The organism is Halorubrum salsamenti (genome assembly GCF_007671685.1).
GTDB classification, from domain to species: Archaea; Halobacteriota; Halobacteria; order Halobacteriales; family Haloferacaceae; genus Halorubrum; species Halorubrum salsamenti.
On record NZ_VCNL01000005.1, the window covers coordinates 57,331 to 283,989 of the forward strand.

Here is a 226,659-nt window from a genome sequence, read left to right on the forward strand (position 1 = left end):
CGCTTTCGGCCATCTTCTCGGTCAATTCGTACCTAAAGTTCTCACGCGTAAGCGTTCCGTTCTCTCGATTGAGCGAGACAAAATTCATCGATGGTTCACCGATAAATCCAGCGACGAACTGATTGTTTGGCTTGTGATAGCACTCCATCGGTGTTCCGAATTGCTGGAGTTCACCCCCGTCGAGGATGATAATTCGGTCACCCATTGTCATCGCTTCCGTCTGGTTATGGGTGACATACAGCGTCGTGACATCCAGCTGTCCCTGGATGTGTTGTAGTTCCGTCCGCATCTGCGCCCGGAGCTTCGCGTCAAGGTTTGATAACGGCTCGTCCATCAGGAACACGTCCGGATCCCGGACAATTGCTCGTCCGAGGGCGACGCGCTGTTGCTGTCCACCAGAAAGATCCTCCGGCTTCCGGTCAAGTAGCTCACCAATCCCGAGCATCTCCGCGGTCTCCACGACCTTCGTTTCAATCGCTTCGCCGGAGAGGTCCGTCGAGTGCCTGAGACCGAAGCTGATGTTCTCTTTGACGGTCATGTGCGGGTACAGCGCGTACGACTGAAACACCATCGCGATGTCCCGTTCCTGTGGGCGCTGGTCGTTGATGACCTCGTTTTCGATAGCGATCTCGCCTTCGGAGATCTCTTCGAATCCGGCGACCATCCGCAGGGTTGTGGTTTTTCCACAGCCGGACGGGCCGACGATGACGATGAACTCGCCGTCCTCGACGTCGATATCGAGGTCCTGTACTGCGACCACGTCGCCGTACCGTTTCGTCACGTCATTGAATGATAGGTTGGACATTGTTGTGAATCGGGTTATTTGACTCCCTCAGCGAACTTATCGCCGAACAGGAGGTACACGATGAGCGTCGGCAGTGCAACGATAAATGCGCCTGCCGTCTGTCGGTTGTACAGCTGTGCGTATCCACTATTAAGATCGTTTAGTGCGACCGTCACGGGGGCCGCTTGGCTACCGGCCGAAATAATGAGTCCGTAAAAGAACTCGTTCCAAATTGTCGTGAACTGGAAGATGAGCACGACTGCGAACATCGGATACGAGAGTGGTACGATGATCTCCCGGTATATCTGGAAGATACTCGCACCATCCAGCCGAGCGGCCTCCATCAGTTCCTGATCGATCGTCAGGTAGTACCCTCTGAATAAGAGCGTACAGATGCTGATCCCGTACGCACTATGGGTGATAATCAACTCGATGATTGTCGCGTGGTAGTCTTGGATGTACGGAAGCGCCCAGAGGTTGATCGGTCCGAGGTTTGCCAGGATCGCGTGAATGTCGACGATACTCCAAAACCGAGAGAGCGGAACGACGATCGCCTGCTTCGGGAGGAACGTGGCGGCGACAAAAATGGCCATGAGCCCGACCTGTCCCCGCCAGTCGACCATCGTCAAACCGTACGCGGCCAAGCTTCCCAGCACTGCGGAAAAGACCATTGCGGGAATTGTGAACGCGAAGCTGTTGATCATCGAAGGGCCCAGAATGTCCAGCGCCGCTAGCCACGGGCTGATCGAAAATCCCCCCGGTTCTGGCGGTGCCATCGGGAGTGACTGGGCAAACTCGGAAATGGTCTTGATAGACGTCATCAACCCGGCGTGAAGTGGGAGGAGGAACACGAATGCTCCCAGCACGGCGAGTATCTGAACGACGAGCGTGAAGCCGCCCTCACGGCTCCGTATCTCTCCTGCTGTCCCCTGGATCGATTTTCTCAGTTCGTGTGTTGTTTCTTGTATTGTCGTTATTAGTTGCATAGCTGTTACCTCACGGATAGACCGCTTGCCGGACGGTCCTCTTTTTCAGGTTCGGTTTTCGGCTCGGGCATCGTCAGAGTTCACCTCTCCGGTACTGCCAGTACAGATAGGGGCCGACAATCGCGATCGAGACGACAAACAGCAGCGTCCCGATTGCGGCTCCGTATGCCCACTGATTCGCTACGAACGCTTCACGGTACATCATCGTCGCAAGGATATCCGCGGCTGGACCGGGATTATCTCCGAAGACGACGTATAACCAACTGAACGCCTTTAGCGCGAACACCATCACCACAACAGCGATGCTCACGGCCGCTGAGCTGAGCTGCGGGACAATAACTTCGCGATAGGTACTGAACCACGACGCCCCATCGATCTTGGCCGCCTCGTAGTGTTCAGTCGGGATCCGCTGCAAGTTCGCCAGATAGATCACCATCGCATAGCCACTGTACTGCCACACGAGTGCGACGATGACAGAGGCGAGCTGTAGATTCGGGTTTGACAGCCAGTGTTGGGCCAGAAACCCTAAGCCGACCCCGCGAACTATCGAGTTGATGACTCCGGTGTTGAAGTTGAACATCCACAGCCATAGAACGCCTGTCACGACGAACGAGAGGCTGAACGGCAGCAAGTAGATCGTCCGAAAGACGCCTCTGAAACGGATTTTTTGATCCAGCAGTATTGCTAAGAGTAGTCCCACGAACAGCGTGACAACCGTAAAGACGACCAGTAGGACAACGGTGTTTCGAGTGGCCGTCCAGAACGTCGGATCCGACAACAGTTCGGTGTACATCTCGAGATCGAAATTGGCGATCTCGTACGTGGGCAGCGTGAAGCCACTGAAATCAGTCAGGGATATGACGAAATTCCAGAAAATCCCTCCGTACACGAAGAGCCCTAGCAGAGCCGTGGGAATACCCCAGAACGGCAACGAGCGAAGGAAATCGCTCCGACGGATCCGGGTGAAGATTGTCGCGTTATCTCCCATACAGACACCTCTCGGACGGTGGACGGACTCCGCCGCGCAGATCGCTGCGGGCTACATCTTTCAGTCGGATTCCGTGGTCGGTACTCGAGCGACGTTCGGGCAGATCTTCTCTTTGTAACATCTGGTTCTGGATAATGGACGCGCCGGACCACACTCGATCGGTCAGACCGTCCGTGGACGAGTGATTAGATGCGTGCCTTATCGGTACACTGGATCCACGAGTGGACCGCGGTTGTGGCAGGTGATCATATCCCATCACCCATCGTGGCATACAGAGCTCACAAAAAATGGGGGCGATACGGTTCATACTTTGCTACCGGGCTAGTTGCTGACCGCGTCTAAGAGGCCCTGGTGGGCGCTGTCGACGTCGTATCCCGAGATGAAGTTTGCCATGACCTCGGTAATGGAGTTGAGGACCTCGGGCGACACTGCCAGTCCGTGGGCGATGGACGGCGGTTGGGCTTCGGAGTTCGCGAACTGTTCCATCTCCTTCTGCTGAAACGGCGGGAACTCGTCAGTTGGGACGTCTGAACGTGGCGGAATCGACCCTTTGATCGGATTGAACGTTTCCTGCGCCTCGACGGTTCCAAGGAATTTCAGGAACTCCCGAGTCGCATCGGGTGACGGATTGTTTTTCGGGAAGGCGAACCCGTCCATGTTGAGCTGGTAGTAGCCTTCCGTTCCCGGCCATGGGACGTGATCCCATCCGGACTCGTAATCAACGCCTTCGATGGTTTGGAAGTTCCCGGCCTGCCAGTCACCTTGGTTCATAAAGGCGGCTTCACCGTTAGCGACTTTGTATCCGGCCTCGTCCTGATTGATCGACCCCGCGTCGCTGGTGTAGTGGTTGGCGTACTCCGCGACCGTTTCCAGCGCACCACGGACGGCCTCCTCGTGTCCGTCGGTGTTCCCGTTGATGAAGTCCATGTAGGCATCGGCGCCGGCCTCGGCGAGGAACGTGACCGCCCACAACTGAACCGTCCCTTGTGCCGAGCTCGTCTCTTGACCCATCCCAACGGCATCGGTCTCCGATTCGATCGTTTCCATCGCGTCGATGAGCTCCTGCGGACTACTCAGCGATGCCGGATCGACACCGGCCTCCTCGACGACCTCGACGTTATAGAAGAGATTGTTAATGCGGTGGATGTTGAGTGGGACCGAGACGAACGGATTGTCCGGGTCGCCCGCGCGGGCCTGCAGCTTCGGCCCGTCGAGATACGCTTCTCGGAGGTCGTCCGTCCATATCTCGTCACCGATATCGTTCAGCTTGTCGGCTTCGACGTACGGTTCGAGGTTCGCCCCGGGCCAGTCCTGCCACGTGCTCGGCGGATCGTTGTTGAGAATCCGATTCTGCACGACCGCATGGAGATTTCCGCCACCGGCTCCAGAAACGGGGTTCTCTTGAATCGTGATGTCCGGATGCTCCTCTTGGAAGAGGTCGAGGAGCGCCTGCATGGCTTCGCCGTCGCCACCGGCGGTCCACCAGTGCTGAAGCTCAAGGGTGTTGTACCCGTCTCCGTTCGAGGTGTCGCTGTCTTCCCCGTCACTACCGTCGTTTCCGTCGCTTCCGTCGTTTCCGTCGGCACCATCTCCGCTATTGGTGTCATTACTACTGCTACAACCGGCAAGGGCAGTAGCAGCTGCGGTACCACCGATCAGTTGAATATACCTCCGTCTTGGGACGGAGCTCTTGTCGGACGTCATGATCCATCATGGAGGTAATCCTCCCTCATTATAAATTTAATGGGACCTATATGATGTATGTCATCTTGTGACGAGATGAACCTCTCGATGGCACTGTCCACGTAACGGGTGACTATTTGCGAGGGCACTATCGCTTCGTCTCGTCCGATACAAAAAATAACACCCGGCCAAATCTGGACGCCCGGCCTCACTCAACCGTATTACGATCCGCTGGACTCGCTCCGGTTTCCATGCGGCGGATCTTCTCGCAGTCGGAGCGTCCGCTTCTCTCGGATGTCACGAGAGGAACTCCCCACCTGCACCACGTATTCGCCACCCGTCACGGCCCAGTCACTCTCATCGGGACTCCAGTATCTGAAGCTCTCCTCTTTGAGGTCGATCTTAGCGGTCTTGGTCTCGCCTGCGGAAATCTCGAGCTTTTCGACACCTTTCAGCTCCTTTGGCGGCCGTTCGATTGCCGGATCGACGTCGCTGAGGTACACCTGCACGGCTTCTGCTCCATCTGTTTCGCCCGTATTCGTCACCTCAACACTCACCGTCACACCCTCTTCGGGTGTCGTCGAGGCCTTCGAGAGCTTGACGCGACCGTATTCGAAGGTGGTGTAGGATTCCCCGTGTCCAAACGGGAACATCGGCTCGATATCCGCTTCGTCGAAGTGGCGGTAGCCGACGAAGACGTCTTCGTCGTAGTACACGTTGCCCTCCACACCCGGATAGCCACGTGCACTGTCAGGGAGCGTGTCAACCTCCTGTGGAAGATAGTCTTCGACAGATTCGGCGAATGTCACGGGAGCTTTCCCCGACGGATTCGCGTTTCCGACGAGGAGATCACCGAGCGCACGGCCTCCCTCTTGTCCGGGGAACCACAGCTGCATGATCGCCGGAACGTCATTGACCCACGGCATTGCCACGGCGGAGGTCGCATTCACTAAGACCGCCGTATCATCGTTCGACTCGATGACGCTCTCGATGAGCGCATCCTGGTTGTCCGGAAGCGCGTACTGTTTTCGGTCGTCACCGTAGTCGGTGTACGTCCGGGTCAAGACGACGGCGATGTCGGCGTTCGCAGCCGCCTCGGCCGCCTCCCGGATGCCAGTGGGCGGATTCCACTCCAAACGGACGGGACCCCCACCGCTCACTTCGACAGCGATCTCGTAGGATTCCCCGGCTGTCAGCGACACTGAGGACACCTCGGTATCAGGGCCTCCGAACCCTCCCCCCTCCGTGTAGACGACTCGCTCTCCGTCCACGGAGACGGTTCCAGAGCCGCCGCTCGTGAGCGAGATACCGTGGGCCCCCGTGGTACTCGGCGTGATCTCACCCGTCCACGTAATTGAGATCGCATCCCCCTCATAGTCGATTTCGGAGACGGTACCGGTCTCAATCGGCTCTCCGCTGAAGTCCGCTTCGTCATAGGACTCGTAGCTGAACCCGTCGTCAGCGGTCACTAATTCGGTGCGGTCCGACGATACCGTCGTGATCGCAGTGTCGTCGTCGGTGACGGCTTCGAGTCCCTCCACCGGCGAGATTCGCCGGCTCTCGTTAATTCCGTCACTCCCGCCGATGTCCTCTTTAAATTCCGTTGGAGCCGGTCCGACAAGCGCGATCTCGTCTATCTCGCCGGTATCGAGTGGTAACAGGCCATCGTTCTTCAGGAGTACCGTCCCTTCTCTGGCCATCTGTTCTGCGATGGCGAAGTGACCTTCCGTGTTTCGAGCCGGCTCACTTCCGATCCGGTCTCCCGAGAGTGCTCCGATCTCTTTTTGTGAGCGAAGGGTCCTAGCGACCATCTCATCAACGACGCCCTCTCTCAGATCATCGTTCTCCACCGCTTCCCGGAGATTCTCACCGAGGTACTCCGGCTCGTCTCCGACTAGCTCGACGTCGAGCCCGTTGACCGCTGAACGCACGCCGCTGTGGGTCCCACCGTAATCCGAGATCACGTATCCGTCGAATCCCCATTCGCCTTTCAAGATATCATCGAGCAGATCTTCGTGTTCGGCCGCATACGTGCCGTTAATCCGATTGTACGCGGTCATTATCGCCCCTGCACCTCCCTCGACGACCCCCGCTCTGAACGGCGGAAGGTAGATCTCTCGGAGTGCCCGCTCGCTCACCACGACGTTGTGTTCCGAGGTCGAATAGTAGTCTTCGACATCCCCGGTGGTTCGGGTTTGATTGTACGCACAGTAGTGTTTCAGAGTCGCGATCACCCCTTCCGATTGAAGTCCGTCGGTGATACTCTTCGTCAACGCCGATGCAAGGTACGGATCCTCTCCGAAGGACTCGCCGCTTCGGCTGTGTAACGGTATTCGCGTGATATCGATCGATTGGCCGAAGAGTCCGGATGCTCCCCCGTCTTTCGCTTCTCGAGCGATTGCCCGTCCCTGTTCGTTGATCAGTTCCGGATTGAAGGTCGCGGCGGCGGCTATCGTGTGCGGGAACTCCGTGGTTTCTGCCCCGTCGATGAAGTCCGCCAACGAGGCACCCGCCGGCCCGTTGACATTCCTGATACCAGGCACTCCTAACCGGTCAATCCCCTGGATGTACCTGTCAGCAGCGTAGGTACGGCTGACTTTCTCTTCGAGGGTCATCCGTTCGACCAGCTCGTCGACGTCCGGGTCAGGTGTCGTATCGGAATCCCCGCTCACAGCGCCGCTACCTAGCGCTGCGGCCGCCGACGCGGTTCCGATCAGTTTCATGAGACCACGCCGTGAGGTCGCCGTCTGACCCGTGTCGCTGGTGCCGGAGTGATTCGAGACTGATGCCTCTTCGATATCGCTCGGCTGTCTTTCTCGCATCGCATTTACAGATGCAAAGTAATACGTAATAATTTTTTGGGCAAACCAACTGACGGCACTTCTCCTCGCTTATCACTGCTTGTCGTGGAGCTAGAACCGCAATGGGTTTATTATGGCTACAGACAGATCGACCAATATGGGATTCCTCGACGAGGATTACTTGCTCGAATCGACATCGGCCCGTCAACTGTACGACGAGATCCGTGATCTGCCCATCCTCGATCCGCACAGCCACGTCGACGTGGCGGCGCTGGCGCGAGACGAGGGCTGGAACGACATCTGGGAGGCCGAGGGTGCGACCGATCACTACGTCTGGGAACTGATGCGGAAACGGGGCGTGTCGGAGCGGAAGATCACGGGCGACGCGACCAACCGCGAGAAGTGGGACGCGCTCGCGTCGGTGTTCCCGGAGTTCGCCGGCAACCCCACCTACGAGTGGGTCCACCTCGATCTGAAGCGCCGCTTCGGGATCGAGAAGCCGATCTCGGCGGACACCGCCGACGAGATCTGGGCGGAGACGAAGGCGGCGCTCGACGACCAGACGATGCGCCAACGGGAACTCCTCCGAGAGATGAACGTCGAGGTCGTCTCCAGCACGGACGACCCGACCTCCGATCTGGAGCACCACCGGACGCTCGCCGAGGAGCTCGACGATGTCACCGTGCGTCCGACGTGGCGGCCGGACGCCGCGATGGGGATCGACGCGGCGGGCTGGCGCGAGTACGTCGCGACGCTCGGAGACGCCACCGACACGGACGTGACCGACCTCGACGGGTTCCTCGCCGCGCTCCGGACGAGCCACGAGTACTTCGAGGCCAACGGCTGCGGCGCGAGCGATCACGGACTGAGCGAGGTCCGTTCGAAGCCGGTCGACCGGCGACGCGCCGCCGACGTGTACGAGCGCGCCTATGCCGGCGAGGCGCTGACCGACGACGACGTCGCCGATTTCGAGGCGTTCGTCCTCGAGCGGATCGGCGAGATGAACCGCGAGACCGACTGGGTGACGCAGCTCCACATCGGTCCGGTCCGCGACTACCGCGACTCGCTGTACGACGAGCTCGGAGCCGATGCCGGCGGTGACATCTCCACGGGCGACCTCGACCTCGCGGGCGGTCTGCGACACTTCCTCAACCGTTTCGACCAAGAGCTGGAGGTCGTCCTCTACGTCGTCGACCCGACTCATTACCCGACCGTCGCGACCGTCGCCCGAGCGTTCCCAAACGTCAGCGTCGGCGCGGCGTGGTGGTTCAACGACAGCCCGCACGGGATGCGCTCGCAGTTGGAGTACGTGGGAACCGTCGACCTCCTCGCGAACTACGGCGGCATGGTGAGCGACTCGCGGAAGCTCCTGTCGTTCGGTTCCCGCTTCGAGATGTTCCGCCGATCGCTGGCGAACGCGGTCGGAGAGATGGTCGAGCGCGGTCAGATGCCGATGACGGTCGCCGAGGACCGCGTGCGACAGGTGGCGTACGAGCGTCCGGCGGAACTGTGGGACTTCTGAGTCGCTGACGCCCCGTTTTCATCTGCGAGAGAAACAGAACGCGCGTTAGACGCCGCTGAACGCGGAGAACCCGCCGTCGATGGGGATCGACGCGCCGTGAACGAACTCCGCACCCGGAGAGACGAGCCACAGGACGGTCGTCGAGAGGTCCTCCGGCCGTCCGAACCGGTCTTGCGGCGTGTGGTCGATGATCGTCTGTCCGCGGTCCGTGTACTCGCCCGTCTCCTCGTCGATGAGCAGGTAGCGGTTCTGTTCGGTGAGAAAGAACCCGGGCGCGATGGCGTTCACGCGGATGTCCGTCGAGTAGTTGTGCGCCATGTGAACCGCGAGCCACTCGGTGAAGTTCGACACCGCGGCCTTCGCGCCGGAGTACGCCGGGATCTTCGTCAACGGCGTGTAGGCGTTCATCGAGGAGACGTTCAGGATACAGCCCGTCCCCTCCTCGACCATGTACTCGCCGAAGACCTGCGAGGCGAGCACGGTGCCGGTGAAGTTGACGTTCAGCACCTGCTGGAACCCCTCCGCCGGGAGGTCGAAGAAGGACGTGTCCGGCCCCGTGGTCGCGTCGGGGCTGTTGCCGCCGGCGGCGTTGATCAGTATATCGATCCGGCCGTACTCGTCGATCACCGTCTCTGCGGCCGCCTCGAGTTCGGCTCGGTCGAGGACCGACGCCGACACCGTGAGGTGTTCTATCCCCGCCGCCGAGAGTTCCTCGCCGGTCTCGCGCAGCTTCTCCTCGCCGCGTGCGAGGATTACGACGGTCGCGCCGTTCTCGCCGAGCGCGCGCGCCATCTCGGAGCCGAGCACGCCTGAGCCGCCGGTAATGACGCACACCTTGTCGTCGACGTCGAAGTCGTTGGGAACGCTCATTGTCTGACTCGTCTCTACCTCGTGCGCACGGCGCTATGTATCTTTTCGTCCGTTTCGCCCGTTGGACCGGACCGAAGCGGAGAACGGTCAGAGACCACTCGCGATCAGTCGGCGGTCGTTTCGGGATTGACCGTCGCCTCGCGGCCCTCGTTCCCCCCGCGGTTCGCCGTCGTCTGCTCCAAGAGCCCGCGCATGTAGCCGATGGCGAAGAGCCGTCCCTTCGTGTGGTACCCGGGGTTGGAGTTGTCCTCGCCCGCCATCGTTGGGACGTGGTCCGGGCGCATCGGCCCGTCGAATCCCACATCCTCGAACGCCTGCATCGCCGCGAGCATGTCGGTCGGTCCGTCGTCGTGCCACGTCTCGACGAAGTCGTCGGCCTCCCCCTCCACGTCGCGGAAGTGCGCGAAGTTGATCCGGTCGCCGAAGTGCCGGATCGTCTCGGGAACGTCGGCGCCCATCGCGGCGAAGTTCCCCTGACAGAACGTCACGCCGTTGTGCTCGCTGTCGACGATGTCGAGGATCCGGTCGTAGGACTCGACGCTGTTGGCGAGCCGCGGGATCCCGCGGACCGAGTCGATCGGCGGGTCCGCCGGATGGAGTCCGAGCTTCACGCCGGCCTCCTCGGCGACGGGGACCACCTCGGTCAGGAAGTGTTCGAGCGCGTCCCAAAGCTGGTCGCGCGTCACGTCGGCGTAATCGATCTCCGGCCCTCCGGACATCCGTTCGTCCGTGTATCCGGTCGTGTACGCCCCGCCCCGAGTCTCAACGTGGACCTCGGTCCGGGCCCACCTGACGCCGGCCATCCAGTCGTAACACACCACGGGGATACCGACCGCGCCGCAGTCACGGAGGAACTGCTTGAACTCCTCGATGTCCTCGTCGCGTCCGTCCAACCCCAGGCGGACTCGGTCCGTGAGCGGCACGGACCCCTCGATGACCGAGAGGTCGATGTCGACCTCTTCGAACCAGTTGGCCATCCCCTTGAGTTCGTCGTACGTCCAGTTCGTCTTGTCGTCCCCGATCTCGAGCGGGTGGACGACCGCGCTCGTGACGCCCATCTGCCGGGCGAGCTGCCACCGGTCGTCCGGCTCCGGCGGCAGGATCAGCGATAATCGTACCATGTGTCAGTAATAACTCGGCTCCGGTTGATAAAATTTGTTCTATAGGGCTTTTTCGGTCCGAACCGATCGATCAGTGACCGGATCCGGCCACCGTCTGCGAGTCAGGGGACGCCGAACGCCGTCGACAACGCCGAACGCAGTCGTCGACCGACGCCGCCCTCGCGCAACGCCGCCCTCGCGCAACATCATCCATCACGCGACGCTACCCTCGCGCAACGACGCCCTCGCGCAACATCATCCATCACGCGACGCTACCCTCGCGCAACGACGCTATCGATGCAGAACTCCTGCTCGATCACGTTCCTGTTCGCGTCGGATCCCTGGAGTCGCCGATGTGCGCTGATTTTCGTTCGATAGCATTGAACAGATGTTCTCCCGACTATTCGGTCAAAGACCGAGATGACGCCGTGTATCGCCCGTATCCGTCCGTGGCCACCCGATATCGCCGTTCATACCTATTGAACACGATCGTTACTGATGATCGGAGCGTATTACAGAGTTACTGGTGTAATGTTTTGTCCCGGTGGAGGGGTCAGTCCCGATGGGAACCCCGAGCGGATCCGATCAGTAGTGTTTGTACTGGAGCTCGATGACGTTCGCCGCGTTGCGGAGGGCTGGGAGGAGCTCCGATTCGATCCGCTCCTCGTCGAACCGGTGTTTCGGGCCGGTGATGGAGATGGCGGAGTTGCCGGCGCGGTTCGCGTCGTCGCTTATCGGGACCGCGATCGATTTGACTCCCTTGACCCGCTCCTCGTCTTCGACTGAGTAGCCGCGTGACCGAATCTCGTCCACCTCTGTGAGGAGTTCGTCCACGTCCGTGATCGTGTTCTCCGTCGCGCGAGGGAGCCCGAAACGTTCGATGATGTCCCGGACCTCGTCGTCGGTCCGCTGCGAGAGGAGCGCCTTCCCGACGGCGGTCCAGTGCATCTCCGTGAACTCGCCCGTCGGTGCGTTGTCCGAGACGCCCTCGAACGGCTCGGTGCGGTACACGAGTACCCGCTGCCCGTTCTCCTCGTAACCGATCGTCCCGACTTCACCGGTGGAGCCGGCCAGATCGTCCACCTCCGACCGCGCCACTTGAAAGATACTGCGGTTGTGCCGGACCTCTCCGCCGAGTTCCAAGAATCGGAGGCCGAGCTGGTACTTCTCGCCCTCTTTGACGACGTACCCGAGGTTCCGGAGGGTCTGGAGGTGGATGTGCGCCGTGCTCTTTGGGATGTCCAAGTGGTCCGCGAGTTCAGTGACGCCGCACCGTTCGAGTTCTTGGATCGATTCGATGATGTTGAACGCGTTCTCGACAGAATCGATCTGTCGTCCCGCCGGGGCAGTGTCGTCGTCGTCGATCATACTCTATCGTTCGATCGGCGGGGACTTAGCGTTGTTTCATTTTTACGGCTCATCTGAGTTCAATACTATTGAACTGCATCGGAGTAGTCGAGTCACCCTCACTTTCGCCCGCTTCCCACGAGGGAGGTCGCTGGAGCCCTCCGTCGGACACGCGGAAGTGACCGTTCCAGTATTTTTAATACACTCGTTGCCTCATTTACGGATGATGCACCTGTTAGCACACCCTCGAGAGACGCGATCGCTCGACGGGACTTGGCAGGCGATCCCGGACCAGTACGAGAACTTCGAGGGGTACTTCGAGGACTTCTTCGACGACGAGGACGACAACCCGGCCGGATTCGCAGTGAAGTCTATCTATGAGCCCGGTGCGTCCGAGGAGAACGACCCGTGCGACTTCAACATCCACGACGGTCGTTCCGTCTCGATCCCCTCCAGTTGGGGCGAGGAGATCCCCGAGTTCCGCCACTACGAGGGGTGGGTCTGGTACGCGCGCACGTTCGACTGGGACGTCGATGCCGGCTCCGACCGGACCTTCCTCCGGTTCGGTGCGGTCAACTACAAGACGAAGGTTTGGCTGAACGGCGAGCTGCTGGGCGCACACGAGGGCGGGTACACCCCCTTCAGCTTCGAGGCGACCGACGCGCTGGAGGACGGCGAAAACGTACTGGTCGTCCAGGTCGACAACCAGCGGTACGAGGACGGCATCCCCAACGAGTCGACCGACTGGTTCAACTTCGGCGGGATCAACCGCTCCGTCGACTTGGTCGAGGTCCCGGACGCCTACGTGCGCAACTTCAAGATCGAGTCCGAGCTCGACGACGGGACCGTCGACGTGAGCGTCTCCGCGTGGGTCGACGGCGCCGACGGAGACGACCCGTCCGTCTCGGTCGCCTTCCCGGAGCTGGACCGTGAGGCGACGCTCGAACCTGCCGGCGACGGCGAGTTCACCGGTGCGCTTCAGATCCCCGAGGAGGAGGTCTCGCTGTGGAGTACCGAGGACCCCCACCTCTACACGGTCCGCGTGGAGGCCGGCGGGGACGCCGTCGAGGACCGCGTCGGACTCCGCGATCTGCGCGTCCGCGACGGCGACGTGCTGCTCAACGGCGAGCCCCTCTGGCTGCGCGGCATCGCGCTGCACGAGGAGTCGGCGGGCAAGGGCCGCGCGCTCGACGCGGAGGACATCGAGGAGCGGTTCCAGTGGATCAACGAGCTCGGGTGTAACTACGCCCGACTGGCCCACTACCCGCACACCGAGGAGATGGCCCGACGGGCCGACGAGGAGGGGATCCTCCTGTGGGAGGAGGTCCCCGCCTACTGGGACATCAACTTCGGCGACGAGGAGATCCAGGAGCTGTACCGCCAGCAGCTCCGCGAGCTGATCCAGCGCGATTGGAACCGTCCCTCCGTCGCGATGTGGTCCATCGCGAACGAGACGGACCACACCGACGACACCAGAAACGAGGTCCTCCCGGAGATGGCGGAGTACGTCCGGAGTCTCGACGACACGCGGCTCGTGACCGCCGCCTGCTTCGTCGACGAGACCGACGACGGCCTCGAGATCCGTGACCCTCTGCAAGAGCACTTAGACGTCATCGGCATCAACGAGTACCACGGCTGGTACTACGGGGACGCCGACGACATGCAGCAGTTCCAAGAAGATCCCGAGGGCACGCCCGTCGTCATCTCGGAGACGGGCGGCGGCGCCAAGTGGGGCCACCACGGCGACGCCGACGAGCGGTGGACCGAGGAGCACCAGGCGGAGATCTACCGCGGACAGACGGAGGCGGCCGAGGAGAACGACCAGATCGTCGGCTTCTCGCCGTGGATCCTCTTCGACTTCCGCGCGCCCATGCGGCAGAACGAGTTCCAGCGCGGCTACAACCGGAAGGGCGTCGTCGACCAGCACGGCCGGAAGAAGCAGGCGTTCCACGTGCTGCGCGACTTCTACCAGACGCAGCGCTAACGCCGGAGTCGGTTCCGTCAGGGCGGCCGTCGTCGAGACCGCTGTCGCCGGGTTCGCCGTAGCCGGAGACAGTACCGCCGAGACGCGCGTAGAAAACGACGGTCGAGTCCCTTTTCGTCGCCACGCTCGCCGAGCGTCAGTTCCGATTCGGTTGCCACTGCATGCAGACGGGCTCGGAGACCGACAGCGATTCGTCAGTCGCGGAGAGGCGACCGGTCTCGGCGTCAATGTCGAACGCGACGATGTCGTCCGTGTGGCGATTCTCCGCGAACAACCGCTCGCCGTCGGGAGCGATCGCGAAGTGACGCGGCCACTCGCCGCCGGTCGGCGTCTGGCCGACGCGCTCGAGCGTCTCCCCCTCGACGGCGAACGTGACGACGGTGTCGAGGCCGCGGTTCGATCCGTACACGAACTCGCCGGACGGGTGAACGGCGATCTCGGCCGTCTTGTTGTCTCCCTCGAACTCCGAGGGCAGCGTGGAGACGGTCGCCCCCTCGGTCAGCGTCCCGTCAGATTCCCGGCGCAGGACGGTCACTGTCGAATCGAGCTCGTTGATCAGGTACGCCCGCTCGCCGTCCGGGGCGAACGAGAGGTGTCGCGGCCCCGAACCGGGCGCGAGGTCGACGGCGTCGACCCGGGACAGCGAGGCCTCGTCGCGCTCCACCGCGTAGACGTGGACCTGGTCGGTACCGAGGTCTGGCACGTACGCGAATCGGTTCTCCGGTCCGAGCGTGATCGAGTGGGGGTGCGGTGCGGTCTGACGCTCGGGATCGACGCTCGACCCGTGGTGTTCGATCACCTCGGCCGGCGAGTCGATACCGCCGTCGGGATCGAGCGGGAGCATCGAGACGGCGCCCCCGGCGTAGTGGGCCACCAGCAGGAACTCCCCGGTTTCGTCGACGGAGCAGTAGCAGGGGGCCGCCGCCCCGCTCCGAGCGCTGTCACGCTCGGTCAGCTCGCCGGTGTCGCGGTCGATCGCGTACGACCGGATGGCCCCCTCTTCCTCCTCCCGAACCGCGGCGTAGAGGTACTCCCCCGACGGACCGAACGTCACGAACGTCGGATCGGGGCCGGCCGCCACCGCGTCGAGCCGGCGCATCGACCCCGTGTCGGGGTCGACCCCGACGGTGTGGACGCTCTCGTCTGTCGCTGCGCTGTACGTCCCGACGGCCGCGATGCGTTCAGCTGTCGTCATCGTGATCTGTATTCGTGGTCATGATGTGTTCTGTCGTGTCCGTGGTTCCGCGTTCTCACGCGCCCCCGTTCGAGTCGGTCGGCGGCCCGTCCCACTCCTCGCCGTTGTCGTCCGGTTCGTACCCGAGTCGCTCCCGCGCGTTCCGGATCGAGAACCAGCGCCGGTCGTTGTCGCTGACGCCGTTGAAGACGTCGAACGTCACGCTTCTGTCGGCGAGACAGCGCTCGACCAGGTGGGCGAAGTCCCGACGGGAGTGCCACGTCGCTTTCGTCCGCGCCACCGAGCGGTCGTAGGCGTCGCTACCGCGCTCGATCTCCCCGTTTTCGACGCGGCGTTCGGCCCGCCCGTACGGGTGGTCGATCCCGTGGGGAAGGACCGAGCAGATCCGGAGCGCGTAGAACCGCCGGGGGTACTCGTACCGCTCCGTGTAGTACCGCCCGAGGTCCTCCCCGAACGACTTCGTCGCCCCGTAACACGAATCCGGGCGAACCGGATCGGTCGGATCGAGCCGCAGATCGTAGTCGGGGTCGTACAGCTCCGGCGCGTGCTCCTCCTCGTACATCCCCATCACGTGGTTCGTCGAGGCGAACACGAACGCCTCCACCTCCGCGTCGCGGGCGGCCTCGAGCGCGTTGTACATCCCAACGATGTTGGGCTCGAACACGTCCTGCCACCCGCCGTCCGTGTAGGGATACGCCGCGAGGTGCACGACGGCGTCCTGACCGTCGAACGCTGGTCGAATCGCGTCGTAGTCCGTGATGTCCGCGACGTGGGTATCGAAGCCGCCGTATCTGTGATCGGACGGGCGGTCGGACCGGTTCAGGTAGGTGAACTCGTAGCTGGGGTCGTCGTCGAGCTGGTCGATGATCGCGGTCCCACACCTGCCGTAGGACCCGGTTATGAGGACGTTCATGCGGATGTATCGATGGGTTCGTGAACGGCCATGCGAACGCGTCGGCTCACCGTCTCCCGTCGTCGGCACATGACAGGATACCGTTCAGGTAGGCGACCGCGTGAGCGCGCGACCGGTGCCCCCATTCCGTGTCGCCGACGACCTCGGGGACGTGGTCCGGGACCACGACGCCGTCGAAGCCGACCTCGCGGAGCCGCTCGATCGCGACCACCGGATCGAAGTTGCTCTGATCGTCGTCGAGGAACGTCTCGGTGAACCGCGGCCACGTGCCAACGACGTCGCGGAAGTGGACGAACACGATGTCGTCGTCCTCGCCGAAGTGCGTGATCACCTCCTCGATGTCCGCGTCCGGCATCTCGGAGAAGCATCCCAGACAGAGCTTGAGCCCGTGGTTGTCGCTCGGGACGATCTCCATCGCCCGCCGGAACGCCTCGAAGTTCCGGAACAGGCGCGGGATCCCGCCGAGCTGCTCCACCGTCGGCGGGTCCGCCGGGTGGAGAGCCAGCTGTACGCCGGCTTCCTCCGCGACGGGAAGCACCTCTTCGAGGAACGCCTCGTAGTTGTCCCACAGCTCCGCTTCGGTGTACTCGCGTTCCAGGTCGTCGACGGACTCGTACGGCGCGTCGAGGTCGTCGATGTCGAACTCACGACCCCGCGCCCCACCGCGTAGTCGTACGGTCTGAGACGTTCGCATCGGCACGACCCCGCGGGGGTTCCACTGGTACCCGAGGATCGGGATGTCCGCGCTCCCGAGGTTCCGGATGAGCCGTTTGATCGTGTCGAGCTGGCTCTCCTTCCCGTCCTTGTCGAGCATGATCTTCCCGTAGACGTTGTAGCTCAGCGACTGGATCCCCATCAGTCGGAGTCCGGCGTCCTCCGCGCGCCGGCGCGCCTGCACGAGCTCCGACACGCTCGGAACGACCCCGTCGTCGATGGTGATCGTCTCGTCGTCTCCGCTCCCCTCGTCCTCGAACACGTCGCCGCGCGGGGACCGGTGATCGAGGAACACGTCCTCGACGCCGATCTGGCGGCAGAACGCGAGTCGGTCGTCTGACAGCGTTCGCGTGCGAAGGCCAGTCCGGAGCGGTAGCTGGTCTCCGTCGGTGATCGGTCGGTTCTGCTCCGTCGCATCGTGATATTGTGACATGGTATCTTGTATCTCCGTGTTCTCGTCGGTATCGCCGCGTCGTTCGGTGGTACGTCGTCGGTGCTTACTCGGCTCGTCGGAGCGAGTCTCGCTCGGTTCGCTGACTCGTCATCCGATGAGCCGGTCGATCTCGTCGTCTAGCTCCCCGTAGATCGCTTCGGCCCGTTCGGCCGTCTCGGGCGTGAGCGGGCGGATCGGCTCCCGCACCTCACCGCCGTGCAGTCCGGCGAGTTCGAGGCCCTTCTTGACGGCCGGAACGCTGATCGCTCCCGAGAGCGCGTTGTTCTGCCCCGTTTCGTCTCTGAGTCGCTGGTACGGGAGACAGATATCCCTGAGCGCGCGGGCGCGCTCCCAGTCGCCCTCCGAGAGAGCGTCGAACAGCTCCCGGCCCACTTCCGGTCGGAAATTGCTCACGCCGGCGGTGAAGCCCTCGACGCCTTCCGCCCAGAAGGACACCGCGTACGGCTCCGCGAGCCCGTTGACCCAGACCACGTCGTCGGCGCCGGCGCGGATCGCCTCGCCCAGCTTCACCGGGTCCTTCAAGGCGTACTTGATCCCGACGACACCGTCGACGCGGGTGAGGTCCGCGAGGTATTCGGCCGAGGGATCGAACCCGCGCACGTACGGGACGAGGGGCGCGTCGGCCCCCGCCGACAGCTCGCGGTAGTACTCCAGTAACCCCCGCTCGTGGAGGTAGGTGTGGTCGGGCGGCATGATCATCATCGCGTCGGCACCGATCTCGTCGTACGCCTCGATCAGCTCCAGCGCGTCGGCCGTGCTCCCGCCGACGCCGGCGAGGACGCACGCGTCCGAGGGGAGCGCCTCGACGACCGTCCTGACGCTCTCGATCCGCTCTTGCTGAGAGAGAGAGTGGTACTCGCTGATGTTCGCTGCCGCCAAGAAGGTCCGCATCCCCTCGTCGTACAGCGTTCGCGCGTTCTCCTCGATTTTGTTGTACTCGATCGCTCGCTGCTCGTCGAAGGGCGTGAGCACTCCGACGGCAACGTCTCGCAGCTGCTGTTTGACCTGTGCTGCCGTCATTGGCATCACTTCACAGGATACGGTCGCGGGGGTTAAATCCATCGTTGATGGGTTACAAATGCCGCATTCGCACGCTGACAGGAGAAAAGCGATCGGGGGAGATGACTCCGGAGCCGTGCGACTTCGACTCCATCCGTCTCCGGTCGTCCGCGCTGTCAGTAGTTCCGGTACACCGTCTTCGTCGACGTGAAGAAGTCGAGACCGGCGTCGCCCTGCTCTCGGTACGTGTTCGTCGAGGAGTTCTTGTACCCGCCGAACGGGACGTGCAGCTCCAGCCCGGTCGTCTTCTCGTTGACCTTCGCGACGCCCGCCTCGATCTGATCGACGAACTCGTCGGCCTCGGTGAGGTCCTGCGTGACGATGCTCGACGAGAGCCCGTAGTCCACGTCGTTCGCGACCGTCAGCGCCTCCTCGAAGTCGCTTACCTCGATGACCGACAGGACCGGCCCGAAGATCTCCTCTTGGGCGATCCGCATGTCGTTGTCGACGCCCGAGAACACCGCGGGCTCGACGTAGTAGCCGTCGCCGTACTCGTTACCAGTGAGCCGTTCGCCGCCGGTTTCGAGGGTCGCTCCCTCCTCCCGTCCGAGTTCGACGTACTCGAGCGTCGACTCGAGCTCGCTCTCGGAGACGTGCGGCCCCATGTCGGGGTCGTCGAGACCCGGCCCGATTGCGACGTCGTTGGCGTACTCAACCATGGCGTCGACGAACTCGTCGTAGATGTCCTCGTGGACGATCGCGCGGGAGGCCGCCGTACACGACTGGCCCGTCGTCCCGAACGCCCCGACGCCGAGGATCTCCGCCGCCTCGTCGACGTCGGCGCTCGGCATCACGACGGTCGGGTTCTTGCCGCCCATCTCGCACTGGACGCGCTTGAGGTCGTCAGCGGCGCTCTGCGCGACGCTCGTCCCCACTGCGGTGCTGCCGGTGAACGAGACGCCGTCCACGTCGTCGTGTTCGGCCAGCGGTGTCCCAACGTCGCCGCCGGATCCGGTCACCATGTTCGCGACCCCGTCCGGGAGTCCGGCCTCGTCGAGACACTCGAGGAGGACCGCCGTCATGCCCGGCGCGGCGGAGGCGGGCTTGATGACGGCCGTGTTCCCGGCGGCCAACGCCGGGGCGAGCTTCCACGCGGGAATGGCGATCGGGTAGTTCCACGGGGTGATCAGCGCGACGGTCCCGAGCGGTTCGCGTTTGGTGTACAGCTCCGTGTTCCGCCCGCTCGCCGACTTGCTGATCCCGCCGAGATCGAGACACTTCTGAGCGTAGTAGGCGAAGATGTCGATCGCTCGCTGGACTTCGCCGGCGGCCTCGGCGCGCGTCTTCCCCTCCTCGCGAACGAGCGTCTCGGTCACCGACTCCTTCCGTTCCTCGAGGAGTTCGCTGGCGCGTTTGAGGACGTCGCCGCGGTCCGGGCCGGGGGTGTCCGCCCACGTCTCCTGCGCGTCGACCGCCGCGTCGATCGCGCCCTCGACGTCGCCGGCCGCAGAGGCCTGAAACCGACCGGTGATCGACGACGGCTCCGCCGGGTTCCGAACGTCGAACGTCTCGCCCGTCTCGGAAGTCGTCCACTCTCCATCGACGTAGTTCTTGTAGACCGTTGGCATCCGGCTTGAAGTCGCCGCTACTGATACAAAGGCTTTGATAAAGTGGCCAGCCCCTTCGGTTCGAGAGACATTTTCATGCACGTAGTGTCCCGACCGTCGGGACTAGGTGAGTAGCGGTTACGTACGGCTAGGCCCTTCAACGATACGGAAACCGGGACTGGCACGTAACTAAACGACTGACGAAGGATTGGCCGCTCCGTGTCTCCGTGACGCGAATGTCGCTCGGTGTGCGGACCGGACGACCGGAGCGTTCATCGCGTCGCTTCTAACGCGTGACTCGGTTCGTTCGGTATCGCCACCAACACTCGAGTCACGCGGTCGTCGGCGTCGTCAGTCACCGTGGACGAAGGTCACGGGGCAGGGCGCCTCGAGGAGAAGCGTCTGTGACAGGCTTCCGAAAACGGCCTTGTCGGCCGGAGTCCGGCGGCTGCCGCCGATAACGAATCGGTCGGCGTCGACGTCTTCGGCGAGTTCGAGGATCGCCTCGCCGGGGTCGCCGACCGCGCCGCGAACTTCGTACGCGATGCCGGCGTCGTCGAGGCGCTCCGTCACCGCCTGCACCGTCTCGTGTTCGGCGACGACGTCGTCGACGGAGTGTTCGTCGTCGGGATACCTGTCGAGTAGGTCGTCGTACTCGGTCCGGGAGAGAACCTGCGGGTAGTTACCACCGCTTATCGCAGGTATTGTGGTCACGATATCGTCGTCCCCGTCCTGAATGGCGTGAGCCACCACGACGGTGGCGCCGGTCGGATCGGCGATCTCCAAGACGGCATCGACGAGCCGACTGAGTCGGTCCTCGTCCGAGTCGCTGACTGGCAGCAGAACTGTCTCGATGGTCACGGTAACCCTTTCGTTTACCAGATACAAGTAAATTTATATTTGCGAGTTTCGGAATATGCAACAAAGAGGCGACTGCGGAGAATCCTGCCGACCGATCGTTGCGCGACGGAGTGGTGACCGCTCTCACCGCTCACGTCGGTGTCGTGTCCGCGGATCAGTCGTCAGAGAGCGCCCCGCTCGGCGTCGACGGCGCACTGGATCGGCTGACGAACCAGGTCGTCACGAGGGCGCCCGCGACGATGAGCAGGAGGAAGCCGGCAGTTCGGAGCATTCCCACGCGCCCGAACGCGTCGACCAGCGGCATCGGGGCGAACGGCGAGAGAGCGAACCCGCCGTACATCATCATCGTCACGCCGCTGAGTGCCCGTCCGCGGACCTCCTCCTGAACGATCGACGCGATCCAGTCGTTCACCGTCGGCAAGAGGAGCCCGAACCCCATCCCGCCGGCGACGATGATGCCGACGAGCACGACCGGGAAGAGCTCCACGGAAGTGAACAGCAGGAAGCCCACCGCGGCGAGGGCGAACGCGGCCGCGATGAGCGTGATGTGTCGGAAGTGCTGTTTGATACGGCCGTACATCGATGCCATGACCACGCCGGCGATCATGACGCCCGAGATGATCAGGCCGGTCTGGGAGTCGCTCACGCCGAGCGATCCCTGGAGGTAGTACGGGACCTCGATCATGATGAGGTTGTTCGTCAGCATCCCGAACAGCACGAGGAAGTAGATCCCGGCGATGACCTTCGTCGGCGACTCTCGAACGAGCTTGGCAACGGCCTCGACCCGGCTGATCTCGTCGTTCCGCTGGGACTCCTGGACGTCGGGTTCGGGCAGGAGACGCAGGATTGGCGGGACGAACAGCAGCGCGCCGGCGAAGACGAGGAAGATGTATCGCCAGCCGAGGGTCCCCGCGATGTAGCCGCCGAGGACGGCCGCGACGGCACCGCCGCCGGCCTGCACGGCGCCGTAGTACCCCATGACCGACTCGCGTCGGCCGCCGGAGTAGTAGTCGGCGATCAGCGTCGGGACGGTCACCATGAGCGCTCCGACGGCAATGCCGTCGAGGATGCGCGTCGCCAGGATCAGGTAGATCGAATCGAGGAAGAACGCGATGCTCGTCCCGGCCCCGTAAATGACGACCGCGGCGATCAGGATCGGCTTGCGCGCGTACTTGTCGAGCAGGTACCCCGTGAGGGGCGCGACGACGATCACGATCCACGCGGACGTCGTGCTGACCAGCTGTGCCAGCGTCTCGGAGTTCGGTACGTGCGAGAACGTCTGTTGGATCGCGGGGATGGTCGGGTTGATCAGCGCCCCGGAGAAGGAGGGGATGATCCCGATCAACACCAGTGTCAGGAGCTTCGACCACTTGAAAGACTCAGTGTAGCTCTCCGACATACTCACTCACCGGAGTTTCTCCCGGTCTTTGGATCGGGCGTAGTCTGTAGTCTACCTTCTATGAGACGGTGTTGCATACACTCATAGTTATATACAAACATTATAAATATCTTTCCAAAGTGCGGAGTGAGGCGTCCCCCTCCCAGATGACCATTCTGCCCCTCTATCAGATCCTTCTGCCCCTGCACCGGATCCCGTCGAGCGACGCTTCTGAACGGTCGCTGACCGCGGGCCCCCGATCGACGGCAACTCGGGCGAGTGGGTTCCTCTGTAACTTTCTGAGATAGCTGCTGTCCGATGATATTGAACGATAAATCTCCGCAAGATCGAGCATCGTTGGCTGGTGGCAAAGACAGCTACCCGATGATTAAAAATACGGACCCTGAAAAAGGGACAATCACATCAGCTCCGTAGATAATGCGTTCAATGTCATTGAAATAGTTCGGGAGACGGAACCAGACCGGTATCCGAACTTGCGGACGAGATCGCCGTCCCGGAAAGTACCGCTCACATCCGTCTCAAGACTCTCGAGGATCGGTCGGGTCTCGGAGCGGACCCGCGAGAACCTCGGTTCGGAGAGCGTCGCCATCTCGATCGCGGGCCCGAAACACCGGTTCGACGCCGAGCGCATCGACGACGAACTACAGTCCGAGCTACGGAACGCCGCGAACGTGATCGAGCTGCGATCCCGGCACTCCTGACTCGAAGGAATTACACGCGTATGTGTGTAAACTCCACCTCCGCCGTTCGATGTCGTTGGACAAACGGGTGCAGCGTGGTTTCGGTAAATGTCCGCGCTTCTCAGGCCGTTTCTCATATAACTGTTAGCTGATGTTTTCTTGGAACCATATATTTTCTATAATAAATAAGCGATCGCCACCCTCCTCAACGTCGAGACCGAGACGTCTCCGATGGAACACCTGTTTGAGACCGTTTGAACCGCTGACACAGTATTTCACGTCGATATCTCGCGTCTCACCGACGACGACGCACTCCCAGTGCGATCCCGAGGTGTCACTCGTCCGATCCCGACAGATTACTCTACGGAAACCTTCAAAAACGCCGAGGTTAGCGCTTACAGCTATATAACTGGCTAATCATCGATTAGCGTTTCGCCGGTCATCGACTGCCCGTCCGCTCTTCGAGATCGGACGTGAACTGCCCCTCGTGTGCTACTTCGAATTGTATCAAATACTATGGCTATATTTAAATCAGACACTCTGGGAATCTCGACGGGCGCGTCACGATCGACTGCAACGGCGGGGCCGGGATCAGCAGCCGCCAGAGACGAGGCGGAGTCCGACGGTTCCGAAGGCGATCACAAATAAAGACGATCATAGAGTAGGGACGATCATACGTATACAACGCGCACGCGACCGGGCTCACCACCGTGGACAGCCGGATCGACTCTTCGAGGAGAGTGAGGAACTCTGGGAATCTCCGCGGAGTAGACGAGCGAACCGGCCCGGTCTGGGCGCGGGAGGGCCTAATAACGGATTAGTCCGCAGTCGTAGTCGCCTGACGACGAGTCTGACGGAGCGACGAGACCGTCGTGTAGAGGATCGCGAAGGCGACGACGACCGCCGCACCGATGACGAGCACCAGCCCGAGCAGTTCGAGAGTCGAGTTGCCGATGTAGGAACCGATCTCACCGATACCGACCGCGATGGCACCGATCAAGAGCATGCCGCCGAAGTAGACCTTGATGCCGTCAGCGTCGACGACGGCGGTCGCGGCGGAGCCGATACGTGCACCGAGTGCGCTCCCGAACAGCAGCGGGGCGACGATACCGAGGTCCACGCCGCCGCCCTGTCCGTAGAGGTAACTCCCGAGGCCGCCGGAGAAGACGATCTCGAAGAGGTCGGTACCGACGGCGACGGGCACCGGGACGCCGATCGCGTAGATCATCGCCGGCATCCGGATGAAGCCGCCACCGACGCCGAGGAAGCCGGACAGGAGGCCGGTCGCGAAGGCGACGGCCGTGATGACCCACGCGGAAACGCGGACGTCGCCGCGGAGCGTCACCATCGGCGGAATCCGAACGGTCTGTTGAATCGTCTTCGCGATTTCGGGAATCTCGTACTCGTCGAGGTCCCGGTCGGCCGCCTCGTGGTCGACCCCGCCTCCGCCGTCGCTGTTCAACGCGTCACGAGTCACCATCGCTCCGACGCCGCCGAGCAGGACCACGTAGGCGACGCTGATGATACCGCCGGCGAGTCCCAGCGACTCGAGGTAGTAGACGCTGGCACGCCCGGCCTCGATCCCGATGGTCGTCCCGGTGATCATGATCGCGCCGAGCTTGTAGTCGACCTGCCCGAGGTCGTGGTGTTTCAGGGTCGCGATGACGGCCGTCCCGAAGACGAACGCCATCCCGCTCCCGACCGCGACGGGCGCCGGGTAGTCCAACATCAGTAGCGCGGGGGTTACGAGGAACGACCCGCCCATGCCGAAGAACCCGAACAGGACGCCGACGACGAGGCCGAACCCGACGAACAGAGCCAGCATCTCGGGGCTCGTCTCCAGGATGCCAAGCCCGCCGAGGAGGCTATCGAGCATTCGCTTCACCTCCGATCAAGAGCTTCATGAGATAGGGTCCGAAGAGCCGTTCGAGGCCACCGTATCCCACGTACAGCACGATCGCTTCCAGTAGAATCGTGCCGATAAGCAAGGCTGTCTCCGGGTCCCACGTGGGAATCTCTAGTCCTGCCATCGATTCTCCCTCCGACGTCCGAACACGATAATTCGCTGTTGGCACATTTCTGCTCAATACACCCTACCCGCTTCGTGCCTATAACGGTTTTGGGGTCGTTGCACAATACTATATCCAGGTAACCTCGGCTGGAGTATCGATAACTTACGGAGAACGTACGGTACTCCGGCGGTTCCAGAAACCGGTCAGTGGACGTCCCGTTTCTCGACTACCCCTCCGAGATCGAACAAAACTGTGTTGTCGACGCCCGACGAAGGTGTCGGTATGAGAGCCCTGTGCGCGACCGACCTGTCGGCAGCGAGTGAGGCCGCGATAGAGAACGAAACCTGCCTCAACTGCCTGGGACGTATCGGCGTCGATACGATCCATCTCGTGACGGTCGTTCCGGCGAACGTCCACTCCGGGATGCCCGGCGTGAATTTCGAGGAGCGACGCCGACGGGGACTGGACCGGTATCGCGCGGTAATCGAGGCCGCCGGGTTCGACGCCGAGACGCACGTCGTCCGCGGGACTCCCTACCGACGTATCAACGGCATCGCCGAGACCGTCCACGCCGATCTATCGGTCGTCGGCTCACGGGGGCAGAGCCCGCTGGAGAACCGGGTCATCGGCTCGACCGCCCGCAACCTCGCGCGGACGACCGTCGTTCCGTTATTGGTCAACCGCGTCGAGCGGGCGACCGCCGACCCCGACGTTCTCCGAGAACACCTCTTTCAGCGTATTCTCTTCGCGACGGACTTCTCCGAGAACGCCGACCGAGCGTTCGACGCCTTCTCGTACCTCCGTCACGCGACCGAGGAGGCGACTCTCGTTCACGTGCGGTCGCCGAAAGACGAGGGCGTCGACGCCGACGTCAGTCCACGGGAGCAGCTGGCCGAGCACGCGCGCACGCTGGAAAACTGGGGCATCGAGACGCGGACCGAGGTCCGGCAAGGCGATCCCGCCGACGAGATCCTCGCCGTCGAAGCGGAGGTAACGCCGTCGACGGTCCTCGTCGGGTCGAAGGGGCGAAGCCGCATCCGGCGGCTCCTGTTGGGGAGCGTCTCCGAGGAGATCGTCGCACAGGCGACGGGAAACGTCTTCCTCGTTCCGCCGCCTCGGGCGGTCTGAGGGAACCGACGATCAGCACGACAGCCGCCTACAAGAGGAGGAACGCGGTACCGTACGCGAGCACGAACGAGAGGACGAACGACCCGGCCCACGCCCCCACCGTCAGGAGGATCTTCCGTGCGTCGACGGCCTCTCGACCGCCGACGGCTGCGCCACTCCCGATGATGGCGCTGACGACGATCTCGTTGAACGAGACCGGGACCCCCAGCAGGACCGCCAGCTGTGCGATCAGGAACGACGGCACGAGCGCCGAGATGGAGCGCCGCGGGCCGAGCGACGAGTAGTCCTGGGCGAGCGACTTGATCATCCGCGGCGCACCCGTCCACGAGCCGACGAGCATTCCGAGGCCACCGCCGACGAGCACGGCGAACGTCGAAACCATCCCCACCTCGTCGAGCAGCGGCAGCAGCGGCCCGACGGCGAGCCCGACCTGGCTCCCGCCCGCGGAGAAGGCGACGAGCGACCCGAGCGCGAGCAGCACGCGCCGCAGGCCGCCCCGTTCGTCGCGACTGACGTCCCACCAGACAACGCCGGCGACGGCCAGCGCCGCGAGGCCCGTCATACCGACCGCCGACGCGACCCCGTCGACTGCGAGCGCCCGCTGTCCGAGGCCGCGGAGGGTTCCGGCCGCGCCCCCCTCACCCAGGAAGCTGAACTGGACGTTCACGAGGACGGCCCCGACGAGGCCGGCGAGGACGGGGATACTGTACCGTTCGGGGACGTCGGAACGCGGGAGGAGGCTGGCGATGGTGAACGCGATGCCGCCCCCGACGAACGGCGTCAACACCCAGACGGCGGCGATCTGTTGGTACTTCGGCCAGACCGGCGTCCCGCCGAGCGCGAGGCCGACGCCGATGACGGCGCCGGTCACGGTGAACGCGGTCGCGATCGGGTAGCCGGTCGTGATGCCGATCGCCATCAGCCCCGCGCCCAACACGAGCACGAGGATGACGCCGGCGACCGGCAGACTGATGCCGCCGACGAGGCCGCTGCCGATGGCTTCCGAGACGTTGCCCCCCTGAGTAACGGCACCGGCGAAGCCGAAAATACCGACTAGGAAGGCGGCGCGCATCGTCGCGATGGCGTTCGCGCCGACGGCAGGGGCGTACGGCGTCGCGCCGCTCGACCCGGCACCGATGACCCACGCCATGAACAGACTCGCGAGACCGGCACCGACGAAGAGGGCGATAAGCGCGGGCTCCATAATCGGTGAGCTAGTCTGCGCGCGTCGCGGCGGTGCCCTGCGCCTGGGTATGGCTCCGCCAGTAGCCCTGGGCGTACGCGCCGACGAACATCCCGGCGAGCGCCCAGAGGATGGTGACGTTGCCGACGCCGAGGCTCGCGTACGCCGCGCCCGGGCAGATGCCGGAGAGCCCCCAGCCGACGCCGAAGACGGCGCCGCCGACGAGGACGTTCCGATCGAACGGCTTCAGCCGGCGCTCGTAGGGGTCGCCCGTGAGGGGCGCGGCGTCTCGAATCCGTGGCAGCAGGGCGAACGCGATCCCGGAGACGATCGCGGCGCCGAACATGACGAACGGGAGGCCGAGGTCGTCGAACTGCAGGAAGTTCAGCACGACCTCAGGCCGCGCCATGTGGCTGAACCCGAGCCCGAACCCGAATATCAGGCCGCCGACGAAGACCAGCGGCTTGAACAGCGGATGTCTGTCCGCGCTCACGTGTCGCTCCCTCCGGTCGCTCCCGTTCGCGCAGTTCGAGACGCAAGCGTCTCGCGCATTACGGGCTCACCCCCATCGCGGCGACGACCTGGGCGGTCCCGATCGCCACGGTCAGGAACGTCACCACGCCGGCCAGCGACGTCTTCGACGCCGAGCCGACGCCGCAGACGCCGTGCCCGGACGTACAGCCCTTGCCGACTCGGGTCCCGATGCCGACTAGGACGCCGCCGACGAACAGCCGCCACGGCTGGACGTCGGTCATCCAGAGCGTCACGCCGGCGACCTCGTACAGCCGGCCGGTCGTTCCGGGCTCGTACAGCGAGCTCGTGACCAGACCGGACTGGAACGTCGCCGCGAACGCCAGTCCGCCCAAGATGATGCCGGCCGTGAACACGAGCCGCCAGTCACGCGAGCCGACGTACCGTTCGAACCGTGACTGGTCGGAGACGTACGACAGCGTCGACTCCAAGAACGTGCTCGCCCCGGCCGGGATTCCCGTCCCGACGTAGATCAGGACGGTTCCGAGGCCGACGAACAGTCCGCCGACGGCGTACCGACTGATCCCGTTGGGGAACAGGTCGGCGACCGCCTGAAGCAGTACTGGGTCAGTGACCATCGGCGTCGTTAGTCACCCGCGAGCGAGTCCTGGCTGGCGGCGCAGTTGTTCGGGCCGAGCTCCAGGGTGAACGCTTCCTCGTCGTCGACGGCGTTCTGCCCGAGGTTCGTCGCGATGATGTCCTCGTAGTTGGCCGGCCGCGGGGGCATGTCCGAGAGGATGAGGTCGACGAACGCCTGTTCGTCCATCGTGAGCGCGTCCATCTCCTCGACGAGTTCGCCGATGGGCGCGGTGTAGGTGCCGTCCGCGGCGGGCTCGGCGGCGTCGCTGAAGTGCGCGCCACCGACGAGCGTGTCGTCGGGCAGCGTCAGCACGCGCTCCTGCAGGGACTCGTAGAGCATGCGCGCGGCGTCCGGCGCCCCCTCGTCGCCCTCTTCGAGGTCGGGGCGGGCGACGCTCTCGATGAACAGCCCGTCGCCGGTCGCGAGCAGGCCGTCGTCGACGAGGTACGAGGTCATCCCGGTCGTGTGGCCGGGGGTGGAGACAGTCTCGATGGTGGCGTCGCCGACCTGGAAGGTGTCACCGTCCTCGGCCGTGGTCAGCTCGTCCGCGTAGGTGACGCCGCGGTCGACGGCGGCCTCGGGGATGACGCCCTCGACGCCCTCCGCGTCGAGGTCGCGCACACCCGAGATGTGGTCGGCGTGAATGTGTGTGTCCAGCGCGTACTGTAGCTCGACGCCGAGGTCGTCGGCGTCGTCGAGGTAGCGGTCGGTGAAGGCGCGCAGCGGATCGATGATCGCGGCTTCGCCGTCGTCGTAGAGGAGGTAGCCGAGACAGCCCGAAGAGGGGCGCTGGTACTGGAGGAGCGTGCCGGCGCCGTCGTAGCGGTCGACCTCGACGGCCTCGTAGATGCTCGCCCAGCCGTTCATGCCGTCTTCGAGGTGGTCGACGTCGTAGCCGCGCTCAGCGAGGGTGCCCGCGACGTACTCGCTGGCGCCGCCCTTCGCGCAGAGGACGGTCACTTCGCGGTCGTCGGGGATCCGGTCGAGGACGTCGTCGTCGATGTCGTCCTCGAGGAACTCGAAGTACGGGACGTTGATCGACGTGACGTTCTCGCCGTCGATCCGCCACTCCTCGTAGTCCGATTGCATGCGCGCGTCGAGGAGCGTGACGTCCTCGCCGGCGTCGATACGGTCTTTGAGCGATTCCGGGTCGACGGATTCCACGTCGGCATCCGGAGTCGGGAAGTCGTCGGCGTTCATGTTGTGCAATCATTCCTACCGGACGGACGTACAAAAGCATTTGCATAGATATCCCCTAATAACACAATACTGTATCAACGAGGAGACCGGTGTTTTGCCTCGCAACCACGCGTAACTGGGTATAGCTCGTGTCTCAGCTGTATGGAGTCATTAGTTTATTGGAGTATTCCCAAAAACCGACAATCTTTTACTCCGGTAGTGAATATTGTGCGATAGCTCCAATACAGATAAACGGAGCAGATAACCAATGAGTGCTGAATTCGACATTACGGAGACGCTCGACGTGAAAGGCGCATCGTGTCCCATGCCAGTGGTGAAGACGAAGACGGCCATCGACGACCTCGCCGAGGGTGACGTCCTCGAAGTGCTCGCGACCGACCCCGGAAGCATGAGCGATATCGACGGCTGGGCGGCCGGCACCGAGGGCGTCGAGCTCGTCGACCAGGAGGAAGGCGACGACGTGTACAAACACTACGTCCGCAAGACGGAGTAACGATGAGCACGGACACACCCGACGCGTCGGCCGACGACGCGCCGTCCCGTGCGGAGCTGGCCGCGCGCGTCGACGAGCTTGAAGACGCGCTCGCGGAAGCCACCAGCGACGACGGCGGCAAGAAGATGAGCATCATCGCGACGAAGGGCACGCTGGACATGGCGTACCCGCCGCTCATCCTCGCCAGCACCGCGGCCGCATTCGGCTACGAGGTGACCGTCTTCCACACGTTCTGGGGGCTGGAGATCCTCCACGAGGAGCGCTCGAAAAACCTCAAGCTCAGCTCCGTCGGCAACCCCAACATGCCCGTCCCGAACGCCGTCGCCGCGCTCCCCGGCATGGACCGCGTGACGACGAGGATGATGGAGAAGAAGATCGCGGACAACGACACCGCCACCATCGAGGAGCTCATCGAGACGAGCCTGGACATGGGCGTGGAGTTCCAGGCCTGTCAGATGACCATCGACCTGATGGACTACGACGAGGACGACTTCTACGACGGCGTCACCACGGGCGTCGGCGCGGCGACCGCCCTTCAGGACATGGCCGACGCCGACATCCAGCTCCTCGTTTGACCGTCGACGGACGAACCTGCGCCCGATTCTCGAACAACGGCCCGGCACAGCGGGCGCCGTGCTGCCCCGCACAGCAGGTATCGCTCCGACTGTCGTAGACTGTTTATAAAGGAGTCAGGGCGACGAAACCGGGAGTCGTTCGATCGCGCCGCGGAGCGACGCGAACCGCCGATCGGCCGCTAGTCGGACTCCGCAGTGGCGCGCTCGCGGCCGATCGCGCTCGCCACCGTCAGCAGGTAGCCCAGCCCGTACTGGACCTCCGGGTCGCGCACTCCGCGGAGCAGTCCGACGGCTCCGACCCGCTCGGGCGGTTCGCGCTCCGCCTCGCCGACGCTCTTCAGCAGTGTCTCGACGCCGTCGCGGGTGTCGTCGTCGGCCGCGGTCTGTGCCACTTCGCCGAGCGCGGCGCCGGTCCCGGCCAGCGACGTCACCATCTCGTCGTCGAGCGCCGCGGTCGCCAGCGACCCGACTTCCGCGATCTCGGCCAGTTCGTCGAGCGTGCCGCTCCGCTGGAGCGCGAGCAACGTGTCGAGTGCCTCCCGCAGATCGTCGCCGTTCTCGCCGACCGTCTCGGCCAGCGCCACGGTCTCGTCGGTCGCCAGCCCGTCGGCGGACTCCGCCAGCGTCGACCCCGTGGCCGAGAGTTCGCGGACCATCTCGTCGTCGAGCGCGCTCTCGCCTAGGGAGAGCACGTCCAGTAGCTCGTTGACGGCGTCGAGGTGTGCCACGAACTCGGCGACCGCCTCGGGGTTCTGTTCGATCGCCGCCTCCAGCTCGGAGTGATCGGGGTTCTGCTGTTCAGACATGGTCAGAGCAGCCCTCGCGCGGTGAGCCAGTAGGACTCGTTGTACGCCAGCTTCGACCAGTGCAGCTTCTCCGAGGGCGGCGCGGGCGACGGCGGATTCTCGTAGTCGAACTCGACGAACGATGCCGCGTCCATCCCCGTCTCGATAAAGCACAGCGTCTTGCCGTCGTAGGTCGCCGTCGCCGGTCGGCCGCGGAGTTCGCTGGCGAGGCGTTGGCCGACGACGCCGGCCTGGTAGTGGGCGACGCTGCCCGCGTTGGGGACGCCGGTGTCGGCGGTGTCGCCGAGCGCGTAGACGTTCTCGGCGGCCTCGGCTTCCAGCGTGTGCTTGTCGACGTCGACCCAGCCGTCGTCGCCGAGCCCCGCCTCCTCGATCAGGTCGATGCCGCCGTGGGGCGGAATCGTCACGAGGAGGTCGTAGTCGAGTTCGGTCCCCTCCATCGACGTGACGGTCTCCGCCTCGGGATCGACCGACTCGGCGTTGAAGAACGTCTCCACCTGGATGTCCCGTTCCTCCATGATGGGGCGGGCCCACTCGGCGATGTGGGGGTTTCCGTGGACGCGCTGGATCGGGTACGTGTAGGTGATATCGACGTCCTCGCGGAGGCCGCGCTCGCGGAGCCAGTCGTCGGCCATGAACACGAACTCCAGTGGTGCCGCCGGACACATATGGGGCGTCCCGATGACGCTCAACACGAGTTCGCCCTCGGTGAACGCCAGCAGTTCGTCGCGCAGGTCGGTCGCGCCCGACTCGCTGTAGTAGTTGTGACCGCCCTCCGTGAGGCCGGGGATTCGGTCGGGCTCCAGCGTCGATCCGGTCGCCAACACGAGGTGGTCGTACTCCGTCGACGGCCCGTCACCGTCGAACCGGAGCCGCTGGGACTCGGTGTCGATGTCGGACACGCGGTCGATCCGGATATCGACGGCGTCGTCGACGAGTTCGTCGAGCGCGCGGCGACCGTCGTCCGGCTCCCGCTGGCCGAACGGCACGTACAGCCAGACCGGTTTGTAGACGTGGTCGGGGTCGTCGTTGACCAGCGTGACGCGAACGTCACCGGCGTCGAGTTCGGGTTCGAGTCGGTCGGCGAGGTCGTTCGCGAGGACGGTACCGCCGGTCCCGCCACCGACGATGACGACGTGTTCAGTCATGCTTTCTCCACGTAGAACGCGTTGTGGTCGTCGCGTTCCTCGACCGCGAGTAGTTCGTTTCCGGCTTCCTCAGCCCACTCGGGAACGTCGGTGAGCGACTGGTCGTTGTCGCTCAGAAGCCGGATCACGTCCCCCGACTCGGCGCTCCGAATCTTTCCGATGAGGTCCATCAGCGGACCGGGACATGCTGCGCCTCTAGCATCGACGGTGTCGTCAGGCTCGATGTCAGTCATAGATATCTCACAGGCGGCAGTTGGAACCGCTTCGTATTAGTATTGTGTTCAAGTTCCACGATTCTGAAAATCTGTGGAGTCGGCATGTGCCAGCGACGGCAATCGAGAAATAGCCGATTCAGGATGGTTATCGCTCGATTACGAACGCGTAGTGGTACGGTGGCAGATCGACTCATCGATCAAGCTCAAACGCCGTGACCGGAAGCACGGCAGCTCCGGTTTCCCTCGACGTCAGCCGAAGTACCGTCTGGGGCCTCCGAGTGATGTCAATCCGACGACTGCCAATCCCAGTCCGATACCGATGCGGGTCGGTCTGTCTGTCGCATTGATATTGTCTTTTATGTACAGAAACACACTATACTGATAGGCCTCCTCGGCGACTTCCACTCGCCGGCCAAGCGACCCGGCACAACCGTCACGTCCAAAGACTGCTACCGGTCGATCTGAGACAGCCACCTCGCCGGGAGCTGAGCGTAGACGACGGCGTTGTCGCCGAGCACGTCGACCGGGACGTATTCGTCGGGCGCGTGGACGGTGTCGGTCCCAAGCGCGAACTCGACGGTCGGGATGCCCGCATTCCGGAGTTTCTTGGCGTCACCGCCACCCGTGGCGCTCCGTCTGAAGACGCGATCTCCCGTGGCGTCCTCCGCCGCCGACGCGACGGCTTCGACGAGTGCGCTGTCGGGGGCTTCGGCGGTGCCGACGCTCCAAGCGACGTCGGTGATCGTGATACCTTCGCAGTCGGCGACGCACTTCCGAATCTTCTCGAGCACGTCGGGCGTGTGGACACCCGCGGTCAGCCGCACGTCGACCTCGGCTCGCGCGGACTGCGGGACGGTGTTTATCGCGTCGCCGCCCTCGAGCACGCCGAGATTGATTGAGGGGTACCAGAACAGGTCTCGAGCGGTGGCCTCGCCCATCGAGGGGGCGTAGTATTCGACCGACTCCTCGACGATCGGTGCCACGTCAGCGTCGATATCGAGCCGCTCGGTGCCGAATCGTTCGCGCATCGTCTCGACGGCGTCGTAGAGTCGGTCGACGGCGTTGACGCCGAGTACCGGCCGAGAGCCGTGGGCCCCTTCGCCGCTGGCTTCGAGCGTCAGCCAGATGCTGCCCCGATCCGCGACCGTGACGGAGTGGCGGCCTTCCTCACAGGTCGGCTCGCCGATCACGCACGCGTCCGCGTCGAGGTGTCCAGCTTCCAGCAACGCTGGCAGGCCGGCGTCGCCACCAACCTCCTCGTCGCTCACGAACGCGAATTGGAGGTCGACGGGCGGATCGGTGCCGGTGGCTGCGAAGGCCCGAATTGCGAACAGCATCGACGCCACGGCACCTTTCATGTCGGTCGCGCCGCGACCGTAGACGCGGTCGTCGACGCGCTCGCCGAGCGGGTCGTGGGACCACGCGTCGGCGTCGAATGGCACCGTATCGAGGTGGCCGTTGTATAACAGCGCGTGGTCAGACTCGCCCGGGATTCGAACGAGGAGGTTCGGCTTCGCCGGATCGACTGCGAAACGCTCGACGTCGACCGAAAGCGGGTCGAGGAACCGCTCGATTTCAGAGGCGATCTCACGCGTATCGCCAGGGGGGTTCGACGTATCAATCGCGAGGAGTTCGAGGGTCAGCGAGACCAGTTCCTCGCGGTGGGCTCGCACGTACTCGTGGGGGGTCATGTCGTTCATAGACAGTCGAGTTCTTATAGTGGTTCGAATCCGCTGGGACGATCGCGTGCCCTCAGTCGTCTGAAAGACGACGGGCCGCGTCTGGAAGTCCGTCAGTCACAGCGTGGTCGAGTCACTTGCGCTTCTCGATCGCAGAGCGGAGCCGCACTTCGTCCTGCATGCCGACGAGCCGTTCGGCCGGCTGGCCGTCGGAAAACAGAACGATCGTCGGTCTCAGCGGCAATCGTTTCGATGACCGGTTCGAGCATCCGACACGGCCCACACCAGTCAGCGTGGAAGTCGGCCAGCACGATATCGTGTTCGGCGATGGTTCCGGACAGCTCAGCGTTTCCGTTGATCGGAACTGGTTCGGACGGGCTCTGCAGCTCTGTCTCCTCGTCACCGCTCGTGTCGCCCCTCTTTCGAAGCTCCCCTCGTTTCTGTCGTCGGACCTCTTCGAGGTCTCCCGTCATTGTTCCGCTGTTTGTACCGAGGCCGTTTATGTGTTTTGTATAATACTCACAATACCACTTCGGCACAGATGCGGCATGAGTAGTTCTACATAAGAAGACCTGTCCTTCGACAGTGTATCCGAAGAGACTTTGTTCTGTAGGCACAAGACAATACACGAATGACGCTCCCAATCGACCCGAGCCAGATCGACCCTGCGGACATCGGCGAAGAACAGGCGACCCTCGAGATGAGCCACGAAGACGCGATCGAACACGTCCGCGACGTGTTCACCGACGCCGGATTCGGCGTCCCCGTTGAGTTCTCCCCCTCGGAGATGCTCAACGAGAAGGTCGACGCGGGCCGCGATCCCTACTACGTGCTCGGCGCGTGCAATCCCGAGGTCGCCGACCGCGCGCTCGACGCGACCGACAACAAACTCGGTGCGCTCATGGCCTGTAACGTCGTTATCTGGGAAGAGGAACCCGGTAAACAGGTCGTCTACCACGTCTCTATCATGCGCATCGGACGACTGGTCGGGATGGCGCCCGATAACGAGGAGATGGCGGACATCGTCTCCGACACCGGCGAACTCGTCGACGAAGCGTTCCGGAACCTCTGACGTGGGCTCCCACGCGTTCGACGTCGATCGCGCCGACAAGCGCGAGAGCGCCCAGTAGCGGTACCGGGTTCGACACCGACGACGTCGCGGCGGTCGTCGACCGGAGCGACAACACCGTCACACGGTCAACCGCGTCCTCAAGCGACTTTGCGACCGCGATCTCGCCGACATGGACGACGGCAGTACCGACTTCAGTGACAACTTCGTGATCGACTCCGCGAGTTCGCGCGCGAGCTGACACACCACCTCCCCGACAAGGCCTCGATGCGGTCGCGCCGGACGGGACGATTCTCCGGGAGGGTCACGACGAACACGCTGCCGATCGACGACGACTCCCGCTACCGCTCGTACCGTCTCCTACTGCTCAGCTATGCCGACGTCGGCTTCGCACCGAATTCCACACGCGGACTGCACCCCGTATCGACCGCCTTTCGAGAGAAGAGAGACGTCTACCGCTCCGCTGACGGCGCGCTGGGTGCGTGGCCCGAGATCGTCTTGGCCGTGGGTCATCGCCGACGACCAGTCGGTCGCGGACGTGGCCCGTTCGGTCACTGTCCGGGGCGACGGCTTCGGGCAAGTTTCGAGCTGGCTCAAGCACGAGATTACTGAAAATATCCGCAAACGGTACTGTTCGTTATCCTACTTTTTAAGTGATATATAACGGCAGTTAGTTCTGCGTGAGAAGCGATTTCAAATCGATAGCCGTCTTCGGTGAGAACCGGCCCGAGACAGTCTGTGTCATCGACGGGAAGTACCGCGTTGTCGAGTTGATAGCGCCGATGTGGCTCGGTCAGAAACCATCGTGTCGTCCGTTTCGTTGCGGTCGGATAGCGGCTTTCGTGGTGGATTTCGCTCGTATACGGTCCAACCACGCCGTACTGCCAGAACTGCTGACCACGGAGGCGGATCGTCTTCTCGGCAACCGCGAGTTGATCCTCGGAAACGGTCATGACCGGCTGTACCTCGGCTTCCCGTTCCTCGTCGCGGATGGAGGTTCGACTCCGCTCGGGATTCGAATCATAGAATATCATAACTATATTTAAATATGATATATTCTGATAACGGACGTCTTCTCAGCGATCTCACGGAGTGCCTTCTCTCGCTCGATGAACTCCAGGTAGATCCATTCGACGCGCTTGGCGAGGCAAGCGCTTTTCGGCAAAGCAGTGAATCCCCGTTCCGATTTATCCCTGACTCACCAACGACCGAATTGCATATACAATAGTTCAATGGAATATGGTACCCAATTCCGTATTTTCATAAGGGACTCCGATCTGTCGGCAGTCATGAACGTGTCTCGGCTGGTCGCCGCGTTGTTCATTGTCATGGTGCTGGTGTCGCTTCCGGTTGCTCCCGCGGCCGCTCAGGACGGCGGCGGAGAAGCGGGAGAGTCGGGTGAAGGCGGTATCGAGGGACAGATCGAGGGGTTCATCGAAGGGCTCGGACTGGCGGGCGCCGTGGCCGTCCTCATCGTCGGCGCCGTCATTCTGACCGTCTGTGTCGAGAAACTGATAAGATATCTCACTCGGGCGGCGCTGGGGTTGCGGGTCTCGCTGTTCACCCTCGCGATCATCTTCACCGGGATCGAGTTCGACGACACGGTCCTCGCGCTGGTGTTGTCCGCGGGCGACCTCGAGGGAGCCGCGCTCGGGACGGCGCTCGGTACGGGGCTGGCGATCGTCGGCGTCACGCTGGCGCTCGCCGCGATCATCAGGCCGTTCCCGGTCGATCTCCCGATCGACTACGTCGTGCTCTTCGCGTCGGGGCCACTACTGCTGATTCCGTTCGTGCTCATGGGGACCCTGACGACTATTCACGGGCTGCTGCTTCTCGGCTTCTTCCTCCTGACGTTCGGGTACATCGTCGTCCGCGAGCGCCAGCGCGACACGCCGGTGTTTCGCAACACCGAACTCGGAGAGTCGCTCCGGGCCGACGGCGGGGTCACCGCGCCCCAGTCTCTCTCGGAGATCCCGGAAGACCGGCTCGTCGGCGGGCGGTCCGCGTCCGGGTGGCCGTGGATGGCGCTCTCCGTCCTCGCGCTGGCCGGGATCGTGTTCGCGTCGATGCTACTCGAGGGCGGCTCGGAGGTCGTCATGGAGGGCTTCGGCCTCGAACAGACCGTCTTCGGCGCCACCGTGCTGACGGCGATCCTGACGTTCGAGGACGTCATGCTCACGATCGAGCCGGTACGGCGGGGCGTTCCCGAGATCGGCGTGGGGAACGTCATCGGGAGCGTTCTCTTCTCGGTGACGGGCAACGTCGGCGTCATCATGCTACTCAGCGACCTCGAGATCTCTCAGTCGGTGCTGACGTTCCACCTCCCGTCGGTGATCCTCGTCACGACGCTGGCGGCGTACTTCCTCTACTCCGGGGAGCTCAAGCGCTGGCACGGGTTCCTCCTCGGCGGGCTCTACGTCGTCTACTGGGTGGCCGCGATCCTCGTCTTCGGTGGCGTTCCGATCGGCGGGTGATCAGCGGCGTTCCGATCGATCCAGCGACGCGCTGACGGCGCGGGCGCCCGCCGGTCGCCGAGGCGAGCATTTTTATCTCGGTTCGACTCATACGTGAACGATGGACACGGTTGAACACTGGGTGCTCGACGACGACGACCGCGTGCTCGTCGAGCGGTTAGCGGCTGGGCTCGGCCGCGACGCGGCGCGGGTGCTCGCATACCTTCTCTTGCGCCGCGACCACGACCGGATCGAGCGGGCGCGGGCGACGTCGATGGCGATCCGCATCGGGACGGGACTGAACGGGAAGGCCGTCGACGACGCCGTCTCGAAGCTCGAAACGCGGGACCTGATCGAGCGAGCGACCGTCGAGTCGTCCGGGGGCGGACGACCGCCGAACGCGTGGCGGCCCGCGCGCGACCGCCGCGAGACCCTCGACCGCGTGTACCATTCCCACTCGATCGCTCTCCTCGAACGAGCGGCCGCGGTCGCGGAGCTCGATCGAGAGCCGACGGAGGGATCGGGCTCGCTCTCTGGGCCGGGGGACGAATCGGCGCCCGAGCGCGGTCCCGAGGTCGTCGTCGCGCTTAACTGGCGCCCGAACTCGCTCCACCTTCCGCTGTACGCCGCCGTCGACGAGGGGGCATACGAGCGACGGGGGCTCGACGTGACCGTCACCAACCACCGCGGCTCGCACCGAGCGCTCGAAGCGGTACTGGACGGGGACGCGGACGTCGGGCTCGTCGGGGCGGGATCGGTCGTCCGGGCGCTGGCCGCGGACCGCCCGGTCGTACCGCTGGCCGTACTCCACCAGCGAACCGCGACGGTGCTGTACGCGCTCCGTGGCCGCTTCGGCGAACCGTTCGAGAGCGTGAATCAGCTGCGCGGACGGCGGATCCTCACGACGACGGGCTCCGAGACGTGTCTACTTGCGAGGCTGTTCCTCTCTCAGGCCGACCTGCTCAGCGAGGTCGAACTCGTCGACGCCGACGGCGAGGAGCGCGACGCGCTGATCGCCGGCGACGCCGACGTAGCGACGGGATCGCTCGCCGATCCGCTCGAACTGGAGGCGGACAGCCGGACGGTCGACGTCCTCTCGATCGGCGACCACTTCCCGATCTACGGGCTCACGCTCGTGGCCCCGGAGGCTGCGTTCGAACCGGAGAACGGCCGTTGGCGGCGATTCCTCGCGGGAACGTCCGCGGGCTGGGCGACGGCGAGGACCGATCCCGGCCCGGCGGCCACGGCGGTAGCCGCGGAGACGGACGAGTCCGCGAGCGCCGTGAGCGAGCGCTTCGCGCGGGCGGTCGAGTCGTTCGGGACGCGCGACGCGCTCCGAGACGAGGGGTGGGGGTGGCACGGGCCAGCGACATGGAACCGGCTGAAGACCGCGCTGGAGCAGGGCGATCTGCTCGGTGGGGCCCCATGATCGAGATCGACGGTGTGACCGTCACGTTCGACGACGTACGGGCGATCAAAGACGTCGATCTGACGGTCGAAGACGGGGAGTTCCTCACGGTGGTCGGCCCGTCCGGCTGCGGAAAGACCACGCTGTTGCGGACCGTCGGCGGGCTCCAGGAGCCGACGACGGGCAGCGTCCGCGTGAACGGAGCGACCACGGACGCGGCGCGGACGAACGCGGAACTCGGGTACGTGTTCCAACAGCACACGCTGCTGCCGTGGAAATCGGCCGTCGAGAACGTCACGTTCCTCCGAGAGATGGCCGGGAAGTCGGCCGACAGGGAGGAGGCGAGGCGGCTCCTCCGCGAGGTCGGGCTGGAGGGGTTCGAGAGCGCTCGGCCGGCGGCGCTGTCGGGAGGGATGAAACAGCGGGTCGCCATCGCGCGGGCGATCCACCTCGGGGCGGAGATCCTGCTCATGGACGAGCCGTTCGGCGAGCTCGACGAGATAACGCGAGAGCGGCTGGGCGTCGAGATTCGCAGGCTCTGGCGGGCCGAGCGGAAGACGGTCGTGTTCGTCACCCACAGCGTCCCGGAGGCCGTCTTCCTCGCCGACCGCTGCGTCGTCATGGAGAGCGATCCCGGCCGGGTCATCGAGACGTTCGAAGTCGACCTGCCTCGGCCGCGGACGGACGAGGTGTACAGCAGCGACGCGTTCCAGGAACAGGTCGCCGCGATCCGGAGCGTGTTACACGAGAACCGCTCGGAGCCCTCGACCGCCGGACCGACGCTCACGGAGCCATGAACGAACGCGTCCGAGGATCCGGATCGCCGGTGAGGGCGGCCGACGTGGCCCTCCCGCTCGCCGGGCTCGCGGGGGCGACCGGGGCGTGGTGGGCGCTCGTCGCCGCGTTGAACGTCCCCTCGTACCTCCTCCCCCCGCCGGACGCCGTCGCCGCGGTGATCGTCGGCAACCCGGGGATGTTCGCCCGGAACGCCGTCGCGACCGCGGAGAAAGTGGCGATCGGCGGCAGCGTCGGCGTCGCGACCGGGTTCCTTCTCGCGGTGTCGATCTCCCGCCTTCCGTGGCTCAGGCGTGCGGTCTACCCGTACCTCGTCACCGTGCGAGTGCTCCCGAAGATCGCGATCGCACCGCTGCTGCTGATATACGTCGGCACCGGCACGACCACCGCGGTCGTCTTCATCGGGCTCATCGCGTTCTTCCCGATGGTGTTGAGCACGGCGGCGGGGTTCGAGCGCGTCCCGACCGAACAGCGGGACCTGCTTCGCTCGGTCGACGCCGACCCGCTGGACGCGTTTCTGCGGCTCGAACTGCCGTACGCCGTCCCCGACCTGTTCGCCGGGCTCAAGCAGTCGGTGACGCTCGCCGTCATCGGAGCCGTCGTCGCCGAGTGGCTCGTCTCCGACAGCGGACTCGGGTTCCTCATCCTCCTCGGCTCGGAGAACGTCCAGGTGGACCTCATGCTCGCCGCCCTGGCGGTGCTCGTCGCCCTCGGGCTCTCGCTGTACGGGCTGGTCGTCCTCGCGCAGCGCCGCCTCGGCTGGACGCCGGCCGCCGGTTGAGGGGCCGGAAGCCGGTTCCCCGCGAGAGGCGGAGCGGACTCACAAGGAGGAAGCCCACGGCTTCAGCCGTGGGAGGAATCCGACTCCGCCCACACCGCGCGTTCGAGGAGGACGGGACCGAGGTAGAAGGCGACACCGAGCGCCGACAGCGCGACCAGCGCGGCGTACGTCTCCGCGGTCTGGAGGCGTTGCGCGGTCACGAACACGCGGTAGCCGATACCGGCCCTGAGAGTGACGAACTCGGCGACGACGGCGCCGACGATAGACAGCGTCGCCGCGAGCTTGAGGCCGGCGAACACGCTCGGCGCGGCCGCGGGGACGCGCACCCGGAGGAACACGGACGGTTTCGACGCGTCGACGGAGCGCGCGAGCGCGAGGTATCGATCGGGCGTCGACCGGAGCCCGTCCAGCGTCGCAACGGTCATCGGGAACAGCGTCAGCGTCGCGACCAGCGCCGCGCGGGCGGGGATCCCTCGGCCGAACCAGAGGAAGACGAGCGGCGCGACCGCGATCAGCGGCGCGACCCGGAGCGCGATGACGTACGGTAACGCGATCCGAGCCGCCGTCCGAGAGTAGGTCATCGCGAACGCCAGCACGCCGCCGACGACGCAACCGGCCAGCAGGCCCGTCGCCGCGGTCGCGCCCGTCACGGCGGCGTCGGCGAGCAGCGTCGCGCCGCGGGCGACGAGTGCGTCGGCGACCGCGGCGGGCGTCGGCAGAATGATCGCCGGGATCGCGAGCGCGACGACGGTCGCGTGCCACGCGAGGACGAGCGCCACCAACAACAGCAGCGGCGGGACGACGGGCGTCGCCGCCGCGAGGGCCTGAGTCCGTATCCGACGTTCCCGACGCTTCCAGTTCGGGACGCCGGAGAGCGTCTGCGACTCGCGCGATCGCTCGGGTTCGGCCATCGCTCACGGCACCCCGCTCGCGGGGCCGCCGCTCGTCGTCCGCCCGTCGACCGGGCGGAACGTGGCGGGGATCACTGGTCGACGAGGTCGGCGTAATCGCCGATGTGCTCGTCGTCGGTGTCCAGGTACTCGTTCGTCCAGACCGCGTCGGGGTCGACCGACCCGTCGAAGAAGTCCCCGGCGTCCAGCGTCTCGTAAGTCTGCCGCCACGGCTCCGGATCGCTCCACCCCCATCCCTCCTCGCGGACCGTCTCGGAGACCATGTACTCGGAGCGCATCAGGTCCCACTTTGCGCGTTGGTTCTCCCGGACCTCCGACAGTTCGCTCTGAGCGTCCACGAGCGCGTCGATCGCCCCCTCCGGATTCCGGTCGGCCCACACCGCCCCCCGCGCGGTCGCTCGGAGGAACGCGGCCACGGTCTCCGGGTTCTCCTCGGCGAACGACTCCCCGACGGTGAGCAGGTGACCGTACGACGGGACGGCGTCGTGTACCGACAGCACGTCGATCTCGGCGCCCTGGTGGCGCGCGTCGACGACGTCGCCGAAGACGCCGCCCGCGGCGTCGATCTCCCCGTTGAGGAGCTGTTGGACCGTGTCGAACCCGGTATCGACGTATTCGACGTCAGTGACACCGGTGGCCTCGAAATACCCGCGCATCATCTGTCGGACCATCCCGGGTCCGCTCCCCACGGTCGCGCCCGACAGCTGCGACGGGTCCGTCAGTTCCTCGCCGAACCGCTCCCGCGACGAGAAGACGACGACGGGGCTCCGCTGCATCACGATCCCGACGGCCAGCGGCGAGAGGTCCCCGTCGTTGACACCGAGGATCTGATCGCTGCTGGAGACGCCGAACTCGGTGTTGCCGAGCGCGACCTGCTGGGCCGAGAAATCGGACCCGTCGCCGCTCTCGATCGCGACCGACTCGAACCCCTCGTCCTCGTAAAATCCCTGCGACTGCGCGGCGAAGTACGGCGCGTGAAGTCCGCTTATCCGCCAGTTGAGCAGTAGCGACGGGTTCTCGACGGCGAGGGCGTTGTCCTCGCCGCCGTCGTCGCTGTCGCTGCCGCCGCCGTCGCTATCGCTGCCGCCGTCGCTGCCGTTAGTGGTGTCGCCGCCGTCGTCGCCGTCCCCGTTCCCCCCGCCGTCGTCGCCGTCGCCACTGAAGCGGCCGGTACACCCCGATACCGCGGCCGTTCCGAGGGTGGCGAGGATCGCTCGCCTGGATCGGATCATCTCGTTTGACATCATGTGAACGCCAATACATAATGGTTTTCCGTAATCATTTATCAGTGCCCGGATTCGACGGCCCTGTGATTGAGTTTCGCGGGTCGGGCGGCCCGGTACGTGGATCGCGTGAGACCGCGGTCAGCGTCCCTCATCGGGCCGGTTCGATGTCGACTCGGCGGTTCGGTCTGCCTCCGTCTCGGCGGGGCGATCTCCCGCTGACCCGTCGGCCGGTTCCTCCTCGGACTCGCTCGGAGCGATCTCGTCGAGCGCCCGATCGAAGTGGTCGCCGGTGATCCGGATCCCGTCGACGTCGCGGTCGTGGTCGCGCACGTACTCTCGGATCGCCGCGGCCGCGGCCTCGCGACAGACCGCCTCGATGTCGGCGCCTACGTACCCCTCCGTTCGGTCGACGAGGGCCTCGATGTCGACGTCGTCGGCGAGCGGTCGATCGCGACAGTGAACCGAGAAGATCTCCCGCCGCGCCGCTGCATCCGGTCGGGGTACGCGGAGGTGCCGCTCTATCCGACCGGCCCGCAACAGCGCGTCGTCGATCAGGTCCTTCCGGTTGGTCGTGGCGACGACGACGACGTCCTCCATCTCTTCCAATCCGTCGAGCTCGGTGAGCAACTGCGAGACGACGCGCTCGCCGACGTTCGCGTCGGTCGATCCGCCGCGCTCGGCCGCGATCGCATCGATCTCGTCGAAGAAGACGATCGTCGGCGCGTTCTGTCTGGCTTTCGAGAACACCTCGCGAACCCCCTTCTCGGACTCGCCGACGTACTTGTCCAGCAGCTCGGGACCCTTCACCGAGACGAAGTTCGACCGGCTCTCGTTGGCGACCGCCTTCGCGAGCAGCGTCTTCCCCGTCCCGGGCGGGCCGTACAGGAGGATCCCGCGGTCGGGAGCGAGCGAGACCCGCTCGAACGCCTCGGGGTGTTCGAGCGGCCACTGCACCGTCTCGCGGAGCCGCTCTTTCACCGCTGTGAGCCCCCCTACGTCGTCCCAAGTGATATCCGGGACCTCGACGCTGATCGCTCGGAGCGCCGACGGCTCGACCTCCCGCAGGGCCGCCCGGAAGTCGTCGTCGGTGACCGCGACCGACGCGGTGACCTCCGGGGGTGCGGTCTCCGGGTCGTCGGCGAGATCGGGCCATACGCGGCGGAGCGCGTTCATCGATGCCTCCGTCACCAGGCTCTCCAAGTCCGCCCCCACGAACCCGTGGGTGTTCCCCGCGTAGGCGTCGAGGTCGACTCCGTCGCTCACACGGAGCTCCCGCGTGTGGACCTCGAGAATCTCCTCGCGGCCGTCGCGATCGGGAACGCCGATCTCGATCTCTCGATCGAACCGGCCGGGCCGCCTGAGCGCCGGATCGATCGCGTCGACCTCGTTCGTCGTCCCGACCACCATCACGGGGTCCCGCTCGTCCAAGTCGTCGAGCAGCGAGAGCAGCTGTCCGACGAGGCGACCGCCTTCCTCCCCGCCGCGGGATCGGTCGCCGGCGATGGCGTCGAGTTCGTCGAGGATCAGAAGCGACGGCGCTTCCGCCGTCGCTTCCGCGAAGGCGTCACGGAGACGCTCCTCGCTTTCCCCTCGGTACTTCGAGGTCACTTCGGGGGCGCGGATCCGTACGACGTGGGCGTCCAGTTCGTTCGCCACGGCGTTCGAGAGGAGCGTCTTTCCCGCGCCCGGTGGCCCGTGTAACAGCACGCCGGTCGGTGGATTGGCACCGAGCTGTCGGAACAGCGACGGGTTCCGCATGGGCATCTCGACCGTCTCCCGGATCCGCCGTACTGCGGAGTCGAGACCGCCGATATCGTCGTACGTCGCGTGCCCTTCCGGCCCCGCCGCCGGGAGTTCGACGTCCGTCGCGGGCTCCTCGGACACCCTCAACCGCGTCCCCTCCCGCACGACGACTGGGCCGGACGGGTTCGTCTCCACGACCTTCACGGGCACCGTGCGCTCCGGCGTCCCGGGGACGGACTCGAGGCCGAGGGCGACCGGAACGACCTGTCCGGCCGCCAGGATCCGGTCGACGAGCGCGTCGCGGAAGGTAAACCCGAGCGCGTCGTCGATGTCGACCGCGTCCGGCAGCGCGACGACCGCCTCGTCCGCGTCGCGCGCGGCGGCGAGTCGGACCGCGACGGTGTCGTCGACGCCGGCACCGAGGGACTGCCGCATCCAGTGGGTCACCCGAACGAGTCCGCCGTCGTCGGGTGCGGCGGGCCAGGCTCTCGCGGCGACCGATCCCCGCGGTCCCTCGAGGACGACGACATCGCCCTGACTCGCCCCGAGGGACCCCATCGTGTCCGAGTCGACTCGGACCACGCTGTCGTCGTCGTTCGCGTCGCCCCGCACCGACGCGACGCGGAGGGTCGCCTCCGACTTTCGGTCGTGGTTCGTTGGCATGGTTGTTTCCGTTGGGACGACGACGGGAAGCGTAATGAAACCGTGGGACGCCACCGCGACCGTAGGGACCTACCGGCCCCGAAATTCCGGCTCCGGGCGGTTCGACCGGGCGATCGAGACCGCCGCTCCAACCGTACGTTGAAGAGAACCGCGCACGTGGGACTCGGCATGACGCGTCAAAACGCGCGCTGTGCGGACTGCGGCTCGTGGTTCCCGCGGTCGCGTGCCGAGACGGGGGGTACGACCGCACTCGAATGTCCGATCTGCGGCTCCGGTCTCGTTCAGGGGAACCCCACCGACGGAGTGCGCATCGACCGGAACAACGCACGGTGCGAGGCGTGCGGTGCGGAGTTCCCCCGACGGGAGAGTATCACTGACACGAAGGGCGTCCTCGAATGTCCCGCGTGCGGGTCAGCCGGCGATGTCGTCCTGATCGAGGAGTAACACGGGAGAACCGACGACTCACGGCTAAATCGGGGAAGGGTGGGGAGAGCGACCCCCGGGCCGATGCCGGTAACGAACCGAGGGCCGACGTCGGTGACCGGTTCGGAACGCAACCGTGATCCCCGTCGTCGACCCAATTGGTGTTGGCACGACTACCGCCGCGCGCCACCATCGACTCGACCATATTGATATTAATTCGGTATCATGTTTGTGCGAATACCGCGGAGACGACCGGAGTCCCCCGAACACATTCCAGAATATCGATAGTTATCTGGCGGCCAGATTTCAATTACACCTATAGGGATGTAATCTCTGTTCGGGCATCGAAATAGTGGCTCCGGATACATAACTAACATCCCTTATATTATATATTATTTATAATATATATTATGTATGTCCGGTATGGCTGCCAAAAATATAAGATATTAGGTATTAAACGCCGACGTTCCGAACGTTACGGCGGAGCGGTCACGTATCTGGCTCCGCCGAACCCGGACGCTGCCGAGTTTCGGAAGTCGATTTGTAGCTCTCGAGTCACTCGTCGTGGCCGGTGATCGTCCCGTCGCGTCCCGCGATCGGTACCACTCCTTGACGCGGGGCGAAATCTCCGCCGACGCTTATCGGAGCGATGACCGACTGTGACGTCGATCGCGCAATCATGTCACATTGTTATAATAATTATTATATGGTTCAAAGTACCACACAATACTGCGGGTACATGGTGTCTCCGCACCACGATACCACTATGACGAGACCACAGATCACGATCGACGGCCGAGACGAACTCACTGATACGCTCGGAATCAGTCGGTCGGATGTCGGCGAGAGACCTACGTTATCGGAGCTCAGACGAACAGTCGAGACGGAAACAGATCCGGAGTTCGCCTCGATGGGCGAGGCGATCCGCGACGACCTTTCGGGGGAGCTCGACGCCGAACTGCTCGCGTCGGAGCTCGCGGCGTTCGAAGAGCAGATCGCTCGGCTCCCAGAGATCCGTGATGCGGGGATTCCGGACGGAGAGAAAGAGCCGGAGGCGCTGTATCGTGAGGTCATCCAGCCCGCGTGGCGCCTCTACGATCACCTCGTCGAGACCGGGTTCTTCGAGAGCCTCGAGGAGCGACTCCCGCGGTTCACGCCGGACCACATCGAGCGAACGGCACACGAGCTGGTTCGACTCGACGCGTTGGGCGACGAACTCGGAGATCTCGGGTTCGATGAGCGAGAGAGGACAGTGCTCGTGATGAACGTGGTGAACAACAACACTCGCCTCGCTCGGTGGGTCCCGACGAAAGAGATCCCGAGCGACGTGGAGTTCGATGTCGAACACGTCCCACCGCTCCATAAGCGCGCTATGGGCGGGGCGTTGCTGTGGATCAACTCCATGGACGTCCACCTCTGGCAGAAGGAGGTGCTCGTTACCGAGGAGATCCTCGACGACGGCTACTGGGACGTGAAAGCGATGCTCGCCGGCGTGGATCTGATCGCGCGGGCGGCGCTCGACATCGCCGAAGGAGGAGCGATGAGCGACTCCCAGCTGGTAGCCGCGCTGACCGGCGGTGCCGCGATCGCGATCGTCAATCAAGAGGAGATATGTAAGGACGTGTACTGGATCACGGAAGAGATGCGCGCTCCGAGTCCGGCACGTTAGGAGGTTCAACAATGGCAATAGAAGAAGACAGAGCGGTCAAGGCCGCACAGGACACGGTCGTACGTGAGACAGATCAGGGGTATCGAGTGCTCGGATCGCCCGAGGAGTCCGTTACCCACCAGCACGACACCGATCGCATTCCGCGCAAGGATATCACCGAGGAGGACATCATCGACTCGGCGGACGATCCGGAGGCGTGGCTCACGTACGGCGGGAACTACGAACAGCACCGCTGCACCACCGCGGACGTGATCACTCCCGAAAACGTCGGCGACCTCGAGCTCGAGTACGAGCTCCACGTCGGCGCGGAGTCCAGCATGGAGGGCACGCCGCTGGTGGTCCCCGGCGATCCGCCGGTGATGTACCAGTCGAACGGACCGAACCACGTCAAGGCGATCGACACGCGGTCGGGCGACGTGCTGTGGAGCTACACGTACGCGGTACCGTCGGACGTCGTTCTCTGCTGTGACGACAACAACCGCGGCGTGGCGATCCTCGACGACAAGGTGTTCATGACGACGCTCGACTCGGGCGTCGTCGCGCTCAACCGATACACCGGCGAGGAAGAGTGGTACACGGGCACGGCCGACCACGAGTCCGGATACTCCGCGACGTGGGCGCCGGTGGTGTACGACGGCAAGGTGTTCACCGGCAGCGCCGGCGGCGAGTACGGCGTCCGCGGCTTCCACGTCGCGCTCGACGCCGAGACCGGCGACGAGGTGTGGCGCACGATGACGTCGCCCGACGAGGAGTGGGTCGGCGACAGCATCGAGCAATCGTGTGCGACCAACTGGATGACGGCGACGATCGACACCGAAAACGAGAAGCTGTACATGCCGGTCGGGAACCCCGGCCCCGACTTCGACGGCTCCGTCCGACCGGGACCGAACCGGAACAGCGCGGGAACGCTCTGTCTCGACATGCAGACCGGCGAGCGCGAGTGGTTCCACCAGGAGTCTCCCCACGACGTGTGGGACTACGACTCCGCGGCGCCCCGGCTGCTCATCCCTGACTTCGAGATGGAGCACCGCGACTTCGAGGGCGACGCCGTCGTCTCCTTCGGAAAGACCGCGTGGGGCTACACGCTCGACGCGGACACCGGCGAGCTCCTCAACCGGAGCGAGCCGGGGGTTCAGCAGCTGAACATGTTCCGGATGATCCCGCACATCGACGAGGGCCGGCGGATGCCGTTCATGCCCGGCGCGATGGGCGGTAACGACTGGCAGCCGCCCGCGTACAACCCCGAGCTCGGCCTCGCGTACTTCAAGATGAACAACTCGCCCCAGGAGGCCTGGTGGCGGTTCGAGGAGTACGAAGAGGGCAAGAAGTACTGGGGCGGTATCCTCGAAGACGAGATCGACCAGCCTCCGGAGGGGTACAACGACCACATCAGCGCCGTCGGCGCTATCGATCCGGAGACCGGACAGCTCGTCTGGCGCGACTGGATCGACAGCGACGCCTACATCTGGGGCGGGCTGTTGACCACCGAGAGCGGCGTCGTCTTCGGCGGGACCCAGAACGGCGACGTCATCGCCTGGGACGGCGAGACCGGCGACCGTCTTTGGGAGTACTCCACGGGTGAGACGGCCATCTCCGGCAGCCCGATGAGCTGGTACGACCCCGAGACAGAGAAGCAGTACGTGGCCATTCAGGTCGGCGGCAGCGGCTGGCTCCGCCGCGGCACCGCCGGCCGCGACGACCGGCTCTGCGTGTTCTCGCTCGAGGCGTAATCCGCTCGCCGCCCATCATTTTTCGACGCACATCGACGGCCCCGTCGGAGCGCCGCCGCCGCGACTCCCTCGCGGGAGCGTCCCCTGCGTCGGAGCGACGGACGATTCACGCCGGCGTCGCGACGAGGACGACGTACGGCTCGCCGCCGTCGCGTCGCGGGACGCGCTCGACGGTCCGGATGGCGAGGCCGGCGTCGGCGACGCGGGTCCGCCAGTACCGCTCCGGGGAGACGTCGACGGCGTCCGGAACGATCGGGAGTTCGAGGATCCCGACCGCACCGTCGGCCCGGCAGACCCGGCGGAGCTCTTCGAGCGCGGCGCCGTGGCGCTCGGCGGGGAGGTCGTGAAGCACGCGACACGCCGTGACGACGTCGAACGAGTCCGGCACGAACGGAGCGGCGCCGGCGTCGCCGCGGACCGGTTCGACCGCCACCCCCGCCTGCCGAGCGTTCCGTCGAGCGAGCCGGGGACCGTTACCGAGAATCACCCTGTCGTCGAAGACGTCGCTCCCGACGACCGTCGCCGATCCGGGGAGCCGGGGGGCCAGCCCGGCGAGGGACCGTCCGGTCCCGCAGCCGACGTCGAGGACGCGACCCGCGTCGGCGAGCGGCAGATTCCGGGCGAGCGCATCGTACTTGTACCGCTCGAGACTCCACGGCGGCGGCGACGCCAACGTCGAGAGCGTGCGGGCCGCGCGGGTCCCTCCGATCCCGACTGCGACGGCGGCGAGGACCCGGCTCGCCCGCCCGGACCGTCGCCGTACCAGGGCGATCCCGGCGATCGCGACGACGAGCCCCTCGCCGAGCGCTCGGACCCGACGCCGCCAGTGATACAGTCCGAACCAGTACATCGCGCGTCTTCTTGGTGCAGTCGCCACCCTCGACGACGTCGACCGGCGGGGTTCGGGCGGCGAGAGTTAGGCCGCGTCGATCCCCCCGCCCTCCGTGCGCTCGGTGAACTCTACCTCGAGTTCGAGTTCGCGCTCCCGCCGGGAGGAGAATTCGACTTCCACCTCGATCGGCTCCGCGAACGCGAAGGGGATCTCCCAGTCGTCTCCGCTGATCGTGAGCTCATCGCCGTCCTCGAGCGAGTCTGCCACCGACCGGAGGAACGCGGCCGTTTCGGATGCCGAGAGGTACACTTCCCGCTCGAAGAACCCGTCGGAAACCGTTCTTTTGTCGCTCTCTTCGGACTCCGGAAACTCCACATCGTCGGCCATACGTTCACGATACGCGTCTGCAATCTTATGTCTTGTGACCGTCTGACACGCTCGCCTCGGATTGGGGCCTTGGGGAACGTTGATTATCTCTCGTACGGATCGAGTTGGTATGGCACGGATCCCGACTACCTGCCCCGAGTGCGGCGTCGAGTGGTACCGCGGCGGAACCGCTTCGTCCCGAAAGCACCACCGGAAGGTCGACGAGGACAGCTGGCAGTGCACCGAGTGTCACGCCGTCGTGCCCGAACCGTCGGCGGCCCACGACTGACGCCGTGGGCTTCCGCCGCGAGTCGGGTCCCGATCGGTACCCCCTAAGAAACGCTTTTGTGTCCTTGTACTGAGACGTAGACGATGTCGTTGATCGAAGCGCTGGGAAACGCACAACGGCTCCGGATCATCCAGCAGCTGTCGGACGGACCGATGTACGTCACGGAGCTGGCCGACGCCGTCGGAATGAACGGTAAATCGGCGGTACACCACCTCTCGGTGCTGGAGGACGAGGACCTCGTCGATCACTTCTGGGACGGTAATCGGAAGTACTACCGACTGATCCGGACGGTCGAACTCGACATCTCCCCGCCGCCGGAGCGCCGATTCATCCTGCAGCGCGGCGCGGAGCGAGCGACGGAACCGGTCGGCGACGAGTGACCCGCCGCAGCGCCACCAAAATTTAAGCCCCGTTGTGTCAATTGTCACCGTATGGCTACGTTGCCTAACACGCCGGATCCGGAACCGGAGGAGACCGAGGACCCGACCGTCGTCGCCGGACTCGAGGCGGACGACGAGCCAGCAGCGGACGACGAGACGGAGCGAGACGGTGAGGTGGCAGGCGACGCGAACGTCGAGCCGGGCTCGAACGGAGCGATCGAGCGCCAGATCGAGACGCTGATCGACGAGCGCGTCGCCGAGATCGAACGGGACATCGAGGCGCTCGAGGCCGAACTGGAGGAGCTGGACAACTTCGCTCGGATCAGCCTCGGTGAACGGTACTCACAGCGGATCGAACAGAACGTCTCGGAGCTCTCGGACTCCCTCACGGGGTTCGCGGAGCGGAACTTCCAGAAGCTCAACAGCGTCGAGGGTCGAGTCGACGAGATGTCGCTGGTGTTGACTGCGGTGCTCGAGGCGCTCGACGAGGAGGACATCGACGTCGACTTCTCCGAGGTCAGACGCATGCAGGAGGCGGGGGTCGTCGAGCAGGCCCCGGCCGAGCGACTGGAGGCCGCGAGTCGCGACGAGTGAGGACCGTCGGCACCGTTCCGGCGGCGCCGGCGCCCAGTCAGACCTCGCGCTCGCCGATGACGCGGTCCTGCAGGTAGTCGAGGTGTTTCGCGCTGTGGATCAGGCGGACGTGGTCCGTCGTGGGCTTGCTCTGACAGGTCAGCCGGATCCCCCGCTCTTCGACCTCCTCGTCGGTGATGATGAGATTCATTTCCATCTCCAACTCGCCGTCGACGAGGATCCCGGCGCAGTTCGCGCACGACGCGGCGCGACAGGAGAAGGGCCACTCGAATCCGTTGTCCTCGGCGGCGTCGAGGATCTTTCGGTTCCTGCTCACCTCCATCGTGCCGTACTCTTCCTCGTCTAGGTCGGCGGCGGCCGCTTTCTCGAAGAGGTCGTCGTCGTCGATCCCCCAGTCGTTCGCGTCGACGACCTCGTAGTCGAGGTACTCGACGGTCGACACCTCCGTCTCGCCTCCCTCGAAGTCGGGATCCTTGGCCGCGTCGCTTCCGATCTTGATGTTCGGGAGGCTGGAGTCCTCGGCCATACATCCGTGATACCACCCCACGTACCTAAACGTCACGGCAAGAACTCCCGGACACGACGGATGTCGCCGGCACAGAGACCGCCCCCGACGCGCCGACGAGACGCGCAGAAAAAGTTACAATCCCGGGAGACGCACCCTTCGACTGCGTATGAGCGACACCAACGACTACCTGATCCTGCGCGAACTGCCCGAGCCGATAACCGAGGACGAACTGGACGCCGCCGCCGAGGCGTCCGGCGAGACGCTTTCCGAACTCCGCGATGAGGGGGTCGACATCCGGTGGGTCGACTCCGAGGTGATGACCGACGGAGACGGCGGTATCGTCGGCACGTTCTGTCACTACCAGGCCGAAAGCGAGGACGCCGTGCGCGAGCACGCGGAGCGCGCCGGGCTCCCGGCGACGAAGGTGACTCGACGCGGCGAACCGCTGTCCGGTGAGTGAACACGGGCGGGCCTCCCGCCACGAACGGACGCGCGACCAGATGACGCACCACGACCGGATCGCCGTGCTCGCCCACGACCGGTTCCCGGACGACGCGCGGGCGGCGATCGAACTCGTTCGGTACGGGCGCCCGGAGGTCGTCGCCGTGATCGACACGGCCAGGCGGTCCCCCGTCACCTCACAGCTCGTCCGGACGCTCCCGCAGATCCCGATCGTGCGGCAGTTCGACGACGTCGACGAGCCGGTCGACGCGCTGTACGTCGGGATCGACCTCGCCCGAGACGGTCCGATCGCCGACCTGTCGGAGCCGGTGCGCCGGGACGTGCGCGCCGCGCTCGCGGTCGGCAGCGACGTGGTCGTCTCCCAGGCGGGGTTCCCCGTCGACGCTCCCGAGTTCGAGCGGCTGACGGCCGACGGCGACGGGCGAATCGTCGACGTCGGCGCGCCGCCGCCGGATCGGCCGAGAGAGGCCGGCCGCGCCGCCGAGATCGGCGCAGAGGTCCTGCTCACGGTCGGGACCGATCGGTACGTCGGAGCCTCTTCGACGGCCTTCGAACTCGTCGCCGCGGCCCGAGAGCGGGGGATCGACGCGGCGCTCGTACCGATGAGCCACGTCGGCGCCTTACTTGAGGGGCCGGGGGTTTCGCTCGGCCGCGTCCCGACCGGACGGGTCCACGACGTGGTCGACGGGCTGGTCCGCGAACGCGGCGAGCGCCACGACCTGCTCGTCGTCGAGGGGCAAGGAGCCATCTGTCATCCGGGGTCCTCCGGACAGATCTGCGGGCTCCTCCACGGCGCGAGACCGGACGGTCTCGTCCTCTGTCACTCGGCCGGCCGCGAACTCATGCACGGGTACGACGTCGACCTGCCGTCGATCCCGGCCCACGTCGACCTGTACGAGCGTCTCGCCGCGCCGGTCGCACCGACGACCGTGATCGCGGGGGCGCTCAACACGATGAACGTCGCGACGCCCTCGGCGGCGCGCGGGGCGATCGCCGACTTCGCCGAGCGGCTCGGCGCGCCGGCGACCGACCCCCTTCGATTCGACGCGGACGCGCTCCTTGACGCGGTCGACCTCGACTGAGGACGCCGGGCGTCGCCGTCGCTCACCCGCGTTCGTCGCGCGCGACGGTAGAAAAAACGGCTGACGGTGACCGCGGCGCGGTCGCGGTCAGTCGTCGGCGGGGGCCGCGGAGTCGCCGGCGGAGACGCCGGTGCCGGGACCGACCTCGATCCCGAGTTCCTCGAGCTTCTCGTCGGGAACGACGCCGTCGACCCACCCGCGGGTCTCGTAGTACTCGGCCTTCATCTCGTCGAGTTCGCAGAGTTCGCCCTCGCTACCCCCCTGTCCGGGGATGGCGTCCGGGTGTCCCTCGACGAAGCGCCCGGGGAGGTCGTCGTCCTCGGCGTCGAAGCCGGCGAGGTTGTTGAAGTAGCGCTCGAGGTTGTACACCCGCTCGCCGGCCTCGAACAGCTCGTCCTCGGTGACGTCGCGGCCGGTCATGCCGCTGTACTGGAGCACGTACTCCTCGATCCCCTCCGCGAAGGCGTTGAACTTGCAGATGTCGAACGAGTCCGAGATCGCGTGCAGGTCTTGGAAGGTGGCGGTGAGCTCGCCCTTGCCCTCCCACTCGTACGGGTCGACCTTCTCCGGGATCCCGAGGATCTCGGCCGCCGGCGTGTAGGCCCGGAGGTGACAGGCGCCCCGGTTGGAGGTCGCGTACGCGATCCCCATCCCCTTCATGCAGCGCGGGTCGTACGCCGGGATCGACTGCCCCTTAACGGCCAGCGAGTTGTCGTGTGCGTCCTTCGCGTCGGCGACGCGGTCCGCTCCCTCCGCGAGGAGGTCGCCGAGGTCCGAGGAGCGGTAGCCGATCTCGTCGATGAGGTCGATCATCGTCTCGGAGTCGCCCCAGTCGAGGTGGCCGACGCCGTCGAGCTTGCCCTCCTCGCTCATCTCCATCGCCATCGCCATCATGTTTCCGACCTCGATCGTGTCGACGCCCACCTGGTTGCAGCGCTGGATCATCAGCGCGATCTCGTCGCGGTGGGTGTGTCCCGAGTTCGGCCCGAGCGCGAACGCGGACTCGTACTCGTACGACTCCATGTGGACGTTCATGTCCTCGCCTTTGTGCTGGAGCTGGACCTCGACCTCCTTCTTGCACGCCACCGGACAGGAGTGACAGGTCGGGTCGTTGACGAGGATGTTCTCCTCCACGTTCTCGCCGGAGACGCGCTCGGCGTCGATGTCGGCCCCCTCGGCGTCGCCGTACGCCCTCGTGGAGGTGTACTTCGCGTTCTTCGTCGGGAGCCCGTCCATCTCCTCGGTCGCGTTCATCAGGACGTTCGTCCCGTACACGGAGAGCCCGCCCTCGTTGGGCGCGGTGACCTCCGACTCCTGAATGACGCCCATCGCCTGCTGGTACCCCTCCTGGAACGTCTCGGGGTCGGCCGGCTTCGGCATGTCGGTACCGCTCTTCACGACGACGGCCTTCACGTTCTTCGCGCCCATCACGGCGCCCGTGCCGCCCCGGCCAGAGGCGCGGTCGTCCTCGTTCATCACGCAGGCGTATCGGACGCCGTTCTCGCCGCCCGGTCCGATCGTCATCACGGAGAGGTTCTTGCCGACGGACCCGTCGACCTCCTCGCCGAGCATGTCGATCGCGTCGTGCGTCTCCTTCCCCCAGAGGTGGGAGGCGTCGCGGATCTCGACCTCGCCGTCCTCGACGAACAGGTAGACGGGGTCGTCGCTCGCGCCGTCGAGCAGGATCCCGTCGAGTCCGGCCCACTTGAGCCGCGCGCCGGACCAGCCGCCGTGGTGCGAGTCCGTCACCGTTCCCGTCAGCGGCGACTTCGTCACCAAGGCGATCCGGCCGCTCATTACGGTCTGGGTCCCCGTGAGCGGGCCCGTCATGATCGAGAGCCGGTTTTCCGGTCCCAGCGGGTCGACGTCCGGCCCGGCCTCGAAGAGATACTTCACCCCGAGTCCGCGCGCGCCGATGTACTTCTCCGCGTCCTCCTCGTCGATGCCCTCGTAGCTGACGTCGCCGTCGCCGAGATCGACCTGTGCCACTCGGTCCCTGTAGCCGCCCATTTCAGTCATGGCAGTGTTCAACATTAGTGTTTGAGCTTCTGTGTGTTAATTATTGCCATTATTGACCCGCCTATCGGATCGCGAATCGGTCATACGCCCTACGTTTATCACCGTTGACCGGTATCCCTGGATATGGGTGACCGGAACGCCGTCGTTGACCGACTCCGCCGGCCGGAGTACACGGGCGAGAATCGATGTCTGCCGTGCACGGTGCTGAACGTCGCGCTCGCCGTCGTCGCCGCGGTCGCGGTCACGGCTGTCGGTCTCGCCGCGGGCGGATCTCGCGGCGTCGCGACCGGCGTCGGCGGCACCGTATTCGCCGTCGCTCTGGCCGCGATCGCGCTGCGCGGCTACCTGATCCCGGGGACGCCCGCGATCACGCGTCGATACTTTCCCGACCGAGTTCTCGACGCGTTCGGTAAGGCGGACACCGACCGCCCCGTCCTCGAATCGGTCGACGACGAGGCGGTCGTGACGACGCTGTCGCGGGCGGGTGTGCTGGCCGAGAACGACGGCGCCGTCGTTCTCGCCGACGGGTTTCGAACCGCCGTCCGCGACAGGGTCGGGCCGGGTGATCCGGACGCGGAAGACGTCCGTGTGGCGCTGCGCGCGGACGACGTCAGGCCGCTGGGGTCGGCGTCGTTCGAGGTCGACGGCGAGGGGATCCACCGCTGGGTCTCGACCGAGGCGGTCGCCGTGGACACGGCGCTCGCCGCCGAACTCGACGACCGTCTCGACGGATGGGGCGGCCTCGACCGCGACGACCGACGCGACGTGCTGACCGGCCTCCGGCTGCGCGTCGACCGCTGTCCCGCGTGCGACTCCCCCACGGAGACGACGGTCGAACGGCTCGACCACTGCTGCCGTCGCCCGCACGTCGCCGTCCGGTCGGCGTGTCGGGAGTGCGACACCCTGCTCGGGGACCACGTGGTGCCCGCGTCTGCCGCGGACACGTGGATCGAACGCGTGGACGGTACCGAGCCGCCCGATCGGACCGCGTCGCCGTCGCCCTGACCCGAGCGACGGAGCTCGTCGACGTCCGCCTCCGGATCGGACGGCTGTGCCTTCTCCGAGTCAGCTGTTCGAGAGGGGAAACGCCGTTCAGCAGCGTCACACTCCACGGGATTTCTCACCCTCGCCGGTACTCCTCGGAACCGCTATTTACTCCGGCTGTGGTCAGTCGCTGGTGACCGCTTCGAATTCGCCGGCGTTTGTGACCTCGATACCACCTGAGAGTTCTGTGTTGGGGTACGGCATGTCGATCCCTTCGCTATCGAAGCGGTGCTTGACCGCCTCGACGAATTGTGCACGTATTGCCCCGTAGCTACTCTCGTTCGGATCGATCCAGATCCGCCCTTGGAGCACCACAGCCGAATCACCCAGTCCTGTGACCGGTGCCGTAGGTGCAGGCTCCTCAAGAACGCCGTCGATCTGCGTCCCCTCATCGATAATGGCATCTCGCGCTTGGCCGGTGTCATCGTCGTACCCGATACCGAAATCAACCGACACCCGGCGCTGATCGTTCGCCACGTTATTGATCACCGCTGCACTCGCGAGATCGCTGTTCGGCACGGTGACCAGTTGGTTGTCGAACGTGTCCAGTTTCGTCACCCGCAGTTGGATGTCTCGAACCACGCCGCTGTTTCCGTTCCATTCGATCCAGTCACCAACCGTGAACGGTTCATCCTGAATGATGAACACGCCGGCAACGAAGTTGGCGATGAGATCTTGGGCCGCGAAGCCGACGGCGAGCGCGAGCGCACCGGCGAGGGTCGCGAACGCAGCCAGGACGACGCCGAAGCCAGCAACTGTGGCGGCTAGCGCTACTGCCACGACGGCGATGACCACAACTGTCGTGCTTACCATGAGGCCGACGAGCGTCTCATCGAAGTCCCGACGCCTGAGACTGTGTTCCACCGCTCGGGTTAGGAAATACTTCCCGAGCAGATAGATGATCACGAACACGACGATGAATAACACAACCGTCGTGACCGCACTGACAAGCGGTGGGACGTACTGTTGTGGATCGAGAGCGACTCCTTGTATGGGTGTTACCATACACCATATGTTACTCCGGCAATATTTAAAGACACACCATGACTGGAGTACCGACGCGGGACCGGAGCTGAGGCCGGTAATTGGCGTACGTTTCCGACGAGGATTTCGAGTTTCGGATGGCGCACTTGCAGTACCGCGACGGTGAGTGGTATCTCCACGCCTCAATGCGGAAAGTCGAAGTAGACGAAGAATCATCTGGATCCGAGTCCAAGCACAGAACAGTTCTTGGTGTGGATTTAGGCGTGAACAACCTCGCCGTTGCTTCGACGGGGGGATTCTGGTCGGCAGACGAGTTCAACCACTGGCGTCGGGAGTATGAGAAACGCCGTGCATCACTACAGCAGTGCGGTTCTCGACACGCCCACGAGAACATCGAGAGCGTCGGACAGAAAGAGTACGGACGCTTCGAAATATACCTACACACAGTGGCGAACGAACTCATCGAGGAGGCCATCGAGAACGACTGTTCGCACATCGTGTTCGAGGATTTAACCCACATTCGGGAGAACATTCCCGAGGCGACGTGGCAACACATCTGGGCGTTCCGACGCCTCTACGAATACGTCGAATACAAAGCCAACGAGCACGGCGTCGACGTCGTACAGGTTGACCCACGCAATACATCGAAGCGATGTTCGACATGTGGGTTTACCCACCCGGACAATCGGTCGGGTGAGACGTTCAGGTGTCAGCAGTGCGGATACGAGAACCATGCCGACTACAACGCTGCGAAGAACATCGGTCTACAGTATCTCCGTCATCGGCAAAACGCAGACGATGGAGGCGCACCCGTAGATGTGCGCTTGAATCGCGGGACACTGAACGTGAGTGGGGAGTACATACCCCCTGCCTCGGCTGAGGCATAGAACGGGAGTCCACGCGAAAGCCTCGGGGCTTGACCCCGAGGTGATTTACTCACAGCAACTCGTTGACCTCGTCGATCGAGCGAAGGTCAGCGAGGAGGTTCTGCTCGGCTTCGGTGAGGCTGTCCTCGGCCTGCAGTTCTTTCGCGCGCTTCAGTTTCGAGAAGTTGTCGTAAGACTCCATCGTGTCGAGGAGGAAATCCACGGCTGCTTTCTCGTCAGACTGTCCCTTGCCGTTCAGTTCCGTCATGAGCTTGGCAGCCTTCTGACTGAGTTCCTGTTCGCGCTTTTCGTACTGCTCCCGTGCGAGTTCGAAGACCGCGTAGTTTCCGTCGTAGGAGGCTCCGTCAGCGGTACACACCTGTCTGTCCTCTTGGAGTTCGTAGTCATCCTCCGGTGCCGAGTCATCGAAACAGACGAGATAGCACGGCTGGAGCTGGGGCTGGCGGTCGTCCCGTGGATCCTTCTCGAGTGTGATCCGCCGATCGATGATCGCGTCGTGATCGTTGATGTCGTCGACCAGTTGCAGCAGCTTCTCGCCGCTCATCTTGGGGAGGTCGCCAACGGGCGCGAGTGCCGGCAAGACGATCTCGGTCAGCGGAGCGAGCTCGTCCACCCGCTCAATCAGCCAGGTGGGAACGCCATCGACGTCGTATACCTTCACCTCCAGCGTGAGTCGCTTGTCGCTGAAATCGCGTAACGACAGTAAGACGTCGTAGAGGAAATCGTTCTTCCATCCGAGTTCGACTTCGCGTTCGAGGGCGTGGAGGCGGCAGACCGGGGGTTCACTCCCGAATCGGGTTTTCGTCACCACGATAAGGTCGTTGTTACCGATAAGGGGGAGGTCAACGTCACGGCGCTCGGTGACGTTCAACCCGCGCAGGCGGATGGACAGCGGTGCCGCCTCCTCGAACTCGGCCGACCCGGAGATGTCCGATGTCGGTGCTCGCAGCGAGATACCAGCGTCCGTCTGTAGTGGTGTTCCGAGCCACATACTATAACGGACAACGACGAGTCTAATGAGTGTTCTCTCCGTTTAGCTGATTGAGGCGCTAAGCCCCCTTCCTCAGCGAGCGACCAACGGGAGCGAGCAGGGAGGGGATACAGCGCCGCACAGTTCTCAAACACCTTCGACGCTCGGCTCACAGGCCAACGCTTCACCAAAACTATCATACGTATAACGTGTATACCATGCATTACGGTGAAACGGAAGACAATCACCATCCGGGAGGACCAAGGCGAGTGGATAGAGGACCAACACCTCAACCTCTCGTCGTTCGTTCGAGAGCAGTTGGACGAACTCATCGAGGAACGAGAGTAACGGATGTACTACGCCTACAAGTACCGTCTCAAGCCGTCCGACGCCCACCGTGAGGAGTTGGACCGCCACCGAGACATTTGTAGGCAACTCTACAACCACACGCTCTACCGCCTCAACGAGTACCAAGACGAACACGGCGAACTACCGTCCATGACCACGCTTCGGTCGGAACTCCCCGACCTCAAGAAGTGGTGGGACGGCCTCTCGGACGTGTACTCGAAGGTTCTCCAAACCGTCGTAGAGCGTCTGTTCGACAATCTCAAAGGTCTCTCCGCACTCAAGGAGAATGGCTACGGCGTCGGTCAACTCAAATGGAAGCCACCGCGGGAGTTCCGCAGTTTCACGTACAGTCAGTCTGGCTTCAAGCTCGACAAGAAGGGCGGTCAGGCTGTCCTGTCACTCTCGAAACTCGCGGACATACCGATTCGGCTCCACCGCGCCATTCCCGACGACGCGAACCTCAAGCAGGTCACGGTCAAGAAGGAACCGACGGGCAAGTGGTTCGCCACCTTCGGCGTCCAAATGGCTCGTGAACCACCCGAACCGCCTGAGAAACCCGAGCAGTGCGTCGGTATCGACGTGGGCATACTCAAGTACGCCCACGACACGGACGGCACGGCGGTCGGGTCGCTCGACCTCTCGGACGAACGTGACCGCTTGGAACGCGAGCAACGGAAGCTCTCGCGCAAACAGCATGGGTCGAACAACTGGGAGAAACAACGGCGACGAGTCGCGGAGTGTCACGCCGATCTCCGACGGAAGCGCCGTGACTTCTTACACAAGCTCTCTGCGTACTACGCTCGGGAGTACGACTTTGTGGCGGTTGAAGACTTGAATGTGAAGGGGATGATGGAGTCGCCGTCGAACAGCCGCAACACGGCATCTGCCGCGTGGCGAACGTTCCTCTCGTTGCTCGAATACAAGTGTGAGCGAGAGGGGACGCACTTCGTCGCGGTCAATCCGAGAGGGACGACCAAGGAGTGCGCGGGGTGCGGCGTTTCGACCGACAAGCCGTTGTGGGTCCGTGAACACTCCTGTCCCGCCTGCGGGTTTGAGGCGGACAGGGACGCGAACGCGGCGTGGAACATCCTTTCTCGCGGTCTCGAAGACTTAGGAGTGGGACACTCCGAATCACCGCCTGTGGAGACTGCGCTCTCTGTGGATACGCCTGTATCTGCAAAGCGCGTCGTAGAAACAGGAAGCCCTACCCTCAAGGAGCGAACGGCGCAAGCCGTGAGCGAGTAGGGTAGGGTAGTTCACGCATCAACGCGCACATCAACTACGATCTCGCCTTGGCGCTCTCGGAGATCGGACTGGACCCGGATCGCCCCGACAAGTACGCTGATCACAACCGGATCAACGACATCCTCTACCGGCTGGTGAGCGTCCAGCAGGACTTACTCTCGCAACGGTACGCCCCGGGGCTGTCACGGATTGGGGACCAACTCGGGGAGTTGGACGACTCGATCGTTGGTCTGAACCTCCAAACGGCCAGGGAAATGGCGTGGCAGGTGGCCGTACTCCGGTCCGACGTCAGGTGGATGCTGGTGGAGAAGTACACCCGGTGGATTCTCAGCCGGACTGCGACGGGTGGGGCGTATCTCCTGTTACGGCCGAAGGCGAGTCCGGAAACGATGGCGGTACTGCGAGACATCGAAACGAACGAGTTCGACCTCTCGTCTTTCGCGGAAACATTCCATAACTATACAGAGAGGCCTCCGTGAGTATTGGCGGCCCACCGGTATTGCGGCGCGGAACCGACGACTGGCCGTACCGCTCCGGTCACACCGGAGCTCCATCTATAATCTATATGGACAACGGTTCCAGATTATGGTATCTTCTGGGGCACGCCGGCTACACACGACCTGCTGAATTCATTCTCTGTATCTCGCAAGGCATTCCTACCGAAAGGGGAAGGGGAGTAGACCGGCACTGGTCTGTAAGTCCCTTGTATTGACCGGAATCGGATCAGAACAGGGTGGATCGCCGCCGTCGCCGAGCCCGCCCCCGTACCGTTCGAGCACTTCCGTAACGGTGACTTCGAACGCGTCGTACCACTCCGTCCACCGTCGCTTTGCTCGCCTGTGGTCTGTATCCGCTCCAAACGATTCGAGTCCGTCGAGCGACTCCCAGTAGTAGGCAACGAGAACCTCGTCACTTTCGGGGTTGTTCCACGTACGTTCACCGAGATACCCGTCTGTGTCTTCGGCGGCCGCCTGTATCGTGTCGTTCAATTCGTGGAATTCCTCGTCGTACTCTCCCGGATCAAGACGAAACGTGACGAGATACATCGACACCTGTTTGCCCTGCCACGTGGATAACACAAACGGGTTTACCGTCGATTCACCGATGACACGAGACACTAACCGTTCCCCTGAGCACCAATTCAAAACGCTCGCCGTCGGATCAGATCCGAACGGCATACGTCCTCCGGAAGGCGGACCAAGCGACGTCATCCCGCCGTTGCACCTCTCGACCACCTTCGAGTGGGCCGGTACTGACGAAGTCACTGAACACGCGTACTCGCGTGAGAGCAATCCGACGCGGGCGGCCTTGGAAGGTCAGATCGCCCGCCTCGAAGGCGGCGAACACGGATTGGTGTTCGCCTCGGGGATGGCCGCTATCTCGACGACGATGCTATCGCTGGTTCCGCCGGGGGGTCACGTCGTATCGTCGGACTCCGTCTATAGCGGTAGTGAAAAGCTACTCACAGAACTGCTCGCGGCGCAGTTCGGTATCGACGTTGACTTCGTCGACGCCTGTGATCCCGAAAACGTCGCTGCGGTGGTCGACTCCGAAACTGACCTGATCTGGGTGGAGACGCCGTCCAATCCGCTGCTGCGTCTGTGTGATGTCCGCTCGATCGCCGACATCGCTCAGGGCCACGGCGTCGCGTTCGGGGTGGATAGCACCTTTGCGAGCCCGTACTTCCAAGCGCCGCTCGAACTGGGTGCAGACGTCGTCGTCCATAGCACCACGAAGTACCTCAACGGCCACTCCGACTCGACTGGTGGCGCCGTCGTCACCGACGATGATGCGGTGTTCGAGAACGTGGCGTTTTCCCAGCAGACCGGACTCGGAAACATGCTCGCGCCCTTCGACTGCTATCTCGTTGCGAGAGGGATCAAGACGTTGCCGACACGGATGGAAGACCACGAGGAGAACGCGATGGCAGTGGCTCGACTGCTCGAGAACCACGACTGGGTCGATCGCGTCCACTATCCGGGGCTTGAAAGCCACCCGCAACATGACCTTGCCGCCGAACAGATGTCCGGGTATAGCGGGATGCTCTCCTTCGAGTTCGACGGCACGCTCACCGAGATCGAAGCGTTCGTCGAAGGGCTCGAGATATTCACTCCCGGAGCGAGCCTCGGTGGCGTCGAGAGTTTGATCGAGGTACCCTCACTGATGATTCCCGATGAGGTTGGTCACGGGCCGGCTACCGCTGAGATTCCCGAGAACCTCGTCCGGATGTCGGTCGGTATCGAAGACGTCGATGACCTCCGTAACGACCTCCGGACAGCGCTCCCGTAAACGCCACCTCGACGGAACAGTGGGAGACAGTCACCACGGCTTTGCCGGTCCGGTTCGTAGGTCGTCCCATGACGCGCACAGCCGTTATCGCAGGTGTCGGTCCGGGGATCGGGGAATCGCTCGCACGAAAATTCGCAGCCGAGGGCTGTCAGGTCGCACTCTTCGCTCGCTCGGAGGACTACATCGAGGAACTCGCGGACGATCTTCCGGCTCCCGGTGAGGGGCTTGCCGTCCAGACCGATCTCACCGACGTCGATCAGATCCGAGACGGGTTTGAGGCGGTTCGAGAGGGATTCGGGCCGGTCGACGTCCTCGTGAATCACGCGAGTGCCGCCTCATGGAAGGGCCTCATGGACGCGGACGTTGAGGAATTCGAACGGGCGTGGGCGGTCAACGGGCGCGGCGCGTTCGTCTGTTCGCAGGAGGCGGTCGGCGACATGCTCGAGACCGGTGGCGGGACGGTCATTTTCACGGGCGCGACCTCCGCCGTACGGAGCCTCGGCGGCGCGATCGGATTCACGGCCGCGAAGTTCGCCGCCCGCGGGATGGCGATGGATATCGCCCAGGAGTTCGGTCCCGAGGGGGTTCACGTCGCGCACGTCGTCATCGACGGTCAGATCGACTCCCCGGGCGTTCGTGACCGGTTCCCCGACCGGGAAGGCGAGACGTTCATCGCTCCCGACGAGATGGCCGAGACCTACTGGCACCTCGTCGAACAGGACGACGTCAGTACGCAGCCGTTCGAGGTCCACATTACGAACGGCCCGCAGAACTCCGAGTTCATCTGACGCGTCGATCGCGATCCTCGCCTGTGTGAAACACACGCACGATCGCTCGGCAATTAATAGGATCGTGTGGCTATCTCCACGCGTAATGCCGGACGAAACCACTATTTCGGCGCGATCGGCGCCCACTGAACTCCGCGACCTCTCGCCCAGTGCGAAACTGGTCGCGAAGACCCTCGAGTACGAGGGCGAGAGCACGCAGTCGGCCCTCGCCGAGTCGACGCTACTTCCCCCGCGGACCGTTCGATACGCGCTCGATCAGCTCGAAGAGGCCGAGATGGTCTCGTCACGGATCTCGTTCGTCGACGCCCGAAAGCGGATCTACTCGCTCGAGCTGGAACCTTGAGCGACGCGGGCCCTGACGCCCGCTACTCACGGCCCGTTTCGCGGTCGTACGTCCCGCTGTACACCCGGTAGCCATTCCCAGACGGGGGTGTTCGGAGCGCAACAGCAAGCGACATCCGTGGATCGACCGCGACGCCCGATGCTCCGCCGGTCATCCCGTTCGTGCCGGAGGGAACGTCGAGCGAGACGACCGATCCCGCCGCGTCGATGCCGGGGTCGGGGGCGCAGTCGGTCGCTTCGATCGGCACGTCTATCGCCTCGAAGATCCGGAGCCGTTCCGCGGTGACGTCACCGATCCCGGCTGGATCCCGATCGAGGACGACTCGGACAGCGAGGCCTCGGTTCGCGGGGTGGCGAGCACACGCCAGGCCGTCGTTACCGTTCCCGCCGTTACCGGCGAGCACGGTGACTGGGCCGCCGGTCCGATGAGCAATCACCGCCTCGGCGAGTCCCCGACCGGCGTGTTCCATCATCCGAGGGAGATCGAGGCCGACCGCTTCGACAGCGACGCGGTCGATCGCTCGCGTCTCCTCAGTCGTGACCGCCGTCACGGGGCGACCGTCCGGACAGACGGGGGTGGACGCGTCCACGCGTGGCCGTTCGAAACCGGTGTGCAAAAACGGTGAGGCCGTCTCCGAGGCGGTGAGACCGGCTGCGACCGCTCAGAACGTGATGATCTCGTAGTCGTCGTCGACGAGCGAACGGATGCTCGGGTGGCCGTCGTACTCGTCGAGGGTGACGAGTCCGGAGTCGGCGACGGCGTCCTCGACGCCGAACGCACCGGAACAGAAGTCACAGACCGCGGCGTCGTCGCGGACCGCCTGGTAGAGCTCGTGGTAGTCGCTCTCCTCGTCTTCGAGCTCCGGGATCCACTGGGTCCCGGCGCCGTCGAAGATGAGTTCCACCTCGTCGCCCTCGGTCTCGGCGAACTCCTTCGCGGCCTCAAGCGCGTTCGCGAGGCGACCGTAGTCGGAGTGCGATTCGTTGCCGGCGAGAATCACGATTGCTGCTTTTGCCATCGTGTTCATTTACGAGTGCCACCCGTAGATAACCCATCCGCGGGTGTGTGTCTGGCACGCCGATTCGACATGCGATGACGTACCACTGTCCGTCGAGCCCGCCACGGTAGGTCGGTGTGTCACGGACAGTCGCTCGCGTCGAACGTGCGCGGATCGGACCCCTGATCGACTCGCCGGACCGCGCCGCCGTCGAGGTCGACCGCGGCGGCGACCCCGCCGTACCCGTGCGTCTGATCGTGACCGCGGACGACAAGGCAGGACACATCGTCGGGGACGTCGACCGTCTCGGACCGCGTGAACGGCTGCTCGGAGTGCGCGTGAAGCAGCTCCCGCCGACCGAGTCGCGTCCCGTCGAGCCGCTCGATCTGCCACCAGTTCGCGTACCCCTCCTCGCCGCCGTCGTCGTGATGGAGTGTCACGTCGAAGGCGTGCCCCCCGTCCGTCTCCTCGAACGCGACAGCAACGACGTTCGCCTCCCGGAGGTCGATGTCGCCTCCGGCGGGCGATTCCACCGTAGAACCGTCCTCGCTGTCCGATTCCGTTCCGTCCTCGCTGTCGGAGTCGTCGGTCGTCGGGTCGGAGCCGCCGTCGCCGGTGCAGCCGGACAGCGCGACGAGCGCGGGTCCGCTCGTGAGACCGGCCAGCAGTCGACGGCGAGAGAGGAGTTCCTGCCTGACCATGGAACCGATTCGGCGCTGAGGCGAAAAAGCTCACTGCCGATGGACGGTCCCCGCGCTCACCCGTGATGGTGGTGGTCGTGTCCGCCGCCCCGCGAGAACTGCCCCGAGAAGGCCCGATCGACGACCTCGGAGAGCGCGGGGTGGATATGGACCGCCTCGCGGATGTCCGCGACCGTCCCCGAGCCCGCGGTCATCGCGACGACGACCTCCTCGATCAGGTTCGACGCCTCGGGACCGACGATGTGACAGCCCTCGATGTTCCCGTCGAGGTCGATGAGAACCTTCACGAAGCCGTCGGCGCGCATCGCGCTCCCGCGGGCCGTCTCGTCGTACGCGTACGTGTTGGTGGCGTACTCGACGTCGGCCGCGCGGAGGTCCTGCTCACGCGCTCCGACTCCCGCTACCTCGGGGGAGGCGAACACCGCGAACGGCATCGCCGAGTAATCGACCGGCTCCGGCTCGTCACCGAGCAGGTTCCGGATCACGGCCTTCGCCTCGTGGTTCGCGCTGTGTTTGAGCAGGTACTCGCCGACCACGTCGCCGAGCGCCCACACCCCCTCGGCGTCCGTCCGGAGGTACTCGTCGGTCTCGACGAAGCCGGCCGCGTCGGTCTCGACGCCGGTCGCGTCGAGATCGAGGGCGTCGGTGTTCGGGCGGCGGCCCGCCGCGACCAGCAGCGCGTCGCCCGTGACGGTCACGTCCTCGGCCTCGTCGGGCGCGCCGACGGTCTCGCCGCCCGCGCGGACCGAGTCCGCCTCGGGGTACGGGCGGGCCTCGACGGTCACCTCGCCGTCGGCCTCGTCGGCCGCGCCGGCCTCGTACCCGGTGTACACGTCGAACCGGTCGGCGTAGCGGTCGGTGAACGCCTCGCCGACCTCCTCGTCCGCCTCCGGGAGGAGGTGCTCGCGCCGGCCGACGATCGTCACGTCGGTGCCGAACGTCCCGAAGAAGTGGCCGAGCTCCGCCGCGATGTACCCGCCGCCGACGATCACGAGGCGGTCGGGCGGCGACTCCAGCCGGAGCGCCTCCGTACTCGTGAGGTAGTCCACGTCCTCGATCCCGTCGATCGGCGGGATCGAGGGGCGCGTGCCGGTGGCGACGAGGACGGTGTCGGCCCGAAGCGTGGCGCCCTCGTCGTCGCCGTCGACGATCTCGACCGTGCGGTCGTCGACGAACTGCCCGGTCCCCGAGAACAGGTCGTGGACGTTCGAGGACGTGAGCCCACGTCGGATCGACTCGGAGCTGCCCGAAACGTCCTCGGTGACCTTCCGGACGATCTCCGCGAAGTCGACGTCGGTCACCTCGGCGTCGATCTCGAACGCGTCGGCGCCCTCGATCGTCTCCATCACGTCGGCGTGATAGAGGAGGCGTTTCGAGGGGATACAGCCGCGGTTGAGGCAGGTCCCGCCGAGCCGCCCCTCCTCGACGACCGCGACCGAGTTCTCCCGTCCGGCCATCGCGTTCGCCACGTCCAGTCCCGATCCCGACCCGATTACGAGGAAGTCGAACTCCTGCATGGGCCGGCCGACGGCGGCCAGCGACATCAAAGCCCGTAATGGCGTCTCCGGCACACGGCCGCGGTGATCGGGGGCGGCGGTCTCTACACGCCGAACGTCGTCGCGAGGACGATCCGCATCCAGAAGACCATCCCGCCGACCATCAGAACGAGCCCGAAGGCGAGGCCTCAGAGCACGCTTCCGACGAGGACGCCGGCGCCGACGTCGAGCGCCAGCGCGGTCGCGCCGACCGCGAACGCGACTCTCGTCCCCGACGTACTTCGCCCAGAGCGCGGCCGTCGGTGGCGGCGAGTCGTCTCCCACCGCCATCATGAACATCGTCATGACGAGGGTCGCGATCAGTCCTGTGAGTCTGATCAACATGGTGTGTTACTCGCGCCGGCGAGCCGACGGGAGACCTCACAGATACGACTTCCCGTCCGGCAGTTCGCATTCGTCACCGTGGCACTGCGCGGCGTGTTCCACGGCCTCCAACTCCGGTTCGTCGGCCGGCTCCTCGCTTCGCCACGCGTACTGGACGGTACGGTCGGGAGCGACCACGAAGACCGCCGAGCGCGCGACCCCGCGGTGGTCGTCTATCTCGTCGGCGCGTACCCCGTACGCCTCGGCGACGCGTCCGTCGCTGTCCGAGAGCAGCGGGAAATCGATCCGGTGCTGCGCGGCGAACGCGCGGTGGCTGTAGACGCCGTCCGTGGAGATCCCGAGCACGACGGTGTTCTCCAGCAGCGACAGCGTCTCGCTGTCCCGCAAGGTACACATCTGGCTGGTACACACCGGATGGAAGTCGAACGGGTAGAACACCACCACCACGGCCCACCCGTTATCGGTGTACTCGGCAAGCCCGTGCGTGTCGATCCGCCCGCCCCCCGCTCCGGGGAGCTCGAACGTCGGCGCCGTTTGTCCGGCTTGGAGCATAGTTAAAACACGGCGGCCGAGCGATATGAGCCTCAGCCGATCGTGCGGGAGAACTACACACATGCCTAACGCGTCGACGGCGGTCGCCGTGCGTGCCCTCGCGTCGCACACCCAACGGCTATTTATCAATGACCGTCCCGTCTCGGCGGTATGACCCTGGCGCTCTCGGCCGAACTGGTGGCGACGATCGCCCTCGTCGTCGCGGTCGCGGGCGCAGTCAACGGGGTCGCGGGGTTCGGCTTCGCCGTCGTCGGGACGATGGTCCTCGCGACGACGCTCGACCCCGCCACCGCCGTCGCGTTCATGATCCTCCCGATGTTCGCCGTGAACGTCGCGCTCGTCCGGGACCTCACCCGCGAGGAGCTCCGCACGTGCGGAGTCCGGTTCGCTCCCCTGCTCGTCGCCGCCCTCGTCGGGACCGTCGCGGGAATGGCGCTACTCGAACGGCTCCCGGGAGCCCCGCTCCGCGTCTTGCTCGGGGTCGTCTCGCTCGGCTTCGTGGCGGCGAACCAACGCGCTCTCCCCCTCCCGGCGCTACCGAGCGTGAGCGACCGGGCACTCGCCGGCACGCCGCACGTCATGGCGATCGTCGGCGGCGTCTCCGGCGTCCTCTTCGGGGCGACGAACGTCGGGGTACAACTCGTCGCGTTCGTCCGGAGCTTCGACCTCTCGCACGGCCTGTTCGTCGGCGTCGTCGCGCTCGTGTTCGTCGGGATCAACGGCCTGCGCGTCGTCGCTGCGGGCGCGCTCGGGCTCTATCCCGATGTGGGATTCGCCCTCGTGTCGGTCGTCGCCGCGGTCCCCGCCGTCGCCGGCGTCGCCGTCGGGAAGCGACTCCGCGGACGCGTGAGCGAGCGCCTCCGTCGGGGAGTCGTCCTCGGACTGTTGACGCTCATCGGCGTCCGGCTGACCCTCGGCGGCGCGGGAATCGTCTGATTGGCGGCGATGACCCCGGTCTCTGCGCCGCGATCACCGGTTCAGTCGCCACCGGATGACGACGGCCGCCTCGGATCGACCTTCGTCGCGACGTACACGAGGCTGGCGAGAAGCAGCGCGATCCCGACCGGTAACAGCCAGACGAACGCCGTCAGGACGACGGCCGTCGCCTGCACGCCGACCGCGAGCAGCACGACCGGACCGCAACAGACCGTCCCGGAGAGGAGGGCGGGAACGGACGCGAGAGGACCCGACCCGGCGCCGATCCCGCACGCCTCGGGCCGCCGGATCGCGAGGTACGTCACCCCGAGGTTGATCCCGACGAGCCCGGCGACGGCGGTGCCGATCGCGACGTTGACCGGCGAGAGAAGCAGCCGGATAACGCCGGTATCGACCGTCGCGATCGCGCCGAACGACGTCGGGCCGGTCCGGACGAACAGGCGCGCGAGAGGGTCGTCGATCACGAGCACGCCGGGGTCGATCCCCGTGCGAAGCGACAGGTCCCCAGTGGCCCAGAGATACGCCAACAGGTAGCCGATCGTCACGGCGACGACGACCGCCGCGCTGTCGCGGCGACCGAGGGTCAATCGCACCGCGCCAGCGACGTCTCCGGAGACGCCGTGGAGCGCCGCGCTCGCTCTGCGAGCGCTCATTGGTGGAGGTCGGTCATGGGATAGTAGCCGTACCAGGCGAACCACATGGCGTCGAAGGCGATCTCCCGCTCGAACGGCAGCGAGTCGGGAGCGTGGACGTCGCCGTCGACGGCGACGTCCCCGTCCCCCCACGAGAGGGTCGCCGCTTCGGCATCGGCGCCATCGGACCCTTCGCTCCCGTTACCGCTCTCGCCGCCACTCCCGACTCGGTACACGTACCCGGTGTCGAGCGATTCGTCGTAGACGGCCGCGTGGCGGACGCCGCCGACGTCGAACTCGACGAGCCGCTCCTCGCGGAGCGTCTCCTTGCGGACGGCGACGGCGCCGTTCGCCGACCGCATTCCGACCACGACGGTTTTCGGGGTGATCCGGTCGTCCTCCGCGAGCGGCGGAAACAGAAATCCGTCGCTGGCGTAGTACCCGCTTCGCGGATTGTACCCGCCGTACGGATCGGTTCCGTAATTCCGGGCGAACCCCGTGTCCTCGGTGAGAACGACCGTTTCGGAGTGAACCGACCGCCACCGTTCCCACGTCGTCCAGACGACCTGAAACTCCGCTAAGTGATCTCCGGGGTCGTCACCGGTGATCCGCGTCGCGAGCATCTGTGGCCACCAGCGCTCCGTCGCCCGATCGAACATGACGAGGTTCGCGTTGATCAGCCGTCCCAAGACCCCGAACGTCGTCCCGCCGCGGTGGAACCCCTGTGCGGTGCCGGTGAGCGGACAGTACGTCACGGAGACGGGCGTCCCGCCGATGACATCGTTGACGATCTCGTGCCAAACGAGGACGGACTGCGGGTACGCCTTCGCCTCGCCGTCGAGCACGACGCCGAACACCGGGTCGCCGTCGTCGAGCGACGCCGGCGGGTCCGTCGCCTCGGCGAACTGCGGGTCCTCGATCGCGGGGATCCCGTCGGGCGGCGGCCCGCCGGACCGGCTCGCCTCCTCAAGCTCGTCGGCGGTGTATGCGGCCGGTAGCGACCGCTCGACCGTCGGCGGTCCCCCGGCGGCCGAGCCGGACCCTCCGTCGGATCCGTCACCAGCCGGATCCGGTTCGGCGTCGGCGTTCGAATCGCCGAGACATCCCGAAAGCGCAGATATTCCGGCGCCGAAGGTGCCGAGAAACGCCCTCCTGTCTATCGGTACCATACAACAAATTGGGGCCAACGGATGTTAACGGCGTTCAGATCGTGCGTCGAGAGCGCACGGGCGGTTCAGCCGAGCGGAGAGGCCTCGAACGCCCAACTGGGAGATCGATAACTAGACCGTGCCATTATACTTCACATGTTCGCCGTAAATAATTTATACCGTGCCATTATCTATCAAACTTGAGCGGACGGAGCACCTGTCAAGACGAGTCCAGCAATATACCGATAATCGTCGGGTCCCGCCGGTTGCAGGTGTTTTCGACCGCAGAGGACGTACAAATGACACGATCACACACATACGAAGAATGAGACAACGAATTGTTCTCATTCTCCTCGTGGCGACGGTGTTGGTTCCAATGTGGTTTATCGCTGGACAGGGAGAACCACCATCAGAAAATGTAGAGATCGATCGAAGCGTTACAGATATCCGTCCAGTTGAGGGGTTCGTAGACTCACCGTCGAAACTATCACCCAGTCAGGTGGGCGTAATTGTATGGATCGCACTCCTCGTACTGTTGGGAGTGTTGGCATTCTTCCATCGGTTTATGAACGAGTTGGCGAGACCCGATGGAGATGCTCGTCCGACTGCCGCCGACGGTGGTACAGTCGGACTCGAATGGATGGAGACTGAGGACCGATGGATTGTCGGCTACGATCCTCCGAGCGATTCGCTCATCGGCCTCATCGCAATGGGTGGGCTGACCGTATTGACGATCGTTTTCTCCGCGTTGTTTACCGGTGAATACCTGACGTTGGCCCGGACGCAGTACTTCGGTATCTATGCATTTGGTATGTTTATGTCACTGACGGGACTGACGGTGTCGTATTATGCGTGGTTTATGCCACACATCGAAGTCGCCGAACGGAGGGACCATTGATGAGTGATGAGATACCGGACGCTATTAACCAGCAATATCCGGGTACTGACTCACAAACTGAGTGTTGCTGTGATTCGCCCGGTGTGAGCCAGCCGACCATTTATCAAGACTTCTGGCGAAATACTCGGGCCGAACTTCACCGTCGTGATTACGCCAAAGGTCTGGCGACGATCGGCGGATTGACCGCGATAAGTAGCCTCGTTGCTCCGCTCGCAGGGCTGAGTCAAGCGTTCAATCCGGGATATTCCGGCCCGGTTTATGAAGACGGTATCGCGCTTGTCGATGGGGACGGGAACCGAATCCAAGAGGACCGCTTAGACGAAGGTGAGCAAATTACAGTCTTCCCCGAGCCACGACCGGGAATCGAAGATGCTCCGACGCTATTAGTTCGGTTTCCGGAGGACGACTATGGCGGCGAAACGGACCTCGAATTCACTGTCTCGGGATATGCCGCCTTCTCGAAAGTGTGCACGCATGCCGGCTGTATGGTAGCCAATCGCGAGGGGACCACCCTCGTCTGTCCGTGTCATTCGGGGCTGTTCGCTCCGTTATCAGGGGCCACTGTCGTCGGCGGACCGCCGCCCCGTGCGTTACCACAGCTTCCGATCACGTTGGCGAGCGAAGGGTATCTCATAGCCACTGGTGATTTCGAAGGGGCCATCGGCCCCGGAGGTGGCTGATGAGCCGTATCGATGATATTTACGACTGGTTCGACAGCCGATTTGGCCTCGGCGCGGCCCAGTCATTCCTCGGGAAAGCGTTCCCCGCAGAGGACTCCTTCCTCCTGGGAGAAGTCGCGCTGTTCTGTTTCGGACTGCTCGTCGCTTCGGGGACGTTCCTCGGGTTCTTCTACGAGCCGAGCACGACGGCGACGCAGTATCAAGGCAGTGTGATGCAGTATCAGGGAGAGGAGATGCCGGCCGCATTCGTCAGCGTGCTCCAGATCACCTACGACGTCCCCTTCGGAATGTTGATCCGCCGGATGCACCACTGGGCCGCACACCTCTTCATCGCCTCTATCGCACTGCACATGCTACGGGTGTTCTTCACGGGGGCCTATCGGAATCCGCGAGAGCCGAACTGGCTGGTCGGACTTGGTCTCGCCGGATTGTCGATGGGAGCGGCTTACACTGGATATTCGCTCCCGTTCGATGAGTTCGCGAGTACCGCGGTGGGTATCGGATACAACGTGACACTCTCCATTCCGATATTCGGCGAGTGGCTTTCGAACGTCGCGTTCGGTGGATCGTTCCCGTCAAGTTCGACTATCCCGCGGCTGTACTTCTTCCATGTAGTGTTGATACCGTTGGCTATCGCAGGGCTACTAGCGGTACACATGGCGATCCTCGTTCGCCAGAAACACACGGAAGCCGCACGTGACGAAGATGTCCAGGGGCGAGAAACCGTCGATGCCGACGACGGGACTGTAATCGTGGGGCTCCCTGCGGTTCCGAACCAAGCGGCCGTCAGTGCGGTCGTGTTTTTCCTCACATTAGCGACGCTTTCCCTTCTCTCTGGGTTCCTCCCGGTACACAATATCGCCGAGTATGGCCCGAACAACCCCGCATCGACACCGGAACTCATTATGCCTGATTGGTTCCTGATGTGGGGGTACGGCTTCCTGAAACTCGTCCCCTCGTGGCTCAGCTTCGATCTCCTCGGGATTCACTTCAGTGCAGAGTTCATCGGTGGGCTGTTGCTCCCGGGAATCGTGTTCGGGGTCGTCGCGCTATGGCCATTTATCGATTCCTCCTCCGAACAGGTTCACTTCACGGCGGACCCCACCGAGCGTCCGTGGCAGACCGCTGTCGGGATGGCCGGAATAACCTTCATCATGGCGGCGTCTATCGCCGGGATGGACGTCGTTCTCTCTGATGTGGTCGGGATGAGTACCGCTGCACTCCGTCCCTACCTGATCGGCCTGGTGGTCGGTGCGCCGGTTCTCATCGGCTTCGCGACCTTCGCAGTTTTGGGTGGCTTCGGAAGCGATCCACCCACAGAAGGCACGGCGACAACCGACGGTGGAGAACGGAAAACGGAGGACGAAGAATGAGTCGAACTCCCGCAGCCGGTCTGAGCGGTCGACAATATCGCTGGCTCGATCGAGTAACGAAACTCCTCGGTATCGGCCTCATTGCCGGCGGCCTCGAACTCGGTGGCGGAACACCGATAGGGATGTTACTAGCCGTTGCTGGCGTTCTTATCGGCGTCAGCACCGTCGTCATAACGACCCCGTAACACAACTATGCAAGACAACAATCAGACGTTCGAGCAAGACGACGCAAGCGAAGTGGCTGAAACATCACGGCGAGGGTTCCTCAAGGGAATCGGTGTCGTAGCCGGTGGGAGCTTCCTCCAGATGGATGGGTTGGATATCGTTGATGACCCCATCGGATCGTACGATTACCGGGAGTGGGAGGATCTCTACCGTGAGCAATGGGATTGGGATTCGAAAGCCCGCAGTACACACAGCGTCAACTGTACCGGGAGTTGTTCTTGGGAAGTGTACGTCCGTAACGGACAAATCTGGCGGGAGGACCAAGCAGCGGACTACCCGGTGTTTGATGAGGACTCTCCCAACCCCAATCCACGAGGCTGTCAGAAAGGAGCCTGTTACTCGGACTACGTCAATGCGGATCAACGTGTGCTCCACCCGCTGCGTCGGACCGGCGAACGCGGTGAGGGGAAATGGGAGCGGATCAGTTGGGATGAGGCCCTCACCGAGATCGCAGAAGAGGTGATCGATACCGTCCAAGACGAAGAGTACGATGCGATCAGTGCGTTTACTCCCATCCCAGCGATGTCACCGGTTTCGTACGCGAGTGGTACCAGACTGACACGGTTACTTGGAGGGGTTGCTCACTCGTTCTACGACTGGTATTCGGACCTCCCGCCGGGACAGCCGATCACCTGGGGTACCCAGACCGATAATGCCGAGAGCGCCGACTGGTACCACGCGGACTACATAATCGCGTGGGGTTCGAACATCAACGTCACGCGAATCCCCGACGCGAAGTACTTCCTCGACGCAGCGTACAACGGGACGAAACGAGTCGGCGTCTTCACGGACTACTCACAGACGGCGATCCACTGTGACGACTGGCTCAGCCCTGACGCCGGGAGCGACCCGGCACTTGCTCTGGGCATGGCACAGACGATTGTATCGGAGGACATGTATGACGAAGCACACCTGAAAGAGCAGACAGACATGCCGCTGCTCGTCAGAGAAGACACCGGTAAGTTCCTCCGTGCAAGCGAGGTCCCCGGCCTCGATGTCGATGCCGATAGACCCGATCACGTCTTTGTCATGCGAGACGAGGAAGGAGACCTCCGGGTTGCACCGGGTTCACTCGGGATGCGTGACGGGCAACACGATGACTCGGTGAGCATCGAACTCGGATTCGACCCACGGCTGGCTGTCGAGGAAACGATTTCGACCGCGGACGCCGACGAGGTCCGAGTTCGCTCGGTGTGGAATCGTTTGCTCGACGAGCTGTCGAACTACACGCCGGACGTCGTCCACGAGATCACAGCGGTCGGGTCGGAGACCTACCAGGAGGTCGCTCGCGAATTCGCGCAGGCCGATCGCGCGAAGGTTATCCACGGGAAGGGTGTCAACGACTGGTATCACAATGACCTGGGCAACCGAGCGATCCAGTTGCTCGTCACCCTCACGGGGAATCTCGGCCGGAAAGGAACTGGGCTGGATCACTATGTCGGCCAAGAGAAAATCTGGACGTACGAGGGATGGAGTAAATTAAATTCACCCGTTCCGGGTCGCAATGTCCCGACGACACTGTGGACATATTACCATTGTGATGTATTAGCAAACGCCGACCCGGAGACGCGCCAACGCGTGCAGGAGGCCATCGATAACGACTGGATGCCAGTGTATCCCGCGGAACGCGAGGACGGCACCCGGCCGGATCCGCGGGTGATGTTCATCTGGCGAGGCAACTATTTCAACCAAGCAAAGGGGAACGTGGCGGTTGAAGAGCAGCTCTGGCCGAAACTGGACCTCGTCGTGGACATCAATTTCCGCATGGATTCGTCGGCGCTGTATTCGGATATCGTCCTGCCAACGGCCAGTCACTACGAGAAACACGACCTCTCGATGACGGACATGCACAGCTACGTCCATCCGTTTACGCCCGCTGTCGAACCCTTGGGTGAGGCGAAAACCGACTGGCAGATCTTCCGTGAATTAGCCGCCAAGATCCAAGAGCTCGCATCTGAACGCGACGACGTCGAGCCGATCGCGGATCGCCAGTTCGACAGGGAGATCGACCTGGAATCGGTCCACGACGATTACGTACGGAACTGGGAGACGGACGAAGCAAACGCTTTAGAAGACGACAAGGCCGCTGCCGAGTATATCCTCGAAAACTCGGAGGAGACGAACCCGTCCGAGAGCGACGAACAGATCACCTTCGATAGTATAGATGAGCAGCCACAGCGGGTCGCGGCAGTCGGCGACCACTGGACGTCCGATCTCGTCGAAGGTGAACCATACACCCCGTGGCAGCGCTACGTCCAAGATAAAAATCCGTGGCCGACGTTTACCGGCCGCCAGCAGTACTATATCGATCACGACTGGTATCTCGAACTGGGGGAGGAGTTGCCGACGCACAAGGACCCACCGACACTGCAGGACAAGTCCGAGTACCCACTCAATTACACAACGCCACACGGTCGGTGGTCGATCCACTCGACGTGGCGCGATAATGAGAAGATGCTCCGACTGCAACGGGGCGAACCGGTCGTCCACCTGAATCCCGACGATATGGAAGCACGGGGGATTGAAGACGGCGATACGGTTCGGATATACAATGATCTGGGAAGCATCGAGGTGCAAGCAAAGCGGTATCCGAGCGGTGAACCCGGCACAGCGCGAATGTACTTCGCGTGGGAACGGTTCCAGTTCCCTGAGCGAGGGAACTTCAATTCACTCGTGCCGCTGTATATGAAGCCGACACAGCTGATTCAGTACCCGGAAGACACCGGCGAACATCTTGAGTTCCGACCCAATTACTGGGGCCCGACTGGTGTCAACAGTGATGTTCGCGTCGACGTTGAGCACGTTGCAGACGGTCCCGGAGGTGACAACTGATGAGTTCCCACAGTAGTCGTAACGAAACCGTCGATCTCGCGGACGGAGTCGATCATCAAGTCGCAATGGTGATGGACCTGAACAAGTGTATCGGCTGTCAGACCTGCACCATCGCCTGTAAAACGAACTGGACGGACAGCGGTGGCCGCGAGTATATGTATTGGAACAACGTGGAAACCAAACCCGGTGCCGGATATCCGAAGGATTGGGAGGAGTTAGGCGGTGGCTGGGATGACGAGGGAGAGGAACGAACGCCTGGGGAACTCCCTGAGCAGGACGATTACGGCGCGCCGTGGGATTTCAACCACGAACAGATCATGTACGAGGGGAGCGACGAACCGCTCCGACCGATGGACGACGCTGCCGATTGGGCACCAAACTGGGATGAAGATGAGGGCGCTGGCGAATATCCCAACTCGTATTATTTCTACCTCCCCCGGATCTGCAACCACTGTACGCATCCGTCTTGTGTGGAAGCCTGCCCTCGGTCCGCGTTATACAAGCGAGAAGAGGATGGTATCGTCCTCGTCGACCAAGATCGGTGTCGGGGGTACCGCTACTGTGTCGAGGGGTGTCCATACAAGAAAGTCTACTACAACGCGATGAAGAAGAAATCGGAAAAATGCATCTTCTGCTACCCCCGAATCGAGGGCGAGGGTCCGGAAGGTGAGGTACGTGGACCTGCGTGTGCGGAGGACTGTCCGCCACAGCTTCGCATGGTCGGATATCTCGATGACGAAGACGGACCGATCCACAAGCTAGTTAACGAGTATGAAGTCGCCGTGCGGCTACATCCCGAGTTCCGCACGGAGCCGAACGTCTACTACATCCCGCCGTTCGCGCCACCGACGCATACTCAAGCCGGTGAGTCTACCGACGAGGAGCCACCGACGCATACTCAAGCCGGTGAGTCTACCGACGAGGAGCGTATTCCACGGGAGTATCTCGAAGAGCTGTTCGGCCCGCAAGTGCATGACGCACTCGACACAATCAATCGAGAGCGAGAGCGGGTTCGACGCGGCGGCGAGAGTGAACTCATGGAGCTTCTGAACAGTGACAGATCCGAAAAATACCGGTTGGAGGTATTCAATGAAGCGTAACGAGCTCCTGCTGGTCGGTGTACTGGCCACCCTTATCGCTGGGGCAGCAGTACTGCTGCCGCCGATCGCCGAAGCCCAAACTGAAAGCGGAGTCCCGGTCGAATACGTTGACAATACCAACGGACTGGAAACCCCAACCGGAAGTGGTTGGGAGGAGATCCAAACGGCGACACTCCCACTCAGCAGTGCGGGTGCGGATGTCCCCTCCGCCAACGATGTTACTGTCGAGCAGATCCAAGTAAAGGCCGTTCGCACTAACAGCCAGATCCGCATTCGAATGTCGTGGACGGATCCGACACGAGATATGTCCGAATCAAGCGTTCGTGAGTTCGATGATAACGTCGCTATTCAGCTCCCTGCCGATGGGGAAGAAGAACCCCCTATTGCGATGGGCAGCCCGGAGAACCCGGTGAACATCTGGTACTGGTCCGGCAGCGGAAACTCAGAAGAGCTCCTCGCTGGCGGGCCTGGGACTACGACGCCAGTTAATGAAAGCACGCTACGCACCGAACAAGCGTACGAGAACGGCCGGTGGCACGTCATGTTTACTCGACCGCTCGACCCTCGTGGCGACGCCCGGACGACAATTCCACGTGAGGCCACTGATCTCAATATTGCGTTCGCCGTCTGGAATGGGTCGAACATGGAAGTCGCAGGACAGAAGTCAGCCAGCCAGTGGCACCGGTTGGCCGTGAGTTCCGGCCCACCACCCTACGAGAGGTTCCTGTGGGTCGTAGCCGGTGTCATGATCGTCGTTACGACTCTCTTGACCATCGAAGGGATTCGACGGACGGGTGGTGAGTGACCATGGCTGCTGAGGAGTCGCCTGAAATGCTCACGTATCGGCCAGCGACCCTGCCTGAGGGAGTTGCTCCGGAGCCGAGTGCACGAGGGGCGGTATACTCGCTGTGCAGCCGGATTTTCACCGACCCCGACGATGACCTATATACGCTGCTCGCCGATGGGGCAGTAACCGAGGAGTGTCGAGATCTCCTCGATCAAACGACGCTGTCGGTGGACCCTCCGGATCTCACCGTATCTGAGGACCACGAAACGCTATCAGCCAGATTCAACGATCTCTTCGTAATCGGGTACTCCGAGGTCGTCGACAAGACTGATGGCACGATGAATAACCGAGGGCCGCCCGTCTCGCTGTACGAATCCGATTATCGGTCGGAGATCTCGTGGAACGAAGTAAACGTGGATTTAGCTCGTGCCTACGAGTTTTTCGGCTGTGAGGTCGACTCGGAGATTCGCCGCAACCACGATCACCTCAAATTAGAACTCGAGTTCATGAGCTACCTTTGTCGGCGGGAAGCAGCCGTTGATCCCGGGGTCGCCGCCGCCCGTATCGACTTCCACGACCGGCATCTCCGGGTTTTCGCCGATGGGTTGGCGAACGCCGTGGCCGACGAACCGGGTACCGGTCTCTTCGGTCGAGCGGCCGACTTCCTCGATCGGTTTTCGAAGGCCGATATCGAAGAGTTGGCGACACGAGGGGTCGACGCCCCGACCGCCCGAGACGGAGGCGGATCAACCAATGAGTAACGAACCGATGACCGGAACCGACCCATACGGGCATCCAGTTGTGGATCGCCTACGTACCGAGCAGAGTTCAGTAGTTGTCGGGGCGGCGGTGGTCGCCGCCGTGTCAGTTCTCGGACAAACCGGCCTCACGATCGCTGGAAACCTCCCGTTTGACCCGATGTCCGGACTCTCACTCCTCGACGGTCTCTTTTCGATCATCACTCCGCTCAGTTTGTTCGCGGCTGCCGGCGCGATCGCGTTCACCGTCAACAATTCTTTAGTTAAAGTAGGGCTTCTATTCACCGCGGCCTTTGTCATTCTCGGATCGATTTCACCGGCAGCGGGGTTACCGGCCGTCCTCGGTGTCATCATCGGCGGGACCGTCTCACTATTCGGGGCCGTCCAGCGGGAGGTAACCGCCGGGTCCCACCGACAGGTACCGCTCGTAGGTAGTGCGATTCTCGGGATTACCGTTTCGTTAGGCGGGACAGTCGGAGTCGCACCCGGTGGAGCACAGGCGGTCGGCGTCGGTGCCACACTGGTTGCGATCGCGCTGCTCGGCCTTGAGATGCCGGTCGACCGTCCTTCAGTTTCAGTTGGCCTCATCGCCGCTGTAGGCGTCCTTTCGGTTGGGACATGGGCCCCGTTTGTGACTGGCGCGACGCTTCTCGTTGGCTTCTCGATAACGAATATCCCCGTCCTCGTCGTGGCTGTCGCAGTCCTTGGCGGGGTAACAGCTCTCACGTCGGCCGTTCGTAACCGTGTCCCGCTTCCAGTCGCCGGCTGTGTGCTGTGTTTGTTCTCTGGCATCCCCACGACACCTGCAAGTGCAGCCGCGCTGGTGATTGGCCTCACATCGATTATGTGTCGGGAAGCGCTAGCCCACCAGAGAGGTGAGTTTGCATGAGAGATCGCGAAGAGGCTACCGATGGGCCGACGGATCCCCGTGTTCATCCGGAGGAAAGTCCCGGCTTCGGTGAGGAATCCGACGGGTTAGAAGACATCGAGGTAAGCAGGGACGTTACGATTGGGGAGGCGACACCGCGGGAGTTACAAGCGACCGACATATCGCCGCTCGTCGGGACGGAGGCAGCGGAAAAGATCACCGCGCTCAAATCCGAGGACATCGTCGACCGCCGTCGAGCGGCTCTGGCTCTCGGAGAGGAAGAGGCCGCAGATCTCATCCTCGATGCGCTAATCAATATCGGGTTAGCCGACGACGACGCCGATGTAAGGCAGTTCTCGGTAGAATCACTCGGCGATCTCGGCGGCGAGCGTGCCGCTGAGGCCGCCGTGGGGACACTCTCGGACCCGAACCCATGGGTTCGCTCCGAGGCGCTCATCGCGCTTGACAAGATCGATAGAGAACAATACGCGACGACGATCGAGGCATCGCTTGCGGACGAACATCACGCCGTTCGCCGAAACGCCGCTGTATCCTTATTCAAGCTTCGGGGGACCGATACGAAGGAGATCCTATTGTCACAGACACAGGACGACAGTGAGCGTGTCAGAGAGTGGGCTGCACACTTACTCGCGGGAATCCCCGGTGAAGACGTCGAACACCGGCTCCGTGAGATAGCCAACGATGAGTCCGAACCGAAAGTGGTCAGATCGACTGCCGCCCGATCAATCGAAGAGGAACCGGGCGCGTTCCGGCGGCAATTCACTGGCGGTACGGAAGGTGCGACCGGTGGAGACCCCACGAAAAACCGACTGAACAAGAAACCCGATTTCTAATGTCATCGAAAGCCCCGAGCGACGAGGCAGTACAGGACGATGTTGAAGCCAAACTACGGACCGTCCGTGACCCAGAGGCGGACGTCTCGGTCTTCGAGGCCGGGTTAATAGAGAATATCCACACGACAGACGGAACCGTCATCATAGAGGTCGATTTACACGATTTCCCACCACAGGAGGCGGAATCAGTGACAGCCACACTTGTCAAGGCGGCTTCCGAGGTAGAGGGCGTACGACGTGCCCACGTTGAGCAGGTCCCGTCTCGGCCCGACACCGCTGATCGAAAAGCCGGGATCGGTACCGCAGATCGTGTGATTGCTGTCGCCAGTGCCAAAGGCGGCGTTGGAAAGTCGACTATCGCAACCGGGCTTGCTCGGTCCCTCTCCGCGGCCGGCGAATCCGTCGGTCTCTTTGACGCCGATATTCACGGGCCCAACGTCCCGGAACTACTGGAGGTGAGTGGTCCCGTACATTCCGACGATACCGGGAACCCGATACCGGTCGAAAAACGGGGGATCGAGATAATGAGTGTCGGGTTGATGTCCGATTCGGCTCCACTAGCATGGCGCGGGGCGATGGCTCATGACGCACTTTCGGAGTTATTTGACGATACGAGTTGGCACGATCCGGAGACGATTGTTATCGATCTCCCGCCCGGAACGGGGGACATCGCGCTGACAACGTTGGAAGCGGTACCCATCGACGGGGTCGTCTTCGTGACGACTCCGTTTCACGCCGCGGTCTCGGATACGCATCGCTCGCTACAACTGTTCGAGGAGAATGACGTCCCCGTGCTCGGTATCGTCTCGAATATGGGTGAATTCGTTTGCGAGAACTGCGGCGAACCCCACGACCTGTTCAGTGATAGCGATCCGATAGGTGCATTAAATAGACCCATCTTGGCAGAGTTACCGTTCGACGAACAGTTCCAGGAGTTCCCCACGGTTGCAGACGAAGCGTTGCCCGGGGCGTTGCGGTCGCTCGGTGACGCGGTCTCCGAACGATACGAGGAGATCTGGTCCGTAGACACACCGCCCGAGGCGATCGATCTCAGAGGCATGGATGCCGAAACGCGATACGAGGCTATCGAGACTCACTTCTCTGAGGCTAATGCGGGGGAAACACTGTACGTCGTCAGTGATAGAGATCCCTCCCCGTTACAGTCACATCTCATCGATCTGAGTGATAGCGTCGAATCACTTGATCGATTCGAGGTTAAAAAACAGAACCCAGAAACGTGGCTGGTACGCACCGTCTGTCCGTCATAACAATTTCGGGGACCCACGATCCTATATCAAAAAAGATTCCCAAGGTGCGGCCCGATCGACGCACCGATCGCCGTTAACCCGACAGTGACGACCCTCGGGAGGCCGTCACAGTATCGAATCTATTGATCGCTGCCGCGACCGCTTCCGCGGCTCGGCGGGTCGTCGCGTCCCGGTGGATCGCCGCCTGGCGGCCCGCGTCGCTCGGGTTCTTCGGGCTCGTAGACGTACATCGCGTCGTTCGGGTAACTCCGATTACCGCCGCGCCAGCCATCCTCGCAGAGGAGGACGCGGCCGTCGCGCATCGCGTAGACGTTGTCGACGTTGCGCAGCGAATCGTCGACGTCTTTCATGGCCTCCTCGCTGGTGAAGTCGGGCCCGACAACGACCGGCTCCAGTGTCGAGACGTCGTACCGAGGTCCGAGCTCAGCGCGGTAGACGACGCCGCCATCGACGCGGTCGAGTGCGATGTCGCCGCCGTCGTTGGTCGGGCCGGCCAAGTCGTCGTTGAACTCGGAGATGCCGAAGTAGATGTAGTCGCCCGGTTTGGCGCCGTCAACGCTGTCGACGCCCTCGGCCTTGTTGAACTCGATGGAGGCGTCGATCTCCTTGGCCGCGGCGCGCGTCTCGATGAAAGGCACCCGCCGGAGCTCTTCGTCGACGCCGTCCGGACCCCGCTCTTCGCACTGCTCGGCCCACTGCAGAATTTCCTCGTCGGAGACGTAGTTCTGATTGCCGTTTGCGATGACTTCGAGGTCGGCCTGCTTGAGGACCTCCTCGGTGACCTCGTCGCCCTCGGTCCAGTCGGCGTGGCTCTCGAGGTAGTCGGCTTGGGTGACGTCGTCGTACTCGGCGATCCAGGACTCGATCTCTCGGTTCGAGGCGTGTCCCATCGGGAGCCACTCGACTTCGAGGGGAACTTCGGCCGGCGACTTCCCGGAGGCGGCCTCGTCGTTAGTGATCTTCGGCGCGTAGAGTGTCCCCGCAACCTCCATGGGATCACGGTAACTGGAAATTGGCCGGTCGGCGACGAACTTGTAGATGCCCTTGCTGTCGCCGTCGGAGCAGCCGTAGGCAGTCCTCTCGTCGGGCAGGATATCGGGCGCTTCCCACGCCGCCCGGCCCATCACGTAGTATTTGACGGGTTCGAGATCCGCCGGGTCGCCCGTCGGGTTCCGGATGTCGACGTGATAGCCGTAGCGGTACGGGTTGGGATACTCGTCTCCGATCGGTTCGAGTGAGTTCCCGTCGCCGGCCTCGACCGGATCGGCGCCGAGGTAGTAGGCGAGGTGCTCGACGCCGGTCAGGTTCCAGTAGCCTTGGACGTACCAGCCGTCGACCTCGTCGTACTCGTTGACGGCGGTCTGGATCCGCGAGGGGTTCGGTCGGTTCCAGAAGTAGGCCGCTCCCCGTAATCCCTCGCCGTCGCCGGCCTCGACGATATCGCCGATCGTCCCCGTGAGGTTCGCGCGCGGGTGAGCGTAGTTCTCCTCGGAGGACAGCGGCGTGTGCCACGGGCTGAGGTCGCCGTAGCAGTTGATACGGGTCCCCCCGATCTCGCGGAAGGCGTCCGTGTTGACCGTGTTGATCGCGTTTTCGGGATCGGCTTCCCACTCGCCGCCCTCGTTTTGCGAGAGCGGGGTCCGCATGATGTTGCCGGGGCTATTTTCGTCGTTCGTGAAGAGGTACCCCTCGGTCCCGTCATCGTTCGTCGCGACGAAATGGTTGGCATCGGGATTGTACCCCGGGTCACCGTAGGTCGTGCCCGCGAAGTGTTCGGTCGTGACGTCTCGCCCCGTGGGCGTCTGGGTGATCCCCCAGCGTTCGGAGCCGCCGTTGATCGCGTCTCGCTCCTGGATCAGATACTCGAAGTCGCTGTCGGCGGCGAAGACCCCGTCCTGTTGTTCCTCGACCGGCGCCGGCGACTCGGTGAAGTCGTCGTTCCGTCCGTCGAACGAGAACCGGAACCCCTTGTAGTAACCGACCCCAGCCTTGTCGTACGGTTCGGGGTTGTCGCGACTCGGGTGCTGGACGCTGATCAGAACCGACCCGTCCTCGAAGACGAACGGCCCGGTCATCTCCGCGCCGAAGGCAGTCGTCGAGAACCGTTTGAGGTCACCGACGACACTCGGTGCCCCCGTAGTCTGCGTGTCACCGTCGTCCGTCGAGTCCGTGGGGTTGTACCCCCGGTAACTATCCTCCGCTCCACTTGTGACACCCGTGACGCCCGCGCCGACAAGGGTGGCGATGGAGGCCTTCATCAGGTGCCGCTTGGATTTATCAACCATCCGACTACGAAACCACATACCAGCGTAAAACCTGTTTATAATAGGTTAACAGTCCTGTGCAGAGTGTTTATAATCCCTATATAGGAGACCGAACTGAGACGACTCGGAACGGGCTCCTCCCCTGCGATTTTGTCGATGTTCCAGTATCCCGTCCGTCAGAAACGCGCCGCCCCTCCGAGATGAGCGTTTTTCCGGTGGTGGCCGTCAACCTAACCGTTTCGTACGTCTCGCCGAGAACCGGTTACCCCGTCTTTCTCAGAGATCGGTCTCCACGTCGTTGATCTCGGTGACGTTCCGGCGGATGTTCGTCGCTCGCTTTTGAACTCGCGAGACGTACCGCTCGATCTTCCCGGGCTGGACGCCCATGAACGAGCCGACCCACTGGCGATCCGCGTACGGCTGCGTGAGGAGATACGCCGCAAGCGTGTCCCGGCCGGCCTGAATGATGATCGGCGGGACGCCTCGATCACCGGTACCCGCCTCCTCGAAGCCGTTGACGTCAAAGTAGATGTCTGCGTAGAGCTCGGCGATGTCGGCATCGGAGAACTCGATCCCCTCGTGGCGTGGCGCCTCAAACCGGTAGCCTCCGCCGTCCAGTTCGGCGATGCGAACGTCCATGATATACTGCCGGTGGGTCCCGATCGACTTCCCGTCGATCCGTTCTGTCGAGGCCATACGCGTGGCTCCGGCGCGGTCATCAATAAACCTCGGTAATAGTTATCAATAGCCGTTGGGAGTCCCCTACTCGGGCACGTAGCCATCCGGAAAGCCATTGAGGCGTGCAACAGAACGGCCTCGCAGAAACGACTCGAAGGCGTCCACGAAGTCGAAGCCTACGCGGTGGGCCGTTAAGGCGTATAACACGGGAGTCGGCGCTGTGAACCGGTCGAAGGGGTTGGACCAACCACGGCCTGTCAACTCGGACGGCGCGGAGCTCGCAGTTATTTCCGACCACGCCGGGAACGGAGTTCAGATCACTATACCGCTCTATACCACTCAATATCGGTTCCAAGTAACGATTATGGTGATACCACCCGCATACCCAGTCGTGACCGATCACAGCGCTCAACCGGACCACCGGATCGCGTTCGTCTGTGTCCAAAACGCAGGACGGAGCCAGATGGCGGCGGCGTTCGCAGAGCGGGAACGTGACGAGCGTGACGCGGGCGATCGAATCGAGATCATCACCGGCGGGACACAGCCCGCCGACCACGTTCACGATGTCGTCGTTGAGGCGATGCGTGAACTGACCACCGAACTCGGCGACCGAACCCCGCGGGAAGTGACGCCCGACGAGCTACAGGCGGTCGATCTGGTCGTCACGATGGGTTGTTCGGCGTCGGACGTCTGCCCGGCGACGTGGAACGGCGAGAGCCGCGATTGGGGACTCGACGATCCACACGGTCAGTCTCTCGGGGACGTGCGCGATATCCGCGACGAGATCGAGGATCGTGTCGTCGCCCTGTTCGATGAACTCCTGTCGAAAACTGCGGCCGCGGAGTGACACGGATGCGGAATAACTCAGTCGACGACCGACCGACGCCAGCAGGCCCCTACCGAACTCCCAACCGGATCATGACCGAAGCGGAATCCGACGACGACGCAGCGAAGCTCGACGGACTGCCCGTCGAGCGGGCGGCTGCCAGCGTCACTGTTGACGAGGCAAATTCCGACGAGATTCGGGAGACACTCGCGATCGTCGCACGGGACGGCGTCGTCCGCCGGGCGGCCGTCGATGACGCGGTCGCGAACGCGTCGATGGTAGCGACGACCGCCGAGACACGGGTAGAGCTCGCGGGCGAAAAGCTGGACAGCGCACGAGAGGCGGCCGCTCCGGTCTCAGGCCGAGACCTCGTGTCGGCACGCGTCGACACCTTCGACGCCCGTCTCGACGCTATCGAGGACCGCGCGGACGAACTCGGTGACGCCATACAGGAGGCACTCGCCATGAAGGCGGGCGGCGACCTCTTCGAGATTGCCCGACGGATCAGACGGGTGACGAGCGCTGCTACCGAGATCCAACGTGCCGCCGATGACCTCCAGTTCGAGCTCGACTCGTTCGAGGAGTGGCTCACCGACGCTGATCGCCGCGTCGAGGAACTCACCGCCGACCTCGATGCGCTCGCGGAGTCAGTGGGCGAACTCGACGACGTCGCCGAAACCCTCGCTGTCGACGACCGCGATCCAGGGAGCGAGACGGCACGCACGTGGGCTGCAGCGATGGTTCGGCACCGTGTCGCGTCGTTGATGATAGCGGATCTCCGGGCGGAACTGGCGGCGCTTCGAACGTGGGCCGAGCGTGACGGTGGTGCTCCGCCGTCGGACATCGAGCCCCGGCTCGACGAGATTCAGGCCAGTCACGACGCCGTCGGAGCACAGCTCACCGCGAACGCCGACCCCAAGTGGACCGCCCGGTTCGACGACCAGCTGACAGCGCTCGACGAGGCGCTCGAAGCGATGGAACCGCCGGTCGCGTGGACCGAGGTCGAAGCCGTCGTCGAAGAACACCGCCCCGCGATCGAGTAGCGAACGCCGTCCCCGAAGCGACAGCAATTGGTCGTCTGCCACGGACCGTCAGAGATCGATGTTTTCGGTGCGGATCGCGGTTCTCGCAGCGATGTCGGCCACGTAGCGACCGCAATCAGCCGCCCGTCGCAGGTGAGAGAGCGCGTTCGACAGAGCGACGGCCGCGGGCACCGACCCCGAAACGGATTCGTCGTATAAACGTCGCTCGACCGACTCAATACCCTCGACGGCGTCGTCACATTGATCCCTCGCCCGTCGTGCCTTCGTCATGTCACTGTCGAGAACGGCGGTTACCGCGTCATCGACGGCGCCCGCGATATCGTCGGCCACGGAGCACACGTTCGCAGCCACCGCGTCTGCGGGCGCCTCGGGGAGTTTTTCTCCGGTGGTCGCGATCCGAACAGCCTGATCGGCGGCGGTTTCCAGACGACGGGCGAGAGCGTAGTAGGCGAACAGCTCGGGCCGGGAGACACCCAGCGCGTCGAGCTCGGCGTGCGAGACCAGTGACCGCGAGAAGTGCCGCGTGACCATCTCCGCGGAACGGCGCGCTTCGTCAGCACGGTCTCGGATTCTCGCGAGTGTGTCAGCACCGTCAACGAACGCGGCCGTCGCGTCGCGGAGGAGCGAAACAACCACGTACTGGAGCTGTACGATCGACTGGTAGACGGAGACGGACGACGTGTCCAAGAGGTGTCTGATCGTAATCTCCGCATCCGATTCACTGAGAATATTCGTCCCGACGAGGTCCCGAACCGTCGACTGTACGGCTTTGCGCTCCGCGTCGGAGAACGCACCCGTCCGGCGCAGCGTTATCGTCTCGAACCCGACCGCATGGGCCGTTCGGACGGCACGCGTGACGGCTTCGGTACCACCCTCGTCGATAGCGACCGTTGCTTCGTCCAGACAGTTGACGTCCGCGTCCGAGGACCGGATGAGGATCGACCCGTCACGATGCGTGTACAACTGCAGTTCCATGCCGACCTCGAAGCCGTGGTTCGTCGCCCATCCCTTCGGAATCGAGACGGTGAACGTGCCGCCGCCGACCTCCTGTAGCTTTCTGGTCTCCATGGTCAGTAGATCAGTTCGGGATCGCCGTCGCTCATGTACAGCGTCCGCCCGGCGATGTTGACGGCGTGATCGCCGACCCGTTCCAGGTCGCGGATCGTGAGCAGCACCCCCGACACGTCGTCGAGCAGTTGTTCGACGTCCCAGCGGTCGGACGTACCGGCGATCAGCTCGCGCACGACGGCTTCGCTGGCGTTCTGACACGCCGCATCGAGTTCGTCGTCGCGGTCGGCGATCGCTCGACACGCCTCGGGATCGGCGTCGACGTAGGCGTCGATGGCCCCCCGGACCTGACCGTGGGCGGTCTCGCCGATCGTTTGAATCCGGACTTCTGCGATGGTCTCTGAGCCGCCGGCGAGGGCGTAGCGGGCGAGGTTCGTCGCGAGGTCACCGATCCGCTCCAAGTCGGTGAGTATCTTGAACGACGCGGCAACGAAGCGGAGATCTGAGGCGACGGGCTGCTGGAGCGCGATCAGATCGATACAGTCGGCCTCGAGCTCGAGATATCGTTGGTTGATGCGGTCGTCGCTCTCGATCACTTCGCGAGCCAGCCCGTGGTCGTCGCCGTCGAGCGCGTCGAGCGCCCGCTGGAGCTGACCCAGCACGTCGTTCGCCATCGATTCGACATCGGCCCGCAACTCGTCCAGCGACTCGCGGTACTCTTCTCGAGGCACCGCGATCACCCGAACTTCCCGCTGATGTAGTCCTCGACGCGCTGGCTCTCGGGGTTCTCGAAGATCTTCTCCGTGTCGTCGTACTCGACGAGTTCGCCGCCGGTCAGGAAGACCGCGGTCTGGTCGGAGACCCGAGCGGCCTGTTGCATGCTGTGGGTGACGACGACCACCGTGTAGTCCCGTGCGAGGTCTTCGATGAGATCTTCGATCTTCGAGGTGGCGATCGGGTCGAGCGCGGAGGCCGGCTCGTCCATGAGGATCACCTCCGGATCGACGGCCAGGCACCGAGCGATACAGAGGCGCTGTTGTTGACCACCGGAGAGCCCGAGCGCGTTGTCTTCCAACCGGTCGTTCACCTCGTCCCACAGCGCGGCCCGTTGGAGCGACCGTTCGACGAGCGCCTCCTCGCGGTCGGGCTCCGCGCGACCGGTCAGCTTGGCGAGCAGTCCGGTCTCGATATCGCCGTGTTTCCGCGGTCCGTAGGAGACGTTCTCGCGGATCGACTTCGGGAAGGGATTGGGGCTCTGAAACACCATCCCGACCCGCTTGCGAAGCTCGACGAGGTCGACGCCGTCCTGATAGATATTCTCGCCGTCGACCTCGACCGTTCCGTCGACGCTGGCGGCGCGAATACGGTCGTTCATTCGGTTGAGACATCGGAGGAAGGTCGACTTCCCGCACCCGGACGGGCCGATGAGCGCCGTCACGCTCCGTTCGGGAACGTCCATCGAGACGCCCTTCAGCGCGTGGTCGTCCCCGTAGTGAACGTCGAGGTCGTCGACGGCGAGTTTCGTCTCGCCGCCGGCCTCGTAGCTCGTCCACTCCGGACGCGTCTCCTCGACGGTTTCGCCGGCAGTCGTGGAGACTCCGTGGCTGTCCGTGCGGTTCGTCGCGGTCGCTGCGGTCTCTGCGTTCTCTGCAGTCTCTGCGGTGTCTGTCTGACTCATTGGTGAAGTTTCCGTCTGAAGTAGTAGCGCGTCGCGATACCGATCGCGTAGAAGGCTAACACGACGAGCAACAGCGTCAGCGCCAGCCCCCACGCGTACTCCTGTGGGTTCTGAATGTTCCCGCTGAGCCCCGCCGTGATGAGCGCGTACAACTGATACGGCAGCGCGCTCGTCGCCTCCAACAACGCGGGGTTGCTGACGAACGGTGGCGACGCGCTCAACTGGAAGCTACCCAAGACATCGGGGGCAGCCGACTTCGCCGGGAGAACGCCGCCGCCCATGGTCAGCAGGATGGGGGCGGTTTCGCCGGCGATGCGTCCGACACCGAGGATGACGCCGGTAGTCACCCCCGGAATCGCCGCGGGGAGGACGACGCTGCGGATCGTCTGCCACTTGGAGACGCCGAGCGCCGCGCTGGCGTCGCGGTACTCGTCGGGGACCGCGAGTATCGCCTCCCGGCTCGTGATCAACACCAACGGTAACAGCATGAACCCGAGCGTCAACATTCCGGCTATCAGCGACTTCTGGTTGCCGAATCGGGGGATCAGGAAGGCGGCACCGAACAGGCCGAACACGATGCTCGGCGTGCTCCAGAGGCCGTTGGTCGCCACCTCGACCGCCGCCGTGAACCGACCCTGTTCGGCGTACTCGCTGAGGAACACGGCGGCGCCGACGCCGGTCGGCACGGCGAAGAGGACGGCACCGATAACTAACCAGACCGTCCCGACGAGAGCGGGGAACACGCCCGCGATATCGGCTAACAGCCCGGCACCGTTGGTCAGGAAGGGCCAGCTGATGAGAGCTGCACTCCCGACGCCGAACCCGTTGAACAGCCCGGGGAGTCCCTTCACCGTGACGAAGGCGACGAGCCCGACGAGCACGGCCAGTATCGAGCAGACGACGAGGTAGATGAGCACGTACGCGCCGACGTTGCGTCCGCGAGCGCCGAACCCGCCGTACGCTTTCGCGGCGCTCCAGCCGCTCACCAGCGAGGCGAACAGGACGATCGCGGGGACGACGGTGTCGCCGAACAGCGTCGCGTTGTAGCCGACGAGGACCTGCTCCCACCCGGGCCCGACGACGCCGGTGACGAGTGACAGCCCGCAGAGGACGGTGACGGTCCCCGCTGGGACCGTCGATCCGATATCTTCGCGTGGCAACGCGGTCGCCGCGAACGCGATCCCGCCGGATACTACGCCGACCCCGAGCCGGCCGCCCGTTCCGAGTCCAACTGCTCCCGACACGATCGCGCCCACGGCGACCCAGATCCCGGTGAACGCGGCCGCGGCGACGATCCCCGCGCTGGGCTGGGGTGCCGCGTCGACGTACCCCAGCCGCGAGGCCATCCCGAAGCCAACGACCGCCACTCCGAGCGCGAGTAGCACCGCACCGAACACGACCGACAGCTCGAAGCCGACAACGGGATCGTCGATCGCGACGACGCCCAAAAGCGCCGCCAGGCCGGCCGCGAACGCGACGCCGGCGAGCCCGACCGCAGTCCCGGCAGCGGCCTCGTACAGCGTGCGGTCGTCCCGGACGAGCGCGGTCTGCGTGGCGCGGCTCATTCGACACCCCCGAGACGGCGACGCATTCTCGCCTCGATGTACTGTGAGCCGACGCTCAGACACAACACGGTCACGAACAGGACGACGCCGGCGGCGAACAGCGCGCTCTCGTGGACGCCGTTCGCGCTGCCGTAGCCGCGCGCGATGAGCGAGGTCAGCGTCTCGTAGCCGTAGAAGACGTTAACGAGCGGCTCGCTGATCCGCGGAATCCCGGCCAGCATCACCGTCGCGGCCATCGTCTCACCGATGGCCCGACCGACACCGAGGAGCACGGCCGCCGAGACGCCCGAGAACGCCGCGGGCAGCGTGATCGAGGTCATCGACTGCCAGTCGGTCGCCCCGAGCGCGAGCGACCCGTTCTTCATCACGTCCGGGACGCTCGTCAGCGCGTCCTCGGCCACGGACACGACTGTCGGCAACGCCATCAGGCCGACCACCATTCCGACGAACAGGTACGTCGAGCCGCCGTTGAGCGCGAACGCCCCACTGGCCCACGGGTTGATGACGGTGAAGCCGATGAACCCGTAGACGATCGAGGGGATGCCCGCCAGTACCTCGATGCCCGGCTTGACGAGCTCGCGGACCCGAGGGGGTGCGATCTCGGCGATGAACAGCGCCGCGGCGACGCCGAGCGGCGCCGCCACGAGCGTCGCGATGGCGGTCACCATCACCGTCCCGTGGATCATCGGGAGCAGCGAGTAACGAACGGGGTCCGAGACGGCGTCCCAGCGGGCCTGTGTGAACATCCCGAGTCCCGGAACGGAGACGCCGAAGGCGCTCGCCGTCTCGTACCGAAACGCCGGGACCGATTCGGCGAAGATGAACACGACGATGAGCCCGAGCGTGACGAGCGTCACCGTCGTCATCGCGAACGTGACCGCGCGAGCGACGAGCGCCTGATGGCGCGCCCAGCCGTAGCCGGTGGCGATCAGGAACGCGCCGAACGGAACGGCCGTCCACGGCGAGGCCAGTAGGAACCCGACGAACGCGGCCAGCAGCGACCCCATCGAGACGAGGACCGCTGCCAGCGCCTCCGGGTCGGTGTCGTCGACGAACTCCCGCGTTCCGGTCAGCCGTCGCTCGATGCTCGCACGCCAATCGGTTTGGGGGGGAAGTGACATATAATGGGGTCGGGCCGCGAAGCGAACGTCCGCGCGGCCGAGGAGTTACGCCTGATCGGGGAGCTTCTCGCGTTCGGCCTCGATGTCGGACGTCGGCAAGGTGATGTAGTTGACGTCCTCGACGAACGTCTTCTGGCCGAATTCGGTCAGGAACATGTTGAGGAACGCGGCCTCTCGCATGTCCGTTCCCTCGGGCGTCTCCTCGTCGATCCGGGTGTACATGTGCAGGTCGCGGTTCAGCGGGTACTCCGAGTCGAAGATGGTGTTCTCGGCGTCTGGGTCCGGGCGGAAGACGGTGCCCTCGAAGTCGATCGCGATCGCCTGGATCCCCGACCCGGAGAACGCCAGCGCCATGTAGCCGATTGCGTTGTCGTTGTCTTGGAGGACCTGTTGGACCTGCTGGTTCTGCCCGAGGCGGGTGTCGACGTCCATCTCCGCGTCGGCGTCGCCGAGCATGTTCAGCCGGAACGAGGTGTCAGTCCCCGACCCCTCTGCGCGGCCGACCACGTAGATCTCTTGGTCCGGACCGCCGACCTCGCTCCAGTTGGTGATATCGCCCTGGTAGATCCCGCGGATCTGCTCGCCGGTGAGCTGTTCGACGCCGGCGTCGTAGATCGCCTGACTGACGAACACCGGCTGGCCGTCGCGGCCGACGACGTGGTCGACGTAGTTCTCGTCGCGCTCTTCCTCGCTGATGTCGAGTTCGGCCGTGATCGGCCCGGAGGAGTTTCCGATGTCGACGAGCCCGTCGCGGACCGCCTCACAGCCGGTCCCCGAGTGGCTCAGCGCGACGCGGGTGGCAAACGGCGGGTTCGACCGCTCGCCGGTCGTCTCGAACCCGTACAGGCCGGCGAAGTAGTCGGCGATGTTCTGGTCGGTGTCGATCTGGTCCCACCCGGCGACCGACGACTCGTCGTTGGACCCCCAGTACTCGCCGTCGCTCGCCGGCGAGTTCGAGTTCCAGTAGGAGCTCCCCTTGTTCGAGATGGGATACACCGTCGACGACCCCTCGGCCGTCACCGTCGCCGGGGCCGACGAGCCGGACTCTATCGTGTTGCTCTCCTCGCCCCCGCTCCCACCGCTGCTGCCGTCGCCACCATCGTTGCCGTTCTCGCTGTCACCGCTGCACCCAGCGAGACCGGCCGCCCCAACGGCGGCCGTCGTGAGCAGATACTTTCGGCGTGATACCGCGTCCGCCTGACGCCCCGAATCACGTGACATCGAGTGAACGCAGGCAAAGCTCTATTAAACAGGTTTATAATAGATTGTTATATTGATACTTTCCGGTCTCGTGTTGGCGGTATCAAGCAGTATCAGTTGCTACCGATATGGACCGGTATATAGTTAGTTGGGTTCGTTGAAATCCTCAACAGGAGATATGTCTTGAACCAGTTGCGGTCGATACAGGGGGCTCATGAATCGCTCGGTGTCAGTGAATTCAGTTACGGGCCGCCGGTGGTTGTCGGACGCGAGCGACGATCGAGTGTCGTAAATCTAGCTCCAGCCGCAGTTCAGATAGCCGCTTCTCGGCGATATCGAATCCGCACTCTCGATAGACCGCACCTACCCCCTCGTTTGCCGCCGACAGATCGACCGTGAGCTTACGGTGCTGGCCATCCGCGTACGCAATGACCTGTTTCACCAGCTCCGAGTCAATACCGCGGTTTCGCTCGGCTTGGTCGACGTAGATCTGGACGGCCGGGTCGGCGGAGTCGTCGGGGGCGATGGCGGCATGTCCGACCACGCGATCGCCGTCGAACGCGACGAGGTTCCATCCCTCAGAAGTCACCCGGTCGATCCACGCGTCGGTTCGAACGATCGCTGCCAGTGGGAGGTCCGCCGACTGCCCCTGTTCGTCGACACCGTCGTACAACTCCGTGAGAGCTCGACGGTCCTCGGGCCGATACGGTCTGACCAGTAGCGGCCGCCCCTCGGTGCCTTCGAACCGTGGACACCGTGGTGGACAGTAGGGAGTTCCCTCACAGTCGGCGTTGTCCCACCCGTTACAGGCGATACGCGACTCGCAACGAGTTGACGGGCGTCGTTTGACCAGTGCGTAGCAGTCCAGCGACAGCACTGTCGTCTCGAACTGATTCGTCACCGTAATCTCCTCGTGAAGAACGCCTGTGTTGGGATCCCCCTCCGAGGGCTCTGTGGCGACAACTGTCGTCGCTACCGAAATCGTATCACCGGCTCGGACCGGTTCGTGCCACTGGACGTTGTCCATCCCGATTCCGGCGATCACGGCCCATCGTTGTCGAACTGCTTCGACGAGCTTTCGAACGGAAAGCAACAGGGTGTGATAGCCGCTCGCGATGATACCGTCGAACCGACTCTCTGCAGCGGCCTCCGGATCGGTATGAATCGCGAGCGGATCGTATTGCCGTGCGAACTCGATAATCTCGTCCCGGGAGAAGTTAACCGATCCGCAAAAGTGAGTCGAGCCCTCCTCGATATCCTCAAGATACCGTGTTGTATTAGGTTCGCTTTGCATCGATATTGAAAATCGGATCGTGACCCGCATAATTCGTTTTTCGAATATGTTCGGAAGCGCGTCGAGATCTGTCGCTCCGTACGCGCCCGTAGCGCTGACGAGAAGCGCAACGGTTCATAAGTACGTCCGCGCGATCGACGCGAGCCAAGCTGACCAGCTACTAACCGACCGACAGCAAGAAGTGCTGCTCGCCGCTGTCGAAGCTGGCTACTACCGCGCACCGCGTGAATCGACGTTAGGTGACGTGGCCGATGCGCTCGACATCGCGACCGCGACGTTAGCGACGTGCTCCATCGAGCTGAGGGGCACGTCATCCACTGGTTCGTCGAGGGCACATGGACGTGTGACACCCCTCCGACAAAAATCGGTACTCGCTCTCCAAACCCATCGTAACGACGGCTTCGAGAGTTCTAGACCGTTTTCACGGTGAACGGCGAGCCGTCGCTGAGGACGACCTGCACGCGGCGGTGCCAGGCGTCGGCGAATGCCGCCCGCTGCTTGTCACTCGCCGACCCGTCGAGGATCCGCTGGAGATTCCCGATCGCGGGCCCACCGTCGGGAACCTCGCCAACGTGGTACGTGACTTCGATCGTTTCGTCCGTGTCGGTTCGACGGAAGCGGAACGTCGGGTCCGGCGTGTCCGGATCGAACGCGTCGAAGCGCAAGAGGTCACGGCGGCCGCCGTAGCCGCCGGCGAGACCCCCGAAGCCGTCGTCTTCGGTCGCACCGGTCACGTACGAGATGATGCGGCTCATCACGCCGTATGCGGCATCGTCCCGCGGACCGGCCGCTTGGACCTCGATCTCGCTTCGGACCGGATAGTCGTCGGGATACAGAGCGTCGAGTCCGAGCTGGGCGATTCGATAGGCGCCCGAAGCGGTCGGACAGGAGTGACCGGCCTCTTTCACCGCGTCCGCGTAGGTGATGACGAACGGAGCGCCCGGTTCGAGGACGCCGAGCGCCTCCGCGACGGGGTCGCGGATTTCGATCGGGTCGACGTCGTAGTCGACCTGCCAGTCGGTGCCGGTGTGCGTCGCGTCGGTCGTAGGTGAATCTGTAGTCATTGGTTGTGGTGGTTAGTGTCGGAGCAGTCGCATCCCGTTAAGGATGACGAGGAGAACGCTCGCCTCGTGGACCAGCATCCCGGCGGCGAGCGTGACGTAGCTGGTGAGCACGCCAGCGAGCAGGACGGTTACGGTCAGCACCGCGATTCCGACGTTCTCGAGGACGTTCCAGCGCGTTGCCTTGCTCAGTTTGACCGCGTAGGGGATGCGTTCGAGGTCGTCGGCCATCAGCGCCATGTCCGCGGTTTCGATGGCGGTGTCCGTCCCGGCCGCGCCCATCGCGATACCGACGTCGGCGGTCGCCAGCGACGGCGCGTCGTTGATGCCGTCGCCGACCATCGCGACGACGTGGCCGTCGGCCTGGTAGGCCTCGATGACGGACTGCTTGTCCTCGGGGAGGAGTTCGGCGCGGTACTCGTCGATGCCCACTTCCCCTGCGACGACACTTGCCGTCCGCTCGTTGTCGCCGGTGAGCATCACGGTCTCGATGCCGGCGTCTTGGAGCGCCGCGACGACCCCAGGAGCGGCCTCTCGAAGTTCGTCGCGCATGGCGATCACGCCGACGACGCTGCCGTCTCGCACGACGTGGACGGCCGTCTCGCCGCGTTCCTCGCGGCCGCGGACGTACTCGGCGATGTGATCCGGGATATCGATGCTGCGGTCGTCGAGCAGCGCCCGGTTCCCAACGACGAGTTCATGACCGTCTGCGTGGGCGACGACACCTTTCCCGGCGACCACGTCGAAGTCATCCGGGTCCGGAACCGACCGGCGTACGGCGCTCGCGTCGTCGGACTGGGCGACCGCAGTTCCGCCATCGGTTGCGGCGGTCGGACGATCGCGTGCCGCGTCGACGATGGCGTCGGCGAGGTGGTGTTCGCTCTTCTTCTCGGCGGTCGCCGCGAGCGAGAGCACCTCGTCAGTAGTGACGCCGAACCCCTCGACGCCCGCCACGCGGGTCTCCCCCTTCGTGAGCGTCCCCGTCTTGTCGAAGGCGACGAGGTCGATCTTGCCGGCACGTTCGAGGTGTTCGCCACCCTTCATCAGGACGCCCGACCGGTCGGCGTTCCCGATGGCCGAGACGATGCTGACCGGCGGTCCGATGACCAGCGCGCCCGGACAGCCGATGACCAACAGCGTCAGCGACAGGATTGCGTTCTGCGTGACCGCGTACGCGCTGATAGCGAGCACGATGACGGCCGGGGTGTAGTACTTCGCGAACCGGTCGATGAGGCTTTCCGTGGGGGACTGGGCCTCCTGGGCCTCCTCGACGCGGCGGATGATGCGTTCGAGCGTCGTATCCGAGCCCGCACCCGTCGTCCGGACTTCCAGCGCACCCTCTTGGTTGACCGTCCCGGCGTAGACCTCGTCGCCGTCGGCCTTGTGAACGGGCGCGCTCTCGCCGGTGACCGGCGCTTGGTTGACGGTGCTTTTGCCGTCGATGATCTCGCCATCGACCGGAATTTTCCCGCCCGGCTTCACCACGACGACCTCGCCCTCTTCGACCTCGCGGGCGGGAACCTCCCGCAGTTCCCCGTCGCGGCGGACGGTCGCCGTGTCGGGCGTCAGCTCCAGCAGCTCCTGGAGGGCCGACCGGGTCTTCCGCATCGTCCGTCCTTCGAGGTAGCTGCCGAGGCTGAACAGGAAGACGACGGCCGCTGCCTCCCAGTACTCGCCGATGACGACGGCGCCGATAGCGGCCAGCGTCACCAGCGTCTTGATGCCGAGCGTCCGGTTGGTGATCTCGTGGTAGGCCGTCTTGGCGATGTCGTAGCCACCGATAATCGTCGCGAGGATAAGGACGGCGGCGCTTGCGGTGTCGAAACTCGTGAGGTACCCCAGGCTCCAGCCACCCCCGTAGAGCAGGCCGCTCGTCGCGGTGACGATGGCCTTCCGGTGGTTTCGGTAGTACTGCGTGATAGATTGTTTGTTCATTGGTCTAGGCGGCCTGGGGCGTGTAGCCCTGGTTTTCGATGGCCTGTGCGAAGGCGTCGGGGTCAGCGACGTCGTCGTCGTACTCGATCTCGACGCGACCGGTCGTGTAGTGGACTTCGACGTGCTGGACGCCGTCGACGTTCGAGAGGGCGCGTTCGACGGTACTCGCACAGGTCGGGCAGTCGAAGTCGAGGACGCGGAACTGGGTCGTGTCGCTCATTGCGATTTGAGGTAGTGGCCATACCGCAATAAGTATTTTTTAGATGATATGTTTAGACACCGATATAGGTCGTTGGAACAGTCAAACGGGTCGTCTAGGGCTTTCGCCCTCGCGGACATTCGAGACTACATCTTCGGTGGACACCGCATCGCTCGCATCCCGCTACCTTTTCCCTCGTGCTCACACTCAGTTCCTGTATGAGTAGTTCCGGTACCGACCACCGTCTCGACGACATCGCGGTGCGGGACCCCCGGGTCTCGGACGCCATTGATGAACCGATGCGGGCGATGACCCTCGACATTCTCTCCGAGGAGGCCTTGACCGCGGCCGAGGTCCACGCGCGTCTCGACGATCGCGGTGTCGACCGGACGGAGAACACGGTTCGACACCACATCAACGAGCTTCGGGACGCCGGTCTCGTCGACGTCGTCCGCTTCGAGGAGGGCCGTGGTGGGACGACGAAGTACTATCACGCGAACACCATCGTCCTCTCGTACTCCCTGCCGGATTCGGCCGACGCCGCCGTCGAAGAGATGATCGACGCCGTCCGGCCCCAGATAACGGACGCGCTCGCTACGCTCACCGACGAGTACGATGACGCGATCGAGGAGATCGTCGCGGACATGCAGCCCTGCGAGCACTGCCGGACCCAGAAGTACGAGACGTTCGTCCTCCTAACCGTTTTGCGACGGGCGTTCGTTCGCGCTCACCGAGACTCCTGAGCTATCCTCACCCTCTGATCTCAGGTCGTCGATCGTTTCGTCCGCCGATATCCCTCGTACAGGGCCGGTAATCCGAGGGGGAGTGCGAGGAGTCCGAATCCGAGGAGAGCATGCCCATCACCGTACCGGCGTCGCATGGCGAGGAGCGTCGTGGTGAGTTCGACGGGATACTGCCCTTCGTTCTTGGAGCCGTTTTTGCGGGTGTAGCGATAGTTCGGACGCTCTATCAGCGATTGTCGGGTGGGACACCGTGATGGGATTATTCCTTTTTAACCTGGAGATGTATTGTCCGGGATGGTGATGTCGAATGACAAGTCCTGATCGAAGCCGTCTCACGCTGTTCGTCAGTATTCTCGTTGTCTTTGCCGTCGCGCTCTATGTCGTCTCCGGGGTCACCGCGATGAGTCCGATCGCACTTGCGCCAGCATACATGTTCTCTCCGATGATTGCAGGACTCATCGTTTGTTTCCGCCGTGACATTCCGCTGTCGGCAGTTGGTCTGCGAATCGGCCGTGTTCGATGGCTCGCTGTGGCTGCCGTGGTTGCCCTGCCACTCGTGGGGGTGACACTTCTCATCGCGGTGGCCGTCCCCGGTGTCGGGTTTGATCCGACTGCGAATCCGACGCCGGGGCTCGAATTGCCGTCGGGAGCTCTCGGTGTGGTGGCGACATTCGGACTCGTGCTTGGCCTTGGAGCGACCGTGAACGCGGTGTTCGCCTTTGGCGAGGAGTTCGGCTGGCGAGGGTATCTGCTGTGGGAGTTGGCTCCGTGGGGGTTCTGGAAAGCGTCGTTTGCTATTGGTGCGCTCTGGGGCGGCTGGCACGCGCCGATCATCGTTACCGGCCACAACTATCCTTCGTTCCCCGTAATTGGCGTCGTCGCTATGACGATTGCCTGTCTCTCGCTTTCTCCAGTTTATACGTACCTTGTCATCCGCTCGGAATCCGTGCTCGCAGCGGCGTTACTCCACGGGGTGTTCAACGGATCCGCCGGTCTCGTTATTGCGTATGCCGTCACGGACGATGCTGCGCTCAGTGAATTAGTCGCCAGCCCGGTCGGGGTTGCCGGTGTTATCGCGTTCGGACTCGCCGCTGTCGGCATCGCGCTGTCCGGAGCACCGCCGTTGACGCGTGAGTTCGCCCACGACGCGGCCACGTCTGCATAGACTTACGACAAGTGACGGTCAAGGCGGGTAACCGGAAGCGTACCCAGTTATAAAGAACGAGGGGAATACCCGCGACTTCAGGCGCCGGACGAATCCGACACTCCAGCCGGAGGTGGTTCATCGGCATCATTCTCTTGTCGGTCATCCTCGGGTGGGCGTACAACGGCACCGGCAGCGTGTTGATCGTGGTGGTGCTGCACGCGATGGCGAACACCGCCGATATACTGCTGCCGCTCGCGCCGGATTTGATCGTCGTCGATGGCGTGATCGACGAACCAGCAGTCGGGACGGTCTCGATCGTCCAGTTGGCGGTTCAGTTACTCGTTGTCGTCGCTCTCATTGCGTACTACGGCCGCGACACGCTCGCTCGTGGTGCGATTCCTGGCGCAGATGCTATTGGGGATGAGTGAGAACGAGCGTGTAGGTATGGTCTCCGAGCAAACGGCGGCCGATATGTTCGCTCTGCTTTCGGATGAGAGTCGGGTGGGCATTCTTCGGGCTGTCGCCGTCGCGCAATCTGAGCAAAGTCCGTCGAACTCGGGCTTTACACCGTTGTCGTTCTCGGACATCTATGAGCGTGTAGAGATCGATAATACGTCGAAACTCTCGTATCACCTTGGGGAACTCGCGGGGACGTATCTTCGGAAGGTCGAGAACGGTTATACGTTCACACACGCTGGTGAACAGATCGTCCGGTTCATCCTTGCGGAGAACTTCAGACAGCCACCAGGTATTGACAGTATCGAGACGGAAGGGATGTGCCTGTTCTGTGGGGAAACGCAGCTTGAGGCAGGGTTAGACGATCAGTATTTTATGGTGCGGTGTCCGTCCTGTGAGCAGCCAGTGACCGGCTATATCGTGACGCCGGCGCAAGCGCGTGCGCGGTCGGGGGCGGCGCTGCTTGAGTCGCTCAAGCGCAAGCAAGCGACGGAGTTCAGTCTCGTTCAAGAGGGGATTTGTCCCGAGTGTGCTGGTGAGATTCAGACTGAGGTTCTGGATGCGAGTGAGCAGTCGCTGCCTGGTGAGGTACCGGTCTCATATTTCACGATCGATGCGTGTGAGGCGTGTCTGCGTCGATATAGTGGGCCACTGACGTACAGCGCGGCGTTCCGACCCCCGTCGATCGCGTTTTACTGGGATTACGGTATTGATATTCTGGGGACCGGATGGTGGGAACTTCACGGGTATCTTACAGACGGCCGCTGGAGTGCCGAGCAGATTGCAACTGATCCGGCGGAGTATCGAGTCGAATTGCGTCACGAGGATGCAGTACTTCGAGTGTTCCTTGACGCTGATGCCCGGACCACGCGGACTGAGCGCGTGCGCGGCCGCGATCACGATTGAGAGATAATCATCAACTATTTTTCAAAATAGTGGTTGAGTCTTTCGGAGCGGTTGTCCCTAATATGCTTCATTATATCGTGATAAGGCCCTCTAATGGGATTTGTTGCTTAACCGTGGTTTTGAAATCGGTCTGAAAATATATCACTTATTCGATAATATTTATGCGTGGTGTTGCCCTCTCTTAAGATGGAGACAGAGGCGTTCACCCATGACCAACCACGACACGATCAAGACGCCGGACTCCCCCCGGCACTCGAAAGACCGCGGAACGGAGTCGTCGAACGACACTCAGATGACCGTCCGGGACATCCAAAACGCCTACGCGCGCTACGCGACGTGGATCGACCGTCTGGGGTGGTTGAACCGCCTGTTAACTGGGCGATTTCGACGCCGTCAGTTTTCGCAAGCGACGGGACGAGTACTCGACGTGGCGTGCGGAGCCGGGACGAACTTCCAGTACGTGCCAGAATCAACGGAGATCGTCGGTATCGACATCAGCGAACCGCTGCTAGAACGCGTCCGATCGGAGCTTGAGACTCTCGAACGAGACGGGACAGTCACACAGATGGACGCGCAGGATCTCGAATTCGAGGACGATAGCTTCGACACCGTCATCTCCTCGTTTTCGACCTGTACGTTCCCTGACCCCGTCGCAGCGCTTCGAGAGATGGCGCGCGTCTGTCGGCCCGACGGGCAGATTCTGTTGCTCGAACACGGCCGGAGCGACAATACTCTCATCGCACGGTACCAAGAATGGCGCGCTGACGCTCACTACGAGAAGTCGGGCTGTCGAGTGACCCAAGAGCCTCTCTCGGTGGTTCGTCGGGCTGGATTATCCGTGGATGAAGCCGAGACCGCACAGCTCGGCCGAATCACCCGAATCGCGTGTGACCCAGTCCTAGACGAGAATAACGAATGAAAGACCAGAACCGGAGTCTACGAACCAGCGATAGCGGGTGCGCAACCCGCCGAGCGATTCTCGCTGGACTCGGTACCCTCACTCTTCCCGGACTCGGCAGTACAACAGGCACAGCGGCCGTCGGTGCGGGGTCTGAGGCTGGAACCCCTTCGTCCACCGAGAATCCGTTTCCTGATGCCGCTGAGCTCGAAGCGTTCGTCGATGACGTGATGACACAGCGGATCGGAACTACAACGCCAGGGGCGACCGTGGCTATTGTTCGAAGTGACGGTCCCGTCCTCATCAAGGGATACGGCGATGCTGAGGTGGACTCCGGCACACCGGTTCTGGCACCGAAGACCGCGTTTCGGGTTGGCTCTGTTGGCAAGCTCGTGACGTGGACTGCTGTCATGCAAGGCGTCGAACGGGGCGTCCTCAACCTCGACGAGAATGTCAACAGGTATCTCGACGATTCTGCGGTTACGATTCCGGAGACCTACGAGGAGCCGGTGACGTTACGATACCTCGGAACCCACACCGCTGGGTTCGAGTCAGCAATCGATCCCGACGTTGTCGCTGACCCGGACGCCATCGCGCCGCTGGAAACAGTGCTCGTCGATGGGATGCCGCGTCGCGTGCGCCCGCCGGGTGAAGTAGTCGGGTACTCGAACTACGGGGCGGCCCTCGCCGGACACATCGTCGCAGAAGTCCACGACACCACGTTCGAGGAGTACGTCCAGTCGGAGATCTTCGAGCCGCTCGGTATGACCGATAGCACGTTCGCCCAGCCCGTGCCGGACGGCTATTCCGGAAACCTCGCAGCAGGCCATCTCCGAGACGGAAACAGCTTCCAGGCCGCTGATACGGTGTACATCAATATGCGCCCGGCGGGGTCGATGACCGCGACGGCACGGGATATGTCGACATTTATGCGCACACATCTCGATGCCGGTACAGCCGACAACACGCAGATCTTGGAGACAGACACGACACGAGTGATGCACGACCAACACCACGTGCGGCATCCTGCCGTCACCAACTGGCGGTATGGCTTCCACGAATACGGGAGTCCGTCCGCTGGAGTAATCGGTCATTCAGGCGCGACAGTCCACTTTTCGAGCCACCTCGTTCTCGCACTCGAAGATGATGTCGGAATCTTCGTGAACTACAACAGCAATAGCAGCGAACAGCCCCCGCCCGGAACCGTGATCGATGAGATCCTTGCTGCATACGGACTTCAATCACCGTCAATTGAACCATCGCCGACAGTGGAGTCGGGGAGTCAGGAACGCGGTAAACTACCCTACCCTACTCCCTCGGCGCTACGCGCCTCGGTCCTTGAGGGTAGGGCTTTGATGTGGACTCCCGGCAATCAGTCGCCAGCAATAGGCTGGTAACTCTCACCGTTCAACGTCCCACCATTCACACGCACGTCTACTTGTGCGTCTCCGCTCCCCGACTTGGGCGAGGAGCGGAGTTTGTGTTGTCGCTTCCGGGCGTACCGCACGCCAATATTCTTCGCGGCGTTGTAATCCGCGTTCACTTCATACCCACACTTCTGGCACTCGAACTGTTCCCCGTGGCGGTTGCCGTCGTGCGTGAACCCACAGTCTGTCCGAGAACAGCGTTGGGACGTGTGGTTCGGCTCGACTTGCTCCACGGAGACCCCCTGTTCAGGGGCTTTGTAGGAGACGTATTCAAACAGGCGTCGGAACGCCCAGACGTGGTGCCACTTCGCCTGTGGAAGCCGCTCTCGAATGTCGCTCAACTCCTCGAACGCGATTACGTCGCAGTCGTGTTCGACGGCTTCCGAGACGAGTTCGTTGGCGATCGTGTGGATGTACTGCTTCCGCCACGCTTCTTCACGTTTGCCGAGGCGAAGCAGGGCCTTGTGTGCGGCCTGCGTGCCGCGTTGTTGCATCTCACCACGTCGCTTCTCGAACTCACGACACCAGTGGTCGTAGTCGTCTCCCTGCCAAAACGTGCCGGTTGAGGACACAGCAAGGCTGTTGACGCCGAGGTCGATACCGAGGACCGTTTGGTCGGAGTGCCCGGTATCTTCCGAAGCCTCATCGTCACTGTCTATCCGCCGCGTCGAAATGTTGAGGTAGAACTCGTCAGTGGCCGCGTCGTACCGAAGCGTACTCTCGCGGAACTCGTAGTTCTCGGAGAGTACGTACCGCTCGTAGGGCGTCGGACTGTCTGCCGGGAGAACGAACGACGGTTCGACTCGGCCCTCAACAGTTGCCAACGACACCTTGTTCCGGTAGAACGTCGCGCTCCGCGTGTCGTAGTCCATCGTTTCAGCGGTGAACGTCGGTTGAGAGACACGCTGTCCCTTTTTCCACCGTTCGACACACGCTTTGACGGCTTCGACAGCGCGTTTGATAGCGGCTTGAACAAGTTGGGCCTGTAGGTCTGTCTCCTCTCGAAGTTCGGCGTAGAGCGCGTCACGAACCTCTCGCTTGTTGGTCTTACACTCAGTGTAGGAGGTGTCGGACCAACAGTAGTCGGCGGTTCGGTTCGCGCAGTACAGGTATTGCTCGGCGGTTCGGTGGAGTGCGTCGCGTTGCTCCTCGGAAACGGCGAGTTTCACGACGGCGGTTCGACGCACGTCCATAGCTTCAGAGAGCACTCGACGGTACTTATACGCTTGGGAGTCGGTCGGTCAGGGTGTGGCGGTTGTGTCGTCCCATGTCGGTTTCCTCCCCGACCTACTCGCTCACTCCGTTCGCTCCTTGAGGTCGGGGGCTCCACCTCGAAAATGCTGAATGTCGCTCCCGTTCGTCCATCTTACCGTCCCCCCGAACTCTATCGTCGCGGTCTTCGGCTCGAAGGTGTGGTTGTCGGGCATCGTGACGGTCTGGCTCGACGATGCCTGCCCACTCAAACAGCCAGCGGTGCTGAGGGTCGCCAGGGTACCGGCGCCGAGTCGCAATACCGTTCGCCGATTGGATGGCTCACGTGACATTGTACCAGGATCGGGCAGTACCTATTAGAGCACCACGAGGAGGTCGGTCACGTACATGACACCGAGACCGAGCAGGAACGCGAGCAGATTCGTTGCGCTGGCCACACGACCGCCAGCGTCCCGAACCATTCGCGCGATCTCCCAGTTGACCTGCAGGATTGCACCAACCCCGATAGCGAGGAAGAAGGCACCGATCGTCGGCGAATACGCCAGACTCCCGATCCAGCCACCGAGGATGACGGGTGCGCCGGCGATGACGCCGAGCGCGGCGAAGTGTTTGATCGACGGGCGTTCTCCGCGGGCGACCGGCGCGACGACCGCCGGGCCTTCCGTCACGTTATGGAGCATGAACCCGATCACGAGGAACGCGCCGAGAGACACACGCCCGAGTGCGAACGAACTCCCGATAGCAAGCCCCTCCGCGAGGTTGTGCAGGCCGATCCCGACCGCGACCAAATAGGCGATCCAGAGACCGCTACTCGCCCGGCTATCACCACCGGCGACACGGCCCTCACGCCACGCACTGATCGCCTGGACCAGGAGGAGTGCACCAAAGATCCCGAAGACGACCAGAAGGTTGCCTTCGTAGGCGCCCGGAACCCGCTCGGCGAGTTCGAACGCCTCGAACCCGGCATCGAACGCCAAGAAGCCGAGTACGCCGGCCGCGAACACGAGCACGGCGTGCAGCCACCGGTCGCTCATCGTCTTGATGTAGGGGAACCACAGCATTCCGAGTGCGACGGGGATGACGCCGACGAACAGCCCGATGACTGCAAGCGTTCCGAGTAGACTGAGGCTGAAGCCGGGCGACTGACTCGGCGCGACGATCGTGTTGTGGAACGTCGCTCCGTCAGAGAGTACGAGAGCGACCTCGAGGTCCCACCCCGGATTCCAGTGATACGGGACCACGACCTGTGCGCTTTCCATCGGGGCGAGCGTCTGGTCACCACCGGCTCCGTCGACCCGGAAATCCCAGTACGCTTCGTCGACGAGGACCTGTGATATCGTGACGGATTCGGGCCCGTTGTTCGTCACGTGCAACACGACCGTGTCGTCGCTCGGAAGCGTCGTGTGCGTGACCGTTACGTCCGGAAGCGGTGCGCCGCTCTGAACGCCGGCGAGCGGTGACGTGAACGCGAACACGCCTAGGACGAGCACGAGCAACACGATCGGAAGTAGCGCACTGACCCATCGCGGTAGTCCGAACGGCTGTGCGATCTCGTTCTCGGCTGGTACGCCACCGTCCGCCGTCGGGGGTTGTGTCTTGTCCGTCATGTTAGATCACCTCGAAGAAGCTCATCCAACCGAGTTCGGCGAACTCCGACTGATGCGCGTGGAACATGTACAGCCCGGCCTCGTGGTCCGAGTAATCGGTCTCGACGATCCCACGCTGCGCCTGCGTCTGCATGACCGTGTCCACGGTCTTGCGCGTCGGCGTCAGCGTCGTTCCGTGGTCGTAGTAGTCGAAGAACTGCGAGTGCGTGTGGAACGAATTGATGAGGTCGAACTCCGTGGCGTTGGCGAGATACACGCGCTGGCGTTCGGTCTTGTCGATCTGTATGGGACGTTTCGTCTCGCCCGCCGCCCAGTTACCGTTGCCGTCGGTGCTACCGACCCCGTAGCCGAACGCCCGCGTGTTCACCGCGTAGACCTCGTTGCCGCCGTCGAAGTCGGTGTCGAACGAGTTCATCACCATCACCATCTCGTTGACGGCGTCGTTTTCGGCGTACTCGTGATTCCGGCTCTTCGCTTCGTCGACGAACTGCGTCCGCAGGTCGTCGGTAATCGGGCCGGGGTAGTTGACGTAGTCGCGTGGGTTCTCCCTGACGCGTTCGGGGTCCGGATCGACGATGATCGTCCCGTAGAGTCCCCGGTGGATGTGTTCTTTCAGCGGGAGCGAATGGCAGTGATAGAAGTGCGTGCCCGCGGGCTGGGCGATCCACTCGTAGGTGAAGGACTCTCCCGTATCGAGGACGCCCGGTCCGTTCTGGGGGATTCCATCCATTCGCGGGTTGAGATTCTTCAGGTGCGGATGGATCGTGTGCGCGTGACGTCCCAGATTCGTGAACTTGATCCGGAGTAGGTCACCCTCGACGGCACGGATGGTAGGACCCGGTACCTGGCCGTTGTACGCCCACGCCTGGAACTCGATGCCCGGCGCGATGGCAATCGTCGTGTCGACGGCGGTCAACTCGAACTCCCGAACGGTTCGGCCATCCTCCTCGTAGACCCGCTGGGGAACGTTATCCTGTCCGCCGTCTCCGGTGTTGAACGCGGTGAGAAACTCGTGAGGGTCGAAATCCAGATCTTGGTATTCGCCCACCGTACCGAAGTTACCGTGTGCATCTCCGTCTTCGTGGTCGGGCGACGCACCCGCTCGCGTACTGCCGAGTCCGACTGCAGCACTCCCGGCGACACCGAGACTGCCGAGTACCGTACGACGACTGACGCTCGTTTCACCGGTGAGTGAGTCGATCAGTCGCTGTTCGAGCCGTTCTGTGACGTCCGCCGCACTATCGTAATCTACCGATGGCATGATCTCCTCCGCTGGGTGGGCCTTCGGATACTCATATGCGCTAGTTGGCTCACCAAATATATAAATTAGACGTGTCTAAACTTAGAGTGAGTCTAAACTAATGACAGAGGTGAAACAATTCAAACCACCAGGCGTTCAACACTGAGCGGGTCGTAGAGGCGATCTTCACCGCCAATATCCCGGTGGTCACTGCGATCGGACACACTGATGACTGGCAAATCGTAGCTCCGGCCGTGGATGTCGCGACGATCACGCCGACCGCCGGCAAGTGTATCCGGGACTCCCGCCAAGAGTCCCTTGCGGGTGAGATCGAGCCGCTGGAGCGACAGCTTGACGCCGCGTACGAGACTTCCCAGCAGGAGCACGAACCACGAACAGGAACTCGTCGAAGCAGGCGATGAGGCGACCGCACCGAGGGCATTCGTGCGATCAGCTGGCTATCGGCTCCTGTAATGCCTCCTCGATCGGCTCCTCGCCGGCCGCGAGTTCAAACGTTTCGCCGTGCGTGCTCTCGATCCCGAGCGTCGCGACCAGCGTCCGGGCGACATCCTCGCGCGGGATCTCGACATCGCCCCGATCAAGATCGGTGCCGGTTCTGATTCTCTCGGTTCCGCCCTCGTTCGTCAGTGGCCCGGGCCGGATGATCGTGTCCGTCAGATCGCTCTCCCGAAGGTACTCGTCGGCCTCGGCCTTCGCTCGGAGGTACTCTCGCAGCGCTTCCGGGCTGTTCTCGGGTCGATCAGCGTTGATTGAGCTGAGCATCACGAACCGATCGATACCCTCGGCTACGGCCTCGTCGATGAGGTTGATTGCACCGTCGCGGTCGACACCCCACACGTCCTCGCCGCCCGACCCGGCGGCGAAAATGACCGCGTCGATTCCCTCAACGGCATGCGAGACATCTGCGGTCAGATCCGCAACGACCGGCTCGGCGCCCAGGTCCTCAATGTCCTGCGCTTGCGACTCCGCGCGAATCATCCCCCGAACATCGTGGTCGCTCTCGGCGAGGATGCGGGTCGCATGTTGGCCGACCTGTCCGTGTGAACCGGCGACGAGCACGTTCATACGCTTGAAATCGTCCGGTATCGTGAAGAAGGTGGTGTCGTTCGGAACAGGATCACGACACGATTACGCTGCGCGTTCGAACGTTGTCTCGAGCAAAGCGAACAACTTCTGTGCCGAGGTGTGCGAGAGTCAGCAGATACCCCACCATGCGGAGCCACAGAGGGGTCGACGTTCAAGTGGTCCCAGAACGAAGCGGAGCCGTGACGGACGATTCGTTTCCTACCGACGAAGCCGAGGTACCGACCGTCTCGTGTACTCGGTGTGACCGAGAGTGGACTCTCGACGACGAACGTGATGATCTCGATCCGGGCAGCCACGCGATCGAGCAGTTCGCGCTTGATCATGAGCGTCACACCGGCCACTACCCGGATGACGTAAGTCCCTGGATCGTTCGGTGTCGGCACTGCCCCGACGGTGAACAGTTTCTCTCAGAGCGGCCTGCACGACGCTGGGCAGAGACTCATGCACGGCATACACGTCACGCCGTCCGTATTGAAGCACCGACGGGGGACGAGGACATCGTTTCGCGTGAAATCGACGACGCTCTCGAAGACTAGTCTGAGGCGTTGTCACTCCGAGCGAATCCAACCGAGCGTGTCACCGATCTCGAATTCGTCGTCTTCACCCACGACAATCTCATCGAGCGTCCCTGCGACGGGCGCTTGAATGTCGACGCTCACCTTTTCGACTTGGATCTCACAGAGGGTGTCACCCTCCTCGATCGACCGGCCTTCACGAGCGAACCAGTCGACGAGAATGCCTTCGGTCTCGTCGACGTCAGCCTCCCAGTCTCCGGTTGCACGGACCGCAACCCGCATGCCAGAGCCTCCGTCAGCGACGCTCCGTCGGTCACTCATTTTGAGGACACAACCTCCCGGACGCTCTCTTCAATATCGGCGGCATCCGGGATCACTTCGTCTTCCATCGGGCGAGCGTAGGGGATCGGAACGTCTGGGACAGCAACCCGCTCGACGGCGTCAAGCGCACCGAGATCGCGATCGGCGACACTCGCGACGATCTCTCCGGTGACGCCGAAGGATCGATAATCCTCGTCGACGACGACGAGTCGTCCGGTCTTTCGCACCGACTCGACGATCGTTTCGGTGTCGAGTGGAACCAGCGTCCGAAGGTCAATGACCTCCACGTCGATACCCTCGGCTGCGAGCGATTCCGCCGCAGCGAGCGCGCGATGGACGTGGAGTCCGAGCGTAACCACAGACACATCGGCGCCCTCGCGTTTGATGTCCGCCGACCCGAAGGGAATCGTGTAGTCGGTCTCCGGAACCGGCGTCTTCGGTCCGTCGGGCGCCGGCATCCAGCCGATCCCCATGAGCCGCTTGTGGAACAGGTACATCACCGGATCGTCGTCGCGGATCGCGTTGTGCATCAGCCCCTTCGCGTCGTACGCGGTCGACGGAACGACGAGTTTCAATCCGGGGACGTGTGCGAACGTGCCGTAGAGAGTTTGTGAGTGTTGCGCGGCGTCGTTGTACGTCCCGCCGACGGCGGCCGTGAGGACGAGCGGCACGTTCACGTTGCCGCCGCTCATGTAGGTGTTCTTCGCGAGTTGGTTGTAGATCTGGTCCATCGCGACGCCGAAGAAGTCCACGAACATCAGCTCCGCGATGGGCCGCATTCCCTCCTGGGCGGCACCGACGGCGGCTCCGAGATACGCGGTCTCGCTGATCGGCACGTCCATGATCCGATCGCGACCGAATTCGTCGAGCAGCCCCTGAGTACTGTCGAAGATCCCGCCGTAGTCGGCGACGTCTTCGCCCATGTAGAAGACCTCCTCGTTGTCGCGCATCTCGTGGGCGATCGACTCGACCATTGCCCGACTCATCGTCAGTTCGCGGTCGATGACGTCGTTCGTTTCACTCATCGGCGTTCACCTCCGCCAGCTCGAACTCCGGTTCCTCCGTTGTCACGCCTGAGGGCGGGTTGACGAACACGTCGTCGTAGGCGTCCTCTGGGTCCGGCTGTGGCTGCTCTTTCGCCCACGCGATCGCCTCTTCGACCCGCGTTTCCGCGTCGTCGCGCATCGACGCGAGGTCATCGTCGTCGACGCCGTGATCGCGCAATTCTGATTCGATCCTGTCGATCGAATCCCGAGCGAGCGCTGCCTCCTCGTCGTCGTCGGACCGATACGTCTGCGGATCGCCCATGAAGTGGCCCATCCGACGGTGAACTTGCACCTCTAAGAGCGTGGGACCGTTTCGGTCCCGCGCACGACCGATCGCCTCTGCAGCCGCCTCGTAAACGGCGACAGCATCGTCCTGATCGACACGAACACCGGGCATGTCGAATCCGGCGGCCCTGTCTGAACCGTCTTCCACGTCGGTGACGCGCTCTTTGGGCATGCTGATCGCCCAGTCGTTGTCCTCGATGACGAACACGACGGGCAGGTTATGGACGCTCGCGAAGTTCAGCGATTCGAGGAACGCTCCCTGGTCGATTGCCCCCTCACCGAGGAACGCGACCGCGACGGAGTCTTCGTTCCGCTTTTTGGCCGCCAACGCTGCCCCGGCCGCCGGCGGACAGCCCTCGGCGATAATGCCGCTACACGCGAAGTTCACGTCGGGATCGAACAGATGCATGTGGCCGCCTTTGCCCTTTCCAAGGCCGGACTCTCGCCCGAAAATCTCGGCCGTCATCCGTTTCAGATCGACGCCCTTCGCGATAGCGACGTGGTGTGGTCGGTGCGGTGCCGTGACGGTATCCTCTGGACGAAGGTGATGGCAAACCCCCACGGCGGCCGCTTCTTGGCCCGCTGCAAGGTGTAGCTCACCGGGAATCGGCCCTGCGGAGATATCGAACGCAGGCTGCTTTCCCTCTAGATACTCCTCCTGGAGGCGTTCTTCGTAGTGCCGGGCCGTTAGCATGTCCCCGTACATTTCGCGTATCCTGTCAGGAGATACCATGACACAGTAGCGTACATGGTTGATAATATTAGTTAGTTCGGGCAAACCTGACAGTCGGGTTACGTTATTCGGTGCTGTCGTGGAATTCGATGACGAGTCGTTCTGTAGCGAGGGCGTACACTGTCATTTCTTTCCCTTTCTCGGAGTACCACGTCTCGATCGGGGTGATTAGCTCTGCTTCGCAAAGTCGGTCGAGGTGGTATGAGACGTTTTGCACCGATTGGTCGACCGACTTGGCGATTTCCGATGCTGTTCTCGGTTTCGATTTGAGCGTACCCAATATTTTCTGCGCCGACGCTGAGGAAAGGACCTGTAGCACGTCTGTTGTCTCGTCTCGCTCAACGACGATGTTTGTCTGTTCACGGGGGGCGTGAGTGACTGGAGGCTGGTGTGGAAAGGCGCTGGCCATGGACTTGGTGAGTTCGGGGACAATTTGTTCAGTTTGTTCGGCTCACTCCGAACAAACAAATCAAACAGTTTAATACTTACGAAGTTCACAACAGAAGTATGACTCAACAGAGCGCCCATCACGATGTGTGGACAACAGACATCTATGAGTGAGGACGATCGTACCGTTGCGCGCGAGCGCGTCATCGAGTCGATGGAGCAGTCGGCGGAAGTCTACGGTCTCAGTCGAAGTGCAGGCCGCATCTATGGTGTGTTATACTTCTCTGAAGAGCCCCTCTCGATTCCGGAACTCGTCGACGAGACTGGGTACGCAAAGTCGACGATCAGCAACGTCACCCGGACATTGACGCGGATCGGACTCATCCACCGTCGATCATCTGAGGGGGGTGGGCGGCGCGTTCACTATACAGCTGAACGAGAAATTTGGTTCAGCCTGCAAGACGTGTTCCAACAGTACGTCCAACGGGAGATACAGACTACCTTACGTACCATCCAACGTGCGCAAGCACAACTTCCCGATGATAACGATACCGAGGCTGCACGGATCAAAGAGCTCCAACAAACATACGAAGATCTTCAAGAAATTGTCACGCTCACGTCAAACTTTACCGCCGCAGAACTCCGAGACGCCCTCGAATCCTACGACCAGTAGTCACCAGTATACGGTGTACAGACAGGTGTCATCGCCGTCACGACGACATGTATCCCCCGTTTCTTCAATGAAGACGAACGCGTCGACAGACGCGTACTGTCTGGCAACGCCACGGATGAGGCCTCGATCGAACGGACAGGGGTACGGATTGTAACACGTGAGTTCCCCGGATCGATCCCCCGTCTGTTCAAACTCGTAGTAGCCGATATCGCCACCACGGTGGTTCTGTTGATAGGCATCATCGATCGACTGAAGCCCCGCGGAAACGGTATCGAAGTTGTTCGGCCACGTGGCGACTTCCGGGAGCTGTTCCCCAAGCCGATCGAGGACGTGGGGCTGCAACTCCTCAGCGATCGTCTCGAAGGCATTCAACCAGGTCTGCTGTGGATACCACTCCTCGGGGTCTGGATCTGTGATTCCTTCCGCAGCGAGTGCCTGTAGCGCTCGTTCCTGATATGCTTCCGAAAACCGACCCATTGCCTCTTCAACGATCGTCAGTACCGTTTGACCGTTCACCTCTACGCCTTGGTCAAACGCTTCATAGGTGGCCATTATGCGATCCACCATTTGAATCTTGAAAGTAACTTCGATGTGGAGAGATTGTCGGCTTCCTACCACGACGATCGGCAAAAAGAGAGTTCCTTGTGGCCGCCCGCGAGTTCCCGACCGTGTGTCGGACTATGCTATCCGCACTAGCATCTGCTCGATCAGTGTCAACTCCAAGAAGTCGGCTTAAGTCGCCATCTTGTGGATCGAGAGGAACAAGAGACACGTCGAGACCAGCTCGCTGGTGAGCGACACCCACATTTGCTGCGAGCGAAGCCTTGCCGGCCGCCACCTGCTTCACTATACCGTGTACGCAAGCAGGTGAGTAGGATCGGGCTCATAGCTAATGACGGTATGCCAGACACTCACCTGTGTGTCTTAGAACCCTGTCTTAGAACTCTGTCTTAGATAACTGAGATATCCAAGAAAGATACCTTATAAATATATCTTAGTTCCCAGAGGAAACCACCTTAGTCTTGTATCTTAGCGCATTACCGTTCGTTCACCCGGTTGTCCGTCTGCGAGAACGCCTCGGTCGCCATGTCGGCGCGCTCGGCCGCCTCGATATGCTGGTACGCCTCGCGGACCTGCTCCTCGCTGTTGTCGAGGTACCGCGCCGCAGCGGCGTAACCGAACTGTCGAACCAGCACCTCACCGACGCCACGGCGGCCGCCGTGCAGTTCGAGGTAGTCGCCATCGAGCGCGAGGTCCAGCTCGTCGCGACGCTCGGCGAGCGCGTCGTGGGTCCAGAGCCGTTCCATGATCGACCGGGCGCCGTCGGTCGTGAGCGGCTTCGGCGCGTCGAGGTCGTGCTCGGCGGCGACGATCAGGTCGGGCGCCCCACTGCGTGTGCGCTCGATCGCGTCATCGTCGAGGCCGGTGTCGGCCAGTTCCTCGGCGACGTGCGAGGCGAGAGAGGGCCGGTGCAGCGTCGTGAACACCGGCCACGAGTTCGGTACGTCAAGCACCTCGCCGTACCGCTTCAACGGGCCGATGACGGGCTCAGGAAGCGAGGCCTCCTTCCACTCGCGACTCTTCCGGAACACCGTGACGCTGCTGTCCGCGAACGACACGTCACGCCAACGAATCCCGTTGCGACCCTCGCGGTCCTCCTTCGGCGCCGAGAGGAACTCCGACCCACGCAGGCCGGTGTAGGCGACGACGTACACGAGCGCCTGTTCGCGACACCGCTGGTACGCCTCGAACCGCGCTTTCTGTTTGGCCTGCCAGGTCTCGCTCTCTGGGTCTCCCCGATCGGCGTGGGAGACCTCGATCGCGCCGAGCGCGTCGAACGCCTCGGCGACGCGGCGATCGACGAACTGCGTGATCAGGTCGCGGTGGATCGGTTCCCACGCCTGCTGGTCGCCCGGTCGGCGGCCGTCGTTCTCCGGCAGTGGGTCTTCGGCGTCCGACTCGCGGGCGTAGTGCCGCGGAATGTACCCCTGCGCGTGCGCCCATCCGCACCACGACGCGACGTGCGCGTAGTAGGTGAGCACAGTGCCGGCAGCGTATCCCGCGGTCGAGAGGTACCGAGCGTAGTCCGAGAACACCGTCGTGTCGAGGTCCGCGAATCGGACGGTATCGCCGTCGACGACACCCACCCACGACTCGGGCGGGGACGCATTCGCTGGGTCAGCGGTCTCGCCGAGACACCAGCGCCGGAATCGATGCAGTTCGCGATCGGCGTCAGTTCGGTACGCACCCTCTTCGCCGGCGTCGCCCTTCCCTTTGTCCGTGAGGTACTTCGTAAAGGTGTCGTCGATCGGCGTCTCGACGGAGCGGCGACCCGTCATTGGGCCTCCGAGGGGTGGGGGTTGTGCCGTCGGAGTACCGCTACGGACGCGGTAGTCCGGCTGAAGCGACTGTGTGGGGAAGCGTCGGCCATAGTTCTGGATCTGCCTCGTTTTGGGCCACGGGTGGGGGTCACTAAGAACTTACTCTGTCTTACTCAACTAAGACAAAGTACTGTGGAATCGGGGTATTTGCTCGATCCTGAGCGCTAATCGGCTGATTTCAGCCGCGAGAGTCTGTTTACTCTAAGCGAGGCAGACACTATATCTCATTTCGCTATATACAATTAGCACCCGTCGGCAATCCAGAGAATCGCAGTATGAATATCTACAAACCGACAGATCACATACATTTGATCTGAAACGTCCCTTTCAGAAACCACACACCAGGAAACAGCCGTTACTGAAGAGTGCGTATTGTTCGACTCATTGAAGGACCCCGTCTCGTTGGGCTCATCACAGAGGAACGAGTGACGACTGTGACGACCCGGCAGCGGTGGCGTACACCGGCGAGATCACCGCGAACTTCACTATCAACAAGCTGCAGTTGAACCACGTCCATGAGGAGAACGACCGTACAGCGGTGCTCTCGTATGAACGGGAGACTAACGGGACCGAGTTGGGATGTCTCACCTACTGAGGAGTTCAACAGAGTCGGAATGCAGTATTACGAGAGACAATTCGAAATCACGCGGAGCGTGGCAGTTTAATAGATCAGGCGGCGTGACCTCATAGTAACAACGGTTTTACTGCTTTAAGAAATGATAACGAGTATGCCCTCCACTGACCAAGGTCAGTCCCTCACGAAACGCCAACTTCTGGCCGCTTGTGGTTCCTGTGTTGGTGCCGGCGCACTCGGGGGATACGCATACGGGTCTGGACTCTTGCATGAAGACGACTGTAGTCCCACCCCGATGGATAACTCAGCCACTGACTGGCCCCTCCCCCACCACGATGGAAGCAACACTCGCGCAGTCCCACCCGAAAACGCGCCCGAGAGTGAACTGTCCGAACAATGGAGTGCCGCTATTCAAAACCCCGCTCAACCCATCGTAATCAACGACTCCGTTTTCGCCGTGCCAGTTGCAGGTTCGACAAAAACCGTCAGAGCACACGACTTGGTTACCGGTGAAGAGCAATGGATGAAGCGCGCCGATTTCTCAGCCCAGCAACTACCGCTCACAGCGGGTGGCGATTCCCTCTTTCTCGGTCACGGTCGAGACGACGGAGACGTAGTTTCGAAGGCGTTAGCCACGGCTGACGGGAGCGAACGGTGGATGAGCGACGTAGCAAGTGAACAAGTTACGGTGGTACTTGATGAAGGGCTGCTCATTTTCGAAGATTCCAACGATATAATCGCAGTTGATGCTCACCGTGGTGAAAAATGCTGGCAAAAGAGCGTCCACTCACGTCTTAGCGTGAGTGCCATTCATGCCGGAGAAACCATCATTCTGGATACCTTCACAGATGGGAAAATTGTCGCGCTAGAGGCGAGAACGGGCGAACAGCAGTGGGAAGCCGACATTTCCGACTATTTCCATCCTGACGAGGATGTGCTCAACGACGGAATTGACGGTCACGTCGTCGCCGGGACTAATCACATCTATTTTTCGACTATTGGCGGAATATTGATCGCTCTCGATGCTGCGACTGGTGAAACAGACTGGGTGACGCCGGAGACACCTCCGGAGATACCTACTAAAGGTGAGCGACACTACCGCCCCCCAGGATTCGAACCAGCTGCTCTCGCTAACGATTCACTGGTGGTTATCGAATCGGATGGGGCAAATAAATCGGAACATGTGTACGCGATTGATCCGGCGACAGGAAACGAACAGTTACTATTCGAACCAGAACCCGAGGAGAATGTACACATCGGTTCGGTAGCAGTAGCCGGAGAAACACTGTTTCTTCCCGTGATGAATGAACTCCGTCTCGTCGATCTGGCAAGTGGAGAGCCCCTCGAAACTCACAGCCTCGACGACCATGCACAGTCGGTGACTCTCGCGAATGGCTATTGTCTTGTTACCACGACTGAGGGACTCATCGCATTTCAAGAGGAATCGGATCGATGAGAAAGAACTGCCTGGCTCTGTTGAAATCCTCTGCTTCAGACAGATTCTCATCTGAAACAGCCGGTCGATGAGAGATGCGAGGAACTCGTTAGCAACGTCGTACTCGACGCTATCGATCCGCGTGAATCGTTCGTACTTTCCCGGTTCGTCGAGGTCGGGGAGCTGGTCGTCGATGCCGTCCGCGTCGCCGCCGGTGCGCTCGGCGTCACTCACCGGGACCACCTGCGAGCGCGGAACTGCGAGCCGAACCGTCGCTGATCGAGGACTGTGCCTTCCGGGACCCACCGCTGCGGTGGCGACCCGAACTGTCTTTACCGGAGAGGTAATTCGTACTCATGCCGTTTGCGCGGCAGGTCGGGGGCGTTCCTGCGCCCGCGGCCATTCCGAGACCAGTATCCTGCTCTCGTGGCCGACTTCCCGCCTTAGAGTTATCGTATACTGATACGGCGATTGAGGCGTACAAAAAGTCCGGTTCTAATAATAAAAAAACTGTTGTGGTGAATACTCCAAAGTGGGAACCGTGTGGCTACTCAAAAGCTATTGTGCCGTAGCGCAAGGTGAATGGGTCCAATCACACTACTGGGTGCCGTTGATCCAGTATGGGTGGCGTTCCTCTCTCCGGAACTCGCGAGTCGGATGCAGTTCGGATGGACAATCTCCGTTCACATCATCTTCGCGTCCCTTTCGATCGGGCTCGCACCGTTTATTATCTACTTTACCTGGAAAGACGTGCGGACGAACGAGCAGCGGTATGCGCGATTGCGCTCGTTCTGGGTGAAGGTTTTCGGCGTCGGCTTCGTGATGGGTACAGTCACTGGGATTCCGATGAGCTTCCAGTTCGGTACGAACTTCCCACAGTTCGCCGAGGTGGCCGGTGAACTGATCGGCGGCCCGCTGGCCTTCGAAGCGAAGATGGCATTCTTCTTAGAGGCCGTCTTCCTCGGCGTGTTGCTGTACGGCCGCGACCGCGTCAAGGATCGGACATACGTCATCTCGTCAGTACTCGTCGGCTTCGGCGCCTGGCTGTCGGGGTTCTGGATCTTGATCGTCAACGCGTGGATGCAGACCCCACGGGGCTACGAGATGGTCACTCGCAACGGGATGGAGGTCGCCAAACTAACCGACCCGTTCGCCGCGTTCCTCACCCCGCGAATGCCCTGGATGTACGTCCACATGATGAACGCGTCGGTGATCGCGGTCGCACTGCTGGTCGCGGGCGTCTCGGCGTACATCGTCTGGAAAAAGCCCGACACTGAAGCCTGGAACACCGCACTCAAGCTGGCTGTCGTACTCCTGATCATCTCCGCACCGTTCCAAGCAGTCCACGGCGATGCCTACGGCCGCCACGTCGAGGACACCCAGCCACAGAAGTTTGCCGCGATGGAGGCCCACTACGAGACTGGACAGGCCGACCTGCACCTGCTCGCGTTTCCGAAGTCCCCCGATGCACTCACCGACCCGCGAGCCGAGAACCTCGTCACCGTGAGCCTTCCCGCAGTCGGGTCGTTCCTCGCCAGTGGCGGGGACTTCGACGCCGAGGTTATCGGACTGAACGAGTACGATGAGAACCCCCCCGTAGCACTCGTGTTCTGGTCGTTCCGTTTCATGGTCGGACTCGGGTTCTTGTTTATCGGGCTGTCGCTGTGGGGCGGGTACCTCACGTACCGCGGGCGGCTGTCTGACAGCACACGCTACCTGAAGGCGATGATCGCTGCATCGCCGCTCGGCTACGCCGCGTTGCTCACCGGCTGGTACGTCACCGAGATCGGCCGCCAGCCGTGGGTCATCCAAGACGAACTCAGGACCAGCGAGGCAGTCTCCTCGACACTAACCGGGGCGGAGGCGACACTGACCCTGGTCGGGTTCGTCGTCGTCTACGTTGGGCTGGTTCTGACAGCCCTATACGTCCTGAAGTGGCTGGTCCGGGAAGAACTCCAAGCGCTCGGTGTCCGAGAGCCGAATGAAGGCCGCTGGCACGGTCCGATCCCGGGAGTGAGTGACGATGACTGACCCGTTGTTGCCCGTCGACGCCTACCTCGTCGAGTCGCTGCCGGAGATCTGGTTCGGCGTCGTGCTGTTCGCACTGGGGATGTACGTCGTCCTCGACGGGTTCGATTTCGGCATCGGAATGCTGTACGCGACCCGGACGGACGAACACGAGCGGGAGACGTTCCTGTCGGCGTTCGGCCCGGTCTGGGATGCCAACGAGGTGTGGGTCGTCGCCTTCGGGACGATGCTGCTGGCGGCGTTCCCGCGCGTGTACTCGCGCCTGCTGGCGGACAACTATATGCTCGCGCTCGGGTTCGTCGTCGCGTTGGTGTTCCGCGGCCTCGGTCCAGAACTCCGCGAGCAGCGCGACGACGAGCGCTGGAAGCGCTACGCCGACTACGCCTTCATCGGGGGCAGCGTGTTCGCGCCACTGCTGTTCGGAATGCTCGCCGGCCGCTGGCTGTTCGGCGGGGCGACGCTACCGGTGGCGTTGACTGGCGTCGGCCTGGTCGCCGTCTCAGTCGTCACAGGCGCGGCGTTCCTCGCGGCCAAAACCGAGCCCAGCCTGGCGTCAGAATTGCGTACGTACGGCATCGGTGCGACACTGGCGTACCTTGGCGGTGTGGGCGTGCTGCTGGGAACTGTTGTCCTGACCGACGCGGGTGGCGCTGCCGACGCGGTGCTCTCGCTGCCCGTCGCTGCAGTCGTCGCTCTCTCGATCGCTGTCGGGCTGGGCGGGAGCGTACTGGCCAGACGCGGCCGGTACCGAGCCTGGCTCGCGAGCGCACTGGCACTGCCCACACTGTTGACGATTTTTGTCGCAACTCTGCTGTACCCGACGATTTATCCACCGACCGGTCTACTGGTTAGAGAAGCGGTCGTGTCGCCGCTGGCGCTGAACCTCGTGACCGTCCTTGGGTTCCCGGTCCTGCTGCTGGTACTGTGGTATTTCAAGTTCCTCTACGGAGTGTTTAGCGGCCCAATCGAGGATGAGGGCTACGGGGGGTAACCCCACCAACCTCTCGTCGTTCCATTCTCCGCTCAGTACTGGTGACTCTCCGATCAGGGATGTGTACGATATGATGGAATCACATCCTCGCGATAGTGTATCACTCTCGGTGTCACACATCACCAGTGCCGGCAACTGGAACGCGACAGAGCATATCGGCTTCGGACTGCCGAGGACCGCATTATGTCGCAGTTTGTCGAGCAGACACTCTAGCTGGGGCCATCGAAGAAAGATAGTTCCAGATGCAGTGAGAACGCCGGTCTCAACTTCTGGAAGGAATTATCGAATCCACGGCTTCGTGGTCTTGTCTTGGGGTTCTTGGGAATACTTGGGTTACTCATTCACTTGGGTCTTGTACAGCGGTGGACCTGACACTTACCAATCCTCGAAACCCACGCTACTGCTAATTCGCTATCTGCTTCACCTGTATTGACCGCAACCGGATCAGAATGAATCACTTGCTGAGGATTTCAACAGAGCCGCCTAATGCTATTTCTCGGCGTTCGGATCTGAATATCGAGCGCGTATCTCGCACAGAATTTACTACGTATTCAACTAGATCAGAGAGGTTAACAAACTAATTTTTGGCCGATTTAGTCAGGCATCGCACTCGGTGAACGTGACTCCGCTGATCTCGAAACGGGTCCCGCCATCCTCGCTCTCGGTAACCGAGATAGTCCAGTCGTGCATCTCGACGAGACTCTTGACGATGTGCAGCCCGTATCCCGTGCCGTTCTCGCTCGTCGAATACCCCGCTTCGAAAATGAGGTCTCGGTCGGAAGCGGGAATGCCAGAGCCGTCGTCTTCGACGTAGAACCCGGCTTCGCCCAGCGTACCGACGCGAATCGACGTGGCGTCTCCGTGATCGAGGGCATTCCAGTACAAGTTCTCGAATATCCGTCGGAGTTGACTTGAGTATGCTGCGAACTCGGCATCGTCCCGAACGGCAAGTTGCGCGTCTCCGCCGTCGACGGTCTCCCACACCCTCGTCGCGCTCTCGTGGAGTGACACCATCGATTGGTCTCGTTCCTCCTCGCGCGCGAGCTGCAGGAGATCGTCGATGAGGTTTCGCATGCGATTGTGGGCCGTCGCTACCTGGTCGAGATGAGAGAAATCGCCGGTCTCCTGAGCCAACTGGAGGTGGCCTTCGGCGACCGACAGCGGATTCCGGAAGTCGTGGGACACCGTGTTGGCGAACGACTCCAGAATCTGGTTGCGGCGTGTGAGCTGCTCTTCATGTTGCTTCTCCTCGCTGATGTCACGGGAGTGGACGACCAGCCCCTCGTCGACGGGATAGGCCCGGATTTCAACCCAGTAGTCGTGTGGCTCGTAGTACAGATCGCACTCGACGGACTCTCTATCCGTCATCGCCTTCCGTAGAGTGTCGTGAAGGTCGGTCTGAGTCCCCCGTGGAAACACCTCCCGGAATTGGGTGCCGAGGACCTCCTCCGAGTCGTAGCCAGTTCGGACCGTCATCTCTTCGTTCCAGTAGAGTATCGTCCAGTCGTGTGAGAGTATGTAGAGCCCATCTGTCTGTTCGTAGAACGCGAGCAGCCGGTCGTTGGCAACCCGGGCCCGGCGTTCGGACCGACGGTGGGCAACACTCTGTTTGACTTGAGTGGCGAGGAGTTGGAACACTTCGGGGCCACCCTTCTTCACGTAGGCGTTCGCGCCAGCGGTTGTCGCCTCTGAGGCGATCTCCTCGCTTCCCTCTCCGGTGAAGAGGATAAACGGGAGGTTCGGATAGTTCTCGCGCACACGCTGTAGGAGTTCGATCCCATGTGGTTCGGGCATCCGATAGTCGCTGATGACACAGTCGATGGAATCGCTCGATAGGTAGTCGAGTGCTGCTCCCGAATTTTGTTCTCCGATGACGGTGATACGGTCGTCGATACTTTCCAGCATGCCTTGGGATAGTCCGTACCACTCGGGTTCGTCATCGACATGCAACACACGAATCTCGTCGCTTTCGTCGGGTGATGCATTCATCACAACCACCCGATCGCGTCATGGATCTCGTCGAGTGTGGGTTGTTCGTTAGCGTCATCAGTCACCCACCGGTACCGAATCGTACGCGAGTCATCGAGTGCGAACACCGCCCGTTTGCAGACGGCAGGGTGGTGCTCCCAGTAGTCGTACTTGACGCCGAAGGCCGCAGCCATACTCGCCAGCCGGTCGGTCAACAAGGGAAACTGCAACTCGTATTCGTTTCTGAACTGCTTATGAGAGTGTGCGCTATCAACCGACACGCCGACGACATCGACATTTTTGGTGACCGTCAACCACTCGGCGTCCCGAAAGCCACAGAGTTGTTGGGTGCAGACTGGACTGAAGTCGAACGGATAGAACGACAGCACGAGTGTACCCTCGTCAGTAAATTCTGAGAGCCGGAACGTGTCGATGCCGTCGTCTCCAACACCGGGCAGGTCGAAGTCGGACACCTGTTCTCCAACTGGTTTTGGCGTCGTGACCCCCTTATCGCCCCCGTCGGGAGGTGGATAGTTTGTATCCATACTGGGAAGCCTCCGAATACGGCGTTCAATTTTTGATTATCCGGGTAACATAAACCCCATGAGTATCCAGCATGTCCTGGCTGTAGGAATATTCAAAATAGAGATGGTAGCACCCATCGATACTCCTAGTAATAACCCATCTGAATAGTGAGGTTTCAGCAAGGCTCAGTTGCTGATTGCTCGTCGTGATTTTGCTGAATACTCCCTCTGGCTCTGTTGAAATCCTATTCTTCAGACACATTATCGTCTGGAGCAGCCGGTCGCTGAAGAGTACGTACTTGGCCGAGCAACTAACAATACGGTAGGCAAACAACAGGTATGGAACACATCGACGGTGGTCGGGTCCGGAGGTACCTCTTCGGTAACCGTCTCCCTCGTTGGACCGTTATCGGTTTTGTTGTCGGCCTCTTGGGTCTCGCGTCTGTCGCGTTTCTCCTCGGTGTGGGTGTTCGCCTCTATGATTTCTGGGGCTGGCTTGTGATCGTTCCGGGAACTGCCGTCATTGCGGGGTTCCTCGGTGCGGGCTTAGTCCCAACCGTCGGTACACTGTGGATGATTAGCCTCTGGGGGTACGCCTTTCCACCACTTGTCGGTTATCTCTCTGGTGAGTGGATGGGGGCAGGCCGGTACACCTCGCCGAGAATGCTGGGGTTCGCATACGGGTCTGCCCGCGCCGAATTACTCGGGGGACTCGAAACAAGTGTTAATTTTGGGTTGGCGCTTGCGGTCATCGTCGGAACGACCGGCTACGCTGCGGGGTCCGTCATCCGATGGATGGCGACGCGCGTACGGTCGGCTTGATTACTGAACAGCCAGTATTGACCACACCGGAGCAGAATATCTCACTTGTTGAGGATTACAACAGAGCCTACCGCCTGTATTTAGCAATCAGTACGTATCAATCTCTGAGTATTTCAACAGAGCCCCGCGTTCTTATTCTCCAAGGACACGGGCGATAGCTCCCATGATAACGAGTATCCCACCGAGAATGAACGTTCCCGGAATTGGGAGGACGAATACGATCACGCCCACAATCAGGATTATTGATGATTTACGCATGAGGTTCCATTTTATTCTCTCGGTGGTTAACCATTGGGCCTGTTCCAGGGAAATACTCAAAGCCGGTTTCCGGAAACTCGACGCGATAGGGGATTGTATATACTACGGTTAGAACCAAATGGAACTGTCGCTCAAGAGTGTGAAAGTGAACCCGCCCTGCTACGGTGTGTCGAAAGAGTTGTGTTTGCGGGTTTGACGCGCAAGGTGACCACAACGGTAGACACCGGCAGCGGCGGGCTCTACATGGGAGGAGTCACCGCCGGATAAAGAGGATTGTGGTCACACCATACGAGCGCGGCACAGTCGGAATGGGAACGGAGGATATGGGTCACAACCGTGTAGCGCTTTCACATCCGCAGTAGAAATGAAGGTGGGTGTGCGTTTTTGATCGATATAACATAAAAGATTATTATGACATCTATGTAAGATGTAGCATATGTTGGGGTACATCCCTAACGCAGAGGAGGCGGATCGAGTACTTATTGCGTTATCGGATGGCTTCCGCCGCCGATTGTTGTTTAAATTATATGCGGAAACGGACGCAGGAGTGGCATCTGTTAGTTATACCGATATCGACCACTACCGGGCTGATCGAGGTCGTAAACAACTATATCACATCCACCCCCCCAAACTCGAAGAATTGGGATATATCGATTGGAACGAATCCGAAAAGACGGTCCAGAAGGGCCCCAGCTGGACCAAAGTCGAGCCGGTTTTGAACCTCATTTACACACACATGAATGAACTCCCGCCGTTTCTCCAAGAGACGCCCTCCGAGAGCGACGAGACCAACTGTGAATTCCGCTCGTACTGACCGCGCCCGGTCGGGGCGTACCGCCTTTTGAAATTTGGGGCTCTGTTGAAGGTCGCGTTAAGTTAGAGAATGAGGCGGACGATTTCTGAGTGTCTATGCCAGAATTCGACCGCCTCAGCGAACGTATCACGTGGATCAACTTGTCGTTTGTGGAGCGAGATCGAACGCCGCGCTGGGCGATTGAAGTAGGTATCCGCTGTCACTTGGCCGGTATGTCACTACGTGAGGTAAGTAAGCATCTTGAACTGTTTGGGATCAAGCGGAGTCACGTTGCGATCCATAACTGGGTTCATAAAGCTGATCTACAGCCGATCTCAACCGTCTCCGAGGATCAACTCGCGGTTGACGAAAAGATGATCCGCCTCCACGGCCAGAAGTTCTGGCTGTACGCGCAGTTGATCCGTATACGAACGAAATCCTTCACGTGAGTCTCTATCCGACCGCAAATAAACAGACGACGCGATGGTTTTTAACCGAGCTACACCGGCGCTATCAGCTCGATACCGTGGAATTTCTCGTCGATGACGCAGACTATCTCAGATCAGTTCTCGCTGAAGACGGCTATCGATTTCGAGTGATTCGCCATGGAAATCGGAATGCCATTGAACGTGTCTTTTGGGAAATAGAACGACGAACATCATCGTTTGCGAATAGTTTTAGCAATGTCGCGCTAGAGACAGCTCAAAATTGGCTCGAAGCCATCGCCGTCTACCACAATTCACGTCAAACTTAACGCGACCGCCCAAGACCGGGATCAAATCAAGGATTGCGAATCCGACGAGACCGACCACGAGCGCCAACCACCGATCGTCCCGTCCGGCCCGCCGGAGAACCCACGCACCGACGGCGTACTGGCCGTAGACGACTCCAACCCAAATCGCGAGCCCGAACGCGATTGCGCCGAAGATGGCAAGCGGAATGCCGATGATCGTGATGGCGACCAGCGCCAGGAGAATCGGGCCTCCGACGAGCGCCAGCAATCCAACACCGCCGGTTTTCGCTGGCTCGTCAGACACACGCCCCGCAAGCCTCGCCGAGAAGGCCGGGAAGACGACGAGCAAAATCGCTCCGAGCAGGAGATTTGCGAAGAGGCTGTATCCCCATGTCAACCAGCTGGGGAGCGTGAAGGTACCGACGTCGCCTCGGAGGTTTGGATCCTCAACGACGCCGCCCGCGACCGTCTCAGTCGTCACCACAAATCGTGCTGCAGGCTGCCGTGAGAAGTCACTCTCTGCCGCGGCGTCGGGATCGACTCGACGGTCGCTCACTCAGACTGGGACGATGGTTACTGGCACTGCTGATTCGAGCGCCACCGACTGCGTCACGCTCCCGAAGAGCGCCTTCCCGGCCGGTGAGCGTTTCCGTCCGCACAACACCACTTCGTCGACGCGGAGTTCGTTCGACAGTTCGACGATCGACTCCGCGACCGGCACGTACAGTTCTCGCTGTTCGGTCGCGATGCCGGCGTCGGAGAGGACGTCCAGCGCTTTGATGACGCCCGGGCTCTCCTCGTCGAAGCTCTCTTCGCCGGGGCTGCTCGACTCGTCGCGATAGGCGTGTGCGACCGTGACGGTGACCTCGTCCGTCGCGCCGGGGAGCCCCGAGACGTACCGGGCCTGCGCGGCCGCCCGATCAGTGTTGTCATCTACCGGGAGTAGTATCTCGTACATCGCATGCAAACAATCAGCGTGTGTCGATAAATACGTTCCCCCGGACGGCTGGGAATCCTCCGTCGAGAGGGCGCTCGGGAGCGGGGATCGTTCGGCCTCAGGCGGGTGGTCGCCGAGAGTTTACCGAGCGGGTGGCCGCCGAGATGGCGCCGAGCGAGCGTGCCCGAGAGTCGGCCTGTCGCGACCGAAACACCTACAATCCGGACGCGAATACTGGAGGTGTATGCAAGCAGTTCGCATAGCCGGTGCTGGCTCGACACCGTTCGGTGTCTCGTCCGAGCGAACCGGCCGCGACCTCTTCGGGGAAGCGGCCCGCATCGCCATCGACGACTCGGGCGTTCCCAGAGCGGACATCGATCGCCTCTGTTACGGGAACTTTGTCGGCACGGTCACCGAGCGCCAGGGCCATCAGGGACCGCTGATGGCGGCGGCTGCCGGCGTGACCGCCCCGGCGACGCGGTACGAGAGCGCGTGTGCGTCGGGCGGCGTCGCACTGAAGAGCGCGGCCGAGGCGGTCCGGTCGGGAGCGGTCGACGTCGTCCTCGTCGGCGGGATGGAACGGATGCACAACGTCACGACCGAGCGGGCGACCGAGGGGTTGGCGATGGCGGCGGACGACCTCTACGAGAGCCGTGCCGGCGTGACCTTTCCCGGTGCGTACGCGCTCATGGCGCGCGCCTACTTCGCGGAGTTCGGCGGGACGCGAGCGGACCTAGCCGCGGTCGCGGTGAAGAACCACCGCAACGCCCTCGGCAACGAGACCGCCCAGTTCCAGCGGGAGATTTCGCCGACAGACGTGCTCGAAGCGCCCACCGTCGCCGACCCGCTCGGGCTGTACGACGCTTGCCCGATCACCGACGGTGCGAGCGCGTGCGTCCTCGTCAGCGAGTCGTACGCGGCGGCACACGACCTGAACGCGCCCGTCGAGATCACGGGAGCCGGACAGGGGACCGACTCGCTGGCCTTACAGCAACGCGAGTCGCTCACCCGGACCCCGGCGACGACCCGCGCGGCAACGACCGCCTACGACGAGGCCGAGATCACCCCCGCCGACATCGATCTGCTCGAAGTCCACGACTGTTTCACGATCGCCGAGGTGCTGGCGCTCGAGGGGTTGAGGCTGTACGACCCCGGAGCAGCCATCGACGCCGCGGCGGCCGGCGAGACGACCGCCGACGGCGACCTCCCAGTCAACCTCTCCGGCGGCCTGAAAGCGAAGGGTCACCCGGTCGGCGCCACCGGCGTGAGCCAGGTCGTCGAGTTGACGAAGCTGCTCCGCGGCGACCACGTCAACAGTGATGCGGTTCCGGACGCAACGGTCGCCCTCGCGCACAACGCCGGGGGCACCGTCGCGAGCGCGACGGTCCACGTCTTGGAGGTGTGCGCGTGATGCGGGCACAGCGAGAGGACGGCTACGACGACCTGCTCGACGCGCTCGCCGACGAGGACGGCTACTATTACGCGTGTCCCGCGGGCCACGGGTCGCTCCCCCCCCAGCAGGTGTGTCCAACCTGCGGCGACGACGAGTTGACGACAGAGCCGCTGGCCGACACCGGAACGGTCGTCACGTTCACGGAGATCGCCGTTCCGAGCCCGTCCTTTAGCGGGCAGACGCCCGTGGTCGTCATCGCCGACTTCGGTCCGGTCCGTCTGACCGGTCGGTTCGTAGACGACTCGGACCGGCTCGAAGTGGGGTGTTCGGTGACGCCTACGGTCGCGTCATCGCCGGAGGGAAACCGTCACGTCGGCGCTCGGTTCGCGTCCGAGCGATGACCTCGAACGCCGAGCGCTGAGATCGAACGCGGGTCGGCCCCGTGACGCGCCGTGTTGCATCGAAATTCGTCACTCCCGATAACACTATACTGTCCGATTCGCATGGTGTCGGTATGCAACGTACTCTCGAAGAGATGACGCCGACCGTCTCCGAGTCGGCGTTCGTCTCAGAACAGTCGTATCTGATCGGTGATGTCGTGGTCGGCGACCGCGCGAGCCTCTGGCCGTTCACCTGTCTTCGCGGAGACGGCGGTGCCACGGTCGTCGGGCCGGAGACGAACGTTCAGGAGTTCACGATGCTACATGGCGCGATTCTCGGCGACGAGGTCACCGTCGGCCACAACGCCGTCGTCGACTACGCGACCGTCGAGGACCATTCTCTCGTGGGGATGGGGAGTCGTATCCTCCGAGACGCGACAGTCGAATCCGACTGTATCGTCGCCGCCGGCGCGGTGATCCTCCAAGACCAGACAATTCCGGAAGGCCACCTGGCGTACGGCGCCCCGGCCGAGACGAAGCCACTCACCGACGCCCAGCGCGACGAGATCGATCGGGTCCACCAACATTACGTCGACCTCGGGCGTCGGTACAAGGCGGACGGGGGGTTCGAGTAGTCAGAGCGGCCGGGGAGGACGAGTGTTCGAAGCGCCGGAGGGAGAACCAAACGTTCGAACCGATTGGAGGTGAGAGTTCGCCCGTTGATCGCGACGTATCGACGAATCTGCCACGGAGACCCCGATATTTTATGTCTGTTGCTGCAGCAACCTTGAGGTACACACCCATGACAGAGGACACCTATGAAGAGTCATCCATCGTCCACGAACCGAGCCGGGAGTTCGTCGAGTCGACGAACGTCTACGAGTTCATGCAGGCGTACGGAATCGACGACTACGACGAACTCATTCGTCGAACCACCGAGTCGGTCGACGGCGTCGAGGCGTCGGGGATCGAGTGGTTCTGGGACACAGTACCCGAGTATCTCGACATCGACTTCTACGAGCCGTACGACGCGGTCCGCGACGACAGCGACGGTCCGCAGTTCTCGGAGTGGTACCCCGGCGGCGAGATCAACCTCGCGCACAACGTGGTCGACCGCCACGCCGCCGTCGACGCGGAGGCGAGAAACAGCGTCGCGTGTATCTTCGAGGGCGAGCCGGGCGACGTGCGGGAGGTGACGTACCACGAACTCGCGCGGCAGTCGAACAAGGTGGCGAACTATCTCGAATCGGTCGGGATCGAGACCGGCGACACCGTCGGGCTGTACATGCCGATGGTCCCGGAGGTCATCTCCATCCTGTACGGCTGTTTCAAAGTCGGCGCCATCGCGGTCCCGATCTTCTCCGGGTTCGGCGTCGAGGCCACGGCCACGCGCATCGCCGACTCGGAGTGTTCGGTGCTTTTCACCGGCGACGGGTTCTACCGGCGCGGCACGCCGCTCACGCTTAAAGAGGCGGCCGACGACGCCATCGAGGAGGCGGGACACGTCGAACACACCGTCGTCTACGACCGCCTCGACGACGACGCCGAGGTCCCGATGGGGGCGCGCGACGAGTGGTGGGACGACGCGATCGAAGGGCGCGACGACGAGTACGACACCAAGTCGCTGCCATCCTCACAGGAGTCAATGCTGCTGTACTCGTCGGGGACGACCGGCAAGCCGAAGGGCATTGTCCACACGCACGCCGGGGTACAGATGCAGTGTGCGAAGGAGATCTACTTCGGGTTCGATCACAAGCCCTCGGATCGCTTCTTTTGGGTCTCAGATATCGGCTGGATGATGGGCCCCTGGACGCTCATCGGGAACCACACGTTCGGCGGGACGGTGTTCATGTACGAGGGCGCGCCGGACCAGCCCGAGCCGGACCGCTTCTGGGAGATGATCGACCGACACTCGCTGTCGACGTTCGGCATCTCTCCGACGGCAATCAGAGCGCTGCGTAAACACGGCGACGAGTGGGTCGAGGATCACGACCTCTCCTCGATACGCCTGCTGGGCTCGACCGGCGAGCCGTGGGACCCCGAGTCGTGGCAGTGGTTCTACGAGAACGTCGGACAGAGCGAGGCCCCGATCATCAACATCTCCGGCGGCACCGAGATCTGCGGTTGTTTCCTCATGCCGATGCCGACCCAGCCGCTGAAACCCACGTCGCTCGGCGGGCCGGGGCTCGGCATGAACATCGACATCGTCGACGAGTCCGGGAGTTCAATCGCCGACGATCACGAGCGCGGCTTCCTCGTCGCGCGCGACTCCTGTCCGTCGACCACCAAGTCGCTGTGGTCGGGTGACGAGCGCTATCTGGAGGAGTACTGGTCGACGTGGGACGATCTGTGGGACCACGGTGACTGGGCCCAGAAGGACGAAGACGGGTTCTGGTTCCTCCACGGCCGAGCAGACGACGCGCTCAACGTTGCGGGCCGGAAGGTCGGCCCCGCCGAAATCGAGGGCGTCCTCACCGAACACGACGCCGTGAATCAGGCTGCGGCGGTCGGGGTCCCCGACGAGACGACCGGAACCGCGGTCGTGACGTACGTCGTCCTCGAAGACGGCTACGACGGGAGCGACGACCTCCGAAACGAGCTGTCGGCGCTCGTCGGCGAGGAGCACGGCAAACCGTTCCGTCCGCGCGAGATCCTCTTTGTCTCTGACTTCCCGAAGACGCAGTCGGGGAAGGTGATCCGCCGGGCCATCTCGTCGCTCTACCAGGGCGAGGAGCTGGGCGACATGTCGAGCATTGAGAACCCTGAGGTACTCGACGAGATCGAAGCGGCGACGTAACAGGCCGGCAGGGAGTGCGGACGGCGAGGCTATCTTATAAGCGGCACGGCGGTGCGGCACCGTCACCGCAGTCGGTCTTCGGCACGCGACGAGAAGTGAGAGAGGACGAGTGGTTCGATCAGTTGCGTCGGGTGGTCAAGCAGTTGAATTGAGTCGGGTGAGCCGACTGGGTCGGCTAAAGCTGTCCTCGCGCTCAGTCCGACCGCTCGGCGTAGGGCGTAACGCCGGCAGCGTCCATCTGATCGTGGAATCGCTTTCGCCGAGCCTTCCGCTGTTCGGTTGACATCCGGTCGTTGGTCCAGATCTGGCCGCTGGTGTCTTGGTGGACCTCGCAGCTGTCGAACTCTTCCAGCGCTTCGACGCGTTCGCGCACCTCGTCGTTGATATCGAGGAAGTACGTACATCGCTGTGAGGTCAACAGAAGGGTTACTTCCACGTCACGGTCGTCGACAGAGATAGATTCGACGAGCCCTAGATCGAGGATGCTGATCGGATGGTCGCTCATACAGCTACAGGGGTCGAGTACCTCGTCAAGTTCGGCCTTGACCCGCGTTTTCCGATCGTCGTCGAACTCCGTGTCTGGGGTGACGTGCGTGGCCGTTTCGGTTCGCTCGTATGGGTCGGTGTGTGCAGACATGGTCAGTCGTCGGATGCGAGCGCCGAGCCGGCTTCGTAGGTCGACCACGGCTCGGCGGGGTAGTCGCCGCTCTCTTGGCGCTCTTGGCGGAGTTGGTCCCACTTGTCGCCCTTGATATCCTTTTTAATTTGCTCGGGGTCCTTATCTAGAAGGCGGAGCGCGTTCTTGCCCAGAATCTTCTCTTTCATGTCCTGGGTGACTTCGGGGTAGTCGTAGTCCTCGATGAGGTCTTCGGGCATCTCGAAGTTCTGGATGCCTTCGATCGGCGGTTGCGGATGCAGCGCCGTCGCGCCGCCGGCGTAGACGATACGGTCTGGGCCGGCCCAGTAGAGCATCTCACCGAGCGCCTTCGCGAACTTCCGCGGGCGGGTGTTGACGAGGCAAGCCGTGTTCTCGAGGTTGGCGTAGACGTTGTCGTGGCTCGCCATCGCGAGGACCGTCTCCTCGACGAACGAGAAGCCAGCGTGGATGATCTCGAAGTTGATGTCGGGGAACGAGTTGGCCGCGTCCTCGATGTCGTCCGGCTTGAAGTAGCGGACCGGTGCCGTCGCGAACGGGATGAACTTGTGGATCGCCAGCGTGTCGACCTCCGAGTCGGCGACCCGCTGGAGGAGCGGCCAGACGGCATCTTCGGTCAGCTGGAGCGAGAGGTCGTTGCCGTTCTGGTAGCGCGCGGGATAGAACTTGATTCCCTCGACGCCGTCTTTCGCCGCGAACTCCTCAATCTGGTCGCCCGCGTCGTCTTCGAGGGGGTTGACGTCGACGTACATCGAGACGCGCTCGGGGTTCTGCTCCATGAACTCGAACCCTTTCTCACGGGAGACGTAGCCGTCGTGGAAGTAGTCGTCGAGCGGCAGCGAGTGGTAGACCGAGTAGTCGATCTGACTCTCCAAAAAGAGGAGCCGAGCGAGCTCTTCGGGCTGGTGGTCGCGGTAGAAGACCTCCTCGGACGGCACGTACCCGTCTGGGAGAATCTTCGCCCCCATCTCGTACGTCTCGTCGTCCCAGACCTGTGCGTGCGGGTGCTTGTGGTTCTCTGGCGTGTGGTTGAAGCAGTGTGACACGGAGTCCACTACCAGCGAGTCGCTGTCTAACATCACACTATACAGACTGAGAGAGTCATTATTAAACATTTGGATCCAAGAGGTCTCAAAGCGACTTAGCTCGCCGCCCAAGAGGATACCCCGAGAAACACTTAATTGAACGGCAGTAGCATCGTAGTTCGTTATGTCTGAGCGCTTGCAGGGGAAGACAGCACTGGTCACCGGCGGTTCCTCCGGCAACGGACGAGCCATCGCTCGGCGTTTCGCCAATGAAGGGGCGAACGTGACGGTCGCCGACGTTCGCGAGGACCCGCGGATGGGCGGCGAGCCGACGCACGAACTCATCGAGAGCGAGGGCGGAACCGCGCAGTTCGTCAACTGCGACGTGAGTTCGATCGAAGACCTCCGCGCGGCGGTCGACGCCACCGTCGATGCGTTCGGCTCGCTGGACGTGATGGTCAACAACGCCGGTGTCGAACGACAGAAGCCCCTCAACGAAGTTACCGAGGAGGATTATGAGTGGCTCATGAACATCAATCTCAAGGGCGTGTTCTTCGGAAGCCAAGCAGCCGTCGAGGTGATGCGCGAGCAGGACGAGGGGGGCAGCATCATCAACATGTCCTCGATCGGCGGCATCCGCGGCTTGGAGAACTCCTCGCTGTACTGTACCTCGAAGGGTGGGGTGACTAACTTGACCCGAGAGTTAGCCGTCGAGCAAGGCGAACACGACATCCGCGTCAACGCCCTCAATCCGGGGTTCATCGAGACGGCGATGACGATGGAGGACGGTGACACGGCCGGCGGCATTCTCGATCAGACGCCGCTGGGACGGGCGGGCCAACCCGACGAGGTCGCGGACGCGGCGCTGTTCCTCGCGAGCGACGAGTCGTCGTTCGTCACAGGGCATAACCTCGTCATGGACGGCGGCTTCACAGCCTGAATCGGGAGGGGTTGAGCAACACTTATTATTTCGCACCCGCGACATCTGTGTACATGCTTCACGCAGAGGGACCCCTCTTAACAGTCGATATCAGCGACCGCTCGACGGAAACGACCGACATCGACGAAATAAACGAGACGTTCATCGGCGGGCGAGGCGTCGCGACGCGGCTCGCTCACGACCGACTCCCGGTCGACGCCGACCCGCTGGGCGCGACAAACCGGCTCTACTTCGCGACGGGGCCGATGCAGTCGTCGACCATGTCGTTCACCGGTCGGATGAACTGCACGGGTATCTCGCCGCTCACGGGCGGCCTGCTCTCGTCGAACGCCGGCGGGTTCATGTCGCGCAACTTCGCTGCGACAGGCTACAGCGCCGTCGAACTCGTGGGTGCGAGCGACGAACTCGTCGTCGTTCACGTCACCGACACCGGCGTCGAGTTCGAACCCGTCCCGGATCTGGCGGGCGCGACGGTACCGGAGACGGTCGGGTACATCGAGACGGAACACGGCATGGAGAGCGAACACGTCGCCTGTATCGGCCCCGGCGGGGAAAATCGAGTCCGCTTCGCCTCCATCATGACCTCGGAGTCGAGAGCGTTCGGCCGTGGGGGGCTGGGCGCTGTCCTCGGGGCCAAGGGGGTCAAGGCGATCACGTTCGACGGCGATTCGAGCCCGGAGATTGAGATTCCCCCCATCCAGATGGACGTCCACCGCGACGCGGCCACCGCCGACCACATCATGAAACGGCAGGGGACGACGTCGGTGACCGAGCTGGCCAACGAGGTGTCGGCCCTGCCGACGAGGTACTTCTCCGAGCTGCAGTTCGAGGGAGTCGAGGGGATCAACGGGGACCGAGTCGAGGAGAAGAAGTACAAGAAGGCGACCTGCTCGTCGTGCGCGTTCGCCTGTAAGCTCCCGACGAAAGACGAGGAACGAGGCGTCGAGACAGAGGGCCCGGAGTTCGAGACTGTGATGTCGTTCGGGTCGAACGCCGGCGTCGACGACATCGTCGACGTGATGCAGTCGAACGAGCTGTGCGATAGATACGGCCTAGACACCATCACCTGCGGGAACGTCGTTTCCGCTTACTTAGCGAGCGAAGGCGAGTTCGGGAACACAGAGCTCATCTTCGAGACGGTCGAGAAGATCGCTCACCGAGAGGGGATCGGCGATCTGCTCGCGGAGGGAATCGATCGCTTCCACGAGGCGTTAGGCGTCGAGAATTGGACCGTAAAAGGGCTCGATTTCGCCGCCCACGACGGCCGCACGTTGAATGGTCAGGGGCTGTCGTACGCGACGGCGACGAGGGGGGCAGACCATATGTTCACCACGATGTACGCGTGGGAGTACCCCCTCGTCGACGGCGAGGAGGCGTACGATCCCACCGGGCTCGAGGGGAAACCCGAGATGGTCATCGAGCAAGAGAACGCCCGTGCACTGGAGGACTGCGGCATCATCTGTCGGTTCTCACGGAGCTTCATGACGCCCGAACGGCTTGAGGGACTGTTCTCGACCGACTATGAGGCACTTCTGAACGTGGGGTCGAAGGTCGTCGACCTCGAACGGCACTTCAACAATCAGCGCGGTGTCGACCGTGAAGACGACACGCTTCCCTACTCGCTTCCGGACTTCGAGGCGGCGCTCGACGAGTACTACGAACGCCGCGGCTGGACCGACGAAGGCACCGTGCCGAGCGGTCACGTCGACGCCGTCACGAGCGCCGACTGACCGCTCTTCGCTCTTTTTGCGAGAAGCACACGGTGAACCGTCGTCGAGAGCGGTGACAGACTCGACGGAACCGATGGTGCGGATAAAAACGGACTCGTCGTACGGGATGAGCGTGCGTGCCGTACCGTGTCGTACGCGACTGGGAGACACGAAAGTTCAGGTCACGCGAGGATACGAAGGCGAAGGAAGGCGGGACGCGCCGCTCTACTTCACCACGTCGATCTTCTCACGGTCGATCGACAGGGCCACCGCCCCGACCACCACGAGTCCCAGGATTATCTCCTGGACGAACGAGTCGATGCCGGTCAGGTTCATGCCGTTGTTGAGGACCGCGATGACGAGCACCCCCAGAATGGTTCGGTGAGGCCCGCCGACGCCGCCGGTCAGCGCCGTCCCGCCCATGACGATGGCGGCGATGCTGGGGAGCATGAGCCCGCTCCCGATGTTCGGAGAGGCCGACGAGATGCGCAGCGTCAGCAGCACTCCCGCGGTACCGCAAAGCAGTCCCGACAGTACGAACGGATAGATCTTGTAACGGTCGACTTTCGCACCGGCCAGTTCGACGACGCGCTCGTTCTCGCCCAGCGCGAAGCAGTACCGGCCGAACTTCGTCCGGAAGGCCAGCACGATGGTGCCAACGTAGATGAGAAGCCCCCAGAGCACGAGGTTGGGAATGCCGAACACTTCGCCGTTCGAGATGGTTCGGATGGCGGGGTTCCGGAACGTGATGGTCGACCCGCCGGTGATTATCTTCCCGACCCCGGCCATCACCGAGAGCGTCCCGAGCGTGACGAGGAACGAGGGCACCTTGAGCTTCGTGAAGATGATGCCGTTGAACAGGCCGGCGAGCATCCCGACGCCGATGGCGATCGGGATGGCTAAGAGGCCCAGGCCGAACTGCGAAATCAGGACGACGGTCACGACGCCCGTCAGTAGCACCATCGACTCGACGGAGAGGTCGATACTTTGCTGGAGGATGGGGAAGGTCCCCGCGAGCGCGACCAGCAACAACGTGACGGCGTTCTTCGCGACGTTATCGAGCAGGTTGGCCTCTGTCAAAAACCGATCTGTCGCGAGCGAGAACGTGATTATCAACCCGAACAGCATGACGAACGGGCCCAGATCCTGTATCCAGTCTTGGAGCGTGCGCTGTTCTCGTTGGTCAGTGATCCACTCGCTGACGCTACTTGTACTCATTGTCAGATCATCTCCTGTATCAGGTCTTGTTCGGTCGGTTTGTTGCCCGGCGAGGCGTCTATGGCCTCGCCGACGAACTCCCCTTTCGCCATCACGGCGATGCGGTTGGACATACCGATGACCTCGGGCAGCTCGTCGCCGATGAAAACGATCGAGACGCCTTTGTCGGTCAACTCTCGGCAGAGACGGTACACCTCCTCTTTGGCACCGACGTCGATGCCTCGGGTCACATTGTCCATCACGAGTATCGGCGTATCTTGGGCCAGCCAGCGGGCGATGACGACCTTCTGCTGGTTCCCCCCGCTCAGTCCGTGAACCAGCGCGTTGGGACCCGGCGTCTTGATCGACAGCTCCTCGATTGCGTCAACGGTCGCCTGCCGTTCGGCGTCGAGGTCGAGCAACGGTACGTTGCCGTTCATGTCTCGGACCATCGCAAGAGACGTGTTGACCAACACCGACTGGTAGAGTAACAGCCCTTCGGACTTCCGGTCCTTCGGAATGTAGCCGACGCCCGCGTCGACCATCTCGGAAACCGTCGGACTCTGCAGGGTGGTGCTGTCGACTGAGACCGAGCCCTGTGTTATGGCGAGATCCCCCGCGAGCAGGCGACCCAACTGCTGTTTTCCCGAGCCCTCGACGCCGACGATCCCGAATATCTCGCCCTCACGAACGGAAAACGAGACCGGCCCGACCGCGTCACCGTGGACCGCACCGTCGACGGTCAGGACCGTCTCGCCGAGTACGGTTTCGCGCTGCTGGTCTGGGACCCGGTAGTACTCATCGGCGGTCTCCCGGCCGACCATCGCCTTCTGCAGCGATTTAGTGGTAGCGTCGGCTGTGGCCATGTCTGCCACACGCTCGCCGTCTTTGAGAACGTAGATCCGGTCGGATATCTGTAGGACCTCGTCGAGCTCGTGGGAGACGAAGACGAACGTCGCCCGGTCCCGGAGGTCGTTCACGAGGTCGAAGAGGATCTGGCGGCCGCTCTCTTCGAGCGCGGCCGTCGGTTCGTCGAGAAGGATGACGGGATTCTCGGACTTCTGTGAGACGTGAAACGCCTTCGCGATCTCGAGCATCTGGCGCTCGTTGAACGTGTAATCGCGCACGCGCTCGTCCACGTCGATGTTGATGCCCAAGTCGTCGACGAAGGCTTGCGCCTCCTTGCGCATCTTCTCTTTTTCGAGCACTCCGAGACGTTCGATCTCACGCCCGAGATAGAGGTTCTCGTACCCCCGCATGGTCTTGATGATGTCCTGTTCTTGACGGACGAGCGAGACGCCGTAGTCCGCCGCCTCACGCGGGTTCGTGAACGTGACGGCTTCCCCGTCGACGAACAGCTGTCCCCCGTCAGCCTGCAACACGCCGGTCAGGATGTTCAGGAGCGTACTCTTGCCCGCACCGTTCTCTCCGACCAGACCGATGACCTCGCCGTGGTCGACTGCCAGGGATACGTCTTTGAGGGCCTGTACGTGGCGGAACGACTTCGAGATGCCCTCGACGCGGAAGCTGTGATCGCCCTCGCCGGTCGGGTCGAATTGGTCCACGTCCGTCGCATTGGTGTGTGTCTGTGATGCCATGGGGGTGTGTAGTGAGCGTTATTCGAGCGGGTTCGATTGGAATCGGTCTGCGTACAGTTGCGTCGTCTCCTCTTGAGTTGCGCTTTCGGTGTAGGCGTCCGGTAGCGAATAACCGCTCGGCTTGTCCTCCTCCTTCCAGTCGAGGACCGCTTTTATATCGTCGAGGTTCATGGGTTGCAAGTCGATCTGGGGGTCCCAAGCGTCCTCGCCGGATTCGACAACGGACATTTTCTTCCAGTCGTAGGGCGTCTCGCCCGAGAAGATCGCCTCGTTGTAGTCGGCGGCGTCGACAACCGGGAGCCGATCGATCGTGTCGGTCCAGTCGTCGGGGTTCTTGACGCAGACCGGCGCGTTGAACGACATCATCTTCTCCGCGTCGCTGAGCCTGTGACCGTTGAGGAAGTCATGACACTTCGCGACCGACCAGCCGGCCTGCCACGGACCCATGCCCGAGACGGTCCCGGTCATCCGGTCCTCGGCGATAGCCGCGAGCCCGGGCTCGCTGGCGTCGATGCCGACCACGGGCACGTCGATATCGTTCTCCTCGAGGACGGTGACCCCACCGAGCGCGACGGCGTCGTTCTGGCCGAAGAAGCCGTCTATGTCGTCGCCGTACTGGGAGACCTTGTCATTCATGACATCGCGGGCGTCCGAACGGATGAAGTTGCCCGGCTGGCGGGACCCCGCCATCTCGATGTCAGGGTACTCTTCCAACGCCAGGTCGACACCCTTGTTCCGGCCGATGTTCGGGGCCGTGCCGCGGTTCCCCTCGATGTGAACGAAGGTCCCGCTGCCCCCCATCGCCTCGAACAGCATCTTCGCGGCGCTGTACGCGTGGTTGACGAAGTGCGGCGTGAAGAACGTCGCGTACTCCTCACCAGCGTCCTGTGGGACGTACCAGTCAGCGATGGTGACAGCGAGGACACCGGGAGTTCCCGCCTCCACCAGCGTTTCCGCCAGCGTGATCGCGGCAGCGTTGGTGTACGTCTGGCCGACGATGAAGTCGGCATCGTTAGAGACCGCCGAGTCGAACTGCTGTTGCTGTGTCTGGACCTCGCCGTTGTTCGTCTGGACGTTCGTGTCGTAGCCGAAGGCCTTGCACGCCTCGAGGTAGCCTTTCTCCCAGCTGAGCCAGTAGGAGTTCTGTCGGTTCGCGATAGAGGCCATCGAGGTCAACGAGTCTCCGGATCCGCCCAAGTCGTTCGATCCGTCCGAGGACGACCCGTCGCCACCCGACGAACCGTCACCGCCCGAGTCTCCCGTACATCCCGCGAGACCACCCAATGCGATCGCGGACCCGCCGACAGTGGTTTTCTTCATAAACCGGCGTCTCGTCTGGTTGGTGCTATCTTGTGCCATGTTTGCGTCAATAGCCTGTGGAGAGCCCCCGGATATATAGTTTATGATCGATCATACGATACACTTCCTTAGTCATCCCTCTCACCGGGCGCGGTCCGTTCCGGTTGGCTTGTGCATCGAGTCTCGTCAGTACATCACTGTGCGTCGGTACGGCACATTGTCAGTACATCACTTTGCCCGCCGAGACGTTGAGATCCTGTCCGGTCATCCGGTCGGCGTCGGACGAACAGAGGAACGCAACCGTGTTCGCGACATCCTCTCTGTTCACCAGTTCGTGCCGGGGACTCTGGTTTTCGGCGTCAGATCGGACCGCCTCGTAGGACCGACCGGTTGCCTCCGCTTTCTCTTCGAAGACGCGCTGGATGCGGGGCCCGTCAACCGACCCCGGACAGATGGCGTTGACGTTGATGTCGTCGTCGCCGACCTCGGCCGCGAGCGTTCGCGTGAATCCGATGAGACCCATCTTCGCTGCCGCGTACGGTGTCCGCTGCGTGAGCGGCCGTTTTCCTGTCACCGAGGAGATGTTGACGATGCGGCCGTAGGACTGTCTTTTCATCGAGGGAAGCAGCGTCCGGCAGGTGTAAAACGCTCCGCGGAGGTTCACGTCGAGCGTGGCGTCCCACTCGTCTACGTCGATGGACTCACACGGCGCAGTCGGTCCAGCGATGCCGGCGTTGTTGACGAGCCAGTCCACGCTGTCAAACTCCTCAAGTGCGGTCTCAACCGTCGATTCGACAGAGTCGAGATTGGTAACGTCCGTCTCAAGCGCGCGGGCACGCCCGTTCTCGGCTTCGACGAGTTCGACAGTCTCCTGCATCTCATCGGCGTTCAGGTCGGCGATGACGATATCGGCCCCGCGTCGTGCCAGTTCGACGCAGATTGCTTGACCGATACCGCGACCGCCACCGGTAACCAACGCTGTGCTATCTTGCTGCATACGCTCACATTCCGAACAGTATTAATAAACATTAGGGTTCTCACTCAAACTGAACCTCGCACGTGCAGACGCACTACCCAGCAACCGCCGTGAGTTCAGGAACCGCCGCGGGCCCGCGTTGCGTCGCGAACCGGCCGTCTCAGGCACGTCCCCGGAAGAATTAACACGATGAACTGCCTCGATTGAGGTATGCCATACAGTGGCTATAGCGATTACTTCGACCGAAAGCTCATCATCTCCGTCGCGACGACCGGGGGACACCAAGGAAAAGAAGCGAATCCGAATCTTCCGACACAGCCCGCCGAAGTGGCACAGGACGTCGCCGCCTGTGAGGAAGCGGGGGCGTCGATCGTTCACCTCCATGCGCGCGACAATGACGGTGAGAAGACGAAATCGGTGGCAAGGTATCAAGAACTCAGAGACGAAATAGACGAACACTGCGACGACATTATCGTCAACTTCACCACGGGCGGTGGTGGCATCTATCCGCGAGAAGAACGCATTGCTCCGGTGCTAGAGACGGATCCACGGCCGGAGATGGCGACCGTCGACCTCGGTCCGATCAACTTCGGCCAGACGAGAACAGCCGAGAACACGCGCGAACAGAACGAGGAGTACGCCGAGCGAATGCGTACGGCTGGGGTCAAACCCGAACTCGAACTATTCAATCCGGGCCACATCCCGGAGGCGAAACATCTCATCAGTAAGGACCTCCTCGCGGAACCCTACTGGGCGACGGTCATCTTCGGGATGCAAAACGGGATGCCACCTGGTCCTCAAAATCTGAAGGCCTTCGTCGACAACTTGCCTGAGCCCGTCGAGTGGCAGTGTCTCGCAGTCGGCAAACATCAACTCCCGATGACGACGGCGGCCATCACGATGGGCGGCCACGTCCGCGTCGGGATGGAAGACAACGTCTACTACCGGAAGGGTAAACTTGCCGAGAGCAACGCACAGCTCGTCCGGCGGACCGCCCGCATCGCCGACGAGCTCGAACGCCCCGTTGCGTCCCCCGCGGAGACTCGCGAGATGCTCGGGATCTGAATCGCGGAGCGGTCGCGACACCCGAATCCTGAATGAATATCCCTTATGGATTCGGGACGCGCGAATCGTAGCGTAAGTGCGATCTCGTGTCGAATGTGTCGAATGTGTCGAGGATTTTGTTTAATTCACGCATTGTTCGAGCGAGGAATAGCCAGATCGCACGGGTACCGACGCAGTCACGTTGGTTTCGGCAGCCGACCGGAGGGGGCTGCTCGCGTGGCTCGGTAAATTTGATTGTGCAGAGGCGAACTTTATACGTATATGGGCGGTTGACACGCTATCATGAAATTCAGTTCAACCTCGACGTACTGAGAAAATCCATAAATTCGGCCAACCCGAACTTTATATACTGTGCCGAGAACAAGTAGGTATGAACGCGAACGACGGCGGTCGGCAGGTACAGGCCACGCTGACCTCGCTCGAGATCGTGGAGACGCTCCGCGAGTTGGACGGGGCTCGGGTGACGGAGCTCGCAGACACGCTCGATCTTTCGCCGAGCACCGTTCACACGCACCTCGCAACCCTCGTCAGCGCCGACTACGTCGTCAAATCTGGGGACATCTACCATTTGAGCCTCCAGTTTCTGGGACTGGCCGATTACGTTCGCAATAGACGAAACGCCTACCGGGTCGCCGACTCGTACACCGACCAACTCGCACAGGAGACGGAGTGCCGCGCCGTCTTCGTCGTCGAGGAGAACGGCCGGGGCGTCTACATGTACACCTACTCCGGGAAATACGCCGTCTGGACTTACTCTACCGTCGGCAAGCGGTTCCACCTTCACCAGACCGCGGCCGGGAAGGCGATCCTCTCGCGGCTCCCCCGCGAGCGCGTCAACGAAATCGTCGACGAGTGGGGACTCCCGGCAAGCACCGAGAACACCATCACTGACCGCGAGGAGTTGCTGGCGGAGTTAGACGCCGTCGCGGAGCGGGGCGTCGCGTTCAACGACGAAGAGCAGTTGGAGGGAGTAAAGGCGGCTGGCGTCCCCGTCAACGGGACTGATGGGCGTGTCGCCGGTGCGTTCAGCGTCGCCAGTCCCGCGAACCGGATGACCGAGGACCGATTCGAAACGGAGATACCGAAGATTCTCCTCGGCGTTGCAAACGAGTTCGAACTCGAAAACTCGATGTCCTGAGTTCATCCTCACGCCTCCATTACAATCGTATTAATGTAATTCTCACGTCCGGATTGTCCCGCCGTCGCAAGTGGTACACAAGAGTCGGACCGCATTGAGTTACTTCGAACCGGACAGCCGCACTCACTCCACGACAGGTTGGAGAGCGCATTGAGAGTCACCCAAGAGCAATGGGTTGCCAGCAGGCCGTAAACAAATCATTTTCCAGTATTATAAATAATTCCGATAGGATGAGTACAGCTGTCTGGGCAGAATCTCCGGCTACGTTCAAACCCCCTGATCGGCGACCAGTTTTCGAGCCTCCGTCGAATCAAATCCGGCTAGGAAAACGACGATTCGAACCGATATTTTTGATTTTTTAGTCAAAAATAAATTAAGTACAATAGAATATCTGTATTATTTCAATTAATTAGTTATTCTATTGATCTTTACGGCTCCAACGTGGAACGTTGGGTTGCCATTACGAAACATGTCAACTGTCGAGAGACGACCGGCGCGGATGGTCTCACAGTTCGGCCATCGCTTTCGACGAGATCTCTGTGAGGGCTTGAGACGCATAAAATGCACAATTACAGATATTTCTATGAAAACATAGGCAAACAAGAATATGATCGGTGAGACCGACTCCCCGAAGTCCCGGTGCGGGTCCTCCTCGGTCTCGTTTCGCTCGGCTTCGTCGCGACCGCCCAACGCGTCGTCCCGCTCCGCTCGGCTCCGAGCCTACCCGGCGAGTCGCGCACCGAGACGCCCCTCGGCATGGCCGCCGTCGGCGCCGTCTCCGGCGTTCTGTTCGTCGCGACCAACGTCGGCGTGCAGCTCGTGGCGTATCTCCGGACTTTCGACCTCTCACACGGGCTGTTCGTGAGCGTCGTGGCACTGGTCTTCGTTGGCATAAACGGCCTCCGCGCCGCCGCCGCACTGTTGGGGTTCTATCCCACCGCGGGGTTCGCGCTCGCGTCGGTCGCCGCCGCCGTGCCCGCAGTCGCCGGCATCCTCGTCGGCAAGCGGCTCCGCGACCGCGTGAGCGACCGCCTTCGCCGGGGGACGGTCCTTAGTCTGTTGACGCTCATCGGCGTGTGGTTGGTGCTCAGCGGCGCGGGCGTGGTGGGAGGCTAAGTGCCAAATATTCACACTATCTTGGGTTGACGGATCATAGATGTCCGTATCACAGTCCCAGAAATGAGCAACTGTAAGGGTGTACTCGTTAGATTCGTAGTTCGCCTTACAGCAAAACGTCCCGTTATAATCGTCTCCTTCGAAGGTGATGCCTCCATTGATGACCGAGTAGTGATCGTTGTTGTAGCAGCCAGCATCATCTTCGTCTTGAGTGGCCTCACGGCGCTCTACAGGAACTCCTTCAATAGCATCAGGGAGTTCTGCTCGCGGATCCGTGATATAAGCCCGAATCTGTGTAGTTCGTTTCCCCGCAACTCGATTCTCTGAGTCTGCTCGGGCGACAGACCTCCAGGAATCGTACGTGATGCTCTTGTTGTTCTTTTAGAGCGTACTGGCTCTGTTGAAATCCTCTTTTTCGGACAGATTCTCATCTGAAACAGCCGGTCGATGAGAGATGCGAATGTCCCGTTACTGCGTTCTTGTCAGGAGAGCTTTCGAGCGGTAAGATACGCAACGAAGAGCGCTGCAATTGCTCCGACGAGGAACCCAGCTTCTGATTCGAACACGAGCAGTATCGGGAGCGAGACGCCGAGAAATGTGACGACGAGTGCGGCCAGCACAACCCTGAATTTCAAGCCAAGAATGGCGATCTCCTCGAACACACCCATAGTGCAGATAATTGACAGAGAAGCTATAAATTTTTGGACCGCGCGTGTTATCGATGACCTGTACTGACCGCAACTGGGTCGAAATATATCACTTGCTGAGGATTTCAACAGAGCCGCTGTCATCGAGGCCGAACGTCGGTCGCGCGTCCGGAGTGTCCTCGCCGCATACGGATCTTCGACCGTGTAATGGCCACGAGCCGCGAGGACGTTACTCGCAGCTGCGGCGTGGATGTCCTGATACTGCGTAATATCACGAGTTCTACGATCACTTCCGTAGGGACGACCACGTCACAGAAGGGAAGCAGGTACTGGAACAGGTCTAGAACGTCGAGCCCGACGGCTGCATCCACACGGGCACTGCGCGGCTGACGAGGGCGCTGGTGTCAGCAGCGACCGTTCGCAGTCGTTGACCGCTCAGCAATCGTTGCCGGCTCCGGTGTCGACTGTCGTCACGGCCTCCTCGTAGATGTCGATGTCGTCGGGGGCAGCGAGATCGAGTGGGTCGTCCTCGAGGTTAGCTTTGAGGAGGCGAAGTCGCTGGGCGGACTTGGCACCAATGAGGCCTGTGAGCTGGTCAACGGTGAGCCCAGCATTGTAGTACGTAGTTGCGATTGCCTTCGGAAGCCGGTCTCCCCCGCTCATCGGTCGCGCAGCCGATCTCGAGCGGCCGCAAATCGAACTGGATCCGTATCGCCAGACGCAGCCATGTCGTTTGCCGACTGGAGCTGCGAGTCGATGAGGCGGTTCTGCTGGCGTGACCACTCCTCGTCGTCGTGCGTCCGGACGTATTCGGCCCAGCTTGATCATCGCACGCCGTTGCTCCGTGTTCCGGCGTTGATCGGCTTCAAACTCTGTGAGTTCAGCATAGTAGTCCTCTACTCCAAGCTCGTTGACGTACGTTTCGAGCTGCTCCATGTTAAATCGTTCCTCGAAGGTCAAGTACAAATGAAGTGCATCCTCGAAATCCTTTCCGCTGAGGCTGTCTGCAGCCTGTGCAAGCCGGAGTTTGTAGGCGATTTGGAGTTCGAGTGGGCTGATATCGATCTGGTCTTCATCGAACGTCACTGTAAGGGGGTTCGAGAGAGCCTCACGCTCAACGTCGTTTGAAACAAACCACGTCTCGAAGTTCGGGTACATCTCCCCGTCCTCAGCAATTCGGATTCGGCTACCCTCGCTCAACATCGAATACATCTCATCAAGTGGCATTGCCATCCCCCAGTACCCTCGATCTTTGAGTTTCGTAACCAATTGCTCAGTCTCCGATTCGGATAACTGTACTGCACCGAGCCTGTCTGGTGCTACTTGCGTGTTCTATTGATATTGAACGACTGCGGACGCAAAAGCGAGGTGCCTGGTCCATGTCAGTCCGGCGGTTCTGGAAAGGTTGTCACTGTCGTTTGCTTCGTGCCTCCCGGACATCATTGCCTGCCCGAACGAGATCCTCACAGTTTGGACAGACAAGAACCGTATCAGCATCACCCGGAGCAAAGACGTCCACGTACCGTTGAGTGACGAACTAGTCGCAATTACCACATGACGGCATAGGTCCCTCACTGGGCGAACCCCGTATAGGTTTTCTGCCCCACACGCTGGTACCCAGAGGATGGGTGGGCTGCTGCGTGCGGAGGAGGTGTTACGGATGAGGTGCCTAGGACTCCTCGAGCAAGGAGCGGGCCCGTTGTACGTAGCTGTTCGCGTCCCAGCTGCGAGCGTCACTGATCTCGTCGAGCAGTCGCCGGGCATCGGCCGTTGACAACTGCTCGGTCCGAACGAGGACCGAAAGCAGGGTTGGCGCCGTGACGAGTCGGGTATCGGCGAGCGACGCATGAATCAGGCCGAGCTGGTTGAACTCGTCGCACAGCAACAGGGAGGCGTCGAGGTCGTTCGCGAGGGTGACTGCGGCGTTCTCCCCATCGTCGAGTGGGAACTCGGCGTCGAGGTCGACCGCCCGGGTGTCAAGGGCGTCAGTTCGGTCGAGGACTGCCGTTGCCGCACGTCCGTGCACGTCCTCGTAGGAGGCGATCTCCTGGAGTTCCTCGATGACCGCTGTCGGGACGATGACTTCGTAGCGGGATAGACAGAGCCCGAGTGGGTCGGGATCGTCGTCAGCGACGATCCCGAGACTCACGAGGGCGGAGGCGTCTGCGACAAGCCGGGACATCTATGCGTCGGCGACCTCGTCGATGAACTCCTCGTCCAGCTGCTGTTTCAGCACGCGCAGGTTCGCCGCTTCCTCGGCGCCGACGAGCGCTTTGAGTTGCTCAAAGGAGATCTCGTCATCGTAATAGGCGGCCGCGATCTCCTGCGTGAGCGCGTCGTCGTGGGCCGCCTCCTGGAGATACTCTCGGAGTGCGGTCACGAGGATGTCCGTCCGATCCTCCCCGAGGACATCTGCGAGCGCGTCGGTGCGGTCGACGAGCCGGTGTGGCGCCCGAAACTGGACGCGCTTCTTCTCGCTACTCATTATGTGTACAGTGTGAGCCAATCCACTTAGCTCTTGTCGTGTGTACGATGTGAGCCTCTGGAAAGGAGGGTAATCTCACACGCATTCGCAGCCGGTCACCTACTACGGGACATTTGAGGTCAGGGGGCTGGTAAGCCGCTCGTTGGGAGTCCAGCGAACGCAGAGCTGGAACGACCTGCCGGAGTAACCCAGTTTCACCCAGAACGGGGTGAGCGTCGCGACACCGTTGACGAGGGGACCCCAGCCGTCACAGGTGTGATGGTCGCGATCGTTGGTATCCGGCCACGTCTGGACGGCGCAGTAGACACTGGTCGGGTGAGTGTCCCGCGCATCCTTCCTCAGGTGTTGCCTCGTCAGTCTCGGCATCGAGCGGGACGTCGCAGACGCGCAACCGACGAGCGTCTGCTGTATCACTCTCCGTCGGCGTCGCGGCCGGCGGTCCAGCCACGGTGGAAGACGGCCAACTGAGTGATCGAGTCGAATGCGCCGCCGCTCGGCTCGTGGACCAGAACGCGGTCTTCGGGAACGGGTGTGACGACGTCCGCGCCGACGAGGTCGTTGACTATGTTCTGGGCCGCCGCGTCGTCGATATCCGCGGTGTTAACCCGGGCGACATCGAGGTCTTGGGCAAGCTGCGCTTTCTCGAACTGTTCGTAGTCGGCACTCGTGTCGTCGTACGGAACGGGACCAGGTATGGTGAGTCACGCAGCGCACGCTGTCGCGCGCTGCACGCCTCCCGGCGCCGACAAACAGCTCCTGGCGTACAGATAGGTCCTCCTCGGATCGCCCGTCCGCCAGGATGCACTCACTCGAGGAGTCGGGCGGTGGGTGGAGGCGAGGGAGTGGATCCAGCCCCAGCGTTAACCAACACTGTGCCGGTATCGGTTCGGAATGTTGGTTAAGTCTAGTCGCTACGGCGTCTGGAGCTCTCGAACTGGCTTCACGACGAAGGTGTCTGGCTCGCTGGCTACTTCTTCACCTGCCCGCTCCGTTGACGTCGAGGGCGACCGCGTGAGCTCGGTGATGAGCTCGTCGCGAACGGTTCGTCGAGGGATGGTGGTCTCGTGCCAGCCCAGCCGGTCGTCGAAGTGCCGCTTCTGGAACTGCTCGCCGACGTCGTCGCGGGCGACGTACTGCGTCCGCGTCGATCGCCCGACCTGGTGGGCGACGAAGACGGCGCCCACGGCCTCGTGCGTGAGTTCGACGAGAGTACACCCCACGAGGGCGACGACCGACGCGTGATCCCGATCGGTCGGAACCGTCATCTCGAGGTCCGCCCACGGCTCCTCACCGTCGGGGGTGGTTGCTGCCTGATGCGCTGCTCGTGTCTTGCTGCAGCGTTCCGAAGCCATCGTCATCGGGGGCACGTGATGCGCCCCTCCACCCCCTCATGGGGGCGACAGACACCACCGAAACGCACCCGCCCAACCTATGCACTAATTCTGATACTTCCGTAGTTCCGCTACCCTTGTGACGGCCCCTCGGCCTGAGAGAGCCGGCGGCCTTCGCACACTGCATATCGCCTCTTTCTTTGGACAAAAACCACGATATGCAAGACGATATCACGCCATCAAATCGGAGAAGAACACCGTTGGGCCGATTTGAGAGCGTAGAAGATACCTCGACGAGTTCCAGGATAATGCTGTGATTTCAGAAATTGCTCGACGGCGGGGTAACGAAAGTGATTTCGGTAGTATCTGGATTCTTGGAACCGCTGCTTCACCTGTGCTGAGCCTCTCGAGGTCATCCGGCTCGACCCTTCTAATCGTGAAATACGCCCGATTCTATCAATTCCGGCCGTGTTAGCATCTGAGAATTGCTCGACGGGGGTTCAGAAGAATCTGATTCTAGTCCGAAGTATAATCATCGATATACTGAGGGGAGCGGATCTGCTGAAACCGTCCTCACTCACAAGCCTGGCTTGCTGCATTAGGGGATTGATGCAGAATGCTGCCGATGTTTGTTTCGCGCTTTCGATAGAGAAATTACCATTAATTAGGTGTGCCAACAGAGCCATGTTTGCGCAATTCGACAACTCAGACACAAACGTCTCTTTGAGTCTTCATTAGTAATATTGGAGCGTAAACAAATTAGACGACTATGTCCTCACTACTACCTCTAAAACCTACACCCAGATCAGTATCTGATCGTGGGTTAGAACCGAGACTCGTTGACTTCGAAGACGAATCTGCGGAACAGATTCTATCGGCAGTCGCGTCAACAACGGCCCGTCGTATCCTTAATCGGCTTTATGAAAAACCGACGACGACGTCGGACATTGCTTCAGACATTGACTCTTCAGTACAGAATATTAGCTACCACCTCGACCGACTTCAAGACGCAGAGTTAGTGGAGGTCATTGAGACGTGGTATTCCGAGCAAGGGCGCGAGATGGATGTGTACGCTCCAACGAATAGCGCGCTTGTCCTTTTTGCGGGAGCAGAACGAACAACCCCATCACTTACAACCGCGTTACGTCGTGTCTTCGGCGCAGTCGGGATCGTCGGCGTTGTCAGTGTCATCGTCCACGCACGCTGGTCAGTATCAACACCCGTACCAGTATCTCGGAGTGGGGAACCTCCACAGCCCGATCCAACTCTGTGGGAGACACTCGTTACGTTCGGAACCGGCCCTGGCGGGTTCATTCTGGGAGTCAGTATTGTTCTAATCTTGTCTCTCTTTGTGACGTGGTACTGGCGGACGTATCGTCTAACACAAAGTCACACTCACTCAGCGTGAGATTTTTCCGGGACTCAAAGACGCCTTTAAATCTGGGATAGGACGATGTCTCCCCCCTCTAATGGTAGTGTATGAAACGTAGACTGTTTCTGGCAAGTGCTGGGATTGGCCTCTCAACAGCAGCAGCGGGTTGTACCTCACAAGCAGCATTGAGCGCATCGTCCGAATCAGACTCAGAACCGGAATCGAACACCTCCGAGAGCACACAAGACGAGACTGATCAAATGTCGGAGCAGACACTTATCGAAGCCGGCGACACCGCTGAGCGAACTATCGGAACCGCATCGCTCGAAGAGCGTGGTCTCAGAACAGCTCACCACGTCGCATTCGGGAATCCGACAGAAGAGACCCACCACGGAACGATTACGATTTCGACCGCCAGCGAGACAGTATTTGAGGAATCGGTGGAGCTCCAAGCAAGCGCGAGTATCGTTGCGTCGCTTACCGATCTCGGCACGTACACTGTTCGGGTAGCGGTTCCTGAGTTAGATGCGACTGATGTAGTTACTATCGACCCTCACCAATTCACCTGTAACGTGACTAAAACGACGGTCAACGTTCAGGGGGATGGCACACTCGACTCAACGAGTATTTCTACGCGCATGGCGTGTCCCGGTGTTGTTTCCGAAACGGCCCCCTCCGACGAGGTCGTGTCGCACACACTTGGTGACGATCCGATTCCCGCAGATACGGGGCGATTCACACACACGTTCATGCTCCGGAATCCGTCGGACGAAACGTGGACGGCCAGAATGCTCGTCGAAGGTGACTCGACAGCGCAATTTGATGGGCTCTATAAGGTCGAACCTGAAAGTACAGTACTGATTACCCTCACTGAGAGCGGAACATACACTCTATCGGTTGATGTACTCGAAACAGAAATGACGGCCAGTGAGCAAGTAACGCCCGAAAACTTCGACTGTAACCAGTCGTCAACACGGGCAGAAATTGATTCAGAGGGAGAACTCACAGTGAATACTCTGTCAACGCTCATGGCTTGCGGCACCGGGACAAATTCGACGAACGAGTCGTCCTAGCAGAGGACAAGTGTATTCAAATTGTTTCACACAGCAAGGGTTGTTATTGTCTTCAGCGAACAGCTGTTTCAGAGGAGGATATAGCTGAAGAATTTGAGTTCAACAGAGACCCGTGTGTAAGTGCTAACTTCTGGGTGTGTGGTTTTGATTGTCTGTGCTGAGCGTTCTGTGTATCACCTGTACTTAGCGATTCAACGCGATGGTCGATCACTCTCTTATCAGCAGAGTCGCCAAACCAATCACTTTCTAAGGCTTCCACAGATTCGGGGTAGTTATGATTCAGAATTGCTCAGTGGGACCAGCTGATTCCTCCTCAGCCTGCTCGTACATCTCATCCGGGAACGGGAGACTGCCCCAGATCGAGTAGGGACACTGGTCCTGGCCGATGCAGTAGCGCTGTAGATCGTCATTGTCGCAGTTCATCGGCAACGGCGTGTCGCCGTCGATGGTGTTCGAGAACTCGTAGCGGACCTGATACTCGGTTTCCTGCTCGTCATACCACGGCCACCGGGAGAAGACGTCCTTGAGGTCCGCGACGATCTCGTCGAGACTGCTGTCTTGGTACTGCGGGAGCCACATCACCATCCGCGCGAAGTTGTAGAGGTCCTTTCGCACCGGCTTCTTATCGTGGAGCCGCTCCTCCATATTCGCCATACAGGGGAGTTCGAAGAGGTCTTCGATCTCTCGCACCTCGATCTGTTCGGCGCCGGTTCCAGCTCGCCCGATTCGGTACGTATTGACGCGCCCGTCGCGGTCGATCGTGACTGCCGAGTGGGACTCGTGGTCGGCCAGCGTCTTCGCGAGACTGCTCGGACTCGAGATCCAATCCGTCACAGAGGATTCCCAGTTGTCCTCGGTCTCGTACGCCTCGACCGCTCGATAGAGCTCTTTCTCCGTGTGGAACTCGGCCTTTTGTGCGACGTCGTCGGGCGCATCACTAAGGGCCCGCCGGAGGACGCGAATCGTCCGTTCTCCACGGTCCCAGTCCCGCCAGATGCGCTCGTGATGGCCGGTCTCGAGGAAGCGATCGATCCGCTCCGTGATCTCCGACTCGTTCGTGGTCAGCCACGTCACCTGGTCCCCCGAGAGCCCGTCTTCTTGCACCCGGAGGAGCTTCTTGAACGCCCGCTCTGCGTAGTCTCGATACTTGCTGTCGAAATCACCGACCGGGACGTACAGCTTGTTGTCTTTCACCCGCGTCAGTATCTCTCCGTCGTCGTCACTCCCCGTCGACGCCTCGTCCTCTCGAACGAGACATTTGCGTGACGCCGCTGCCATCGGGATTTCGAGGTAGAGGCCATCCCCGAACTCCGACATCTCTGTGATGCCCGTACAGACCCGACCCGGGTGGGGGCCATCCTCGCCGGGCTCCTTGCTGTACAGCACGTCGGCGATGTCCTGTTGGAGCGACCCATCGCCGTGGGCGCGGATTAGGGAGGCGAGATTGTTGACGTACAGCTCTCGGATGTCGTAGAGCACCTGGATGTTCCGGGGTGACGCGTGCTCGAACTTCGGGTGTTCTTTCACACAGATCGCACTTAGGGTCGCGAGCACGGCGAGCGTCCCCGGCTCGTCGACGAACGGCTCCTCGGCGGCGTCGGCACGAACCTGCTCTTTGAACGCTGCCGTCCCGAACCGCTCGACATCGTTCACGAGTCCTCGGGTTGGTCCTTGCCGTCGACGACGTATCGGTTGTAACCACGCGTAAACAGCTGGTTGATGCGGGTCTCACCGTACTCCAGCGGGAGTGCCGCAACTCGATACGCCATGTCCTCGTCGTCGATTCGCTGATGAACGCGGATTGCGTCGGGTCCGTTCCTGAGTCGCCGTCGGCAGCCGAGCCCATCGTCTCAGCCCCCGAACTCCCCCAGCCAGTCTCCTCTGGGGAAGTGGTCGACTCAGTCGGCTCTGTCAGCCCGTACTGAGCCTGTGTCCGCTCGACCATCCGTGGCCGGGACACGGACTCGAAATGGTCTTCCTGGGGCTCTGTGAGCGGCTGGTCGCTTTCTGGATGCCCCGGCGCAATCGGGAGCGGCTTCAGCGAAAACGGCGGCGGCCCAGTCTCGCCGAACGACGAGCTCGGGAGTTGGGCGATCCACTCCCCACTTGGGAGCGTGTTGATTCGGTTACGGAGTTCGGTCGGGCTGAGGTCCTCGTGGGCAAGCGACTCCGCGAGATCGCGCTCGATCGAGATGTTGCCGATGAGCTTCGTCTTGATGTTGTTCAGCACCTCGACGTAGGCCCGCTCGTTCCGGTTCCGCACCTGTTCGGGGAACTGCACCACGAGCCCCATACTCAGGCCGAACGACCGGCCCTGCGGCAGTAGCTGCTCGGAGACGAGCTTCGTCGACGCGACCGGCGCCGACTCTTCGATGATGAGGTTCGTGAGCTTCTCGTAGTCGGTCTGGCCGTCGCGTCGGCGCACCTGCACGGCGTCCCAGAGGTTGCTCAACAGTAGGAGTGTGATCGCTCGCTGGGCCTCCGGCCGCAGGTCGCCGAGGTCGAAGATGATGGTGGCGTCTTCATCGAGGAACTCGCGGAAGTCGAAGCGGTTGTCGACGTACTCGCCGGCGTCGTTCTGTTCGGGGACGTGGCTGAAGATCCGCCGGAGATGCGCGTCCTCTTTGAGCTTGTCGAGGCGGTCCCGACGGCGTCCATCGACACCTGGAACTGGTGGTTGTCCTTCGCGAAGTGGCGCGTCAGCGATTCCTCGATGTTCTGGTTGTCCGCAGAGACCGGGGGAATCGTCTGGTCGCGCTGCATCCGGAGCGCGGCGGCGAAGAGGTCGTCCAGCCCGAACACGTCGCTCCCGTACTCCTCGTCGAACAGCGCCTTGATGAGGCAGCTCAGAATCTCGTTCGCGACGAATGCTTGGCCGTACTGCTCGCGCCCATAATCATCCGGAGGATGTCGTGGAAGTGGTCGACCTTGTCCTGAATCGCGTCCTCGCGGTTCCGACCCGTTCCGGGAACGCCTGCGGGCGCTGTTTCTGCTCGTCATCGAACCAGCCACGCTCTTCGAGTCCGCTGCGCAGTCGCTCGACCGCGGCCGCTTGGTCGCCGTCGCCGACGACGATCACCTCCCACGGCTTGAGATCGATTTTCCCGCCCTCAGTCCAGTAGTCGATATCGCCTTCGAGGATGACCTCGGTTCCGTCCTCGAGGGCAGCATCCATCTTCCGATAGCGGTTCGCCCAGATCATACAGGGAAGGTCGGCGTCGCCGTCGGTGAGCGTGAAGTAGAGCGCCGTACTGTTCTGATGGAGATCCGTGACCTCGCCGATACAGCGGACGCCGTTGAGGGCAGGCGTGTCTTGGATAACCGACGCAATCCAGTCGTTCAGCTGGGACACTCTCAGGACCTCTTTCGCGTCGGGTTCGACCGCTTGCCGTTCGGTATCCGGTGCGTCCGACATCTTCGTTTCATAACTTCTGAATAGGAACCTCAAAAAGCTACGTTCGAGTGACGGGTCGGCGAGCGACCGGCAGCGGACGACCTTCGCTGACGCTTGGCACCGCCGCGTACAGGCCGTTCTCAGCGACGGCTCGCCGTTCACCGTCGAGAAAGTATGACTAGCTTCCACACCTATTCTCGGAAGCCGAGTAATCGAAGGCCATTCAGGGAAACGAGGACCGTCGATCCCTCGTGACCGACCACCGCCAGCGGCAGAGGGATTCCACGCAACAGAATCGTGCTAACCATCAGTCCGATCGCACCGAATGCGATTGCGAGATTGATTTTCAGCGTCTGACGCGTCCTACGGCCGAGTTCAAGCACGTACGGAATCTTCCCGATATCGTCACCCATCAACACGACATCAGCCGTCTCGAGGGCGACATCGGTCCCGGCGCCACCCATGGCGATGCCGAGCGTCGCCGTCGCCAGTGCCGGTGCGTCGTTCACGCCGTCACCCACCATCGCCACGTTCTCGTGTCGCTCGACCAGCTCTTCGATAGTTGCGACCTTCTCTTCCGGCAGTAGTTCCGCCTGCACCTCGTCGATACCGACTTCGTCGGCGATCTGCTGTGCGACGCGTTCGTTGTCGCCGGTCAGCATGACGATGTGTTCCACGCCGAGCGACCGGAGGTCCTCGATCATCTCTGCAGCCCCAGGGCGGACCGTATCGGTGAACGCCAGCCACCCCAGTACCGTGACATCGTCGCCGTGCTCGCGTACGACGAGGACGCTCGTCTTCCCCTCCGCCTCCAGGGACTGGAGCCGGTCGAGACCCGGTTCGAGCCCCTCGATCACTACGTCTTCGAGCACAGTCTCGACGTAACTCCGATTCCCGATATGGATGGTCCCGTCTTCGACCTCGGCGCAGACGCCTTTCCCGGCCTCCGACTGAAACCGTCGCCCATCGGGAACGTTGAGTCCGCGATCTTCCGCTTCCGTTACAGTCGCACGAGCGAGATGGTGCTCCGAGCGGGCCTGCACGGCGGCCGCGAGCGAGAGCAACTCGTCGGCAGTCAGCGACTCGTCCGCGAGGCCGTCCCGGACGAACACGTCCGTCAGCTGTGTTTCGCCCCGCGTGAGCGTGCCCGTCTTGTCGAACGCGACCGCGTCGATGTTCGCAGCCGTCTCGACGTGTTCGCCGCCCTTGAACAGGACGCCCTGCCTCCCACCGGAGGCGATCGCCGACAGCACCGCCGCCGGTGTGGAGATGATGACCGCACACGGGGAGGCAGCGACCATCAGGGTCATCGCGCGGTAGAACGTACTGGTGAACTCGCCCCCGAACCCGAGCGGGATTGCAATCGCTGCGATCGTGAGCGCGAACACGCCGAGGACGTACGGCTGTTCGAGGCGATCGATGAGCCGTTGTGTCGGCGCCTTCTCACTTTGCGCGTTTTCGACCATATTGATGAGACGGCTGATCGCCGATTCGTGGGCCTGCCGCGTGACCTCGATCTCAAGGCTCCCGCTCTCGTTGATCGTCCCGCCGAACACCTCGTCACCGGACTCTTTCGGCACCGGGACGGACTCGCCGGTGAGCGAGGCCTGATCGACCGTTCCCTCACCCGACGTGACGATTCCATCGAGGGGGATTCGGTCGCCGGGGCGGACGACGAACACGTCGCCGACAGCGACGTCGGCGATGGGAACTGTGATTTCCTCTCCGTTGCGGAGCACTTGGGCTTCGTCCGGTCGCATCTCGATGAGAGACTTGATCGCCCGGCGCGAGCGCCCGATCGCGTAGTGTTGGAGCGTGTTCGACAGCGAGAACAGGAAGAGGAGCATCGCGCCCTCGAACGGCGCACCGATCGAGAGCGCACCGAGCGCCGCGACGATCATCAGGAGGTCGATATCGACTGCACGGTGGCGGAGCGTCTCGATCGCACCTCTGAGCCCGTACCAACCACCGAAGACATATGCGACGCCGTAGCCGGTCCACCTGAGGAGTGACGGGCCGGCGAGCCATCCCGTCACCAGACCGATCACCATCCCGAGCAGCGTCAGCCCGACGAACATCGCTTCCCGTCTGAGTTCCGAACGCGTGCTCACGTCGTCCGTGTCCGTCTCAGAGCCGTCTCGGATCGAGACGTTCCGGTCGCGGACAGCATCTCGAATCGCTTCCTCGGATGTGATTGCTTCATCATAGGTGATCGTAGCGCTCCCCGTTCGGAAGGAGACAGCCACGTCGTGGATGCCGGAGAGACCCTGGAGGTGTCGTTCGAGTGCCCGAGCACCCGCTTCGCCACGGCCACCCCGTCGTTCGATGCGGACGGTACACGTTGAAAGCGGGAGAGATTCAGAAACAGCCACGTTTTCTATACCAATAGTGTACCGGGATTTGACGTTTTAGGTATGCCAGTGAGTATTCCTTCGACGGTAGGTGAGCTTGGTTTCTCGGCCACTCAGAAACCCCTGAGATGCGATCCTTTCGTTCAGATCGAATCATCCGATGATCGTCACCGGGATCCGTGCTCGGCGGGTGACAGTCTCGGCAACGCTGCCGAGGAGCGTACGATCGATGCCTGAGCGGCCGTGGCTTCCCATTACAATCTGATCTATCCCGTGGTCGTCGGCATATTCGAGGATCCCCCGTGCGGGCCTACCAACTTCTGTGACAGTATTGAGTTCGATATTGTGTTCTCCAGCGAGATCCGTGGCCGTCGTGTGGATTCTGGTTGCGCGATCTCGGGCATTATCGTACCAGTCTTCAGCGACTGGTAAGCCGCCGGCCTCCACGTCGATAATCGAGTCAATCGGATTGATGACGTATATCGTGGTGAGGGTTGCCTCCGCGAAGTTCTCGATAGCGTACGTAAGCGCACGCTCTGAAAGCGGTGAACCGTCGAAGGCGATGAGAACGTTGTCAGGCATTCGAACAGAATTTGAGGTGAACTAAAAAGAGTGTACCGCTCAGAACATCACGCCCACCACCAGAAGGGCTAACTATTCAGTTTGAGTATCACCAGCCATGGCCCTCCACGCAGTCGAAAACGTTGAAGAAGCGTTTGGTGTCACCCGAGAGTTTCTGACACCGATTACCGTACACCGCTGGCTGAAGCTCGCGCTTGTCGTGTTCTTCGTCGGGGGCGGCGTGAGCTTTCCGACGGCTCAGTTCAACACGTCAACGCCGCCGGGGGACGTCTCTACCGGTGATCTCCCGTTCAGCCTCCCGGTCGACGTGGTGCCCCTCGTCGTCGCACTTGTCGCCGCCGGACTCCTTCTCGGAGGGCTATTCGCGTTGATTGGCGCGATTATGGAGTTCGTACTGATCGAGTCGCTCCGCACGGGCGAGGTGTCGCTCCGACGCTATTGGCGCCAGCGCTGGCGGCAGGGGCTCCGCCTGTTCGGGTTCCGGATCGCGATCGGGCTCCCGATGATCGTGCTGTTCGTCGGTTGGCTTGCACTGCTCGTTGTCCCGATCCTGACCGGACGCGATCTCACAATCCCGGCCACGGCGTTCCTCGTTGGGACCCCAGTGGTGTTGCTTATCGGCGTCCTGTACGCGTTGGTGTCGGGGCTCACGACCGTATTCGTCGTACCGCTCATGATTCAGGCAGACTCAGGCGTCCTCGCGGCGTGGCGTCGCCTCTGGGGATCGATCAAGATCACGTGGAAACAGTATCTAGCATACGTCGTGATCTCGTTCTTGTTGACGGTCGCGGCCGGAATCATCGCCTCGATCGTGGTCGGCATCGTCGCAATCGTGCTTCTCATCCCCATTCTCATTATGGCCGCGATCGCGCACGTGACCGTCTCGTTGTCGTCGACAGTTGGGTTCGTCGTTCTCGTCGCACTCGCACTCCTGTTCGGGCTGTCGATGCTCGTTGTCGGGACGCTCGCGCAGGTCCCCGTCGTGACGTATCTCCGGTACTACGCGCTGCTTGTACTCGGTGATATTGAGGGGTCGTTCGACGTCCTATCCGACCATCAACCATCAAGAGGAGAGGTATGAACAACGGATCATCGGGGTGGGGTTCCGCCGCCCGTGGCGCAGTCGCGCTGTACGTCCTCGGGATGATCGGCGTCGCCGCGCTTGCGATCTACTCCGTACCGTCTCTCCGAGCGATCCCCGAACTGGCGGTCCTGTCGTATCCGACGCTCGTGCTGATCGCGGCTGCGAACTCGACGATACTCCTCGCCGTGTTTGTGACTCTCGGTGCGGCGACGGCTCCCCGGACGGGGCTACACTCACACGTCTTTGCGTGGGCGTCCGGCGGCAGTCCAGACTGGGACGCGTTTCGACGATCACTGCCGCTCGCGGTCGGGTTGGGTGCGGTACTGTTCGGTCTGGTCACCGTCGTCGACGTCGCGTTCACCCCGTTTACGGAACTCGAATCAGTCAACCCCGCCGGGGATGCGGCGGCGCTCGAGGATCTGCTCGCGTCGATTCCGATGCGACTCCTCTACGGCGGGATCACGGAGGAGATCCTCCTCCGGTGGGGCGTCATGGCTCCGATCGCGTTCGTCCTCTGGTGGGTTCGAAACCGGGTCGGTGGACGGATGGAGGAGCCGCCCGCGGCGGGACTGTGGGTCGCGATCCTCGCCAGTGCGGTCGCGTTCGGCGTTGGTCACCTACCCGCGCTCGCGTCGACGTTCGATCTCACGCCCGCACTGGTCGTCCGAACCGTCCTGTTGAACACGATCGTCGGCGTGGCGCTCGGCTGGCTGTTCTGGCGTCGGTCGCTGGAGACGGCAATGGTCGCCCACGCCGCATTTCACGTCGTTCTCGTCGGAGTGTCCGTGGTCGCGATGCTACTGTTCTAGGCGGAGTTAGTGGGACTCAATAGCTCACGCGGACCGTCGCCGGGCCCGGGCGTACGCGTAGACGATGCCGACTACGGCCCCGACGAGAAACACGCCGGAGCCCATCGAGAATTCGACGCCACCGTCCGGCGGCCGACGGAAGCCGAACACGAACAGCAGCGTGTCGGGGATCCCGACCGTCAGTGAATCGACGCCGATCGCCGCTAACGCGAGCGGGACGACGACCCCGATCGCGACGGAGAGCGCCAACACGCCACCGGCGGTTCCGACGACGAGGTCCCACACGACGGTTGCCGGAGCGGTCTCCCAGCCTTCGAGCCCGGGTGGTCCGTACACTTCGAGGCCCGTTTCGCTGTCGATGACGGAGACGCCGGCTGGATAGCTCAACAGCGTCAGCGCCATCCAAACGTCGCCGACCGCGCCACCGGCGTTCAACGCCAGCGGGACGGCGAGCCACGGCCACTCGAACAGGACCATCGCAGGGACACCGAGGAGAGTCAACAGGACCAGCGGTGCGAGTGCAACGACGAGAAACTGGTTGCGAGTAAACCGGGTGTCGGTCGTTGCGAACGCGTACGGAAAGACGGCGTAGACGACACCGAGCCCGTACCGTGCCGTCCCACCGAACGCGCGGATCGCCGCCCCGTGACAGAGTTCGTGAAGAACGATCACGAGCAGCATCGAGCCAACGGCGAACAGGAAGGTGAGACCGAGGTTCCACCAGCCGGCGGCCGCGTCGAAGCCGAACTCGGTGACGCCGGCGTCACCCGTCGCGAGGTAGTACACGAGCAGAAAGCCAACGAGCGAGACGAGCACGCCGAAGGTACTCACAACGGTCCACTGAAGCACGAGCTGGCGCGAAACGCCGAACTCCGCCAGTAGTTCGTCGGTAGCCTCTGGAGGCATTATTCCCCTCTGAGGTAGGCTACCCCCGGGATATCCCCGTGTGCGAGTGATTCTCGACCGAAGTACCCGACGATGGCGAGAACGACGAGCAGCGTGACCAGAACTTGAGTTGCCGTGACCGTTGCGACGGCGGTCTCGTCGATGACGCCATCGACGATGAGCACATCTGGGGCCAACGGTAGCAGGATATCAGCGGTGTTCACCATTGCGTGGAGAACCATCACAATAAGCACGCTACCCGTGTTGTTGTAGGCACACGCGAGAACGACCGACAGGAGGACAATACTAGCGAACCATCCGATCTGATTGGCAAGCGTGAAATCGGAATGAGGAGTGATGGGGATGAGGAAGTACGGGAGATGCCAACCCGCCCAGACCACACCAATAATGAGACTCGCTGTCAAGGCACTATATCGCTCATTCAGGTGGGGCTGCGCGAATCCTCGCCACCCCGGTTCTTCGTTTAACCCGCCGCTGACTGTGAGTCCGAATATAAAAACGATGGCGATCAGAACAGGTGACTGTAAGGGTTGGTTGAGATCAACTGGGCCGCCGATGGTCGCGAGAATGGTAGTAGTGACCGCCACGATTCCGATCGGGATCCCGAAGGCGGCCACCCACCACGGCCAGCCGACGTTCCACCGGACGATCTGGCGGGCCCACGTTCGGACATCGTCTCCTCGCAGCCATGTCACTACCGCGGCACTCACCGGCGGGCCGAAGCTACCGAGGTAGATGAGTATCCACGGTGCCCAGCTCTCTTCCATGAAAGCGGCCGGAGCTGAGATGATCCACGTGAAAGCGTATGCACCCACGAAGAACGCTGCGACTGGATGAGTATCGATCCACGAAGTCTGACTGTCCGCCATGGCGGTGTTATCCTAGACTAACCAGATAAAGCCATCGTGAATTTAACATTTATCAAATTATTCGGGGTACTATTTTTGAAATGAATGAAGATTAATTCGACGAGAGGTACGTTACGACCCGATATTGAAGGGATTATACCGCCAATTCTCCGTTAGCGCAATTTTCAGTCGTACCTGTGGACTGAGATCTGACGATATGTGTGCCAGAGGGAGGGTTGATATGTTATTTCAAGTCTGATCGGTAACTGGATCGACTCGGCTAAAATTCAAATTTATTAGGTTTCTTTCTGTAGTGGCAGTATGGCACCGGACGGAAAAGGGACCCAGTCGAGAGATATAACGCGACGATCGGCGATGACGATAGCGGGAACTGCAGTCACGACGTCGTTAGCTGGATGCTCACTGTTTGGAGCCGATGAAGCATCGTACTGGTCGGATAGTCTCCAGATAGATGTCGATTATGACGCTGTCCTCGCCGCCGCTCGCGAGACCGGCTACACGGTCGAGGAGCCGTTCTACGTCGGGGCTAGAGAGCCACGTGGGCTCGCTCCCGAAGGACTCTCGGAGCTCGAAACCCGATTTGGCGCCGGGTATCGCGTGTTTGGATTCTCCCTGTTTCACACTGACCACGTCTTTCTCGAAGTCGGACTGACGGGTGAGACACCGTCCGTCTCGCTGTTCGACGAGGCTACCGTCGCCGAGGAGTTCCCTATCGATTCGATTCCACCGGAAACGTGGTTCGTGGAACAGCTCACACTCGCATTCGAGATTCCCGAGTCTAACGCCCGTGAGAGCGCAGCTGATCTCCGAGAACAGGCGGCGGAGGGAACCGATATTCCGAGTGTGGACATCTCTGCGGCTGTGGATTTCTAGGCAGTCTACGAGTACGCCGCCACGGAACGAACCGAGGCCACGGGCTCCCCGACGGGTGGTGACGGCTGGTATACTGAGACCTCTTTCCGCGACGATCGCCGGATCGCAGCTGTCGATTATATCGTTCAAAGTGCGGAGATACGGCAAAAAGACGGTGATCGGACCTATACTCTCAAATTAGATCGCCTCGGCGGACTCTATACTCGGATTGGGCTCCCTGTGAACGAGGAGATTCCTGAGGAGGAGTATCGAGACGCCGTCAGAGAGATGTTCGACAATATCGGGCTTCCCGCTGAGGCCGTCGCCGATCTAACATTCGAATATTCGGCTCTGTTGAAATCCTATTCTTCAGACAGATTATCACCTGAAACAGTCGGTCGATGAGACCTGCGTATCTATCGATAGTTCCAAGCTCTGTCCCACATCAGAAGTGTTTACAATATCACAACTGTTCGCATAGGTGTGTCCCCCTCTCGTCGTACTTTCCTCACCGGTTTGAGTCCCGGCTTACTCGCTATCGCAGGGTGTGCCTCTCCCTTCCAGCAATCTCGAACGCGTATCGGTGAAATCGTTCTCTTGAATATGGACGACAGGGGCCATACAGTTCGAGTGCAAGTTCAGTCTTCAGGTGAGACGCTCCACGACACGAGCAAGGAGATACCTCCGTCGAGCGAAGAACAGCCCGTTATTACTACTGACGATGGGCTGCCGACTGAACTCCGAAAATACACGGTTTCCGCGACGCTCGATGGAGGGGAAGATTCGATATCGAGAACGTATCCAACGAAGGGCGGAGACTGTTATTCGGTGACTGTTCGTGTTGGGACGGACGGACGATTCAGGGATATGCCGTCCGATTCGGCGTTCGAAGGATGTAGTCAGTAGGGAACCTGTATTGACCGCAACCGGGTCAGAATATATCAATTTCTGAGGATTTCAACAGAGCCGGAGTTTCATAAACACAACTCCAGAGAGCCCGGGGCCAAGGAGACCCAGCAACAGTAACGCGAGGCCAAGAACATTATCGAATGCGAGGTCGAACACGATAGCTGGTACCCAGAACCCCCACGTGATTGTGAATGTCACAGCGAAGAACACCCAAGGACTGGACAGCTCAATACGTGTATTGCCGATTGTCCGACTTGGTGTTTCGCTCATAATTTTGCGGCGACATGTTCCACATGATCATATAAATAACGAAGAGTGTGAGTAATATACAGAGAGATAACATCACAAACCGATTTGCTGTCGCCGACATCACACCGACCGAGGTTCGAATGTCTGGCGTCGATATCACATGTCAGCAAGCTGTATAGCTCGCGCAATAACGTACATCAACACGATACCGGTGCCGACTGCCAGAATAAACTGCGAGACCACGGTGAGAAATCCAGCGAGCAGAGAGTTCCCAGCGATCAGCAGCGTGATCAAAAATACGAGAAGCGCTACTCCACCGAATAAGATGATGAGCCCGGAGAGTCGGAATACCTCTGCTTGAATTTGCGAAATGTCTAGCTCCCCTGATTCTTGGTCGATGAACGGCGGTGACGACATGATAGTCCTGTATGGAGATAAGCCTATAATATAAAGGGTAACTTCCTGCGGTGTTAGCTCAGATCGGCTTGGCGGAATCTGAAATACCCGACGAAGAGGGGGACGACAGCCCACGCAAACAGTATTCCGAGAAATACCGCTGGATCGAGATAGCTAGGGGTCGATCCCCCGATCCGTGCTTCCACGGCAGTTCCCCCGCCGAACAACAGCCGCTAGACGAGTCCGTTGTACGCCCCCGTGGGGCTGAGACCCTGTGAGAACAGGAACCATCCGGGAACGACTCCACCGGGCATGTCGCCAGTGACCAGTAAGTGAACCGCATTAGGAACGAGATCCCAAAGCAGCGTCAACCCGAGGTACGCCGTGATTGCCAGAGTCATTGCGCGGAGAATCGCCAGATGTTCCCGAGGCCGACTGCCGCCCCGACCGTCGCGAGAATAAACCCGAGCCCGGAGGACCAGCGAGCCGTAATCATAGTCCGAGATGCGTCCATTAAGGGCTTAAATGCCGGTTATCAGAGTGGTGGGACCCGTCTCGGATCATAGGTTGTCGGAACCGAAGCTTTTGTTGTTGGATACTGAGCGTCCCGTATGGCAGAGGATATCAGTCTGACCATCGAAACCGATGATCAACCGTCAGAGACACTCATCCCCGCGTTCACATACCTGGGATGGGTGGAATGATCGCCTGTAAGTATCTCATCGGAGAGCTGGAGTGTGCTCGCTGTAGGACGACGATATGACTCCAGATCCACATTTGAACTGCGGGTCCCGTCCGATCAGCCATCCGGGAAGACCCTACTCGTTGGGACTTCTCACTTGGGGATGGCGGGAGTGACGGCGGCCGACTACCTCGTCAGGCACGTCGATTCAGAGCAGATCGGGCACATATCGGCTCACAATTTTCCGGCCATAACGCCGTTTCAAAACGGGGAGCCACGACACCCCACGCGGCTCTACAACCTCGAGGGCACGGATCTGTCGGTACTGCTCGGCGAGCTGTTCGTTCCGGTGTGGGCCGCTCACTCCTTTACTAACGCTCTCATGGAGTGGGTGTCGTCCGCAGACGTCACGGAACTCGCAGTCCTCCACGGCGTCCCCTTCCCGCACGGACCGGAGGAGCACACGGTATTTCACGTTGCTACACCTCAGTACCGAGAACGGCGGTTAGCCGAGACCGATATTCAACCGCTCGAAGGCGGCTTCCTCGACGGTGTCGTTGGAGAAATTTTGGCACAAGCACTTGACCGAGACACACCGTCTGTCGGTGTCTACATCACCCCGACCCACCCGCCGGGGCCAGATATTGACGCCTCACTCTTGCTACTGGATACCATTCAGGAGATATACGAATTCACTGTTGACGAAGAAGAGTTGCGAGCGCGCTCGGAGGAACTGAAGCAGTACTATCAGGAGTTGACCCAGCGGATGGAGTCTCTCGGGGGAGGCGAGCAGTCACTCGCGTCTCGGGATTATCCTGAAGATCGGATGTTCATGTGAGAACTCGGAAAACGACCGTCGAACAGCTCAACGAATCCCCCAGATAACTCCGTCGAGGCGTTCAGGAGGACGACGTCACATGTTCAAAAACCGAACCGACGCCGGACGGCAGCTCGCAGACTTTCTCGACGATCACGATATTGATGCAGATCTCGTCGTAGCGATCCCACGCGGAGGACTCCCCGTTGGACGGGTGATCGCAGACCGTCTCCGAGTACCGTTAGATATCGTGTCGGCACGAAAGATTGGAGCGCCGCAAAATCCGGAACTCGCTGTTGGTGCTGTCGCAGCTGACGGCACAGTCTGGCTGAACGAGTTCCTGATCGCCGAGTTAGCGGTCGACGATCCGTACCTCGAAGAGCAGATCGAAGTCCAGCGCCGATCCGTATCAGAGGGGATCGAACGTTATCGCGGGGATCGATCGCCGCTTGAGTACGAGGGAAAAACTGTGCTCGTCGTCGATGACGGCGTCGCGACAGGCGCAACCACTACCGCATGTATTAGACAGATCAAGAACGCGGGCGCCGAACGCGTCATCCTGGCCGTCCCAGTCGGACCGCCCCATTCGATCGAACAGCTGCGGACGGAGGCCGACGAGGTGATCTGCGTTGAAACTCCGCCGTACTTCAGTGCTGTCGGGCAATTCTACGAGTCGTTCGATCAGGTCTCGGACGAGCAAGCAAGAGGCTATCTGAACAGCAGCGTGCGAGATGGTTGACCGTCGAACAGAGGAATAACGGTCACGAGAACCAGTTATACTTTCCAAGAGGAGCGGTTCACAGCTGTTGAAAACACTCTGACGAAAATTCTTCGCTCACGGTGATTTAATGTTTTCCTAAGCATCCAGTAGAAACATACCTCCTCATCTTTCCAGTGTGGCTCGTTCGCCGGGTCTATCCAACGCGAGTAACATATCGGACGTGCACGAGGCCGAGAAATGACCGGTAGCCCGTACCTAATCGAACCCCTTCTCTTCAGATGCGCTTTCACCTGCAGCTGCGTCAGGTCCGTGAGAGACGTTCGGCGTGTTCGTCAACCGGCTGTTAGCAGAGGGAGAATACAGATAGTACACGAGAGAGCGTAGAGCAATGAGATCACCGTGTGGATTACAACCGTTCTCACACAGATTCACTGACACACACCGTATACTCATTTACACCCCCGTCGTAAACTGATCCAGCCCTAGCGATGGTCACTCGAAATCGGTTCTCTGATCTCGTCACCCGACAACAGATCGGATTGGTTCTGGGGCCGGTACTGTTCACTGGCAGTCTCCTGTTTTCACCGTTCGATATTCCCTCGTCCGCAAATGCAGCGCTCGCAAGCACTCTCTGGATCGCCGCCTGGTGGGTAACTGAAGCGATCCCGATTCCCGCGACGAGCCTCCTTCCAATCGTTCTCTTCCCGATAACAGGTGTGGTTAGTGCCACAGGAGCGACGGCACCGTATGCCGACCCAGTTGTCTTCCTTCTCCTGGGTGGATTCCTCCTTGCACTCGGAATCGAACGCTGGGATCTCCACAGACGGATCGCACTCACCGTTGTGAGCCTCGTCGGCGTTCGAGCCGACCGCCTCCTACTTGGGTTCATGACAGCGACGGCGTTCCTCTCAATGTGGATCTCGAATTCAGCGACAGCGATGTTGATGGTACCGATTGGGATCGCCGTTATCGTTTCGGTCGGGACCGTTGATGAGCACGACCGAAAATCGACAGAGGGAGACGAAGAAGATGACCTCCTCGTCGGAGTTCGCGGGGAGCCGGTTGAACGTCCTGCGACCGGCTTTGGGTTCGCATTAATGCTCGGAATTGCGTATAGTGCATCGATCGGCGGCGTGGCGACCCTGATCGGGAGCCCTCCGAACGCCGTCTTCGCAGGCGTGGCAGAGTCCCGTCTGGACGTGCAGATCAGCTTCCTCGACTGGCTCGTGTTCGCAGGGCCGCTTTCTATCGTGTTCCTGTTCGTCGCGTGGCTGTTGCTGGTGAAACTCCTCCGACCGGAGATTCCGATCGAACAAGGTGCTGAAGACGTCATTCGAACACAACGTGAAGAACTCGGGGGCATCTCTCGCGGCGAACGACGAATGTTAGCGGTCTTCACGCTCGTCGCAGCGGGATGGCTCCTCCGGCCATTCGTCCTCCAACCGCTGTTCCCAGCAATCACAGATACAGTCGTTGCCATCGTTGGCGGAGTACTCCTGTTCGTCGTTCCCGTTGACTACGAAGCTCGTGAGTTTCTGCTCGACTGGAGCGATGTGACCCGTTTGCCGTGGGGCGTGCTCCTACTCCTCGGGGGAGGGTTTTCACTGGCAAACGCGTTTCGAGAGAGTGGACTGGACACCGTCATCGCGGAAGGTTTCGCCGACGTTGCGGGAGTTCCACTGGTCGTGCTCGTTCTTGTGATCGCCATAGTCGTGGTATTCCTCACGGAAGTCACCTCAAACACGGCGACAGCGACGGTTTTTATGCCGATTATGATCAGCCTCGGGATAACCCTCGGCGAGTCGCCGCTTATGCTGATGGCGACCGCAGCGCTCGCGGCCTCAATGGCGTTTATGCTCCCGGTAGCGACACCGCCCAACGCGGTCGTTTTCGGCAGCGGCTACGTAACGATTCCCCAGATGTCGCGCATCGGCCTGTGGTTGAACCTGCTCGGCATTATCGCAATCATCGTACTCACGTACCTGTGGCTGCCAATTGCCTTCGCAACCGCGGGATAGAGACAATACTGAATGACACTAATCAAGAGCTGTGACGGAGGAGTACTCACGAAACCGCGTCTACACAGTCTGGGGTTCAGCAACTCAATTGAATGTGTTCTTTCGCGAGGTCCAACGGAGAACCACCTCATTTTCAAACTGTTAACTCACTTCGACCCATCGGCCGCGAAAACGTTATCATAGGCCCACGCCGTCTAGTGAAATTGTTCATGAATTGATAACTCTGAGAATCCACTCGCTCTACCGCTAATGAATGAGGTCAATTTTTGTGATATGTCCAATATGTATTGAAATATGTTTGAGGGCCACTCGCAGAGCCGTCTTCGTCGGCGGTTCGGAGCACTTCCGGCACTGCTGGCCACTCCCATGGCTGTGTTGCTGGCTGCGGCACTCGTGTTTGGAGCGACGACAGTGACGAATCGGTCCCCTGTAGATCCACTCGCTCCGACCGCGTTGTTGGTCTTCGTCGTCGCCGTTCCGCTGCTTGCGGGTCTTGCGTCGGTCGGTGCTTGGCGAAATAACCGTCGCTTGCAGTGGGGCGCAACTGGTGGACTCTTGGTGTTGGGAATGGTCCCATACGGAGTTGCAGTCGAAGTCGTGCTGGTCGGGATACTCGTCCTCCTAGGCCTGTTAAACACGGTTTCTGATCGCCGATGGTACGATGGGTGGCTGGCTCTCGTATTGCTCATTCCGTTATGGACGGTTGGTTCACTCATGATCGTCTATACTCCCGGTCACAGCGGGGTCATGGTTGCCGTCGGGGCAGCGATCATCTTCGGGGCAACGCTGTCGGTCGTTGCCGTAAGCACCGGAGTTCTCGGGGAACCATCTGAAACGATTGCCAGCCAATCTCAAGACCCCGACAACGGACCACTGCTTGGATGGGCGTTTTCCGGGATTGCACATGGACCTGAGTGGCGACTTACATGGATTGCAATCGCACTTCTATCGGTTACTGTCACAGTATTTCACTTTCTCGGCCTCGCGTGGCGGATCTATACGCGCTACTGGTTTTGGGACGTGATGACCCACACCCTATCCGGATTCGGTGTCGCCGGTATTATCTATCTTCTACGACCTTCAGCGTTCGGTAACACGAGGCGACTGTTCCTTTTACTTCCAGCGCTCGTGTTCACCATCGGAGCAATGTTTGAGGTATACGAATACGTCTATCGCGAGTTCTACATCCGCTGGAGCTTCGAACAATACCTCAGTGACACACTCGAAGATCTCGCATACGACACGCTCGGCGCGGTGTTGTTTTCGTGCTTTCCGTATACGCGTTTGGTCGGAACAGGTGATTAACGCTGGCTCTGTTGAAGTCCTCCACAAGTAATCTATTTGAGCACCTATTTGCTTAGTACAGCTGAACTACAGAACGATACTCAGAGTTCACATAGCGGAGAAATATCTTATATTCCTATTTTTTCTTAGATGCTGTAGGTGAGAGGCTTGGGACAAATCGTCGTAACACATACACAATAGCGGATGTTGTAATCCCTGTTGGTGTACCATACACGATCGCTGTCCCCACGCCGGTCAAAAGTCCATAGTCGGGTTGAGGCTGATTAAAAGAGATGACACTGTACAGTGTATAGCCGCTCATGATGATGACGGCGACAGCAATACCCACTAATATTCCGTCGTTTCGATATGTATGTATCCCTGCCAGAATAACCGCTGATACTGTGACTCCAAGTGGACTCATAAGTAAACTAGATGAATTTCCCATCTCGAAATCCCCAGTCAAATAGAGTTGACCGAAGAACAAGGTCATAAGAATGACCGAGTACCCAAGATACCGAAGCGATAGTTTCAACGACTTCCCGAGAAGAAACGATTCTAACCGCGAATCCATACATATTGATAGTTCACTGGTTGTATAAGTTTTTCATCTAGAAAGTTCGCGGGAAATCAGGCATATTGATAGTAGGGGCTCTGTTGGAATCTTCAGCAGTTAATATTTTCACACTCTCAATCGCTCAGTACAGGGAAAACGCCATACCGCTCACGATCACGGATGCCGGAAGATCAACTGAAATACTCCTAATACTGCACTCCCAAAAAAACAGACTGCAGCGATAACTGCCGGAGTACCTCCATCACCCTGAATAATCATCACTAGCATGCCTCCTCCGGCGATGATCATAGCTACGGTGGCCAAGATAACTCGTTTATCTGATTCGCCCGAACTTTTCATATATTCATTTCCTGTCAATTGCTTAAAACTCTTGTTCAATAAGCATAGCTACCTAACGGCGATTTCAGTAGAAGACCGTCGAATAAATAGAATTTCAACGGGTCTCCACTAGTGTAGTTCTTCGACGAGCGTAGCAACCGCCTCGTCGACGAGATCGCTGTCAAGGCGACCTTGCCAGAAGTCGATATCCTCGTGGTCGATTGATTGGACTCCCCACGGGACAATCCGACTCTCATCCGGGATCCCACCACGAAGCCAACTCTCACCAGGAATGTCGATCAGGCCGTCCATCCAGGATTTCGACGTCAACGTGAGCGCGATATACTGCTCGCCGTGGTACGGACGGCCTTCATGATTCGAGAGAATGAGCCAGGGCCGAGCATCTTCCTCGCCTTTGAACGGATCATCTCCGTAGACGACGTCGCCACGTTCGAAAATCGGTCGCTCTACGTCGGTCACTGTTCGTCCTCGACGCTCGGATGCGGTTCCTCGGGTGCGTGTTCGCGCCAAGACTCCTTGTCCTCAGTACCGAGTCGCTGGTTGAACAGGGCGGTCGCTCGTTCGTACCCGCTGTAGCCGTCGAGTCGCTCTGTGTCGTCGGTTATCGCCCAGTACGTCGCTTTGTGTTCGACGAGATCGCGGTCCTTCAGTCTCGAGAGCGCAGTGCTGACCGCGCCCTCATCGAGACCGATCTGAGAGGCGATTTCGCGGGCCTTGAACGCGCGATCATCGTTGGCGGCGAGAAATCCGAGGACCTGATCCGGGACGGAAAGTTCCTCGAGTTCGTCCTCGCTCGTCTTCTCGAAGGTATCTCGGTCGATGGACATCGTTGAGCAGAAATACGGTGTCAACCGTAATGAGAGTTAGGTGTGAAAGCGGCGAAAATGCTGAAGGGGATACTTCCGGACGTCCTCAACCATCCGTGTCATCGCGTTTGTGCCGTAGTGCTCTGGGTGACAGGCGGTTCCCGTTTCGGACTCGAACTGCGCTCCGAGGTGATCGTCGACGACGACCGCGAGGCTCCCGGCGGCGAGCGCCGCGAGGACCGACCGTCGGGAAGCCGATTGCGTGTGTTCTTCAGCTACCAGCGGCATATAAACTACGCTCGTTACTATCTTGTAGGAAGTAATTCATTGAAGTAACGTTATTGGCGTGAGTCACGCTATTTGCGGTCGAGTTCGGTTCCGATATCGATTCGAGAAGGGTGCTATCCGGCGCTCGCGGTCCCGAGAGTGCCCTCGTAGCCTATTGGTTCAGATCGATTTCGGCGGTACCGTCGGCGTGCGAGCGTCGGCGCTTCCGGCCGACCTGGTCCATCGTCCGTTCGGCGAGCTCTCGGAAGGCCTGCGCCGGTTCCGAGTCGCCGTCGGAGACGGTGGGCGGTATCTCCGTCGATTTCGATGTCGCCGACGAGGCCAAGCGAGACGATGTCGTCGTCAAGGACCGGATCCTCGACTCGGGTGAGCGCGTTATGAAGGGCCTCCATTATTAGATCACGCGGTTAGACTGAGAGGCGGACAGTTGTGGTTCGCGAGCGTCGACTGGTCTCGTGGGCGTCGCTTTCGACGAGCGACGCCGTCGTGGAGCGTCTCAAACTCGAAGCCGAGCTTCGGGTCTGCCAACGTCCGGCAGCCGCCATGGTCTCGACACATATTGACCAATTATAACTCGATCACCCAAGATATCCTCCCGTATATTACAGGTATTTAAATTCCATCACCAAATGCTGATGCTACACAGCCGTACCGGGCGACGTGAGTGTGTCCTGCGAGCAGACACCGCGCGGCGCGAGCGTCATGTTCGGGAAACCGACGGCCCGCAAGATTCTATAAGAATATTTAATGACCCACATAATTCACCGGATCTAGTTTGCTCTGTTCGGTCTATTGTAATAGCATAGATTTACCCATGGTCACGAACGACGCGGGCGACGGCGGGTACACGGTCTTGATAGAGACCGATCCGGGTGTCGACGTCGCGGCCGTGTTAGGGTCTATTGCGGATCTCGACGTCGACGGGGTACGGGTCCGTGACGTCCGTGACGAGGGTCAGTCGACGGTCTCGATCGATCCTGAGGAGTTGACCGAGGTACAGCGTCAGACGTTGCTTCGGGCAGTGGAAGCCGGGTACTACGCCGAACCGCGGGAGGCGACACTCACGGACCTCTCGACTGAGTTTGATGTGTCCAAATCCGCGGTTTCACAACGCCTTCACGGAGCTGAGGCGACAATGGTTCGGCGGGTAGTGGAGGAGATAGCTCGCGAAGAGCCGCTGGATTCGACGATTGCGTGTGGTCGGAGGGAATGACCGGTTGAATCGGCCGAACCGATCGGGACGGTATCACCACGTCGTGAAAACGCTCGGTTCGATTTTTACGTCCACTCTCCGGAGGTGTGTGTATGTCCGATGCTGTCGAAGACACCGACGAACTCCCGTCAACGGCGGGGGATCTCGCGGCCGAATTCCCCGAGGTGTGGGACGAGTACGCCGCTTTGGGCAAAGCCTGTTCGGAAGCCGGCCCGATCGAGGGCGAGGAGAAACGACTCGTCAAACTGGCGCTGGCGGCCGGCGCCGGGTCGGAGGGGGCCGTCCACTCGCACGTCCGGCGAGCGCTCGAGGAGGGTGTCGATCCCGAGGCGCTGCGGCACGTCGCCCTGCTGGCCGTACCGACGATCGGGTTTCCGAAAGCGGTGGCAGCGCTGACGTGGATCGACGACATCGTCGAACGGAGAGAGTGACGGCACGGAAGAGACCCCGCCGCCTCTACGTCGAGTTAAGACTGTCTGCGTCCGGTGCGATCGCCTGTCCCGTCGAGGTCTACGGCTGAGACGCCGACCGGATCGGCCGACAGTCTTCCGACGGAGAGTGTCACACGGAAACGGCGCGCGATCACGACGACGAGACGGAAATGGGCTCGGCTGACGCCGAGATCCGTCACTCGAAAACCGAGATCACTTCTGAGTGTTCGTGCCCGATTTGCTTCGACTACGACTGCATACCGAAGATCACAGAGGTCACCGAGGAGGCTGTTGTCATTCAGGCGTTTCTCCCGGACCGGGACCGCCTCTCCGCGCTGTTAGACGATCTCAGAGAGGAGACGGACGACCTCTCGTTGCGCCGTCTCACCCGGATCGACTCCGCCGACGGCGATCGGTCGAACCGCATCACCCCCGACCTCTCCACGCTGACCGAGACCGAACGGGAGACGGCCGCGATGGCGGTCTCGTCGGGCTACTACGAGACGCCGCGGGAGACGAGAGTCGGTGAACTCGCTGCGGACCTGGACATCACGAAGTCGGCGATGTCGCAGCGGCTGAGCCCGGCCGAGCCAAAACTCGCGCTCGCCGCCTTCAGGTAAGCCGTTCGGCTCTCGAGAGTCATCGACGTGAGGAGATAAGACGTGTGAAATACCAAGGAGGTATTCTGTCTGCGCCAATGTATAACAATTGTTCGATAATAATCCTTGGAGTATATAAGATACTGTAATATAAAGCGCGAGTTGCATCGGGGACTAATTACATAATACAAATAGAGCCATGAGTGACCCACAGCAACCGAGACTGACCCCGATCGATGAGTGGGAAGATGAAGCTGAAGCGATGCTAGACGACGTCGAGTATGACACCGATCTCGGAGTACAGATGGCTCGCGACGCGATTCGGGTCTCAAATGGAGAGCTGACTGACGCCGAGTTCCACGAAAGATACCACGAAGCGGTGCTGGAAGAGTTCGGCGAGGACGAACGCCCGACGAAGCCGGAGGGGTTCGAGGATGACTGACGGAGAAGCCTACAGACGGGACGTACTGAAGGCCGGTGGAGCCGCTGCCGCCCTCGGAGTTGGGGGTAGCGGGTTTCTCAAGACGCTGGTCGAGAGTGAAGACGATAAGCTGTCGAATTCCGGGATCGAGAACTTTGTCGGTCAAAACGACGTTGTCCAGACCGTCTGTTCACCCAACTGCAGAGGGAAGTGTCCGATCGACGTTCACGTCCGTGACGGTCAGGTGAAGAAGATCGAACCACATCCACCCGAAGACGAACAGTACAAGCGAGCCTGCGTGCTCGGACTGTCGCACACGCAACGCGTGTACGATCCGACGCGACTGAAGTATCCGATGAAGCGGGCAGGCTGGTCGCCCGACGACCCCAATCCCCAGGGACGCGGTCCGGACGCCGAGTTCGAGCGCGTCTCGTGGGACGAGGCACTCGACCTCGTCGGCGAAAAAATGCAGTCGTTGAAAACCGAGTACGGCGCAGAGAGCGTCCTCTTCCACGAGGGATCGGGGAACTACGGCCAGACGGGGAAATCGTTCAAGCGCCTCGCCTCGCTCTTCGGCGCGACCCAGTCTGCATGGGGCATCGACAGCAACGTCGGCCGCGGGTTCAACCGCGTCACCGGCACCGGCTTTTTCCTCCCACCGACGAACGAAGCCGAAGACTGGGAGAACGCCAACACCATCATCATCTGGGGGGCGGACACGTTCGCCAGTCAGTTCCAGATGGACGCCTCGAAGGTCCTCGACGCGGTCGAGAACGGGGCGAAGCTCGTCGTCGTCGACCCAGTGTACACGACGACGGCGTCGAAAGCGGACCTGTGGCTCCCCGTCGAGCCCGGCAAAGACGTGCATCTCGCACTCGCGATGATGCACACCGTCTTCGAGGACGAGACGTACGACGAGGACTTCCTCCGGACACGGACGACCGCCCCTGCGCTGATCCGTAAGGACACGGGAGAGTTGCTCAAGGCGAGCGACGTCTTCGGAGACGGCGGCGAACAACAGGTCGTCGCCGTCGAGCAGGGCAGCAACAGCCCGGTTGCCCTCGAACCCGAAACCGGCGGCGCGTACGCGCTCTTCGGAGAGTTCACCGTCGACGGCATCCAGTGTGAGACGGCACTGACGAGACTTCGAGACCACGTAGCGGACTACGCACCCGAGAAGGTCGCCGAGAAGGTGGGTGTCGATGCCGAGAACATCCGCACCGCGATCAGGTGGCTTGCGACCCGCGGCCCCGGTGGCATCGCCCCGAGTTACGCGATCGGGCGGTACAAACACGGCCACATCTTCGGGCAGGCGTACGCGATGCTGATGGGGCTGACCGGCGACTACGGTCGGCACGGGAACATCCACGCGGAACACTCCGGTGGCGCAACGCTCGCTGCCGGTGACTGGGCCGCTCCGGACGACGCCGACCCCGGACCGTCGTTGTACTTCCCCGATTACCCCGACGCGATGATCGACGGCGACCCACACGAGATCAGAGCCGTCTACTCCATCGAGTCGAATATGATGGGTAACCAGTTCCCCGACCGACAGCGGTTCAGAGAGGCCATCAGTAGCCTCGAACTGTTCGTGGTCGCAGACATGCACCACACGGACACGGTCCAGAACGCCGACATCATCTTCCCGGTTCCCCACTGGTTCGAGCAGGAAGACATCGTCTCTGGCTGGGGGTCTCATCCACACCTCGGGTACCGACGCAAGGTACAGGAACCACTGTGGGAGACGAAAGACGACTACTACGCGATCCGCGGGCTCGCAGAGCGTCTCGGATTCGGTGACCGATTCCCCGAATCGAAACGCGACCTGCTCCGGGAACTCGCCAGCCGGGACGACGCCATCGACTTCGACACGCTGTTCGAGCAGGGGACCCAGAAGAAAGAGAGCGTCCCGATCGTCAAGTACACCGACGAGTTCCCCACGGAAACGGGACGCATCAAGATGTACGACGACGACGCCCCGAGCGAAGAGGGCGTCACGTTCGACGTCCCGCGTCCGCTCGAAGATCGGACGGCCGATGACCACGAGAAGGCCGACGACTACCCGCTGATGTTTATGCAAAAGCACAGCCGGTTCCGCATCCACTCGCAGTACGAGATGCTGAACTGGGTGCGCGAAATCAACCCCGAGCCGCAGTTGGACATCCATCCGCAGGACGCCAAGGCACGGGGTATCGAGGACGGCGATTACGTCAGGGTACACAACGACCGCGGCGAAATGGTCCTGAAGGCGAAGTACAACGAGGGGTTCCAGCCGGGGCTAGTCAACACCGACCAGGGCTGGTGGTCCCGTGATTACGTCCAGGGCCACCACAACGACCTCACGCACAACGAGGTGAGCGAAGTCGGACAGACGATGGCGTTCTATGACGTGCGCGTCGAAGTCGAGCCAGCCCCCGACGACGTCGAGACGGACAAGTACGAGGCAAACGATCCGCGCGGCGCTGGTGCCGAAGCACCGCCTGCGGGAGGTGACTGACGATGACAAACTACGGGCTCGTAATCGACCAGGAGCGGTGTATCGGATGTCAAGCGTGCGCAGTGTCGTGTAAACAGGAGAACAACGTTCCGATGGGGCAGTTCTGGAACCGCGTGCTCACCGAGGGCGGCGAGAAGATGGACACCCCGTCGGGCGGCTACCCCGAAGACGGCGGGAGCGGGTCACTGGACATGCAGTACCAGCCGACGGCGTGTCAACACTGCGAGAACGCGCCGTGTGTGAAGGTCTGTCCGGTCAACGCGACGTACACCCGCGACGACGGCATCGTCGAGATCGACTACGACAAGTGTATCGGCTGTCGCTACTGCATGGCGGCGTGTCCGTACAACGCTCGAGTATTCAACTGGGACGAACCGGAACACATGCCAGAGGGGGGGACGGGCGACGTAGAGGAGCGGCCACAGGGCGTCGTCGAGAAGTGTACGTTCTGTAGCCACCGCGTCGACGAGGGCCTCGATCCGGCCTGTGTCGTCAACTGTCCGGCCGACGCCCGTATCTTCGGTGACCTCGACGACGAGAGCAGCACCGTCTCAAAGTACATCGACAAGTACGAGACGGACCAGCTGCTCGAAGATCGCGGGACGGACCCGAAGACGCACTACATCAGCGGTGAGATGAGTCCCGGACGCCCACAGACGTCGGACAAGATGGAGAGCGAACTCGACGATGTCTCGCCGTGGTCTGACGGCGACGACGTGCCGTCTGACGGAGACGACAGTGCCGGTGGTGAGTCGAGTGGTGGCCACCATTCGGTCAGCGGCGACGAAGTTCCACGCGTCCCGTCCGTGAAATCAGGAGGTGACGACTGATGGCTGAGAAGACCGAGTCGTCGCGAGTTGCGATCCCGTCCTTCAGCGGAAAGGGCAAGCTTTGGATCGGCCTGCTCGTCGTGCTCATGGCCGCTGGGCTCGCTGCGTGGGGGTATCAGCTCACGATGGGACTAATTGCCACGGGAATGCGCAACGTCTTCTCGTGGGGACTGTACATTATGATGTTCGTCCTGTTCGTGGGGCTGTCGGCAGGCGGACTCATCATCAGTAGTGCGCCGAAGTTCTTCCATTCGCACCGCTACGAGGGATTCGCCCGGCTCGGTGTGCTGGTCAGTCTCGCGTGTATCATCGTCGCGGGACTGCTCATCTTGCCGGACATCGGCCGTCCGGGGCGGATTTACCAGTTTTTCACCTCCCCAGACTTGCGGTCACCGATGGTGTGGGACTTCGGTGTCGTCCTACTGTACGGACTCCTCAACCTCTGGTACCTGTGGCTCTTGACCCGCCGTGACCTGGCTGCACGCGGGTCGTCCCTGGCGCTCGGCGTCAAAGACACCGAAGCGGGTCGCGAGCGTGATCGAACGCTTATGTTCTGGACGGCGGCAGTCGCGCTTCCAACTGCGGTCGCACTCCACTCGGTGACAGGATGGATATTCGCGACGCAGATCGGCCGTGGTGACTGGTTCAGCCCGCTCGTCGCTCCGGTGTTCATCGCGAAAGCACTCGTCTCCGGGCTCGGCCTGCTGCTGATCGTGTCGGTTCTCGCGGACAGGTACACGAACTTCGAGGTCGACCGAGAGGAACTCACGAGTCTCGGCAAGATCCTCGGAATCTTCCTCGCGTTCCACGTGGTGTACCTCTTAGCGGCCGAGCGACTACCACACGCTTGGGCGGATCACTTCGAGTTCTGGGCCATTATGAGTAACTTCCTCATCGGGGACTCGGTGTACTTCTGGCTGTGGACGGTCGTCGGTGGTGCGGTCCCACTCGCTATGCTGGCACTCCCGTCCCTCCGAAAGCGCGTGTCAGTCATCTTCACGGCGAGCGTGCTCGCAGTCGTCGGTACGATGTTCGAAGGGATCCGCCTCGTATTCACGGGGTACGAGGTCGCCAACATCGACTCCGCGCCCGGTATCTCGCTCGGCGGCGAGTACACGGGCATTACGACCAATATCTGGGCGACTGCAGGGGCATACACCCCGACAGTCGTTGAGATTGCTGTCACCCTCGGTATCATCGCCTTCGGGGCACTCATCGTCACGCTCGGTCTGAAGTACGTGCCGATCCAGCGAGTCGACGCAGAGCCATCCTACGCAGCCGACGGCGGCAAACAAGACCAATGACCGAACAAACTGACGCACCGACCGAGCGTGAGCGATCAGCCGAACGAACCGCCGAAAGCGATACGCTCCAGTCGGACGCAGCGGCGATGTACGCAGTCCTCGCCGAGTGTTGGCGGGAGCCCAGCCACCGGCTCGTCAAGGCCGTCGAAGCCGGTGAGTTAGAACCGGTGTTCGGTGACCTCGACTCGGTAGACCTCAAGAGCCTTCGAACCGAACACACACGACTGTTCATCGGCCCGGCAGGACCACCATGTCCGCCATACGAGAGTGTCTACCGCGATCGCAACGATCCTGACGAACTGGGGCCAGTCAAGGGACCGGCCACAATGGCGGTCACGCGCTGGTATCGAGAGTTCGGCGTCCAGCCTGCTCAGGACCATCCGGACCTTCCGGACCATATCGCGACGGAATTAGAGTTTGCCGCGTACCTGTCAGAAGAAGGGCTCGATGAGCGGCTCGACCAGTTCTGTGACGAACACCTCAACGCTTGGACTGGAGAATTCTTGGGACTTGTTGAGGACGAGACGTGTGAACAGTTCTATGAATCGCTGGCAGCGACAACCCGAGAGGTGTTAGGATAACAGAATCACTCGGCTTACGAAGTTGATGGTGTCTCAGCGGTTGAACTCGATCGAGTCGAAACTCGCGCTCGCCGCCTGTCAGTGAGCTGTTCCCCTCTTGAGAGAGCCGCAGACGTGAGGTAGTCAGGCCGTTTCGACGAGTCGGTCGAGCCGGCTGTGGATCGTTCGTCGGCCGGTGTCGTGCCATCCGGCAAGTTCAGTCCGCATGATGTCGTTTTTGTACGCGATCGCAGCTACCAACCGTTGCGTCGGCGTGTTTTCCGTCGACGTTGTCAAGCGCGTCTTGGGGCTCTTCGACGGAGATTCGAGACGGCCCATTCGGAACTGTACCACTCTCCGAGCCGAAAGGTCTATCGACTACTATAGGAAACTTACATCGACGATACGGAGATGTGGTCAGACTCGTTGGCTATGTCGGTGATGTTCCCGACGGCTCGAGGTGTTCCTCGAACCACTCGATAGCGGCCGTACTCGCCTCATCAAACGCGTCGACATACGCATCGAAGTGTCCGCCATCGAGAGTGACGATACTTTTCGGTTCGCGAGCTTTCTCATACGTTTCGAACGCTGCATCTTTTACTGCAAGGTGGTCTCCATTGGCTACAAGCATGCGGAGTGGAACAGGACTGATATCCTTGGCGTGGGCCATCGGTCTATATTCACTCATCAACTCGACCGTCTTGAGCGTGACTTCGTTTTCCCAATTTGGTGCTCGCTTCTCCTTCGTTTCAGTAAACCACTCGTAAGAGTCCTGTGTCGGCAGTGCGGCGTCGCCGAGCAGATCTTCGGAAACCACCGGAAGATACGCCGGGTCTTCGCCCTGGAATCGTGCTCTTCTGTCTGCGTTCATTTGTTCGCGAAGGTCGCCGATGATGTCGGCTCGAACAAGTCGTCTGAGATTGTATAATCCGTTTGTTAGTGGTACTTGGGAAACGACACAGTCAACCCGGCTGTCCCAGGCACCGACAGTCAACGCGTGACCGCCACTGTAACTCGTACCCCAAACGCCGATTGCATCGTTGTCGACTTCCTCCCGTGTTTCAGCATACGTGATGGCGTGCCGGTAGTCCCGAACCTGCTGATACGGGTCAATCTCATAGCGGGGCTCTCCCTCACTATCACCGAAGTTCCGGTTATCGAATACGACTGACCCGAATCCGGCCTCAGCGAACGCTTCGGCGAATTTGTCGAGGTACATCTCTTTTACCGCCGAGAAGCCGTGGGCCATTATGATGGTCGGTACGGGACCGTCCGCGTCGTCAGGAGTGTACAACCATCCGCGTAGCGTGTCACCTTCCGCTTCAAACTCGATATCCTCGTGCATTGTACATTGTTATGTAATAGCATATAACTTAAACCTACCTAGAATAGCAATTCGCCCTTTACATGGAAGTTCTCACCTCAGAGATAACCAAAAGTAATACTATGTTTATTTTATTTCTAAATGATGAAATCAACCCACCATTTAATATGTAGGACTCATATTGGGTCTTGGGACTAGATAACACGGGAAGGCGGCCAAGCCGGCAATCCGCTTGGCAAGAGGTGAGAGATGTCGGGTGTCGAGCCGATACTTACGGCGGCTTGATCTTTCCGTCGTAGCGTCCCAACCACCACATATGCCAGAGTACGATTTCAGCGGCAAGGTTGCGTTTGTAACCGGTGCCGCACGAGGACAGGGTCGTTCACACGCAAAAATGTACGCCGAACACGGTGCTGATGTTGTCATCGTTGATGTCTGTAACAGCATGGAGTCGATCCCGTACAACCTCGGCACACGGGACGAGCTCGATGCGACAGCGGAGACGGTCAGGGACGAAGGACAAGATGCTCTTGTGGTCGAATGTGATGTCTCGAACGAGGACCATGTGGAACGGGCGGTCGACCAAGCGCTTGATGAGTTCGGACAAATCGATTTCCTCGCGAATAACGCCGGCATCTTCACCCTAGCCGAGGCGGTCGAAATGTCCGAAGAGGAGTGGGACCAGGTACTCGGAACGAACTTGAAAGGCGCTTGGTTGTGCGCGAAACACGTCGGTAACCACATGATTGAGCGAGGAGAGGGTGGTAAAATAATCACTACCTCCTCCGGGTACGGGCTCGTTGGTGGTCTTTTGGAAGGTCACTACACGGCATCCAAACACGGCGTAAATGGATTAACAAAGACGTTGGCACTGGAACTTGCCGAGTACGATATTAACGTCAATGCCATTGCACCAACTGGCGTCGATACACCAATGATGGAGGAGTTCGTCGAAGTGTATGGCGATGAGGTTCTCGATGACGTCGTAGAACTCACGGGCCCTTGGAATATCTTCGGAGGGGGAATGATCGAATCCAAATATATCAGCGAAGCGTATATGTGGCTCTCTAGTGACGCGTCACGTTATGTTACGGGTATAACTCTTCCAGTCGACGCGGGTCTCAGCGCGAAATAAAGTGCGACCCGTTTCTACTATTTTTGGGCCCTGTTTATTCGAACACTATCCTAACGGCGCGCATTGAGTTCGTGGAACTCGTCTCGGATATACGCCGTATACGCGTCTGCGATATGTTCAAGGAGCACTTCCCCGGCAGCAGCGGTCGCTGGCCTCGCATCACCGAGAACACCGCTTTCATCATATGTTTCTACGCCGTCAGCAAATAACGCCGCCGCAGATACCGCTCCGGTGTGTCCTTCGGGGAGTTCGCCTTCCACAAGAGATGGTTCAATAGCGAGAAGCATCGCAGTCTCGCTGGCACCTGCGTGAACGACGGGTTCGTCGACATCGATTCCTGCGGCCGCTAACCCTTCTTCAAGCAGTTCCATGTATCGTTGGAGTCTGGTAATGGCGACGAGATCCACGCCTTCCATCCGTGCGAGTTCCGCGTATGCGGCGTCAACTATGGAAAACGAACCTCCGTGTCCAGGGAGTATCACAACCCGGGTAAATCCCTGAGTCTCGAAGGATGACACGTAATCACGGAGCACTGCCGTGAGTGTATCCGGAGATATAGAGAGAGTGCCAGGGAATGCGGAGTGTTCGTCAGAAGGCCCGACTGGCACAGGAGGGGCAACAAAAGCATCATCGAGGTTCCGAGCGACACGTTCCGCAAGTGCCGTCGCGATTCGGGTGTCTGTCCCGACCGGGAGATGCGGCCCATGTTGTTCGGTTGCGCCGAGCGGAACAATGATGGTATCTACACCTCCTTGAACCGCAGATTCGATCTCTTGCCACGTCAGATCAGCCAATGTCACGTGGTCAGGGTCACTCACAGCTGTATCGTTCACCCGATGATACAAGATTGTTCTCCTCAATGAGTTACGCTGCTATCCTCATATCCAATGGCCCGGCTCTGTTGAAATCCTCAACAAGTGACACATTCTACCCCGGGTGTGGTCAATACAGGAGACTCACGTAACGACGTAGAACGGTGACCTATTTACATCGTATCAAAAACCGCGTGCAAGATACAGAGCATCTATTCAGTAGTCAGATCCATCAAACGATTAACTATTTCTCCTCATCAGACGAACTTGCAGGTGATGAATCAAACCACCTCTCTCCAGTCTCGACTCGGACTCTCCAATCGGTCATTGGCGGGTCTCGGTCTCGCCGCATCGGGCTTTATTGGTTTTATGGGGATCATCACGGCAGAAGTCCTCTATCCGAACTACACGACCCGACAGGATATCAGCGACTTGGGCTCGACACGCCCACCTAACCCAGTGATACACGAACCCTCGGCGACGATCTTCAATTCCACAATGCTTCTGACAGGACTGATTGTAATCCTCTCGGCATATCTGCTCTACCGCGCGATGAATCGTCGCGGGTTTCCGATTACATTGGCCATCTTCGGATTGGGAGCCTTCGGTGTCGGGGTCTTTCCGGGAAACATGGCTCCGTGGCATGGACTATTCGCCCTCCTTACGTTCTTTATGGGCGGTATCACGGTCCTCCTCTCCGCACGGGTCGTTTCCCGACCGTTCTCGTTCCTCTGTGGGGTCTTTGGTGGAGTCTCGCTCCTTATTCTCATCAGTGTGTTTTTCTTCGGACTGGTCGTCGGTGGTCCGCATCCGCTCGAATTCCTCGGGGCCGGCGGAATCGAGCGCTGGGTCGTCTATCCACTCATCCTCTGGCTGCTCGCTTTCGGTGGCTATCTATTGGCGGAATCGGATGCGACGAGGAGCCTTACGAAATAGGTAACAGGTAACGATACCCACGGGGTTCGAGCGAGGAGTTCACAACCAGTGGTGACCGATACGCGCGTTGTATCTCGCACGGCTGGCGGGACGTTTCTCTGAAATGGCAGAACCGTTGGTGTTCAATACGCACTCTTCAGCAACCAGCTGTTTCATACAATAATATGTCCGAAGAAGAGGATTCAACAGAGCCCTATCGTATAGTAACGAACCGTACTCTCGGTCGTCGACCCCGCCCTACTCCTCGCCGGCGCCGTTCTCCAACATCATGTCTGTACCGGGGGTCGCCCACGTCAAGCAGCGGTCAACCGTACCGTTTGTGCGCGTCGTCGATATCCATGATATCGATCACACGGACTTCACTGTCGTCCTCAACGATGAACGCCGTGTGGGTCCGGCCAATGTGTAGCCGATAGATCTCCTCGCCGTCAACTGTGAGCTTCTCCCGGTCACCGGAGCCTGCGCCCGGTCGAGGGTACGGGTCCTCAGCCAACTTTCGGAGATTGTCCTTGACGATTCGCGTACTCTTCTCGTCGAGCAGCGAGACGTACTCGCGCGCGTCGGCAGCGAGCAGAACGTTATAGCTCATCAAGCGGCGTCAGCTCCTCCGTGTCCGCCTCGCGGACTTCGCGGACTTTGTCGGCGAGCTGGCGCCGGTGGTGTTCTTGGATCAGCTCTTCGAGCAGATCGTCGTACGTCTTTCCTGCGCTCTTTAGTTCGTTCAGTTCTTTCCATCGTTCCTCTGTAACGGGAATTCGTTTGTTTGCGTTCGACATGGCGGGTGTTTTTTTTTTCACGTAGAATCACCCCCGGCTTCCCCGAGATTCATCCCATTATTTGGTCTCCTCGTTTATCCAGGGGGAGTGACGCGCCTTGATTCAGATCGCCCGTGCCACTTGACGATCCTTTTCAGCTACGTGTGCAATCCTTACAACCATTACAACTTAAGCTTAATCCCCGCTGTCGTCGCCGGCGCCGGCGTGATCGCCGTCACGCCCGGAGCGCATGTTGTGTCGCTTATACGCCTGCAACTGTTCCAGAAAGGACCGACGCGTGTCGAGGATCGGGTCAGCAACCCCCGGTGTCTCGGGCTCAGGCACGGGTACGTCCACCTCCGCAACGACGGCGCGGTGATCGATGCGGTCGACCACGCTCTCGACGCGGTCGCGACGCTCGCGAATCTCACACTCCTCGCGAACGCGTTGCTCCTGCGCGGCGAGCTGTTCGAGACCGTCGATCGCGCCATCGACGTGCGGGCCCATCTCGTCGTCGTACCGATCGAGTCCCTCGTGCAGCTCGTCGACGGTCGTCTCCCGGCCCTGTTCGCGCTCGGCGGCGGCGATCGACTTGAGCCGGTCGGCGACGCCCGGTATGTCTGAGCCCTCGCTCACGATATCCGAGAATCGCACGTCAGACAGTGTATCACGCGAGTTATCTATCGATATCTTTCCGTCGACGGCGACACCGGTAAATTCGGGCAGTGACAACTTTCGCACGATTCTACGTATTAGTTCATTATGTGATACGAATGTCCAAAGCGCTTATCACATTAGAACAAAATCTGCGTGTGCGGCAACGCAGGGTTGTCGCTTAGCCGGCACACCCCCTTACTGCCAACATTCTGTAGCGATGGCGTCGTCGACGAGCTGATCGGACGACGTGGAGCCGGTGCTGTCTCGATCGCCTTCTCGATCAGGAGAGACCACACGTCAGCGACGAGAAAAGCGCCGCCGACGTGCAGAGGGGGTGGGAGCGTGAGGGGTTGTGCCGCGAGCGACCCGTGGGCCGCGTGTTCTCCTACTGCCCTCGGGTAGTTAACCTCCAGCCTGACCCGTGGTGGAAGTGGACCAGACGACGATCTCGCGGTTCGCCGGATACCCCGCGGTGCCGCTGTAAGTCACCAACCAGATCGCTGTCTCAGTAGTTACAGACCGGCGTCTCCGAGAAATGTCGGCGTCCTACGACAGCGTGCTCTGCCGACTGAATGTATCCACGTCTTGCACGATCCCGTCAAAGTCCTCGACGTGCTCGAACCCTTCCAGTAGCGAATCGAGGTTCACGCGTAGTTCTGAGAGGTAGTAATCCCCACCCTGTACGCCGCCTTTCCGCTTGTGAGTCATTGCCAGATTGTATGTGTCGAGGTTCGTAAGCTTGTCACGAATACTTCGCGATGTGAGTTGATTCGTCCCAATCGTGTCAGCGACGCGTTTGTACTCCGAATAGACCTCTTTCGTCCGCGCGGGCGTGTCTCCGCGAGATTCGAGTATCGCCAGCGCCATCAAGAGCGCCTGATCGTTGATCGTCAGATCCTTGAGCTTGTTGACGATGTTTACCTCTTCCAGTTCGTCTCGGGCATCGTCGAGGTGCGCCTCGGTAACGATATCGCTTCCCTCAACGCAGGCGATATCTCCGGCTTCATGGAGGAGGCGAATCGCCTGTCTCGCAGAGCCGGTGTCCTTTGCCGTCCACGCGGCCGCCAGCCCGACCACGCCGTCATCGACTGCATCGGGTTTGAACGCGGTGTCGACACGGTCGTACAGAATAGACCGCAGATCGTCGGCGTCGTATGGATCGAAGTGAACCTCGTTCTCATAGAGGCTGTCCTTCGTTTTTGCGGATAGATCCTGTTTGAACTGGAGGTCGTTCGAAATGCCGATGATCGAGAGGTGTGCGTTCGTGATTTTTCCGTTCGATCGCGCCCGTGGGAGCTGGTACAACAGGTCGTCGTCAGATCCGAGGTTGTCGATTTCGTCGAGGAAGAACACGATGTACCCACCAATTTCGTCGAGCCGTCGGAACATTCGCTCATTGAGATCGGTGAGCGAGAGTCCCTTTGGTCGCTCTGTCGTTTCGGGCTCGATCTCGGTGAGGATCTTCCCGACGGACTGATAGGCAGTGTTCACGTCTTTCAACGACACCTCGAACGTCCGAAGGTCGATATCTTTCTCTTGGCAGTAGTTGTGAAGTTCCTCTAACACGACACGAGCAGTGACGGTCTTTCCCTGCCCGGTCTTCCCGGAGATGAGGACGTTCTTCGGCTCGATCCCGGAGCGGATCGTCGTCCGAAAACTCTTCGCGATCTCTTCTAATTCGGGCTCGCGCTCCGGGAGACGATCAGGAACCCACTCTTCCATCAACGCGCGCTCGTTCTCGAAGACGTTAGTGTCGGTTTCAAACAGCGACATGGGGCTCTACCTTGCGAGTATCATACACACATTCATTTATAAAACCCCCACCTTCCGCATTTTCCCGAACTTCCTCATAAGCCGGGTTTTATATACCACACCCACACCCCGTTTCCGCATAATTCCCGTCAGTAGGCGTGGGGGTACCAGAGCGCCTGTCTCGGCACCGAACCACGCCCTCCCCGATAATCTCGCTTCGCTCTTGTCGCGTTGTTATATATCTTTTGTTTAATGTGTTGTTGTTGTTGTGTTGTAGGCTGGAGACACCAACAAACAGCACTATTAGACAATTCGATACTGGCGTGTGAACACCGTTTAAGTACGCTACTCGTGGAGTGGCGCTATTGAGGCCCTCCAAATCACCGGGTGAATAATGCGGAAACGAGGGGTGTGTCTCCGGTTGTGTGCCGTCGTGGAATGTGGTGTCTTCGATTATGCGGAAATGGGGGGTCTGTTGGATACTGACGAGAGGTGCGCTGGTTGCCACAATACGCCTTTTTAGACGCTGACTGCCGACGATCGCGTATGCGAGTACAACCCCCTATCACGTCTCACGTTGCGGGCGGTGAGACCGATGGGCGTTGACCACCCGACCAGTGCGACCACGACGACCGCCGCCGAAGACCCACTCCGGCACGTCGTCGTTCGCGAGGCTGCCGGCGAGCGCGACGCGTTCTACCTCGCGCACCTCTGGTCGCGCTGGTTCGGCACCGAGTACAAACACGGGCACCGATACGCATCGGGAAAGCTTCCATACCCGCTCTTTCCAGTCGCCGGGTGGAGCACTGAGACCATCGAGATGGAGAACCTCGCCGTCCACGGCGTCGTCGCCGGACACGACCCGCCCGATCGCGACGGCGCCGTGCAGATCGGCGGCGGGTTCGCGTCGATCATGAGCCACGAGCACACTGTCGATGAGCCGCCCGACGGCGGGTTCGACGCTGCCGCGCTCGCGGGCGAGCGCAACGCGTGGCTCTGGTTCGGCGTCGTCGACGAGTCGTGGCGCGGGCTCGGACTCGGCCGCCGGTTGTTCGAGCGCCGGCTCCAGTGGGCTCGCGATCAGGGCGCCGACATGGCGTTCGCGTTCGGCTGGGAACACGAGGGCCGGACGAGTCGCCCGCTGTTTGAGGCCTTCGGGTTCATCCCCGTGGAGCGCTTCGAGCGACTGTACGAAGGCGATCGCAACGTGTGTCCGGAGTGCGGGGCGCTGCCCTCGAACGACCGGACGTGTACGTGTGCCGGCGTCGTGTGGGCGACGGACCTGTAGCTACGACTCTGCTGAAACCCATTCTTCAGACACACTACCGTCTGAAACAGCCGGTCGCTGAAGAGTGCGGATATATCGACAGGAGGATGTCAGAGGCACAGTCGTCTATCCTCCTAAATAACACACAGTTGTTGAATGTGATAAGACCTCGGAGCCGGTTCTTACAGGCGATAATTGCACTGTAATGCTGGAATCGGCAGAATGTATCAGCTGATTATTATTTCAACAAAGCCTTTGAGTTGTCTTCATCAGGTGCTTGAATTGTACGTTTCCGGAATTGATTCGAGGAGTGCTTCGACGAGGTCATCATCGCCGTACCGGACTGTCTCTGAACGGGGGTCATAATCAACCACACCAATCATGCCGAGTTGGGGAAAGTGGTTGTGGTGGAGGGCTACTGCAAGTTTGTCATACTCGTCTGCGATCGAGTCCTGCTTCTGGAGATGACTCACCACATCACTAATCGACACGCGATCCGTCTCAGCTTCTCGCAGGAAGTGAATGATACACCGACGCTCGTACTTGTCTAACAGTGCGAATCGTTGGTCGATCTCTTCAGAAGTATATTCTCGCATTGTCTTATTTCCCACCCGACTCTTGAATCTGTTAGTATAAAGTATTGTTCTGGTTGACAGGTTGGCCAGTTCTCTATAGCGCTGAGTAAATGCCCTGTATTGACCGCAACCGGATCAGAATGTGTCACCTGATGAGGATTTCAACAGAGCCAATGGCCCAAAAGTGATTTCCCCGTAAAAGGGAGGGGTATCCAAACGTATTTAGTAATCTATTGTGTGGTTGATACTGTATGTCACAGTCAGCGGATTCAAGCAACGATACTGAACAGTCCACAACTGACGAGCCCGATATCGAGGAAGATCTCTTCAAGGAAGAGCTCCGAATTGATGGAATATGTGGCGTCTACTAGCATGACCACGAAACTGGCGAGGCCCGATCACATCAAATTCAGGCGGGAGGCGGAAGGAGGACTCGTGTACGATCACGAAAACTACGGCTACGAGGACGCGTCCATGTACGAAGTGAGCGACACCGTTATTGATATCTTAGAGTACGTCGACGGAGAACAACCTCGACAGGCTCTCGAAGAGAAGTTTTCGCCGGCCATCGTCGAAACACTATTACAGCGCGGAGTCATCACAAATGTCGAGTGAACCGCTTTCGGCACCGGTCACGATCACGTGGGAGGTGACGCTGGGTTGTAACCTCCACTGTGACCACTGCCTGTCAGGAAGCGGCCCGGGCCACCAGATGCCGAACGAGCTCACGACAGATGAGGCTCGTGAATTCATCACGGAACTCGATCAGATGGACGTGTTCCAAGTGAACATCGGTGGTGGCGAACCCTTCATCCGTCCCGATATGCTGGAGCTGCTCGAGGAACTCACCAGTCGCGACATTTCGACGTGCGTGAGTACAAACGGAACTCAGCTCGATGAGGCGACGCTCGACCGTATCGAGGCGATGGACCCACTATTCCTTCAAGTGAGTATGGATGGTCTCCAAGCTGAAAACGACGCCATTCGTGGTGACGGCGTGTATGACCAAGTCGTCGATGCCCTCAAACGGTTAGAGGACCGCGACATCGGCACGACAGTAAACACGGTCGTCACGCGACAGAACGTCGAAGATCTGTCCAAGATATATGACCTCGCAGAATCGCACGGCGCCGGCCTCCGGCTAAATCGGTTTCGCCCGAGTGGCCGCGGCGAGGACACGTGGGACAAGTTCCGCCTCACGGAAGATCAGATACGGTTCCTCCACGACTGGATCGACGATCACCCCGACGTCCGAACCGGCGATTCCTTCTTTTATTTAAATGCGCTTGGTGAGGTTAGAAATAACACGCTCAAACAATGCGGTGCCGGATCAATGACGTGTCTCGTTGACCCCGCCGGTGATGTGTTCCCCTGTGCGTTCACACAGTGGGATCACCTTGCCTCTGGGAATGTAACGGACGACGGGTTCCAGACGGCGTGGGACGAAATCGCGAATCTCCGTAGTCGAATCGACGACCACGAGGGGTGTCCCGCGGTCGCGATGGGTAGCTCCGACCCCGACGGCGAAGACCCTCAGCTACGGGCCATTCTCTCGGGCGACTGACTCCGTATGCCGGGAGATGGGTCGAAGCGGGGTCACGGGGAGTATCGCCTTCGAAGCGGAGTCACGGTTACTGGCACTATCCTCGTCTCCACGCAGCCGCTTCTTGCGACGCGACTCAATGAGACCGCTATCGGGACTATCGACGCACTCGAGAGTGAAACGTTTCGATCGCCGGTGGCGGTCGCCTCGGAACTCGGACGTGACGCCGAGCCGGTTGTACAATTGTTCGAACGGCTCCACCGACGCGGATTTCTCGAGTGGCGGCCCGCGCGAGATTGCCAATTTAGACCGCCTGTATCGATCGTCGTGACGGTCCGAAACGACCGTAGCTCCCTTAAAAAGTGTCTCGACGCACTAGCCGAACTTGAGTATCCGATGTACGAGGTAGTGGTGGTTGACGACGGGTCAACAGACGGGACCAACAAGATGGCCAGAAACTACGGCATGGTCGGAACCAGTCGCGTTCACGTGCTGTCGGTCGGTAGTGCCACCGATCCGCTGGGCATCGGTACCTCGCGAAACCGTGGTGTCGCCGCAGCTACTCACGATGTCGTCGCGTTCACTGACGCGGACTGTCGCCCGCGGACGGACTGGCTTACCGACCTCGTCCCGATCCTCAGAACTGCCGACCTCGTCGGGGGTCGGATCCGCCCCGCAGGTGAGACAGCAGCGAGCGTATACGAGGGGATCAACTCTTCACTGGATATGGGCGCATACGCGTCACGAGTGGATCCCGGTGGGAACGTCCCGTATCTAGCAACGGCGAACTTGATCGGCCACCGCTCTGCGTTCGAATCCGTCCCGTTTCCCAATCGGAGTATCGCCGAAGATGTGGACGTGTGCCGGCGCGCTATCGCGGCTGGACTCGAGGTCGTGTACTCGCCAACTGGGGTCGTCGAACATGTATATCGAGATGGGAAACGCGACTTCTCCAGCCGTCGCGCGGCGTACGGTTCGTCGGAGGCGCTGCTCGCGCGCGACTACGGTCGTAATGCCTCCGGCAGCGTCGGTATGCCAACGCTCCTCCCCTTCGCCGTCATAGTCGGGTTGCTTGCGACCTTTGGTTCGGCCGCAGTCTCCGCTGTCACGGTCGGAGTGATGGCGATATCACTCGGTCTCCTAGGAAGTTTCCGTGGGTGGCATCTCTGGCAGCGGTACAGACAGCTAAACCCGATTATTGCGGCGTCTGACGTGCTACGGAGCTGGGGTCGTGAGCGACTTTCGTCGGCGTATGCCGTATCGCGAGAGATCATGCGGTACTACTCGGGACCGGCACTCTTTCTCGGTGTTCTAGTATGGGGAGCGGGGATACAGACAGTGGGAAGCGGCATCATCGGTGTGACGATCACCGCGATAGCGCTCCCGCTGGCCGTCGAATATAACGTCCATGATCCAGACACGTCGCTACTTGGCTACGGAACGTACTACGCCGCAGACCACTTCGGATATCAGTATGGGGCCTATCGCGGAGCATTCGTCTACCACACGTTCAGCCACCTAAATCCGCTGACGCGGTTTCGACTCACAGGAGCCGGAGCAAAGCTCTTCGCACGACGACGTATCGGCCGTGAGACATCACCCACAGAGACGCTCACCGTTGGGAGCGTAACAGGTCGATTCAACGTCGATTCATCGGCAGAAGAGTGGTGGTTCAAGGATGACCAGCTCAGGGGCGAACGTCCGGTCGTCGCCGATCTGCTCGACCGAATCAAATCCGACGACACGTTCCTCGATGTCGGCGCAAATATCGGGATCTACAGTTGTCTGGTCGGCCGTAAACTCGACAAGGGGACCGTCATCGCTGTCGAGCCTCATCCGGAGAACGCGGCGCGGCTCGCGGAGAACCTGTCGATGAACGATATCGATTCACCGGTGGTTCGAAAGGCGCTCGGAGCCGAAAACGGACGTGGGGTGCTGACAAGCCCGGACGATACGGTGGCTGGGAGCGGGACACACACCCTCCTCACAGAACAGGACGCGCCGACCGACTCAGTGTCGTCCTCAACCGATCAGTCGCTGTCGACGCCGGTCGTGACGGGAGATTCGTTGGTGGCATCAGGTGAGAGACCACAGCCGACGGTGGTCAAGATCGATGTCGAAGGCACAGAAGTTGATGTGCTCGACGGAATGGACGAGGTCTTATCAGACCCATCGTGTCGACTTGTGTACTGTGAACTTCATCCGGAATCACTCTCAAAACGCGGCGTGGCCACAGAACGAGCAACGACTGTCCTCCACAAGAAGGGATTCTCCGTGACACGTGTTCAGGACCTCCCGGACGAACGGACCATCGTTCGAGCCGAAAAGGACACAGTGAGAGCGGAGAAAACCACGTCGAACGCGGTTGGAAACGTTGATTCGGATAATGTCGAGCAGTGAGCACAGTGAAACCTTCAGTACTGCGGATGTAGCGGAACCGTCGCTTGTTCACAGTAACTGGTGTTCCTCGAGGTACGTGACGACACGCTCTGCGGCTTCCTCGGGCGATGTATCGATCTGCTCTCCGGCGCTCGATCCCTCGTCGCTGCCCCGTCCGAGCATTCGGTAGATGCGCTCCTCGACCGTCCCGGTTCGTGGCGGCCGACCACGACCCCAGCGTTCGTTGGGTGTCACATCTTCGATTGTCACAGGACCGACACTCATCGAAAATCGTGACTCACGTGGCATCACGTCGGCAAGCGGAATCGTCTCGATATCAGCCCGCTGGCCAGCGACGACAGTGTCAAGCGGGGCACGGTCCGGATCCGTAAAGCCGGAATCCACTCCGATCACCGCTGGAAGCTCGACGACAATTGCCTCTTGGTGACCTATCGCCAACTTCCGCTGGATCGCGATCTCATCGGCCCCTACGTCGACGTTGGTGCCGAGAGCCTGCTGGCCAAGTTCGGTCGTTCGAGTCGCACACGGCCAGTTCAGCCGATCGGCGGTGAACGTCGCGATTTCGGCGCCGACGAACGACGATGCGTGACCGACTACGACCGCATCCGGCGGGTCGCGGGCAACGACGCGACCCAACACCGTCGCGTACTTTTCCGCGGCGACGTTATCGATGGGATCGTACTCGACGTGGATGCCGCGATCAGCCCCTCGCTCAAGCGCTGACCGGACGGAGCTCCGTGCGGGATCGCCACCGATGCCCACTGCGATCACTTCGTCGGCGATCTCGAGGGCGGCTTCCAGCGCAACTCGATCGTCGATACTGAACTGGAAGTGGTACGGTTCAGCATTCCCGTCGTTATCGACGATCCGGTGGGGCTCTGGTCGAGCCGTGACCATCGCTCTCATCGTGCGGTGTACCCTCCATCGACGGGAATTGTCGCCCCAGTCACGAACGCCGCATCCTCGGACGCAAGAAATGCGATAGCACGTCCAATATCCTCGGGGGCGGCCATTCCGAGCGGTGTTTTATTGATCATCTCTTCAGTCACGTCGGGGACATCTCCGTCGCTGTCCGCCTCCAGTACATCTTCGAGCATCGGCGTCTCCACGATGCCTGGACAAATTGTGTTCGCACGGATCGCCGGCGCGTACTCGACTGCGATCGAACGGGTCAGCGAAACGATCGCCCCCTTCGTGGCGGTGTAGATATCCATTCCGGGTTCGGCGATCAGCGCTGCGATCGAGGCGTTGTTGATAATGACACCGGATCCGTCGCCCGTTTCAAGCATCGCTGGGATCGCATGTTTACATGCGTACATCGGGCCCTGAAGGTTGACACCAGTGAGAAATTCGTAGGCGTCGTCGCTGAACTCCGTGATCGGTCCGTCGGCGTCTCGAGATGCGACGGCGGCGTTGTTCACCAGAATATCGACGCGCCCGAACATGGACTCGGCGTGGTCGACCATGTGGGCGATGGCATCCTCGTCGCTCACGTCTGTCTCGACGAAGGAGGCGTGGCCTCCATCCTCGGTGATCGACTCCGCCAGCCGTTCTCCCTCATCGACCGAGAGGTCCGCAACGACGACATCCGCGCCACGTTCAGCAAGCACGCGGCACGTCGCCGCCCCGATACCGCTAGCACCGCCAGTAACGATCGCGGTCTGAGTGTCGAGATTCATGATCAGCCGAAGTCGAACTCGACTCCTTTCCCCCCCTCTGCCTTCGACCATGACACGGCGCCCTTGTCAGAGTCATTCTCACAGAACACCATACAAGCGCCACACTCCACGCAGGGTTCATATGCGAAGTAGATCCCGCCTTTCTGATCCTCTTGATAGTCGAAACACTGTGCGGGACAGAGGTGAAGGCAGGGCTTGTCATCGCAGGTGACGCATTGCTCGTTGTCGACGGTGATATGAGCATCCTCACTGACGTCCCAGCTGATCGTCTCCAAGTCGTCTTGAACACTCATTGGCCCGTCCCCCCGTGAATTGGCGTATGTGTCTCTTCTACGCGTTGGTACGTCAATCGTGTGAATTGTAAACGCATAACTGTGAGTTTGTGTCAGAGGTTATTGTTCTTTGGGTCACAGCGACCGGAGTCCCCGGAAACCGTCCTTCAGCAGATCAATGACTCCGGCGTCGCTCCGCCGAAACGCACGGTACGCCTGCCGCCAGGTCAGCCCTGCCGCATCGGTGTCCGCGGAGTACATCGATCGCAGCGTCTCAGTAGCAATTCCCGGGTACGCCCCGTACATCCGTTCGTTCTTGAGAAACTGCGGGAGGTGCCGGTGCTGTTTCATGTCCCGAAGGACGTACGAATCCTCCAGTTCAGAGTCGTATCGTTGTCCGAACTTATCCCAGTTCCCGTCATCTGTACACGCGATCGCGGCTTCGGCAGCGACGAGCCCACTTTTAATACCGTAATCCAGGCCTCGGAACGTGTACCCCTTGTTGAGAACCAGTCCTGCGGCGTCTCCAACGAGCGCAACCCGCCGGTCCTGTCGATCCGGAAGCGTGTCGTAGGAGTGTTCGGGAACCAGAATCCCTTGATACTCCTCGATGTCGTCGCCTTGTACGTAGGGGCGAACAGTGTCCAATTCCATGAACCGCTCTAACAGCGAATATAGGGGCGTGCCGGACTCGTCGTATCCCTCGTCTCCAAGCCAACTGAGCGTCTCTAAGCCGCCGACTGCACCGACAGAGATGTACTCGTCGAACGTGTAGAGGAAGTAGCCGATAGTCGGTGCGCCTTCTGGGAACCCCGTGTAGATGTAGGCGGCCCCCTCGTCGCTATTGAGGTTGAACCGCTGATTGATTTCGTTCCTACCGACATCGATCACCTTCTTCACCGACAGTGCCATGTCCTCGTTGCGCATCGTCCGCTGGATACCCGTCTTCCGACCGACAGTAGTGTTCACGCCGTCAGCGCCGACGACCGCCTGACACTCGATGTCGCCGTTCTGTCGGTCAGTGTGGACAACCACACCGTCCGGTTCCTGCGTCACATCTCTGACCGATGTCTCCGAGAGGAAGGCGACGCCCTGCTCAACCGCACGTTCGACGAACCAGCGGTCGAATTTCCCCAGCATCAGCGTGTAGTTGGGCTCGTCTCGGAGTTCGAGGTCCCGGTAGCCGATCGAAACCTCCGCGTCGCCGTGGAGGAGTTTGATGTTGTGCTCCACGACGTGACGTTCGAGCGGAGCCCCATCAGGGAACTCCGGCACGAGATCCGCAAGGATCGATCCGTAGAGGACGCCGCCGGTGACGTTTTTCATCCCCGGCTGTTTGGCGCGTTCGACCAAGGCCACGTCGATCCCCTCAGCGGCGAGCCTATACGCGGCCGCAACGCCGGCCCGACCGGCACCGACGACCACCACATCGAAGGCGACGTCGGTCATTCCGCCACCTCCTCTGTGGCGCCATCCGCGTCCCGTTTCGCACGTCGGATCGCATCAGCTATCGCAGGGCCGTACTCGTAGGCATCGCCGACGATTCCGAGGTCGGCAAAGTTGAAGATCCGCGCGTTCGGATCGGTGTTTATTGGGATCAGATGGTCTGCGTTCACTGACCGCATATGGTAGGAGTCGCCTGAGATCGCACAAGGGACGTACAACTGTGCATCTATCTCTTTGCCTGTCACGCCGATCTGGCGGTCGTATGCTACCCATCCCTCATCGGAGGGGGGTCGAGACGCGCCGACGGCGGCGCCGACAGCATCGGCGAGTTCTTCGATCAGATCGAACCCATCGGGGCCGCCGAGACCGAATCCGCCGGCGACGATCCGACGGGCCTTCGAAAGGTCGTCTTCGGGCACGTCGAACGTCTCAACGTGACGGATGCGATCGTCGTCACCGACCGACACTTCGAGGGTTCGTTCACTGGGGACGCCTGTCGGCGGTTCATCGGGTGTCCCCAGCGCCTCTGTGTTGAGCGTCACGACGGGCGGAAGCCGTTCGAAGGAGAACTCAGCGTACGCGCGGCCACCGTACGCGGGGCGCCCGGCGAGGAGTTCGTCGTCGCGAACGCGGAGCAGGCAGTCAGTGACACATGCGCTCCGTCGACGGCGTGCTGTCGCGGCTGCGAGATCGGTCCCGTCAGCGGTGTCGGGCAACAAAACGGCCCGTGCATCGGTGGTGGCTTCCGCCAGCGCACGTGACCGCGCTTCGATGCCCGCCGCACCCGGCGCGAACGTTCCGGCTTCGCGAGTGACGTGGAGTATCTCGTCAGGGTCGCCAGCGGCGATCGCATCGGGCGCGACGACGCCGTCGAAGGCGACGGCGACAACCGTGGGTGGGTTGGCCTCATCGAGCGCCTCGGCGAGCCGGTGAGCCTCGTTGAGCAGCGCGACGTCTTCAGCGTCGGGAACGGCCACTATCCGATCGGTTGATGTCGGCGTTGTATCTGTCATACCGATAACTCCCGGGCGAGCATCTCGCCGTCGTATATCGCCTTGTCGATTAGTCGTGGTGCGACACAGTCACCGATCCTGTGGACTGAGTCGGGTGAGAGCTCTTCTTCCAGCGCCGCTGTAAGGCCGCCTCGGGCCTCACGACGTCCGGCCACAACCAGCGAGTCCGCCGTGACGGTGTCCACATCCTCCGAGTAGACGTTGAGCAACTGTGCGGTGTTGTCCTCGTATCCGATGATGGTAGCGTGGGTCTCGATATCGACATCGTGTCGGTACAGCGTCTCCAAGAACGGCGGGACGTTCGTTCCCTCCAGCTGGTCGCCCGGATGATAAGAGGTGGTGACGAACGTCACGTCATGGTCGGGCGCGAGGAACTCTGCAACTCCTACCCCGGTAGCGTGTTTGTTGCTGTCAAAGACGACGACCGAATCACCGACGGGTTCGCCCTGTAACACGTCCCACGATCGGTGGACATCCGGTCCGGCCAAGTCGGGCTCCCGTTCGCTGGCACCGATAGCAACGACCACGTCATCCCACACATCGGCGTCGACGTCAGCGGGCGTGACCTCGGTCCCTGTCACGACGGTCACCTCGCGGTTCCCCAGTTGATTTTTCAGATTTCTAACGGCATCGCCAAATTCCTGTCGAGAGTCGATTTGTGTGGCGATGTTCGACTGACCACCGAGCTCATCCTCACGTTCGCGGATAGTCACGTCATGTCCGAGGTCCGCAGCCGTCACCGCGAAGGAGAGCCCGGCCGGTCCGCCGCCGACGACGAGCACTCGCCGGGGTGACGATACTTTCTCGCGGTCTTCCATATGAGGGATCTTCGTCTCACGGCCCGATCGCGGCGTCTGTATACAGCCAACGTGACCGTTCGTATGGATGCCGCCCAGACAGTTCTGGTTACACGCGATACAGTGAGTGACTTCCTCGTCGTCGCCGCGCCGAACCTTCCTGACAGTGTCGGCATCGGCGATGAGCTGGCGGCACATCCCAACGAAGTCCGCGCGGCCCTCCTCCAACACATCATTGGCCTTGGTGAGATCGTTGATCCGTCCCGCCGCGATAACGGGAATGTCAACGAGTTCTCGTGCTGCACCGTAATACTCGGAAGTATATCCTAACGGCGCGTGCATCGGCGCATCGGTGATGTACAGTTTGGAAATCGTTGCGATGTCCGAATCGATGAAATCCAGGCTCGAATGGAGGCGACGCATCACTTCAACGGCGTAGTCGTAGCCGTAGCCACCGTCCTCCATCTCATCAAATGTGAGCCGAATGCCGACCGGGAATTCCTCGCCGACCCTGTCGCGGATGGTTTCGACTACCTCGTTCACGAGACGGACACGGTTGTCAATGGAACCTCCGTACTCGTCGCTCCGAGTGTTGTACTTTGGTGATAGAAACTGACGCAAGATCCCGTCGTGACCCGCTTTGAGTTCGATACCGTCGAGATTGCCTCGCTTTACATGTTCGGCGGTTTTCGCAAAGCCCAGCTTGATCTCCTCAATGTCCGATCGTTCCATGCGCTTCGGCATCTCGTAGCCAAATTCGGAGGGGACCGCCGAAGGTGCCCACGTTTCTCGCATCGCGTGTTCGCCGGTGTCCTCTCCACCTGTATGTTGGAGTTGGGCGAATACTTTTGTTCCGTAGTCGTGGACTCTGTCAGCGATCATTTTCAAGCGTGGGATCACATCAGGGTCGTAGCCGGAAGCGTACATCGGGTTCGAAGCACTCGGGTGGACGAGCATACTGGAAGGACCGATGATGAGGCCGACGCCGCCTCGAGCGCGCGCCTCGTAGTAGGCGGCATCGCGTTCGGTCGGCAGTCCGTCCTCTGCGAACCCAGTTTCGTGTGCGAGAAAAACCGTACGGTTTGGGATCGTCACAGAGCCGATTCGTCGCGGTGTGAAGAGCATGTCTGGCATTGCTTTGTGAAGGGTTATCTATCATCACATATTTCCATGGGGATAAAGATGTACCGACGGTTTCAAGGTTCAAAATTTGAGCCCGAGTTCAGACGTGAGGAAGTCAAACGAGCGGTAATTGTTTATATTAATAACCAAATTGTGAAATACTGACATGGATGTACCGTACCCGTTTGCTGGAATCGTGGATCAGACGGCGATGAAGCGTGCCTTGCTCGTTAACGCCGTCAACCCAAACGTAAATGGCGTGCTTATCCGGGGCGAGCGGGGGACCGCCAAGTCGACAGTGGTCCGTGCGTTGACCGACGTGCTTCCAGACATCGAAGTCGTCGCAGACTGCCCGTATGGCTGCCCACCCGACGATCCGGAGCGAATGTGTAGCAACTGTCGTGAACGATACGAGGTAGGAACCGAGTTCCCGGTCGATCGTCGGCGTATGCGGGTGGTGGATCTGCCGCTAAACGCCTCTGAGGACCGCGTCGTCGGAAGTATCGATCTCCAGCAGGCCGTTCGTGCCGGTGAGCAGACGTTCGAGCCGGGTATATTGGCGGAAGCCAACCAGAACATCCTTTACGTGGACGAGGTGAACCTGCTCGACGACCATATCGTCGATGTACTGCTTGACGCCGCGGCGATGGGCGAGAACATCGTCGAACGCGAAGGTGTCTCGTTCCGCCACCCGGCCGACTTCGTTCTCGTTGGGACGATGAATCCCGAAGAAGGAAACCTTCGTCCCCAACTCCTCGACCGCTTCGATCTAGTCGTTGACGTCGAGGCTAGTGACGATCCGTCGGAACGCGTCGAGATCGCCGAGCGTCGTGAAGCGTTCGATGCGGATCCAGACGCATTTCGAGCGGCTTATCAAGACGAACAGCAGTCGCTCCGCGACCGCATCCGTGAATCCCGAGACCGCCTCGATGCGATCGAGATGAGCGAGGAGACGCTTCGAGACGCCTCCTATGAGGCGCTCCGCCAGCGCGCACACGGCATGCGCGCGGACATTGCCATCAATCGCGTGGCTCGCTCCATCGCTGCGCTCGATGGCGCAGGCGAGGTAACCGACGCACACGTCGCAGAGGCCCAATACTTCGTGTTCCCCCATAGAGTCGAAGGTGTCCCGGAAATGAGCTTCGGCGAGGGGCTCATCTCGACAGGTGACGACAGTGAAGAATCTGAGACTGACGAGGAAGACAAAGACGACCCCGATGGCGACGAAAACGCCGACGCGGAAGGCGGCGGGTTGCCCATTGCCGAAGATGAGGGGTCCTACACGGTGGACCGGACCGCCATCAATCCCTCGAAAGATCGCACGGTGCGGACCGCGCTTGCGCGACGCACGCCCTCACGGGTGGACGTGCGGAGCGGCCGATACGTCCGTTCGCGAATCGAAGAGGATGTCGACGACGTGGCCATCGACGCGACACTGCGGGCGGCCGCTCCACACCAGCGCCGGCGGGGGGGCGACGGCGGTCTCCGCGTCAAACCCAGAGACCTACGGCAGAAACTCCGTGAACGGACCGCCCGCGCGCTGGTGGTGTTTGTCGTCGACGCCAGTGGAAGCGTGATGAGCGGCCGCCAGATGAGAGAGACCAAGCGCGGTCTCCTCTCACTTATCGAAGACGCCTATCGGGCACGCAACCGGGTCGCTGTGGTGGTGTTCCGAGGCGAAAGCGCGTTCACCCTCGTCGAGCCCACGCGGAGCCACCGACTGGCTCGCGACGCCGTTTCTCAGTTGACAGTTGGCGGGAACACACCACTTGCTCACGGTCTCGTCGAATCGTATCGGCTGATCGAGCGGGAGAAGCGCCGTGACCAAGACCTCTACCCCCTGACAGTCCTGCTGTCCGATGGTCAGTCGAACGTCGAGTACCGCGAGGACGGCGATCCGAGACGAGATGCGTTTCGTGCTGCCGCGCTGTTCGACGAGAACGACATCCCATCCGTGTTCGTCGACACTGGCTACAAGATCGACACGACGCCCGACGAGATCTGGACGGACCGGAAAGCAAAGCGCATGAAACGCAAGCGCTTCGAGCGTAACCAAGAGTTCGCCGAGACAATGGGAGCCGACTACTTGCCGCTGATCGACCTCCCACGAGACGCCAACATCGTGGCCGAAGAAGGAGAGGAAGGAACAGCGTGAACCGGTTCCATCCTACAAAGCAAAGCGCGATCGGACCGACAGTCACCACCCGATCAGACACCCCCAACCGTCACAATCCGAACACGTAACCGATGACTAACCACAATACCAGACAGCAAGAGACGACGCCCGACACCGGATCGTTCGCAAGCCAGACGTTCCCGTTCACGGCCATCGTCGATCAGACCGAAATGAAGCGTGCGCTCGTGTTGAACGCCATCAACCCGGATATCGGCGGCGTACTGATCCGGGGCGAGCGAGGGACCGCCAAGTCGACGGCGGCCCGTGCGCTGGCTGAGGTGCTTCCGGACATTGATGTCGTTGAGGACTGTCCATACGGCTGTCCTCCCGACGATCCGGACCGAATGTGTAGTGACTGTCGCGATCGACACGGCGGCGACGGAGCACTGCCGACGGCATCTCGGCCGATGCGAGTCGTGGACCTGCCACTGAACGCCTCGGAGGACCGCGTCGTGGGAAGTATCGACCTCGAACGAGCAGTTCAGGCGGGCGAACGCGAATTCGAGCCAGGTATCTTGGCGGAAGCCAACCGGAACATCCTCTATGTGGACGAAGTAAACCTGCTCGACGACCACATTGTCGACGTGCTGCTTGACGCCGCGGCGATGGGCGAAAACATCGTCGAACGCGAAGGTGTCTCGTTCCGCCATCCGGCCGAGTTCATCCTTGTCGGCACGATGAACCCGGAGGAGGGAGACCTCCGCCCCCAACTGCTCGACCGCTTCGGGCTGGTGGTTGATGTCGAGGGCGTCAACGAGGTCGACGATCGGGTCGAGATCAGCCAGCGTCGTGCCGCCTTCGAGGCAGATCCGGACGCATTCAGAGCAGAGTATGCGTCCGACCAAGCGACGCTGCGGTCGGAGATCGTTGAAGCTCGTGAACATCTTGACGGTGTCGACCTCGGCGACGACATCGCGGAACTCATCGCGGGGATGAACATCGAGCTCGACGTCGACGGCCACCGCGGCGACATCACACTCCGGCGCGTGGCTAGGACGCTGGCGGCGTTCGAGGGAGACGACGAGGTGAGTGCGCGTACCGTCCGGCGCGTCGCGCGGATGGCGCTGGAACACCGGCTCCAGCGACTGCCGTTCGAGGAGGAAGAACAAGACGTACTGAGTACGTTCCACGACGTGCGGCGCGACCTCGGGCTGGAAGACTGAGCAACCGACTGGGAGACCGAACAACGCTCCCAAAGCGTGTGCGGTTAGCTGGATATAGGCGCTAAGCCCCCACCCTCAACGGAGCGACCGAAGGGAGCGGAGTAGGGTGGGGATACAGCGTCCCCAGAAATCGAAGATTTCTGGTGTGCGAACGAGACGCGGAGCGTCTCGTCAACGCCGTCATCATCTGTTCATACAGCGATACGGTTGCAGGCCCACAGACCCACGTAGTCGCAACGTTTTTCATTGGGGTACCGTACAACAGTACGAACCCAATGGAATACGACCTCGATTCGGGAGCGCATTCGACGTACTCCCTGCACTACCACCTGATACTCACTACGAAGTATCGGCGCGGAGTGCTAACCGAGGAGCGAACCCAATTCATTCGCGGGGTCATCAGCGGGTTCACGGATAAGTACGGCGTCGAACTGACGAACCTCGACGGAGAGGACGACCACGTTCACATCCTGTTCCGAGCGAAACCAACCACAGACCTCGTGAAGTTCATCAACACGGTCAAGGGCGCGACCGCCCGCCGTATCCGCAACGAGTACGAGGACGAACTGAAAACCGAACTGTGGGGCGACTCGTTCTGGAACGACTCGTACTGCCTCGTCTCGACGGGGCAGGTGTCTCTGGACGTGCTGAAACAGTACGTCGAAGACCAGCGGGAGAGCTGATGTACTACGCCTACAAGTACCGCCTCAAGCCGTCCGCCGCCCACCGCAAGGAGTTGGACCGCCACCGCGATATTTGTCGACAACTCTACAACCACACGCTCTACCGTCTCAACGAGTACCAAGACGAACACGGCAACCTTCCGTCCATGACCACGCTTCGGTCGGAACTACCCGACCTCAAGAACTGGTGGGACGATCTCTCCGACGTGTACTCGAAGGTGCTCCAAACCGTCGTTGAACGGTTGTTCGACAACCTCAAAGGACTCTCAAAACTCAAGGAGAACGGCTACGGCGTCGGTCAACTCAAGTGGAAGCCGCCACGCGAGTTCCGCAGTTTCACCTACAGTCAGTCTGGCTTCAAGCTCGACAAGAAGGGCGGTCAGGCTGTGCTGTCCCTCTCGAAACTCGCGGACATACCGATTCGGCTTCACCGCGCCATCCCCGACGACGCGAACCTCAAACAGGTCACGGTCAAGAAGGAACCGACGGGCGAGTGGTTCGCCACGTTCGGAGTCCAAATGGACCGTGAACCGCCCGAACCGCCTGAGAATCCCGAGCGGTGCGTCGGCATTGACGTGGGGATTCTCAAGTACGCCCACGACACCGACGGGACCGCCGTCGGGTCGCTCGACCTCTCGGACGAACGGGACCGTCTGGAACGCGAACAGCGGTCCCTCTCACGGAAGGAACACGGGTCGAACAACTACGAGAAGCAACGGCGGCGGGTCGCTGAGTGTCACGCCGATCTCCGACGGAAGCGCCGCGACTTCCTGCACAAGCTCTCGAACTACTACGCTCGGGAGTACGACCTCGTGGCGGTCGAAGAGCTGAACGTGAAAGGGATGCTCGAATTCCCGTCGAACAGCCGCAACACGGCGTCTGCCGCGTGGCAAACGTTCCTCTCGTTGCTCGAATACAAGTGCGAGCGTGAAGGAACGCACTTCGTCGCCGTGAATCCGAGAGGGACGACCAAGGAGTGCGCGTCGTGCGGCGTTTCGACCGACAAGCCGTTGTGGGTCCGTGAACACTCCTGTTCCGCCTGCGGGTTTGAGGCGGACAGGGACGCGAACGCGGCGTGGAACATCCGTTCTCGCGGCCTCAAGGACGTAGGAGTGGGACACTCCGAAGGAACGCCTGTGGAGACTGCGCTCCCTGTGGACACCGACTCGGTGTCTGCAAAGCGCGTCGTGGAAGCAGGAAGCCCTACCCTCAAGGAGCGAACGGCGTCAGCCGTGAGCGAGTAGGGTAGGGTAGTTCACGTCTTATTCTTGTACTCGTTTCATCAACGTCGTACTGGTATGATTTTTAACGTCGTGTTGGTCGCTCTGATGGGTGATTTCACCGGCTATTGGTAAGTACCATCATATTTATCATGTATGATCAGTAACTGTTTGGTGGGAACACACACCATGAAGGATGGTGACGAACAGCTGTTCCCGGAGAAGACCCATGCCAGAGTACGATTTCGACGGTAAGGTTGCGTTTGTCACTGGTGCCGGGCACGGCCAGGGACAGTCACACGCACAGCACTACGCGAAACACGGTGCCGACGTCGTCGTCACCGATATCTGCGAGAACATCGACACCAATCCCTACGACCTCAGTACCCCTGACGAACTGGAGGAAACGGCGAGTCTCGTCGAAGACGAGGGGCAGGAGGCACTTGCGGTCCAAATGGACGTCCGCGAGGAGGACGAGGTGGAGGCGGCCGTCGAGCAAGCAGTCGATCACTTCGGTCACATCGACATCCTCGCGAACAACGCTGGCATCTTCAACGCCGCCGACGCGACTGAGATGACCGAGCAGCAGTGGGATGATATGATCGACACGAACCTGAAAGGGGTGTGGCTCTGTGCGAAACACGTCGGCCAGCACTTCATCGACCGCGGCGACGGTGGGAAAATCATCTCCACGGCGTCGACGGCGGCGTTCACGGCCTCCCCCGGCAACGGCCACTACGTCGCCGCCAAGCACGGGGTCCGCGGGCTGACGAAGACGCTAGCGCTCGAACTTGCGGAGTACGACGTCAACGTCAATGCGGTCGCACCAACGGGGATGGACACCCCGATGATTTCGGGATACGTCGAAGCTTACGGCGAGGAACTTCTCGAAGAGACGATGGCCATGACTGGACCATCCAATATCTTCGGGGACGGCGGGATGCTCCAATCCAAGGAGATCAGCGAGGCGTACATGTGGCTCTCAAGCGACGCCGCACGCTACGTCACCGGAACCACGCTAAAAGTAGACGCAGGAATGACGGCGAAGTAATCAACCACAACAATGCCAGAGTACGACTTCAGCGGCAAGGTCGCGTTCGTCACCGGCGCCGCACATGGACAGGGACGATCACACGCACAGCACTACGCGAAACACGGCGCCGATGTCGTCGTCACCGACATCGGCCATGACATGGAGTCCGTCCCCTACGATCTCGGCACGAGCGACGAACTGGCGGAGACGGCAGATCTAGTGGGAGACGAAGGTCAGGAAGCGCTCGCGATCGAGATGGACGTCTCCGATGAGACCCAGGTCGAGTCCGCTGTCGACGAGGCGCTCGAAGAGTTCGGCCACATCGACATCCTCGCCAACAACGCCGGTATCGGATCGATGGCCGACGCAACGGAGATGCCCGAACAGCAGTGGGACGAGATGATCGATACGAACCTCAAAGGCGTCTGGCTCTGCTCGAAACACGTCGGGCAACACTTCATCGACCGCGGTGACGGCGGCAAGATCGTCTCCACCGCATCAACTGCCGGCGCCATCGGACTTCCTAGCCAGGGTCACTATGTCGCAGCCAAACACGGCGTTGTCGGACTGACGAAGACGCTGGCGCTCGAACTCGCCGAATACGACGTCAATGTCAACTGTATCGGTCCAACCGGCATCGACACGCCGATGATTTCCGGCATCACCGAAGCCTACGGTGAGGAGGCACTTGAAGAGATGACCGAGATCACCGGCCCGTGGAACGTGTTCGGCGACGGCGGGATGCTCGAATCGAAGGACATCAGCGAGGCGTACATGTGGCTCTCCAGCGACGCTGCCCGGTACGTCACCGGGATCTATCTCCCCGTCGACGCCGGGTTCCTCGCAAAGTGAGTCAACCACGAACCTAAAAAAAGATGGTAGAATACGACTTCAGCGGCAAGGTGGCGTTCGTCACCGGCGCCGCACATGGACAGGGCGAATCGCACGCGGTCAATTACGCGAAACACGGCGCCGATGTCGTCGTCACCGACATCTGTGAGGATATCGAATCGAACCCGTACCCGATGGGAACGGGTGACGAACTCGAAGACACCGCCCAGCAGGTCGAAGACGAAGGGCAGGAGGCGCTCGTGATCGAGATGGACGTCCGCGAGGAGGACGAAGTTGAGGCCGCCGTCGAACAGGCGGTCGATCACTTCGGCCGCATCGACATCCTCGCAAACAACGCCGGCATTTGGAATATGGCGGATCTGACCCAGCTGGACGAAAAGCAGTGGGACGAACTGATCGATACAAATCTCAAAGGCGTTTGGCTCTGCTCGAAACACGTCGGCCAGCACTTCATCGACCGCGGCGACGGTGGCAAGATCGTCAACACCTCCTCGACTGCGGGGTTCACTGGTATTCCCGGTGGCGGCCACTACGTCGCGGCAAAACACGGCGTTCGGGGGCTGACGAAGACGCTAGCATTAGAACTCGCCGAGTACGACGTCAACGTCAACACTGTTGCACCCACAGGCGTGGACACTCCACTCACCGCGGGCATGATGGAGGCCTACGGCGAGGAGACGATGGGTGAGATGATCGAAGTGACCGGACCGTTCAACGTGTTCGGCGACGGCGGGATGATAGATGCACAGGACATCAGCGACGCGTATATGTGGCTGTCGAGCGACGCCGCGCGCTACGTCACTGGAACCACGATCAAAGTAGACGCAGGCTTCACTGCGAAATAACGACGATGCCAGAGTACGACTTCGACGGTAAGGTCGCGTTCGTCACCGGTGCCGCACACGGACAGGGACGATCGCATGCACAGCACTACGCGAAACACGGCGCCGATGTCGTCGTCACCGACATCGGCCATAACATGGACACCGTACCGTACGATCTCGGTACACCGGATGAGCTCGAAGAGACAGTAAGTCTAGTCGAGGAGGAGGAGCAGGAGGCGCTTGCGATCGAGATGGACGTTCGCGACGAAGCACAGGTTGAATCCGCCGTTGAGGAAGCGATCGATCACTTCGGCCGCATCGACATCCTCGCGAACAACGCCGGTATCGAGTCTATGGCGGACGCGGTAAAGATGGACGAAGTGACGTGGGACGAGATGTTGGACACGAATCTGAAAGGCGCGTGGCTCTGTGCGAAACACGTCGGCCAGCACTTCATCGACCGCGGCGACGGTGGCAAGATCGTCTCCACCTCCTCGACAGCGGGGCTGATCGGAGCGCCTAGCAACGCCCACTACGTCTCGGCGAAGTGGGGGATCCGTGGCCTGACAAAGACGCTGGCGCTCGAACTCGCCGAGTACGATGTCAACGTCAACTGCGTCTGTCCGACCGTAGTTAACACCCCAATGATCTCGGGGATGACGGAGGCGTACGGCGAGGAGGTGTTCGAGGACATGGCGATCAGCGGCCCGATGAACATCTTCAATCCGGAAGATCCTGGCATCGAGTCCAGCGACATCAGTGAAGCATATATGTGGCTCTCTAGCGACGCCGCCCGCTACGTCACCGGAATTGCTCTGCCTGTCGACGCCGGGTTCGTCGCGAAATGAGCTAACAACTCTTATTTGGCGTCTCTCTGGCTGTTCAACTACGCCACCTGCTACGTCACTGGGGTCGGGTTGCCGACCAACAGGGATGCGGCCGCAAAACGGCGTCCTCTAGATTACTCCAAGGATACTGTTGGGTTCTCTTCACTCCAGTACGATGCGAGGGAGACAGCTAGCAACACACCTGTAATAAAAGCCACCGTGAGTGTCATCGGCTCAACAGCGTCACGGTATACCCACGCCAGCGCTCCCGAAACTCCTGCGTTCGCGCTACCCCAGAGTACGTTTAGCCGAGCGCTTGATTCAGCACCGAACGGCGTCATATGACGGTGGCCAGTGATCCCACGAACGAAATGTGGAACCGCATTCGTTCCGAAAACACCGATGACGGCGAAGACCACGAGTTCAGTAATCGTTGCCATATTCGTATTATGAGAAACGAAATAATAATATCCAGGGCGAGACGGCATAGCTAGGCAACGTCCTCGCCGTGATGAATTTGAGACTTCCTTCGGGTTTCCGTGTCGCTACCACCGTAAACTAATTGGTTGAGTAGTTCTCAACCATTTATTGTGGTAAACTACGATTTTGACGGCCAGGTTGCGTTTATCACTGGGGCTGGCCGGGGACAGGGTCGCTCACACGCACAGTACTACGCGAAACACGGTGCCGACGTGGTGTTGACCGGAGGGGGGCGCAACATCGAGACCAGCCAGTACCCACTCGCGTCATCGGCCGATCTACAGGAGACCGCAAGACTCGTCGAACAAGCGGGTTGCCGGGCCCTCACTCTCCGTGTCGATGTTCGCGATGAGGCAGCGGTCAAAGCCGCCGTCGCGGATGCCGTCGCGGAGTTCGGGCGGATCGACATCCTCGCGAACAACGCCGGTATCTGGAACGTCGTTGACCTCGTTGAGATGCCCGAACAGCAGTGGGACGAACTGGTTGACTCCGACCTCAAAGGTGCGTGGCTTTGTGCGAAACACGTCGGTCAGCACTTTATCGATCGCGGTAACGACGGCAAGATCATCTCAACCGCGTCGACAGCCGGCCTTGTCGGATCCAAGGGATCGGGCCACTACGCGGCTGCGAAACATGGCCTCATCGGACTCACGAAATCGCTCGCACTCGAACTTGCTCCCCATCGCGTGACCGTCAACGCCGTCGCTCCCACCGGCGTCACGACCCCGATGATCGACGGAATCCTCGAGACGATGGGAGAAGAGGCGCTCGCGTCAGTCTCTGACGCCAGCGGATCGATGAACGTACTCGATGAACAGCTGATCGAACCGCGCGATGTGAGCGAAGCGTACATGTGGCTCTCCAGCGACGCCGCCCGCTACGTCACCGGAACGGTACTTCCCGTCGATGCGGGGATGACCGCGAAATGACCGTCGCTTCAGAAGTTCCGCAAGCCGTGCCACCGATAGCTCGTTCGGGATCGACCGCACGACGGCTGTTCAAGGCGTGTTAATGTCTGGACAACAGAACAGCCCCAGGGTCAAGCCCTATAGCATCTACTTTGTATTGCTGAGAACGTATTCGATCTGATGCGACTCATGAGGAGCATCGAATGCCCAGTCAGAGCCGCCTTGCAAGTTGTTCTCCGTCGTAGTACGCGCGATCAAGCTTTCGCGGTGAGATTGCGTCGCCAATCCGATACACGTCGTCACGGAGCTCGGCGAGTTCAAGATAGAGGTCCTCGTCAGCGTGACGACGCCCGGCAACGACGACGGTGTCGGGCTCACGGGTCATGGTCTCACCAGTAAGCGTGTTCCGGAGCGTGACGGTCCCGTCAGCGGAGACCGCGTCAACCGTGTGGTTCCCTGTGAATTCGGCGCCTTGGGCCTGGAGTGCCGCGACGAATCCTGGAAGATTGGGTTGTTCAGTCCGGAAGGCAGGATAGTGATCGCTTGACACCATCTCCACCGTGGATCCCATATCGAGCAACGTCAGCCCTGTCTGGACCGTAATGATCCAGCGGTTCTCGTCGAAGAGCAGAACGTCGTCGCCGACGCTCGCTCCTTCGAGAACGTCGAACGCGTTGACCACCTCTCCCTCAAAATCGTACGTAGACACGTCTGGACGGGTAGCACCGGTCGCAACGACGACAGTGTCCCATGAGGAATCGACGGTATCACCACTCACGGGTGAGTTCAGTTCAACCTTGACATCGGCGTCGCTGACAGCGGCTTCGAGGTCTTCCGCGGCACGGGTGAATGGTTCGAGTGGCCCTTCGGCCGCGAGTCCGAGTTGTCCGCCGAGACTGTCACTGGCCTCGCGAAGCGTCACGTCGTGGCCACGGTCAGCAGCGATGCTCGCGAACCGAAGCCCGGCAGGACCACCACCGATGACGAGCACACGCTGTGGAAGTGCGGTCGGATCAACTGCGGACAGCGCAGCAAGGTCCGTCTCGCGACCAGTCCGAGGATTGACCACGCACTCGACATGGCCGCCATGAGCGTGTCCGTATACCCCTTCGAGACACTTCTGATTACACTGAATACACCGGTTGTGACGGTCGCTGGCAGCGGCCTTCGAGAGGGTTTCGGCGTCCGCCAGAAGCTGTCGTGTGAAGCTCACGAAATCTACACCGGCGTCAAAGAGGGCATCCGCATCCTCGACAGAGGTGAACGGGAGACGGCCTATAACGGGAGCGTCGACTAGGTCGGTTGCCGTGGTGATCGGATCAAGCAGATCCGGAGCCGACGCGGAAATTCCTGCATGGGTCTGGTTGTAGGTCGCGTAAGATCCTACAGTACACGAGAGATAATCGAACCCCTCGACGGAGTCAAGCAGATCTGGGATGTCGTCGAATTCGTAGCCGCCGTACTCAAGCTCGGCCAGTGAGAGGTGGAGACCGACTGGTCCGTCAACGCTATCTGTAACCCTAGAGAGAGCTTCGTTCACAAACCGTGCCCGATCATTCCATCCACCACCGTATTCATCATCTCGGGTGTTGTATCGTGGGGAAAGGAACTGTCGCAGGACAGAGAACGGGCCAGCGGCCAACTCGACGCCGTCGAATCCAGCACGGTCCAGATTGTTCGCAGCGGTCGCGAACCCGTCCAAGACGGAATTGATGTCCGCCTGAGTCATCTGCTTCGGCATCTCGTAGGCGGCATCGGATGGGGATGACGCTGGTGCGAGTTGGGGCTGCATCTCCCAGTCACCACGAGACTCTGCACCCGTGTGGGTTAACTGCCCGATAATGTGAGAGTCGTGAGCGTGGATAGCGTCGGCGACGGACGTCAACCCCGGCAGCGACCCGTCGTCATATGCGTCAACAAAGGCTGGTCCGCTAGCTGACGGATGAACCAGCATTCCAGCCGGTCCAATCACGAGCCCGGCACCACCGGCCGCACGTGCGGCCAAGTGGGTAGCAAGCGCGTCCGTTGGTTTCCCGTCCTCCACGAGCCGTGTACGGACAGGTCGGAACACACCACGGTTCCTGACAGTCAGCCCGTCAAGGGCTCCTTGCTCGGAGAGATCCATAATATCCGATAGCGAGCAACACTACTTGAATATACTGCTCGGTTAATCGATCCGCTGCGTGCTATTGGAACCATCAGAGTCAGCATCAGAGAGAGTTACCACTTCTACGGCTGAATGGGAATGGATCCATTCTCGTGCCTTAAAAAGGGCCTCGGTGTCTACGCTGACGAGTTGGATTCGCTTGTGGTCGTCAGTCGGATAACAACCGACTCGCACGTCGAATTTGTTTCGGACGGTCTCCAGAATCGGCGCAAGGTGGCTCTCAGGTGTGTCAGCGTAGAGGCTCTCGCTCTGGATCGGACCACGGAACTCGTCACGTATGTGCTCGAAGACAGCTTTCATTTCCGTCGGAATTCCGGGGAGTACGTACACGTTTTCACAGATACAGCCAGGGGAGATCCCCTCTTCGTTCGGGAGAATCGTCGCGTTTGCCGGGTATCGACACGCTCGATCGATATCGTGGTTAAATTCCGGATGCTCTTGCCGAATATCGTCGACTGCGGTCTGAATGTCACATCTCGCTTCTGGGTGGGGTTCGACCGGCACGCTGAGGGCCTCCGCGATCGCACTAGTAGTGATATCGTCCGGTGTCGATCCCAGCCCGCCAGTTGTAATGACGAACGTACACTCCTGACTAAGCTCTCTAACTGCCCTGGCGATCCGGTTAATCTGGTCGGGAACAACCCTGATCTCGTATACGCTGACACCACGGGTTGTGAGTTGGGTCGCCAACCACAGCGCGTTCGTATTCTCAACATCACCGGCCAATAACTCGTCACCGATCGTAATGATCGCACCTGTCTTGCTCATACTGTTTGCTGTGGCCGTTAGAATGTGAGTGTATTGGTCAGTTGTTCGGCAAGATCAGGATACGTGATCAAACGAAGACTGTCGGTATTAACCCATCCATCGTACAGATTCAGGGTATTGATTAGCTCGTCTAAAAGAGGAATTGTGAAACTGTTGTTCGGATATCTCGTAATAACTAGGTGGATTACTCCTCCCTGAATTATTCGTATCGTTCATTATAATAGTTATGTGTTATATATAGTATAGTTACCGTTACAGAGGTAAGACTGTAATTCTAAACAGATTTCCGTTGCCCGAAATACCCGCAGGATTTATTTCGTGTGATGATGACCATCTGTCATGGAAAAAGATGTCCCACTCCAAACGGTCCAGCGGTCAATTGAGATATTGGAGATTCTCAAGGAAGATACGATAGGAGTAACAGAACTCGCAAAGCGGTTGGACCTCCCGAAGAGTACGGTGTATGACTACCTTAGGACGCTGAGGTCACTGGGGTACATTATAAAAGAGAACAGAAAATACAGACTCGCATTCAAGTCACTCGAATTAGGCGGATATCGAAAGTACCACAGTCAACTGTATCAGCTTGCCAAACCCGAGGTCAAGCGGTTAGCCGACAAAACAGGTGAGATCGTGAGCGTGAACGTAGAGGAACAGGGTCGCTTCGTTGTTCTCCACTCAGAGATAGGATCGGCATCATTACACCTCGAACACCATCCGGGAACAACGACGCCACTCCATACCCATGCCGGAGGGAAAGTAATGTTAGCAGAGTTCAGTACGGAGAAAGTTGAGTCTATCTTCGAGCGGCATGGGCTTACTACCGAAACAGAACATACGATAACGGATAGAGCTGAACTACTGACTGAACTAGAGACGATCCGTGAACGCGGATATGCTGTCGATCGTGACCAAGAGATCATTGGTGTCGGGACTCTAGCCGCGCCAATCCAAGTTGATGATCGTCTTATCGGTTCGCTAAATATTGCTTCTCCAGCAAACCGACTCAGTGATACAGGATACCAGGATGAACTTGTACGGGAAATCCAGAAATCGACAAATATTATTTCTGTCAATTACGAACATTCGACTTGAGATCTTTCTCAGCATGAATATAGAAAACACCCCACGGCCTTGTTTAGGTCGCGTTAAGTTTGGCGTAAATTGTGGTAGACGGCGACGGCTTCGAGCCAGTTTTGAGCTGTCCCTAACGCGACGCTGCTGAAACTATTTGCAAACTATGAGGTTCTATATTCTATTTTCTAAATGATACGTTCGATAGCGTTTCGATTTCCATGTTGAATAACTTGAAATCGATATCCGTCTTCGGCAAGAACTGATCCAAGATAGTCTGCGTCATCGACGAGAAATTCGACGTTATTCAGCTGGTAGCGCCGGTGTAGCTCGGTCAGAAACCATCGCGTCGTCTGTTTCGTTGCGGTCAGACAAAGGCTCACGTGGGGGATCTCGTTCGGATACGGATCAACCGCGTCTTACAGCCAGAACTGCTGACCGTGGAGGCGGATCATCTTTTCGTCAGCCACGAGTTGATCCTCAAAGACGGTCGAGAGCGGCTGTATATCGGCTTTATAAACCCAGTTGTGGATAACGACGTGACTCCGATCAATTCCATATTCCTCGAGAAATTTACTTACTTCTTGTAGTGACATACCGGCCAAGTGATAGCGGATCCCTACTTCAATCGCCCAGAGCGGCGTTCGATCTCGCTCCACGATACGTCAATCCAGATGCACTATCAGTGAGGCGGTCAAATTCTGTCATAGACACTCAGAACTCGTCCGCCTCATCCTCTAACTTAACGCGACCCTGACAGGCAGTGTTACAATAACTGGAACACGTCATCCGAAGAAAGCGTTCTGTATGAGGATCAAAGCGAACCGAGTCGTACACCTACCTAGTCGAGAGCATACCCCCACTCTTCGAGGACGTCGATAACGGCGTCCGTCTCCTGGAGGCCAACGAGAAGGGCGGCCTCGCGAAGGTCCGCCTTCCGGACACTCTCGCCGAGCCGATTTTCGATGGCCGTTTTCCGTTTTCGTTGCACGTCGAGCGTGCTCTCTTGGAGGTGAAGCTGAACGGTCTGCTCGCGTCCGTCGGTGATACTGTTCCGACGGAGAACCCACGGGATGGCGGCCGTCGTCGATCCGCTCTCTCGATCGGACTGCGATGTCGATTCAAAGTCGGAATCCACCTCCGACGGAGGTGCTTCGGGTTCCGTCTCATCGGGGTCGGCAACGGAGGCAGCGGAATCGGTTCCCGAATCATCCCCGTCGTCGGGCTCCCAGCCGTTGACCGTCCCCTCTTTGAATCCCCCCATCAGACGGTCACCTCCTCGGGTTCGTCAAGCGCCCCGGGCTCAGGCGGCGACGGAGCCGTAATACCGCCCTGAGTTTCGAGGAATCTGGCAATGCGATCGAACTTCGCAAGCGTATCGAGTTCGTAGTCTCGGCGCTTGTCCCGATGATTCTGCACGAACTCGAAGGCGCTGCACTGCTGACGCCAGCAGCCCTCCATCATCGAGGTCCGATCGCCGATAACTTCGGGAACCTCAAACGGCACATCGTCGAGAATCTCGCTCTGATCCGTCGTTCCTTTGAATTCGATCGGAATCGCACCCAAGACGCCGACGTCGATATTTAATTGGTTAGCGAAGTTCGTTGCGAGCTCCTCGAGCCCTTCGACCGATGCCTCCCCTTTTGCAGAGGGTTCGAACGGAATGAGAAGGTTTCTCGTCGCGTAAATCGCGTTGTATAGGTGGTCCGACTCCGTCGCCGGCGGGTCGCAGATGAGGACATCGTAGCGGTTCGGAACGTCGTTAGCAGCCAGCACACGCCGAAGTTGCGCGTAGATGTTGTACGCGTCTCCGAAATCCTCGGCTCGGCTTTGCTCTCGCGCTAAGTGGTCCGATAGATCTGAGAGTGTGTTATGCTCCGGGATAATATCAATACCCTCTGCCGTCCGGATGAGATCATCGAAGTCGCCGGCCGGGTTGTCGACGAGATGTCGAACCAGGCTGTCAGCAGACGAATCACCACGGGCGTCGTCGACGTCGAAGAGCCGGCTCAGATTTCCGTCTTGGGGATCGAGCGGAATCACAAGCACGTCGAGACCGGCTCTCGCGTGCGCGCGAGCGACATTGGCCGTGAGCGATGTCTTTCCCACGCCGCCAGCTTCGCTGTACACCGTGTAAGAGAGCATGCTCTGATCTTAATCAGAGAGTACATAAATCTACGTCAGACACTTATCAAAGATAGACCACTTAGATACATCCCCAACACACATACATGAGATAGATGTCTTAGACACACATCTAAGATAGACATATAAGATAATCAGGTGACCTACATACGCCGGGGAGATATCTACAAAGAATCGTCTTTCGGGGATCATCGCTGAGTGGCCCGCCGAAAACTCCGGAGGCTCTCAATCGAGGAGCTGAATCGGGTGTCGCGTCGGTCGCTCGAGGAGGTCATCGAGCTGTTCGAGACAAGACGTCCCACTCGCGACCACCGTTCGGTCACGGGTCTCGGCTTCGGTAAACTGGGCCCTGAGATCGCTTCCGACGGCCATACTCACCTCGTAGTAGTCGCTTTTGTACCCGAAGCTTCCGGCCATCCCGCAGCATTCCACGTCGGACGTGGTCACGTCGAAATCGCACCGTTCGAGCACGTCCAGCGTATAGGGTTCGAGGTCGAGCGTCCGCTGTTGACAGTGGCTGTGGTAGGCGAGTTGTTCACCGTCACCGTGCCGGAGATCGTCTGCGGCTGCGCCGTTTTCGAGGAGTCCGTACACGTACTCGAACACCTCGTAGCCGTTCGACGCCAGTTCGTCGTAATCTTCCGCGTCGAGAAGCCGCTCGTACTCTCGGTCGAACATCGCGATATCGGACGGTTCGACGACGACGACGTCGCGTCCGTCCTCGATGTGTGGTTCGAGCGTCTCGGCGACCCGCTCGGCGTGATCACGCGCCGTCGCGATCATCCCCTGTGAGAGCGGAGCGCGACCACTCGACGGCGCGGGGGGAACGACGACGTCGACACCGAGGGACTCGAGGACGCGAACGGCGGCCTTGCCGCGCTCGACGTGGACGTGGTTCGTGTACAGATCCGGATAGAGAACGGCGCGGCGGCGGGGGTTCTCGATGGCGGTGTCGCGCTTTCGCGCCCAGTCGACGAGCGTCTCGCGCCGGAACTGCGGCAGTTCACGGCGGGAATCGATCCCCAACACTCGCTGCATGGCCATCCGGGCCGGCGTCGTGTCCGAAGCCCAGTTCGAGAGCGGGGCGAGCGCGGACCCCACCGACGCGATCGCTTCGAAGTTCCCGAAGAAGCGCTTCTGGAGCGACGGCGACGTCTCCTCTTCGTCGGGCGTGAGCCCGTCGACGAGGAAATCGAACTGCCCCTCGTTCTCGCCGTTGAGCCGATCCCGGACGACGGTGTTGATCCACGGGATGTCGATGCCGACCGGGCAGGCGTCGACACAGCGCGAACAGCCGGTACAGAGATCGTTGAACTCGCTCGCAGTGTCGAGTCCTTCGATACCGGCTTCCCACCCGGTCGCGATACCACCGGAGTACGTCTCGCCGCCGAAGGCGTGCCCGCCGACCTGCTGGAAGTTGGCACAGGAGTTCGAGCAGGCGGAACACCGGATACAGTACAGCGTTTCGCGCAGCTCGTCGTCGTCGCGCATCGCCATGCGGCCGTTGTCGATCAACACGAGGTGGAAGTCGCGGTCGGAATCGAGTTCCGACAGCGGCGTCTCGTCGTCGTCGAAGTCGATCGACGGTGTCCCTACCGGTGGAGTCAGCAGGGAGATGTACGAGGTGATGTCCTGGCCGGTCCCGGAGCGACCGATGAGCTCGACGAACGGCTGGAGGTCCTCGACGCTGGGAATCACCTTCTCGACCCCGGCGACGGCGATGTGCGTGTCCGTCGCGGCGACGCTTTTGCGCGCGTTCCCCTCGCTGGTCACGAGCGCCATGGTTCCCGTGTCCGCGGTGATGAAGTTCGCCCCGGTCATCCCCACGTCGGCGTCCTCGATCAGCTCCCCGAGGTGGTCTCTGGCGAAGGCGGTGAGCTCCGACGCGGTCGCTAGGGGTTCCTCGGGGTCGAACCGCTCGTTGATCAGTTCGGCGATGGAGTCGCGAGACTTGTGGATCGCCGGGGCGACGATGTGCGACGGCGTCTCGTCGGCGACCTGGAGTACCCACTCGCCCAGATCTGTCTCGACCACGTCGACACCGTCCTTCGCTAGCGCCTCGTTGACCTCGATCTCCTCCGAGGTCATCGACTTGCTCTTGACGACCCGTTCGGCGTTCTGATCCGCCACGACCGACCGAACGTAGTCGTTGGCGTCCGTCGCGTCCTCCGCGATGTAGAGCGTCCCGCCGTTGGCTTCGACGGTGTCACGCAGCCGATCGATCAGCTCCGGGAGGCGCTCGATCGCGTCTTCCTTGATCGATCGGGCCTCGTCCTTCAGGGCGTCGTAGTCGGAGAGGCGGCCGACGGAGTCGTACCGTCCCCTGTTGAACCCCTTCGTGTTTTCGCTGACGGCCGCTCCCTCGGTGGCCATCACATCTCGGAGTTCGCTGGGGCTACTCATCGGCCGCCTCCACGACGAGGACGTGGACCTCACTGGGGCCGTGTGCCCCTCGAACGAGCTCCCCCATATCCGCCGTCGCGCTGGGCCCCGTGGCGATGATGCCGCTCTGCGTTCGCTCCCTGAACGCCTCGCCGAACCGGTCGAACGCGGCTTCCATGTCGGGAACGACGTCCCGTTCGTTCACGATCGCCACGTGGCGGTCCACGAAGAGGCTCACGAGGTCGCTTCCCGCCGGCGACTCGGGGACCACCACCGATCCGTAGTCACCGATAGCGAACGAGGCCGGTGTGACGCCGGTCGTCGCCGCCTTCAACGCCGCCGGCGTTGGATCGACTTCGACGTCCGTCCGGGTGAGCGAGGCGTCGATCCCGTCCAGCTCGACGCCGACCGAGCGCCCTCTGAGGTGCGGCGAAAGCGCCTCCTCGAACGCCTCTGGCGTCGTTTGTTCACACGGCACGTCTAACGTACCGAGCGTCGAGACGAGCGAGTCAGTCGGCGTTGCTGACATGTGACACTGTAACGCGACCGTCGGGATGTAATTTTCGGGTACCGTCCGTCGACCGGCTTCCGGAAGCGTCGTCAGCGGGGACCACGCACGCGCTGAGAACGCGGTGACAGGTCACACCGAAGACGTGTCGCACGCGCTGAGGACGTGCTCGCGGAACGCGCGCCCGGCGGGCCGTTCCCGATAGCTTCCGGTCCCCTCCGCTACGCGGTCGAGCCGGTGCCGGGTGTCGCCGTAGCGGTGGACCCGAGGCCCCACGTCACGGTTCATCGTGACGGGCTACGATGCGGACACAAACACGTGGGGATCGGAGCGTTACCAAATACATATTTAAATGACTAATTTGGAAATATATAAAATAGTATATGTTTCTACATGCCGGTCTAGCGGCCGTCAAAAGTGAACTCCAGCTCACGGCTTCATCAAAAAGAGTACCTGGAATATATTTTAAAATCTGCTTTTAAATTAAAATATTTAACCTCATAGACGGTTATCGATCCGAATATGAGTCAGATTCCGGCAGGAGGTCCGTCTCGTGAACTCAGTGATGAGCGGTGAGTCGTTATCAATTAGTACGGACCCATCATTAAGAATAGTATTATTTAAATAGGATACGAATAGGGTAAACCCGACACCGAGATTCGTTTACGGCCCCGAAATCGCCTCGCGTTCCGTGGGTTTCCAGAACGGGAACGCTCCGTGTCACCTGATGGCATACATCCGGCCGTCGGTTCCGCTGACGTACAGCGTGCCGTCGACGAGCGCGGGGCTCGATCCGACACCGCGGCCGCCGACTTCGACGAACCACGCTTCCTCGCCGTCGGTCGTGAGTCCGTAGACGCCGAGCCCGTCTCGCTCCGTCTGGCCGTGGGTCCCGAAGTAGAGTCGGTCGTCGGTGACAACGGGACTACTGCCCACCTCTAGCGCATCCGTCTCGAAGCTCCACAGCTCCTCGCCGGACTGGCGGTCGAACTTGAACATCTCACCGTAGTGCGTGGTGGGATCGTCCAGCGTGTTGTACGGCGTATCTCCGACGTACACCCCCGAGTCGTCGACGGCGACGGAGCCGGAGATGTAGCGGGCGAACGGGTCCGCAGTCCACTCGACCTCTCCCGAAGCGGCGTCGACCGCGTGGACGATCCCGTTCCAGTCCCCGAAGAACACGGTCCCGAACGCCAAGGTCGGGCTCGACCAGACCATATCTCCCACGTCGTAGGTCCAGACCTCCGCTCCGGATCCGGTGTCAAGCGCGTAGAGCGTGTCGTTTGAGGCTCCGATGTACATCGTTTCGTCGTCCACTGCCGGCGTACTCACGACCTCGTCGCCGACCGCGTACCGCCACTCGGTCTCGCCCGTGACGGCGTCCAGCGCGTAGATCCACCCGCCTTCGGTCGCGTCGGGCTCGTCCGACTCTTCCGCAAACACCGCGCACGCGAGGTTGTGACAGCCCACGCCGATGTACACCGTCTCACCGGTCACCGTCGGACTCCCCCGGATCAGTCCCTCGAGGTCGCGGCGCCACGTCTCGTCGCCGCTCGCGGCGTCGATCGCGTACACGCACGTGTCGTAGGAGCCGACGTACACCGTCCCGTCGGCGTACGCAGGTGACCCCTCGATCCGGTGTCCCGTCGCAAACGTCCACAGCTCCTCGCCCGTCGTCGCGTCCAGCGCGTACAGCGTCCCGTCCGCGTTGCCGACGAACACGGTGTCGTCTGCGACGACCGGACTCCCCCAAAAGGGCCCGTCGGCCTCGTGGGTCCATTCGATCGACGGGTCTGCGCTCGTCGGTGAGACGCCCCTCGCGAACCCCGTGTTGTAGCGGTCGCCCCGGAACGACGGCCAGTCGGTTACTGGCTCCGAGACGGGATGCGATCCCGAGCCCTCGCCTCGGATGCCGGCACACCCCCCGACAAGACCGAGCGAGGCCGTCGACACGGCGGCGAGAAAGCTCCGTCTGTTACTCATCACCATGTCTCGGTTCACCTGTCGTCGCGTAATAACGCTTTGGGCGTCGGGGATCGACGGACCGCGAGGGGAGAGGGGCGGTTCGCCTGCACGCGGCCCGCCTCAAACGACGAGGTATTCGTCCAAGTCCTCGTTTTCGAGCTCCTCGACGGTCCCTTCGTAGACCATCTCGCCCTGATCTAAGACGTAGCCGCGGTCGGCGAGCTTCAGCGCCTCACGGACGTTTTGCTCGATGAGAAGGACGGTCAACCCCTGGTCCGAGATCTCGCGGATCGACTCCGAGACGGACTGGATGATCTGCGGCGCGAGCCCCTCCGTGGGCTCGTCGAGCAGCAGCAGATCGAGATCGGGTAGTCGCAGGGTTCTGGCGATCGAGAGCATCTGCTGTTCGCCGCCGGACAGCGTCCCGGATTTCTGTGACCGGCGTTCCTCCAGTCGCGGGAACAGCTCGTACAGCTCGTCGATCCCCATCGTGGGCGATCCGCTCCCAGTCGCGCGCCGGCGGATCGTGTTCCACTGGGCGCTGGCGATCTTCGACATCTTGAGGTTCTCCTCGACCGTCAGGTCGGTGAACAGCCGACGCCCCTCGGGAACCACGCCAACGCCGGCCTGCGTGACGTCGTCGGTCGGCCAGTCGGTGATATCGTCTCCGTCGAAGTGGATGGTACCAGAGCGGACCTCGGGCGGTTCCGTGCCGGCGATGCTCCTGACGGTCGTGGTCTTGCCGGCGCCGTTGCGACCCAGAAGCGAGATGACCTCCCCTTCGTCGATCGCCATCGACACCCCGCGCAGGATGTGGCTCGCCCCGTAGTAGGCGTGGACGTCGTCGAGTTCGAGCAGCGTCATTCCGCTTCACCTCCGAGGTACGCCTCGCGAACAGCGGGATCGCTTTTAATCTCGTCGGGCGTTCCCTTCGCGATGATCGCGCCGTCGTTGAGCGTGAATATCCGATCGGAGACGTCGAAGATGACGTCCATGTCGTGTTCGACGAGGAAGATGGTCATGTTCCAGTCGGCGAGGAGTTCGCGGATGAGCGACACCGTCATCTCGGTCTCTCCCGGCGACATCCCCGCCGTGGGCTCGTCCATGAACATCAGGTCGGGATCCGTCGCCAACCCGATAGCCACCTCCAGTCGCCGCTTGTCGCCGTAGGGGAGCGATTCCGCGACCTCCGCGGCGTTATCCCCCAGTTCGATGGTCTCGAGGATGCGTTCCGTGCGGTCCCGCACCTCGTCGTAGCTGTCGCGCCGACTGAAGAAGTTGACGCTGAACGATCCGTGTTCGGTCGCGAACGCCGCCACCTGAATATTCTCTCTGACGGTGAGCTCGGGGAAGATCGACGCGGTCTGGAACGACCGACCGACGCCGAGTTGCGCGATCTCGAACGGGTCGAGCCCGATGAGGTCGGTCCCCGCGTAGGTGATCTCGCCGGAGGTGGGCTCCAACATGCCCGTGATGGCGTTGATCAGCGTCGATTTCCCGGCGCCGTTCGGTCCGATGAGCGAGACGAGCTCGCCCTGATCGACCGAGATTGTCACGTCGTCGAGCGCTTTCAGACCGCCGAACGTCTTCGTGAGATTGCGCGTTTCGAGTAGTGGCATCACTGATCACCTCTCCGAGACCGAAGCCGCGAACTGACACTCGTGATCATCCCCCAGAGTCCGTCGGGGTACTTCCAGACGACGGCCGTGAACGCGAGAGCGAGCGTGAGCAGCCAGTAGCCGCCGATCACGTCGAGCCCGTTGACGACGCCCTCGAAGTAGAGGAAGACGATCACGCCGAGTATCGGGCCCGCAACCGTGCCTAACCCGCCCAACACGGTCATCATAACCACGTCGCCGCTGAGCGTCCAGTGAAGGCGTTCGACGCCGGTGAAGTACGTCTCCATCGGCAGGAGTCCCCCGGCGATCCCCGCGATGAATCCCGAGATGACGAACGCCGCGAACTTGTACCGCCAGACGTCGAGCCCGACGAAGGACGCTCGGGTCTCATTCTCCCGGACAGCCTTGAAGATCAGCCCGTACGGCGACTTCCGGACGCGCGTGATGAACACGACGACGGCGACGAAGAACGCGGCGATAAAGAGGTACATGTATGTCCCCCAGAGCGCGCCGAAGATCCCCGGGATGTCTGCACCCAGTTCGACGAGGCCGAAGAGCGGGCTTCGTTCGACGCCGAGGCCGTTGATACCGCCGGTAATCCCCTCGAAAGGTTCTCTGGCCATGTAGTACAACATCTGTGCGATCGCGAGCGTCACGATCGCGAAGTACACCGTGTGGAGTCGGAGCAGGATGAACGGCGTCACGACGGCCAACACGAGCGCGAAGCACACGCCGACGACGACCGAGAGAAACGGATCGGCAACGACGTTGTTCGCGAACAGAGCCGTCGCGTACGCCGATCCGCCGAAGAACATGGCGTGACCGAACGACAGCAGTCCGGTTTGGCCCAGTAGGTGGTTGAACCCCAGCGCGAAGATCCCCCAGATGAGCACCAAGCGAGCGAGCTGGTCGTACGCGAGCAGGTCGTTCGGGATCAGCGGGAGGCTCGTGAACACCCACGGGAACACCGCGACGAAGACGACGGCGCTGACCAGCACGAACCGCTCCGTGTGCTTGATCCGGTCCCACGTCTCGAGTGCGCTCGACGCCGGTTCGTCGTCGGTGGTCTCCTCCGACCCCTCGGTGGTCTCCGTGCTCATTGTCCGACCCTCCCCGTCGGGTAGATGCCGCTCGGTCGGATGGTCAACACCACGATCGCCAGCGCGTAGATGCTCGCCGTCGCCATGCTGGGCCAGACCTGCGTCACCGCCGCGAAGACGAAGCCCGCGAGCAACGCCCCGACGGTGGTCCCCTTGATCGATCCGACCCCACCCATGATCACGATGACCAGTGCGGGGATGATGTTACTGAACCCCATCCCGGCGTTCACGCCGAACAGCGAGCCGCCGAGAATCCCGGCGAGGCCGGCGTAGGCCGCGCCGATGGCGAAGATCAGGAGGAACGGGCGGCCGATTCGGATACCGAGCAGCTCGGTCATTTCGGTGTCCTCGGTGCCGGCCCTGACTGCGAGGCCGTAATCGGTGTACTTGTAGAAGGCGAAGAGGATCGCCAGGAACACGAGTGCGAGGACGACGACGTAGATGCGCCACCGCGACACCGATCCGACGGCGGGGATGAGTATCGGTCCAGACGCCCAGTCGGGCCGGGCGTAGTTGAATCCGGTTCGGCCGAAGACGAGGTTGAACCCCTCTTGGAAGATCAGGAGAATGCCGAACGTCACCAACAGCTGATCGAGCAGCGGGCGATCGTACAGCGGTTTCGCGAGGAACCGCTCCATCGCGATCCCACCGACGAACACGACGATCGGCGTCACGACGAGGGCGGCGAGGAATCCGAGGTCGAGCCCCAGCGGCGCGAGCCCGTATCGGTCGATCAGCCCGCCGAACCCGACTTGGAACCCGACGATCAACCCGACGTACGCTCCGATCAGGTACAACGCTCCGTGCGCCATATTGACGAACTGAAGGGACCCGAACACGATCGACAGTCCCAGCGCCACGAGGAGGTACACTGACGCCACGCTCAGCGCGACGAACAGGAACTGGACGGACGATTCTACGAGGCTCATCCGAACCGCCACCTATTGTCTACTGTTACCATGTCTTGACAGCGCTCTCATTCGCCGTTGAATCGCGCGTCACACCCGGTGGTCGTCGAACGCGGGCACGGGCTCATCGCGGGACGCCCCGATTGGTACGCCGCGGGTCGGACGCCGCGCCGGGACGACCGTCCGGGAGACGCGTTACTCGTCACCGTACTCGTTCTCGTCCATCGCACACTCGTTGGCCGGGTAGGCGTCGCACTCGTACACGAGCGGGTCGGTCGTCTCCATCACCTCGGTCCGAATGCCGATCTCCTCGGCCGTGGCGTCGTCGACGCCCTGTACGAGGTGCCACGGGCGCTCGACCTGGTGGTCGCACTCCCGGAACTGGGACGGCCCCCACGCCTGCTCCCAGTCGAACTCCTCGAGGGTCCGCACGACCGTCGGCGGGTGGAACGTGCCCGCCTCTTCGACGGCGGCCGCGTACACCAGCATCGACTCGTAGGTGTGAAGCGAACTCTGGTTGGGGATCTCGTCGTACTCGCTCTGGTACGCCTCGACGAAGGTGTTCGACGCCTCGTTGTCGTAGTTCGGGTTCCACGGCTCCATGCCGTAGACACCCTCGGCGTCGGACCCCATGGGGTCGAGGGTGAACGCGCTGACGTGCGGGATGAACACGTCGACGTCCTCGGTGACTCCGGCGTCGACCATCTGTGAGAGCCCGCTGGCCGCGAACTCGCCGAAACTGGCGAAGTGGACAACGTCGGCGCCCGAATCCTGAAGGTCCTGTATCTGCGTCTGGTGGTCGCTTTCCCCCTCGGCGATCGCCGAGCCGCCGGCGTCTTCCCACGGTCCGTTCTCCGTGAGGTGGGTGCGCATGGCGTCGCGGTTCGACTGACCGTAGGAGTAGTCCATGTAGATATGGAACAGCTCCCGGTCCTCGCCGAGCGCCTCGGGAAGCAGGTTTCCGGCGGCCATCCCGATGATCTCCGCGTGGAAGGTCGGGTGGAAGTAGTACCGCGAGCAGTTCTCCCCGCTGATCCCGGCCGACGTGGAGTTCCCGCCCATGAACGGGACCTTCTCCCGCTGGGCGACGTCTTGCATCGCGAGAGTCACCGTACTGGACATGCCGCCGGTCCAGAACTGGATGTTATCCTGCTGGATCATCCCGTTGATATTGGAATTCGCCGTGTCGGGATCCCCACCGGTGTCGGCCTTCGTCGGTTCGATCTGGTACCCGAGAATGCCGTCGCCGCTCAGCGCGTCCCAGGTGTCGACCAACCCGCCGCCGTTGTTCAGGTGTTGGACCGCGAGATCGAACCCCAGCTCCTGGTCTTGACCGTCCGGGCCGAGCGCGCCGGACAGCGGGCCGTTGAATCCGATTGCAACGGTGTCTCCCTCCGGGGGGAAGTTCCCGATCGGTTCGTACTCTCCGTCGCTACCGTCGCTACCGTCGCTACCGTCGCTGCCGTCGCCCCCGTCGCCGCCTCCAGTACAGCCGGCGAATCCGGCGGTGAGACCGCCGGCCGCGAGGCCTTTGAGGTAGCGACGTCGAGACTCGTCTCCAGGTTCACGTTTGTCTGTCATGGTTGTTTAGGCAACTCGTGGACAAATGGAACGATACAGGATTTAAATCTTTGGTAATTATATTTATTTTCTTAGGTTATTAGCCGTCGCTGTCAGAGCAGCTCCGAACCGGGTTCGGTCGAACTCCGGCCGCCGAAACGGGTCAGATCGCCGAAAATGGTTCAGAAGACCTCGTGCTGCCGACGTGTTCGAGATCGATTCGGGATCGGCCTGGGTTCGAGTCGCGATCGGTGCGTGGCCGATTCGGGTTCGTGGCCGGTCCGTGAAACTCACCGCTGCATGTACTCGTGGAGCCGTTCGGCCATCGCGACGGCGAACGACTCGTCGTTGATGTTCGCGTCCAGTTCCAGCAGCTGCACGTCCTCGTCGATGTGCGTCCGGAGCGACTGAAACAGGGCTTCGTCGGCCTCGGGATCGTGGAACGGCTCGCCGTCGGCGTCGAGCATCGAGACGCCGGCCAGCGGGAGCGCGAGCGTCACCGGTCCGGTGGCGGCGTTGAGCTTCTCGGCGATGATCCGGCCAAATTCGGTGTTCTCAGCCGGCGTGGTCCGCATCAGCGTTACCTGAGGATTGTGCACGTGGAACGTTCGGTCCTCGAACTCCGCCGGCACCGTGTCTTCGGGACCGAAGTTGACCATGTCGAGTGCGCCCGTCGAGACGACCTGGGGGATTCCCGCCTCGGCCGCCGCGTCGAGCCGGTCCGGTCCCGCGGCGAGGACACCGCCGACGTGTTCGTCCGCCCACTCGGTGGTCGTCGCGTCGAGGACGCCGTCGATGACGCCTTCCGCGATCAGGTTCTCCATCGCGCGACCGCCGGTGCCCGTCGCGTGGAAGACGATCGTCTCGTAGCCCCGGTCTTCGAGCCACTCGCGCGCGGTCTGGACGCAGGGCGTGGTGACGCCGAACATGGTGATACCGATCGTGGGCTTGTCGGGTATCGCGACGTCCGGGTCGTTAGTCACCATTCCGGTCATCGCAAGCGCGGCGTTCGAAATCACCGTCCGCGAGAGCTGGTTGAGCCCCTCGATGTCCGCGACCGAGTACAACATCGCGATGTCGCGCGTGCCGACGTAGGGTTCGGTGTCCCCGGACGCGACCGTCGACACCATGAACTTCGGGACCCCGACGGGGAGCGCTCGCATGGCCGCCGTCGCGATCGAGGTGTTCCCCGACCCGCCGAGACCGAGGATCCCGTCGAGCTCGCCGGCCTCGTGGAGACGCGTTGCGATCGCAGCGGCCCCGTCGCCCATCGCCTCGACGGCTTTGCCCCTGTCGCCCGCGTCTCTGAGCCCCTCGAGGGTGGCGCCGCCCGCGTCGGCAACGTCCGCGGCCGAGACGGCCGGATCGATTTCGGGCTCACCCATGACACCGACATCGACGAGGGTGACTTCGACGCCTTGGGCCGCGAGCACGTCACGCGCGAAGCCGATCTCCTCGCCCTTCGTGTCGAGAGTTCCGACGATGACGACAGTCGCGGGCGCCGATTCGGAACGGTCCGTCGAACTCATCAGAACTCGATCTCCTTGAACTCGCGGGCCTGGTTCTGGATGGCCTCCTCCGT

The 226,659-nt window shown here is 61.4% G+C and carries 220 protein-coding genes and 11 pseudogenes (2 of these 231 cut by a window edge); 99 read left to right on the plus strand and 132 right to left on the minus strand.

All coding sequences use genetic code 11. The annotated features are described in order from the left end of the window. The 5 genes from FGL94_RS13570 to FGL94_RS13590 all read right to left on the minus strand — a co-directional run. Positions 1-805: the 5' portion of an ABC transporter ATP-binding protein gene (locus tag FGL94_RS13570; RefSeq protein WP_144926329.1), read on the minus strand. 326 nt of this gene lie to the left of the window's left edge; the window shows 805 of its 1,131 coding nt (coding positions 1-805); it begins with the start codon at positions 803-805; its stop codon lies beyond the left edge, outside the window. A gap of 14 nt (positions 806-819) precedes the next feature. Next, positions 820-1,770, minus strand: a complete 951-nt coding sequence (locus tag FGL94_RS13575) for a carbohydrate ABC transporter permease (protein ID WP_144926332.1) — start codon at positions 1,768-1,770, stop codon at positions 820-822. A 73-nt stretch (positions 1,771-1,843) separates the two neighbouring features. Continuing rightward, positions 1,844-2,758, minus strand: a complete 915-nt coding sequence (locus FGL94_RS13580) for a carbohydrate ABC transporter permease (RefSeq protein WP_144926335.1) — start codon at positions 2,756-2,758, stop codon at positions 1,844-1,846. A 321-nt stretch (positions 2,759-3,079) separates the two neighbouring features. Next, positions 3,080-4,462: an ABC transporter substrate-binding protein gene (locus FGL94_RS13585; protein WP_144926339.1), complete on the minus strand. Its 1,383-nt coding sequence runs from the start codon at positions 4,460-4,462 to the stop codon at positions 3,080-3,082. Between the two features lie 200 nt (positions 4,463-4,662). Further along, complete coding sequence (locus FGL94_RS13590) at positions 4,663-7,263, minus strand: beta-glucosidase (protein WP_144926342.1); 2,601 nt, start codon at positions 7,261-7,263, stop codon at positions 4,663-4,665. Between the two features lie 136 nt (positions 7,264-7,399). Between FGL94_RS13590 and uxaC the strand changes: the two genes are divergently transcribed. Beyond that, a complete protein-coding gene (uxaC, locus tag FGL94_RS13595) occupies positions 7,400-8,764 on the plus strand; it encodes a glucuronate isomerase (RefSeq protein ID WP_144926345.1) in 1,365 nt (454 codons plus the stop codon). Positions 8,765-8,809: 45 nt separating this feature from the next. On the opposite strand, the gene FGL94_RS13600 is transcribed toward uxaC, so the two are convergent. The 3 genes from FGL94_RS13600 to FGL94_RS13610 form a co-directional block, all read right to left on the minus strand. Next, positions 8,810-9,634 carry an SDR family oxidoreductase gene (locus tag FGL94_RS13600; RefSeq protein WP_144926347.1) on the minus strand — a complete coding sequence of 275 codons (825 nt, stop codon included), beginning with the start codon at positions 9,632-9,634 and terminating at the stop codon, positions 8,810-8,812. Positions 9,635-9,738: 104 nt separating this feature from the next. Continuing rightward, entirely contained in the window at positions 9,739-10,755 is a 1,017-nt protein-coding gene (locus FGL94_RS13605) for a mannonate dehydratase (protein WP_241659183.1), read from the minus strand. A gap of 564 nt (positions 10,756-11,319) precedes the next feature. After that, the gene (locus tag FGL94_RS13610) at positions 11,320-12,102 is read right to left on the minus strand and encodes an IclR family transcriptional regulator (RefSeq protein WP_144926350.1); all 783 of its coding nucleotides are present in this window, start codon (positions 12,100-12,102) and stop codon (positions 11,320-11,322) included. 205 nt (positions 12,103-12,307) lie between these two features. Between FGL94_RS13610 and FGL94_RS13615 the strand changes: the two genes are divergently transcribed. Then, complete coding sequence (locus FGL94_RS13615; RefSeq protein WP_144926353.1) at positions 12,308-14,065, plus strand: glycoside hydrolase family 2 protein; 1,758 nt, start codon at positions 12,308-12,310, stop codon at positions 14,063-14,065. A gap of 136 nt (positions 14,066-14,201) precedes the next feature. Here the strand turns inward: FGL94_RS13615 and FGL94_RS13620 are convergent, their stop codons facing one another. The 9 genes from FGL94_RS13620 to FGL94_RS18400 form a co-directional block, all read right to left on the minus strand. After that, positions 14,202-15,260 (minus strand): lactonase family protein, encoded by a 1,059-nt coding sequence (locus FGL94_RS13620; RefSeq protein ID WP_144926356.1) that lies wholly within the window; start codon positions 15,258-15,260, stop codon positions 14,202-14,204. A 55-nt stretch (positions 15,261-15,315) separates the two neighbouring features. Continuing rightward, positions 15,316-16,173: an NAD-dependent epimerase/dehydratase family protein gene (locus FGL94_RS13625; RefSeq protein WP_144926359.1), complete on the minus strand. Its 858-nt coding sequence runs from the start codon at positions 16,171-16,173 to the stop codon at positions 15,316-15,318. A gap of 46 nt (positions 16,174-16,219) precedes the next feature. Next, complete coding sequence (locus tag FGL94_RS13630) at positions 16,220-17,320, minus strand: mannonate dehydratase (protein ID WP_186313416.1); 1,101 nt, start codon at positions 17,318-17,320, stop codon at positions 16,220-16,222. A 108-nt stretch (positions 17,321-17,428) separates the two neighbouring features. Continuing rightward, a complete protein-coding gene (locus FGL94_RS13635; RefSeq protein ID WP_144926363.1) occupies positions 17,429-18,367 on the minus strand; it encodes a dihydrodipicolinate synthase family protein in 939 nt (312 codons plus the stop codon). Positions 18,368-18,516: 149 nt separating this feature from the next. Further along, positions 18,517-19,968, minus strand: coding sequence for a 2,5-dioxovalerate dehydrogenase (gene xacF, locus FGL94_RS13640; protein ID WP_144926366.1), 1,452 nt, complete (start codon positions 19,966-19,968; stop codon positions 18,517-18,519). A gap of 330 nt (positions 19,969-20,298) precedes the next feature. Then, on the minus strand, positions 20,299-20,808 hold the full coding sequence (locus FGL94_RS13645; RefSeq protein ID WP_144926368.1) for a universal stress protein: 510 nt from the start codon (positions 20,806-20,808) through the stop codon (positions 20,299-20,301). A 154-nt stretch (positions 20,809-20,962) separates the two neighbouring features. Further along, entirely contained in the window at positions 20,963-22,207 is a 1,245-nt protein-coding gene (locus FGL94_RS13650; protein WP_144926371.1) for an MFS transporter, read from the minus strand. Between the two features lie 1,497 nt (positions 22,208-23,704). Then, positions 23,705-24,763 carry a sulfite exporter TauE/SafE family protein gene (locus tag FGL94_RS13660; protein ID WP_144926374.1) on the minus strand — a complete coding sequence of 353 codons (1,059 nt, stop codon included), beginning with the start codon at positions 24,761-24,763 and terminating at the stop codon, positions 23,705-23,707. Continuing rightward, positions 24,753-24,917: a DUF7512 family protein gene (locus FGL94_RS18400; RefSeq protein ID WP_186313417.1), complete on the minus strand. Its 165-nt coding sequence runs from the start codon at positions 24,915-24,917 to the stop codon at positions 24,753-24,755. Before FGL94_RS18400 ends, FGL94_RS13660 begins: the two co-directional genes overlap by 11 nt. 264 nt (positions 24,918-25,181) lie before the next feature. Here FGL94_RS18400 and FGL94_RS13665 point away from each other — a divergent pair, with 264 nt between their 5' ends. Beyond that, positions 25,182-26,027 carry a universal stress protein gene (locus FGL94_RS13665; protein WP_144926377.1) on the plus strand — a complete coding sequence of 282 codons (846 nt, stop codon included), beginning with the start codon at positions 25,182-25,184 and terminating at the stop codon, positions 26,025-26,027. Between the two features lie 28 nt (positions 26,028-26,055). Here the strand turns inward: FGL94_RS13665 and FGL94_RS13670 are convergent, their stop codons facing one another. Genes FGL94_RS13670 through FGL94_RS13685 form a run of 4 tightly spaced genes read right to left on the minus strand, consistent with a single transcriptional unit; the run spans position 26,056 to position 29,521 of the window. Further along, positions 26,056-27,231 carry an inorganic phosphate transporter gene (locus FGL94_RS13670; protein ID WP_144926380.1) on the minus strand — a complete coding sequence of 392 codons (1,176 nt, stop codon included), beginning with the start codon at positions 27,229-27,231 and terminating at the stop codon, positions 26,056-26,058. A gap of 10 nt (positions 27,232-27,241) precedes the next feature. After that, positions 27,242-27,703: a DUF6691 family protein gene (locus FGL94_RS13675; protein ID WP_144926383.1), complete on the minus strand. Its 462-nt coding sequence runs from the start codon at positions 27,701-27,703 to the stop codon at positions 27,242-27,244. 58 nt (positions 27,704-27,761) lie between these two features. Beyond that, a complete protein-coding gene (locus FGL94_RS13680) occupies positions 27,762-28,319 on the minus strand; it encodes a YeeE/YedE family protein (protein WP_144926386.1) in 558 nt (185 codons plus the stop codon). 8 nt (positions 28,320-28,327) lie between these two features. After that, positions 28,328-29,521 (minus strand): MBL fold metallo-hydrolase, encoded by a 1,194-nt coding sequence (locus FGL94_RS13685; RefSeq protein WP_144926389.1) that lies wholly within the window; start codon positions 29,519-29,521, stop codon positions 28,328-28,330. 247 nt (positions 29,522-29,768) lie between these two features. On the opposite strand from FGL94_RS13685, the gene FGL94_RS13690 reads away from it, so the two are divergent. Both FGL94_RS13690 and FGL94_RS13695 read left to right on the plus strand, forming a co-directional pair. After that, positions 29,769-30,014 carry a sulfurtransferase TusA family protein gene (locus tag FGL94_RS13690; RefSeq protein ID WP_144926392.1) on the plus strand — a complete coding sequence of 82 codons (246 nt, stop codon included), beginning with the start codon at positions 29,769-29,771 and terminating at the stop codon, positions 30,012-30,014. A gap of 2 nt (positions 30,015-30,016) precedes the next feature. After that, the gene (locus FGL94_RS13695; RefSeq protein ID WP_144926394.1) at positions 30,017-30,589 is read left to right on the plus strand and encodes a DsrE/DsrF/DrsH-like family protein; all 573 of its coding nucleotides are present in this window, start codon (positions 30,017-30,019) and stop codon (positions 30,587-30,589) included. A gap of 179 nt (positions 30,590-30,768) precedes the next feature. Here FGL94_RS13695 and FGL94_RS13700 read toward each other — a convergent pair whose 3' ends face one another. From FGL94_RS13700 to FGL94_RS13725, 5 genes are all read right to left on the minus strand, one after another. After that, on the minus strand, positions 30,769-31,395 hold the full coding sequence (locus tag FGL94_RS13700) for a DUF1641 domain-containing protein (protein ID WP_144926397.1): 627 nt from the start codon (positions 31,393-31,395) through the stop codon (positions 30,769-30,771). A 2-nt stretch (positions 31,396-31,397) separates the two neighbouring features. Then, positions 31,398-32,543: an NAD(P)/FAD-dependent oxidoreductase gene (locus FGL94_RS13705; protein WP_144926400.1), complete on the minus strand. Its 1,146-nt coding sequence runs from the start codon at positions 32,541-32,543 to the stop codon at positions 31,398-31,400. Continuing rightward, positions 32,540-32,776 carry a sulfurtransferase TusA family protein gene (locus FGL94_RS13710; RefSeq protein ID WP_144926403.1) on the minus strand — a complete coding sequence of 79 codons (237 nt, stop codon included), beginning with the start codon at positions 32,774-32,776 and terminating at the stop codon, positions 32,540-32,542. The genes FGL94_RS13705 and FGL94_RS13710 overlap by 4 nt, the downstream gene beginning before the upstream one ends. A 431-nt stretch (positions 32,777-33,207) precedes the next feature. Next, positions 33,208-34,458 carry a M20 family metallopeptidase gene (locus tag FGL94_RS13720; RefSeq protein ID WP_144926405.1) on the minus strand — a complete coding sequence of 417 codons (1,251 nt, stop codon included), beginning with the start codon at positions 34,456-34,458 and terminating at the stop codon, positions 33,208-33,210. Positions 34,459-34,550: 92 nt separating this feature from the next. Continuing rightward, complete coding sequence (locus FGL94_RS13725; RefSeq protein WP_241659184.1) at positions 34,551-34,910, minus strand: thioredoxin family protein; 360 nt, start codon at positions 34,908-34,910, stop codon at positions 34,551-34,553. 158 nt (positions 34,911-35,068) lie between these two features. On the opposite strand from FGL94_RS13725, the gene FGL94_RS13730 reads away from it, so the two are divergent. Then, positions 35,069-35,509: a DUF302 domain-containing protein gene (locus FGL94_RS13730; RefSeq protein ID WP_144926408.1), complete on the plus strand. Its 441-nt coding sequence runs from the start codon at positions 35,069-35,071 to the stop codon at positions 35,507-35,509. A gap of 375 nt (positions 35,510-35,884) precedes the next feature. On the opposite strand, the pseudogene FGL94_RS18630 reads toward FGL94_RS13730, so the two are convergent. Continuing rightward, a pseudogene (locus FGL94_RS18630) lies at positions 35,885-36,080 on the minus strand (hypothetical protein); the annotation flags it as partial. A gap of 31 nt (positions 36,081-36,111) precedes the next feature. Continuing rightward, the gene (locus tag FGL94_RS13740; RefSeq protein WP_206664927.1) at positions 36,112-36,540 is read right to left on the minus strand and encodes a hypothetical protein; all 429 of its coding nucleotides are present in this window, start codon (positions 36,538-36,540) and stop codon (positions 36,112-36,114) included. A 255-nt stretch (positions 36,541-36,795) separates the two neighbouring features. Here FGL94_RS13740 and FGL94_RS13745 point away from each other — a divergent pair, with 255 nt between their 5' ends. The 4 genes from FGL94_RS13745 to FGL94_RS13760 all read left to right on the plus strand — a co-directional run bounded on the left by FGL94_RS13745 (position 36,796) and on the right by FGL94_RS13760 (position 40,943). Then, complete coding sequence (locus FGL94_RS13745) at positions 36,796-37,980, plus strand: sodium:calcium antiporter (RefSeq protein ID WP_186313418.1); 1,185 nt, start codon at positions 36,796-36,798, stop codon at positions 37,978-37,980. A 100-nt stretch (positions 37,981-38,080) separates the two neighbouring features. Further along, entirely contained in the window at positions 38,081-39,388 is a 1,308-nt protein-coding gene (locus tag FGL94_RS13750; protein WP_144926413.1) for an ABC transporter substrate-binding protein, read from the plus strand. Continuing rightward, positions 39,385-40,164, plus strand: coding sequence for an ABC transporter ATP-binding protein (locus tag FGL94_RS13755; RefSeq protein WP_144926416.1), 780 nt, complete (start codon positions 39,385-39,387; stop codon positions 40,162-40,164). The genes FGL94_RS13750 and FGL94_RS13755 overlap by 4 nt, the downstream gene beginning before the upstream one ends. After that, positions 40,161-40,943, plus strand: coding sequence for an ABC transporter permease (locus tag FGL94_RS13760; protein WP_144926419.1), 783 nt, complete (start codon positions 40,161-40,163; stop codon positions 40,941-40,943). Before FGL94_RS13755 ends, FGL94_RS13760 begins: the two co-directional genes overlap by 4 nt. A 62-nt stretch (positions 40,944-41,005) precedes the next feature. Here the strand turns inward: FGL94_RS13760 and FGL94_RS13765 are convergent, their stop codons facing one another. The 3 genes from FGL94_RS13765 to FGL94_RS13775 form a co-directional block, all read right to left on the minus strand. After that, positions 41,006-41,854: an ABC transporter permease gene (locus tag FGL94_RS13765; protein ID WP_144926422.1), complete on the minus strand. Its 849-nt coding sequence runs from the start codon at positions 41,852-41,854 to the stop codon at positions 41,006-41,008. Between the two features lie 71 nt (positions 41,855-41,925). Continuing rightward, positions 41,926-43,086 (minus strand): ABC transporter substrate-binding protein, encoded by a 1,161-nt coding sequence (locus tag FGL94_RS13770; protein ID WP_144926425.1) that lies wholly within the window; start codon positions 43,084-43,086, stop codon positions 41,926-41,928. 132 nt (positions 43,087-43,218) lie between these two features. Further along, on the minus strand, positions 43,219-45,486 hold the full coding sequence (locus FGL94_RS13775) for an AAA family ATPase (RefSeq protein WP_144926428.1): 2,268 nt from the start codon (positions 45,484-45,486) through the stop codon (positions 43,219-43,221). A gap of 168 nt (positions 45,487-45,654) precedes the next feature. On the opposite strand from FGL94_RS13775, the gene FGL94_RS13780 reads away from it, so the two are divergent. The 3 genes from FGL94_RS13780 to FGL94_RS13790 all read left to right on the plus strand — a co-directional run bounded on the left by FGL94_RS13780 (position 45,655) and on the right by FGL94_RS13790 (position 49,308). Next, positions 45,655-45,930 (plus strand): hypothetical protein, encoded by a 276-nt coding sequence (locus tag FGL94_RS13780; RefSeq protein ID WP_144926431.1) that lies wholly within the window; start codon positions 45,655-45,657, stop codon positions 45,928-45,930. Positions 45,931-46,675: 745 nt separating this feature from the next. Then, the gene (locus FGL94_RS13785) at positions 46,676-47,578 is read left to right on the plus strand and encodes a hypothetical protein (protein ID WP_144926434.1); all 903 of its coding nucleotides are present in this window, start codon (positions 46,676-46,678) and stop codon (positions 47,576-47,578) included. A gap of 11 nt (positions 47,579-47,589) precedes the next feature. Then, positions 47,590-49,308 (plus strand): pyrroloquinoline quinone-dependent dehydrogenase, encoded by a 1,719-nt coding sequence (locus FGL94_RS13790; RefSeq protein WP_144926437.1) that lies wholly within the window; start codon positions 47,590-47,592, stop codon positions 49,306-49,308. A 106-nt stretch (positions 49,309-49,414) separates the two neighbouring features. On the opposite strand, the gene FGL94_RS13795 is transcribed toward FGL94_RS13790, so the two are convergent. Then, positions 49,415-50,158 carry a class I SAM-dependent methyltransferase gene (locus tag FGL94_RS13795; RefSeq protein ID WP_144926440.1) on the minus strand — a complete coding sequence of 248 codons (744 nt, stop codon included), beginning with the start codon at positions 50,156-50,158 and terminating at the stop codon, positions 49,415-49,417. Positions 50,159-50,224: 66 nt separating this feature from the next. Beyond that, complete coding sequence (locus FGL94_RS13800) at positions 50,225-50,527, minus strand: amphi-Trp domain-containing protein (protein ID WP_144926443.1); 303 nt, start codon at positions 50,525-50,527, stop codon at positions 50,225-50,227. A gap of 109 nt (positions 50,528-50,636) precedes the next feature. Here FGL94_RS13800 and FGL94_RS18405 point away from each other — a divergent pair, with 109 nt between their 5' ends. The 3 genes from FGL94_RS18405 to FGL94_RS13810 all read left to right on the plus strand — a co-directional run bounded on the left by FGL94_RS18405 (position 50,637) and on the right by FGL94_RS13810 (position 51,769). Beyond that, entirely contained in the window at positions 50,637-50,795 is a 159-nt protein-coding gene (locus FGL94_RS18405; RefSeq protein ID WP_186313419.1) for a hypothetical protein, read from the plus strand. Between the two features lie 83 nt (positions 50,796-50,878). Next, the gene (locus FGL94_RS13805) at positions 50,879-51,175 is read left to right on the plus strand and encodes an ArsR/SmtB family transcription factor (RefSeq protein WP_144926446.1); all 297 of its coding nucleotides are present in this window, start codon (positions 50,879-50,881) and stop codon (positions 51,173-51,175) included. A gap of 51 nt (positions 51,176-51,226) precedes the next feature. Beyond that, positions 51,227-51,769, plus strand: coding sequence for a hypothetical protein (locus tag FGL94_RS13810; RefSeq protein ID WP_206664928.1), 543 nt, complete (start codon positions 51,227-51,229; stop codon positions 51,767-51,769). A 37-nt stretch (positions 51,770-51,806) separates the two neighbouring features. Here the strand turns inward: FGL94_RS13810 and fer are convergent, their stop codons facing one another. Then, positions 51,807-52,211 (minus strand): ferredoxin Fer, encoded by a 405-nt coding sequence (gene fer / locus FGL94_RS13815; protein WP_144926988.1) that lies wholly within the window; start codon positions 52,209-52,211, stop codon positions 51,807-51,809. Positions 52,212-52,443: 232 nt separating this feature from the next. Between fer and FGL94_RS13820 the strand changes: the two genes are divergently transcribed. Next, a complete protein-coding gene (locus tag FGL94_RS13820) occupies positions 52,444-52,737 on the plus strand; it encodes a DUF4242 domain-containing protein (protein ID WP_144926449.1) in 294 nt (97 codons plus the stop codon). Positions 52,738-52,777: 40 nt separating this feature from the next. Further along, positions 52,778-53,821 (plus strand): DUF1611 domain-containing protein, encoded by a 1,044-nt coding sequence (locus FGL94_RS13825; RefSeq protein WP_144926452.1) that lies wholly within the window; start codon positions 52,778-52,780, stop codon positions 53,819-53,821. An 87-nt stretch (positions 53,822-53,908) separates the two neighbouring features. Here the strand turns inward: FGL94_RS13825 and FGL94_RS13830 are convergent, their stop codons facing one another. After that, positions 53,909-55,840, minus strand: a complete 1,932-nt coding sequence (locus FGL94_RS13830) for an aldehyde ferredoxin oxidoreductase family protein (protein ID WP_144926456.1) — start codon at positions 55,838-55,840, stop codon at positions 53,909-53,911. Between the two features lie 123 nt (positions 55,841-55,963). On the opposite strand from FGL94_RS13830, the gene FGL94_RS13835 reads away from it, so the two are divergent. Further along, positions 55,964-56,845 (plus strand): hypothetical protein, encoded by an 882-nt coding sequence (locus tag FGL94_RS13835; protein WP_144926459.1) that lies wholly within the window; start codon positions 55,964-55,966, stop codon positions 56,843-56,845. A 162-nt stretch (positions 56,846-57,007) separates the two neighbouring features. Here the strand turns inward: FGL94_RS13835 and FGL94_RS13840 are convergent, their stop codons facing one another. After that, positions 57,008-57,889, minus strand: coding sequence for a mechanosensitive ion channel family protein (locus tag FGL94_RS13840; RefSeq protein ID WP_144926462.1), 882 nt, complete (start codon positions 57,887-57,889; stop codon positions 57,008-57,010). An 86-nt stretch (positions 57,890-57,975) separates the two neighbouring features. Between FGL94_RS13840 and FGL94_RS13845 the strand changes: the two are divergent. Beyond that, positions 57,976-58,755: pseudogene (locus tag FGL94_RS13845) on the plus strand (RNA-guided endonuclease InsQ/TnpB family protein); the annotation flags it as partial. A 49-nt stretch (positions 58,756-58,804) separates the two neighbouring features. On the opposite strand, the gene FGL94_RS13850 reads toward FGL94_RS13845, so the two are convergent. Continuing rightward, a complete protein-coding gene (locus tag FGL94_RS13850) occupies positions 58,805-59,746 on the minus strand; it encodes a hypothetical protein (protein WP_144926465.1) in 942 nt (313 codons plus the stop codon). 330 nt (positions 59,747-60,076) lie between these two features. Here FGL94_RS13850 and FGL94_RS13855 point away from each other — a divergent pair, with 330 nt between their 5' ends. Both FGL94_RS13855 and FGL94_RS13860 read left to right on the plus strand, forming a co-directional pair. Continuing rightward, complete coding sequence (locus tag FGL94_RS13855) at positions 60,077-61,318, plus strand: RNA-guided endonuclease InsQ/TnpB family protein (protein WP_144926468.1); 1,242 nt, start codon at positions 60,077-60,079, stop codon at positions 61,316-61,318. Positions 61,319-61,347: 29 nt separating this feature from the next. After that, positions 61,348-61,797: a DUF5995 family protein gene (locus FGL94_RS13860; RefSeq protein ID WP_277752633.1), complete on the plus strand. Its 450-nt coding sequence runs from the start codon at positions 61,348-61,350 to the stop codon at positions 61,795-61,797. A 177-nt stretch (positions 61,798-61,974) separates the two neighbouring features. Here the strand turns inward: FGL94_RS13860 and FGL94_RS13865 are convergent, their stop codons facing one another. Next, on the minus strand, positions 61,975-62,364 hold the full coding sequence (locus FGL94_RS13865) for an antibiotic biosynthesis monooxygenase family protein (RefSeq protein ID WP_144926474.1): 390 nt from the start codon (positions 62,362-62,364) through the stop codon (positions 61,975-61,977). 58 nt (positions 62,365-62,422) lie between these two features. On the opposite strand from FGL94_RS13865, the gene FGL94_RS13870 reads away from it, so the two are divergent. From FGL94_RS13870 to FGL94_RS13880, 3 genes are all read left to right on the plus strand, one after another. Further along, positions 62,423-63,607: a PLP-dependent transferase gene (locus FGL94_RS13870; protein WP_144926992.1), complete on the plus strand. Its 1,185-nt coding sequence runs from the start codon at positions 62,423-62,425 to the stop codon at positions 63,605-63,607. Positions 63,608-63,675: 68 nt separating this feature from the next. Further along, positions 63,676-64,395 carry an SDR family NAD(P)-dependent oxidoreductase gene (locus FGL94_RS13875; RefSeq protein ID WP_144926477.1) on the plus strand — a complete coding sequence of 240 codons (720 nt, stop codon included), beginning with the start codon at positions 63,676-63,678 and terminating at the stop codon, positions 64,393-64,395. An 85-nt stretch (positions 64,396-64,480) separates the two neighbouring features. After that, positions 64,481-64,738, plus strand: a complete 258-nt coding sequence (locus tag FGL94_RS13880; protein ID WP_144926480.1) for a helix-turn-helix domain-containing protein — start codon at positions 64,481-64,483, stop codon at positions 64,736-64,738. Between the two features lie 22 nt (positions 64,739-64,760). Here FGL94_RS13880 and FGL94_RS13885 read toward each other — a convergent pair whose 3' ends face one another. The 5 genes from FGL94_RS13885 to FGL94_RS13905 form a co-directional block, all read right to left on the minus strand. Further along, complete coding sequence (locus FGL94_RS13885; RefSeq protein ID WP_144926483.1) at positions 64,761-65,327, minus strand: NAD(P)H-hydrate epimerase; 567 nt, start codon at positions 65,325-65,327, stop codon at positions 64,761-64,763. A 72-nt stretch (positions 65,328-65,399) separates the two neighbouring features. Further along, complete coding sequence (locus FGL94_RS13890) at positions 65,400-65,756, minus strand: DsrE family protein (RefSeq protein WP_144926486.1); 357 nt, start codon at positions 65,754-65,756, stop codon at positions 65,400-65,402. 119 nt (positions 65,757-65,875) lie between these two features. Beyond that, positions 65,876-66,436 carry a hypothetical protein gene (locus tag FGL94_RS13895; RefSeq protein WP_144926489.1) on the minus strand — a complete coding sequence of 187 codons (561 nt, stop codon included), beginning with the start codon at positions 66,434-66,436 and terminating at the stop codon, positions 65,876-65,878. A 56-nt stretch (positions 66,437-66,492) separates the two neighbouring features. After that, the gene (locus tag FGL94_RS13900) at positions 66,493-67,953 is read right to left on the minus strand and encodes a dihydrolipoyl dehydrogenase (RefSeq protein WP_144926492.1); all 1,461 of its coding nucleotides are present in this window, start codon (positions 67,951-67,953) and stop codon (positions 66,493-66,495) included. Between the two features lie 399 nt (positions 67,954-68,352). Further along, positions 68,353-68,868: a redoxin domain-containing protein gene (locus FGL94_RS13905; protein ID WP_144926495.1), complete on the minus strand. Its 516-nt coding sequence runs from the start codon at positions 68,866-68,868 to the stop codon at positions 68,353-68,355. A gap of 150 nt (positions 68,869-69,018) precedes the next feature. Between FGL94_RS13905 and FGL94_RS13910 the strand changes: the two genes are divergently transcribed. Beyond that, on the plus strand, positions 69,019-69,804 hold the full coding sequence (locus FGL94_RS13910; RefSeq protein WP_144926498.1) for a TSUP family transporter: 786 nt from the start codon (positions 69,019-69,021) through the stop codon (positions 69,802-69,804). Between the two features lie 41 nt (positions 69,805-69,845). Here FGL94_RS13910 and FGL94_RS13915 read toward each other — a convergent pair whose 3' ends face one another. Both FGL94_RS13915 and FGL94_RS13920 read right to left on the minus strand, forming a co-directional pair. Beyond that, positions 69,846-70,457, minus strand: a complete 612-nt coding sequence (locus tag FGL94_RS13915; protein WP_144926500.1) for a hypothetical protein — start codon at positions 70,455-70,457, stop codon at positions 69,846-69,848. Next, positions 70,454-71,605, minus strand: coding sequence for a DUF3179 domain-containing protein (locus FGL94_RS13920; RefSeq protein WP_144926503.1), 1,152 nt, complete (start codon positions 71,603-71,605; stop codon positions 70,454-70,456). Before FGL94_RS13920 ends, FGL94_RS13915 begins: the two co-directional genes overlap by 4 nt. A gap of 304 nt (positions 71,606-71,909) precedes the next feature. On the opposite strand from FGL94_RS13920, the gene FGL94_RS13925 reads away from it, so the two are divergent. The 11 genes from FGL94_RS13925 to FGL94_RS13975 are packed head-to-tail and all read left to right on the plus strand — an operon-like array spanning position 71,910 to position 83,227. Then, positions 71,910-72,482, plus strand: coding sequence for a hypothetical protein (locus tag FGL94_RS13925; RefSeq protein ID WP_144926506.1), 573 nt, complete (start codon positions 71,910-71,912; stop codon positions 72,480-72,482). Continuing rightward, positions 72,482-73,162: a QcrA and Rieske domain-containing protein gene (locus tag FGL94_RS13930; protein WP_144926509.1), complete on the plus strand. Its 681-nt coding sequence runs from the start codon at positions 72,482-72,484 to the stop codon at positions 73,160-73,162. The genes FGL94_RS13925 and FGL94_RS13930 overlap by 1 nt, the downstream gene beginning before the upstream one ends. After that, complete coding sequence (locus tag FGL94_RS13935; RefSeq protein WP_144926512.1) at positions 73,162-74,535, plus strand: cytochrome b; 1,374 nt, start codon at positions 73,162-73,164, stop codon at positions 74,533-74,535. The genes FGL94_RS13930 and FGL94_RS13935 overlap by 1 nt, the downstream gene beginning before the upstream one ends. Beyond that, a complete protein-coding gene (locus tag FGL94_RS13940) occupies positions 74,532-74,720 on the plus strand; it encodes a hypothetical protein (protein ID WP_144926515.1) in 189 nt (62 codons plus the stop codon). The genes FGL94_RS13935 and FGL94_RS13940 overlap by 4 nt, the downstream gene beginning before the upstream one ends. Positions 74,721-74,727: 7 nt before the next feature. Continuing rightward, positions 74,728-77,592 carry a nitrate reductase subunit alpha gene (locus FGL94_RS13945; RefSeq protein WP_144926517.1) on the plus strand — a complete coding sequence of 955 codons (2,865 nt, stop codon included), beginning with the start codon at positions 74,728-74,730 and terminating at the stop codon, positions 77,590-77,592. Further along, positions 77,592-78,692: a nitrate reductase subunit beta gene (gene narH, locus FGL94_RS13950; protein ID WP_144926520.1), complete on the plus strand. Its 1,101-nt coding sequence runs from the start codon at positions 77,592-77,594 to the stop codon at positions 78,690-78,692. Before FGL94_RS13945 ends, narH begins: the two co-directional genes overlap by 1 nt. Next, positions 78,682-79,497: an ethylbenzene dehydrogenase-related protein gene (locus tag FGL94_RS13955; protein WP_144926524.1), complete on the plus strand. Its 816-nt coding sequence runs from the start codon at positions 78,682-78,684 to the stop codon at positions 79,495-79,497. Before narH ends, FGL94_RS13955 begins: the two co-directional genes overlap by 11 nt. Positions 79,498-79,499: 2 nt before the next feature. Then, complete coding sequence (locus tag FGL94_RS13960; protein WP_144926527.1) at positions 79,500-80,240, plus strand: molecular chaperone TorD family protein; 741 nt, start codon at positions 79,500-79,502, stop codon at positions 80,238-80,240. Beyond that, positions 80,233-81,126, plus strand: coding sequence for a hypothetical protein (locus FGL94_RS13965; RefSeq protein WP_144926530.1), 894 nt, complete (start codon positions 80,233-80,235; stop codon positions 81,124-81,126). The genes FGL94_RS13960 and FGL94_RS13965 overlap by 8 nt, the downstream gene beginning before the upstream one ends. After that, on the plus strand, positions 81,123-81,959 hold the full coding sequence (locus FGL94_RS13970; RefSeq protein ID WP_144926533.1) for a HEAT repeat domain-containing protein: 837 nt from the start codon (positions 81,123-81,125) through the stop codon (positions 81,957-81,959). Before FGL94_RS13965 ends, FGL94_RS13970 begins: the two co-directional genes overlap by 4 nt. After that, positions 81,959-83,227, plus strand: a complete 1,269-nt coding sequence (locus FGL94_RS13975; protein ID WP_144926536.1) for a P-loop NTPase — start codon at positions 81,959-81,961, stop codon at positions 83,225-83,227. Before FGL94_RS13970 ends, FGL94_RS13975 begins: the two co-directional genes overlap by 1 nt. A 119-nt stretch (positions 83,228-83,346) precedes the next feature. Here the strand turns inward: FGL94_RS13975 and FGL94_RS13980 are convergent, their stop codons facing one another. Both FGL94_RS13980 and FGL94_RS13985 read right to left on the minus strand, forming a co-directional pair. Beyond that, positions 83,347-85,512: an alkaline phosphatase PhoX gene (locus tag FGL94_RS13980; protein ID WP_144926539.1), complete on the minus strand. Its 2,166-nt coding sequence runs from the start codon at positions 85,510-85,512 to the stop codon at positions 83,347-83,349. A 255-nt stretch (positions 85,513-85,767) separates the two neighbouring features. Next, entirely contained in the window at positions 85,768-86,187 is a 420-nt protein-coding gene (locus tag FGL94_RS13985) for a hypothetical protein (RefSeq protein WP_144926542.1), read from the minus strand. A 373-nt stretch (positions 86,188-86,560) separates the two neighbouring features. Here FGL94_RS13985 and FGL94_RS13990 point away from each other — a divergent pair, with 373 nt between their 5' ends. Both FGL94_RS13990 and FGL94_RS13995 read left to right on the plus strand, forming a co-directional pair. Continuing rightward, positions 86,561-87,016: an arsenate-mycothiol transferase ArsC gene (locus tag FGL94_RS13990; RefSeq protein WP_277752630.1), complete on the plus strand. Its 456-nt coding sequence runs from the start codon at positions 86,561-86,563 to the stop codon at positions 87,014-87,016. Between the two features lie 71 nt (positions 87,017-87,087). Further along, positions 87,088-88,038 carry a halo transducer protein gene (locus FGL94_RS13995; RefSeq protein WP_144926994.1) on the plus strand — a complete coding sequence of 317 codons (951 nt, stop codon included), beginning with the start codon at positions 87,088-87,090 and terminating at the stop codon, positions 88,036-88,038. Positions 88,039-88,086: 48 nt separating this feature from the next. Here FGL94_RS13995 and FGL94_RS14000 read toward each other — a convergent pair whose 3' ends face one another. From FGL94_RS14000 to FGL94_RS18840, 7 genes are all read right to left on the minus strand, one after another. After that, on the minus strand, positions 88,087-89,106 hold the full coding sequence (locus FGL94_RS14000; RefSeq protein ID WP_144926548.1) for a phosphate signaling complex PhoU family protein: 1,020 nt from the start codon (positions 89,104-89,106) through the stop codon (positions 88,087-88,089). A gap of 2 nt (positions 89,107-89,108) precedes the next feature. Next, a complete protein-coding gene (gene phoU / locus FGL94_RS14005) occupies positions 89,109-89,786 on the minus strand; it encodes a phosphate signaling complex protein PhoU (RefSeq protein WP_345775943.1) in 678 nt (225 codons plus the stop codon). After that, complete coding sequence (gene pstB / locus FGL94_RS14010; protein WP_144926554.1) at positions 89,783-90,724, minus strand: phosphate ABC transporter ATP-binding protein PstB; 942 nt, start codon at positions 90,722-90,724, stop codon at positions 89,783-89,785. The genes phoU and pstB overlap by 4 nt, the downstream gene beginning before the upstream one ends. Further along, positions 90,721-92,289, minus strand: coding sequence for a phosphate ABC transporter permease PstA (gene pstA / locus FGL94_RS14015; RefSeq protein ID WP_144926557.1), 1,569 nt, complete (start codon positions 92,287-92,289; stop codon positions 90,721-90,723). The genes pstB and pstA overlap by 4 nt, the downstream gene beginning before the upstream one ends. Continuing rightward, a complete protein-coding gene (gene pstC / locus FGL94_RS14020) occupies positions 92,286-93,410 on the minus strand; it encodes a phosphate ABC transporter permease subunit PstC (RefSeq protein ID WP_144926560.1) in 1,125 nt (374 codons plus the stop codon). The genes pstA and pstC overlap by 4 nt, the downstream gene beginning before the upstream one ends. A 45-nt stretch (positions 93,411-93,455) precedes the next feature. Then, the gene (locus FGL94_RS14025) at positions 93,456-94,631 is read right to left on the minus strand and encodes a substrate-binding domain-containing protein (RefSeq protein WP_186313420.1); all 1,176 of its coding nucleotides are present in this window, start codon (positions 94,629-94,631) and stop codon (positions 93,456-93,458) included. A gap of 217 nt (positions 94,632-94,848) precedes the next feature. Next, positions 94,849-95,934 (minus strand): GNAT family N-acetyltransferase, encoded by a 1,086-nt coding sequence (locus FGL94_RS18840; protein WP_321168832.1) that lies wholly within the window; start codon positions 95,932-95,934, stop codon positions 94,849-94,851. A gap of 16 nt (positions 95,935-95,950) precedes the next feature. Between FGL94_RS18840 and FGL94_RS14035 the strand changes: the two genes are divergently transcribed. Beyond that, positions 95,951-96,334 (plus strand): helix-turn-helix domain-containing protein, encoded by a 384-nt coding sequence (locus FGL94_RS14035; RefSeq protein WP_206664929.1) that lies wholly within the window; start codon positions 95,951-95,953, stop codon positions 96,332-96,334. Here FGL94_RS14035 and FGL94_RS14040 read toward each other — a convergent pair. From FGL94_RS14040 to FGL94_RS14050, 3 genes are read right to left on the minus strand one after another with little or no spacing between them, the layout of a single operon-like run. After that, positions 96,315-96,968 (minus strand): hypothetical protein, encoded by a 654-nt coding sequence (locus FGL94_RS14040; RefSeq protein WP_144926566.1) that lies wholly within the window; start codon positions 96,966-96,968, stop codon positions 96,315-96,317. The two genes, FGL94_RS14035 and FGL94_RS14040, sit on opposite strands and share 20 nt — an antisense overlap. Before the next feature lie 12 nt (positions 96,969-96,980). Beyond that, positions 96,981-98,900 carry a heavy metal translocating P-type ATPase gene (locus FGL94_RS14045; protein ID WP_144926569.1) on the minus strand — a complete coding sequence of 640 codons (1,920 nt, stop codon included), beginning with the start codon at positions 98,898-98,900 and terminating at the stop codon, positions 96,981-96,983. A gap of 4 nt (positions 98,901-98,904) precedes the next feature. Further along, positions 98,905-99,120 carry a heavy-metal-associated domain-containing protein gene (locus FGL94_RS14050; RefSeq protein WP_144926571.1) on the minus strand — a complete coding sequence of 72 codons (216 nt, stop codon included), beginning with the start codon at positions 99,118-99,120 and terminating at the stop codon, positions 98,905-98,907. Between the two features lie 197 nt (positions 99,121-99,317). Here FGL94_RS14050 and FGL94_RS14055 point away from each other — a divergent pair, with 197 nt between their 5' ends. The 6 genes from FGL94_RS14055 (at position 99,318) to FGL94_RS14080 (ending at position 104,646) form a co-directional block, all read left to right on the plus strand. Then, positions 99,318-99,842, plus strand: coding sequence for an ArsR/SmtB family transcription factor (locus FGL94_RS14055; protein ID WP_144926574.1), 525 nt, complete (start codon positions 99,318-99,320; stop codon positions 99,840-99,842). 307 nt (positions 99,843-100,149) lie between these two features. Beyond that, positions 100,150-101,007 carry a CPBP family intramembrane glutamic endopeptidase gene (locus FGL94_RS14060; RefSeq protein ID WP_144926576.1) on the plus strand — a complete coding sequence of 286 codons (858 nt, stop codon included), beginning with the start codon at positions 100,150-100,152 and terminating at the stop codon, positions 101,005-101,007. 125 nt (positions 101,008-101,132) lie between these two features. Continuing rightward, the gene (locus FGL94_RS14065; protein ID WP_345775945.1) at positions 101,133-101,417 is read left to right on the plus strand and encodes a hypothetical protein; all 285 of its coding nucleotides are present in this window, start codon (positions 101,133-101,135) and stop codon (positions 101,415-101,417) included. A 16-nt stretch (positions 101,418-101,433) separates the two neighbouring features. Continuing rightward, the gene (locus FGL94_RS14070; protein ID WP_144926582.1) at positions 101,434-102,351 is read left to right on the plus strand and encodes a DUF7351 domain-containing protein; all 918 of its coding nucleotides are present in this window, start codon (positions 101,434-101,436) and stop codon (positions 102,349-102,351) included. A gap of 208 nt (positions 102,352-102,559) precedes the next feature. After that, complete coding sequence (locus tag FGL94_RS14075; protein ID WP_241659188.1) at positions 102,560-103,270, plus strand: class I SAM-dependent methyltransferase; 711 nt, start codon at positions 102,560-102,562, stop codon at positions 103,268-103,270. Further along, the gene (locus tag FGL94_RS14080; protein WP_144926585.1) at positions 103,267-104,646 is read left to right on the plus strand and encodes a serine hydrolase domain-containing protein; all 1,380 of its coding nucleotides are present in this window, start codon (positions 103,267-103,269) and stop codon (positions 104,644-104,646) included. Before FGL94_RS14075 ends, FGL94_RS14080 begins: the two co-directional genes overlap by 4 nt. On the opposite strand, the gene FGL94_RS14085 is transcribed toward FGL94_RS14080, so the two are convergent. From FGL94_RS14085 to FGL94_RS14100, 4 genes are all read right to left on the minus strand, one after another. Further along, positions 104,622-105,869, minus strand: coding sequence for an RNA-guided endonuclease InsQ/TnpB family protein (locus tag FGL94_RS14085; RefSeq protein WP_144926588.1), 1,248 nt, complete (start codon positions 105,867-105,869; stop codon positions 104,622-104,624). The genes FGL94_RS14080 and FGL94_RS14085 overlap by 25 nt on opposite strands. 102 nt (positions 105,870-105,971) lie before the next feature. Beyond that, a complete protein-coding gene (locus tag FGL94_RS18845; protein ID WP_277752631.1) occupies positions 105,972-106,103 on the minus strand; it encodes a cupredoxin domain-containing protein in 132 nt (43 codons plus the stop codon). A 141-nt stretch (positions 106,104-106,244) separates the two neighbouring features. Then, complete coding sequence (locus FGL94_RS14095; RefSeq protein WP_144926591.1) at positions 106,245-107,495, minus strand: ZIP family metal transporter; 1,251 nt, start codon at positions 107,493-107,495, stop codon at positions 106,245-106,247. Between the two features lies 1 nt (position 107,496). Then, positions 107,497-108,756, minus strand: a complete 1,260-nt coding sequence (locus FGL94_RS14100; RefSeq protein WP_144926594.1) for a multicopper oxidase domain-containing protein — start codon at positions 108,754-108,756, stop codon at positions 107,497-107,499. Positions 108,757-108,938: 182 nt separating this feature from the next. On the opposite strand from FGL94_RS14100, the gene FGL94_RS18645 reads away from it, so the two are divergent. Next, complete coding sequence (locus FGL94_RS18645) at positions 108,939-109,157, plus strand: hypothetical protein (RefSeq protein WP_241659189.1); 219 nt, start codon at positions 108,939-108,941, stop codon at positions 109,155-109,157. A gap of 28 nt (positions 109,158-109,185) precedes the next feature. On the opposite strand, the gene FGL94_RS14110 is transcribed toward FGL94_RS18645, so the two are convergent. Continuing rightward, entirely contained in the window at positions 109,186-109,821 is a 636-nt protein-coding gene (locus FGL94_RS14110; protein ID WP_144926597.1) for an SDR family oxidoreductase, read from the minus strand. A gap of 146 nt (positions 109,822-109,967) precedes the next feature. Here FGL94_RS14110 and FGL94_RS14115 point away from each other — a divergent pair, with 146 nt between their 5' ends. Beyond that, on the plus strand, positions 109,968-110,378 hold the full coding sequence (locus FGL94_RS14115) for a hypothetical protein (protein WP_394348599.1): 411 nt from the start codon (positions 109,968-109,970) through the stop codon (positions 110,376-110,378). 12 nt (positions 110,379-110,390) lie between these two features. Here the strand turns inward: FGL94_RS14115 and FGL94_RS14120 are convergent, their stop codons facing one another. The 4 genes from FGL94_RS14120 to FGL94_RS14135 form a co-directional block, all read right to left on the minus strand. After that, on the minus strand, positions 110,391-110,678 hold the full coding sequence (locus FGL94_RS14120) for a lipoyl domain-containing protein (RefSeq protein ID WP_144926603.1): 288 nt from the start codon (positions 110,676-110,678) through the stop codon (positions 110,391-110,393). Continuing rightward, on the minus strand, positions 110,675-111,703 hold the full coding sequence (locus FGL94_RS14125; RefSeq protein WP_144926606.1) for an alpha-ketoacid dehydrogenase subunit beta: 1,029 nt from the start codon (positions 111,701-111,703) through the stop codon (positions 110,675-110,677). The genes FGL94_RS14120 and FGL94_RS14125 overlap by 4 nt, the downstream gene beginning before the upstream one ends. Beyond that, the gene (locus tag FGL94_RS14130) at positions 111,696-112,715 is read right to left on the minus strand and encodes a thiamine pyrophosphate-dependent enzyme (RefSeq protein WP_144927000.1); all 1,020 of its coding nucleotides are present in this window, start codon (positions 112,713-112,715) and stop codon (positions 111,696-111,698) included. The genes FGL94_RS14125 and FGL94_RS14130 overlap by 8 nt, the downstream gene beginning before the upstream one ends. A gap of 91 nt (positions 112,716-112,806) precedes the next feature. Then, positions 112,807-113,151 (minus strand): ArsR/SmtB family transcription factor, encoded by a 345-nt coding sequence (locus FGL94_RS14135; RefSeq protein WP_144926609.1) that lies wholly within the window; start codon positions 113,149-113,151, stop codon positions 112,807-112,809. A gap of 144 nt (positions 113,152-113,295) precedes the next feature. On the opposite strand from FGL94_RS14135, the gene FGL94_RS14140 reads away from it, so the two are divergent. Then, positions 113,296-113,802 (plus strand): GbsR/MarR family transcriptional regulator, encoded by a 507-nt coding sequence (locus FGL94_RS14140; protein ID WP_144926612.1) that lies wholly within the window; start codon positions 113,296-113,298, stop codon positions 113,800-113,802. On the opposite strand, the gene FGL94_RS14145 is transcribed toward FGL94_RS14140, so the two are convergent. From FGL94_RS14145 to FGL94_RS14155, 3 genes and pseudogenes are all read right to left on the minus strand, one after another. After that, positions 113,803-114,354: a hypothetical protein gene (locus tag FGL94_RS14145; RefSeq protein ID WP_144926615.1), complete on the minus strand. Its 552-nt coding sequence runs from the start codon at positions 114,352-114,354 to the stop codon at positions 113,803-113,805. A 100-nt stretch (positions 114,355-114,454) separates the two neighbouring features. After that, positions 114,455-114,689, minus strand: a pseudogene (locus tag FGL94_RS18650) (ParA family protein); the annotation flags it as partial. A 150-nt stretch (positions 114,690-114,839) separates the two neighbouring features. Then, positions 114,840-116,141, minus strand: coding sequence for a site-specific recombinase (locus FGL94_RS14155; protein ID WP_144926618.1), 1,302 nt, complete (start codon positions 116,139-116,141; stop codon positions 114,840-114,842). 770 nt (positions 116,142-116,911) lie between these two features. Between FGL94_RS14155 and FGL94_RS14160 the strand changes: the two genes are divergently transcribed. The 4 genes and pseudogenes from FGL94_RS14160 to FGL94_RS18925 form a co-directional block, all read left to right on the plus strand. Then, on the plus strand, positions 116,912-118,213 hold the full coding sequence (locus FGL94_RS14160) for an outer membrane protein assembly factor BamB family protein (protein WP_206664930.1): 1,302 nt from the start codon (positions 116,912-116,914) through the stop codon (positions 118,211-118,213). A gap of 561 nt (positions 118,214-118,774) precedes the next feature. After that, positions 118,775-120,223 (plus strand): cytochrome ubiquinol oxidase subunit I, encoded by a 1,449-nt coding sequence (locus tag FGL94_RS14165; protein ID WP_144926621.1) that lies wholly within the window; start codon positions 118,775-118,777, stop codon positions 120,221-120,223. Further along, positions 120,216-121,211: a cytochrome d ubiquinol oxidase subunit II gene (locus tag FGL94_RS14170; protein ID WP_144926624.1), complete on the plus strand. Its 996-nt coding sequence runs from the start codon at positions 120,216-120,218 to the stop codon at positions 121,209-121,211. Before FGL94_RS14165 ends, FGL94_RS14170 begins: the two co-directional genes overlap by 8 nt. Positions 121,212-121,242: 31 nt before the next feature. After that, positions 121,243-121,424 (plus strand): annotated as a pseudogene (locus FGL94_RS18925) (helix-turn-helix domain-containing protein); the annotation flags it as partial. Between the two features lie 384 nt (positions 121,425-121,808). Here the strand turns inward: FGL94_RS18925 and FGL94_RS14180 are convergent. Together FGL94_RS14180 and FGL94_RS14185 are read right to left on the minus strand one after the other, a co-directional pair. Then, entirely contained in the window at positions 121,809-123,200 is a 1,392-nt protein-coding gene (locus FGL94_RS14180; protein ID WP_144926627.1) for an ATP-binding protein, read from the minus strand. Beyond that, entirely contained in the window at positions 123,200-123,724 is a 525-nt protein-coding gene (locus tag FGL94_RS14185) for a redoxin domain-containing protein (RefSeq protein WP_144926630.1), read from the minus strand. The genes FGL94_RS14180 and FGL94_RS14185 overlap by 1 nt, the downstream gene beginning before the upstream one ends. 318 nt (positions 123,725-124,042) lie before the next feature. Here FGL94_RS14185 and FGL94_RS14190 point away from each other — a divergent pair, with 318 nt between their 5' ends. The 3 genes and pseudogenes from FGL94_RS14190 (at position 124,043) to FGL94_RS14200 (ending at position 126,330) form a co-directional block, all read left to right on the plus strand. Further along, entirely contained in the window at positions 124,043-124,525 is a 483-nt protein-coding gene (locus FGL94_RS14190; RefSeq protein WP_144926633.1) for a hypothetical protein, read from the plus strand. A 694-nt stretch (positions 124,526-125,219) separates the two neighbouring features. After that, a complete protein-coding gene (locus tag FGL94_RS14195; RefSeq protein ID WP_144926637.1) occupies positions 125,220-125,597 on the plus strand; it encodes a hypothetical protein in 378 nt (125 codons plus the stop codon). 95 nt (positions 125,598-125,692) lie between these two features. Continuing rightward, positions 125,693-126,330 (plus strand): annotated as a pseudogene (locus tag FGL94_RS14200) (IS6 family transposase). Here the strand turns inward: FGL94_RS14200 and FGL94_RS14205 are convergent. Continuing rightward, on the minus strand, positions 126,254-126,790 hold the full coding sequence (locus tag FGL94_RS14205) for a hypothetical protein (protein WP_186313421.1): 537 nt from the start codon (positions 126,788-126,790) through the stop codon (positions 126,254-126,256). The pseudogene FGL94_RS14200 and the gene FGL94_RS14205 sit on opposite strands and share 77 nt — an antisense overlap. 75 nt (positions 126,791-126,865) lie before the next feature. Next, positions 126,866-127,267 (minus strand): universal stress protein, encoded by a 402-nt coding sequence (locus tag FGL94_RS14210; RefSeq protein WP_144926640.1) that lies wholly within the window; start codon positions 127,265-127,267, stop codon positions 126,866-126,868. Between the two features lie 223 nt (positions 127,268-127,490). On the opposite strand from FGL94_RS14210, the gene FGL94_RS14215 reads away from it, so the two are divergent. The 4 genes from FGL94_RS14215 (at position 127,491) to FGL94_RS14230 (ending at position 131,816) form a co-directional block, all read left to right on the plus strand. Continuing rightward, positions 127,491-128,657 carry a thiolase domain-containing protein gene (locus tag FGL94_RS14215; RefSeq protein WP_144926643.1) on the plus strand — a complete coding sequence of 389 codons (1,167 nt, stop codon included), beginning with the start codon at positions 127,491-127,493 and terminating at the stop codon, positions 128,655-128,657. Further along, positions 128,657-129,040: a Zn-ribbon domain-containing OB-fold protein gene (locus tag FGL94_RS14220; RefSeq protein WP_144926646.1), complete on the plus strand. Its 384-nt coding sequence runs from the start codon at positions 128,657-128,659 to the stop codon at positions 129,038-129,040. The genes FGL94_RS14215 and FGL94_RS14220 overlap by 1 nt, the downstream gene beginning before the upstream one ends. A gap of 113 nt (positions 129,041-129,153) precedes the next feature. Beyond that, a complete protein-coding gene (locus FGL94_RS14225; protein ID WP_144926649.1) occupies positions 129,154-129,654 on the plus strand; it encodes a gamma carbonic anhydrase family protein in 501 nt (166 codons plus the stop codon). A gap of 167 nt (positions 129,655-129,821) precedes the next feature. Continuing rightward, positions 129,822-131,816, plus strand: a complete 1,995-nt coding sequence (locus FGL94_RS14230) for an AMP-binding protein (protein ID WP_144926652.1) — start codon at positions 129,822-129,824, stop codon at positions 131,814-131,816. Positions 131,817-132,009: 193 nt separating this feature from the next. On the opposite strand, the gene FGL94_RS14235 is transcribed toward FGL94_RS14230, so the two are convergent. Both FGL94_RS14235 and FGL94_RS14240 read right to left on the minus strand, forming a co-directional pair. Next, on the minus strand, positions 132,010-132,453 hold the full coding sequence (locus tag FGL94_RS14235; RefSeq protein ID WP_144926655.1) for a metal-sulfur cluster assembly factor: 444 nt from the start codon (positions 132,451-132,453) through the stop codon (positions 132,010-132,012). 2 nt (positions 132,454-132,455) lie between these two features. Next, the gene (locus FGL94_RS14240; protein ID WP_144926658.1) at positions 132,456-133,550 is read right to left on the minus strand and encodes an amidohydrolase family protein; all 1,095 of its coding nucleotides are present in this window, start codon (positions 133,548-133,550) and stop codon (positions 132,456-132,458) included. A 130-nt stretch (positions 133,551-133,680) separates the two neighbouring features. Between FGL94_RS14240 and FGL94_RS14245 the strand changes: the two genes are divergently transcribed. Both FGL94_RS14245 and FGL94_RS14250 read left to right on the plus strand, forming a co-directional pair. Next, positions 133,681-134,436, plus strand: a complete 756-nt coding sequence (locus FGL94_RS14245) for an SDR family NAD(P)-dependent oxidoreductase (RefSeq protein WP_144926660.1) — start codon at positions 133,681-133,683, stop codon at positions 134,434-134,436. 53 nt (positions 134,437-134,489) lie between these two features. Continuing rightward, entirely contained in the window at positions 134,490-136,166 is a 1,677-nt protein-coding gene (locus FGL94_RS14250) for an aldehyde ferredoxin oxidoreductase family protein (protein ID WP_144926663.1), read from the plus strand. Between the two features lie 204 nt (positions 136,167-136,370). Here the strand turns inward: FGL94_RS14250 and FGL94_RS14255 are convergent, their stop codons facing one another. From FGL94_RS14255 to FGL94_RS14270, 4 genes are all read right to left on the minus strand, one after another. Next, positions 136,371-137,273 (minus strand): ABC transporter permease subunit, encoded by a 903-nt coding sequence (locus tag FGL94_RS14255; RefSeq protein ID WP_144927004.1) that lies wholly within the window; start codon positions 137,271-137,273, stop codon positions 136,371-136,373. Between the two features lie 92 nt (positions 137,274-137,365). Further along, the gene (locus FGL94_RS14260; RefSeq protein ID WP_241659191.1) at positions 137,366-138,940 is read right to left on the minus strand and encodes a sugar ABC transporter ATP-binding protein; all 1,575 of its coding nucleotides are present in this window, start codon (positions 138,938-138,940) and stop codon (positions 137,366-137,368) included. An 18-nt stretch (positions 138,941-138,958) separates the two neighbouring features. After that, positions 138,959-140,107: a sugar ABC transporter substrate-binding protein gene (locus FGL94_RS14265; RefSeq protein WP_241659192.1), complete on the minus strand. Its 1,149-nt coding sequence runs from the start codon at positions 140,105-140,107 to the stop codon at positions 138,959-138,961. Between the two features lie 352 nt (positions 140,108-140,459). Next, a complete protein-coding gene (locus FGL94_RS14270; RefSeq protein WP_186313422.1) occupies positions 140,460-141,236 on the minus strand; it encodes an SDR family NAD(P)-dependent oxidoreductase in 777 nt (258 codons plus the stop codon). Between the two features lie 189 nt (positions 141,237-141,425). Between FGL94_RS14270 and FGL94_RS14275 the strand changes: the two genes are divergently transcribed. The 3 genes from FGL94_RS14275 (at position 141,426) to FGL94_RS14285 (ending at position 144,534) form a co-directional block, all read left to right on the plus strand. Beyond that, the gene (locus FGL94_RS14275; RefSeq protein WP_144926669.1) at positions 141,426-142,280 is read left to right on the plus strand and encodes a BKACE family enzyme; all 855 of its coding nucleotides are present in this window, start codon (positions 141,426-141,428) and stop codon (positions 142,278-142,280) included. Between the two features lie 370 nt (positions 142,281-142,650). Continuing rightward, positions 142,651-143,418, plus strand: a complete 768-nt coding sequence (locus tag FGL94_RS14280) for an IclR family transcriptional regulator (RefSeq protein WP_144926673.1) — start codon at positions 142,651-142,653, stop codon at positions 143,416-143,418. Positions 143,419-144,057: 639 nt separating this feature from the next. Next, the gene (locus FGL94_RS14285; RefSeq protein WP_144926676.1) at positions 144,058-144,534 is read left to right on the plus strand and encodes a hypothetical protein; all 477 of its coding nucleotides are present in this window, start codon (positions 144,058-144,060) and stop codon (positions 144,532-144,534) included. A gap of 482 nt (positions 144,535-145,016) precedes the next feature. On the opposite strand, the gene FGL94_RS14290 is transcribed toward FGL94_RS14285, so the two are convergent. The 9 genes and pseudogenes from FGL94_RS14290 to FGL94_RS14330 all read right to left on the minus strand — a co-directional run bounded on the left by FGL94_RS14290 (position 145,017) and on the right by FGL94_RS14330 (position 149,018). Further along, entirely contained in the window at positions 145,017-145,202 is a 186-nt protein-coding gene (locus FGL94_RS14290) for a hypothetical protein (RefSeq protein WP_144926678.1), read from the minus strand. Between the two features lie 118 nt (positions 145,203-145,320). After that, positions 145,321-145,620: pseudogene (locus FGL94_RS18885) on the minus strand (hypothetical protein); the annotation flags it as partial. Then, a complete protein-coding gene (locus FGL94_RS18655; protein WP_241659193.1) occupies positions 145,617-146,408 on the minus strand; it encodes a hypothetical protein in 792 nt (263 codons plus the stop codon). The gene FGL94_RS18655 and the pseudogene FGL94_RS18885, both read right to left, overlap by 4 nt. Before the next feature lie 181 nt (positions 146,409-146,589). Then, positions 146,590-146,706: pseudogene (locus FGL94_RS19040) on the minus strand (DUF7563 family protein); the annotation flags it as partial. Positions 146,707-146,850: 144 nt separating this feature from the next. Next, positions 146,851-147,363, minus strand: coding sequence for a hypothetical protein (locus FGL94_RS14310; RefSeq protein WP_144926684.1), 513 nt, complete (start codon positions 147,361-147,363; stop codon positions 146,851-146,853). Continuing rightward, complete coding sequence (locus FGL94_RS14315; RefSeq protein WP_144926687.1) at positions 147,364-147,666, minus strand: hypothetical protein; 303 nt, start codon at positions 147,664-147,666, stop codon at positions 147,364-147,366. A 102-nt stretch (positions 147,667-147,768) separates the two neighbouring features. Then, positions 147,769-148,032: a DUF7558 family protein gene (locus FGL94_RS19045; protein WP_449405031.1), complete on the minus strand. Its 264-nt coding sequence runs from the start codon at positions 148,030-148,032 to the stop codon at positions 147,769-147,771. A 44-nt stretch (positions 148,033-148,076) separates the two neighbouring features. Next, positions 148,077-148,361, minus strand: coding sequence for a hypothetical protein (locus FGL94_RS18660; protein ID WP_144927010.1), 285 nt, complete (start codon positions 148,359-148,361; stop codon positions 148,077-148,079). Positions 148,362-148,577: 216 nt separating this feature from the next. Further along, the gene (locus FGL94_RS14330) at positions 148,578-149,018 is read right to left on the minus strand and encodes a hypothetical protein (RefSeq protein WP_144927013.1); all 441 of its coding nucleotides are present in this window, start codon (positions 149,016-149,018) and stop codon (positions 148,578-148,580) included. Positions 149,019-149,766: 748 nt separating this feature from the next. Between FGL94_RS14330 and FGL94_RS14335 the strand changes: the two genes are divergently transcribed. Continuing rightward, positions 149,767-150,405, plus strand: coding sequence for an ArsR/SmtB family transcription factor (locus FGL94_RS14335; RefSeq protein ID WP_144926690.1), 639 nt, complete (start codon positions 149,767-149,769; stop codon positions 150,403-150,405). Between the two features lie 224 nt (positions 150,406-150,629). Next, a complete protein-coding gene (locus FGL94_RS14340) occupies positions 150,630-151,442 on the plus strand; it encodes a hypothetical protein (RefSeq protein ID WP_241659194.1) in 813 nt (270 codons plus the stop codon). A gap of 279 nt (positions 151,443-151,721) precedes the next feature. Here FGL94_RS14340 and FGL94_RS14345 read toward each other — a convergent pair. The 5 genes and pseudogenes from FGL94_RS14345 to FGL94_RS14365 all read right to left on the minus strand — a co-directional run bounded on the left by FGL94_RS14345 (position 151,722) and on the right by FGL94_RS14365 (position 157,769). Continuing rightward, positions 151,722-153,211, minus strand: a pseudogene (locus tag FGL94_RS14345) (primase-associated protein). 5 nt (positions 153,212-153,216) lie between these two features. Further along, positions 153,217-154,402: pseudogene (locus FGL94_RS14350) on the minus strand (ATP-binding protein); the annotation flags it as partial. Then, positions 154,339-154,857 (minus strand): exodeoxyribonuclease VII large subunit, encoded by a 519-nt coding sequence (locus tag FGL94_RS14355; RefSeq protein WP_241659195.1) that lies wholly within the window; start codon positions 154,855-154,857, stop codon positions 154,339-154,341. The gene FGL94_RS14355 and the pseudogene FGL94_RS14350, both read right to left, overlap by 64 nt. Positions 154,858-155,027: 170 nt before the next feature. After that, positions 155,028-157,208, minus strand: a complete 2,181-nt coding sequence (locus FGL94_RS14360) for a heavy metal translocating P-type ATPase (RefSeq protein WP_144926696.1) — start codon at positions 157,206-157,208, stop codon at positions 155,028-155,030. 132 nt (positions 157,209-157,340) lie between these two features. Next, positions 157,341-157,769: a universal stress protein gene (locus FGL94_RS14365; protein WP_144926699.1), complete on the minus strand. Its 429-nt coding sequence runs from the start codon at positions 157,767-157,769 to the stop codon at positions 157,341-157,343. A gap of 97 nt (positions 157,770-157,866) precedes the next feature. Between FGL94_RS14365 and FGL94_RS14370 the strand changes: the two genes are divergently transcribed. Further along, positions 157,867-158,850 carry a DUF7544 domain-containing protein gene (locus FGL94_RS14370; RefSeq protein ID WP_144926702.1) on the plus strand — a complete coding sequence of 328 codons (984 nt, stop codon included), beginning with the start codon at positions 157,867-157,869 and terminating at the stop codon, positions 158,848-158,850. Next, a complete protein-coding gene (locus tag FGL94_RS14375; protein WP_144926705.1) occupies positions 158,847-159,662 on the plus strand; it encodes a CPBP family intramembrane glutamic endopeptidase in 816 nt (271 codons plus the stop codon). The genes FGL94_RS14370 and FGL94_RS14375 overlap by 4 nt, the downstream gene beginning before the upstream one ends. A 24-nt stretch (positions 159,663-159,686) precedes the next feature. On the opposite strand, the gene FGL94_RS14380 is transcribed toward FGL94_RS14375, so the two are convergent. Further along, complete coding sequence (locus FGL94_RS14380; RefSeq protein WP_144926709.1) at positions 159,687-160,568, minus strand: DUF3267 domain-containing protein; 882 nt, start codon at positions 160,566-160,568, stop codon at positions 159,687-159,689. Next, on the minus strand, positions 160,568-161,437 hold the full coding sequence (locus FGL94_RS14385) for a CPBP family intramembrane glutamic endopeptidase (RefSeq protein WP_186313423.1): 870 nt from the start codon (positions 161,435-161,437) through the stop codon (positions 160,568-160,570). The genes FGL94_RS14380 and FGL94_RS14385 overlap by 1 nt, the downstream gene beginning before the upstream one ends. A gap of 300 nt (positions 161,438-161,737) precedes the next feature. Between FGL94_RS14385 and FGL94_RS14390 the strand changes: the two genes are divergently transcribed. After that, positions 161,738-162,310, plus strand: coding sequence for a hypothetical protein (locus FGL94_RS14390; protein WP_144926712.1), 573 nt, complete (start codon positions 161,738-161,740; stop codon positions 162,308-162,310). Positions 162,311-163,603: 1,293 nt separating this feature from the next. On the opposite strand, the gene FGL94_RS14395 is transcribed toward FGL94_RS14390, so the two are convergent. Continuing rightward, on the minus strand, positions 163,604-163,864 hold the full coding sequence (locus FGL94_RS14395; protein WP_144926715.1) for a hypothetical protein: 261 nt from the start codon (positions 163,862-163,864) through the stop codon (positions 163,604-163,606). 376 nt (positions 163,865-164,240) lie between these two features. After that, positions 164,241-164,357: a hypothetical protein gene (locus tag FGL94_RS18985; RefSeq protein ID WP_394348600.1), complete on the minus strand. Its 117-nt coding sequence runs from the start codon at positions 164,355-164,357 to the stop codon at positions 164,241-164,243. Positions 164,358-164,580: 223 nt separating this feature from the next. Here FGL94_RS18985 and FGL94_RS14410 point away from each other — a divergent pair, with 223 nt between their 5' ends. From FGL94_RS14410 to FGL94_RS14425, 4 genes are all read left to right on the plus strand, one after another. Continuing rightward, positions 164,581-165,363, plus strand: a complete 783-nt coding sequence (locus FGL94_RS14410) for a proteasome assembly chaperone family protein (protein ID WP_345775944.1) — start codon at positions 164,581-164,583, stop codon at positions 165,361-165,363. A gap of 79 nt (positions 165,364-165,442) precedes the next feature. Next, complete coding sequence (locus tag FGL94_RS14415; RefSeq protein WP_144926721.1) at positions 165,443-166,081, plus strand: phosphoribosyltransferase; 639 nt, start codon at positions 165,443-165,445, stop codon at positions 166,079-166,081. A 470-nt stretch (positions 166,082-166,551) separates the two neighbouring features. Further along, positions 166,552-168,081, plus strand: a complete 1,530-nt coding sequence (locus FGL94_RS14420; RefSeq protein ID WP_144926724.1) for an SLC13 family permease — start codon at positions 166,552-166,554, stop codon at positions 168,079-168,081. Between the two features lie 294 nt (positions 168,082-168,375). Next, positions 168,376-169,386 carry a hypothetical protein gene (locus FGL94_RS14425; protein ID WP_144926727.1) on the plus strand — a complete coding sequence of 337 codons (1,011 nt, stop codon included), beginning with the start codon at positions 168,376-168,378 and terminating at the stop codon, positions 169,384-169,386. 1,003 nt (positions 169,387-170,389) lie between these two features. Here the strand turns inward: FGL94_RS14425 and FGL94_RS14430 are convergent. The 4 genes from FGL94_RS14430 to FGL94_RS14445 form a co-directional block, all read right to left on the minus strand. Next, positions 170,390-170,740: a type II toxin-antitoxin system PemK/MazF family toxin gene (locus FGL94_RS14430; RefSeq protein WP_144926730.1), complete on the minus strand. Its 351-nt coding sequence runs from the start codon at positions 170,738-170,740 to the stop codon at positions 170,390-170,392. Next, entirely contained in the window at positions 170,737-171,108 is a 372-nt protein-coding gene (locus FGL94_RS14435) for a MarR family transcriptional regulator (protein ID WP_094530790.1), read from the minus strand. The genes FGL94_RS14430 and FGL94_RS14435 overlap by 4 nt, the downstream gene beginning before the upstream one ends. Positions 171,109-171,144: 36 nt before the next feature. Beyond that, positions 171,145-171,375, minus strand: coding sequence for a hypothetical protein (locus FGL94_RS18665; RefSeq protein ID WP_241659196.1), 231 nt, complete (start codon positions 171,373-171,375; stop codon positions 171,145-171,147). 113 nt (positions 171,376-171,488) lie between these two features. Continuing rightward, a complete protein-coding gene (locus FGL94_RS14445; RefSeq protein WP_144926735.1) occupies positions 171,489-171,767 on the minus strand; it encodes an iron-sulfur cluster assembly protein in 279 nt (92 codons plus the stop codon). Between the two features lie 422 nt (positions 171,768-172,189). Here FGL94_RS14445 and FGL94_RS14450 point away from each other — a divergent pair, with 422 nt between their 5' ends. The 8 genes from FGL94_RS14450 to FGL94_RS14485 all read left to right on the plus strand — a co-directional run bounded on the left by FGL94_RS14450 (position 172,190) and on the right by FGL94_RS14485 (position 179,251). Further along, entirely contained in the window at positions 172,190-172,588 is a 399-nt protein-coding gene (locus FGL94_RS14450) for a helix-turn-helix domain-containing protein (RefSeq protein ID WP_144926738.1), read from the plus strand. 92 nt (positions 172,589-172,680) lie between these two features. Next, positions 172,681-173,019: a carboxymuconolactone decarboxylase family protein gene (locus tag FGL94_RS14455; RefSeq protein ID WP_144926741.1), complete on the plus strand. Its 339-nt coding sequence runs from the start codon at positions 172,681-172,683 to the stop codon at positions 173,017-173,019. A gap of 170 nt (positions 173,020-173,189) precedes the next feature. Next, positions 173,190-173,639: a helix-turn-helix domain-containing protein gene (locus tag FGL94_RS14460; protein WP_241659198.1), complete on the plus strand. Its 450-nt coding sequence runs from the start codon at positions 173,190-173,192 to the stop codon at positions 173,637-173,639. Between the two features lie 178 nt (positions 173,640-173,817). Next, a complete protein-coding gene (locus tag FGL94_RS14465; RefSeq protein WP_144926744.1) occupies positions 173,818-174,060 on the plus strand; it encodes a 4Fe-4S ferredoxin N-terminal domain-containing protein in 243 nt (80 codons plus the stop codon). Further along, on the plus strand, positions 174,053-176,536 hold the full coding sequence (locus FGL94_RS14470) for a molybdopterin-dependent oxidoreductase (RefSeq protein WP_144926747.1): 2,484 nt from the start codon (positions 174,053-174,055) through the stop codon (positions 176,534-176,536). The genes FGL94_RS14465 and FGL94_RS14470 overlap by 8 nt, the downstream gene beginning before the upstream one ends. 2 nt (positions 176,537-176,538) lie before the next feature. Beyond that, positions 176,539-177,366, plus strand: coding sequence for a sulfate reduction electron transfer complex DsrMKJOP subunit DsrO (gene dsrO / locus FGL94_RS14475; protein WP_144926749.1), 828 nt, complete (start codon positions 176,539-176,541; stop codon positions 177,364-177,366). Continuing rightward, entirely contained in the window at positions 177,366-178,670 is a 1,305-nt protein-coding gene (gene nrfD, locus FGL94_RS14480; RefSeq protein ID WP_144926752.1) for an NrfD/PsrC family molybdoenzyme membrane anchor subunit, read from the plus strand. The genes dsrO and nrfD overlap by 1 nt, the downstream gene beginning before the upstream one ends. Further along, on the plus strand, positions 178,667-179,251 hold the full coding sequence (locus FGL94_RS14485; RefSeq protein WP_144926753.1) for a molecular chaperone TorD family protein: 585 nt from the start codon (positions 178,667-178,669) through the stop codon (positions 179,249-179,251). Before nrfD ends, FGL94_RS14485 begins: the two co-directional genes overlap by 4 nt. Before the next feature lie 138 nt (positions 179,252-179,389). On the opposite strand, the pseudogene FGL94_RS14490 reads toward FGL94_RS14485, so the two are convergent. Together FGL94_RS14490 and FGL94_RS14495 are read right to left on the minus strand one after the other, a co-directional pair. Continuing rightward, positions 179,390-179,555, minus strand: a pseudogene (locus FGL94_RS14490) (IS630 family transposase); the annotation flags it as partial. A gap of 105 nt (positions 179,556-179,660) precedes the next feature. After that, positions 179,661-180,575, minus strand: a complete 915-nt coding sequence (locus tag FGL94_RS14495; protein ID WP_144926757.1) for an alpha/beta hydrolase — start codon at positions 180,573-180,575, stop codon at positions 179,661-179,663. A gap of 295 nt (positions 180,576-180,870) precedes the next feature. Here FGL94_RS14495 and FGL94_RS14500 point away from each other — a divergent pair, with 295 nt between their 5' ends. Then, a complete protein-coding gene (locus FGL94_RS14500; protein WP_144926760.1) occupies positions 180,871-181,689 on the plus strand; it encodes a mycofactocin-coupled SDR family oxidoreductase in 819 nt (272 codons plus the stop codon). A 50-nt stretch (positions 181,690-181,739) separates the two neighbouring features. Here FGL94_RS14500 and FGL94_RS14505 read toward each other — a convergent pair whose 3' ends face one another. Next, positions 181,740-182,507 carry a creatininase family protein gene (locus FGL94_RS14505; RefSeq protein ID WP_186313424.1) on the minus strand — a complete coding sequence of 256 codons (768 nt, stop codon included), beginning with the start codon at positions 182,505-182,507 and terminating at the stop codon, positions 181,740-181,742. Between the two features lie 270 nt (positions 182,508-182,777). On the opposite strand from FGL94_RS14505, the gene FGL94_RS14510 reads away from it, so the two are divergent. Next, positions 182,778-183,437, plus strand: coding sequence for a DUF998 domain-containing protein (locus FGL94_RS14510; RefSeq protein WP_144926766.1), 660 nt, complete (start codon positions 182,778-182,780; stop codon positions 183,435-183,437). Between the two features lie 304 nt (positions 183,438-183,741). On the opposite strand, the gene FGL94_RS14515 is transcribed toward FGL94_RS14510, so the two are convergent. The 4 genes from FGL94_RS14515 to FGL94_RS14530 form a co-directional block, all read right to left on the minus strand. Further along, the gene (locus FGL94_RS14515) at positions 183,742-184,026 is read right to left on the minus strand and encodes a type II toxin-antitoxin system RelE family toxin (protein ID WP_144926769.1); all 285 of its coding nucleotides are present in this window, start codon (positions 184,024-184,026) and stop codon (positions 183,742-183,744) included. Then, a complete protein-coding gene (locus FGL94_RS14520) occupies positions 184,016-184,213 on the minus strand; it encodes an HAD family hydrolase (protein ID WP_144926772.1) in 198 nt (65 codons plus the stop codon). The genes FGL94_RS14515 and FGL94_RS14520 overlap by 11 nt, the downstream gene beginning before the upstream one ends. A gap of 174 nt (positions 184,214-184,387) precedes the next feature. Next, a complete protein-coding gene (locus tag FGL94_RS14525) occupies positions 184,388-184,828 on the minus strand; it encodes a hypothetical protein (RefSeq protein WP_144926775.1) in 441 nt (146 codons plus the stop codon). 567 nt (positions 184,829-185,395) lie between these two features. Beyond that, complete coding sequence (locus FGL94_RS14530; RefSeq protein ID WP_144926778.1) at positions 185,396-186,622, minus strand: Cdc6/Cdc18 family protein; 1,227 nt, start codon at positions 186,620-186,622, stop codon at positions 185,396-185,398. Positions 186,623-187,196: 574 nt separating this feature from the next. Here FGL94_RS14530 and FGL94_RS14535 point away from each other — a divergent pair. Beyond that, a complete protein-coding gene (locus tag FGL94_RS14535) occupies positions 187,197-187,889 on the plus strand; it encodes a GNAT family N-acetyltransferase (protein WP_144926781.1) in 693 nt (230 codons plus the stop codon). A 248-nt stretch (positions 187,890-188,137) separates the two neighbouring features. Here FGL94_RS14535 and FGL94_RS14540 read toward each other — a convergent pair whose 3' ends face one another. Beyond that, positions 188,138-188,464 (minus strand): DUF7344 domain-containing protein, encoded by a 327-nt coding sequence (locus FGL94_RS14540; protein WP_144926784.1) that lies wholly within the window; start codon positions 188,462-188,464, stop codon positions 188,138-188,140. 230 nt (positions 188,465-188,694) lie between these two features. Here FGL94_RS14540 and mftA point away from each other — a divergent pair, with 230 nt between their 5' ends. The 4 genes from mftA to FGL94_RS14560 are packed head-to-tail and all read left to right on the plus strand — an operon-like array spanning position 188,695 to position 192,386. Beyond that, positions 188,695-188,814, plus strand: coding sequence for a mycofactocin precursor MftA (gene mftA / locus FGL94_RS14545; protein WP_144926788.1), 120 nt, complete (start codon positions 188,695-188,697; stop codon positions 188,812-188,814). Between the two features lies 1 nt (position 188,815). Then, positions 188,816-189,058: a mycofactocin biosynthesis chaperone MftB2 gene (gene mftB2, locus FGL94_RS14550; RefSeq protein ID WP_144926791.1), complete on the plus strand. Its 243-nt coding sequence runs from the start codon at positions 188,816-188,818 to the stop codon at positions 189,056-189,058. Next, positions 189,048-190,007: a mycofactocin radical SAM maturase gene (gene mftC / locus FGL94_RS14555; RefSeq protein ID WP_144926794.1), complete on the plus strand. Its 960-nt coding sequence runs from the start codon at positions 189,048-189,050 to the stop codon at positions 190,005-190,007. Before mftB2 ends, mftC begins: the two co-directional genes overlap by 11 nt. Positions 190,008-190,013: 6 nt before the next feature. Beyond that, positions 190,014-192,386: an FkbM family methyltransferase gene (locus FGL94_RS14560; protein WP_144926797.1), complete on the plus strand. Its 2,373-nt coding sequence runs from the start codon at positions 190,014-190,016 to the stop codon at positions 192,384-192,386. A gap of 48 nt (positions 192,387-192,434) precedes the next feature. Here FGL94_RS14560 and FGL94_RS14565 read toward each other — a convergent pair whose 3' ends face one another. The 6 genes from FGL94_RS14565 to FGL94_RS14590 form a co-directional block, all read right to left on the minus strand. Beyond that, positions 192,435-193,292 carry an electron transfer flavoprotein subunit beta/FixA family protein gene (locus FGL94_RS14565; protein WP_144926800.1) on the minus strand — a complete coding sequence of 286 codons (858 nt, stop codon included), beginning with the start codon at positions 193,290-193,292 and terminating at the stop codon, positions 192,435-192,437. Further along, the gene (locus FGL94_RS14570) at positions 193,289-194,065 is read right to left on the minus strand and encodes an SDR family NAD(P)-dependent oxidoreductase (RefSeq protein ID WP_186313426.1); all 777 of its coding nucleotides are present in this window, start codon (positions 194,063-194,065) and stop codon (positions 193,289-193,291) included. The genes FGL94_RS14565 and FGL94_RS14570 overlap by 4 nt, the downstream gene beginning before the upstream one ends. 2 nt (positions 194,066-194,067) lie before the next feature. Next, positions 194,068-194,358 (minus strand): ferredoxin family protein, encoded by a 291-nt coding sequence (locus FGL94_RS14575; protein WP_144926806.1) that lies wholly within the window; start codon positions 194,356-194,358, stop codon positions 194,068-194,070. A 114-nt stretch (positions 194,359-194,472) separates the two neighbouring features. Beyond that, positions 194,473-195,786, minus strand: a complete 1,314-nt coding sequence (locus tag FGL94_RS14580) for an FAD-dependent oxidoreductase (RefSeq protein ID WP_144926809.1) — start codon at positions 195,784-195,786, stop codon at positions 194,473-194,475. Next, positions 195,783-196,760 carry an electron transfer flavoprotein subunit alpha/FixB family protein gene (locus FGL94_RS14585; protein WP_206664931.1) on the minus strand — a complete coding sequence of 326 codons (978 nt, stop codon included), beginning with the start codon at positions 196,758-196,760 and terminating at the stop codon, positions 195,783-195,785. The genes FGL94_RS14580 and FGL94_RS14585 overlap by 4 nt, the downstream gene beginning before the upstream one ends. Positions 196,761-196,792: 32 nt before the next feature. Further along, positions 196,793-198,727 carry an oxidoreductase gene (locus tag FGL94_RS14590; protein WP_144926815.1) on the minus strand — a complete coding sequence of 645 codons (1,935 nt, stop codon included), beginning with the start codon at positions 198,725-198,727 and terminating at the stop codon, positions 196,793-196,795. Between the two features lie 154 nt (positions 198,728-198,881). On the opposite strand from FGL94_RS14590, the gene FGL94_RS14595 reads away from it, so the two are divergent. From FGL94_RS14595 to FGL94_RS14630, 8 genes are all read left to right on the plus strand, one after another. Beyond that, complete coding sequence (locus FGL94_RS14595; protein WP_144926818.1) at positions 198,882-200,870, plus strand: ATP-binding protein; 1,989 nt, start codon at positions 198,882-198,884, stop codon at positions 200,868-200,870. A gap of 92 nt (positions 200,871-200,962) precedes the next feature. After that, positions 200,963-202,054, plus strand: coding sequence for an ATP-binding protein (locus FGL94_RS14600; protein WP_144926821.1), 1,092 nt, complete (start codon positions 200,963-200,965; stop codon positions 202,052-202,054). Positions 202,055-202,329: 275 nt separating this feature from the next. Continuing rightward, positions 202,330-202,737: an IS200/IS605 family transposase gene (gene tnpA, locus FGL94_RS14605; protein ID WP_144926823.1), complete on the plus strand. Its 408-nt coding sequence runs from the start codon at positions 202,330-202,332 to the stop codon at positions 202,735-202,737. Continuing rightward, the gene (locus tag FGL94_RS14610; RefSeq protein ID WP_144926826.1) at positions 202,737-203,981 is read left to right on the plus strand and encodes an RNA-guided endonuclease InsQ/TnpB family protein; all 1,245 of its coding nucleotides are present in this window, start codon (positions 202,737-202,739) and stop codon (positions 203,979-203,981) included. Before tnpA ends, FGL94_RS14610 begins: the two co-directional genes overlap by 1 nt. Before the next feature lie 205 nt (positions 203,982-204,186). Next, positions 204,187-205,008: a mycofactocin-coupled SDR family oxidoreductase gene (locus FGL94_RS14615; RefSeq protein ID WP_144926829.1), complete on the plus strand. Its 822-nt coding sequence runs from the start codon at positions 204,187-204,189 to the stop codon at positions 205,006-205,008. A gap of 12 nt (positions 205,009-205,020) precedes the next feature. Continuing rightward, a complete protein-coding gene (locus tag FGL94_RS14620) occupies positions 205,021-205,842 on the plus strand; it encodes a mycofactocin-coupled SDR family oxidoreductase (RefSeq protein WP_144926832.1) in 822 nt (273 codons plus the stop codon). Between the two features lie 23 nt (positions 205,843-205,865). Continuing rightward, on the plus strand, positions 205,866-206,687 hold the full coding sequence (locus FGL94_RS14625; RefSeq protein ID WP_144926835.1) for a mycofactocin-coupled SDR family oxidoreductase: 822 nt from the start codon (positions 205,866-205,868) through the stop codon (positions 206,685-206,687). 5 nt (positions 206,688-206,692) lie between these two features. Beyond that, positions 206,693-207,514 (plus strand): mycofactocin-coupled SDR family oxidoreductase, encoded by an 822-nt coding sequence (locus FGL94_RS14630; protein WP_144927019.1) that lies wholly within the window; start codon positions 206,693-206,695, stop codon positions 207,512-207,514. Between the two features lie 113 nt (positions 207,515-207,627). Here FGL94_RS14630 and FGL94_RS14635 read toward each other — a convergent pair whose 3' ends face one another. Beyond that, positions 207,628-207,933 carry a hypothetical protein gene (locus tag FGL94_RS14635; protein ID WP_144926838.1) on the minus strand — a complete coding sequence of 102 codons (306 nt, stop codon included), beginning with the start codon at positions 207,931-207,933 and terminating at the stop codon, positions 207,628-207,630. A gap of 150 nt (positions 207,934-208,083) precedes the next feature. On the opposite strand from FGL94_RS14635, the gene FGL94_RS14640 reads away from it, so the two are divergent. Next, positions 208,084-208,902: a mycofactocin-coupled SDR family oxidoreductase gene (locus tag FGL94_RS14640; RefSeq protein ID WP_144926841.1), complete on the plus strand. Its 819-nt coding sequence runs from the start codon at positions 208,084-208,086 to the stop codon at positions 208,900-208,902. A 190-nt stretch (positions 208,903-209,092) separates the two neighbouring features. Here the strand turns inward: FGL94_RS14640 and FGL94_RS14645 are convergent, their stop codons facing one another. Together FGL94_RS14645 and FGL94_RS14650 are read right to left on the minus strand one after the other, a co-directional pair. Then, complete coding sequence (locus FGL94_RS14645) at positions 209,093-211,006, minus strand: oxidoreductase (protein ID WP_144926844.1); 1,914 nt, start codon at positions 211,004-211,006, stop codon at positions 209,093-209,095. A 42-nt stretch (positions 211,007-211,048) separates the two neighbouring features. Then, entirely contained in the window at positions 211,049-211,816 is a 768-nt protein-coding gene (locus FGL94_RS14650) for a competence/damage-inducible protein A (protein ID WP_144926847.1), read from the minus strand. 339 nt (positions 211,817-212,155) lie between these two features. On the opposite strand from FGL94_RS14650, the gene FGL94_RS14655 reads away from it, so the two are divergent. Continuing rightward, positions 212,156-212,911: an IclR family transcriptional regulator gene (locus FGL94_RS14655; protein WP_144926850.1), complete on the plus strand. Its 756-nt coding sequence runs from the start codon at positions 212,156-212,158 to the stop codon at positions 212,909-212,911. 53 nt (positions 212,912-212,964) lie between these two features. Here the strand turns inward: FGL94_RS14655 and FGL94_RS19050 are convergent. The 14 genes and pseudogenes from FGL94_RS19050 to FGL94_RS14720 form a co-directional block, all read right to left on the minus strand. Further along, positions 212,965-213,598 (minus strand): annotated as a pseudogene (locus tag FGL94_RS19050) (IS6 family transposase). 133 nt (positions 213,599-213,731) lie between these two features. Continuing rightward, positions 213,732-214,154, minus strand: coding sequence for a hypothetical protein (locus FGL94_RS14665; protein WP_144926853.1), 423 nt, complete (start codon positions 214,152-214,154; stop codon positions 213,732-213,734). After that, positions 214,154-215,035, minus strand: a complete 882-nt coding sequence (locus FGL94_RS14670; RefSeq protein ID WP_144926856.1) for a ParA family protein — start codon at positions 215,033-215,035, stop codon at positions 214,154-214,156. The genes FGL94_RS14665 and FGL94_RS14670 overlap by 1 nt, the downstream gene beginning before the upstream one ends. A gap of 225 nt (positions 215,036-215,260) precedes the next feature. Then, positions 215,261-217,438, minus strand: a complete 2,178-nt coding sequence (locus tag FGL94_RS14675; RefSeq protein ID WP_144926859.1) for an LUD domain-containing protein — start codon at positions 217,436-217,438, stop codon at positions 215,261-215,263. After that, entirely contained in the window at positions 217,431-217,946 is a 516-nt protein-coding gene (locus FGL94_RS14680) for an LUD domain-containing protein (protein ID WP_144926863.1), read from the minus strand. Before FGL94_RS14680 ends, FGL94_RS14675 begins: the two co-directional genes overlap by 8 nt. A 111-nt stretch (positions 217,947-218,057) precedes the next feature. Further along, positions 218,058-218,213 carry a hypothetical protein gene (locus FGL94_RS18410; protein WP_186313427.1) on the minus strand — a complete coding sequence of 52 codons (156 nt, stop codon included), beginning with the start codon at positions 218,211-218,213 and terminating at the stop codon, positions 218,058-218,060. A gap of 432 nt (positions 218,214-218,645) precedes the next feature. Further along, positions 218,646-219,914, minus strand: coding sequence for an outer membrane protein assembly factor BamB family protein (locus FGL94_RS14685; RefSeq protein ID WP_144926866.1), 1,269 nt, complete (start codon positions 219,912-219,914; stop codon positions 218,646-218,648). A gap of 96 nt (positions 219,915-220,010) precedes the next feature. Beyond that, positions 220,011-220,754, minus strand: coding sequence for an ABC transporter ATP-binding protein (locus FGL94_RS14690; RefSeq protein ID WP_144926869.1), 744 nt, complete (start codon positions 220,752-220,754; stop codon positions 220,011-220,013). Continuing rightward, complete coding sequence (locus FGL94_RS14695) at positions 220,751-221,509, minus strand: ABC transporter ATP-binding protein (RefSeq protein ID WP_144926872.1); 759 nt, start codon at positions 221,507-221,509, stop codon at positions 220,751-220,753. Before FGL94_RS14695 ends, FGL94_RS14690 begins: the two co-directional genes overlap by 4 nt. Next, complete coding sequence (locus tag FGL94_RS14700; protein WP_144926875.1) at positions 221,509-222,609, minus strand: branched-chain amino acid ABC transporter permease; 1,101 nt, start codon at positions 222,607-222,609, stop codon at positions 221,509-221,511. Before FGL94_RS14700 ends, FGL94_RS14695 begins: the two co-directional genes overlap by 1 nt. Beyond that, entirely contained in the window at positions 222,606-223,538 is a 933-nt protein-coding gene (locus FGL94_RS14705) for a branched-chain amino acid ABC transporter permease (protein WP_144926878.1), read from the minus strand. The genes FGL94_RS14700 and FGL94_RS14705 overlap by 4 nt, the downstream gene beginning before the upstream one ends. A 174-nt stretch (positions 223,539-223,712) precedes the next feature. Then, on the minus strand, positions 223,713-225,098 hold the full coding sequence (locus FGL94_RS14710; protein WP_144926881.1) for an ABC transporter substrate-binding protein: 1,386 nt from the start codon (positions 225,096-225,098) through the stop codon (positions 223,713-223,715). Between the two features lie 269 nt (positions 225,099-225,367). Then, entirely contained in the window at positions 225,368-226,606 is a 1,239-nt protein-coding gene (locus FGL94_RS14715; protein WP_144926884.1) for a Tm-1-like ATP-binding domain-containing protein, read from the minus strand. Then, positions 226,606-226,659: the end of a phosphoenolpyruvate hydrolase family protein gene (locus tag FGL94_RS14720; RefSeq protein WP_144926887.1), read on the minus strand. 780 nt of this gene lie beyond the right edge of the window; the window shows 54 of its 834 coding nt (coding positions 781-834); the start codon falls outside the window, past its right edge; its stop codon occupies positions 226,606-226,608. Before FGL94_RS14720 ends, FGL94_RS14715 begins: the two co-directional genes overlap by 1 nt.

Bases quoted from the DNA above. Each gene is read 5' to 3' on its own strand.
- FGL94_RS13935 (WP_144926512.1), top strand. From the start codon at position 73,162: ATGAGCCGTATCGATGATATTTACGACTGGTTCGACAGCCGATTTGGC.
- FGL94_RS14630 (WP_144927019.1), top strand. From the start codon at position 206,693: ATGCCAGAGTACGACTTCGACGGTAAGGTCGCGTTCGTCACCGGTGCC.
- FGL94_RS13980 (WP_144926539.1), bottom strand. From the start codon at position 85,512: ATGGTTGATAAATCCAAGCGGCACCTGATGAAGGCCTCCATCGCCACC.
- FGL94_RS14055 (WP_144926574.1), top strand. From the start codon at position 99,318: ATGAGTAGTTCCGGTACCGACCACCGTCTCGACGACATCGCGGTGCGG.
- FGL94_RS14180 (WP_144926627.1), bottom strand. From the start codon at position 123,200: ATGAATGCATCACCCGACGAAAGCGACGAGATTCGTGTGTTGCATGTC.
- FGL94_RS14670 (WP_144926856.1), bottom strand. From the start codon at position 215,035: ATGCTCTCTTACACGGTGTACAGCGAAGCTGGCGGCGTGGGAAAGACA.
- FGL94_RS13690 (WP_144926392.1), top strand. From the start codon at position 29,769: ATGAGTGCTGAATTCGACATTACGGAGACGCTCGACGTGAAAGGCGCA.
- FGL94_RS13830 (WP_144926456.1), bottom strand. From the start codon at position 55,840: ATGACTGAAATGGGCGGCTACAGGGACCGAGTGGCACAGGTCGATCTC.
- FGL94_RS13915 (WP_144926500.1), bottom strand. From the start codon at position 70,457: ATGAGCGCTCGCAGAGCGAGCGCGGCGCTCCACGGCGTCTCCGGAGAC.
- FGL94_RS14690 (WP_144926869.1), bottom strand. From the start codon at position 220,754: ATGACGCTGCTCGAACTCGACGACGTCCACGCCTACTACGGGGCGAGC.
- FGL94_RS14165 (WP_144926621.1), top strand. From the start codon at position 118,775: ATGGGTCCAATCACACTACTGGGTGCCGTTGATCCAGTATGGGTGGCG.
- FGL94_RS13985 (WP_144926542.1), bottom strand. From the start codon at position 86,187: ATGGCCTCGACAGAACGGATCGACGGGAAGTCGATCGGGACCCACCGG.
- FGL94_RS14615 (WP_144926829.1), top strand. From the start codon at position 204,187: ATGCCAGAGTACGATTTCGACGGTAAGGTTGCGTTTGTCACTGGTGCC.
- FGL94_RS13635 (WP_144926363.1), bottom strand. From the start codon at position 18,367: ATGCCAATGACGGCAGCACAGGTCAAACAGCAGCTGCGAGACGTTGCC.
- FGL94_RS18405 (WP_186313419.1), top strand. From the start codon at position 50,637: ATGGCACGGATCCCGACTACCTGCCCCGAGTGCGGCGTCGAGTGGTAC.
- FGL94_RS13725 (WP_241659184.1), bottom strand. From the start codon at position 34,910: ATGACGGGAGACCTCGAAGAGGTCCGACGACAGAAACGAGGGGAGCTT.
- FGL94_RS14220 (WP_144926646.1), top strand. From the start codon at position 128,657: ATGCGGGCACAGCGAGAGGACGGCTACGACGACCTGCTCGACGCGCTC.
- FGL94_RS13790 (WP_144926437.1), top strand. From the start codon at position 47,590: ATGGCAATAGAAGAAGACAGAGCGGTCAAGGCCGCACAGGACACGGTC.
- FGL94_RS14485 (WP_144926753.1), top strand. From the start codon at position 178,667: ATGACCGAACAAACTGACGCACCGACCGAGCGTGAGCGATCAGCCGAA.
- FGL94_RS13975 (WP_144926536.1), top strand. From the start codon at position 81,959: ATGTCATCGAAAGCCCCGAGCGACGAGGCAGTACAGGACGATGTTGAA.
- FGL94_RS14265 (WP_241659192.1), bottom strand. From the start codon at position 140,107: ATGGCCTCTATCGCGAACCGACAGAACTCCTACTGGCTCAGCTGGGAG.
- FGL94_RS14665 (WP_144926853.1), bottom strand. From the start codon at position 214,154: ATGGGGGGATTCAAAGAGGGGACGGTCAACGGCTGGGAGCCCGACGAC.
- FGL94_RS14185 (WP_144926630.1), bottom strand. From the start codon at position 123,724: ATGGATACAAACTATCCACCTCCCGACGGGGGCGATAAGGGGGTCACG.
- FGL94_RS13930 (WP_144926509.1), top strand. From the start codon at position 72,482: ATGAGTGATGAGATACCGGACGCTATTAACCAGCAATATCCGGGTACT.
- FGL94_RS14120 (WP_144926603.1), bottom strand. From the start codon at position 110,678: ATGAGTGACCGACGGAGCGTCGCTGACGGAGGCTCTGGCATGCGGGTT.
- FGL94_RS14540 (WP_144926784.1), bottom strand. From the start codon at position 188,464: ATGCGAGAATATACTTCTGAAGAGATCGACCAACGATTCGCACTGTTA.
- FGL94_RS18665 (WP_241659196.1), bottom strand. From the start codon at position 171,375: ATGCCGCTGGTAGCTGAAGAACACACGCAATCGGCTTCCCGACGGTCG.
- FGL94_RS13680 (WP_144926386.1), bottom strand. From the start codon at position 28,319: ATGGTCACTGACCCAGTACTGCTTCAGGCGGTCGCCGACCTGTTCCCC.
- FGL94_RS14280 (WP_144926673.1), top strand. From the start codon at position 142,651: ATGAACGCGAACGACGGCGGTCGGCAGGTACAGGCCACGCTGACCTCG.
- FGL94_RS14590 (WP_144926815.1), bottom strand. From the start codon at position 198,727: ATGCCAGACATGCTCTTCACACCGCGACGAATCGGCTCTGTGACGATC.
- FGL94_RS13825 (WP_144926452.1), top strand. From the start codon at position 52,778: ATGACGCACCACGACCGGATCGCCGTGCTCGCCCACGACCGGTTCCCG.
- FGL94_RS14130 (WP_144927000.1), bottom strand. From the start codon at position 112,715: ATGTACGGGGACATGCTAACGGCCCGGCACTACGAAGAACGCCTCCAG.
- FGL94_RS14680 (WP_144926863.1), bottom strand. From the start codon at position 217,946: ATGTCAGCAACGCCGACTGACTCGCTCGTCTCGACGCTCGGTACGTTA.
- FGL94_RS13850 (WP_144926465.1), bottom strand. From the start codon at position 59,746: ATGTGGCTCGGAACACCACTACAGACGGACGCTGGTATCTCGCTGCGA.
- FGL94_RS13910 (WP_144926498.1), top strand. From the start codon at position 69,019: ATGACCCTGGCGCTCTCGGCCGAACTGGTGGCGACGATCGCCCTCGTC.
- FGL94_RS14050 (WP_144926571.1), bottom strand. From the start codon at position 99,120: ATGAGCGACACGACCCAGTTCCGCGTCCTCGACTTCGACTGCCCGACC.
- FGL94_RS13575 (WP_144926332.1), bottom strand. From the start codon at position 1,770: ATGCAACTAATAACGACAATACAAGAAACAACACACGAACTGAGAAAA.
- pstC (WP_144926560.1), bottom strand. From the start codon at position 93,410: ATGTCACTTCCCCCCCAAACCGATTGGCGTGCGAGCATCGAGCGACGG.
- FGL94_RS14425 (WP_144926727.1), top strand. From the start codon at position 168,376: ATGTTTGAGGGCCACTCGCAGAGCCGTCTTCGTCGGCGGTTCGGAGCA.
- FGL94_RS14245 (WP_144926660.1), top strand. From the start codon at position 133,681: ATGTCTGAGCGCTTGCAGGGGAAGACAGCACTGGTCACCGGCGGTTCC.
- FGL94_RS13770 (WP_144926425.1), bottom strand. From the start codon at position 43,086: ATGATCCGATCCAGGCGAGCGATCCTCGCCACCCTCGGAACGGCCGCG.
- FGL94_RS14570 (WP_186313426.1), bottom strand. From the start codon at position 194,065: ATGAATCTCGACACTCAGACCGCGATCGTTACTGGCGGTGCTAGCGGT.
- FGL94_RS13835 (WP_144926459.1), top strand. From the start codon at position 55,964: ATGGGTGACCGGAACGCCGTCGTTGACCGACTCCGCCGGCCGGAGTAC.
- FGL94_RS14420 (WP_144926724.1), top strand. From the start codon at position 166,552: ATGGTCACTCGAAATCGGTTCTCTGATCTCGTCACCCGACAACAGATC.
- mftB2 (WP_144926791.1), top strand. From the start codon at position 188,816: ATGACCACGAAACTGGCGAGGCCCGATCACATCAAATTCAGGCGGGAG.
- FGL94_RS13750 (WP_144926413.1), top strand. From the start codon at position 38,081: ATGGACACGGTTGAACACTGGGTGCTCGACGACGACGACCGCGTGCTC.
- FGL94_RS14380 (WP_144926709.1), bottom strand. From the start codon at position 160,568: ATGCCTCCAGAGGCTACCGACGAACTACTGGCGGAGTTCGGCGTTTCG.
- FGL94_RS14115 (WP_394348599.1), top strand. From the start codon at position 109,968: ATGCGGAGCCACAGAGGGGTCGACGTTCAAGTGGTCCCAGAACGAAGC.
- FGL94_RS14270 (WP_186313422.1), bottom strand. From the start codon at position 141,236: ATGCAGCAAGATAGCACAGCGTTGGTTACCGGTGGCGGTCGCGGTATC.
- FGL94_RS14655 (WP_144926850.1), top strand. From the start codon at position 212,156: ATGGAAAAAGATGTCCCACTCCAAACGGTCCAGCGGTCAATTGAGATA.
- FGL94_RS14035 (WP_206664929.1), top strand. From the start codon at position 95,951: ATGTTCGGAAGCGCGTCGAGATCTGTCGCTCCGTACGCGCCCGTAGCG.
- FGL94_RS14145 (WP_144926615.1), bottom strand. From the start codon at position 114,354: ATGGCCACCTATGAAGCGTTTGACCAAGGCGTAGAGGTGAACGGTCAA.
- FGL94_RS13705 (WP_144926400.1), bottom strand. From the start codon at position 32,543: ATGACTGAACACGTCGTCATCGTCGGTGGCGGGACCGGCGGTACCGTC.
- FGL94_RS14620 (WP_144926832.1), top strand. From the start codon at position 205,021: ATGCCAGAGTACGACTTCAGCGGCAAGGTCGCGTTCGTCACCGGCGCC.
- FGL94_RS14315 (WP_144926687.1), bottom strand. From the start codon at position 147,666: ATGAGTAGCGAGAAGAAGCGCGTCCAGTTTCGGGCGCCACACCGGCTC.
- FGL94_RS14215 (WP_144926643.1), top strand. From the start codon at position 127,491: ATGCAAGCAGTTCGCATAGCCGGTGCTGGCTCGACACCGTTCGGTGTC.
- FGL94_RS14000 (WP_144926548.1), bottom strand. From the start codon at position 89,106: ATGGAGACCAGAAAGCTACAGGAGGTCGGCGGCGGCACGTTCACCGTC.
- FGL94_RS13870 (WP_144926992.1), top strand. From the start codon at position 62,423: ATGACACGAGACACTAACCGTTCCCCTGAGCACCAATTCAAAACGCTC.
- FGL94_RS14560 (WP_144926797.1), top strand. From the start codon at position 190,014: ATGCCGGGAGATGGGTCGAAGCGGGGTCACGGGGAGTATCGCCTTCGA.
- FGL94_RS13965 (WP_144926530.1), top strand. From the start codon at position 80,233: ATGAGTAACGAACCGATGACCGGAACCGACCCATACGGGCATCCAGTT.
- FGL94_RS13880 (WP_144926480.1), top strand. From the start codon at position 64,481: ATGCCGGACGAAACCACTATTTCGGCGCGATCGGCGCCCACTGAACTC.
- FGL94_RS14445 (WP_144926735.1), bottom strand. From the start codon at position 171,767: ATGGAGGCCCTTCATAACGCGCTCACCCGAGTCGAGGATCCGGTCCTT.
- FGL94_RS14290 (WP_144926678.1), bottom strand. From the start codon at position 145,202: ATGGGTGTGTTCGAGGAGATCGCCATTCTTGGCTTGAAATTCAGGGTT.
- FGL94_RS14715 (WP_144926884.1), bottom strand. From the start codon at position 226,606: ATGAGTTCGACGGACCGTTCCGAATCGGCGCCCGCGACTGTCGTCATC.
- FGL94_RS13865 (WP_144926474.1), bottom strand. From the start codon at position 62,364: ATGTATCTCGTCACGTTTCGTCTTGATCCGGGAGAGTACGACGAGGAA.
- FGL94_RS14140 (WP_144926612.1), top strand. From the start codon at position 113,296: ATGAGTGAGGACGATCGTACCGTTGCGCGCGAGCGCGTCATCGAGTCG.
- FGL94_RS14370 (WP_144926702.1), top strand. From the start codon at position 157,867: ATGGCCCTCCACGCAGTCGAAAACGTTGAAGAAGCGTTTGGTGTCACC.
- FGL94_RS13665 (WP_144926377.1), top strand. From the start codon at position 25,182: ATGAGAGCCCTGTGCGCGACCGACCTGTCGGCAGCGAGTGAGGCCGCG.
- FGL94_RS13795 (WP_144926440.1), bottom strand. From the start codon at position 50,158: ATGTACTGGTTCGGACTGTATCACTGGCGGCGTCGGGTCCGAGCGCTC.
- FGL94_RS13615 (WP_144926353.1), top strand. From the start codon at position 12,308: ATGCACCTGTTAGCACACCCTCGAGAGACGCGATCGCTCGACGGGACT.
- FGL94_RS13755 (WP_144926416.1), top strand. From the start codon at position 39,385: ATGATCGAGATCGACGGTGTGACCGTCACGTTCGACGACGTACGGGCG.
- FGL94_RS14170 (WP_144926624.1), top strand. From the start codon at position 120,216: ATGACTGACCCGTTGTTGCCCGTCGACGCCTACCTCGTCGAGTCGCTG.
- FGL94_RS13800 (WP_144926443.1), bottom strand. From the start codon at position 50,527: ATGGCCGACGATGTGGAGTTTCCGGAGTCCGAAGAGAGCGACAAAAGA.
- dsrO (WP_144926749.1), top strand. From the start codon at position 176,539: ATGACAAACTACGGGCTCGTAATCGACCAGGAGCGGTGTATCGGATGT.
- FGL94_RS14710 (WP_144926881.1), bottom strand. From the start codon at position 225,098: ATGACAGACAAACGTGAACCTGGAGACGAGTCTCGACGTCGCTACCTC.
- FGL94_RS14230 (WP_144926652.1), top strand. From the start codon at position 129,822: ATGACAGAGGACACCTATGAAGAGTCATCCATCGTCCACGAACCGAGC.
- FGL94_RS14195 (WP_144926637.1), top strand. From the start codon at position 125,220: ATGTTGGGGTACATCCCTAACGCAGAGGAGGCGGATCGAGTACTTATT.
- FGL94_RS14635 (WP_144926838.1), bottom strand. From the start codon at position 207,933: ATGGCAACGATTACTGAACTCGTGGTCTTCGCCGTCATCGGTGTTTTC.
- FGL94_RS14610 (WP_144926826.1), top strand. From the start codon at position 202,737: ATGTACTACGCCTACAAGTACCGCCTCAAGCCGTCCGCCGCCCACCGC.
- FGL94_RS13970 (WP_144926533.1), top strand. From the start codon at position 81,123: ATGAGAGATCGCGAAGAGGCTACCGATGGGCCGACGGATCCCCGTGTT.
- FGL94_RS14520 (WP_144926772.1), bottom strand. From the start codon at position 184,213: ATGTCGAACGCAAACAAACGAATTCCCGTTACAGAGGAACGATGGAAA.
- FGL94_RS14040 (WP_144926566.1), bottom strand. From the start codon at position 96,968: ATGACTACAGATTCACCTACGACCGACGCGACGCACACCGGCACCGAC.
- FGL94_RS14650 (WP_144926847.1), bottom strand. From the start codon at position 211,816: ATGAGCAAGACAGGTGCGATCATTACGATCGGTGACGAGTTATTGGCC.
- FGL94_RS14675 (WP_144926859.1), bottom strand. From the start codon at position 217,438: ATGAGTAGCCCCAGCGAACTCCGAGATGTGATGGCCACCGAGGGAGCG.
- FGL94_RS14645 (WP_144926844.1), bottom strand. From the start codon at position 211,006: ATGGATCTCTCCGAGCAAGGAGCCCTTGACGGGCTGACTGTCAGGAAC.
- FGL94_RS13780 (WP_144926431.1), top strand. From the start codon at position 45,655: ATGACGCGTCAAAACGCGCGCTGTGCGGACTGCGGCTCGTGGTTCCCG.
- FGL94_RS14600 (WP_144926821.1), top strand. From the start codon at position 200,963: ATGACTAACCACAATACCAGACAGCAAGAGACGACGCCCGACACCGGA.
- FGL94_RS13720 (WP_144926405.1), bottom strand. From the start codon at position 34,458: ATGAACGACATGACCCCCCACGAGTACGTGCGAGCCCACCGCGAGGAA.
- FGL94_RS14085 (WP_144926588.1), bottom strand. From the start codon at position 105,869: ATGGACGTGCGTCGAACCGCCGTCGTGAAACTCGCCGTTTCCGAGGAG.
- FGL94_RS14100 (WP_144926594.1), bottom strand. From the start codon at position 108,756: ATGCCATCGGTAGATTACGATAGTGCGGCGGACGTCACAGAACGGCTC.
- FGL94_RS13600 (WP_144926347.1), bottom strand. From the start codon at position 9,634: ATGAGCGTTCCCAACGACTTCGACGTCGACGACAAGGTGTGCGTCATT.
- FGL94_RS13695 (WP_144926394.1), top strand. From the start codon at position 30,017: ATGAGCACGGACACACCCGACGCGTCGGCCGACGACGCGCCGTCCCGT.
- FGL94_RS18840 (WP_321168832.1), bottom strand. From the start codon at position 95,934: ATGCGGGTCACGATCCGATTTTCAATATCGATGCAAAGCGAACCTAAT.
- FGL94_RS14565 (WP_144926800.1), bottom strand. From the start codon at position 193,292: ATGAGAGCGATGGTCACGGCTCGACCAGAGCCCCACCGGATCGTCGAT.
- FGL94_RS14210 (WP_144926640.1), bottom strand. From the start codon at position 127,267: ATGTACGAGATACTACTCCCGGTAGATGACAACACTGATCGGGCGGCC.
- FGL94_RS13685 (WP_144926389.1), bottom strand. From the start codon at position 29,521: ATGAACGCCGACGACTTCCCGACTCCGGATGCCGACGTGGAATCCGTC.
- FGL94_RS14075 (WP_241659188.1), top strand. From the start codon at position 102,560: ATGACCAACCACGACACGATCAAGACGCCGGACTCCCCCCGGCACTCG.
- FGL94_RS13650 (WP_144926371.1), bottom strand. From the start codon at position 22,207: ATGTCGGAGAGCTACACTGAGTCTTTCAAGTGGTCGAAGCTCCTGACA.
- FGL94_RS13890 (WP_144926486.1), bottom strand. From the start codon at position 65,756: ATGGCAAAAGCAGCAATCGTGATTCTCGCCGGCAACGAATCGCACTCC.
- FGL94_RS13710 (WP_144926403.1), bottom strand. From the start codon at position 32,776: ATGACTGACATCGAGCCTGACGACACCGTCGATGCTAGAGGCGCAGCA.
- FGL94_RS14580 (WP_144926809.1), bottom strand. From the start codon at position 195,786: ATGACCGACGTCGCCTTCGATGTGGTGGTCGTCGGTGCCGGTCGGGCC.
- FGL94_RS13730 (WP_144926408.1), top strand. From the start codon at position 35,069: ATGACGCTCCCAATCGACCCGAGCCAGATCGACCCTGCGGACATCGGC.
- FGL94_RS14385 (WP_186313423.1), bottom strand. From the start codon at position 161,437: ATGGCGGACAGTCAGACTTCGTGGATCGATACTCATCCAGTCGCAGCG.
- FGL94_RS14470 (WP_144926747.1), top strand. From the start codon at position 174,053: ATGACTGACGGAGAAGCCTACAGACGGGACGTACTGAAGGCCGGTGGA.
- FGL94_RS13590 (WP_144926342.1), bottom strand. From the start codon at position 7,263: ATGCGAGAAAGACAGCCGAGCGATATCGAAGAGGCATCAGTCTCGAAT.
- FGL94_RS14530 (WP_144926778.1), bottom strand. From the start codon at position 186,622: ATGTCGCTGTTTGAAACCGACACTAACGTCTTCGAGAACGAGCGCGCG.
- pstA (WP_144926557.1), bottom strand. From the start codon at position 92,289: ATGAGCCGCGCCACGCAGACCGCGCTCGTCCGGGACGACCGCACGCTG.
- FGL94_RS13875 (WP_144926477.1), top strand. From the start codon at position 63,676: ATGACGCGCACAGCCGTTATCGCAGGTGTCGGTCCGGGGATCGGGGAA.
- pstB (WP_144926554.1), bottom strand. From the start codon at position 90,724: ATGAGTCAGACAGACACCGCAGAGACTGCAGAGAACGCAGAGACCGCA.
- FGL94_RS14190 (WP_144926633.1), top strand. From the start codon at position 124,043: ATGGAACACATCGACGGTGGTCGGGTCCGGAGGTACCTCTTCGGTAAC.
- FGL94_RS13785 (WP_144926434.1), top strand. From the start codon at position 46,676: ATGACGAGACCACAGATCACGATCGACGGCCGAGACGAACTCACTGAT.
- FGL94_RS13670 (WP_144926380.1), bottom strand. From the start codon at position 27,231: ATGGAGCCCGCGCTTATCGCCCTCTTCGTCGGTGCCGGTCTCGCGAGT.
- FGL94_RS13765 (WP_144926422.1), bottom strand. From the start codon at position 41,854: ATGGCCGAACCCGAGCGATCGCGCGAGTCGCAGACGCTCTCCGGCGTC.
- FGL94_RS13895 (WP_144926489.1), bottom strand. From the start codon at position 66,436: ATGGTCAGGCAGGAACTCCTCTCTCGCCGTCGACTGCTGGCCGGTCTC.
- FGL94_RS14250 (WP_144926663.1), top strand. From the start codon at position 134,490: ATGCTTCACGCAGAGGGACCCCTCTTAACAGTCGATATCAGCGACCGC.
- FGL94_RS14595 (WP_144926818.1), top strand. From the start codon at position 198,882: ATGGATGTACCGTACCCGTTTGCTGGAATCGTGGATCAGACGGCGATG.
- FGL94_RS13960 (WP_144926527.1), top strand. From the start codon at position 79,500: ATGGCTGCTGAGGAGTCGCCTGAAATGCTCACGTATCGGCCAGCGACC.
- FGL94_RS14110 (WP_144926597.1), bottom strand. From the start codon at position 109,821: ATGAACGTGCTCGTCGCCGGTTCACACGGACAGGTCGGCCAACATGCG.
- FGL94_RS14495 (WP_144926757.1), bottom strand. From the start codon at position 180,575: ATGCACGAGGATATCGAGTTTGAAGCGGAAGGTGACACGCTACGCGGA.
- FGL94_RS13660 (WP_144926374.1), bottom strand. From the start codon at position 24,763: ATGCTCGATAGCCTCCTCGGCGGGCTTGGCATCCTGGAGACGAGCCCC.
- FGL94_RS14335 (WP_144926690.1), top strand. From the start codon at position 149,767: ATGTCCTCACTACTACCTCTAAAACCTACACCCAGATCAGTATCTGAT.
- FGL94_RS14500 (WP_144926760.1), top strand. From the start codon at position 180,871: ATGCCAGAGTACGATTTCAGCGGCAAGGTTGCGTTTGTAACCGGTGCC.
- FGL94_RS13940 (WP_144926515.1), top strand. From the start codon at position 74,532: ATGAGTCGAACTCCCGCAGCCGGTCTGAGCGGTCGACAATATCGCTGG.
- tnpA (WP_144926823.1), top strand. From the start codon at position 202,330: ATGGAATACGACCTCGATTCGGGAGCGCATTCGACGTACTCCCTGCAC.
- FGL94_RS14460 (WP_241659198.1), top strand. From the start codon at position 173,190: ATGGGCTCGGCTGACGCCGAGATCCGTCACTCGAAAACCGAGATCACT.
- FGL94_RS19045 (WP_449405031.1), bottom strand. From the start codon at position 148,032: ATGCCGAGACTGACGAGGCAACACCTGAGGAAGGATGCGCGGGACACT.
- FGL94_RS13905 (WP_144926495.1), bottom strand. From the start codon at position 68,868: ATGCTCCAAGCCGGACAAACGGCGCCGACGTTCGAGCTCCCCGGAGCG.
- FGL94_RS14700 (WP_144926875.1), bottom strand. From the start codon at position 222,609: ATGAGCACGGAGACCACCGAGGGGTCGGAGGAGACCACCGACGACGAA.
- FGL94_RS18400 (WP_186313417.1), bottom strand. From the start codon at position 24,917: ATGGCAGGACTAGAGATTCCCACGTGGGACCCGGAGACAGCCTTGCTT.
- narH (WP_144926520.1), top strand. From the start codon at position 77,592: ATGAGTTCCCACAGTAGTCGTAACGAAACCGTCGATCTCGCGGACGGA.
- FGL94_RS14395 (WP_144926715.1), bottom strand. From the start codon at position 163,864: ATGTCGTCACCGCCGTTCATCGACCAAGAATCAGGGGAGCTAGACATT.
- FGL94_RS13920 (WP_144926503.1), bottom strand. From the start codon at position 71,605: ATGGTACCGATAGACAGGAGGGCGTTTCTCGGCACCTTCGGCGCCGGA.
- FGL94_RS18845 (WP_277752631.1), bottom strand. From the start codon at position 106,103: ATGCCCGACAACCACACCTTCGAGCCGAAGACCGCGACGATAGAGTTC.
- FGL94_RS13740 (WP_206664927.1), bottom strand. From the start codon at position 36,540: ATGATATTCTATGATTCGAATCCCGAGCGGAGTCGAACCTCCATCCGC.
- FGL94_RS13955 (WP_144926524.1), top strand. From the start codon at position 78,682: ATGAAGCGTAACGAGCTCCTGCTGGTCGGTGTACTGGCCACCCTTATC.
- FGL94_RS13745 (WP_186313418.1), top strand. From the start codon at position 36,796: ATGAACGTGTCTCGGCTGGTCGCCGCGTTGTTCATTGTCATGGTGCTG.
- FGL94_RS13700 (WP_144926397.1), bottom strand. From the start codon at position 31,395: ATGTCTGAACAGCAGAACCCCGATCACTCCGAGCTGGAGGCGGCGATC.
- FGL94_RS13760 (WP_144926419.1), top strand. From the start codon at position 40,161: ATGAACGAACGCGTCCGAGGATCCGGATCGCCGGTGAGGGCGGCCGAC.
- FGL94_RS13925 (WP_144926506.1), top strand. From the start codon at position 71,910: ATGAGACAACGAATTGTTCTCATTCTCCTCGTGGCGACGGTGTTGGTT.
- FGL94_RS14275 (WP_144926669.1), top strand. From the start codon at position 141,426: ATGCCATACAGTGGCTATAGCGATTACTTCGACCGAAAGCTCATCATC.
- FGL94_RS14070 (WP_144926582.1), top strand. From the start codon at position 101,434: ATGGTCTCCGAGCAAACGGCGGCCGATATGTTCGCTCTGCTTTCGGAT.
- uxaC (WP_144926345.1), top strand. From the start codon at position 7,400: ATGGGATTCCTCGACGAGGATTACTTGCTCGAATCGACATCGGCCCGT.
- FGL94_RS13810 (WP_206664928.1), top strand. From the start codon at position 51,227: ATGGCTACGTTGCCTAACACGCCGGATCCGGAACCGGAGGAGACCGAG.
- FGL94_RS14045 (WP_144926569.1), bottom strand. From the start codon at position 98,900: ATGAACAAACAATCTATCACGCAGTACTACCGAAACCACCGGAAGGCC.
- FGL94_RS13605 (WP_241659183.1), bottom strand. From the start codon at position 10,755: ATGGTACGATTATCGCTGATCCTGCCGCCGGAGCCGGACGACCGGTGG.
- FGL94_RS14355 (WP_241659195.1), bottom strand. From the start codon at position 154,857: ATGTCGGACGCACCGGATACCGAACGGCAAGCGGTCGAACCCGACGCG.
- FGL94_RS14330 (WP_144927013.1), bottom strand. From the start codon at position 149,018: ATGGCTTCGGAACGCTGCAGCAAGACACGAGCAGCGCATCAGGCAGCA.
- FGL94_RS14455 (WP_144926741.1), top strand. From the start codon at position 172,681: ATGTCCGATGCTGTCGAAGACACCGACGAACTCCCGTCAACGGCGGGG.
- FGL94_RS14415 (WP_144926721.1), top strand. From the start codon at position 165,443: ATGTTCAAAAACCGAACCGACGCCGGACGGCAGCTCGCAGACTTTCTC.
- FGL94_RS13820 (WP_144926449.1), top strand. From the start codon at position 52,444: ATGAGCGACACCAACGACTACCTGATCCTGCGCGAACTGCCCGAGCCG.
- FGL94_RS13580 (WP_144926335.1), bottom strand. From the start codon at position 2,758: ATGGGAGATAACGCGACAATCTTCACCCGGATCCGTCGGAGCGATTTC.
- FGL94_RS13585 (WP_144926339.1), bottom strand. From the start codon at position 4,462: ATGACGTCCGACAAGAGCTCCGTCCCAAGACGGAGGTATATTCAACTG.
- FGL94_RS14310 (WP_144926684.1), bottom strand. From the start codon at position 147,363: ATGTCCCGGCTTGTCGCAGACGCCTCCGCCCTCGTGAGTCTCGGGATC.
- FGL94_RS14695 (WP_144926872.1), bottom strand. From the start codon at position 221,509: ATGCCACTACTCGAAACGCGCAATCTCACGAAGACGTTCGGCGGTCTG.
- nrfD (WP_144926752.1), top strand. From the start codon at position 177,366: ATGGCTGAGAAGACCGAGTCGTCGCGAGTTGCGATCCCGTCCTTCAGC.
- FGL94_RS13945 (WP_144926517.1), top strand. From the start codon at position 74,728: ATGCAAGACAACAATCAGACGTTCGAGCAAGACGACGCAAGCGAAGTG.
- FGL94_RS13840 (WP_144926462.1), bottom strand. From the start codon at position 57,889: ATGGTAACACCCATACAAGGAGTCGCTCTCGATCCACAACAGTACGTC.
- FGL94_RS14255 (WP_144927004.1), bottom strand. From the start codon at position 137,273: ATGCTGTTCGGGTTGATAATCACGTTCTCGCTCGCGACAGATCGGTTT.
- FGL94_RS18655 (WP_241659193.1), bottom strand. From the start codon at position 146,408: ATGCCACTTGATGAGATGTATTCGATGTTGAGCGAGGGTAGCCGAATC.
- FGL94_RS14435 (WP_094530790.1), bottom strand. From the start codon at position 171,108: ATGTCCATCGACCGAGATACCTTCGAGAAGACGAGCGAGGACGAACTC.
- mftC (WP_144926794.1), top strand. From the start codon at position 189,048: ATGTCGAGTGAACCGCTTTCGGCACCGGTCACGATCACGTGGGAGGTG.
- FGL94_RS13900 (WP_144926492.1), bottom strand. From the start codon at position 67,953: ATGCAGGAGTTCGACTTCCTCGTAATCGGGTCGGGATCGGGACTGGAC.
- FGL94_RS14510 (WP_144926766.1), top strand. From the start codon at position 182,778: ATGAATCAAACCACCTCTCTCCAGTCTCGACTCGGACTCTCCAATCGG.
- mftA (WP_144926788.1), top strand. From the start codon at position 188,695: ATGTCACAGTCAGCGGATTCAAGCAACGATACTGAACAGTCCACAACT.
- FGL94_RS18410 (WP_186313427.1), bottom strand. From the start codon at position 218,213: ATGAACCGTGACGTGGGGCCTCGGGTCCACCGCTACGGCGACACCCGG.
- FGL94_RS14080 (WP_144926585.1), top strand. From the start codon at position 103,267: ATGAAAGACCAGAACCGGAGTCTACGAACCAGCGATAGCGGGTGCGCA.
- FGL94_RS14705 (WP_144926878.1), bottom strand. From the start codon at position 223,538: ATGAGCCTCGTAGAATCGTCCGTCCAGTTCCTGTTCGTCGCGCTGAGC.
- FGL94_RS14225 (WP_144926649.1), top strand. From the start codon at position 129,154: ATGCAACGTACTCTCGAAGAGATGACGCCGACCGTCTCCGAGTCGGCG.
- FGL94_RS14515 (WP_144926769.1), bottom strand. From the start codon at position 184,026: ATGAGCTATAACGTTCTGCTCGCTGCCGACGCGCGCGAGTACGTCTCG.
- xacF (WP_144926366.1), bottom strand. From the start codon at position 19,968: ATGCCAACGGTCTACAAGAACTACGTCGATGGAGAGTGGACGACTTCC.
- FGL94_RS14625 (WP_144926835.1), top strand. From the start codon at position 205,866: ATGGTAGAATACGACTTCAGCGGCAAGGTGGCGTTCGTCACCGGCGCC.
- FGL94_RS14535 (WP_144926781.1), top strand. From the start codon at position 187,197: ATGGGCGTTGACCACCCGACCAGTGCGACCACGACGACCGCCGCCGAA.
- FGL94_RS14060 (WP_144926576.1), top strand. From the start codon at position 100,150: ATGACAAGTCCTGATCGAAGCCGTCTCACGCTGTTCGTCAGTATTCTC.
- FGL94_RS13630 (WP_186313416.1), bottom strand. From the start codon at position 17,320: ATGTCACAATATCACGATGCGACGGAGCAGAACCGACCGATCACCGAC.
- FGL94_RS14240 (WP_144926658.1), bottom strand. From the start codon at position 133,550: ATGTTAGACAGCGACTCGCTGGTAGTGGACTCCGTGTCACACTGCTTC.
- FGL94_RS14025 (WP_186313420.1), bottom strand. From the start codon at position 94,631: ATGTCACGTGATTCGGGGCGTCAGGCGGACGCGGTATCACGCCGAAAG.
- FGL94_RS14375 (WP_144926705.1), top strand. From the start codon at position 158,847: ATGAACAACGGATCATCGGGGTGGGGTTCCGCCGCCCGTGGCGCAGTC.
- FGL94_RS14365 (WP_144926699.1), bottom strand. From the start codon at position 157,769: ATGCCTGACAACGTTCTCATCGCCTTCGACGGTTCACCGCTTTCAGAG.
- FGL94_RS13775 (WP_144926428.1), bottom strand. From the start codon at position 45,486: ATGCCAACGAACCACGACCGAAAGTCGGAGGCGACCCTCCGCGTCGCG.
- FGL94_RS13855 (WP_144926468.1), top strand. From the start codon at position 60,077: ATGTACTACGCCTACAAGTACCGTCTCAAGCCGTCCGACGCCCACCGT.
- FGL94_RS14685 (WP_144926866.1), bottom strand. From the start codon at position 219,914: ATGGTGATGAGTAACAGACGGAGCTTTCTCGCCGCCGTGTCGACGGCC.
- FGL94_RS14135 (WP_144926609.1), bottom strand. From the start codon at position 113,151: ATGGCCAGCGCCTTTCCACACCAGCCTCCAGTCACTCACGCCCCCCGT.
- FGL94_RS14260 (WP_241659191.1), bottom strand. From the start codon at position 138,940: ATGGCATCACAGACACACACCAATGCGACGGACGTGGACCAATTCGAC.
- FGL94_RS13805 (WP_144926446.1), top strand. From the start codon at position 50,879: ATGTCGTTGATCGAAGCGCTGGGAAACGCACAACGGCTCCGGATCATC.
- FGL94_RS14450 (WP_144926738.1), top strand. From the start codon at position 172,190: ATGGTCACGAACGACGCGGGCGACGGCGGGTACACGGTCTTGATAGAG.
- FGL94_RS14390 (WP_144926712.1), top strand. From the start codon at position 161,738: ATGGCACCGGACGGAAAAGGGACCCAGTCGAGAGATATAACGCGACGA.
- FGL94_RS13610 (WP_144926350.1), bottom strand. From the start codon at position 12,102: ATGATCGACGACGACGACACTGCCCCGGCGGGACGACAGATCGATTCT.
- FGL94_RS13620 (WP_144926356.1), bottom strand. From the start codon at position 15,260: ATGACGACAGCTGAACGCATCGCGGCCGTCGGGACGTACAGCGCAGCG.
- FGL94_RS14465 (WP_144926744.1), top strand. From the start codon at position 173,818: ATGAGTGACCCACAGCAACCGAGACTGACCCCGATCGATGAGTGGGAA.
- FGL94_RS14340 (WP_241659194.1), top strand. From the start codon at position 150,630: ATGTCGGAGCAGACACTTATCGAAGCCGGCGACACCGCTGAGCGAACT.
- FGL94_RS14155 (WP_144926618.1), bottom strand. From the start codon at position 116,141: ATGACGGGTCGCCGCTCCGTCGAGACGCCGATCGACGACACCTTTACG.
- FGL94_RS13625 (WP_144926359.1), bottom strand. From the start codon at position 16,173: ATGAACGTCCTCATAACCGGGTCCTACGGCAGGTGTGGGACCGCGATC.
- FGL94_RS14095 (WP_144926591.1), bottom strand. From the start codon at position 107,495: ATGACGGACAAGACACAACCCCCGACGGCGGACGGTGGCGTACCAGCC.
- FGL94_RS18985 (WP_394348600.1), bottom strand. From the start codon at position 164,357: ATGGACGCATCTCGGACTATGATTACGGCTCGCTGGTCCTCCGGGCTC.
- FGL94_RS13995 (WP_144926994.1), top strand. From the start codon at position 87,088: ATGACCGAAGCGGAATCCGACGACGACGCAGCGAAGCTCGACGGACTG.
- FGL94_RS14235 (WP_144926655.1), bottom strand. From the start codon at position 132,453: ATGTCTGCACACACCGACCCATACGAGCGAACCGAAACGGCCACGCAC.
- FGL94_RS14575 (WP_144926806.1), bottom strand. From the start codon at position 194,358: ATGAGTGTTCAAGACGACTTGGAGACGATCAGCTGGGACGTCAGTGAG.
- FGL94_RS14125 (WP_144926606.1), bottom strand. From the start codon at position 111,703: ATGAGTGAAACGAACGACGTCATCGACCGCGAACTGACGATGAGTCGG.
- FGL94_RS14160 (WP_206664930.1), top strand. From the start codon at position 116,912: ATGCCCTCCACTGACCAAGGTCAGTCCCTCACGAAACGCCAACTTCTG.